The sequence below is a fragment of the Lentzea sp. NPDC051208 genome (genome assembly GCF_040682435.1).
GTDB lineage: Bacteria > Actinomycetota > Actinomycetes > Mycobacteriales > Pseudonocardiaceae > Lentzea > Lentzea kristufekii.
In genome coordinates, this window is sequence record NZ_JBFBAW010000006.1 from 1 (window position 1) to 220,677 (window position 220,677).

Consider the following 220,677-nt stretch of genomic DNA (forward strand, 5'->3'; position numbering starts at 1 on the left):
CCGCGCGATCGAGTTCAAGAAATTCTTGATCGCCATCGACAAGGAGGTGCCCGCGGATCTGGCGGTGCATCTGGTGATGGACAACGTCTCCACGCACAAGACCCCGGTGATCAAGCGCTGGCTGGCCGCCCACCCACGCTTCACCGTGCACTTCACACCGACCTCGAGTTCGTGGCTCAACCTCGTCGAACGCTGGTTCTCCGAACTGACGACCAAGAAACTCCAACGCTCGAGCCACACCAGCGTTCGCATGCTCAACCGAGACATCCGCGCCTGGATCGAGACCTGGAACGACGACCCACGGCCCTATGTCTGGACCAAGACCGCCGACCAGATCCTCGACTCCATCGCACGCTACTGCACACGAATTAACAACTCAGGACACTAGCAGGGCTTCCCGGTTCGGGAAGTGGCGGTAGAGCGTGCCCGGACCGACGCCGGCCTGTTTGGCGATGGCGTCCAGGGAGCCGGTGATGCCCCGCTCGCTGAAGAACTGCTCCGCGACTTCGAGGATGTGCGCGCGGTTTCGCTGCTTGTCCGTCCGCGGCCTGCGCGCGCCGGCGCCTGCTGCACCCATGCCTGAAACCCCTCGCTGGCGAAACGGAGAGCCTCTCCGTATAGTCGTCGACGTAAAACGGAGACTGCCTCCTCATTGTTGCAGGAGGAAGTGATTGGTGCTGGCACCCTGCGGTCCATCAACCCGGAATCAGGAGCAGACATGCCCACCCTTGGGATCATCGGAAGCGGAAACATCGGCGCGGCTGTCGCGCGCCTGGCGGTAGCGGCCGGTGTTCCTGTCGTGGTGTCGAACTCCCGTGGCCCGGAGAGCCTCGCCGGGCTCGTCGCCGAGCTGGGCTCGCTGGCCACGGCGGGCACCGTCGGGCAGGCGGCCGAGGCCGGTGACCTCGTCGTGCTGTCCGTACCGCTCACCGCGCACACCGCCGTCCCGGCAGCGCCCCTCGCGGGCAAGACCGTGCTGGACACCAGCAACTACTACCCGTTCCGCGACGGCCGGATCGCCGAGCTGGACGAGGGCGAGCTCACCACCAGCGAGTTCGTTCATCGGCACTTCGGCACGGCGCGGCTGGTCAAGGCGTTCAACAACATCCTGGCCCACCACATCCCCCAGTTGGCGCGCCCCTCCGGCGCGGCCGACCGCACCGCGCTGCCGGTCGCCGGTGACCATGCTGAGGCGAACGCCGCCGCGGCGACGCTGATCGACCGGCTCGGCTTCGACACCGTCGACGCCGGTCCGCTGGCGCAGGGCTGGCGCTTCGAACCTGAAGCAGCGGCGTACACCCGCCTCTACCTCGCCGACCCGTCCACGCCCGATGAGCTGATGCTCCAAGCGCCTGGCCGGCCCGTGCCCGCCGCCGAACTGCGACTTGCCCTCCAGTCGGCCCGGCGGGTGTCGGTGGTCGACCGCGTCTTCTGACAGACAGCACGACGGCAGCCCTCGCCGAAGCCGGTCACCTCACGTGCCGATCGGCACCCCTGGCGGCGTGACCTGTGGCGTCCGATGTGGCCGGTTGGGACTTCGGGGCACGGTGGTGTTGTTCCTAGCGTCGGGGGCGTGGCTGACAACGAGGTTTTCTTGCCGAGGTTCGGTGCCGTGTGCGGGGTTGTCCTCGCCCTGTCGATCGGCGTACCGGGGGCCGTGGAGGCCTTCACCGGGGAGACGGCGTTCACCAGTGCGGTGATCGGGCTGGGAACGGCGTTCGGGGCGCCCGCGGTGCTGGCGTTGCACGGGCATCAGGCGCGTGCGTCGGGGAGGTTCGGGGCGTTCGCGTTCGCCGCGAACTGCGGATGCCGGTGCTCGACGGGGTCGAGGCGGTGGCGTTGCTGCGCAGGCGCGCGCCCGGCTGCAAGGTCGTCATGCTGACCACGTTCGACGACGAGGACTACGTGGTGCGCTCGTTGCGTGCGGGCGCGACCGGGTACCTGCTCAAGGACCTGCCGTCGCAGGAGCTGGCGGCGGCGGTCAAGCTGGCCGCGGCGGGCGTGGCCCAGTTCGACCCGGCCGCGGCGGCCCGGCTGGCGGCGGTGCTGGACCGGTCGGACAGCCGGCGCGAACCGCTCACCGTGCGGGAGGTCGAGGTGCTGCGGCTGGTCGCGGCCGGGGCCACGAACAAGGAGATCGCCGAGCGTCTGCACCTGTCGGAGGGCACGGTGAAGAACCACATCTCGCGCATTCTCGGGCGGCTCGGATTGCGCGGCCGCACGCAGGCCGCGCTTTATGCGCAGTCGAATGGACTTGTGTAACGAGGTGTGGCAATGGTCGCGATGTGGCGGCCATGACCGTTTCCCAGCAGCTGACGAAGGAAACCGCGATCGCTGCCGGTTTCCTGCTGGTCCTTGCCGCGTGCGGCACGCAGGCGCCGACCAAGCTCGCGGCCGGCTCTTCCGCGACGACCACCACTACGTCCACCACGACGACGACCACACCTCCACCGGTGACCGTGGAGTCCATCGTGGACGGTCGCACGGTGGTGTTGTCCAACGGCGCCAAGCTCGTGGTGTCCGGACTCGCCCAGCCCGGTGAGTGCTGGGCCGCGTCGGCGGTCGAGTTCGCGACGAAGACCCTGGTGGGCAAGCCCGTCCAGGCCGTCGCGTCGCAGCTGCTGCTGGCCGACGGCAAGGACTACGCGGTGCTCGCGGCCGGTCAGGGCGTCGCTCGCTCGATCGCCGGGGCGGACGCGGCGGTCCAGGTCGCGGAGACGGCCGCCAAGCAGGCGTCGCTGGGGTTCTGGGGTCCGTCGTGCGGCGGGCTCGACGTGAAGCCCGTGCCCGTCGCGCCGGAAACCGTTGCGCCGCAACCTGTCGTGCCGCAGCCGGTCGTGCCGCAGCCGGCCCCCGAGCCGCCCGCCGCGTACTACGCCAACTGCTCGGCCGCGAAAGCCGCCGGTGCGGCACCGCTCTACCGCGGTCAGCCCGGCTACCGCGCGCCTCTCGACCGGGACAACGACGGGGTGGCCTGCGAGTAGCTCCGGTGTGCCCTGACAGATCGGTGGCTGCGGGTGTCAGCGGAATGTCAGCGCCGCCCGGAAATCTCTGACCCGTCGAAGCTTCCCCTGCACAGGCCGGGGAGCCTGTGGAGCGAAGAGGGTCAAAAGTGCTGAAGAAATTCACTTTCGTGGCATTGATGGGTGCGCTCGTCAGCGCGTCCTTCGGCGCCGGTGTCGCCAACGCGGCGACCGACCGCAACGGCTCCTGCGAGTCGGGCGAGTTCTGCCTGTACTACAACAGCGACAACGAGGGCTCGGTGTCCGACTTCGCGGGCTCGATCGCCGACTACGGTGACTCGCAGCCCGGCTGCTACGAGTTCAAGAGCGCGGGCAACGGCCAGGGCGTGTGCGTCAAGAACAACGCCGCGTCGGTCTGGAACAAGACCAGCAAGGCCGTCACCGTGTTCTACAACAGCAACTACGGTGGCGCGAAGCAGACGTTCGCGGCCGGCGCCAAGGGCAACCTGAAGACCGAGCTCAAGAACGAGAACGCCTCGCACCGCATCGGTGACGCCGGTGGCGACCCGGACCCGTCGCCGGGCGTCTACCCCGCGCCGGAGACCAACCCGCACCCGGCCGCCACGGCGCGTGCGCCCCAGGCCACCAAGCGCACGCAGTTCATCGACGACCAGATCGCCTCGAAGACCGGCGAGAAGCAGTGCTGGGTGGGCGACTACCGCAGCTACGAGTCGTCGACGAGCAACCACAACACCGGCAACGCGCTCGACTGCACCATCTCGAACGCGATCGGCACCTACCCGACCGAGGCGCAGAAGGCCCAGGGCTGGAAGCTGGCCTACTGGCTGCAGAAGCACGCGTCCAAGCTGGACGTCCGCTACGTGATCTGGCAGGGCAAGATCTGGAGCGTCGCCCGTGCGTCCGAGGGCTGGCGCAACTACACCGCCGGTGGCGGTGTGACGGGTGGTCACTACGACCACGTCCACGTCTCGGTCCAGAACCCGCACGGCGACTGATCTGAGTCGTTGACGAAGGCGAGCGCACACCCGTGCGCTCGCCTTCTCGGCGTTTCAGGACCTCAGGTCGTGGACGATCAACGACGCCGAGAGCAGCCGGATGTCGGTGGGGTCGGCCGGGTTGTAGCCGGTGAGCTCGGCGACGCGGCGCAGGCGGTAGTTGAGCGTGTTGCGGTGCAGGTGCAGTTCGTCGGCCGTGCGGTGGCGGTTGTGGTCGCTGTTGATGAACGTCCGCAGCGTGTGCAGCAGGTCGGGGTGCTCGGAGAGCCGGTCCATCACGCGTGCCAAGCGCTTGCGGCCGGGGCCGGGGCGGCAGAGCTGGTACTCGAGCAGCACGTCGTCGAGGACGTACGCGCCGGGCGGCCGGCCGAGGCGCTGGGCGAGTTCGGCGATGTCGGCGGCCTGCCGGGCCGCCGCGGGGATGTCCTCCCGGCTCTCCGCCGCCGCGATTCCGCCGATGAGGCCGGTGCCGGCGGCGGTGAGCAGGGTGCGGACCAGCTCGGCGGCGTCCTCCAGTTCCTGGTCGAGGCCCTCCTCCGTTGTCGGCAGGAGCACTGTGCCGCCGTCGTGGTCCAACGCGGAGAGGGCGTGCTTGGGCAGTTCGGCCCGTAGCCGTCGCACGAGCCCATGAACAGCGAGCCGAGCGTCGGCGCCATCAGCCACCGACGGTGCCTCGACGCGTACGGCGACAACGACGTGATGGCTGGACAGCTCCAGTCCGATCCGTTCGGCGAGCGGCTCGGCCTCCCGGCCGGTCAGCAGGGCCGCGACCAGGGCGCGACCGGCTTCACGGCGTTCGGCGTGCAGGGCCTGCTGCTCGGCCAGGTACGACCCGGCCACGGCCGGCACCGCGACGCTCAGGTACCGCAGCAGCGCCGGCACCGTCGCCAGCAGGTCCGGTATCTCGTCCGGCTCGGCGACGGCGGCCATCGCCTCCCAGCCCACGGTCGCCGCGACGTGGTAGGTGCTGAGCACGATGTCGAGCGGAACGCCCTGCTGGGCGCGCCGCACCGCCGTGGCGATCTGCATGTCCAGCTCCTCGGGCGCGGGCGGGCGTTGTTCCCGCAGCGCGCGCAGGAAGACCTGCAGGTGACGGGTCACCGCCTCGGTGATCTCGCGGTCGACCAGTTGGTGCGGCAGCTGCCGGTAGGTCGCGGATCTGGCGAAGAACGCCTCCAGCACTTTCTCGGCGATGTGCGGGATCTGGGTCGCGGCACGGTCGTAGAGCGGCGAGGCGGGATCAGGGGCGGGGATGTCGACCACCGCCAGAGGCTTGCGCATCAGCCGGTGAGAGGCGATAGCCCGATCGAGTCCTTCTCGGCTGGTTGCCTGCACCAAAGAGGGACCCTCGCGTTGTGCACGTGCCTCAAAGATTTGACCCTATCGAGTGATGGACGATGAGAACCGCCACTGTTCACAGCCACAATCGGGCGTTGTGAGCAGCGTCGAAGAATGTATGAAGTTGTTGCTGCGCAGCGGGTTCAGGCGGACGGTCGTGCGTGATCACTTCACGTGCGTCAATGCTGTGATGTTCAGGCGTGTGTGGCGTGGCATCAACGAGACGGTGCTGGCGTACTCGGAGTCGGAGGCCCTGGCCTATCGCGTGGCGGAGGCTGACGCGGATCCCTCGGACCCGTTCGTCGTCGACCCCGACCTGACGGAGTGGCAGTGCGGGGGTGAGTTCCTGGACGTCGCGGGCCAGTTGCTGGAGTTACCGGCCGCGCCGGGGCACTCCGCGTTCCACCGGAATTCCGGTGGGTGACCTGCCGCCGTCACCTTTCTGATGGTGGCCGGCCTGCAGCCCGTGGCCCACGCCGGACCGGTGGGCAGCGGCTGGACCGAGCACAGTCCCGCGTGGAACCTGAGGCGCGGATCCAGGACGACTACCGGACCGGCCGGCGGCAGTTCGAGGGCGAGCTCGAGGTCACCGCGGGCACGGACGACGAGAGCGCCATGCAGATCTTCGGCAACGACGGCGACGGCGCCACCACGCTGAAGTACGGCGTCTACGGCACGTTGAAGACGGCGAGCGCCGAGCACCAGTGGCGCAACGTGCACTTCCACCGGAAGTAGTAATCTTCTCGTGTGGGTGAGACCGTCCGGATCGGAGTGTTCTACGACGGCACGTGGTTCGCCTACCTGAGCGACTTCTACGCGACCGCGCACCCCAGGGGAGCGCGCGTCTCTCTCGACGGCCTGCACGACGCGTTGCGCTGGTACGTCCACAACGAGACGGGTCGTCCGCTGGACGAGTGCGTGGTCGCGGAGGCGCATTACGTGCGCGGTCGCATCGACACCCCTGCCGAGTCCTTCGACCGGGTGCTGGCCTCCGCCGGCATCACGCGGCACGACCTGCCGCTGCACAACGGCAAGGAGAAGGGTGTCGACGTCCTGCTCGCGCTGGAGGCGTGGGACCGGGCGACGACGGTGCCGTTGCAGTGGGTCGTGCTGCTGACCGGCGACTCGGACTTCACCCCTCTCGCGGAGCGGCTGACGGCGCGGGGCGTGCACGTGATCGTGCCGGTGGTGGACATCATGACGGTCAACGCGCCACCTGCCTGGACTCCGCGCACGGCCGCGCCGCTGCGGGCCGCGACGCCGTTCACCCCCGGTTTCGACCAGCTGTTCGCGCCGGGTGACCAGGCCGACTACCCGCTGCGGCGTGCCTTCGTGCGGTCGTCGCAGGTGGTGGCGTCACCGGTCGGGGCACCGCGCGGACGCAGGCGGGGCACCGTGGCGACCTGGAAGACCGGGCAGGCGCACGGGTTCATCACCGACACCCGCGGCGGGTCGTGGTTCGTCTCGCGCGACGAACTGCCGAACGGACTGACGCTGCTGCTGGCGGGCACGCCGGTGTCGTTCACCGGCTCGCCTGCGCCGATGCCCGGCCGCAAGTACCCGAGGGCGCAGGCCGTGCGGCCCGAATGACTTTTGTCATCCCGAGGTCGTGACGCTGCCTCACTACTGATGAGAGCCGGTTCTGAGCAGGCTCGACGCCATGGAAACGGTGCTCGGAGTACGAGGGGCGCGGCACCACTACGGTGCCGTGCAGGCGCTGGACGGCGTTGATCTCGACGTCGGCGCGGGGCAGTGCGTGGCGCTGCTCGGGCCGAACGGCGCGGGCAAGACGACGCTGGTGAACCAGGTGATCGGGCTGTTGCCCGCCCAAGCTGGTTCGGTGCGCGTGTGCGGTGGCGACCCCCGCGTCGCGTCGACCCGCCGGCAGCTCGGGGTGGTGCACCAGTCGCTCGGGTTCCCGACCACGCTGAAGGTGTCCGAGCTGGTGGTCGGGGCCGCGGTGCGCGCGGGCAAGCCCCGTGCGGCGGCCGGGCCGGTGATGGCCGAGCTCGACCTGACCGAGCTGGCCGGGCGGCGCGCGGCGAAGCTCTCCGGCGGCCAGAAGCAACGGCTGCAGCTCGCCATGGCCCTGGTGGCAGATCCGGCACTCCTGGTGCTGGACGAACCGACCGCCGGCCTGGACGTGCCCGCCCGCAGGCGGTTCTGGCAGATCCTCGCCGAACGGCGTGAGCGCGGGACCGGCGTCCTGCTCACCACGCACCTCATCGAGGAGTCCTCGGCCGTCGCCGACCGCGTCGTCGTGCTCGACCGGGGCCGGGTGCTCGCCGAGGGCACGCCGGACGAGCTGGTCGCGCGGCTGCCCGACCGCACGGTGATCGCCCGGACGGCCCTCGGCTTGGAGCGCCTCCAAGCACTGCCGGGCGTCGTGTCGCTGCGCAACGACGGCGAGCACGTCCGTCTCGGCACGCGGGCGCCGGAGGCGTTGTTGCGGGTGCTGCTCGCGCAGGACCCCGGCCTGACCGACCTGCGGGTCGAGGGTGCCGGGCTGGAAGAGGCAGTGGCCGGTCTGATCGAGAGGGGTGCGGTGTGAACACAAGGGTCTTCGGCGTGGAGCTCGCGGACGAGCTGAGGGGTGTCGTCCGCGAACCGGCCGCCCTGTTCTTCTCGATCATCATGCCGGTGGGGTTCTTCGCGCTCTTCGTGTCGCTGTTCGGGAAGTTCAGCGCCGGCGGGGTGTCCGCGGGGACCACGATGATTGCCACGTTCGGCGCGTTCGGCGTGATCTCGGTCGTGCTGATGAACCCCGGCATCGGCGTCGCGTCCGACCGGGAACGCGGCTGGCTGCGGGCGAAGCAGGTGTCGGCGGTGCCGATCGGCGTGACGCTCGCGGCGAAGGTGGTGGCGGCACTGCCCTACGCGGCCGGGGTGCTGGTCGCGATGACGGCGACCGCGGCCGTCACCGGTTCCCTGACGGCGCCGTTGCCCGCGCTGCTGCGGCTTCTCGCCGTGCTGGTGCTCGGCGCGCTGCCGTTCGCGTTGCTGAGCCTCGCGATCGGCTTCCAGGTCGGCGCGGGCGCCGCGGCCGCCGTGCTCAACGCGATCCTCATCCCGGCGTCCGTCCTTTCCGGACTGTGGATGCCGCTGGAGATCATGCCCGCGTTCTTCGGTGACGTCGCGCGGTTCCTGCCGACCTACCACCTGTCGGAGCTCGCCCGCGCACAGCTGACCGGTGGGCCCGTGGTCGCGCACGTGCTCGTGCTGCTGGGTTTCGCGCTGGTGGCCGCGGTGCTGGCGGCCGTGTCGTATCGTCATGCGCGGTCATGAAAAAAGTCGCTGGGATCTCCCGCTGGTTGCACCTGATCTACCTCGGGAACCTGCTGTGGGCACCGATCTTCGACCCCGCCGCGGGCTGGGTGGACTGGGCGCTCGTGGCCGTCGTCGCCGTGGCCTTCGTCCCGATGTACGTGCTGGCCTGGCACCGGCCGGACCGCGTCCGCTGGTGGTGCCTCGTGCCGACGGTGGTGCTCGGCTCCCTGACGACGCCCTTCAACACCGGCGCCGCCGTGCTGTTCGTCTACGCGGCGGCGTTCGCGGGCCTCGCGGAGTCGCGGCGGGTCGCGATGCGGTGGTTCGTCGCGCTGACCGCGTTGATCTGCCTGTCCGGCGTGGTGTCGGTGGTCGAGATGCCGTACCGGCTGTGGGGGCTGCTGCCGTCGCTGATCTTCCTGTGGCTGATCGGCATCCTCCAGGTCGAGTGGTCCGAACGGGACCGCGAGGGCGCTGAGCTGCGCATCCGCACCGCCCGGATCGAGCACCTCGCCACCCTCGCCGAACGCGAGCGCATCGCCCGCGACCTGCACGACCTGCTCGGCCACACGCTGACCGCGATCATCCTGCGCGCCCAGCTCGTCGCCGCGGATCCCGCACGGGCGCGGGAAGAGGCGGCGGAGATCGAGCAGACGGCCCGCGCGGCGCTGGGCGAGATCCGCGACGCCGTCACCGGGTGGCGCAGCGCGTCACTGGAGACCGAACTGGAGGCGGCGCGTGCCGCGTTGTCGAGCCTCGGCGTCGAGGTGACCGTGCGCAGGGATCCGGGACTGGCGATCGTCGGCTCGACCGAGCACGAACTGGCGCTCGCGTTGCGGGAGGCCGTCACCAACGTGGCCCGGCACGCTCGCGCCACGACGTGCCACATCGGCGTCGAGTCCCGCGACGGTGAGCTGCGGCTGGTGATCGCGGACGACGGCGTCGGCGGGCACGCGCCGGAGGGCAACGGGCTGACGGGCATGCGCGAGCGGATCGCCGCGCTGGGCGGCCTGGTCGCGCGGACGGTCTCGGCCGGCACCACCGTCACGATCGCCGTCCCGCTGAAGGTGGCCACGTGATCAGGGTCGTGCTGGCGGAGGACCAGGCGATGGTGCGCGGCGCGTTCGCCCAGCTGCTCGACCTGCAGCCCGACGTCACGGTCGTCGCGACCGCGGGGGACGGCGACGAAGCCCTCGCGGCCGTCGCGGAACACCGGCCCGACGTGCTGCTGACCGACATCGAGATGCCCGGCCGGACGGGACTGGACGTCGCCCAGGCGCTGAGCGAACGCGGAGATCCCACCCGCGTCCTGATCGTCACGACCTTCGCCCGCAGCGGGTACCTGAGGCGCGCGATGGACGCCGGGGTCGCCGGATACGTGCTGAAGGACGCGCCGATCGCGGACCTCGTCTCGGCACTGCGCCGCGTGCACGCCGGCGAACGCGTCGTCGCCGCCGAGCTCGCGATGGCCGCGTGGGACAGCGCCGATCCCCTGACGCCGCGCGAACGCGAGCTGTTGCGGGAGGTCATGACGGGCGCGAGCAACGCCGACATCGCGGCCAGGCTCAACCTGGCCGAGGGGACGGTCCGCAACTACCTGTCGACGGCGATGGCGAAACTGGGCGCGCGCAACCGTTCCGAGGCGGCCACCACCGCGCGCGAACGCGGCTGGCTCTAACCCTTGCGCCGCACCATCTCGCCGATCCAGACCGGTGCGAACGGCGACGTGCAGCCCGGCGGCGTCGGGTAGTCCTTGAGGACCTCCAGGCGTTCGCCGATCTCGATCGCACGGGCGCGCAGTGCGGGGTGCTCGATCCCGATCTGCGCCAGGCAGTGGTTCATCGCCCACTGCAGACGCTCCGGAGCGTCCTTCATGTCCTTCTCGACGATGCCGAGCAGACCGTCGAGGTCCAGGCCCTCCGGCTTCTTCGCCACCCGGTCGGCGGTGAGCGCCCAGCCCGCGCTCGCGACCACCGGATCCGGGTCGGAGAACCACAGCACGCGCAGTTCCTCGGTGTGCGGGCTCTTCTTCACCACGTAGCTCACGAGCCAGTCGTGCACCTTGGGACGCCGTGCCTCGCGCAGCATGGTGTCGAGCTCGTCACGGCTGAACGCCTTGGGCCGGCAGATCAGCAACGCCAGCAGCCGGGCCGCGGTGTCGCCCGTCGCCCACAGTGCGAGCGAGAGGTCCTGCTGGGTCTTGAGGCGCTTCGCGATCGCGCGCAGCTTGCCGAGGTTCACGCCGTGGTCGTCGCCGTGCTTCTCGTTCACCGCGCGCGCCTTCGGGTCGTCGAGCGCGGCCAGTTCGGCCATCAGCCCGGCCACCGTGTCGTCTGCCACCGCTCGACCTCCCGTTCGCCACCGACAGCTTACGAGCCGGAACGCGTCAGTCGCTCAGCGCCGCGACCACCGGGCACTGGTCCCGGACGCCGTTCTCGGCGACGTCGAGCAACGCGAGCCGCACCCGGTCCAGGTCGTGCATCCGCTGCTCGATCTCGGCGACCTTGCCGGTGACCACGTCACCCACGTCGGGCGTGGTGGAGGCGGAGAGGAGCTGCTCGACCTCGGTGAGCGTGAAGCCGAGCCGGGCCGCGCGGCGGATGAACCTCAACCGCTTCAGCGCTTCCTGGTCGTAGTGGCGGTAGCCGCCGTGGGACCGGGCGGTGGGGACGACGAGCCCGCGGCGCTCGTAGAACCGCACGGTGCTGATGCCCACCCCGGCGGCGCGGGCCAGTTCGGATATGCGCACCACCGGAAACTACCTCCGCAGCAGCGCGCGGAGCTGGGCCGCGCCCCAGAACAGCTCCAGCGCCAGGAACCCCGCCAGCGCCGGCGTGAGTCCCTGCCACAAGGCCCAGGCGAACCAGACGCTGAACAGGGCGCGCCCGGCGGTGTCGGCGGCGATCAGCAGCCGTTCCGGTCGCAGCCACCGGACGATCGACCACATCACCACGACCGTGCCGAACAGCGTGGAGAACAGGAGCGTCTGCTTGCTGTGAGTCGTGCCGAGCAGGTCCAGCACCAGTGCGCCGGTCCAGGGCGTGACGAACGCGATGCTCGCCACGAGGTCGTACAACGCACCGGCTTTGCCCCAGCGGGCCACGTGATCTCGGGTCATGCCGATCACGATGGACTCTGCACCGTGGTGCAGAGTCAAGCCCGCTGATCACGCCGCGGTGTGAATCGTCCACTTCTCACCCCTCGTCACCACTAACGTTGACAGGCAGGTGTTCGTTGAGCCGAGGGAGGCCAGTGACCGGCCAGATCGTCCGTCACGCCGGCCGGATCGAGGCCGTGCGGGTGCGGTTCGCGGCCGTGCACAAGGCCAGCGCGGTCGTCGTCGGGGACGAGACCGTGTACGGGCGGCTGTGCCGGTGGATCATCCACGCCGTGCTGGAGAAGCACGCCCGGCAGGACGAGCTGGTCTCCTACGTCGAGGAGAACCTGCGCCTGATCGTGGCCGGGCTGTACGACCTCTACGGCGTGCGGGCACCTGATCCCGACCTCGTGCGCGAGGCCGCCGTGCCGTCACTGGTCGAGCCGGTCGAGGACTCGGCGCGGGCGGCGATGGAGCAGATCATGCCGCTGCGGGACGTGCTGGACGACCTCACCGGGCTGCCCGACGTCATCGCCGCGCACGCGATGACCTGGTACAACATCGCGGCCGAGCAGCAGGACATGGCCGCCGAGCTCGAAGACCTCCTGGAGCAGGACGCCCCGCGGTGGACCGGCGCCGAGGAGCACGTGCGGCTGATGGGCCACAACATCGACGCCATCCGGGGGCTGAGCTCGGTGTCGGCGGCGTTCGGGGAGATCACCGAGAGCGTCGGGGTGCTGGTCGCGCAGACCCGGCGGCTCGTGCGGGAGCTGGTGATCAGCCTGGCCGTGGCGCCGACGGACGCGACGCTGTGGCGGCTGGCCTGCCGGATCGCGGTGTACGGGGTGGCGCTGGAGGCCACCCTCACCCACCTGGAGGACCGGCTCAGCGGTTAGGCCCGGCGGGCGCGGCGGCGGGCGAGCTGCGGCAGGAACCACATGTAGATGCCCGTTCCCATCAGGACGAACAGCGGCAGCAGCGGCACGTACGACACCCACACCACCGAGCTGTCGACGGTCAGGGCGACCGCCGTGAACACGACGGTGGCCATGAAGACCATGCTCACCACGCGGTGGAACTGACGGATTCCCCTGCTGCCGGCCATTTACTCGGTCCTCCCGGTCGTTGGTGAGCTCAACGGTAGGAGCGGCGGGCCGGCCGTGCTTCTCGATTCCTGACCAGCTGAACCGCCCTCGGGCGCCGGACCCGGAGGGGTGTTCAGCGCCGCCGTGGGGCGTGGCGCAAAATCTCCTGGCGCGAGATGTCGATCCCGGCGTCTCCCGTTCGACGCACTGATGACAGCAAGCGCGAACACCGAGGAGAACCAGATGCGCACCCTGATCGCCACCGCTTTCGTCTCCCTCGACGGCGTCGTCGAGGCACCCGGCGGCGAGCCCGGTCACCGCAGCGCCGGATGGACCTTCCAGGACATCGAGTTCGACGAGGCCGCCTACGAGATCAAGGGCCGCGAGCAGGAAGAAGCCGCGGCGATGATGATGGGCCGGGTCAGCTACGAGGCGTTCGCCCCGGTGTGGCCGACGCTCGACTACTTCCCGCAGTACAACGTGATGCCGAAGTACGTCGTGTCCAGCACGCTGAAGGAAGACCAGCTGGTCGACAACTGGGGCGACATCACGATCCTGCGCTCGCTGGACGACGTGGCCGCGCTGAAGGAGACCGAGGGCGGGCCGATCTCCATCCACGGCAGCGCGACGCTCAACCGCAACCTCTCCGACGCGGGCCTGATCGACCGCTACCACCTGCTGGTGTTCCCGGTGCTGCTCGGCGCGGGCAAGCGGCTGTTCAGCGAGACCGACAAGGCCAAGCAGATGCTGAAGGTCGTGGAGAGCGAGTCGTACTCGAACGGCATCCAGAAGCTGGTCTACGACGTCGTGCGCTGACCTCAGGCGCACTCGCGCACGGCGGCCACGACCCCGGCGAACGAGTCGACCAGCCAGGTCGGGTTCGCGCTGAGCAGCTGGTCGACGCCGTGCACGCCGTAGGTCACGGCGATGGACGCCATGCCGGCTCCGTGCGCCATGTTGATGTCGTGAGTGGTGTCCCCGACCATGACCGCGTTGCGCGGGGACACCCCGAGCCTGCGCAGCACGAGGAGACCGGACTCCGGATCGGGCTTGGGTTTCGAGACCTGGTCCGCGCCGACGACGACGGAGAACTCCTCGCGCAGACCGGCCGCGGTGAGCAGCGCCTCGGCGTTCCCGATGTACTTGCTCGTGGCGACCGCGAGCCGGAAACCGTCGTCCCGCAACGACTGCAGCCCGTCGTACACGCCCGGGAACACCAGTTGCGTCGCCATCGGCAGCACGATCTTGCGGAACGTGGCCTGGTAGAGCTCGACGCAGGCGGTGACGACCGGCTCGTCCTCGGACGTCCCGAGCACCTTCGCGAACGCGGCGGGCAGCGGGAGCCCGATGGTGGCGCGGATGGTCGCGGAGTCCGCTGTGCGCAGATCGAGCTGGGCGAACACCGCGGCGAACGTCGTGACGATGCCGCGCGGGGAGTCGACGAGCGTGCCGTCGAGGTCGAAGATCGCGCACCGGTTCATGATGCGAACTCCTTCGCGTGGGCGGCGGCGAGTTCACCCGCGACTTCGGCGGTGCTGACCATCACCGCCGTGGTCGCCTTCACGGTCTCGATCTCGTCGTCGATCGCGTCCGCGGGCTTCGTCGGCGTGGTCACGAGGAACGAACCGGGGTTGCCGAGTGCCCAGTGGCTCTCGATCGCGCGGGCCATCACCCGCGGATCGTCGACGCGGTGCGGACTGGGCAGACCGGAGGACTCGAAGTAGAACGCGGGGAAGTCGTCCGACCGGTAGGCGACGACCGGAACGCAGTGCGTTTCCAGGAACTCCAGCGTGAGCCCGAGGTCGAGGGTGTGCCGGGCCCCCGCGCAGACCACCGCGACCTGGGAACGGGTGAGTTGCACGAGGTCGGGGGACAGGCGCCGGGCACCTCGGTGCACGCCGCCGATCTCCGCGCTGGACAGGAACTTCAGCCCCGCGAGCCCGGCCGCGACCATCGCCGCCGAGACCGTCGTCGCCCCGGCCGTCCCGCGGGCCAGGACGACCGGCAGGTCTCGGCTGTCCACAACGGACACTCCTGGTGTGGCGGCGAATCTCTCGATGTCGGTCTCGGAGAGGCCGACGAGGATCCGGCCCTTGTCGACGCCGATCGTGGCGGGGACCGACCCGCTCGCGCGCACCGCGTCCTCGATCCGGCGCGCGGTCTCGGCGTTGTCCGGGCCGGACCTGAGCACGCCCGACGCCAGCGCCACGACGGGCTGGCCCGCCGTGATCGCCTCGGCCACTTCCTCGCTGTACACCAGGGGAATGCGCATCGGCACCTCAGTAGCTCGGGGTCTTGCGCAGGAGGTGGTTCCGTTCCACGATCTCCGGCGCGTAGACCTGGTCCTGCCACGCCTGCTGCTCGACCGGTTCCAGGGCGATCGACACGACGCCCTCGGCACAGCCGAAGGCCCGGGTCACCGCCTCGGTGATGGCCGAGACCAGCTCGGACGCCTGCTCGTCGTTGAGCGGTGCAGGAAAGTGCTTGATGTTCACGTGCGGCACGCGAGCCTCCTCACGACCGGCCTCCCGCGATGGCGAGGGTGACGGCCTTGGTGACGGCCGCGATCAGTTCGGCCATCTGCTCGTCGGACAGCAGCACCGGTACCCGCGCGACCTCGTCCTGCACGGTCGTGGTCTGCCGCATCGACGCCAGCAGCTCGTCGATGTCGGGCTCGCGCAGCAGGCTGTAGTGGTCGGCCTTCAGCTCGACGACCACCGGGTCGGTGACCGAGAAGCCCTCGCTGCCCTCGATGAACGAGTAGTCGTCGCCCTGCGCCTTGAAGATGGTGAGGGGCGCGGTGATCGTGCGCTCGGCCAGTTCGCCGAAGGTGTACTTGAAGGAGAACGTCTCGGTGACGATCTTGATGATCCGCCGCACGAGCTCGCTGTCGAGGTCGCGGAACTCGCCGCTGACGAACGCCGCGAAGCTGTCCTCGTCCCGCGCGACCTCCAGGCACCGGGCGAGGCGGGCGTCGGTGATGCTGCCCGCGAACACCGAGAAGAGGATCGTCACGAACGCGCTGTTGTCGTAGGAGGCCTCGTCGCTGTCCCGTTCCGAGCGCACCTTCGGCGAGCCTGGTGCGATCAGGAACAGGTTCTCGACCTCGTCGCCCGCTTGTTCGAGCTGGTAGGCCGTCTCGAACGCGACCCGCGCCCCGAAGGAGTAGCCCCACAACGTGTACGGGCCCTCCGGCTGGACCTTCTTGATCGCCTCGATGTCGGCGGCGGCCATCTCGCGGATCGTGCCGTACGGCGTCTCGCCCTCGTTGATGCCGTGCGCCTGCACGCCGTAGAACGGGCGCTCCGAACGACTTGCGAGCGTGCGCAGGTTCATCGGGTAGCCGCCGAGCCCCGGCCAGCAGAAGACAGGAGCGCCGTCACCGTTGGGCTGCAACGGAACCAGGCGCGAGATCGGGCCCTCGTGCAAGCCGTCGACGCGCCGGGAGAGCTGCTCGATGGTCGGCGACTCGAAGAGCACCTGCAGCGGCAGGCTGGTGCCGAAGTCCTTGTTGATGCGGTTGACCAGGCCGACCGCGATCAGCGAGTTGCCGCCGGTCTCGAAGAAGTCGTCGTGCGTCGAGACCGTCTCGCGCTTCATCAGCTTCTTCCACATCTCGCTGATGCGGCGCTCGGTGATGGTGCGCGGCGCGACGAACGGCCGGTCCTGGTCGTCGACGTTGGTCTTGTCCGACTTCTCCAGGGCCTTGACGTCGATCTTGCCGTTCGCGGTGACCGGCAACGCGTCGAGCACCACGACCTTGTTCGGGATCATGTAGTCCGGCAGGAAGTTGACCAGGTCGTCGCGGATGAGCTCGGCCGGGCCCTTCATGTGGACGACGTCCTCCTTCATGCCGGGGCTGCGGCGCTGGTCGTAGGACACCTTGCCGCCCAGGAAGAAGTACGACGGGCCGTCCTGCTCGCCGGCGGCCTTCAGGATGTCGCAGATGCGCTTGGCCGACGGGAGGTCGTTGTTCGACTTCGAGCTGTAGCCCGAGGACATGAAGCCGAGGTCGACGTCGTTGGCGGACAACCGGTGCATGGTCCGGCCGAGGTCGATGTAGCGCCGCCACAGCTCCGTGGACCGGCCGATGGCGCTGACGCCGAAGCTCGCGCGCTCGTAGACCGCCTGGTTGATCGCGATGACGTGCTTGCGCAGCACCAGTTCGTCGGACACCCGCTCGAACTCGCCGCCGGCGTAGCGGTACTGGCCGCCGGGCAGGTTCGCGACGCGGCCGGGGTGCGTCTGGACGTAGATGTCGACCTCGTCCTCGCGGACGCCGGTGTAGGCGCACAGCTCGAAGGTGCCGAGGTAGTAGTCCTCGTCGGCGACGTCGAGCAGGCCCTTGGTCTCCGGCGCGTACCCGGAGGCCTTGATGTCGAGGCCGTAGCCGGGAAGGACCTCCTCGAAGAGCCCGACCATGTGGCCGGTCTCGATCTCCAGGACCTCCTGGATGTTGTTGAGGTACACCGCCTCGATCGCGGCCTTGTGCCCGATGAAGTGCAGCTTCGCCTGCACCTCGAAGCTCTCCTCGAGCGGCCTGATCAGCACGAGCTGGTGGCGCAGCGGGTGGTAGTAGTACAACCCGGCCGGCAGCCCCGCGATGTGGTGCAGTTCCAGGTGGAGCTGGGTCGCGTAGAGCGAACCCGGTGACGCGTAGCCGTACTTCGGCAGCAGCCGCTGGTCGCTGAAGTGCGCGCCGAAGTAGCGCAGGATCTCGCCCAGTTCGGAGACGTGGACGGACTTCGGGTCCTTGGAGCCGGCGCCGATCGGCTTGCGCTCCAGCAACCGCGCCAGGTCGGCGTCGGTGACCTGGCCGCCCTCGTAGAAGCGGTAGGACTTGCGCGAGAAGACGACCTTGCGCTGCAGGCACGAGGCTTCCTCGCCGGGCAGTTCGAAGCTCTGCCGGCCGGAGAGGTCGTCGCGCACGCCGGGGTTCGACAGCTGCGCGCGCACCTGCAGGCGGCTGGACTTCGACTGGTGGTGCGAACCCGCGTTGCCCTGGTCCATCAGGGCGGCTTCCTTGGGGTTCAGCTCGACGCACGCGATCAGGTTCTGGAACCCGGTGCGTTCGTCCTCCTTGACGATCACGGCCGCGTTGCGCACCCAGTCGTGCGTCTCGATCGCGAGCCGGATCTCGTCCAGCTCGACCCGGTAGCCGCGCAGCTTGACCTGGCTGTCCGCGCGGCCGGCGAACTGCACCGTGCCGTCGAGGTTCTGCGTCACGAGGTCGCCGGTGCGGAACATGCCGTCCACGAACCGTTCCTCGGTCAGCTCCGGCTGGTGCAGGTAGCCGCGGGCGACCTGGACGCCGCCGATGTAGAGCTCGCCGATCTCGCCGGGCGTGACCATGTCGCGGTTCTCGTCGAGCACCAGGTACGTCGTGTTCGCGACGGGCAAGCCGATCGAGATCGACTTCGGGGCCTCGGCGAGCCCGGCGGGGTCGACCACGAACGACGACGAGTTGATCGTCGTCTCCGTCGGCCCGTAGAGGTTGATGAGAGCCACGTTCGGCATGTCCGCGAAGAACGCCTGGGCCAGCGTGCGGGACAGCGCCTCGCCGCCGCTGAAGACCTGCTTCAACGAGGTGACGGTGTGGAACTCCTCGGTGTCGATCAACGCCTGGAGCAGCGTCGGCACGCACTGCAGCGTGGTGACGCCCTGCTCGCGCATGGTCTCGATCAGCATCTCGGGATCGCGGTAGATGCCGGGCCGGCCCATCACCACGGTGCTGCCGACCGCGGGAGCGAGGATCTCCCACTGCGCGGCGTCGAAGCTCATCGGCGTCTTCTGCACCACGCGCTTCGTGCCGTCGATGGCGTGCACGTCGTGCAACCACAGCATCTGGTTGACGATGCTGCGGTGCTCGATCATCACGCCCTTGGGCCGGCCGGTGCTGCCGGAGGTGTAGATGATGTACGCGAGGCTGTTGTGGGCGGGGGAGAAGCCGTCGTCGAACGCCTCGTCGCAGTCGTCGAGCGTGACGATCCTCGTGGTGGCGGGCGCCAGTTCGGCCAGCCGCTGCTTCAGGGCCGGCTGCGTCACGACGACCTTCGTGCGCGAGTCCTCGATCATGTACCGGAGCCGCTCCTCGGGATACTCCGGGCTCAGTGGCAGATAGGCGCCACCGGCGCAGAGGATTCCCCACGCTCCGACCACGAGGTCCAGTGAGGGCTCGACGAACATGCCGACGCAGTCGTCCTCGCTGATGCCGAGCCGCCGCAGGTGCGTGGCCAGCGCGGAACTCTGCTCGAAGAGTTCGCCGTAGGTGATGCTCTGTTCACCGAAGACGACGGCCGTGCGATCAGGGTGTTCCTCGACCTGCTTGCGCAGCAGGTCGGGAAGGCAGCCGCCGTCCACTTCAGCTTCGTGCGACATCTCAGAAATCCCCCAAGCGGTCAGCAGGCGTGAGTCGGTGCGAGCACGTTCTTGGTTAGTTGAGAAACGTATGAGTGACGGCTCGAAACCCGCTGGAGCGATCCGCCCCGTGACCAGCCGCAGAGGTCTACCGGAACCGCCTCGAAGCAGGCCGGAACCTCGGTTGGTTCGGTGGCGAATGGTTGCCGCACTGTCCACAATGGTGTTGGGTTGACGCCGACTTCGAGGGCGGGGCCACGAGGATGAATGTGCTCGAGTACGTAGCCGATCGCTGGGATCGGCTGTCTTTGCAAGCGTTTCTGCACGTCAGTGCCGTTGTGCAGTGCACGGTTCTGGCGGCGCTGCTCGGAGTGCTGATCGGGGTCGCGGTCTACCGCAGTCCGGCCGGATCCGCGCTGGCCACGGCCTTGGCGAGCACGATCCTCACCATTCCGTCGTTCGCCCTGCTGGCGTTGCTGATTCCGGTGTTCGGCCTGGGCGCGGACACGACGGTGGTCGCTCTGGTGCTTTACGCGTTGCTCCCGATCGTGCGCAACACCATCGTCGGACTGGCCGGTGTCGACCCGGCTGTGAGCGATGCCGCGAGAGGGATCGGGATGAGCAGATTCGGGGTGCTCACCCGCGTCGAGCTGCGGTTGGCGTGGCCCGCGATTCTGGCCGGAATGCGGGTCGCCACGCAGATGCTGATGGGCATCGCGGTCATCGCGGCCTATGCGAAGGGGCCGGGACTGGGATCAGAGGTGTTCTCGGGGCTCGCGAACGCGGGCAGCGCGAACTCGATGAACCAGGCCCTCACCGGAACGATCGGCGTGGTGGTCCTCGCCCTGCTGCTCGACGGGATTTACGTGCTGGTCCACCGTTTCACCGTGTCGAGGGGCGTTCGTGGCTGAAAAAGGCATCCAGATCAGGCTCGACCACGTGACGAAGCGGTACGCGGGGCAGAGGACGGCGGCGGTCGACGACTTCTCGATGGTCGTGCCGGCCGGGCAGATCGTGGTGTTCGTCGGGCCGTCCGGCTGTGGCAAGACCACGACCATGCGGATGATCAACCGGTTGATCGAGCCGACGTCCGGCACGATCACGATCGGCGGCGAGGACGCGCTGAAGATCGACCCGGACGACCTGCGGCGGCGCGTCGGGTACGCGATCCAGCAGGCCGGGCTGTTCCCGCACTTCACCGTGGCGCAGAACATCGCGGTCGTGCCGGGCTTGCTGGGCTGGAACAAGAAGAAGATCGCGGACCGTGTCGACGAGATGATGGACCTCGTCGGGCTCGACCCCGGCGAGTTCGCCGATCGCTTCCCGCGTCAGCTCTCCGGTGGCCAGCAGCAACGGGTCGGCGTCGCGCGGGCGCTGGCCGCCGACCCGCCGGTGCTGCTGATGGACGAACCGTTCGGCGCGGTCGACCCGATCACGCGCGGGCACCTGCAGGACGAGTTGTTGCGGCTGCAGGAGGAACTGCGCAAGACGATCGTGTTCGTCACGCACGACTTCGACGAGGCCGTGAAGCTCGGTGACCGGATCGCGGTGCTCGGTGACCGGTCCACGATCCTGCAGTACGACACCCCCGACGCCATCCTGGCCAATCCCGCGGACGACACGGTGGCCGGGTTCGTGGGCGCCGGCGCGTCGCTGAAGTCGTTGACCCTCATGAGGGTGCGCGATGTCGAACTGGGTCAGGCCGTCACCGCTCGCTCCGGCACCGATCCGTCCACTGTGGATCTGGGTGACGAGAAGTGGTTGCTGGTGCTGGACCAGCGCGACCGCCCGTCGCGCTGGGTGTCGCTGGCCGAGCTGAGACGCCTGACCTCGCTGGCCGGAGCCGGACGTCCGGTGCGGGACTCCGTGACGCTGCAGTCGACGTTGCGGGACGCCCTCGAGGCGATGGTGAACGAGGGCGGCCGGGCGGTCGTCACGGGCGGACGCGGCGAGTACGTCGGCACGGTCGACCTCACGACCGTGACCGACGTCGTGCAGCAGCGGCGGGCGAACTCGTGACGGCCGGGCGCATCCGGTTCTGGGCGCAGCCGGTCGCGGTGCTGCTGATCGTCGGCGGCGTGCTGGCGTGGGTGTTCGGCGGTGAGCTGACGGCGACCGAGAAGAGCACGCTGAACGCCACGTCGTTGCTGACCGCGCTGCGCGACCACCTGGCGATGACGGTCGTCGTGACCGCGATCGTCGTGGTGGTGGCGGTGCCGGCGGGCATCGTCGCGACCAGGCCGTGGGCCCGCTTCCTCGCCCCGGTGTTCCTGGCGGTCGCGAACGTCGGCCAGGCCGCGCCCGCGCTGGGGGTCCTGGTGCTGTGGTTCCTGATCACGGGTGCTTCAGGTGGACTGTGGGTGGCCGCGCTTCCGTTGGCGTTCTACTCGTTGCTTCCGGTGCTGCGCAACACGATCGTCGGCATCTAGCAGGTCGATCCGTCCCTTGTGGACGCCGGGCGCGGCATCGGCATGTCGGCGTCGGGCGTGCTGTGGCGCGTCGAGTTCCCCTTGGCGACACCGCTGATCCTGGCAGGCCTGCGCACCTCGCTGGTGCTCGCGGTCGGCACGGCGACGTTCGGCCTGTTCGTCAACGCGGGCGGGTTCGGGTTGCTGATCGACACCGGCTACAAGCTGAACCTGACGAAGGTCCTGGTGACCGGTTCGGTGCTGGCGGCGGGGCTCGCGCTGCTGGTCGACTGGGCCGGCGCGGTGATCGAGCAGTGGTTCGGCCCCAAGGGGGTCCGATGAAAAGGGTGTTGCTGGCAGCCCTGCTGTTGCTGTCCGGCTGCGGCCTGGACGTCAACACCGCGCTGCCTACAAGGTTCTGCCGGGCTCCATCCAGCCCGAACGGTCGCTGCAGGGCGTCGAGATCACCGTGGGGTCCAAGGACTTCACGGAGAACATCCTGCTGGGCTACCTGGCCGAGATGGCGTTGTCCGCGGCCGGCGCGGACGTGATCGACCTGACCGACCTCAAGGGCTCGCAGACCGCGCGCCAGGCCCTGCTCACCGGCGAGGTCGACGTCACCTGGGAGTACACCGGCACGGGCTGGATCAACTACCAGGGAAACGTTCTCCCCGTGCCCGGCGGTGAACAGGCGCAGTACGACGCGACGAAGAAGGCCGACTTGGAGAGGTTCGGCGTCGAGTGGCTCGCCTACTCGCCGCTCAACGACCAGTACGCGTTCGCCGTCACCGAGGCCTACGGCGAGCAGCACGGCCTCAGGACCACGTCCGACCTGGCGGCGTTCCTCGTCCAGAACCCGGACCAGGCCGTGTTCTGCCTGGAGACCGAGTTCACCAGCCGCCAGGACGGCTTCCCCGCGGCACAACGGACCTACGGCTTCCCGGCCACCGAGGTGAAGAACTTCGGCATCGGCACCATCTACTCGGCCGTGGCGGGCGGCACGTGCCCGGTCGGCGAGGTGTTCACGACCGACGGCCGGATCGCCGCGCAGAAGCTCCGCGTGCTGGAGGACGACAAGAAGGCCTTCCCGCAGTACAACGTGGCGCCGACCGTGCGCGCCGAGTTCCTCGCCCGGTACCCGCAGGTGCGCGGTCCGCTGGAGGCGGTGAGCGCCGCGCTGACCAACGACCAGATGATCGAGCTGTGCCGTCAGGTCGACGTGGAGGGCAAGGACGCGGGAGAGGTGGCGCGCGACTGGATGGTGTCGAAGGGGTTCATCCGGACGGACTGATCTTGCGATCGGTGTGGCCGAGGGAACGCTCCGGCGCCACCCGGTCGCGCACGAGCTGCTTGAGCACGGCGAGGTCCGGGAAACCCTCCTGCTCCTTGCGCGACCACAGGGTCTCGCCGTCGAGCCGCACGTCGAACACGCCGCCGGTACCGGGATCAGCGCGACCTCACCCAGTTCCGCGGTGAACGTCGTCAGCAGTTCCTGCGCGGTCCAGCCCGCACGCAGCAGCCAGCGGCACTGAGTGCAGTACTCGATCTCCAGACGCGGTGTTCTCATGTCCGGTTCTTAACAGACTCTCCGGAGCGGGTCGCGTCCTTGCCCCAGCTGGCCAGCAGCTGCAGCGCCTCGGCGGACGGCGTGCCGGGTTCCGCGTGGTAGGTGGTGAAGAACAGATCCGGCTCGCTCGGCATCCGCAGCGTTTCGTACGACAGCGTCATCTCGCCCACCAGCGGGTGGCGGAGCACCTTCGTGCCGAAGGACTTCTCCTTCACGTCGTGCTTGGCCCAGAGCTGCCGGAACAGCTCGCTCTTCACCGACAGCTCGCCGATCAGGGCGGTGAGCTCGGGGTCGTTCGGGTAGCACCCCGCGTCCATCCGCAGGAATCCGACGACGTCGGCGGCCTTGCTCTCCCAGTTGACGAAGAGCTCCTGGTAGGAGGGCTGCAGGAAGATGAAGCGCGCCCAGTTCCGCTCGCGCGGCTCCAGCTCGGCCCAGTCACCGAACAGCGCCGCGGCCATCGGGTTCCACGCGAGGACGTCCGAGCGGCGCCCGCCGATGTAGGCGGGCACGCCGACGTTGTCGAGCAGGTGCTTCAAGGCCGGACGGACGCCGCGTGAGGTCTTTTTCTTCTTCTTGTTGTCGTACCGGCAGGCCGTCAGGTTGCGCAGGTGCGTCTGCTCGGCCTCGTTGAGCTGCAACGCCCGTGCGATCGAGTCCAGCACCTCGTCCGAGACGTTGCGGCCGTTGCCCTGCTCAAGACGCGTGTAGTACGCCACTGAGACGCCTGCGAGCTGCGCCAGCTCCTCGCGGCGCAGGCCCGGTACGCGGCGGGTGCGGCCGTAGCGAGGAAGCCCGACGTCGTCGGGGGACAGCCGCGCCCGGCGGCTGCGCAGGAACTCGCTCAGCTCGGTGCGCGGGTCGACGTCCATGCCCCCGAGTATCCCCGGCCTGGGCGAACCGTGCCTGCTACTGCTGGTGGTAGGCACGCCAGTCGTACGAAGAACAGGTGTCTGGGTAGCGACCCCGAAGCGGAGCAGTGTCTTCAAGGGACACGACAACGAGGAGATACCTGATGAGCACCGTCGCTGCCTACGCCGCTCCCGCACCCAAGGCACCGCTGGAGCGCACCACCATCGAACGTCGCGCGGTCGGCGCGCACGACGTCCTGATCGACATCAAGTTCGCGGGCATCTGCCACTCGGACATCCACCAGGTCAACGAGGGCTGGGGCCAGGGCATCTTCCCGATGGTCCCGGGCCACGAGATCGCCGGCGTGGTCGTCGAGGTCGGCTCCGAGGTGACCCGCCACGCCGTCGGTGACCGCGTCGGCGTCGGCTGCATGGTCGACTCGTGCCGCGAGTGCGAGAACTGCCTGCGCGGCTTCGAGCAGTACTGCACGGGCGGCAACACCATGACCTACAACGGTGTCGACCGCCACGGCGACGTCACCTACGGCGGCTACTCGAAGCAGATCGTCGTCGACGAGAACTTCGTGGTGCGGATCCCCGAAGGGCTCCCGCTGGACGTGGCCGCGCCGCTGCTGTGCGCGGGCATCACCGTCTACTCGCCGCTCAGGCACTGGGGTGTCGCGCCCGGCAAGAAGGTCGCCGTCGTCGGCCTGGGCGGGCTCGGCCACATGGGCGTCAAGATCGCCGCCGCGCTCGGCGCCGAGGTCACCGTGCTGTCGCAGTCGCTGCGCAAGAAGGACGACGGGCTCAAGCTCGGCGCCCAGGACTACCGCGCCACCAGCGACCCGGCGACGTTCACCGAGCTCGCGGGCACGTTCGACGTGATCCTGTCCACGGTGTCCGCGCCGCTCGACTTCGGTGCCTACCTCGGGCTGCTCAAGACCGACGGCGCGATCGTGAACGTCGGCGCGCCGGAGGAGCCGATCTCGCTGAACCTGTTCGGGCTGCTCGGCGGACGCAAGACGCTCGCCGGCTCGATGATCGGCGGCATCGCGGAGACCCAGGAGATGCTGGACTTCTGCGCCGAGCACGGCCTCGGCTCGGAGATCGAGCTGATCGGTGCCGACGAGATCAACACCGCCTACGAGCGGGTGCAGGCGAGCGACGTGCGGTACCGGTTCGTGATCGACACCGCCACGATCTGACGTCCGTGCCGTGCCCGCTCAGCCGGGCGGGCACGGCACCCCCGTCGCGTAGGCCTTGGTGGCGCCCGCGATCACCGTGTCGAGCTGCAGGAGGGTGTCCTGCAGCTCCTCGATCTGCTTCACCACCGACGACCGGTGCCCGTGCAACTTGGCCAGGACCTCCGGCGCCGCCACCCCCGTCACCACGCACGGCAGCATCTCCAGGATCGACGCGCTGGAGATCCCGGCGGCGTAGAGCTGCTGGATCAGCCGCACGCGGCCGACGGCGTTCTCGGCATAACGCCGTTGGCCGCTCCCGCTGCGTTCGGACGCGAGAAGGCCCTGTTCCTCGTAGTAGCGCAACGCGCGCACGCTCACGCCCGTGCGTTCCGCCAGCTCACCGATGCGCATGAGACCTCCGCCACAAAAGCTACCTCTGACGTCAACGTCAGGTTTCTAGCCTAGCTCTCATGCTCCTCACCAGCTACCGACTCGGAAACCTGACCCTGCCGAACCGCCTCGTGATGGCGCCGATGACCCGTGCACGGGCCGTTGACGGCAAACCGACCGAGGCCACGGCCACCTACTACGCCCAGCGCGCCACCGCCGGACTCATCGTCACCGAAGGCGTGCACCCGAACGCGGTCGGCCAGGCCGGTCCGTTCATGCCCGGCATCCACACCGACGAGCAGGTCGAGGCCTGGCGGGTCGTCACGGACGCGGTGCACGCGAACGGCGGGCGGATCTTCGCCCAGCTCATGCACGGCGGCCGCATCGGCCACGCCGAGGTCGCCGGGCACCACCCCGTCGGTCCGTCGGCGATCGCGGCCGGTACCGACGTGTTCACCCCGGCCGGGATGAAGCCGGCGCCGGTGCCGCGCGCGTTGCCGACGGCGGAGGTCGCCGATCACGTCCGGGCGTTCGGTGACGCGGCCCGCAGGGCGGTCGACGCGGGGTTCGACGGGGTCGAGCTGCACGGCGCGAACGGTTACCTCATCCAGCAGTTCCTGTCGTCCAGCGCGAACGAGCGCACCGACGGCTACGGCGGCTCGATCACCGGTCGCATCCGGTTCGCCGTCGAGGCGGCCCAAGCGGCCGTGGACGCCATCGGGCCGGACCGCGTCGGCATCCGGCTCTCACCCGGTGGCGAGATCCAGGGCATCGTCGAGGAGAACGTGCCCGTGCTCTACGGCGAGCTGCTGAAAGCGTTGCCGGACATGGCTTACGTCCACCTGCTGGCCACTTCGGACGACGAGGTGCTGATGGGGCTGCGCAAGGCGTGGCCGAGCGCGTTCATCCTCAACCCCGGCGGCCAGATCGGCCCGGAGCAGAGCACGCGCGAGCAGGGGGAGCGCTGGCTCGCCAACGGCGCCGACCTGATCAGCTACGGCCGTGCCTACATCGGCAACCCCGACCTGGTCGAACGGTTCCGCCTGGGCCTGCCGCTCGCCGGTGCCGACAAGGAAACCTGGTTCCAGACTCACGCGGGATACGTCGACTACCCCAGCTATCAGCACTGAAGCGCGCGCATCAGGTGGTCGACGAGCCGTTCGAGGTAGTCGGGCTCGACTTCGGCGCGCCGCACGGACAGCCGCCAGTAGACCGGTGCCGCGACCAGGTCCAGCGCGATCTCGAAGTCGAGATCAGCCGGTAGTTCGCCCCGGTCGATCGCCCGCCGCAGCGTCACCGCTCCGAGCGCACGGCGGGGTTCGCCGATCGTCGCCGCGATCGCCTCGGACAACGCCGGAGTGCGGACGGCCTCGGCGGTGAGGTCGGGCAGGATCGTCGCGAACCTCGGGTGCGTCAGCCAGTCGTGCACCGCCGTGACCGTGGCCAGCAGGTCGCCGCGCAACGAGCCGGTGTCCGGAACCTCGGCCAGTGGCACGGAGAACTCCGACAGCGCCGCGACCACCATGTCCTGTTTGGACGGCCAGCGCCGGTACAGCGCGCTCTTGCCGACCTCCGCGCGCTTGGCCACCGCCTCCATCGACAGCCGGCCGTAACCGTGCAGGGCCAGCTCGTCGAACACGGCGTCGGTGATCGCCTGCGTCACGTGGGGCTGCAGCACGGCGGCGCCGGTCGGGGTGCGCTTGGTCATGGCGCACATCATAGGACTGGACGAGACGGTCCCGTCCCGTCTACTGTTGTGAACGGGACGGTACCGTCCCGTCCATTTCTTTCGGAGGAGCTTCCGTGGACCTCATCCCGAGGGCACTGCAACTGCTGCTGGACAAGGACATGATCGGCTTCGCGGGCCTGTGGGCCGAGGACGGCGTGGCGGAGTTCCCGTTTGCCCCGCCCGGCTGGCCGACCAGGCTGGAGGGCCGCGCGGCGGTCGAGGACTACGTGCGCGACTACCCGAAGATGCTCGACATCCGGAGCTTTCCGAGGCAGGTCGTGCACCAGAGCACCGACCCGGACGTCGTCATCGCCGAGTTCGAGGCCGAGGGCGTGGTGGTCGCGACCGGCAAGCCGTACCGGGCCTCGTACATCGTGGTCGTGACGACCCGCGACGGCGAGATCGTGAGCTACCGCGACTACTGGAACCCGCTTCTCGCACAGGAGCTGTCAGCATGAACACGCTGGTCATCGGAGGCACCGGCACGACCGGCAGCCGCCTTGCCTCGTTGCTGCCCGATGCCCGCATCGGCACCAGGAAACCGGTGCTCCCGGACCACGTCCGATTCGACTGGGACGTGCCGGCGACGTTTGACGCCGCCCTGGACGGGATAGATCGTCTTTACCTGATCCCCCCGATCGGAGTCGTCGATCCCGTTCCGGTGGTCGAGTCGCTGCTCGCTCGAGCGCGGCTCGTGCGGCGAGTGGTACTGCTGAGCTCGTCCGCGGTGCCGGAGAGCGCCACGGGGATGGGCGCTCTCCCAGCACTCGTGCGCACCCTGCCGGAATGGGCGGTGCTGCGGCCGTCCTGGTTCATGCAGAACTTCACCGGCGACCACCCGCTCGCGGCCGGTGTCCGGGCGGGCGAGATCGTCACGGCCACCGGTGCCGGCCGGGTCGGGTTCGTCGACGCCGGCGACATCGCCGCGGTGGCCGCGCGCGCGTTGACGGACCCGGTGCCGCACAACACCGATCACGTCATCACCGGCCCGGAGGCGCTGAGCTACGCCGATGCCGCCGCGATCATCACCGAGGTCACCGGGAAGCCCGTGCGGCACCGGTCGATCAGCACCGCCGAGATGACCGAACGGATCGCCGAAGGGCTGCCCCGTGACTTCGCCGCCCTCCTCGCCGGGCTCGACGAGGACATCCGCGGGGGAGCGGAGGACCGGGTCACCACGACCGTCCAGGACGTGACGGGCAGGCCGGCGGTGTCGTTCCGGGACTTCGTCAGGCGAACTTTCACCGCGTAGCGGATTCGTCAGCGCACCGATTCGCACGGGACGACGAAGAACCAGTCCTGGGGTTCGTGCTCCAGCCGGGCTTCCGTCGCCCCCGCGGCGCATTCGGCACGTGCGCGCGCCAGGCTCTCGTCCCACGGAATGCCCGTCAGCACGGTCTTCGGTTCCCGGAACTGGGTGATGATGCTGACCACCACGAGGATGCCGATCAGGTAGCGGCTGCCGCCCACCACCAGGCGCTGCCACGTCTTCGCCGGCGTCGCGTCGAGGCCCACGAAGATCGCGGTGAACAGGAACAGGCACGGCGCGATGCTGTAGCGCTGGCTGGTCATCACGACCTCCGGCGCCTGCACCTGCAGGACCTGCGTCCAGTTCAGCACCAGGCAGGCGACGATGACGATCACGCTGCAGGCGCCGGCGGCCAGCGCGAGCGCCCGTGCGGCCCGGTTGCCGAACCACAGGCCCGCGGCGATCGGCACGGCGGCGACCAGCAGCGCGCCGAGGATCAGCAGGTTGCCGTGCGACGGGTAGAACTGGCTGACCCGCTCCGACCCGGTGAACGCGACCACGGGCACTCGCAGCAGGCTCGCCAGCAGCACCTGCACCGGATCGACCTCGTCGTGCGAGTACGGCGTCCGTGAGGCGAACAGCATCGTCAGGCCCTGCACCACCAGAGCGGCGAGGAACGCGATCGGCACCTCCTTGCGCGGCTGGAGGAGCCGTAGGAGCGCGATCGGGGCCAGGACGAACACCAGCGGGCTGGAGAGGGCGGCGAGGGCCACGAACAAGGCGACCGGCACCCGCGGGGCGTTGCGCCACAACAACGCCCAGAAGGCGCCGTAGAGCAGGAACCAGTGCAGGTTCGCCATGTTGTTCAAGGTCTCGGAGTTGCCCGCGGGCAGCACGATGACCAGGGCCGACAGGGCGAACCGCATCGGCGTCGACCTCAGGTACGCCTCGGAGGCCGAGAACGTGATCAACGCGACCAGCGCCCGCAGCACCGCGGCGCTGACCGCGAACCCCGCGGCCGTCCACTCGAGGGGCAGCACCGCGACCAGCTGGGCGACCAGGCGGGGCAGCGCGTGCAGGTAGCCGCCGTAGGGGTCAACCAGGTTCTCCAGCGCCGGTGAGCGCACCGCGTCGACCATGAACCGGGCGCCGTCCTCGGCCCACAGGTGGTCGAGCCGGGACCAGCCCGCCGGGATGACCAGCAGGAACACCACCGAGGCGACGAACGCCGACAGCAGGCCCAGCCACGCCAGTTCGTGCCGCGGTTCGTCCGGCAGCGGCACCAGGCTGTCCGCCAGCTCACCGGGCCGTTGCGTCGTGACTGCCATCAGTCGGCCCCCCATGTCCGCTGCCAACCCCGGGGAGAACGTATCCGGTCAGCGCCGGACGAGATCCGGCAGGCGCTCGTACCGGGCCCATTGATCAGCGGACACCGGGGTGATCGTGGACGAGTTCAGCGTCGCGATCTCGGGGGATCCGACGACCCACAGCTTGCCGTCGAGCAGCAGCCCGACCTGGCCCGCCGGGTTGGTCACCGCGGGCGCGCCGGCCGGGACGGTGAACGCGAGCTTCAGCGCGTCGACGCCCTGCGGCCGGGTGCCGAGCACACCGCGCGCGAACTTCTCCGCCACCGAACGGCGCTCGAAGCGCATCACGTTGCCGCCCACGACGACGTCGAGCGTGCGTTCCGGCGAAGGCACCGCGAAACCGTTGAGCGCCTTCACCTCGGTCGCGGTGACGCAGCCCTTGATCCCGACCGCGTCGAGGCCGAAGTGGGAGATGTTCGTCGGTCCCGCCGGACCCTCGACGGTGCCGCGCAGCACGTCCAGCCCCACCCGTCCGCACGGGTCCCTGCCGTCGGCCGGCGCGTGGCCCTCCGGCGTGCGCAGCAGGCCGGGACCTTCCTCCCAGGCGCCGGGGATCACCACGGCCTCGAACGGGTGGCGGGTGAAGTCCCTGTTCCAGAACGTGATGGTGGTGCCGTCGTCGGTCTCGTGGGCGATGGCGAACGACGACGCCGCCTCGATCCACATCCAGTCCGCGCTGAAGGCCTCGACCACCGACCGCGTGCGCGGGCCGTTGTTCGACGTCACCGCCTTGAAGCCCTGCTTGCCCAGTGCCTCGACGCCCTTGGTGAACGTCGGGTCCTTCGAGCGCAGCACGTACTGGCCGGCGCCGTTCTGGTGCGAGGCGAGGCCGGTGGTGTCGGTGAACATCAGGTACACCCAGCCGTCGAGGTAGATCGCCGACTGCTGGCCCGCGCCGTAGGTGTTCTCGCGGATGTTGTCCCCGGCGGGGGCGACGATCGACTGACCGCCCGCCTCGCGCGTCCAGGTGATGCCGTCCTTGCTGGACGCGACGCCGACCGAGCTGCCGTTCGCGTGGTTGTCCCGCGCGGCGCCCGTGTAATACATGTAGTAGACGTTGCCGATCTTGATCAGCGACGGGTCGCACGTGTGCATCGCGTCGAAGCTGCCGCCGCTGCCCGAGAACACCGGGACCGCCGTCGAGAACGGGCCGCCCACGGCCGGGCCCTCGCTGTAGAGGATGTCGTCGCCGCCGGGCGGTGCCGCGCTCAGCTGGCTGCACCACCACGCGCGCACCTTGCCGTTGTCGACCATCACGGCGGGCGCGTAGTTGTACGGCGCGTCCCCGGCCCCGGCGATCACGGTGCCGCCGCTCTGGCGGCCGTTCTCGACGCTGAGCCTGATCCTGTCCCTGGGGGGCACCGGCGCCGGTGCCTTCTTCGTCGACGTGGGCTTCTGCTGCTCGACCGGTGCTCCGACCGGGTCGCCGACCGCTGCGTTGGTGCATGCCGTGACCGCACTGACCAGCGCGAGCGCAGCGAGTGACGCGAGAGGTCGACGACTCAGGGGCACTCACCCATCATAGTGATCAAGTCCTCCGTCCGGGTGAAGTGCGCCGCCAGGCCGCTCTCAGCAGCGCGATTCCGCTGTCCAGGAGCACGAACACCGCGATCGGAGGCGTCTGTGATGGTGGGCACACCCGCTTCCTCCAGTCGGCCCGTGGGGGCTCGCGGACCGCGCAGCGGCGGCGGAACCAGGCGAGGAACCTCGCCGGGTCGCTGTGCTGCAGGATCGCGAACACCGCGCCGGTCAGCGGGAACATCGCGGCGTGCGTGCGGGCCCGTTCGTCGGCGTCGAGCAGCGGGAACACCAGTTCCGTGATCGTCTCCGCCGCGTGCCGGCCACCGTCGTGGTGCAGCGGTTCGTCGAGCAGGGCACGGAGTTCTTCGTCCGGCTCAATTTGCCGGGCAGGGGTACTGGGCGGGGGACCGCGCCACCCACTTCCCCTTCACCACAACGCCATCGTTGAACTTGCCGCGTTCCAGTCCCGCGCCCGGCGTGCTGAGCAGTTGCTCGATGCTCATCAGCTGCCCAGGTAGTGGACGACGGCCATCACCCGGCGGCTCAGGCCGGACGAGCCGGAGAGGCCGAGCTTGTCGAAGATCGCGTTGATGTGCTTCTCCGCGGCGCTCTGCGAGATGTGCAACTGTGCGGAGATGCGGGCGTTGGTGAGGCCCTGGGCCATCAGTTCGAGGACCTCCTTCTCCCGCGCGGTCAGCGTTTCGATCGGGTCGACGTGCGTCGTTCTCGTCAGCAGCCTGCGCACGACCTCCGGGTCGAACGCCGCGCCGCCCGCCGCCACCCTGTCCAGGGCCTCCAGGAACTCGTCCACCTGCGCCACCCGGTCCTTGAGCAGGTAGCCGACCTTGCCGCCGGTGCTGGTGATGAGCTCCGTGGCGTAGCGGTTCTCCACGTACTGCGAGAGCACGAGCACGCCGACCTCCGGCCAGCGTTCCCGGATCTCCAGTGCGGCGCGCATGCCGTCGTCCTTGTGGTCCGGTGGCATCCGGACGTCCGTCACCACGATGTCCGGCCGGTGTTCCTCGGTGGCCTTCAGCAGCTCCGGCGCGGTGCCGACGGCGGCCACGACGTCGTGCCCCTCCTCGGCGAGCAGCCGGATCAGGCCCTCGCGAAGCAGCGTCGAGTCCTCGGCCAGGATCACTCGCACGGCACCCTCGCGTAGATCGTGGTGGGACCGCCGGGCGGACTGGTCACCTCGAACTCCCCGTCCACCGCCTTGACCCTCCTCGCCAGACCGGACAGCCCGGTGCCGGCGGGGTCGGCGCCGCCGACGCCGTCGTCCCGCACCACGATCGCGATGCCGCCCCTGCCGTCCGGGCGCACGTGGACCTCGACCACCGACGGGTCCGCGTGCTTGGCCGCGTTGGTGACGGCCTCGGACGTCACGAAGTAGATCACCGCCTCCAGTGCGGTTCCGGGTGACGACGCGAGCCGGTTGTTGATCTCGACGCGCACGCTCGACCGCTCCGCCAGCACCTCGAGCGCCGCGTCCAGCCCCGAGTCGTCCAGCACGGCCGGGTAGACCCGCGTCGCGACCTCGCGCAACTCGTCGATGGCCTCGCCCGCCGTGTCGTGCGCCTGCCGCAGCAACTCCTGCAACTGCTCCTCACCCCTGGCCCGCTTCGCCCGGCCGATCAGCATGCCGAGCGCCACGAGCCGCTGCTGGACGCCGTCGTGCAGGTCGCGCTCGATGCGCCGCCGTTCGTCGTCGATCGCCTCGATCACCTCGGCCCGCGTGCTGGTCAGCTCCGCGACCCGTTCGCGCAGCAGCGTCTGCTGGCTGGTCCCGAGCATCGTGGTGGCGAGCCACCGGTCCAGCACCGCGACGCCGACCACACCGGCCGTCGTCACGAAGATGACCACCGCACCGGGGATCGCCAGCACCGCGATCAGCCCGAGGCTCACCTGGTCGGAGTCCTCGATGAGCGCCCAGTCGCCGTCGAACAGCCACGCCGTCACCATCGAGATCCCGACGACGTACCAGGACGCCAGCAACCAGATCACGCAGGCGCCGAGCGCGCCGACCAGCCACCGCACCGCGAGATAACGACGGCACCCCTGACGTGTCAGCGGATTCGTGTGCACGGCCCGGTCGAACCGCGTGATCCTGCCGAGTTCGTACTCGGTCAGCCGGACCACGCCCACGCCGGTGGCCGCGGCGGCGAGACCGGCCACTCCGGTGACCGACCCGATCGTGAGACCCACGAGCATCCGGAACCAGCTGAGCACCAACGAACCCGCGCCGAGCCGCTCCCCCTGATGCACGTTCGCCACCGTACCGACGCCCCCGCCCCCCGGCATTGTGGTTTACCACAGTATCGCCCTGCGGTTTCCCCCACGATTCCCGACGGACAACCTCATGGTCCCGCCCGTTCCCCATTCCTAACGTTGACCCCGACCGATTTCATCGTCGCCTGAGGGGAAACCAATGCTGGCTGAATGGGCCGTCTCGTTGATGGAGTCTTTGGGAGGGGTGGGCGCGGCCGTGGTCGTGGGCCTCGACAACCTGTTCCCGCCGATCCCGAGCGAGCTGGTGCTGCCCCTGGCCGGCTTCTCCGCGAGCAAAGGCGTGTTCAGCCTGGCCGCGGCGCTGTTCTGGACCACCGTGGGCTCGGTGGCGGGAGCCGTCATCGTCTACTTCGCGGGAATGCTCCTGGGCCGCACCAGAACCCGCAATCTGGTGGCCCGAATCCCGTTGGTCCGCGTGACCGACTTCGACAGGACCGAAGCCTGGTTCACCCGGCACGGCACCAAAGCCGTCTTCTTCGGCCGAATGGTGCCGCTGTTCCGCAGTTTCATCTCCCTGCCCGCGGGAGTCGAACGCATGAACTTCCCGAAATTCCTCGTGCTCACCACAGCGGGCAGCCTGATCTGGAACACCATCTTCGTGGGCGCGGGCTACCTGCTGGGCGAGAACTGGCACCGGGTCGAGTCCTACGCCGGTGTCTTCCAGAAGCTGGTGATCGCCGCCGTGGCCGCGGCCGTCGTCCTCTTCGTCGTCACCCGCCTGCGCCAGCGCTCGAAGGGCGACCCGGAGGCGACGCAGGTCTTACCGCGCGTCAAGCGGTGACGTTGCCGCACAACACGATGCGGCCGGGCCGCTCATCGTCGTAGTCGACGATGTCGTCGAACGACGCCGGGGACCACAGCCGAACATTCCGGCATCAGCGGCCATCACGGACTTCCGGGTGAAAGGCGCCGCACACGAAGGTGCCCCAGGCCGGGAGAGTTGGCCTGGGGCACCTGGGTGGGGCTGGATCAGACGTCGTAGCGGTCCGCGTTCATGATCTTGTTCCACGCGATGACGAAGTCCTGCACGAACTTCGTGCCGGCGTCGTCACTCGCGTAGACCTCGGCGACGGCGCGCAGCTCGGAGTTCGAGCCGAACACCAGGTCGTTGCGGGTGGCGGTCCAGCGGACGGCACCGGTGGCGCGGTCGCGGCCCTCGAAGTTCTCCTCGTCCTCGGTGACCGACTTCCACTCCGTCTCCATGTCGAGGAGGTTGACGAAGAAGTCGTTGGTCAGCGTCTCCGGCTTGGCCGTGAGCACGCCCGCCTGCGAACCGCCGTGGTTGGCACCCAGCACGCGCAGGCCGCCGATCAGCACGGTCATCTCCGGCGCCGAGACGCCGAGCAGGTTCGCCCTGTCGATCAGCAGGTACTCCGACGGCAGCGGGGTGGCCTTGCCGCCGTAGTTGCGGAAGCCGTCGACCTTCGGCTCCAGGACGGCGAACGACTCGGCGTCGGTCTGCTCCTGGGACGCGTCCACGCGGCCCGCGAGGAACGGCACCTCGATGTCGTGGCCTGCGGCCTTGGCGGCCTGCTCGATCGCCGCGGCACCGCCGAGGACGATCAGGTCGGCCAGCGAGACCTTCTTGCCGCCGGTCTGGGCGGCGTTGAACGCCTCCTGCACGCCTTCCAGCGTGCGCAGCACCTGGGCGAGCTGGTCGGGCTCGTTGACCTCCCAGCCGCGCTGCGGCTCGAGGCGGATGCGGGCACCGTTGGCGCCGCCGCGCTTGTCGCTCTGGCGGAACGACGAGGCCGAGGCCCACGCGGTCTTGACCAGCTGCGAGATCGAGAGGCCGGTCTCCAGGATCTTCGCCTTCAGCGACGCGACGTCATCGGCGGAGATCAGCTCGTAGTCGCGCACGGGCAGGCGGTCCTGCCAGATGAGCTCCTCCTGCGGCACCAGCGGGCCGAGGTAGCGCTGGATCGGGCCCATGTCGCGGTGGGTCAGCTTGAACCACGCCCGGGAGAAGGCCTCCGCGAACGCCTCGTGGTCCTCAGCGAACTTGCGCGAGATCGGCTCGTAGATCGGGTCGAAGCGCAGCGCGAGGTCCGTGGTCAGCATCATCGGCGTGCGGTTGAGCGTGCCGTCCTCGGGGTCCGGCACGGTGTTGGCGCCCGCGCCGTCCTTCGGCTTCCACTGGTGCGCGCCGGCGGGCGACTTGGTGAGCTCCCACTCGAACTGGAAGAGGTTCTTGAAGAACAGGTTCGTCCACTGGGTGGGCTTCTGCGTCCAGGTCACCTCCAGGCCGGAGGTGATGGCGTCGCGGCCCTTGCCGGTGCCGTGGGTGCTGATCCAGCCGAAGCCCTGCGCGTCCATCACGGAGCCTTCGGGCTCGGCACCGACCAGCGACGGGTCGCCGGCGCCGTGCGCCTTGCCGAAGGTGTGGCCGCCGGCGATGAGCGCGACGGTCTCCTCGTCGTTCATGCCCATGCGGCCGAACGTCTCGCGGATGTCGCGGGCGGAGGCCAGCGGGTCCGGGTTGCCGTTGGGGCCCTCGGGGTTGACGTAGATCAGACCCATCTGGACGGCCGCGAGCGGGGACTCGAGGTCGCGCTCACCGCTGTAGCGGGAGTCGCCGCCGAGCCACTCGGTCTCCGGGCCCCAGTAGACGTCCTCGTCCGGCTCCCACACGTCGTTGCGGCCACCGGCGAAGCCGAAGGTCTTGAGGCCCATGGTCTCCAGCGCGCGGTTGCCGGTGAAGATCATGAGGTCGGCCCAGGAGACCTTGCGGCCCCACTTCTTCTTGACCGGCCACAGCAGACGGCGGGCCTTGTCCAGGTTGCCGTTGTCCGGCCAGCTGTTGAGCGGAGCGAAGCGCTGCATGCCCGCGCCGGCCCCACCGCGGCCGTCGTGGGTGCGGTAGGTGCCCGCGCTGTGCCATGCCATGCGGATCATGAACGGGCCGTAGTGCCCGAAGTCCGCGGGCCACCAGTCCTTCGACTCGGTCAGCACGGCGTCGACGTCGCGCGCCAGCTCGTCGAGGTCGACGGTCAGGAACTCCTGGCCGTAGTCGAGCTCACCACGGAACGGGTCCGCCTGGACGGGGTGCTTGCGGAGGATCCGGAGGTTGAGCTGCTTGGGCCACCAGTCTCGGTTGCCGCCGCCCTCGCTGGGGTGGCTGCGCCGGCCGTGGGCGACCGGGCATCCGCCGGCCTCCTCCACGTTCAGCTCGCTCAGCTTGGCGTCAGTGCTGTCGGACACGGGAATCCTTCCGGGTGTTCAAGAACTTTTCGCGGCGGTCGTGCACTCGGGGCAGGAGCCCCAGTAGATGACCTCGGCCTCGTCGATGACGAAGCCGTGGTCGTCGGATGCGTCCAGGCAGGGCGCGTGGCCGACTGCGCAGTCGACGTCGGCGATGGCGCCGCAGGATCTGCAGACGACGTGGTGGTGGTTGTCCCCGACGCGCGCCTCGTACCGGGCGACCGAGCCCTGGGGCTCGATCTTGCGCAGCAGGCCGGCTCCGGTCAGCGCTCGGAGCACGTCGTACACGGCCTGATGGGAGACCGCGCCGAGGTTCTGACGCACGACGCCGATGATCGAGTCCGTGTCGGCGTGCGGGTGGGAGTGCACTGCGGACAGCACTGCTATCCGCGGGGCCGTCACCCGAAGCGACGCTCCACGCAGCAGGCGCTCGAAATCGGAAGCCGTGGGCACAGCCCCACCCTGCCGCCTTTTCTGGAATGAGTCAAGTTAACGAACGATGCAGTTCACCCGGAGCGGTCACCGCCGCACGGCGACCATGGCGTCGGCCAGCCGCCGGACGCCTTCGGCGAGCACGTGCTCGGGTGCGCCTCCGTAGGTCAAACGGAGAAAACTGCCCGGCGGTTCAGCGGCGAACCACGGCCGGCCCGGGAACACCACGACGTCCCGTGCGGCGGCGGCCGTTGTGAGCTCCAGGTCGTCGACGTCGTGGGGGAGTTGTGCCCACAGGTGCAGTCCGCCGGGGGACCTCGCGATCTCGAGCTCGGGCAGGTGCTCGCCGAGCGCGCGCCTCAGAGCGTCACGCCTGGACCTCAAGGACTGCTGGAGCGTGCGCAGGTGCCGGCGCCAGACGGGGGACGTCACGAAGTCGATCGCCGCCTCCTGCAACGGCCCCGCGACGTACAGGTCCTGCCGGGAACGGGTGTTCTTCAGCCGGATGCCCGCCGGGCCGCGGGCTCCGATCGCGGCGACGCGCAGGCCCGGCGCGGCGACCTTGGTGAGTGAGCGGACGTAGACGACGTGCCCGTCGGTGTCCTGCGAGGCCAGCGTCGGCGGCGCGGTGCCGTCGATGGTGAAGCCGCGCGCCCAGTCGTCCTCGACCAGGAACGCGCCCACACCGCGGACGATCCGCATGACCTCGGCGCGCCGCTCGTCGGACAGCACCGCGCCGTGCGGGTTCGCGTGCAGCGGCTGGCAGTAGAAGACCTTCGCGCCGGTGCGTTCGAAGGCGGCCTGGAGCAGGTCCGGCCGCACGCCGTCCTGGTCCGCCGGCACCGGGACGACCTTGAGCCCGGCGTCGCGTGCAGCGGCGATCGCGCCGAGGTAGGTGGGCGACTCGACCAGCACGGCGTCACCGCGCTCGCCGAGCCCGCGGAACACCGTCGCGAGTGCCTCCTGGGCGCCCGCGCACACCGTGATGTCGCCGGTCCTGAGCTCACCGCCGGCCTCCTTCGCGAACCACGCCCGAAGCTCCTCCTTGCCCTCGACCGGGACACGTCCCCACGAGGAGGGGCGGCGTGCGGCGCGGCTGAGCGCGGCACCGAGCGCGTCGGTCGGCTGCAGATCGGGGTCGAGGTAGCCGCTGGTCAACGGGATCGCCTCGGGTTTCGGCACCGCGACGAGGTTCGCCACCAGGTCCTCGCCGGGCCGGCCCTCGCCGAGCGCGACGGCCTGCCACGACAGGTCGTGGCTCGCCGCCGCCGTCCGCGGGGCGACGTAGCTGCCGCGGCCGGGGCGGACCTCGACCAGTCCTTCGGCGGCCACGCGCTGGATCGCCTGCTGGACCGTCGCGGGCGACGCCCGGTGCCGCGCCATCAGCTCGCGCACCGAGGGCATGCGTTCGCCGGCATGACCGGACCGTGCCGCTGCTCTCAGGTGCTCGATAACGCGGGCGGCTGCGTTATCCTCATCCATGAGAGCCAAGAGTAACGTTATCGTGCCAGCGGGGGTAACACTCGGCGCGCTCGGTGTCCTGGGTTTCAGCTTCTCCCTGCCCGCGACCCGCCTGGCAGTGGCCGGACTGGACCCGTGGTTCGTCGCGTTCGGCCGTGCCTTCGTCGCCGGACTCCTGGCGATCGCCTACCTCGCGTTATCGCGAGCGCCCCTCCCGTCGGTGACGCAGGTCCGCCGCCTGCTCATCGTCGCCCTCGGCATCGTGGTCGGCTTCCCGCTGCTCACGTCCCTGGCCCTCACCACGCAGACCTCGGCCCACGGCGCCGTCGTGATCGCCGTGCTGCCCATGTCCACGGCGATCTGGGCGGTCCTGCGCGCCTCCGAACGCCCGCCCCTCAAGTTCTGGCTCGCCAGCGGCGCCGGACTGCTCGCGGTGCTGGCGTTCGTGGCCACCGGCGGCGGCTTCTCCGGCTCGCTGAGCCTGGCCGACGGCTACCTGCTGGTCGCCGTGGTGCTGTGCGGCCTGGGCTACGCCGAGGGAGGCGCGCTCTCCCGCGAGCTGGGCGGCGCCAGGACCGTCTGCTGGGCGCTGGTCGTCTCGCTGCCGGTGACGATCCCGATCTCCTTGTACACAGCCGACTTCTCGGGCGCCGGCACCGTCGTGTGGCTCAGTTTCGCTTACGTGTCCGTCATTTCGATGTTCCTGGGCTTCTTCGCCTGGTACGCGGGCCTGGCCGCGGGCGGCGTGGCCAAGATCGGCCAGATCCAGCTGGCCCAGCCGGTGCTGACGCTCCTGTGGTCGGCGCTCGTCCTGGGGGAGTCGGTCGGCTGGCCGGCCCTCGCCACCGCGGCCGTCGTGCTCGTCTGCGTCGTGCTGACCCAACGCAGCCGCGTGCCCGGCAGCGGTACCCCGCTAGCCGCGCCCGAGTTCGCGCGCGGCTAGCGGCGGGGCAGCTTCTCGAGCTTCATGTTCGGCGCCTGTCCGCACGTGTACTGGCCGTTCTGCAGGATGAACGGGTCGCCGGCCCCCTTCGCGTCACCGGCGTCGAGGTAGACGCGTTTCAGCGTGGCGAGCTGGGTGGCCTGGTCGGCGGCGAGGAAGTCCCGGCAGGTGTGGGAGCCGGTGAGAGATGGCTGGCTCCCGTCACCGGGGACACCCGGATCGCCCGTGGTCAGGTTGTTGATCACCGTGCGTCCGGCCAGGAGCAGCCCCGCGACCGCCACCACGGTCACGAGGATGCCGCCGAAGCTGGTCTTCTTCCTGCTGTTGTCGGTGTTGTTGCTGCCGCTGACGTCGCCGCCGGCGATGACACCTCCGGTCGCGGTGATCGAGCCGCCGGCGGAGATCGTGTTGCCCTGGAACGCCGGCAGTTGCGCGGTGACGGACCGGCGGAAGGCCTGGTCGTCCTCCAGCAGCCGGGTGACCTCGCTGACCAGTGCCGGCGGGTCCGGGTCGCCGAGGTCGTACCTCGCGAAGAGGGCCTGCAGGGACTGCGCGCGGTGCACCTCGTCCCGCTGGTGCAGCTGCCCGAGTTCCAGGCGCTGCACCAGGTCGACGGCCGTCGTGGCGATCTTCCTCACAGGCCCGCCGCCAGGGCGAGGCAGTAGACGGCGTCGTCGGGCTCGTGCTTGAGCTCGATGCCGCCGAACTTGTTGTCGTTCGGGCAGGACTTCCCGTACTCGAGCACGGCCGTGATCTTGTACACCGGGTCCGTGACGGACTTCGCGTCGAAGCCCTTCGTGGTGGGGCAGTCGGCGGCGGTGATGTCGGTGCCGCCCAGCGACGCCCTGGTGCGCACGCATTCGCCGACCTTGTGCTTGCTGTCCAGCAGGCTGCAGCCGGACGCGGTCAGGGCGATGACGAAACCCAGCGCCAGCAGTCTTCTCATCGGTTGTCCTTCCTTCGGCGCCACCACGGGCCGTGGTGGTGCTCTGTCGTGGTCACGTCGCGCCCGGCGAGGACGCCGTTCTCGACCCGGATGTCGCCGCCCGCGCTGATGCGGGTGCCGATGTGGTGCGGTGCGGGTGATTCCGGTTCAGTTGATTCCTGCGCGGGTGAGGGGACGGCGCCTCCCGGCACGTGCAGCCAGGCGCGCACGCTCGTCTCCTTCACCCGCACCTCGACGGGGTGGAACACGCGGCCGGCCATTCCGGGGTAGTCGTGCCGCACGGTGCTCTCGTACAGCGAGTCCGACACCATCACGACGCAGCGCGCGGCCGACCCGGCCAGGGCCTCGCGCAGCACCCGCGAGTCGAGCAGCCGGAACGGCAGGATCACGTCCGAGCCGGCGAATCCCTTGACGTCCCGGTGGATCTCGCCACCGTGGGCGGCGATGCGCACCTGCATCCCGGTGCCGTCGGAGTTGGCCGGTGCGTCGGCGATGCGCCGCATGAGTTCGGTGAGGACGGGTCCCAGCACCGCGGTCTTCGGCACCGTCGCCGGTACGACGACGAGGATTCCGTCACCGCGGTCCTCGTGCACGCAGTCGTCCCAGCACACGCCGGCCGCGCCGAACGAGTCGATCACGAGCCGGTACAGCAACTCCCGCGTCGACAGCATGTCCGGGTTGCTCAGGCCGCTGAAGGACCGGACGTCGACCACGAGTACCAAGCCGGGCAAGGGATCCATGCCGGTCAGTGCAGCACCGCGCCCGGCGCGTTTCGCGCCTGCTGCGTCACGTGCGGCACAGCTGCCACGAACCGTTATGTCGCACGGAGAGCCGCCAGGTCGTGCACCACGACGACGCCGCGGCGATCGGTCGAGATGAGACGTTGTGCGCGCAGCGTGCGCAACGCCCGCACGACCGACTCCCTGGAGAGCCTCAGCTGTTCGGCGAGCGCCGACTGCGAACCGATCGGGATCCGCAGCCGTCCGTGCTCGTCGCCGCGGAACTCCTCCGCCAGCCGCACCAGCGAGTCGACGACGCGGGTGAACGCGTCGTTCGCCTGGCTGTCGAGCAGGTGGTCGGCCTCCCGCAGCCGCTCGGACACCACCGCGCACAACGTCAGCACCACGTGCGGGAACTTCGCGAAGAGGCCGTCCAGGTCCTGCTTGCTGAGCAGGATGGCCTTGACCTTCGTGTCCGCCACCACGGCGCCGGGCCGTGCTCCCGCGTCGATCACCGCCTGCTCACCGACGATGTCGCCGGCCCACCGCGTCGCGACGACCTTCCGCCCCTCACCGATGATTCTGACCCGCCCGCTGTAGACGATGGCGGCCCAGCGGTTCCGGTCGTCGGCGGAGATCAGCTCAGACCCCTTGGCGAAGCAGCGGATCTGCGCGTTCGCCGCGATCGCCGTTCTTTCGATCTCGGTGAGACGGCGCCAGAAACTGCCCCTGCGGTGTTCCTGGGTCACCGAGGCGACGACTTGGGTGTTTGTCATGTTCCGGTCCTGACCTTCCGGGGATGCGGCAACCCCGGTCATCGCTCGGATCATGCGAGATGTGACCGCATTGCTCCTGACGTATGAATGCGCGCGGATTTTCGTTGCGTTCCTGTTCCCCGGAGCGATGTGAATGCGGTTTTGCGCGCCGATGAAAAAGTGGACATGCGCGATCCCGCAGTGGACGTGGTCATAACGAAACGCGTTGTCGGTGCCGCACGTGACGCACAACGGCCGCCGGGTCCCCTTCTCCGGTGGTGGAGTGCGGGGACTGACCAGCGAAGGAGACGGACGTGCAGCCACAGTCCGGAATGCCGCCGCGCGACGAGCAGAACCGCTCGACGATCTCGGCGGGCGGTTCCATCAGCGCGAGCGACAACGGCATCATCGCGGGCCGCGACGTCACCGACAGCAGCAACACCGTCCACAACCGCAACAAGAAGTTCCACTTCGGCGGGATCCTGGTCGCCGCGGTCGCGATCGCCGCGCTGTTCCTCGTGGGACGGGCCGTGGTGGTCAACCTGACCGGCGCCGACGAACCCGCGGCCGGCGCCGACGTGTCGCAGACCGCGGTCGGCACCTGGACCGCCTCGGACGGCACCGGCACGAAGACGTTCGGCGGCAACGGCGCGCAGTGCGAGGGTTTCTACTACCACCAGGGCAAACCGCTCGACATCGGTGGCCCGATGAGCTGCTCGCTGTCCTCCGCACCGGACAGCGAGAACCGCTACTCGCTGATCGTGAAGCAGGGATCCAACCAGGCCACCTTCAAGATCTCCTTCGACAAGGCGGACCACGCGGTCGTCTACGGCTCTAACGGCGCGAAGCTCTACGAGCTGAACAGGTTCTGACGCCGGCGGTGCGCGCTCGCCTGGAATTGTCAGACCCTCCTGCCATGCTCGGACCATGCCGATCGAAGTCGCGAGCAAGCGTCGCAAGGTGAAGCGCCCGGACGCGGTGGTCATCGACGTGACCTCGCGCGGCCCCGAGCCGTGGGTGCGCTTCAGCCCGTTCTTCCCGCACGGCCAGATCCCGGTGCCGTTGTCGCCCGGCGTGACGAGTGAGTCCGTCGAGGGGCTCTGGCAGGCGCTGAAGGTGTTCGAGGGGGCCGACGTCGACCCGTCGAAGCTCGCGGTGACGTCGATGAAGGGCCTGAAGCGCACGGTCCGGCGCTTCGGCCCGGTCCGCGGGCACCGCGCGGGCCTCACGGGCGAGAGGTTGCTCGACTACCGCACGGCCCGGCAGGAGATCTACTTACCGGCCTACCGCTGGGTCCTGGAACACCGCCTGCGGGCCGAGGTCGAGCGCCTGCGCGAGTTGGCCGAGTCCGCCGACGTCGTGCTGCTCGACTACACGACCAACGGCGACGTCGAGGACCTGAGCACCCCGCTGTCCCACGCCGCACTGGTCGTCGACCACCTGGGGAGGCTCACCGCGCCCGCGTCCTGAAAGCCGGATTTATACTTTCCGCCTTCGGCTTTGGGGGTCGGCAGTGGCGACATCGAACAAGCAGCTCTTCAAGATCGTGGACGGGCTCGCCGAGGCGCGTCGGTCGTCCGGTCAGCAGTACGACACGTTCCGCGTGCGCGGCAAGGTGTTCGGCTACTACTGGCCGCGCACGCAGACGGTCGGGCTGAAGCAGACGCTGTCCGAGCAGCGGGCTCTCGTGGCCGAACGGCCCGAGGTGTTCGAGGAGCAGTTCACGTCCGGCGGTTTCGGCTGGGTCGTGGTGCACCTCGAAGGCGTCGAGGCCGACGAGATGCGGGAGCTGGTGTTCGAGGCCTGGCGGTTGTCCGCACCGGAGGAACTCATCGCCCAGGTGCCGGACCTCGCGCGATGAGCCGGGTCAAGTTCGAGCTGCCCGCGGACGACCTCGGCCGTGCGACGGCGTTCTACCGCGACGTCTTCGGGTGGTCGGCGCAGCGGCTGCCGTTCGACTACGTGCTCGTCGACACGGACGGGGAGCCGGTCGACGTGGCCGACGCGGACGGCGGGATCTCGCCCCGGACCGAGTTCGTGCAGGGGCCTGTGCTGATCATCGAGGTCCCGGCGATCGACATCGTGGCGCGCAAGGTCGTGGAGGCGGGCGGCACGGTGCTCAACGCCAAGGAACGCGTGGCCGACCACGGGTTCTCGCAGTACGTCAAGGACAGCGAGGGCACCGTGCTCTGCCTGTGGGAGTCGATCCAGGGCTGACGGTCGCTTGACCTCCACCGGGATCGAGGGTGCAGCATCTCGGCCATGAACGTGGTGGTCACAGGTGGCGGCAGGGGTTTCGGGCGCACGATCGCGCGGCGGTTCGCCGAGCAGGGCGCGACGCGCTGCGGTGCGATCTCACGGACCCGGTGTCGGTCCGGGAGTGCGCCGAGCGGACCGGCGAGCTGCTCGGCCACGTCGACGTGCTGGTCAACAACGCCGCGGGGTTCCTGGCGGAGTCCCAGGTGGACGACGCCGCGATCGTGCGCACGATCTTGTCCGGTACGGCCGGAACGGTGCTGATGACCGAGAGCTTCCTGCCCCTGCTGCGGCGTTCCGAACGTCCGGACGTCGTCACGCTCGTGTCGCTGGAAGCCGAGTCACGCAGCGATCCCGCGCACATCGCGCACGCCGCGTTCCACGCCGCCAAGGCCGGTCAGGGGCGGTACGCGGAGATCATGTCGCAACGACTGCGGCCCGAAGGCATTCGCATGATCGCGTTGTACCCGCCGGACTTCGACAACAGCGACGACGCGGCGCGCGACGGCGTGCTCACCGCGCGGTCCGTGGCCGATTGCGTGCTGTTCGCGGTGAATCAGCCACGCGACTGCTTCATCCGCTCGTTCCACTTCGAACCGATGCCGCGCTAGCGGAACAGGATGCGCGTGATCTCGGTATCGGTTGCGCGGCCCTCGTCGTAGGCGCCCTCGCCCTTGAGGTTGTTCATGATCGCGAGCGTGTACCGCTCGTCCTCGCCGACGAACCCGACCGAGTTCATCACCCAGCCGCCCTCCTCCTCCGACCAGCCGTTCTTGACGCCGGAGTCCGGGCCCCAGACGCCCCACTGCTGCACGGGCGCGACCTCACGCATCTGCCCGAGGATGTACGCGCGGTCCTCCGCCGGCACGGAGTCGAGGACGTAGTTCATCAGGCGGTCGAGGTCGTTGGCCGTGCACTTCTCGAAGCCCCAGTAGGGGAACGCGGTCGAATAACCCCTTTGTGGCGCCAAATCGGTCATTCCGTACTTGCCGAACGCCGCGTTGAACGTCGCGCCGCTGTAGCGCTTCCACAGCGTGTCGGCGGCGTCGTCGTCAGACGTGTGCAGCATCGCGCTCATCAGCCGGCGGTCCTCGGTGCTGAGCCTGATCTTGCCGGCGCGGTGGCGTTCCAGGAGGTTCACGACCATCGCGAGCTTGATCGTCGACGCGGTCCACGTCATGTCGCCGGAGTGGTCGTTGCGCCAGATCGCGCCGGACTCGCGGTCGCGCAGCACGAAGCCCGTGGTTCCCGGCCTGGTCTCGGCGTAGTCCTGCGCCGCCTTGATCCGCTTCTGGAAGTCGCACTCGAACCCGCTGTCGGGCAGCGGGCAGACCCCGGGCGTCGCGACGAGAGGTGCTGCCGCGGGGGTGTGCGACTGGAGCTGCGTGCGCGCGGCGGCGGGAGGTTCCGCCGTCACTGCGTGGCCGCACGCCGTGAGGGCGAGCGCGCACGCAACAAGGATCGGACGGAGCATGCGCCGCACGCTAACGGGTCCGGTAAGACGTGGTCGACCGCCATACGGCCGCGTTGATCACGAAAAGGTTAAGTCAAAGATGTTTGACACGGTGTCCAGTTCGCTTTACCTTGGTGATGTCAGGTTTCTTTGACATCAGGAGCGGGACCATGGCGTTCGAGGAGAAGCGGGCGTGGGCCATGGCGGTCATCGCCTTGGCCGGGTACGCCGTCTACGTCGTGCTCGTCCTGAACGGGGCGGCGGGCCGTCCGCTGGTCGAGGCGCCGTACGTGGGCGCGCTGGTGTGGACGATCGCGTTCGGGATCGTCGCCGGCATCGCGTCCGGGATCTGGTTCGGCATCGCCGCCCGCAACGACGGGCTGCAGGCCGACGAGCGGGACCGGGAGATCGGCCGGATCGGTGACCACATCGGCCAGTCGTTCGTCGTCATCGGTGGCATGTCCGCGATGGCGCTGGCGATCGTCGAGGCACCGTACTTCTGGATCGCCAACGTGCTCTACCTGTGCTTCGTGCTGTCCGCGGTGCTCGGGTCCGCGGCGAAGATCGCGCTCTACCGGCGGGGAATGCTGTGAAGCCGACCAAAGTCACGAACTCCATCCGTGCGTTGCGGTTCGCGCACGGCGAGATGAAGCAGGCCGACCTCGCCGCGGCCATCGGCGTGACGCGGCAGACGTTGATCGCCATCGAGCAGGGCAAGTACTCGCCCTCGCTGGAGGTGGCGTTCAAGATCGCGCGCGTGTTCGGGGTGTCGCTCGAAGAGGTGTTCCAGTACCCGGAGGAGGAAGAGCTGTGAAGGCTGTCGTACAACGAAGATACGGATCGGCGGTGTTCGGTGACCTCGATGTGCCTGTGCCTGTGCCTGGGCAGGGCGAGGTTCTGCTGGAGGTGCGGGCGGCGGGCGTCGACATGGGCGTCTGGCACCTGCTCACCGGCAAGCCGTACCTGCTGCGGATCCTCGGGTTCGGGTTCCGCGGGCCGAAGTCGCCCGTGCCCGGACGGGACGTCGCCGGTGTCGTGAGGGAGATCGGGCCCGGCGTGACCGGGTTCGAGGTCGGCGACGAGGTGTTCGGCACGTGCGAGGGGTCGTTCGCCGAGTACGCCGTCGCGCCGGTCTCACAGCTGGCGCGCAAGCCGGAGGGGATCTCGTTCACGGAGGCGGCCGCGATGCCGATCTCGGGCGGGACGGCGCTGCAGGGATTGCGCGGAGTCCAGCCGGGGCAACGGGTCCTGGTGCTCGGCGCGGGCGGTGGCGTCGGGTCGTACGGGGTCCAGATCGCGAAAGCCCTTGGCGCACACGTGACCGGTGTGTGCAGCACGAGCAAGGTCGAGTTGGTGCGGTCACTGGGCGCCGACGAGGTCTTCGACTACACCGTCGCGGACTTCACCGGCACGTACGACCTGATCCTGGACTGCGGCGGCGCCAGGCCGTTGTCCAGGTTGCGCAAGGCCACCAACGAGCGCGGCAGAATCGTCCTGGTCGGCGCGGAGACCGGCGGATCGATCACAGGCGGTTTCCAGAAGTCGCTGGGCTCTGTCCTGCTGAACCCGTTCTCGTCCAGGAAGTTCGTGCCGCTGATGTCCACCGAACGCGCTGACGTCTTCGACGAGCTGCGCGTGCTCGTCGAGGCGGGCTCGCTGAAGGCCGCCGTGGGCAAGGTGTTCCCGCTGTCCGAAGCGCTCGGCGCGGTGGACCACGTCTACTCGCGGCGGTCCGTCGGCAAGACGGTCGTCACGATCTGACCTCCGATCACCACGGTCGTCACGTGGTGCAACGCCGTGATGTCCCGCACGGGATCTCCTCGCACGGCGATGACGTCCGCATCCCAGCCGGGTTTCAGCACGCCCTTGCTCACGCCGCACGCCCTGGCGGCCTGGCTGGTCGCGCTGGCCAGCACGGCGATGTTCGGGATGCCCGCCGAGATCAGGTCCCGCAGGGCGTGGGCGATGATCCCGTGTGGTTTGCCCGCACCGATTCCGCCGTCCGTGCCGGACACCGTGCGCACGCCGTGATCGAACATCCGCCCGGCCGCGTCGATCTTGGCGGCCATGGTCATCCCCATGCGGTCGAACGCCTCCTTGATGTGGGGAGGCGGGTCCATCGTGACGCCGAAGGTGTGGCAGACGGCGACGTCGGCCTCCGCCAGCGCGTCCATCAGCTCGACGGGGACGACCATGGCCCCGCCGGACAGGCACGTGCAGTGCTCGATGCCGTCCACGCCGGCGGCCACGGCGTGCTGGACGGCCCTGAGGCTGTGGGCGTGCGCTGTGATCGGGAGGGCCAGCGAATGAGCCTCCTCGACCACCACGCGCAGTTCGTGCTCGGTGAACTGGCAGTCGTCGACGATCGTGCCGGGGGTGGCGAACCCGCCGCTGGCCATGATCTTGACGACGTCGACGTTGCGTTCGGCTCTGGCGCGCACGGCCTGGCGGAGCGCGTCCTCACCGGACGCTTCGCCGCCCATCGACCAGCAGTGGCCACGCGGGCTGGTGATGGGCGGTCCGGAGGCGAGGACGCGCTGCCGGTGCTTCGAGCGCTGCTCCACCACGGACCACTCGCGGTCACCCAGATCGCGGACGGTGGTCACACCTGCCCTGAGGTGGCGGTCGAGGCCATCCCTGATCACCTCGTCGAGGTGCTCGGTGGTGAAGTCGGGCAGGCGGTCCAGCGCGCCGTTCTCGCTGTCCGCGCACAGGTGGACGTGGGTGTCGATCAGTCCGGGCAGGACGGTGGCGGTGCCGAGGTCGACGACCTCGGCACCGGCGACGTCGGGATGCCCCTGCTCGACGGCCTTGATCTTCCCGTCCTCGACGAGGACCGTGACGGGGCCCGGAACCGACCGCTCACCGTCGAACGCACGCCCTGCCCGCAGCGCCAGCATCGGCCCAGTCTGAGCGCCACCTGGTGGGAAAGCAATGGTCAGCGGGCATGTGGCAACGTCGTGAACTCCTCGACCTGAGGCAGGTCGTGACCGAGCCGGTCCCGCTTCGCCGTCAGGTACGCGATGTTGTGCGCGTTGGGCGTCATGAGCGACGGCACGCGTGCGGTCACCGAAATTCCGCAGGACTCCAGCGCCGCGATCTTGTCCGGGTTGTTGGACATCAGCCGCACGGACTGCACGCGCAGGTGCTTGAGCACGCGAGCCGCGGGGGAGTAGTCGCGGACGTCGACGGGCAGGCCGAGCGACGTGGCCGAGTCCAACGTGTCCAGTCCCTCGTCCTGCAGCACGTGGGTGCGGATCTTCGACACCAAGCCGATTCCGCGTCCTTCGTGCCCGCGCAGGTAGACCAGGATGCCGCTGCCTTCGCGCACGATCGTGTTCAGCGCGGCGTCGAGCTGTTCGCCGCACTCGCAGCGCATCGCGGCGAAGATGTCGCCGGTCATGCACTCGGAGTGGATGCGCACGAGGACGTTCTCGCGCAGCTTCGTCTTGCCGTACACCAGGGCCATGTGCTCGTGGCCGTCCGCGCGGAACGCGACTGCGCGGAAGGTGCCACGGCGGGTCACCAGATCGGACTCCGCGACGTCTTCCTCGTTGAAGGCCTCTTCGAACATCTCCGGTCCCCTTGTCACCAGGCGCCTTCCGAACGTGCAGCTACGCTCGGATGGAGTCGCACCGTAACCCGACCGCACAGCGGAGGTCACCCTGTTCAGCATCACCGTCCGCGATCACGTGATGATCGCCCACAGTTTCCGCGGCGAGGTCTTCGGTCCGGCACAACGTCTCCATGGAGCAACGTTCGTGGTGGACGCAACGTTCAAACGGACTGAGCTCGATTCGGACAACATCGTCGTCGACATCGGACTCGCCACCCAGGAGCTGAACAAGGTCCTGGCCGCCTTCAACTACCGCAACCTGGACGAAGAACCCCAGTTCGCAGGCATCAACACGTCCACGGAGTGGCTCGCGAAACACATCGCGGACCAGCTCGCGGACAAGATCTCCGAGGGTGCGCTGGGTGAGGGCGCTCACGGGATCGATGCGATCGCCGTCACACTCCACGAGTCGCATGTGGCGTGGGCGGGCTACGAACGTGCACTTCGTCCTTCCGGCTGACGTCGGAGATCCGGGCAGTCCCAGCGGCGGCAACGTCTACGACCTGCGTGTGAGCGCGGGCCTGAACCGTCTGCTCGTCGCTGGTGACTGGCCGAGTCCGAGCGACGCCACCGCGTTGGAGCAAACGCTTGCGGCGATCCCGCAAGGAGACGTCGTGCTCCTCGACGGCCTCGTGAGCTGCGGACTGCCCGAAGTCGTCGTTCCTCACACGCGAAGATTGAACATCGCCGTGCTGGTGCATCTGCCGCTCGCCGACGAGACCGGCCTTGATCCCGGTACCGCACGCGACCTCGACGCCCGCGAAGGGCGGGTCCTGAGGGCTGCGAGGGCGGTCATCGCGACGAGTCCGACGGCCGCGCGCGACATCGAGCGCAGGCACGGGCTCGACCACGTCCACGTCGTCGCCCCCGGCACCGATCCGGCGCCCTTGGCACACGGCACGGACGGCGTTCACCACCTGCTCTGCGTCGCGTCCATCACACCTCGCAAAGGCCACGACCTGCTGGTCAGGGCGTTGCGGAGGATCGAACGCGACTGGCGGCTGACGTGCGTGGGCCCGCACCGGCCGTTCCTGCGCGAGCTTCCGCGAGACGACCGCGTCAGTTTCCCCGGGCCACTCGCCGGCGAGGCGCTGACCAGCGCGTATGCCAGCGCCGACCTCTTCGTGCTGGCCTCCCGCGCCGAGACCTACGGCATGGTCGTCACCGAGGCGCTCGCCCGCGGCCTGCCGGTCATCGCGAGCGCGGTCCCGGACGCCCTCGGCGACGGCGGTCTGCTCATTCCCGCCGGGGACGAAAACGCATTGGAAGCTGCACTGACGCGGTGGTTCGAAGATCAAGATTTCCGGGCCGGACTGCGTGCGAAGGCGCTCGTCCGGCGGGCCGTTCTGTCCACTTGGGACGAATCCACAGAGGACCTGCGGAGGGTGCTGGCTACGCTCCGGCCATGACCTTCGCCCCGGAATGGCTGGCACTGCGTGAGAACGCCGACGCGACCGCACGCTCGACCGAGTTCGTGGACGCCCTCCGCGAAACTCTGGTGAACCGAAACCCCCTGACGATCCGTGACCTGGGTTGTGGAACGGGATCGATGGGACGATGGCTCGCCGGGAGGCTCGGCGGCGTGCAGCACTGGGTGCTGCACGACCGCGACCCCCGGCTGCTCGGGCTGGCGGAGGCCAGCGTGAGCGCACTGGAGGACGTCACCGCCGAGACGCGTGAGGGCGACCTCACGTCCCTGAAAGCCGCCGACATCGCAGGCGCCGACCTCGTCACGTGCTCCGCCCTGCTCGACCTGCTCACCGCCGAAGAGATGAACGCTCTGGCGCTGGCCTGCGTAGAAGCTCATGTGCCCGCACTGTTCACGCTCTCGGTGGCCGGCCGGATCGACATCGATCCGGCCGAGCCGCTCGACGCCGCCTTCCAGGACGCGTTCAACGCTCACCAGCGTCGCGTCGTGGACGGGCGCCGTCTGCTCGGACCTGACGCACCGGCTGCCGCCGAAGAGGCGTTCGTGGCGGCCGGCGCCGCGGTCCGAACGGCTCAAAGCCCCTGGCGCATGAATGGCGACGCCCTGCAGCGGGAATGGCTGAAGGGCTGGGTCGACGCCGCGGTGGAGCAGGAACCCGCACTCGCCTCCGAGGCTTCCGACTACCTGCGTCGCAGGTCAACGGCCTCTGTGGTGGTCCACCACGTCGATTTGCTGGCGCTACCGGGAGCTGTGTGATGAATTACCTGAAAATCAAGACACTATGGCCATGGCTCCGTTTGGTTTTGGCGTTGGGCATCCTGGTGGCTCTGGGCGTGCGCCTGGGCACCGGGGCGTTCGTCGACGGACTGCGCGCGATCGACGCGTTCTCCGTGGCCGCCGCACTGGCGATCGGGCTCGTGACGACGGTGCTCAGCGCGGGTCGCTGGGTCCTCGTCGCGCGCCGCCTCGGCCTGCCGCTGACCCTGCGCACCGCGGTCAGCGACTACTACCGCGCCCAGCTCGTCAACGCCGTGCTGCCCGCGGGCGTGCTCGGTGACGTGCACCGCGCGGTCAACCACGGCCGTGAGTCGGGCGACGTCGGACGCGGCGTGCGCGCCGTGTTCTTCGAGCGCTTCGCCGGCCAGATCGTGCTCATCGGGATCGGGCTCGCGGTGCTGCTCACGCACCCCGCGCCCGGCCTCGACCTGGCGCCGGACGGCACCACCGCGGCGCTGATCCTCGCCGGTCTGGCCGTCCTGACCGCCGTCGGCTGGAACAGCCGGCCGGTGCGCAAGGCACTGGTCAACACCCTCGCGGACGGCATCAGGCTGCTGTCGTTGCGCACCTGGCCCGCCGTGATCGGGCTGTCGGCCGCCACGGTCGCGGGCTACGTCGCGATGTTCCTGGTGGCCGCCCGCGCCGCCGGGTCGGACGCGACGGTCACCCAGCTCGCGCCGGTCGTCGTGCTGGCGCTGCTGATCATGGCGATCCCGGTCAACATCGGCGGGTTCGGCCCGCGCGAGGCGTTCCTCGCGGTGGCGTTCGGCGCCGCCGGTCTGGGCGCCGCGCAGGGCTTCACCACGGGCATCGTCTACGGCGTGCTGGCGCTCATCGCCGCTCTGCCCGGCGCGGTCGTGCTGTTCCTGTCACGCCGTGCCAAGACCGAACAGGTCGAGGTAGTGGCGGAAGGACTCGGCCAGCCCCGCGAGCAGGAGCTCGCCCTTGCGCGCTGACGCGAGTGACGGACGCCCGATGACGCCGGAGGACGTGTACGGCGTCAGACCCAGGGTGAGCATGTGCCGCCGGTCCTCCGCCAGGTGGTCAGAGGTTTCGTAGCCGGGACGGATCAGATCGGGGTGCGCGTGCAGCAGGATCGAGGTCTCCAGCTCGCCCGCGTGCATGTCGCTGTACGCCGAGGTCTCGATGCCGGCCTTCTCCCGCGCGAACGCCCAGTCGTCCCGGCCGGGAAACAGTGCCAGGCCCTCGCCCTCCTGCACGATGTTGGACAGCACGTAGTTGCCGCCGTGGCCGTTGACCAGCACCAGGTTCGTGACACCGTTGCGCCGCAGGGACTCCGCGATGTCCGTGACCACTGAGATCAGCGTGCGCGCGGAGATGCTGACGGTTCCCGGCCAGTCGGCGTGCTCCTGCGAGCACGAGAACTGGATCGGCGGCAGCAGCCGGACCGGGTACCGCGCGGCGATCTCCGACGCGATCGTCCACGCGATCACCGAGTCCGTGGCCAGCGGCAGGTGCGGACCGTGCTGCTCGGTGCTGCCGACCGGGAGCACGGCCACGCGCTTGTCGCGGACGTCGACCGTGGTGTCACTCGGAAACATGAGCCTGACCGTAGTCAATCCGGTGGCACAGCGCCGGAATCTCGCCGTCGGCCAGCTTGGGCATCACAGCGGGCAGTTCCTCGAACGCGCTGTGTCCCGTGATCAGCGCGTCGAACCTGTCGTCGGACAGCAGGTCGAGCGCGACCGCCATGCGTTCGGCGTAGGTGCGGTCCGGGCGGCCGACCGTGCCGACCTGGCTGCTGCGGATCGTCAGCCTGCGCGAGTGGAAGAACTCGCCCAGCGGCACGGAGATCTTCCGGTCGCCGTACCAGCTCAGCTCGATCACGCGGCCTTCCGGCGCGAGCAGGTCGAGAGCCGTGGTGAGGCCCGGTTCGGTCGCACTGGCGTGGAAGACGAGATCGCAGCCGTCAAGGGCGTTGCCCGGCAGGGCGAAGCCGACACCAAGCTTCCGCGCGACCTCCTCCCGAGCGGGATCGGCGTCCACGAGCTCGACGCGGGCGCCGGGGAACGTGGCGAGCACCGCGGCGATGCTCGACCCGACCATGCCACCACCGACCACCGCGATCCGGTCGCCGATCAGCGGACGCGCGTCCCACACGGCGTTGACCGCGGTCTCGACGGTGCCCGCCAGCACCGCCCTCGAGGCCGGCACCGAGTCGGGCACGGGCGTGACCGAGGTTTCCGGCACCACGTAACGAGTCTGATGTGGATAGAGACAGAACACCGTGCGCCCGCGCAGGTGCCCGTGTTCGACGACGCCCACGTTGAGGTATCCGTACTTCACCGGCCACGGGAAGTCGCCCTCCTGGAAGGGAGCCCTCATCACCGCGTACTGGTTCTCCGGCACACCACCGCGGAACACGAGGGTCTCCGTGCCGCGGCTGACGCCCGAGAACAGCGTGCGCACCTCGACCTCACCCGGACCGGGTTCGGGCAGTGCGACCTGCCGAACCTCCCCGTTTCCGGATTCATTGAGCCAAAAGGCACTCGCCGTACGTGTCACTCACAACACCTCCGCCGCACGAAGTTCGTTAGGGGCACCTGATGATCACACTTCAGCACACCAGGACACCCGTCGTCGTACGGGAGCCTGCCGCCTGGGCCGCCGCCCAGGTACTCCTGCTGGCTGTGGTGGGTGCCACTACCGGCCTCGGACTGCTCGGCTGGTCCGCCGGTCTCGCCTACGGGTTCGCCACGTGGGCGTTCCTCGGCTACGGCATGCAGCGTCATCGCACCAGCTCCTTAGGTCCCGCCGACCGCGTCACGCTCGCTCGCGGCCTGATGGTCGGCGCGGTGACCGCCCTGGTCGCGGACCGTGCCGGGCAGGACGTCCCGGTCGCGCTGGTCGTGACGCTGGCGGCCGTCGCGCTGTCACTCGACTGGGTGGACGGTCAGGTCGCTCGCCGCACGGGCACCTCGACCGCGCTGGGCGCCCGGTTCGACATGGAGGTCGACGCCTTCCTCATCCTGGTGCTGAGCGCGTACGTGGCCGTGCACATGGGTCCGTGGGTGCTCGCGATCGGGCTCATGCGGTACGCGTTCGTCGCCGCTTCCTGGCGTCTGCGCTGGATGAACGCGCCGCTGCCCGCCAGCTACGCCCGCAAGGTCGTGGCCGCGGTCCAAGGGATCTTCCTCGTCGTGGCGGCATCCGGCCTGCTGCCGTTCGCGGGCGTCCTCGTTGGTCTCGCGCTGGCATCGCTCGTGTGGTCGTTCGGTCGCGATGTGCTCTGGCTGTGGAACAACGCGGCCGTTTCGGTGGGAGAATCCCGCCATGCCTGAGCAGACCTCAACAGCGGCGAAGATCGGCAACATCGTCGTCTGGATCCTGCAGATCGTGCTCGCCGTGCAGTTCGTGATGAACGGCTACGCGCTGTTCACCGACTCGTTCGTCGCCAAGTTCGACGACATCGGCTTCGGTCAGTGGTTCCGCTACTTCACCGGTGTGCTGGAGATCGGCACCGCGATCGGCCTGCTCATCCCGCCCATCTGCGGCCTCGCGGCGCTGGGCCTCGCGGGCATCATGGCCGGCGCGGCGCTGACCGAACTGCTCCTGGTCACCAACGGCGGCTTCGACGACGCGATGATGCCGCTGATCTTCATGGTGTGGGCGCTGGTGATCGCGGTCTACCGCCGCGAACAGATCTTCGGTGCGCTCAAGCTCGTTCGGAAGTGACTTTCGGGAAGTAGCGGAGCACCGCGACGTCCCCGACTTTCGTGACGTCCTCCAGGTGGAATCGGCGTGCCGGTCCACCGGGGAATTCGGCGGGATTCACGAAACGCGGGGCCGTCGCCTGTCCGATCAGCATCGGTGCCACCGCCACCCTGATCTCGTCGGCCAGTCCGGCTTCGAGGAACGCCGTGTGAATGCTCGTGCCGCCTTCGACCATGAGCTTTCTCACGCCGCGCGCGCCCAGATCGTCCAGAATCTCCGAGAATTCGCTGAAGGTCTTCGTCTCGGTGAGGTGGCCGACCGTGGTCTCCGGGGTGCGCGAGTACACCAGGCTGGCGCCGCCGCAGTGCCAGAACCGCAGCTCAGGGTCCAGATCGCCACTTCTCGTGACGGTGACGCGCAACGGGTACTCCGGTTTGCCGTCGGCTATTCTCCGCGCGCGCCGTTCTTCGCTGTAGACCAGCAGCCGCGCGTTGTCACGGCGCAGTGTCTCGGCCCCCGCCAGAATCGCGTCCGACTCCGCGCGCATCCGGTCGACGTGGTCGAAGTCCTCGGCGTTGGAAAGAGGAAACCTCTCGGTGCCGCGATCGTCGATGTGGCCGTCGAGGCTGACGGCGACGCTGAGCAGAACGTGCGGGCGGGTCACGGACCAGATGGTAGAGCAGTTGAACCGGTGGTGTGCCGCGCCGCGTTTACCTCATAGAGTCTGGAAAGGGGATTCTCGGTGAGGATGTTGCCGCGGCGGACGGTCACGGTCCTGGCGGGACTGTTCGTGTTGTTCGTGCTCATCGCACCGAGCGACCTGGAGAAGTTCTCGTTCGAGGCGTTCCTGCGGGTGCCGCTCGAAGGCCTCGTCGGCGTGCTGGTCCTGATGCTGCTGCCCGACCGGATCCGCAGGCCCGCGGCCATCGCCGGCGGCGTCGCGCTGGGCCTGTTCGCGGTCGTCAAGATCATGGACATCGGCTTCGACATGGTGCTGTACCGGCCGTTCGACCTCGTGCTGGACTGGCCGTTGCTCGTGCCCGCCATCGACTTCGTGGACGTGACGTTCGGCCGCTTCGCCTCGGTTCTCGCCGTGGGTCTCGCGTTCGCGCTGGTCGCCGGGATCGTGCTCGTCGCGGCGATCTCCGTGCAGCGCCTCGGGTCTGTCGCCGCCGGACGGCGTCCCGTCGCGATCCGGGCCGTGGCCGCGGCGGTCGTGGTGTGCGTTTCCCTTGCCGTGCCAGGGGTTCCGGTCTACTCCGACGCCGCGGCGACGTCGCTGGTCGACCACGCGCGACGCGTCCAGGCCGGTCTGAACGACCGGGAGGTGTTCGCGGCGGAGGCCTCCGTCGACGCGTTCCGCGATCACCCCGGGCTGCTGTCCTCGTTGCAGGGCAAGGACGTCGTCTTCACGTTCGTGGAGAGCTACGGCAAGTCGGCGCTGGACATGCCGGACGTCGCCGCGAAGCTGGCGCAGGGCAACGATCGGCTCGAGGCCGCCGGGTACTCGGCCCGCTCGGCGTACCTGACCTCGCCGACCGCCGGCGGTGGCAGCTGGATGGCGCAGGCGACGCTGCTGTCCGGGCTGTGGATCGACAACCAGCAGCGGTACCGCAACCTCGTGGCCTCCGACCGGCTGACGCTGCCGCGCGCGTTCCGCGAGTCGTCGTGGCGTTCGGTCGGTGTCGTCCCCGGCATCACGCAGGCGTGGCCGGAAGGCGACTTCTTCCACTACGACAAGATCTACGCCGCCCAGGACCTCGGCTACCAGGGACCGCGCTTCGGTTACGCGACGACGCCCGACCAGTTCACCTTGGAGTCGTTCCAACGCAACGAGCGCTCGAAGGCCCACGGCCCGGTGATGGCGGCGATCCCGATGGTGTCCTCGCACGCGCCGTGGTCACCGACCCCGGACTTCGTGGACTGGGACGACCTCGGCGACGGCTCGATCTACTCGACGATGCCCGCGTCGAACGACCCGCCGGAGTCGATCTTCGGCCGCGACCCGGCGGCCGTGCGCGCCGACTACGCGCACTCCATCTCGTACTCGCTGGAGTCCGTGCTCTCGTACCTCGAGAAGTACGGCGACGAGAACCTGGTGATGGTGTTCCTCGGCGACCACCAGCCGGCGCAGATGGTGACCGGAGAAGGCGCGTCGCGGGACGTGCCGATCACCGTCGTCGCCAAGGACCCGGCCGTGATGGCCGAGGTCGGGGCCTGGAAGTGGGACGACGGGATCAAGCCGGGAGGGTCGGCCCCGGTGTCGCGGATGAGCGACTTCCGGGACCAGTTCCTCTCGACCTTCTCGCCGCCGAACGCCTAGCGCGGTGATCAGCCCATCGTCTTCTGGCCGTCGATCGTCTCGCGGATGATGTCCGCGTGGCCCGCGTGCTGCGAGGTCTCCGCGACGATGTGCACGAACACCCGCCGGGCCGACCACGTCTTGCCCTCGGGGAACCACGGCGCGGCGGGCAACGGGTGCGAGAGGTCCATGTCGACCGTCTCGACCAGCTTGTCGGTGTAGGCCGCGACCTCGTTGTAGCGGGCGATGATGCTCTCCAGCGTCTCGCCCGGCTCCATCCGGAAGTTCGCCGCGTGGTTCTCGTAGTCCGTCGACTCGGGGTCGGTCTCCATCGCCGAGGTGCCGTGCTCGATGAACTTGACCCAGCTCTCCTCGACCGACGCGACGTGCTTGATCAGACCGCCGATGCTCAGCGCGCTCGCGGTCGGGCTCGACGCCGCCTGCTCGTCGCTCAGGCCCTGCGCGGTGAACGTCAGGAACCAGCGGTGCTGCCGCAGGGTCTCGAGGAGGTCCGCGCGCTCGCCGGTGAGGATCTCGGTGGTGGTCATCGCTTCTGTCCTTCGCTCGTTTGTCCCGACATGAAGGACTCTAGGACCACTTGAGGTCAGCTTGTGTCCTAGACGAACGGCCGCTCAAGCGAAACTCGAGCGCCGTTCGAGCGATCCGGCGTTGACCTGGCGTCACCCTCCGTGAGTCAGCCGACCGTGCCTACTCGTCCAGGTAACCGTCACCCGGACGGTCGACCCGGCCGCCGCCTTCCTCGGTCTCCTCGATGTGCATGGCGGTCTCCTCGGGCGAGGTGACGAACTCGCCGCCGCCCGCCTCGGTCGCGACCGCGTCCGGTTCCTCGTCGACGGGCTCGCCGCCGCCCTCGGGCGTGGTGAACTGCTGGTGTTCGGTCATGCACTCGTGGTTTCCGGCGAACAGGACGTGCAAACGTCAGCAGCGCGGAAGACTCATGGCATGCGCCTGGCCCTGTCCCTGCTCCTGGTGCTGACCGCCTGTTCGGTGACGCCCGCCGATCCGGTGGCGCTGCTCGACGGCTGGCGGGAGGTGATGCGGCAGCAGAAGTCGGTGCGGCTCGACGTCAAGATCGAGGTCGGCGGCAAGCACCCGCACGAACAGGCCTACGCCGGTGTGCTGCACTTCAGCGGGATGGGCGGCACGCCGCAGCACGACGTGACCGCGCACAGGGAGAGCAGGTACGGCACCATCGACTACCGCTCGGTGAGAGTGCAGGACGACGACTACCTCAGCCACAGCGATCTCACCCTGCCGCCCGGCAAGGAGTTCTCCGGCATGGGGCTCGACGACGCGTTGTGGGTGGGCGCGCTGTCGGTGGAGTTGTCGCTGGCCCAGCAGGCATACGCACCGAGCGGCGCGTTCAGCGGGATCGACCGCAAGACCCTCCGGCTCACCGAGCACGACGGCGACCGGTACGTGTTCGCCGCGGGTGGGGTGCCGCACTCGGGCGGTTACACGAACGGTGACGTGCGGCTCGTCGTCGAGGTGGACGACGAGAACAGGCCGGTGCGGGTCGAGCGCAGCGCGCCGACCGTCGACGAGCAGACCGAGCGGCTCACCGCCGTGTACAGCCAGTGGAGCACCGCACCGGACGTGCTGCGGCCGCCGCAGGAGGTCGTGGCGAAACCGAAGGACGTTGTCGTCCAACGGCGTTAGGGTCGGCGGCATGATCGCTCACGACCTCCAGCGCTACCTCCAGAACTCGCGAGACTCGGTGCTGTCCTCTTTGGACGGACTGAGCGAGTACGACGCCCGGCGCCCGCTCGTGCCCAGCGGCACCAACCTGCTCGGCCTGGTGAAGCACCTGGTCGGCATCGAGTTCGGCTACCTCGGCGACAGCGTCGGCCGTCCGGCGCCGGTGACGCTGCCGTGGAACGAGGACGGGTCGGTCTGGGAGAACGGCGACATGTGGGCCAAGCCGTCCGAGTCCCGCGAGTACCTCGTCGACCTGTACCGCCAGGCCTGGAAGCACACCGACGAGTCGATCGCGGACCTGCCGCTGGACGCGCCGGGCTCGGTGGCGTGGTGGCCGGAGCACAAGCGGCAGACCACGTTCGGGCACCTGCTCGTCCGCGTCACGGCGGAGACCGCGCAGCACGCCGGGCACTGAGACGTCGTGCGCGAACTGATCGACGGCCGGTCCGGCGCGGACAACCCCGACGGCTACTACGACCTGGTCCTGAGCATGGCGAGCGCACCGATCACCGGACCGGGCACGAGCAGCAGGAACGCGTAACGCCAGGTCACGACGTCGGCGAGCAGCGGGACGAGCTGGATGCTGACCACCGTCAGCCCGAACCCGACAGCGGTCAGCGCGGTGAGCGCCGTCCCGACGTAGCGCGGGTCGGCGACCTCGCTCAACGACGCCGAGAACACCCCGGAGTCCGCGATCACCGAGGCGCCCCACACCGCGCAGAACGCGATCAGCAGCGACGTTCCCCACGCGAGCGGCGAGAGCAGGCAGCAGAGCCCGCTCACCGTCAGCGCTCCCACGGCGGCGGGCGCGCGCCCGAACCTGTCCGCCGCCCAGCCGCCCGCGAGACAGCCGGCAAACCCGGCCACACCCATGGTCAGGAACACCGTGACACCAACGGGTTCGCCCGAACTCAGCAGAAACGCCGGCAGCCACGTCCACAGCGCGTACAGCTCCCACATGTGCCCGAAGTAGCCGAGGTTCACCAGCCTCGGCTTGCGCTCCCGGAACATCTGCACGGCATAACGCGGGTTGAGCTGCGCGGTCGTGGCGGTCAGGAACGGCCCCGGCCGCACGACCAGCAGCGCCACCACGGCACCCAGCAGTGCGATGGCCGCGGCGGCGAAGAGCACCTCGCGCCACGGCAGCCGCCCGAACACGTGGGGGAGCGCCGAGCCCAGCGTCAGCGCCCCGATCAGCACGCCCAGCGCCCGTCCGCGGTTGCGCGGCTCCGACCAGGACGCCATCAGCTTCATGCCCACCGGGTAGACGCCGGCGAGCGCCACCCCGGTCAGGAACCGCAACGGGATCGCGGCGCCCAGCCCGTCCACGACCAGCCCGAGCACCAGCGTGAACACCGCGCCCAGAGCCGCGGAGCAGGCGAGCAGCAGGTGCGGGCGGACGCGGTCGGCGAGGTTCAGCACCGTGGCCCCGACGGCGCCCGTCACGAAGCCGAGCTGCACGGACGCGGTCAGCCACACCGCCGCGCCCGCGCTGATGCCCCACTCGGCCTGGAGGGAGGGAACGACGGCGGACATCGAGAACCACACGGCCAGGCCGAGGACCTGGACGAGTGCGATGGCGGCTCGCTGGATCAGCACCTCGTGCATTCTCCACGCTCTGGTCGTCGCCGCAGGACGGCCCGGCCTTGTCGAAAGTAAGGGGCGTTCGGTGCCGAAGGTCAGGGGCGCCGGTGCCGGCACCTTCGTAGGTTCGGCTGGGTGACTTGGCTGACTGTGGGCACCGACGCGGTGCTCGGTGTGTTCGCGTTGATGTTCTTGTTGTTGTGGTTCCAGCACCGGCTGCGGGCGTTCCTCGCGGGTGCCGGTGTGGTGGTGGCGTACGCGATCAGCGAGGTCGTCAAGCTGGTCGTGCGGGAGGAACGGCCCTGCCGCACGGCGCCGTCGATCGCGGAGTGCCCGGAGCCGGGCGACTGGTCGTTCCCCAGCAACCACTCGGTGATCGCCGGTGCGTCCGCGATGGCGATCTGGGCGTTGCACCGGACCTACGGCTGGGTGGCTGCCGTGTGCGCGATCGCGGCGGCGTCGTCGCGGGTGATCGTGGGTGTCCACTATGTACACGACGTCATGGCCGGGCTGGCGCTCGGAGCGTTGGTGTCGTGGGGGATCGCGGTGCTGCTGGACAGGAAGCGGCAGCGGCGCCAGGTGGCCGACGCGCCGACCGTGGTGATGCAGCGACTGCGATGATGGTCGCCGTGTGGGAGGTTCTGCTCTACCTGGTCCTGTTCGGCGCGGCTTTCACCGTGGTGCGCGACCGGCCCGCGGTCGCACTGGGAACCGCGCTGGGGACCTGGCTCGTCTGCTACCTCGTCACCGTCGACTTCGACGTCAGGGTGGTGGCGCTCGCTCCCGCACTGGCACTGATCAGCTTCCTCGCCGGACGCAACGCCGAGGACCCGAGGCCCACGGCGATCGCACTGACGATCGCCGAGATCGCCGGTGTCGTCGTGGCTCTCACCGAGCGCGGTGGTTCCGACACCGCGCTCGCCGTCACCTCCGGCATCGGCGTGCTCGGTGTCGTGCCCTGGGCCTTCGGCCGGTTCCGGCGCCGGTACGCGGAGCTGCGCGAGGTCGGCTGGGAGCACGCCTCGTTGCTGGAGCGCAGCGTCGAGAACGCCCGCAACGCCGAGCGCGCCCGGCTCGCGGGCGAGATGCACGACCTCGTCGGTCACGAGCTGGCACGGGCCGCGTTGCTGACCGGTGCGCTGGAACTGGAGCCGACGCTCACCGCACAACAGCGCGAGGCAGCCGGAACCGCCCGCGCCAGCGTCACGGCCGCGGCGGAACGGCTGGCCGACGTCATGCAGGTGCTGCGCGCAGACGAGGACGAACCCGTCGCGACGATCGAGGAGGTCGTTGCCAGGAGCGGACTCGACGTCGAACTCGTCAACGGCCGCAGGACCGCGATCGACGGCATCATCGCGCGGACCGTCCACCGGGTGACGGCCGAGGCGCTGACGAACGTGATCAAGCACGCGCCCGGCGCGAAGGTCACCGTGAGCCTGTCCGCGAACCTGGAGCTGCGCATCACCAACGGCCCGGCGCCGAGGACCCAGGCGGTCGGCAGCGGCAAGGGACTGGTGGGCCTCGCCGAACGCGTCGCGCTCGTCGGCGGCTGGTTCGAGGCCGCGCCGTCCGACGACGGCGGGTTCGAGGTCAGGGCGAAGCTCCCGGAACGCCCACGCGCCAGGACGACGCCAACGCACGTACGCCGCGAACGCACCGAGAAGGAGCTTCGCAAGAGCGCCAAACGCACGGTCCTGATCACCACGGTCGTGTGCGCGGGAATCGCGATCGGCGTGCCCGGCTACATGGTGTTCGACGCCGTGACGTCCGTTCTCACGCCGCAGCAGTTCGAACGGGCAGAACTCGGGCAACACGAGGACACCCTCGACCTGCCGCTGCGCACCCGCGTCGACAACCCGCTCGGCGTCACCGCCCCGCCGGGCACCGAGTGCCGCTACTACAGCACGCACCCCAACCCGTTCGACGGCGACCGCCACGACCTGCACCAGCTGTGCTTCCGGGATGATCGGCTCGTGTCCAAGCAGTGGCTCGCCAGGAGGAGCGGTTGATCAGGGTCGTGCTCGCGGACGACGAACCGGTGGTCAGGTTCGGCGTGAAGGCCGTCCTCGGCACCGCCGGGGACATCGAGGTGGTCGCCGAGGCGGAGAACGGCAGCGTGGCGATCGACCTCGTGGCCCGGCACAGGCCCGACGTGGCCGTGCTCGACATCCGCATGCCCGTGTTCGACGGTCTCGACGCGGCCAAGGTGATCCGCGAGTGCCATCCCGGCACGAAGACGCTGGTGCTGACCACGTTCGCCGACGACGCGTACATCAGCCGGGCGCTGGGGGAGGGCGCGGCCGGGTTCGTGCTGAAGACCGGCGACCCGCAGGAGATCATCTCCGGGGTCCGCGCCGTCGCGAACGGCGGCGCGTTCCTGTCCCCGATGGTGGCGAAGCGAGTCGTGGACCAGCTCTCCCGCGCGCACCCGCGACCCCTTGCGACGCAACGGATCGAGGTCCTGACCGCGCGGGAACGCGAGGTGCTCGGCCTGGTCGGCGCCGGTCTGTCCAACGCCGAGATCGCCGCCCGCATCCACGTCGTCGAGGGCACTGTGAAGGTCTACGTCAGCACGATCTTCCGGCAGCTCGGGGTCCGCAACCGGGTGCAGGCCGCGATCATCGCCCACGAGTCGGGGATCATTCCCGGCTAGTGGCGTGGCTCAGCGTGGCTGTTGGTGGGACCTGGTGGTGTGTTGCACCTGCCGTAGCGGCATGTGCTGTTCTTGGAGCCAGGACAGCACGAAAGGCTCCGCTTGCGATGCACCTCTCCTTCACGCCTCCCCGCCAAGTCAAGATCGGTGATGCCGCCGCCTTCGCCGGAACAACCCCACGCGCCATCCGCCATTACCACCAGATCGGTCTGCTTCGTGAGCCCGAGCGCGGAGGGGACGGCCGCCGCCGCTACGGCTACGACGACATGATCCGCCTGCTGTGGATCCGCAAGATGGCGGAGGCCGGCATCAGGCTCGACGACATGCGGGCGGCGTTCGACGAAACCCGGGACATCGAGGAGACCCTGGGCGGACTGGAGAAGACCCTGGCCGCTCAGGAGGCCGAGATCAGACGTCAACGCGTGGCCGTTCAGCGCCTGCGGGCCGTGGGCAGTCCACTGGGGCTGCTTTCGGATCTGGTGACGGACCGGCTCAGCCACCTGCCTCCTGGCGCGCTGCGACCCTCCGATGTGGACGCCCTGCTGGTCACGGAACGGATCTTCGGCCCGCTGGGCGCCGCCGTCCAGGCCAGCTCGTTCATCGTGCTGGCCACCCACCCCGACCTGCGGGCTGAGGAAGACCGTCTCGACGCGGCCGAGGCCGCCCTCGACGAGGGCGTCGAGCCCGATGACCCGCGTGTCGAAGAACTTGCCACACAGCGATACGCCCACCTCAAGGCCATGGAACAGGCCGCCGAGGCTGCCGGGCTGGACAGGGCCGAGGAGAAGCTCTTCGAGATCTACGGCGACCAGGACGAGGAGCACGAAACACGGATGAGCGCCTTCGAAGCGTTCACCAAGATGCCGTATGACTTCTCTCCCGCCCGGATGCGTTGCGTCGAGCGCGCGGGACAACTCCTGGGTCAGGACCTCGCGGACAGCTGACGCGGGACCGCTCGGCCTTGGCCGGACATCAGCACCACTGGCTAGGTGCGGGCACCGATGCCCGAGATCGCCCGGACTTCCATCTCCGCCGCCTTGGCCGCCATCTCCGGCTCCCGCTTGGAGAAGATCGTGGCGAGGAACCCGCACAGGAACGAGAACGGGATCGACACCAGGCCGGGGTTGCCGAGCGGGAACCACGCGAAGTCCAGGTCCGGGAAGATCGACGTCTTCGCGCCGGACATCACCGGCGAGAACAGGATCAGCACCAGGCACGAGCCCAGGCCGCCGTAGATGCTCCACAGCGTGCCGGTGGTGTTGAAGCGGCGCCAGAAGATCGTGTAGAGGATCGTCGACAGGTTCGCCGAGGCGGCCAGGGCCAGCGCGAGCGACACGAGGAACGCGACGTTCTGCCCGTTCGCCGCGATGCCGCCGATGATCGACAGGATGCCGACGACCACGGCCGTCAGCCGCGCGACCCGGATCTCCCTGCGGGGTTCGGCGTTGCCGCGCTTGATCACGTTCGCGTAGACGTCGTGCGCGAACGAGGCGGAGGCCGCCAGCGTCAGGCCGGCGACGACCGCGAGGATCGTGGCGAACGCGACGGCGGACACGACGCCGAGCAGCACGGCCCCACCGATTTCGAACGCGAGCAGCGGCGCTGCGGAGTTCTCGCCACCCGGTGCCGCGGCGATCTTCTCGGTGCCGACCAGGGCCATCGCGCCGAAGCCGATCACCAGCGTGCACAGGTAGAAGATGACCATCGTCCAGGTCGCCCACACGACCGAGCGACGCGCCTCGGAGGCGTTCGGCACGGTGTAGAAGCGCATCAGCACGTGCGGCAGTGACGCGATGCCCAGCACCAGCGACAGAGCCAGGGAGACGAAGTCCAGTTTGGACATCGCGCTGAAGCCGTACTTCGCGCCCGGATCCAGCACCGCCTCGCCGAGCGCGTTGTTCTCGGTGGCCTGCTGCATGATCGCCGACAGGCTGAACCCGAACTTGCCCAGCAGGAAGACGCTCATCAGCGTCACGCAGAGCAGCAGCAGGACGGCCTTGATGATCTGCACCCAGGTCGTGCCCTTCATGCCGCCGACCAGCACGTAGAGCACCATGACCATGCCGACCAGCGCGATCAGGATCGCCTGGCCCCACTTCGAGGTCACGTTGAGCAGCAACGCGATCAGGCCGCCGGCGCCCGCCATCTGCGCGATCATGTAGAAGAACGAGATCACCAGCGTCGCGTTCGCCGCGGCCGCGCGGACCGGGCGCTGCTTCATCCGGAACGCCAGCACGTCGCCGACGGTGAAGCGGCCGGTGTTGCGCAGGCCCTCCGCGATCAGCAGCAGGCCGACCAGCCACGCCACGACCCAGCCGACGGAGTAGAGGAACCCGTCGTAGCCGTGCGCCGCGATGCCGCCGGAGATGCCGAGGAACGACGCGGCGGACAGGAAGTCGCCGGACAGCGCCACGCCGTTCTGCGCGCCGGTGAACGAGCTGCCGGCCGCGTAGTAGTCCGACGCCGTCACGTTCCGGCTCGAAACGCGGTAGACGATGTAGAGGGTGATCAGGACGAACACCGCGAAGACGCTGAGGTTCAGCACCGGGTTGCCGGTGGTGGGCATGACTTACTCCTCGACGCCCGTCTTCTCGGCGAGCAATTTCCGCTGCGGGTCCAGCCGTCGCTTTGCGTAGCGGGCATAACCGAGCGTGATGATGATCGAAGTCACAAACTGTCCGAGGCCCAGCAGGATCCCGAGGTTGATCACGCCGATCACCTTGGTGCTGACGAAGTCTTTCGCGTACGCGGACAGCAGTACGAAGGTCAGGTAGGACGCGAGGAAAAGCGCGGTCATCGGGAAGATGAACGTCGTGAGCCGGCGACGGAGAGTGCGGAATTCTTCGGTCTGCCGAATGAGCTCGAACTTCGGGGTGCCGTCGGAATCGACGTACGACAAAGTATCCGGGTCGTCGAACGACGCGAAACCCCGGATTTCCCCGTACTCGTGCTGCGCTTCGCCAGGCGACCGCATCGCCTTGGTCATGTACCCCTGCCCCTCGTGTGCGGCGCCCACTGTAGCGCTCTCACGTGTGCAGTCAACGTGACGGACACCCCCCGGAAACGGGCGAAACCGGACCAATGCCGAACACCGGCCGGACCGAAACCGGACTGAAAGCCGGACTCCCATTCGTCTCAAATGGTTCGCACCGACGTCTGTATCACGTGGACGGTCCGGAGTTGCAACAGGTGCAACACCTGAAGCCTTGGTCAAGCCCGTTGTCGCACGTGTGCACCTGGCCTAGGATCGGCCGGTCCGCGTTATTGGTGACGGTTGGGGATAAAGTGGGGTTCTTAGCGCGCGAACGCCAAGTCGCGCCTCCCGGATGGAACCGCTGGCTCGTTCCGCCCGCAGCTCTGGCGATTCATCTCTCCATTGGCCAGGCCTACGCCTGGAGCGTCTTCAAGACGCCGCTGGAGAAATCTCTCGGCATCACCGGAACGCAGTCCGCACTGCCGTTCCAGCTCGGCATCGTGATGCTCGGGCTCTCCGCCGCCGTGCTCGGCACGACGGTGGAGCGCAGGGGCCCGCGCTGGGCCATGCTGATGTCCCTGATCGCCTTCTGCTCCGGCCTGCTGATCTCGGCGGTCGGCGTGTGGGCCGGTCAGTACTGGGTCGTCGTCCTCGGCTACGGCCTCGTCGGCGGCATCGGTCTCGGCATCGGCTACATCTCGCCGGTCTCGACGCTGATCAAGTGGTTCCCCGACCGGCCGGGCATGGCGACCGGCATCGCGATCATGGGCTTCGGCGGCGGCGCGCTGATCGCGTCACCGTGGTCGACCTCGATGCTGACGGCGTTCGGCGCCACCACGTCGGGCATCGGCAAGGCCTTCCTCGTGCACGGCATCGCCTACGCGGTCTTCATGAGCGTCGGCGTGCTGCTGATCCGCCTGCCCTCCCCGGAGTTCACGGCGGAGAAGGTGGCGCTGCTCAAGGACAAGCCGAAGGCCAACGTCGGCTTCAACGTCTCCGCGAACAACGCGATCAAGACGCCGCAGTTCTGGCTGCTGTGGGTCGTGCTGTGCTTCAACGTCACCGCGGGCATCGGCATCCTGGAGAAGGCCGCGCCGATGCTGGTCGACTTCTTCAAGGAGTCCTCGACGCCCGTCGCCGCCACCGCGGCCACCGGTTTCGTGGCACTGCTGTCCGCCGCGAACATGGCCGGCCGGTTCGTCTGGTCGTCCACTTCGGACATCGTGGGCCGCAAGAACATCTACCGCCTCTACCTCGGTGTCGGCGCGCTGCTCTACCTGGTGCTGCTGACGGCCGGCTCGACCAGCACCCCGCTGTTCGTGATCGCGGCGATGGTGATCCTGTCGTTCTACGGCGCGGGCTTCGCGACCGTCCCGGCGTACCTGCGCGACCTGTTCGGCACCTTCCAGGTCGGCGCGATCCACGGTCGCCTGCTCACCGCGTGGTCGGTGGCCGGCGTGCTCGGGCCGTTGATCGTCAACGCCATCGCGGACGCGGGCAAGAAGGCAGGCCACGTCGGTCCTGACTTGTACGCGACGTCGTTCTACATCATGATCTCGCTGCTGGTCGTCGGTTTCGTCGCGAACGAGTTGATCCGCCCGGTCAACCCGAAGTTTCACGAGCCCGCGGCCGCTGGGGAGACCGGCAAGCCCTCGCCCCAGGGCGACGACGAGGCCACGGTCGCCAAGTGGAACGAGGCCGAGGCCGCCGAGTCGGCTGATGTGGAAGAAGCGGAAGGCGTGGTGAAGAAGTGAGCTCACCCCAAGAGAGCCGGTCAAGCACGTTGCTGCTGGTCGGTGCGTGGTTGTGGGTGGGCCTGCCGCTCGCCTACGGCCTGTACCGGCTCTTCCTGAACGCGGCCAAGCTCTTCGTCTGATGTTCAACGCGCTCGTCAACTGGCGCAACTGGCGCCTGCCGGTGAAGCTCGCCGCGGTGTTGATCGTTCCGGTCACCATCGCGGTGGGCTCCGGCGTGCTGCAGATCAACTCCCAGATCGACCGCGCCGAGACCTACGCGGCGCTCCAGCGACTGGTGAAGGTCCGTGCCGCCCTGATCCCCGTGATCGAGGGCGTGCAGATGGAACGGCGGATCGTCGCCGAGGGCGTCGGCCCGCAGCTCCTGGCCGAGCAGGTCCAGCGCACCGACGACGCCCGCGCGGCACTGCGCGCCCAGATCGCGAAGACCTCGCTCGGCGAGGTCGTGACCGCCCGCATGAACGACGTGCAGGGCCGCATCGGCGACCTGCCCGCGTTGCGCGAGCGGGCGGGCGGCGACGTGCCGGCCGTGATCAAGACCTACAGCGAGCTCACCGACTCGTTGCTCGACGTGGACGAGGTCATCGCGAGCGAGTTCGGCGACGCCGCGCTGCTGCGCACGGCCATGGGCCTGCACCACGTGGTGCACGTGCGCGACCAGGTCCTGTACCAGCAGGCGGTCGTGCTGTCCGGGCTCACCCGCGGCCAGCTGACCAACGCCGAGGTGCGGTCGCTGGTCGAGTCGAACGTCAAGCTCGGCTACATCGCGGGCGAGTTCGCCGCGCTCGCGACCCCGGACCAGATGAAGACCTACGGCAAGAACTTCAACGGCCCGGACATCGAGGCCCAGCGCACGATGCTGGCCGCCGCGGTGCTGCACCCCACCTCCGACGCGCCGAACACGGGCAACGGCACCAACGCCGCCCGGCCCAAGCCGCTGCCGATCGCGGCCGCGGACTGGAGCAGGGCGACGGGCGCCGTGGTGGCGTCGATGGGCAGCGTGGTCACGGGGTTGCAGGACGACCTGCGCGCCACCGCCGACCGCCTGCGCGACGAGTCCAGCGACGCCGCCGGCACGGCGTCCGCGGTCCTGTTCGCCAGCCTGATCCTGGCCGCCACCATCGGGTTCGTCGTCGGCCGCTACCTGCTGCGCTCGCTCAACGCGCTGCGCCGCTCCGCACTCGACGTGGCCTGGGACAAGTTGCCCGAGATGGTCGCGACCGGACGCGGCAGCACCGAGATCGAGCCCGTGCCGGTGCACACGACCGAGGAGTTCGGCCAGGTGGCGCGCGCGTTCGACGCGGTGCACCAGCAGGCCGTGAAGTCGGTCATCGAGCAGGCGAGCATGCGCGCGAACATGCGCAACATCTTCGTGAACCTCTCGCGGCGCAGCCAGAGCCTCGTCGAACGCCAGCTCAAGCTGATGGAGGAGCTGGAGAAGTACGAGGAGGACCCGGACCAGCTCGCGAACCTCTTCAAGCTCGACCACCTCGCCACCCGCATGCGCCGCAACAACGAGAACCTGATGGTGCTCTCCGGCGGCGACGTGGCGCGGCGGTTCCACAAGCCGATCCCGCTCACCGACGTGCTGCGCGCGGCGGCCGCGGAGATCGAGCAGTACCAGCGGGTGATGGTGCACACGGCACCCAACGCCGAGGTCGTCGGTTACGTGGCGAGCGACCTGGTCCGCCTGCTCGCCGAACTCCTCGACAACGCCACGGCGTTCTCGCCGCCGCACACCCAGGTCTCGATCAGCGCGTCGATCGAGCCGGGCGACATCGTGCAGATCGACGTGGTCGACCAGGGCATCGGCCTCGACCCCGAGGCGCTCGAGGGCGTCAACCAGCGGCTCGAGGCCGCGGGGGAGGGCATGGACGTCCAGGTCTTCCGCGAAATGGGACTTTTCGTCGTCGGAAGGCTCGCCGCGCGCCACCAGATCGTGGTACGCCTGGATGCGAAGCAAGGTGCCGGGACTCGCGCGATCGTGTTGGTTCCGGCCGAACTGGCACCACGACGGCAAGAGTCCTGGGAGTCTTTCCGAGGGGAGACGATCGAACGGCAGCGAGCATCGTGGTTCCAGCAGACGACGCAGGCCGCCGCACCACCGCCTCCCCCCGCACCCGCACGCCAGACGCCGGAATCGGCCCGGGGCTTCCTCGACGCCTTCCAGCGGGGTGTGCAACGCGGCCTTCCCGAAAACCAGGAGAGTCGATGAGCACGCAGGTGGACCAGTTCGGCTGGCTGGTCACCAACTTCGCCGAACGCACCCCCGGCATCGAGCACGCCGTGGTGATCTCCGCGGACGGCCTGGTGTTGATCTCGTCCTCGAAGCTGCCGGAGCACGTCGCACCGCAGTTCGCGGCGATCGTGGCCGGCGTGGTCTCCCTCGCCGAGTCCGCGTCGAAGTGCTTCGCCGGCGAGGCGGTCGTCCGCACGGTCGTGCAGATGGACAGAGGCGTGATGCTGCTGTCCTCGATCAGCGACGGCTCCGTCCTCGCGGTGCTGGCGACGTCCTCGGCCGACGTCGCGCAGATCGCCTACGAGATGACCGTCGTCGTGCGGCAGGTGGGCCAGCTGCTCACGCCCGAGCTGCGGGCCGAGCTCGCATGAGAGAGCCCGACGAACAGGTCAACTTCGGCGATCTGATCAGCGGTTTCAGCTTCGACAGCGAGCGGATCCGCAAGCGGAACAAGAAGAAGCCCGAGCGTTCCGCGGAACCCGTCCAGAAGCCGGACCCGTACGCGACGCTGGCGTTCGAGCCGGTCCCGCCGCTGCCGTCGGTCGAGACGGGCATCGACTCGTCGTCGTCGATCGTGCGCGCCTACGCGTGGACCGGCGGCCGCACCACGTCCGACGTGCACCTGGAGATCGAGACGCTGGTCTCGGTCAACGAGTTCTCGTCCACCGCCGTGCGCCCGGAACACCAGGACGTGCTGGCCCTGTGCATGCAGCCCCGTTCGGTGGCGGAGATCGCCTCCCTGCGCGGGCTGCCGCTGGGCGTCACGAAGGTGCTGCTCGGCGACATGGCCGGGCACGGGCTGATCGACGTGCACCGCACGGCGTCGTCGTACGGCGGCGACAGGCCGGACGGGATGCTCCTGGAACGGGTGCTGGCGGGGCTCCGCCGGCTCTGAGTGGATCTCCCCGGACGCTGCTACGGTCGGAAGACCTATCTGGGGAGGTACGGGTGGAGTTCCAGGACGTGGTCCGCCGCCGGCGCATGGTGCGCAAGTTCACCGATGAGCCGGTCAGCGACGAGAGCATTCAGCGGATCATGCGCAACGCCGTGCGCGGTCCGTCGGCGGGGTTCTCGCAGGGCCAGGGTTTTCTCGTGCTGCGGGGCGAGCCGTTGAAGCGGCTCACCGAGATGTTCGAGTGGTGGGGCGGGGAAGAGGCGAAGACGGCGCCGGTCGTCGTCATCCCGTTCTCGGCCAAGTCCGTCTACCTCGAGCGCTACTCCCAGTCGGACAAGGCCTGGACCTCGCTCGGCGAGGAGGACCGCTGGCCCGTGCCGTACTGGGACATCGACACCGGCATGGCCTCGTTGCTGATCCTGCAAACGGCCGTGGACGAGGGCTTGGGCGCCGTGTTCTTCGGTACGGACAAGGAGACGTGGCCGCAGCTGCGCGCGGCGTTCGGGGTGCCGGACGCCTACACGCCGATCGGGATGATCGCGATCGGGCACCCCGCCGAGGAGGAGATCTCCGAGGGCGCTTCGCCGCGCACGCGCGGGCGCCGGCCGTTCGACGAGGTCGTGCACTGGGGTCAGTGGCAGTGAGGTCGTTCGGCCTGCTCGGGCCGCTGGACGTGGTGCTCGACGGGCGCCACGTCCACATCCCGCCGGGCAAGCGGCGCGTGGTGCTCGCCGCCCTGCTGCTGCGTCCGGGACAGGTGGTCGGTGCCGACGAACTCGTCGAGCTCGCCGGCGGCTCGCGCAACGCCCTGCAGACCGCGGTCGGCCGCCTCCGCGAGGCACTGCCCGGCATCGTGCTGACCAGGCCGGGCGGGTACCTGCTGGACGTGCGGCCCGACGAGGTCGACGTCCACCGGTTCGAACGGCTGGAGCCGGCGGAGGCGCTGGCGCTCTGGCGCGGCCGCCCGTTCGCGGACATCGGCAGCGACGCGCTCGAACGCGACCACGTGCCCGCGCTGACCGAGAAGTACCTGGCGACGCTGGAAGCCCGGATCGAGGCCGACCTGCGCGCGGGCCGGCACGAGCGCCTGGTGCCCGAACTGCGGTCGCTCACCCGTCAGCACCCGACCAGGGAACGGATGTGGGCGCAGCTGATCGTGGCGCTGCACCGCTGCGACCGGCAGACCGAGGCGCTCCAGGCCTACGACGACATCCGCGGCAGACTGGCGGAGGAGCTCGGCCTCGACCCCGGCAAGGACCTGCAGAAGGCGCACCAGCAGGTGCTCACGGCCGACAACCGGCCGCGCGTGCGCAACGACCTGCCCGGCGACATCGCCGACTTCGCGGGCCGCGCCTCCGACCTGGACGAGATCCTCGCCGCCGTGCCGTCCGGATGCGTCGCGATCACCGCCATCGACGGCATGGCGGGCATCGGCAAGACCACGATCGCGGTCCGCGCCGCCCACCGGCTGGCCGCCCGCTTCCCGGACGCGCAACTGTTCGTGGACCTGCACTCCCACACCGCGGGCGTCGCACCGCGCACGCCGTCGGACGCGCTGCTGGAGCTGCTGACGGCGCTCGGCGTGCCCGCGCAGGACATCCCGGACGGCCTGGACGCCCGCGCCGCCCGGTGGCGCGCGGAAATGGCGCACCGCAAGGCACTCGTGGTGCTCGACAACGCGGGCAGCACCGCCCAGGTCCGCCCGCTGCTGCCCGGCACGGGCCTGGTGCTGGTCACCAGCAGGCGCCGCCTCGTCGACCTGGACGCCGCCCACACGATCTCGCTGGACGTGCTGTCCGAAGAGGACTCGCTGAACCTGCTGGCGAGCATCGCCGGCCGGAAGGACGAGGACTGCCGGGAGGTGGTGCGGCTCTGCGGGTACCTCCCGCTGGCCGTGCGGATCGTCGGTGCCCGCTGGCGCACCCGCCCGGTGTGGTCTGCGCAGGACCTCGTCCGCCGCCTCACCGAGCAGCGGCTGACGGAGCTGGCCGCGGGCGACCGCAGCGTCGCCGGCGCGTTCGCGTTGTCCTATCAGCAACTCACGCCCGAGCAGCAACGCCTGTTCCGGCGGCTGGGGCTGCACACCGGTGAGGACTGGGACGCCTACCTGGCCGCGGCGGTGATCGGCACCACCCGTGCCGAGGCCGAACGGCTGCTCGACGAACTCCTGGACGCGCACCTGGTGCAGCAGAAGGAGAACGGCCGCTACCGCTTCCACGACCTCCTGGCGGACCACGCCAAGGCGTCGGTCGAGCCGGAGGAGAGGAACGAGGCGATCGCGCGGATCCTCGACCACTACCTGCGCGGCGCGGAGGACTCCGCGCGGAGGATCGCCCCCGGCCGCCCGGAGCTCGACTCCGCAGTGATCCACGAGCTGGTCGATCCGCCGCGGTTCCGCACCCCGTTCGAAGCACTGGCGTGGCAGGAGGCGGAGCGGCTGAACCTCAGGGCCGCTGTCTACCTGGCGGCGTACGAGGGGTTCTACCACCACGCGTGGCAGCTGCCGCACCAGTTCGCCCACTTCCTGCTGTTGCGCGGCTCCGGCAGGGAGCGCGTCGAGGTGCTGAACGTCGCCCTCGGCGCCGCACGCCACCTCGGTGACCTGAAGGCACGCGCGGAAGCGTTGCGGGGCTTGGGTTCGGCGTACATGGAGGACGGTGACCCGAAGGCGGAGAAGGACCTGCGCGAGGCGCTCGACCTCATGCGGCAGATCGGTGACCTGCGCGGTGAGGCGTCCGTGATGGGACTGCTCGGCATGATCGCGCGCGAACGGCACGAGTACGACAGGTCGCTGGACCACTTCGAACGCGGTGTCGTGCTGATGCGGCAGGCGGGCGCGCCGACCGGGGAGGCGGCCGCGCTGCACAACATCGGCATCAACCACGCCCAGCTCGGCCGGACCGAGGAAGCCCTGGCGTACATGGGCGAGGCTGTCGCGTTGATGGAAGAACACGGTGATGTCCGGGCCGCGGCCATGACGCTGCACAACATCGCTCATGTGCACTTCGACGCGTTCGCCGACGAGGAGTGCCTGGCCCACGCGGACCGGTCGCTGGTCGCCTACCGCGAGTCGGCCGACCGGCGCGGTGAAGCGCTCGCGCTGGCCGACTACGCCTACTGGCGTTACGAGATGGGCCACCACGCCGTCGCACGTGAGCTGGCGCGTGAGGCGGTACGACTGTGCCGGACGTACACGAACCTCCCCGACGACCACGCGGTGCTGGCGTCCATGGAGGACGTGCGTGACCACATCGGACAGGCCGCGCTGCTCGTGGCCCTGTCGCTCGACGCCCAACTGGGAGGACGGCCGGCCGAGGCGCTCGGCCACCTGCACCGGTGCCTGGTGATCGTGCGGGAACGCAGCTGGTGGAGCGTGGACCGCGTGCTCGGGCAGCTCTCCGCCGTGCACCTGGCGCTGGGCGACCGGGACACCGCCGTCCGGTACGCGCAGGAGGCGGTGGCCGCGGCCGGGAACACGCCCCAGCCGCGGGCCGTCGCGTTCGCGGAACAGACCCTCGCTAGAGCGAAAGCCCCAGCGCCACCAGCGTGATCACGGCCGCCGCCAGCACGGCGAAGGCCACCCACTGCGCGATCCTGTCCGACGTCCTGCGCATGCCCTGCTCCCCTCGGTGGTGATGCCACCGAGGGTGGTGAAGGCCGTCCCCACGTCGTCCCCACCGCGATCACACCGATTCTCGGGAATGCGAACGGCGTGTTTTGATCATCGGAGTGTGAGGTACTCGTGAGGTATTGCTCCAACGGAGTGCTTGGCTCGCCCGTAAGATTCCGTTAGGGTCGCATTCGCGGGCAATTGGCAGGGCGGCGTGCGTTATCAAAAATCGCCCGAAAATTGATCAGAAATTAGCCACTTGTTCGATTGAAACCATCACGCTGCTCCGTCCGGGTGGTGCCTTCCACGGCAGGACCAACCGCCGCTCACCCTGCGGGACGGTGGTGACGAGGGCGTGTGCGTGCAGTGGTGCGGGGTCGGCCAAAAGGGGCTTGCGAGTCGTGAGAAACGGACCAGTCTTGTCTAATGGCATCGCCGGGATCCGTCCGGCGGGCAGTGGCCACGACACGGGGGTGGAACGCACCATGGGTGGTGTCCCTACGTTTCCCCACGGCAGACCACTGACGTGGGCGGACCTGGAGGCGATGCCTGATGACGGGCACCGTTTCGAACTCGTCGACGGGGTGCTCGTCATGAGCCCCTCGCCCCGCCCCGTGCACCAGCGGGTGGTCGCCCGGCTGCTGGTGGCGCTGACCGCTGTCTGCCCACCGGAGCTCGAGGTCCTTCCCGCTCCGGTCGACGTCGTGCTCGCCGACGACACGGTCTTCATCCCCGACCTGGTGGTGGGCCGGCGCGAGCAGTTCTCGAAACAGGCGCTCATCGGGCCGCCGGTGCTGGCGGTCGAGGTCCTGTCGCCCCGCACGCGGCACGTGGACCTCGAACTCAAGCGGGCGAAGTTCCAGGAAGTCGGCTGCGAGAACTACTGGATGATCGACTACGACAGTCCGTGGCTGCGGTGCCTGCACCTCGAAAACGGCGTCTACGTCGAGCAGGCCCGTTCCGAAGGTGAAGAAATCATCGAGTTGCAATTCCCGTTCGCGGTGAAGCTCAGTGCCCAGTCGCTCGTGCGCTGAGTGTGCGCGGGGTGAACCGGGTTGAGCTGAACGGGCGACAGTGATCCACGCACGTGTGGATCACGGTTTCACCATCTGGCGTCCCCGTGCGTCGGGCTGGTTGCGTGCAGTGCGTCAGCCCAACGCGCGGAGGTCCAACGCACATGCAGCCGTTCCAGCTGCCGGAGTTCTACACGCCCCACCCGGCCAGGCTGAACCCGAACCTCGAGCGCGCCCGCGTCCACACGCGCGCCTGGGCACGCGAGATGGACATGATCGACGTGCCGCAGCACGGCACCGTCATCTGGACGGAAGAGGACCTGGAGTCGCACGACTACGCGTTGCTCTGCGCGTACACCCACCCCGACTGCGACGGTGAGGCGCTCGACCTCATCACCGACTGGTACGTGTGGGTCTTCTACTTCGACGACCACTTCGTCGAGCTCTACAAGCGGAACCCGGACATCCAGGGCGCGCAGGCCTACCTCGACCGGCTGCCGCTGTTCATGCCGGTCAACGGTGCCATCACGGCCACACCGGAGAACCCGGTGGAGAAGGGCCTCGCCGACCTCTGGCGCCGCACGGTGCCCACCCACTCGCTCGACTGGCGCGAACGGTTCGCCGCGAACACCAAGCACCTTCTAGACGAGTCGATGTGGGAGCTGCACAACATCAGCGCCCACAGGCTGTCCAACCCCATCGAGTACATCGAGATGCGCCGCAAGGTCGGTGGGGCGCCGTGGTCCGCGAACCTCGTCGAGCACGCCGTCGGCCTCGAAGTGCCCGCACGCATCGCCCTGTCGCGGCCCATCGGGGTCCTCCGGGACACGTTCAGCGACGCCGTGCACCTGCGCAACGACCTGTTCTCCTACGAACGCGAGGTGCTCGACGAGGGCGAGCTCTCCAACGGCGTGCTGGTGTTCGAGAAGTTCCTCGACCTGCCCACGCAGCAGGCCGCCGAGGCCGTCAACGACCTGCTGACCTCGCGGCTGCACCAGTTCGAGCACACGGCGCTCACCGAGGTGCCGATCCTGCTGGACGAGCACGCCATCGACCCCATCGGGCGCGCGGCCGTCCTGGGCTACGTGAAGGGCCTGCAGGACTGGCAGGCGGGCGGCCACGAGTGGCACCTGCGGTCGTCGCGGTACATGAACAAGGCCCCGAAGCCCCAGCTGGGCATCCTCGGCTCGTACGTCAAGACCATGCCGCAGCGGCTGCGGCAGTTCTCCAGCACGCCGAAGACCGTCGAGCCGTACACGCTGCCGTCCTTCGACGTCCCGTTCACGCTGACCCTGTCGCCGCACCTCGACCAGGTGCGCGAGGAGATCATCGGGTGGGGCCGGGAGATGGGTATCCACAGCGAGGGCATCTGGGACGAGGCCAAGCACCGCGGGTTCGACCTCGCGCTGTGCTCGGCCGGGCTGGATCCGGACGCGACCCCGGCCGAGCTGTTCCTGTCAGCGTGCTGGCTGACCTGGGGCACCTATGCCGACGACGTCTACCCGTGGGTGTTCGGCCGCCTGCGCGACCTGGCGGGCCTGAAGCTCCAGACCGCACGGCTCAAGCAGTGCATGCCGCTGGACATGGTGCCGACCCTGGTGCCGGCAAACGCGATGGAACGCAGTCTGGCCGACCTGTGGCAGAAGACCGCGGGCCCCATGTCCGCCGAGTTCCGCGCGACTTTCCGGCAGACCGTGGACGACATGGTCGACGCGTGGGTGTGGGAAGTCGTCAACATTCAGCAGAACCGCACTCCGGACCCGATCGACTACCTGGAGATGCGGCGGTCGACGTTCGGTTCCGAACTGACGACCTCCCTGTCGCGCTTTTCGCATTCGACGACGGTGCCGCCGGAGATCTGGGGAACCCGGGTCATCCAGACCATGGAGCGGTCGGCCATGGATTACGCCTGTCTGGTCAACGACGTGTTCTCGTACCTGAAGGAGATCCAGTACGAGGGCGAAGTGCACAACATGGTGCGGGTGATCGAGAACTTCCTCGGTGTTTCGCAGTTCCGCGCGTTCGAAGTGACCTTTTCGTTGATGGACGCCCGCCTGGGGCAGTTCATCTCCTCGGTCGAGACGCACCTGCCGCAGATGTTCGAGGACTTCTCGCTGGACGCGGCCACGCGGGCGTCGCTGACCCGCTACGCCGACGAGTTGAAGGACTGGATCGTCGCGATCGTCAACTGGCACGAGGAGACCAGCCGTTACGGCGAGGACGAGATCCGGACCCCGGTGAAGGTGGGAGCGTTCAGCCAGGGCCCGTCGGGCATCGGCACGTCGGCCGCGAAGCTCTTCTCCCGGTAGTGGCGGTCAGGCGCTGACCGCCGACGGTCAGTGGACGGTCAGCGCCTGCCTGCACCTTGTGAGCAACACCGAACTCACAGGGGGCAACACCGTGAAGAACGTCCTGATCTCAGGTGCCGGCATCGCCGGACCCGCACTCGCGTACTGGTTGCGGCGCAACGGTTTCAGCGTCACCGTGGTGGAGCGGGCGCGGGGCCTGCGGCCCGGCGGCCAGGCCATCGACGTGCGCGGCCCGGCGCTGGAGGTCGTCGAGCGCATGGGTCTCGGCGACCGGCTGCGGTCGTTCAGCACCGGCATGCGCGGCATGAACGTGGTCGACGCCGAGGGCAACGAGCTGTTCCGCTCCACCACGCACACCCTCAGCGGCGGCGACCTGTCGAGCCCCGACGTCGAACTCCTGCGCGACGACCTCGCCCGGATGCTGTTCGACGCGGCGGACGGCGTCGAGTACCTCTTCGACGACACCATCACCTCGATCGACGGCACCCGCGTCACGTTCGAGAAGGCACCACCGCGCGACTTCGACGTCATCGTGGGCGCGGACGGCCTGCACTCCAACGTCCGCCGGCTCGTGTTCGGCCCCGAGCCGGAGTTCATCAGCCACCTCGGCATGAACCTCGCCGTCTTCACCGCGCCGAACTTCCTCGGCCTCGACCACTGGCAGACGTTCCAGCAGGGCGGGGCGGTGGGCGGCGGCATCATGAGCGCCCGCTCGAACGCGGAATGCCGTGTCTACATGGGTTTCCACGGTGCGGCCGACTTCGACCACCGCGACGTCGACGCCCAGCGCGGCCTGATCGCCGAGAAGTTCGCCGACGCCGGCTGGGCCTGGCCGGCCGCGCTCAAGCACATGTGGGAGGCGCCGGACTTCCACTTCGACTCGATGAGCCAGATCAGGATGGACTCGTGGTCGCGCGGCAACGTCGTGCTGCTCGGCGACGCCGGCTACTGCGGTTCGCCGATGTCCGGGCAGGGCACCAGCCTCGCCCTGGTCGGCGCGTACGTGCTGGCCGGTGAGCTCGCCGAGGACCCGTCGGGCGCCTTCGGCCGTTACGAGGAGGTCCTGCGGTCGTACGTGGTCGCCAACCAGGACATGGCGCTGCGGAACATGGAGACGGGCGGGGCGCCCGGCGACGACTTCGCCGAGATCGTCGACAGCCTCACCCTGCCCGTCCACTGAACATCTCTGACAGAGAATTGGCCCAGACCATTGACGGCGAAGAGATGTCTGCGCACGCTGAGGGCAGGGTCGCCGCCCCCCGACTCGTGAGGAGGAGTCGTGAGAACTCGCGTTCTCGCCGCGGTCGTCGCTGTCACCGCAGCGCTGTCCGTGAGCGCGCAGTCGCAAGCCGCGGAACCACTGCAGAGCCTCGTGCCGGTCCCTGTCTCGGTGCAGGCCAGAAGTGGTGTCACGCACACGCTGACGGCAGCCACGAAGATCTACACCGCCCCTGCCGCGCGTGACGTCGGCGACTTCCTCGCCGGGGTCCTGCGGCCCTCGACCGGCTACGCGTTCCCGGTGTCCGACACGACCACGACCCCGTCCGACGGCATCTCGTTGCTGCTCACGGGCGCACCGGGCACGGTCGGCCAGCAGGGCTACCAGCTCGACGTCGCGGCCGGCTCCATCGTCCTGCGCGCCGCCACGTCCGAAGGCCTGTTCGCCGGTGTGCAGACGCTGCGGCAGCTGTTGCCGGCCAAGGTCGAGAGCACGACCGCGCAGGCCGGTCCGTGGACCGTGCCGGGCGCGCTGATCGTCGACCACCCGCGCTTCTCCTACCGCGGCGCGATGCTCGACGTGGCCCGCCACTTCCACCCGGTGTCCACGGTCAAGCGCTACATCGACCAGCTGGCGCTCCACAAGATCAACTACTTCCACCTGCATCTGAGCGACGACCAGGGCTGGCGGATCGTCATCGACAGCTGGCCGCGCCTGGCCACGTACGGCGGCAGCACGCAGGTCGGCGGCGGTCCCGGCGGTTACTACACCAAGGCGCAGTACAGCGAGATCGTGCAGTACGCGGCGTCGCGCAAGATCACGGTGATCCCGGAGATCGACATGCCGGGCCACACCAACGCCGCGCAGGCCTCGTACGCGGAGCTCAACTGCAACGGCCAGGCTCCGCCGCTGCGCACGGACATCGAGGTCGGCTACTCCTCGCTGTGCGTGAACAAGGAGATCACCTACCAGTTCGTCGACGACGTGGTGCGCGAGATCGCGGCGCTCACGCCCGGCCCGTACTTCCACATCGGCGGCGACGAGGCGCACGCGACCTCCGACGCCGACTACCAGGCGTTCATGGACCGGGCGCTGCCGATCGTGAAGAAGTACGGCAAGACCGTGCTGGGCTGGCACGAGTTCGTGAAGACCACGACCGACACCACGGCCATGCCGCAGTACTGGGGCACCACGACGTCCAACGCCACGGTGCAGGCAGCGGCGGCACGCGGCCAGAAGGTCATCATGTCGCCCGCGAACAAGGCGTACCTGGACATGAAGTACAACTCCAGCGCGCCCCTGGGTCTGTCGTGGGCCGGTCTGATCGAGGTCCAGACCGCCTACGACTGGAACCCCGGCACGCACCTGAGCGGTGTCCCGGAGTCCGCGGTCCGCGGTGTCGAGGCTCCACTGTGGAGCGAGACGATCGTGACCGGCCGCGACATCGAGTTCATGGCGTTCCCGAGGCTCGCCGCGATCGCCGAACTGGCGTGGTCGCCGTGGTCCACGCACAACTGGGACCAGTTCAAGGTGCGCCTGGGCAACCAGGGCCCGCGCTGGACGACCATGGGCATCAACTTCTACCAGTCCACCCAGGTGCCGTGGGACACCGGCGGCCCCGGACCCGGCCCGTGCACGCAGCCGGCGTGGGGGCGCGACACGGTCTACACCGGCGGCAACGTGGTCTCGCACAACGGCCACAAGTGGACCGCGCAGTGGTGGACGCGGGGTGAGGAGCCCGGCACCACCGGTCAGTGGGGTGTCTGGCGCGACGGAGGCGTTTGCTGACTCTTCCTGGGTACTCGTCGGCCATGACAGATCCGGAAGTTGCCGAAGAGTTCGCCGAAGAGGCCGGTGTCGACCCGACACCGCAGGAGGTCGACCAGTACCGCGACATGACGCAGCCGGGCCAGTGGCGCGCCGACGAGAAGATGGGACCGGACGGCGCGCCCGCACCGCAGGACGGGGAGGACCCGACCGGCGGTTCCGGCGCCTGATGTCTGTTTCATCCGGTGCGGGCGCTTATCGAGCGCTCGCACCGGGTAACAGAGCGTCGTGGATGCCCGAGTTGCCGTATTTGCCCCGTCCCCTCAACTGACCATCACCGTCGAGGACCTCGATGGTGAGCCGGACGTGCACCTGCACGCCGGCGGCCAGGGTTTCTGGCAGTCCAGGATGATCGCCGCTTTAGGCGTCGAAGCCGTCGTGTGCGCGACCTTCGGCGGTGAGACCGGCCGTGTGCTGCGAACTTTGCTGGAAGGCGAGCACGTCGACCTGAAGGCGCGCGAGGTCGCCGCCCGCAACGGCGCCTACGTGCACGACCGCCGTGACGGCAGCCGGGACGAGATGGTCGAGATGATCCCCGACGCGTTGTCCCGCCACGAACTCGACGACGTCTACGAGTCGGCGCTGGTGGAGGGCATCCGCGCGGGCACGGCCGTGCTGAGCGGGCCGTCCGACGACCGGGTGCTGCCCCACGACACGTACTTCCGCCTCACCTCGGACCTGACCGGCAACGGCTGCCGCGTGATCGTCGACCTCGCGGGCGAACGGCTCGCCGAGGCCGTGCGGGGCGGCCCGGACGTCGTCAAGGTGTCGCACGAGGAGCTGGGCGAGGAAGAGCTGCCCAAACTCATCCAGAAGGCCCGGGAGATCGCTTCTGCCGGCGTGCACGCCGTCGTGGTGTCCCGCGCCGACGAGCCGGCGTTGGCGCTGCTGGAAGACCAGCTCTACCTCGTGCGGATGCCTCAGCTGGAGCCCGTCGACACGCGTGGCGCCGGCGACTCCATGACAGCGGGGATTTCGGCGGGCCTCGCACTGGGTATGTCGTTGACGGACGCGGTGAAGCTCGGCGCGGCCGCGGGAGCGGTCAACGTGACACGGCACGGCCTCGGCAGTGGCGGGGGAGAAGCCGTGCGCGAGCTGAGCAAACGCGTGGAACTGGAGCCGATCGAGGAATGAGCGGATGCGCGCGCTGATCACGAACGACGACGGAATCGACTCTCCCGGCCTGTGGACCCTGGCGTCCGCCGCTGCCGAGTGCGGCCTCGAAGTGGTGGTGGCGGCGCCGGCGACCCAGGCCAGCGGCACCAGCGCCTCGGTCGCGGCGGTGGGCGGGAACGGCCGGGTGGCGAGCGAGCGCCGCACCCTGCCCGGCCTCGACGTCGAGGCCTACGCCGTCGCGGCGCATCCGGGCCTGATCTCGCTGATCGCGTGCAGGGGCGGCTTCGGCGGCAAGCCCGACGTGGTCCTGTCGGGCGTGAACCTGGGTGCGAACGTGGGCCGCGCGATCCTGCACTCCGGCACCGTCGGCGCGGCCCTGACCGCGCACCTGAACGACGTCACGGCGATGGCGGTGTCGCTCGACGTGGGCTTGGACGAACCAGAACCCTTGTGGGACAAGGCAGGCGAGGTCGTGCGCGCCGTGCTGCCGGTGCTGCTGGAGATGCCCGCGGCCACGGTGCTGTCGGTGAACGTGCCGAACGTCGTTGACGTGCAAGGACTTCGCTGGGCGGAGCTGGCGCGGTTCGGCACCGTGCAGAGCCGGGTGGACGACGTGGGCGACAACGAGGTCGAGCTCGTGCACGTCTACGCCGAGGAGTCGCTCGTGCCAGGCACGGACACGGCGTTGCTGGCGGACGGTTTCGCGACCGTGACGGCGCTGCGCTCGGTCGGCCGCGACGTCAGCTCGGAGCCCGCTTTGCCGGCCTGGCCAGCGTGATCACGAGGCCGAGCAGCGCTGTCCGCACCCCGAGGAAGCCCTCGGCCGTGACGTCGTCGAGCGAGAACGCCAGCATCCCGAACCCCAGCAACAGGATGAGTCCGTACATCCGGGCGAGGCCGAGCCGCCACGCCATCACGATGCCCATCACCCCGACGCCGAGCTGAACGACGCGGTAGTTGGGATCCAGGCCGAACAGGTCCAGCCATCCGAAGGCGAGCTGCAACACGCCCGCCGTGAGTGTGAGCGCCTGCGGCCTCGTGAACTGGAACTGATCGCTCGACAAGGCCATAGGTGTTCACCCCTCGGATCGCCGCCAGACCGCGTCGTACTTGGCCTGCCGTTCACGGTCCTTCGCAGCGTTTCGATCCCTGCGACCCTGCGTCGCAGTTCCTCTTGGATACCCGTATTTCGTCAGGCGATAATCCACACTTTCAGGGGCGTAGGACAGCGCGAAGTACAGGCCTACAACGAAACCGAGCCCACCGCACGCGATCGCCAGCGGCCACGGTGAACCGAGCCCGAAGACCAGCGCGAGGGTGATGGCCGTGGTCAGGGGTGTGACCTGTACGAGACTGCGCACCGTGAAGCGCAGCAACCACTTCGGACCGGTCACGTCGTCGTGGACGAACTCGCGGTACTTCTGCGGCACCCGTCCGCCCGCGTAGTACCAGGCCTTCAGCGCGGGGTTCATCGGGTCGCCTTGGCGATCACCTTGTGCAGCACCTGGTTCAGCTGTGCGAGCTCTTCGAACGTCATGTCGAGCTGCTCCACGACCTTGAAGGGAATCTTGAGCGCTTCCTCGCGCAGCTCGGTGCCCTTCTCGGTGAGGGTCAGCGCGAGCGCGCGTTCGTCGGCCTTGTCCCGCTGGCGCTCGACGTACCCGATCGCCTCCAGCCGCTTGAGCAGCGGGCTGAGCGTGCCGGGGTCGAGCTGCAGGACGTTGCTCAGGTCCTTGACGGTGCGCGGCGACCGCTCCCAGAGCGCCAGCATCACCAGGTACTGGGGATGCGTGAGGTTCAGCGGCTCCAGGATCGGGCGGTAGACCGCGATCACCGTCCGGCTGGCCACGGCCAGCGCGAAGCAGACCTGCCGCTCCAGTTCGAGCGGGTTCTCCGGGATGCTTGGTGTACTAATCATTGGTGTACACACTAACTCGCCGGCGTGCCCGGATCCAAGAGGTGTGGCGCAGTGCTCAGACGTGTCGACGGCGGACGAGGGGGTAGTCGACAGGCATGCCCCGGACCACCGTCGTCATCGCCTCGCGGAACCGCGCGGACAGCCTGCTGCGCACGCTGTCACGCCTCAGCGAACTCGCGGTACCGGTGATCCTGGTCGACAACGCGTCCTCGGACGACACGGTTTCCCGTGTGCGCAACGAATTCCCGAACGTCCTCCTGCTGGAGTCGGCGGTGAACCGCGGCGCGGTGGCGCGCAATCTGGGTGTGCAGGCGGCACGGACACCGTTCGTCGCCTTCGCCGACGACGACTCGTGGTGGGCTCCCGATGCGATCGAACGAGCCGAGCCGATCTTCGACGAGCACCCGGACCTGGCGGTGATCGTCGCGCGCACGCTGGTGGGGCCGGAGGAGAAGCTCGACCCGATCACGCCGCTGCTGCGCGACAGCCCGCTGGGCGAGGGTGTCGCGGGGCCCGCGGTGCTCGGGTTCCTGGCCTGCTCGGCGATCGTGCGGCGGCAGGCGTTCCTGGACGCGGGCGGCTTCAGCCCGGTGCTGTTCTTCCGCGGCGAGGAGACGTTGCTGTCGTGGGACCTCGCGGCGGCGGGGTGGGCGCTCTGCTACGTCGACGACGTGGTGGCGCACCACCACCCGGCGGCGGGCCGGGCACCGGGCGAGGACGTCGTCGAGCGGCGCAACGCACTGCTGGCGGCGTGGATGCGACGGCCGCTGAGCCGTGCCCTGGCGGCGTCGCTGAAGGACCCGAAGGCGTTCCGGGCGGCCTTACCCCGGCTGCGTCAGGCGCTCCGGCAGCGGCGTGAGCTGCCGGAACACCTGGAAGCGCAGATCAGAGCGATCGCACGGCAGCCGCGAGACGCGTGATGCCCTCGTCGATCTGCTCCGGCGTGACGCCCGAGAACGCGAGCCGGATGGCGTTGTCGCCGCCCTCCAGCAGGAAGTCGGAGCCCTTCACGAACTCGACGCCGTGCTCCTTCGCGACCGGCACCAGCTTGTCGATCGACACGCCCGGCAGCTCGACCCACATGAAGTAGCCGCCCTGCGGCGCGGTGAAGACCGCCTCCGGCAGCTCCCGCTGGAGCGCGGCGACCAGGGCGTCCTTGCGGGCGCGCAGCGCGGTGCGGACGTTCGCGACCGACTCCTCGAGACGGCCGGAGCGGCAGTACGAGTTCACGATCGACTGCGCCACCATGTTCGGCGAGATGTACGTGGTGGTGGCGATGTCCTGGATGGACTTGATGACGGCCTTCGGGCCCACCAGGTAACCGCAGCGGATGCCGGGCGCCATGGTCTTCGAGAACGACGACGCGTAGACGACCTTCTCGTTCTTGTCCTGCGACAGCATCGTCGGCAGCGTCTCGCCCTCGAACCGCACCTTGACGTACGGGTCGTCCTCGAACAGCACGAAGTCGTACTTGGCCGCGAGGTCGAGCAGACGCGCGCGCTTCGCCTCGGACAGCGTGTAGCCGGCCGGGTTGTGGAAGTTCGGGATGATGTGCGCGAGCTTCGGGCGCACCCCGCTCTCCAGCAGCTCCTCGAGCGCGTCGACGTTGATGCCGTCGGTCTCCAGCTCGATCGCGTGGATCTTGGCGCCGCGCTGGCGCAGGTTCAGCAGCGTGCGGTCGTAGGTCGGCGCCTCGACCACCACGTCGTCGCCTTGCCCGACGAGCAGCTCGAACAGGAACGCGTCGGCCTGCATCGAGCCGTTGGTGACGAGCACCTGCTCAGGCGCGACGCCGTGCTGCTCCGCGAGCCAGGTGCGCAGCGGGACGTAGCCGACGCTCGTGCCGTACGCGAAGGTGCCGCCGGGGTCGTCCGTGAAGGCTTTCTGCGCTGCTTCGCGCAGGCCTTCCTGGTCGATGATGTCGAGAGAGGGCGCTCCGCGCGTGAACAGGATCGAGGCCATGCGCGGAGCGTACAACTCCCACGATTTGGGCTACGGCCTATATACGTATGAGCTCAGCCGGCTGACCGCTGCCTGCGCGTTCCCGAGGTGGTAGAGATCGACCGCCAGGAAGTTCGGCTTCTTCCTGGCCGCGGGCTGGCAGAACTGCTGAGCCCGGTTCGCGAGCTTGCCGTTGTCCGTCGTCGCGGTGCTCGTGAACGGAACGTCGCGGAAGTGGTTCATGACGAACAAGGGCTGGAAGGCGCCGGTCGCGGTGAGTGGTTTTTCATCCCATCGGCTGTAACAGGACCAGTCGGAACTGCCGAGACCCGAACCCATCGACCAGTAGTTCTCGACGGTCCACTCCTTCTGGTACAGCACACCGGAGTCCTCGCGCCCGTCCTTGCCGTGGTCGGTGAAGATGAGCAGGCGCTTGCCGCTGCTCTGCATCTGGCTGCGCGTGGGCCAGCCGTTCTGCTGCACGCCTTCTGCCCGGTACAGGACGTCGTTCAGCCCCTGCACCTTGCGGAGTTCGGAGCGCAGCGTGTTCGCGTCGACGTAGTCCTCCAGGAAGACCGTGACGATCTCGCTGCGATTGGCGCGCAGGAAGTCCACGATCCGCTGGACGTCGACGTTGAGCGCCACCGGCTTGCTGACGAGAGTGCAGCTGTTGTGGCACAGGATCGCGCCGTCGGGCGTCTGGTGGATGTCCAGCATGAACCCGCGGACGCCGTCGCTCAGCTGCTGCACGATGCCGCGCGTCTGGTTCTTGGCGAGGTTGACGAACGGCGGCGCGAACCCGCCGTCCACCCCGTTCGCATAGGCGTTGTGGGCGGTCAGGAACGTCATCTGGTCGAGCCGCGGATCCGCCGGCATCGGGCTGGTCTGGGCGGCGACCGGCGTCAGGTACCAGCGCGACTCACCGCCGAGGCTGAAGAACTCCCACTGATCACCGAACTGACGGGCCTCGTGAACCGTATCCCCTTGTGAGCACGAACCCATGGTGAGCTGGCGGGTGATGCACTGGCCCGGCGAGTCGGTGTTCTCGAACCTCCCGTCGCTCAGCCGCCACTGCTGGTGGTCCTCGTTGCCCTTCGGGCGGTGCAGTGCCAGTCCACTGCCGCTCTGGGCGACGTTGAGGCCGGTCCGGACACCGGTGACGTAGAACGTGCCCGCGGGAGCCGCTTCGGCGGTGGCGGGTACCAGAGGAAGTAGAAACAGGGCCGCGATGGCAGGGAGGTATCGCACGGTGACCAGAGTCACGTACCTGCATGAAACATGAAACGTCTTCAGGCGTTTGGACGTTTAACACTGTGGGTATTTCACGTGCCGTAGAGCCCTCTTAGCGGCCAGTACAACTCCAAGGCAGCCGTCGCCCAACCGAAGGGTTAGGGCCGGTATCCGGGCGCCGCCTTCACAAGCCGCGCAGGGTTCGACTTCCTCGGTTGCCACCACCTCCGCCCTGGAACAGCACAAAGCCCGCCCGGCGCACGGCCGAGCGGGCTTCAAGAGCTCAATCAGATGGCGCGGACGTCCTGCGCCTGCGGCCCCTTCTGACCCTGGCCGATCTCGAACTCCACGCGCTGCTGCTCTTCAAGCGACTTGAAGCCCGAACCGGAAATCTGCGAGTAGTGCACGAACACGTCCGGACCGCCGCCGTCCTGCGCGATGAATCCGAAGCCCTTCTCGCCGTTGAACCACTTCACGGTGCCCTGCGCCATACCGATTGCTCCCTAGATGTTGGACCCCCGCCAGAGCGAGGTTCGCGGGGCAGTCTGCCAGGCCACGGTCTCTCTCACATCGTGGTTAGCCCGGTGGTGTGACGAAGTAAGTTGAACCGGGTACCACCGAGAGGAGCAGGGATGTCGAACTGGCTGGACGTCGCGCACGAGGTTGCGGCGACGCTCAGGTCCGACGCGGCGGACAGGGACCGGGCCAACCAGCCGCCCGCCAAAGAGGTGGAACTGCTCCGGCAGAGCGGTCTGCTCAACGTCCGGGACTGGACGCAGCAGCAGCGGATCGGCCGGATCATCGGCGCCGCCGACGCCAACGTCGGACACCTCCTCGGGTACCACTACCTGCAGATCTGGCGCAGCGGGCTGTTCGACACCCAGTTCAGCGTCCAGCCCGACCAGTTCTGGGCCGGCGTCAGCAACCCGCTCGACGCGGCGCTCGAACTGACGCCCGCCGAGAACGGTTTCGTCCTGAACGGTCGCAAGACCTTCGCCACCGGAGCCGCCGTCGCCGACCGCCTCGTGGTCAGCGCGACCCGCACGGACAACGGCGAGAAGCTCACGTTCCTGCTCGACGGCAAAGCGGCCGGAATCACCTACTTGGACGATTGGGACAACATCGGTCAGCGCCTCACGGCGTCCGGCGGGGTGAACTTCGAGAACGTCCGGGTGACGGAGGTGCTCGGCGTCCAGCCGGCCACCGAGGACCCGCGCGTCAGCCTCGCCGCGCTCGGCTTCCAGCTCGTGCTCGCGCAGCTCTACGTGGCCATCGCGGAAGGCGCGCTCGCGGAGGCCGCCGACTACACCCGCACCAAGACCCGCCCGTGGTTCGTCAGCGGCGTCGAGTCCGCCACCGAGGACCCGTACATCGTCGCGGCCTACGGCGAGATGGTGTCCCAGACCAGGGCCGCCGGGCTGCTCGCGGACGAGGCCGCCCGGCAGCTCTGGGAGGCTTCCGAATTCGGCCGCAACCTCACGCCCGCCAAGCGCGGCGAGGTCGCGGTGACGATCTCCGAGGCGAAGGTCGTCAGCACCAAGCTCGTCAACGAGGTCACCAGCCGCATCTTCGAGCAGGTCGGCGCGCGCGGCACCGCGGCCAAGTACGGCGTGGACCGCTTCTGGCGCAACGCCCGCACGCTCACGCTGCACGACCCGGTCGTCTACAAGGCCCGCGAGGTCGGCGAGCACTTCCTGACCGGCGCGCGCCCCGCCCACACCGGGTACAGCTGATGCAGCCGGTCCTCGCCGACTCGGTGCGGCTCACCGAGGACGGCGTGCTGATCCTCGACCGCCGGCAGTTCCCGTTCGAACGGAACTGGGTGCTGTGCCGCACAGCCGAAGACGTCGGGCGGGCCATCGAGGACATGGTCACCCAGTCCTCCGGCCCGTACTTCGCGGTGCTGTTCGCCATGGTGCTGAAGGCACGCACCCTCGAAGCACTGCCGTTCGAACAGGCCCGCGCACAGCTGGCGGAGACCGCGCGGATGCTCGAGAACACCAGGCGCACCAACAACGCCCTGCGCAAGGCCACCAAGATCGTCCTCGACCACGTGGACGCCGCGCGGGACGTCACGCACGCGCTCGCGGGCGCCGAGGAAGGCGACCGCAGGTACCGGGCCAAGAGCCAGGCGCTGGGCGAGCACACGGCGAACCTGTTGCCCGACAACGCCACCGTCATGACGCACTGCTGGGCCGACCTGTACCTGACGGAGACGGTCCGGGCCGCCCAGCACCAGCAGAAGACGCTGCGCTTCTTCTGCACCGAGACCAGGCCCTACCTGCAGGGAGCCAGGCTCACCGCGGAGACGTTGATCGAGATGGGCGTCGACACCACGCTCATCACGGACGGCATGGGCGCCGCGGTGCTGCAAAGCGGCGAGGTCGACGCGTTGGTGACGGCGGCCGACCGGGTCACCATGGACGGGCACGTCGTGAACAAGGTCGGCACACTGGGTCTGGCCGTGGCCGCGCACGCGTTCGGAGTACCGTTCCACGCCCAAGTGCAGGCACCCGACCTGCTGGCGCCCACGACGGACCACGTGGAGATCGAGTACCGCGACGGTGCCGAAGTGCTGCAGGTGCTGGGCAGGCCGAGTGCCACGCCGAGGGTGAAGGGCCATTACCCGGCGTTCGACGTGACGCCGCCGCGCTTCGTCACGACGGTGGTGACCGACCGGGGCGTCTACCCGGCCGGCGAGCTCGACAAGTACTACGAGGGAGAACAGCGGTGAGCAAGTGGGTCGTGCTCGACATCGAGGGCACGCTGAGCGCGACGGACCAGGTGCTGGTCGTCCTCTACGACTACGCCCGTCCGAGGCTCGGTCCGTGGATCGAGCAGCACGGTGACGACCCGGTGGTCGCCGATGCCGTGCGGCAGATCAAGGAGCTCAGCGGCCACGACGACGTTGTCAAAGCGCTGCACGACTGGATGGACGCCGACCAGAAGGTCACGCCCCTCAAGACGTTGCAGGGCCTCATCTGGCAGCAGGGTTACGCGCAGGGCGACCTGGTGGCGGAGTTCTTCCCGGACGTCGTCCCCGCGATCCGCAAGTGGCACGGCGACGGCGTGAAGCTCGCGATCTTCAGCTCCGGCTCGGTCGCGGGCCAGGTCGCGTTCTTCAAGCACACCACCGACGGCGACCTGACCCCGTTGCTGGAGCACCACTTCGACACGGTCAACGCCGGTCCGAAGCGCGAGGCCGAGTCGTACCGCAAGATCGCCTCGGTGCTGCAGAGCGACGACATCACCTTCTACAGCGACGTTCCGGCCGAGCTGCACGCCGCGCAGGAGGCGGGCTGGAAGACGGTCGGCGTCGCGCGCGCCGGTGAGCCGTACGGCAACGCCGACTTCTCGCCCCACCCGACGGTCTGGGAGCTCTCGTGACCGCCGAGCTCGCCCGCGAGTGCGTCCGGTTCGCGCAGATGGGCTGGATGCGCGGCACGAGCGGCAACCTCTCCGTTGTCCTGCAACGTGATCCGCTCCGGCTCGCGGTCACGGTCAGCGGCGTGGACAAGGGCGAGATCACCGCGGAGGACAGCGTCGTCATCGACGCCGACGGCAACGCGGTCGACTCGCCGAAGATCCCGTCCGCCGAAGCGGGCCTGCACGCCAGGATCGCCCGGGTCGCCGGAGCTGGCGCCGTCGTGCACGTCCACGCGCTCGCCACCGTCGTCGCGGCGGAGCACTGGCCCGGTGGCGTGGTGCTGAAGGACCTGGAGATGCTCAAGGGCTTCGGCCGGTACGACCACGAGGAGGTCGTGATCCCGGTCGTCCGCAACTCACAGGACATGCTCGAACTGGGCGACGCCTTCGAGAAGGGCTTCGACCCGAAGGTGCCGGCGCTGCTCGTCGCACGGCACGGCGTGTACGTGTGGGGCGACGACCTCGTGCAGGCACGGCACCGCCTGGAATGCCTGGAGTGGCTGCTGCGCTTCAAGGTGGAGACGCGAGACATCTTTACGGGGAGGCACTCATGACGCTGCTGACGGTGTGGCCGGAAACCGGCCCCGAGGAGACCGTCCTGCGCACCACCGACGCCGAGGAGATCACCACCGCGCTCAAGGAGCACGGAGTGCGCTTCAGCCGTTGGTCCGTTGTGGACGGTGTGACCGCCGAGAACGCCCTGGAGATCTACAAGGACGAGGTCGCCCGCGTCAGCGAGACGGAGAGGTACGGCTACGTCGACGCGATGGAGATGACCCCGGCCGACACGGACGAGTACCGCGCGAAGGCCGTCGAGTTCCGCGACAAGTTCCTCGCCGAGCACACCCACGACGACGACGAGGACCGCTACTTCGCCCGTGGCGCAGGGGTTTTCTACCTGCACATCGGTGACAAGGTGTACGCGGTGTTCTGCGAGGCGGGCGACCTGCTGAGCGTTCCGGCGAACACGACGCACTGGTTCGACATGGGCACGACGCCCGACTACGTGTCGATCCGGTTCTTCCACGACGACGACGGCTGGATCGGCAACTTCACCGGCAGCGACATCGCGACGAAGTTCCCGACCTTCGACGAGCTGCGTTCAGGAATGTGAAAAGTTCGCCTACCTGAACATTGTTCCGGAATTCGAACGAAGTGTTGATTCCCTCCGCCCACTGACCTCACAGTGGTACAGACCACTTATCAAGGTCGGAGGGATTCACCGTGGAAACCCCTGCACTCCACACGCGACGTTCCGTGCTCGCCCTCGCGTTGACCGCACCCCTGCTCGTGGCCCCGGCGGCTCAGGCCCTCGCTCAGCCGCCGTCCGCGCAGTGGGCGTCAGCTCCGTACACCTACACCGTCCAGAAGCCGTACAACCTCGCGCTGAGCAGCCGTTACAAGTTCGAGGGCGGCGTCCACACGATGTGGGTGTACGACTACGACCAGCCGCACACCCAGGGCAGCCCAACCGATCCGCGCACCGAGATGCGCTTCAACCAGGAGTACTCCAGCGGCTCCCGCGCCTGGGAAGGCGAGATCTACATCCCGGCCGGCGTCAGCGGCCCGACCGTCGTGCAGATCCTGCGCGGCAGCCGCCCCGACGGCACCCGCGCCACCGACGTGATGCTCAACGTCGCGAACATCAACGGCGGCACCCTGCGCAAGGACAGCAACCAGGTCGTCGCCACCGGCATTTACAACAAATGGTTCAAGATCCGCGTCGAACACACCGCGGTGTCGGGCGGCCGCGGCACCGTGAGGATCTATTACAACGGCGCCCTCAAACTCACCCACCAGGACGAGGGCCCGGCGACGCGCTATTTCAAGAACGGCGTCTACCACCACGGCAGCGGCCGCGCGGAGGCCCGTTTCCGCAACATCACCTACTGGCGCCAGTGACACCCTGATCTGGCTGGGGAGACCACACGCCTGACCACTGCTCGGCACCCCAGCCCTCGAAACGCTCCACCTCGGTGAACCCCAGCTTCGCCGCGAGACGCATCGAGGCCAGGTTGGCCGTCTGGGTGGTGGTCACCACCTGACGGCCGGGATGCGTGGCGGCGAACCAGTCGAGCGCCGCCACGCACGCCTCGTAGGCGTAGCCCTGCCCCCAGAACTCCGGCAGGAACTGGTACCCCAGCTGGGCTTCACCGGCCTCGGGGTGCGGGTCGAAACTGACCATGCCGATCATCCCGCCGCCGAGAGCGACGACGAAGAAGCCCGTGCGCCGCCCCGGCACCGCGGGCGCCGTGCGTTCGACCTCGTCCCGCGGCTGGGCACCACCGACGTAGGTGCCCACCTCCGGCGACGAGAACAGCTCGACGAACGCCGCGCGGTCGCCCGCCTCGGACGCACGCAGCACGAGCCGGTCGGTCCTGATCGGGGTGGGTGGCCAGTCGACTGATCCGAGTCCGGTCATGCGATCGACCCTAGAGTGAAGCCATGGACTCACGGGTGGCGGTGGCATCGCTCGGCGGCACGATCACGATGACGGGCTCCGGCGCGGTGTCACCGACACTCGGCGCGCAGGACCTCGTCGGAGGCCTGGAGGTCGGCGAGATCGCCACCCTGGCGACGATCCCCGGTGCATCGCTCACCTTCGCGACGCTGCTGGAGACCTTCGACTGGGCCCACGAGCAGGTCTCGCGGGGCGCCGCCGGGGTGGTGATCATCCAGGGCACCGACACGCTGGAGGAGACCGCGTACTTCTTCGACTGCCTGTGGGCGCACGAAGAACCGCTCGTCGTCACCGGCGCCATGCGCCACCCGGGCCTACCCGGCGCGGACGGCCCGGCCAACCTGGCCGCCGCCGTGTCCGTCGCTGCGGCCGCGAACTCACGGGGCCGCGGAGCGTTGCTCGTCCTCAACGACGAGATCCACGCCGCCCGCTGGGTCCGCAAGTCCCACAGCAGCCTCATGAACGCCTTCACCTCGTTCCCCGGCCCACTCGGACTCCAGGTCGAGGGCGCCCCGCAGTACTTCCACCCGGCGCACCGGCTGCCCGCACTGCCGAGGCCTCTCGGCCCGCCGGCGGTTCCGCTCGTCGAGGCCACAGTGGACGATGACGGCGCGATCCTCGACTGGCTCGACGTCCAGGGCGTCGTCGTCGCGGCCACCGGTGCCGGGCACGTGTCGCAGGGGATGGCCGAGGCGATCTCCCGCGCCCGCTTCCCGGTGGTGGTGGCGTCGCGGACCGGCGCGGGCACGACGTTCCGCAACACCTACGGCTTCACCGGCTCCGAGGCGGACCTGATCGGGCGCGGCGCGGTCATGGCGGGCTGGCTGTGCCCGCGCAAGGCCCGCGTGCTGCTGCGGCTCGCCTTGGGCTCGGAGAGCTCGGTCGAGGACGTGTTCGCGGCCCGCGGGGGAGTCTTCTGAGTGCTGTTCCGCGCCTTGGTGGGTGCGGCGGCATCTGGGCTGCCCGAGAGTGCGTGGTGGACAGGGCGGCGGCATTGTCCGGGGTGTTCGGCGGATGGGGCGTCAAGGCTGCTCCTGGGTGCTTGGTGGCTTGAAGCATTGCGTCGTGGTGTCGAAGGGCTGCGGAGTGCGGTTGCCGCAGCGGCGGCGGTGAGTGGCGGTGGTGCGCCGCGCCCTTGTGGCCGCCCGCCTGTCGGTGGGTGGGGGTGGCTGGTGGGCGCGGCGCGTCAGGCGGTGTGGATCGGGTTGGTCCTTGGCCTTCGGTGTGGGTCGATGAACGCCGGTGGGCGGAACGTCGGGAGGCCTTCGGTCATCTCGATCTGCCATTCCGAGTGGTGGACGAGGTCGTGGTGGCGGCGGCAGAGCAGGACCAGGTTGTCGGCGTTGGTCTTGCCGCCCTCCGACCAGAACCTGACGTGGTGGGCTTCGCAGTGCTTCGGCGGGCGGGTGCAGCCAGGAAAGGCGCAGCCCTTGTCACGGGCCACCAGGACTCGGCGCAGGCCCGCGTTGATCGCCCTGGTCTTGCGGCCCACGTCGTGAACCTGGGAGCGGCTGCCCATCAGGGTGGGGATGATGCCCGCGTCGCAGGCCATCTTGCGGACCTGGCTCATCGGCAGGTGCTCGCCGTTGTCGAGCAGGGCGCTGCCGATGCCCTCGCGGAGCTTGTCGTAGTCGACCGTGACCGTCAGCTGGACGCGCTCGCCGCTGTGGATCCTGCTGCTGTCGGCGCGTAGAGCCAGGTCGATGACCTCGCACAGCGCGTCGCCCTCTCGTTCCGGCGCGCACCGCTGGTCGTGGGGCTCCGGCTTGGCCAGCGGGTCGATCAGCGCGTCGAGCTTCGCGCCGGTCTCGGCGTCGAGGTCGGCGGACAGCAGGTACCGGCCGCCCCTCCACTGGCGCCGCAGGACGTTCTTCCGCGCCACCGGGTCTGAGTCCTTGGGCTCTGGGCCGTCCTGGTCCAGGCGGTAGGCCAGCTCCTTGCAGAACGCCTTGGCGGAGCGGGGTTCGTGCTGCCGCGAGTACTCGACCACGTGCTCCTCCGCCACGGAGGGCAGCGCGGCCATCGCCTCGGCCAGCACCTCCACGTGGTCTTCGGACAGCTCTCCCTCGGCCATCGCGGCCGCGACACCGGGCAGCACCGGCGCGATCAGCGAGCCGGTCGGCGTCATCGTGGGGCACAACGCCTGCGCCTGCTTGATCCTGCGGCGTGACACCTTGGGATCCCAGCGCAGCGTGTGCTTGAAGACCTCGACGAGATCCTTGTAACCCAGCGTTTCCGCCGCACCCTGCTGGTCGAGCGAACCGATGATCTCCAGCACCTGGAACTGAAGCCTCTGCAGCGCGCGCACCTTCCGCTTGAGCTCGTCGAGGAGCTCAAGCGGGGAGGAGAGCGCGAGTGCCTGCATGCGTTCATCGTGGCATGAACAGGTGTTCGAATTCCATTCCACGATGGGGTGAAAGGGCAGGTCAGGCCCTATGGCGCCGTGTGCGACGCACGACGCCATAGGGCCTGCCGTTTTCACCCGAACGAGCCCGTGGCATGGATCGAACCCAAGCCATACCGTCGTTGGGCATGACCGCGATCATTTCCACCCCGTGCAGTCGGGAACTCGGCGACGAGTTGCGCCGTCTTCGGGAGACGTGCACCCAGTTCCACGGCCGTGCGATGGCCATTCAGCTGGGCTGGGACCCGAGTAAGGTGTCCGACATCGAACTCGGCAAGGTGCGCGCGAGTGACGTCGACATCGTGCAGTACCTCGCGACGTGCGGTAAGAACATCGACTTCATCGACGCGTTCCGCGGTCGCTACTACAACGCCTTCGATCTGTACTTCGCTCAGATGTCGGACAACGTGGGCACACTCGCGATGGCAGAGGCGATGGCCACGAAGATCTTCTCCTACGACGTGCTGATCATCCACGGCCTGATGCAAACGGAGGACTACGCGTTCCAGCTCTTCGTCGACTCCCACATCGAAGCACCTGAGGACATCGCAAGGCTCGTCCAGGCACGCATGGACCGGCAAGCGATCATGAGGCGGCCGAACCGGCCGGAGTGCGTGTTCTTCGTGCATGAGCTGGCCTTGCGGATGCAGCTGGGTGATGCACGCATCCGCGAAGATCAGTACCTGCGTCTCCTCTTCAACACCCACATTCTCAGGGTCGTGCCCGCGGGCATCTGCTCTTTCCGTTCTCCGGTAACGCTGTACGAGTTCGGCAAGGCGGCCCCGGTCGTGTACAGCGAGTCCGAGACGGCTCAGGTGTGGGCGCAGGACGGCGTTGCCGTCGCGCGAGCCAGGAGGCTCTTTCAGCGGCTGGATGCCGTCGCTCTGGATGCGGAACAATCGAAGCGCAAGCTGGCGGAGTACGTCAGCGGACTTCGAGAGGATCCTCATGTCGGCGGAACGGATCTGGCGTAAGAGCAGTTACAGCAACGGCGGTACCGCGCAAAGCTGCGTGGAGGTGTCGCTGGCCCAGGACGCGCTCGTGCGGGACACGAAGAACGCGAGCGGTCCGGTACTCGCGTTCTCCACCACTGCCTGGCGCGCCCTGATCAACTCGCTCTGACCACCGACGTGTTCGCGGTCTCGACCGTCACCCGCACGGTCTGAGGGGCGAGCGACTGCAGGTACTGCGCGTGGTCCGAGCCGAGCGTGTCGCTGAACGCGATGAACCCCAGCCGGGGCAGTTCGAACGCGGTGGTGGCGCAGAAGTCCTCCAGGCGGTCGAAGCCGCGGCGGATCCCGGTGGCGTCGAGGCCGAACGCGGCGTGCCGGTCGAGCTTGGCGGCGCCGATGTCGAGCAGGTGCAACGCGTGCATGGCGTGCGTGAACGCCATCGCGCACACCTCGATGCGTGAGCACGACAGCAGCAGCGTCCGCACCATCGACGGGTGCAGCGACTTGCCGGACGTGCGCAGGACGACGTCGATGCCGGCGTCGCGGAACAGTTCGACGATCTCGAACAGGCCGGGCACTCCCAACGGCTCGCCGCCGCCCAGCGTGACGGTCTCGGGGCGCATCGAGATGAGCGCCTGTGCGATGTGCAGCATTCGGTCGTGGCTGAGCCGCGCGTGTGCGACGTCCCAGGTGATGTCCATGCGAATCGGGCCCCCTTCGGCGGATACGCCGATCCAAACCAGGGACCTGTCCCGCCGTCAGGTGACCTGTGTCCCGATCTGGGAGGGACTTCCCAGCCCGGCCTCGCGGGCGCGCACGATGGCCTGCGCGCGGTCGGCGACCTGCAGCTTGGTGAAGATCGCGGAGACCCGGTTGCGGACGGTCTTGCCCGACAGCGTCAGCCGGTGCGCGATCGACGGGTTGTCCAGGCCCGACGCCATCAGCTCCAGCACGTCTCGCTCCCGATCCGTGAGCTGCGGGAACAGCACCGCCTTGGACGACGAGATGGCGGTGAAGTAGCCCATCATGCGCTGGGCGATGGTGGCGCTGAAGATCGCCTCGCCGGCTCCTATCGCCTGCACCGCGCGCACGATCTCGTCGTCGTCCGTCGTCTTGACGAGGTAACCGCGCGCGCCCGCCTTCATCGCCGCGAACACCAGCTCGTCGTCCTCGTGCATCGTCAGTACGAGGACACCGACGTGCGGCAGTGCCTCCTGGATCTGCTTCGCGGCCTCGACACCGCCCAGGACGGGCATGTGCAGGTCCATCACGACGACGTCCGGCGCGAGGTCCAGGACGACCTGCACGGCCTCCTGCCCGTCGGCGGCGTCACCGACGACCTCGAGACCGTCCTCGCCGTCCAGCAACGCCTTCAAGCCGCGCCGGAACACCGGGTGGTCGTCTGCGATCACAACCCGCGTCACTGGGCCTCCAACGGGATCCGCGCCACCACCCGAGTCCCGTGTGGTTCCGCGGGTCCCACTGTGCACGATCCACCCAGCTCCGCGCAGCGTTCCCGCATCGAATCGAGCCCCACTCCCGGCTTCGCGTCGGCCGCGACCCCGCGTCCGTCGTCCACGATCTCCACGACCAGGTCGCGGTCGGCCCGCACGGTGATCACGCAGGTCGACGCTCCGGAGTGGCGCGCGGTGTTGGTCAACGCCTCCGCGACGATCCGGTAGGCCGCGACCTCGACCGCGGCGGACAGCCCGTCGATCTGCTCGGCGTGCACCTCGACGCGCAGGTCACCGCCGAAGCGGGCGGCCTCGTCGCGCACGGCCAAGGCCAGGCCCTGGTCGAGGATCGGCGGCCGCAGCCCGTCCACGAGGCTGCGCACCTCGACGGCGGTCGTGTCGACGTCGGCCAGCACCGGGTCCAGCACCTCGCCCAGCGAGCGGCGCAACGCCTTGAGCTGCAACCGGATCCCGACCAGCGCCGGCCCCACGCCGTCGTGCAGGTCGCGCCGCAGCCGCAGCCGTTCCTCCTCGCGGGCACGCACCAACCGTTCGCGGGCGAGTTGCAGATCGGCGGTCAGTTTGATCGACTGCGCGGCCGGAGCCGTGGACCGGGCGAGGTCGACGAGCAGGCTCAGTTCGCGATCGCTCAACCGCTCGTCGGGCGCACGCGGCTCGACCACGAGATCACCGACCGAGGAACCCCGGTACGTCATGGGGAAGCGCAGCTGCGGCCAGCCGCGGCTGCGGCCGTGCTCGGCCAGCACCGACCCGCCGCGGATCGCCACGTACGGCAGCTTCAACGACTCGGCGACCGTCTGCGCCACGGTCGCAAGCACGTCCTGCGACTGTTCGAGCTTCTCGCTCAACGTGGACAACGTCGCGTAAGGATCGGAGCGCTCGCCGTACAGCCAGCGGTCGAGTTTGCGCTGCACCCAGCTGCGGATCGGCGCGAACACCAGTCCCGCGGCCACGACCCCGATCACCTCGGCGTCCTGCGCGAACAGCTGGCCGGCCCCGACCATCACACCGAGGTAGACCAGCAGCAGCACCACGGTCAGCGAGCCGTAGAGCAACGACCGGTGGATCAGCAGGCTGATGTCGTACAGGCCGTACCGCAGGATCGCGATGACCGCGGCGGCCGGGAACGCCAGCACACCGACGATCCACGCGATGTGCCCGTCCGTCGTCTCCACCGCGGTCGCCACGCCGGCCAGCGTCAGCAGCGCGAACGCCCACACGAGCAACCGGCGTTCGTCCCCTTCCGCCCTCCGCCACCGCAGAGCCAGGGACACCACGGCCGCGAGCACGGAGACCCCGGCCGCGAGAACGGCGATCAGCGTGATCGTCTTCGCGAGCCCGTCACCGCTGCTCTGCCAGTACGAGGCGGGATCGCCCCACGAGGCCCAGGCGATCCCGATGGTGCCCACGACAGCACTGAACAGCGACGCGCCGATGGCGATCCACCAGCGGTTGCTCAGCGGCTTGCCGTTGGGGAAGACCAGTGCCACAGCGGGCAGCAGCGCGTACGTGGGCCACCAGACCCACGCCTCGACCCATCGGGCGGGGTGGTCGGCGGGCTGACCCGCGACCGCGACGGCGACGGCGCCGAACACGCCCATCGCCAGCAGCAACCACCCGACGGACGACCTGCGGACGTGGCCGATCACGCGCACCCCGAGAAGGGTGCAGGCGAACGCGACGAGCCAGTTCCGCGGATGTGAGACGGCGCCGGTGACCGCTGTGTGCACGACGGCGAAGAGCACACAGGCGGCCACCACCGCGCCGACGACTCGGGCGAGGGTGACCTCGCGCCGAGTCAGTCGCTGAGCCAGTGCCACAGGTTGTGGAACGGAGAACCGGAGTCCAGCGTGGACAGACCGCCCGGCCAGCCCTGGAAGGTCATGATCCGGCGGCGCAGCTCTTCCACGGTCCGCGGCTGGGCGGGCTTGTGGGTGTGATCGAAATCGACGTCCCCAGGTGGCGCGTTCATGGCGCGCACCTGAAGCTCCGCGTACCAGGCGAGGAGCTCTTCGTCGGACATGTGCGAAAAGTACGGCGGGGTTACTTTCTGCCCGGACTTCGACATGCCTGGAAGGAGTCGTGGGCACTCGTCTGGATACACGAGTGCCCACGAACTTCTGAGAACTTTCTCGGATCAGCTCACGGCAGGACCTGGATCTTGCGGCCGACACCGGCCTTGAACTGGTCCAACGCCTTGGCGTAGTCGTCCAGCGGCACCCTGTCACTGATGAAGATCTCGGGATCCAGCACTCCGGTCGCGAACAGGTCCGCCGCCCGTTCGAACGAGTGCAGCACCGCCATCGAGCCGGTGATGGTGATCTCCTGGTTGTAGATCCGGTACGGCTCGATGGTCACGCGGGCCGAGTAGTCCGAGACGCCGAACTGGAGGAACGTGCCTCCCTTCGCGACCCGGCCGAGACCGTCCTGGATGGCCTTCTCGTTGCCGGTGGCGTCGATGACGACGTCCCAGCCCTGCGGCCGGTCCAGTTCGTCCGCGGAGGACGCCACGCCCGTGACGCCGAGCTGGACGGCGGTCTTCAGGCGCTCCTCGTTGAGGTCCACGACCTCGATCGACGACGCGCCGGTCAGCTTGCCGAGCTGCAGCATCATCAGGCCCATCGTGCCCGAGCCGTAGATCAGCACCCGGGACGCCATCTGCGACCGCAGCACGTCGTAGCCGCGCACCGCGCACGACAGCGGCTCGATCAGCGCCGCGTCCTCGGTCCGCACGTGGTCCGGCAGCTTCACACAGTTCGCCACGGGCGCCACCGCGAACTCCGCCGCGCCACCGGCCGTGGTGACGCCGATGGCCGCCCAGCGCTCGCAGAGGTTGTTCTTGCCCGAGCGGCACATGCGGCACTCGTGGCAGTAGAGCGACGGGTCGACGGCCACGCGGTCGCCGACCTTCAGCTCGTTCACCTGGGAACCGATCTCGACGATCGTGCCGGCGAACTCGTGGCCCGGCACGACCGGCAGGGTGGGAGCGAACTCGCCCTGCAGGATGTGCAGGTCCGTGCCGCACAGCCCGCAGGCCGCCACGTCGACGACCACGTCGCGGGGACCGCACCTGGGATCGTCCACAGTGGTCACTTCGACGGACCCGACGCCGGTGATCACTGCTGCTTTCACTTGACCGCTCCCAACGAAAGGCCCTGGACGAGCTTGTCCTGGGCGGCGAACCCGGCGATGAGCACCGGCAGAGACACCACGACCGCGGCCGCGCACACCTTGGCCAGGAACAGGCCCTGGGAGGTGACGAACCCGGTGAGGTACACGGGCGCGGTACCGGCGACGACACCGGTCAGCACCCGTGCGAAGAGCAGCTCGTTCCAGCTGAAGATGAAGCAGATCAACGCCGTCGCCGCGATGCCGGGCATCGCGATGGGCGCCACCACCCGGCGCAGCGTCGTGACCAGGCCGGCGCCGTCGATAGAGGCGGCCTCCAGGATCTCCTTCGGCACCTCGGACAGGAACGAGCGCATGAGCCACACCGCGATCGGCAGGTTCATCGAGCAGTACAGCAGCGTGAGGAACGAGATGTTGTCGAGCATCCCGGAGAACTGCGCGATCAGGTAGATCGGCAGCAGCGCCGCGACGACCGGCATCATCTTGGTGGACAGGAAGAAGAACAGGACGTCCGTCCACTTCTCCACCGGCTTGATCGACAACGCGTACGCGGCCGGGATCGCCAGCAGCAGCACGATGATCGTCGATCCGATCGAGGCGCTGAACGAGTTGATCAGCGGCGGCCACGCGCCGGAGTCGAAGAACTCCGCGTAACCGTCCAGCGTCAGCGGCGCCGCGAGGGACGGCGGGTTCGTCGCCGCGTCCGACTCGCTGTGCAGCGAGGTCAGGAACATCCAGGCCACCGGTGCGAAGAAGACGATGCCGGCGAACCAGGCGAGCACACCCCAACCGTGTTTGATCCATTGGGGATTCATCGCTTCTCCTCCTTGAACAGCGAGGACACCGTGCGCAGCGCGAACGTCGCGATGAGGATCGACCCCGCCACCACGATCACGCCGGCCGCGGAGGCCTCGCCGTACTCGTGGGCCTGGTAGAAGGTCTGGTAGATCATGTACGGCAGGTTCGCCGTGCCCAGACCGCCGGACGTGATCGTGAAGACCGCGTCGAAGTTCTGCACGATGTAGATCGACCCGAGCAGCCCGCCGAGCTCCAGGTACTGGCGCAGGTGCGGGAACGTCAGGTAGCGGAAGATCTGGAACGACGACGCGCCGTCGATCGTGGCGGCCTCGACGGGTTCGACGGGCTTCGACTGCAGGCCCGCCAGCAGGATCAGCATCATGAACGGCGTCCACTGCCACACCAGCGACAGCACGACGGCGCTCATCGGCATGGTGGAGATCCAGTCCGGCTGGGCGTCGAAGCCCAGCCAGTTCAGGATTCCGTTGAACAGGCCGTACTCCGGGTTGTAGAGCACGTGCTTCCAGATCAGCGCCGCCGCCACCGGGACCACGAGGAACGGCGCGATCAGCATGGTGCGCACGAACCCGCGGCCGCGGAACTTCTTGTCCAGCAACAACGCGAGGCCCAGTCCGAGGATCAGGCTGATCAGCACCACCGACGCGGTCAGCACGATCGTGTTGACGACCGACGAGCGCAGATCGGGGTCGGTGAAGACGTTGACGTAGTTGTCGAACCCGGCGAACCCGCGGTTGGTGGGATCGAGCGAGTTCCACCTCATGAACGAGATCACCAGCGTTGCCAGGAACGGCAGCTGCGTCACGATGATCAGGAAGATGAGCGCGGGCAGCAGGGGTGCCCGCCGCGCCCACTTCGAGTAGCCCTTGCGGGGGACGGGAGGCGGCCGGTCCACGACCGGCCGCTCCCTCGTCATGACAGCCATGTCACTGTCCCTTGTACTTCGCGGCGACCTTCTCGGCGAGTCCCTGACCGTTGTTCAGCGCGTCGTCCACCGTCACCGCACCCGCGATCGCGGAGCTGATCTGCTGCGACACCTGCGTGCCGAGGTCGGTGAACTCGGGGATGCCGACGAACTGGATGCCGGGCGCCGGGCGTTCCTGCACACCTGGGTTGAGCGGCTTCGCGCCCTTGATCGCGGCCTCGGCCATCGCGGAGAAGCTGCCGGAGGACTGCTTGTACTCGGGACGCTGGTAGGTCGACGAGCGCTTGCCGTCGGGGAGCTTCGACCAGCCGAGGTTCTTGCCGACGAGCTCCTCGTAGCCCTTGCCGGACGCCCACGAGATGAACTTCCAGGCCGCGTCCTGCTTCTTCGAGGCCTTCTGGATGCCGAACGCCCACGTGTAGAGCCAGCCGGAGCTGTCGGTCTTCACGACCGGCGCCTGGGTGAAGCCGAGCTTGCCCTTGATGGGGGAGTCGGCGGCTTCGAGCAGGCCGGCGGCGACCGTGGCGTCGTACCACATCGCGACCTTGCCCTGCGTCATGTTGTTGAGGCACTCGGCGAACCCGGCCTGCGGAGCACCGGCTTCACCGTAGTTGCGCACCAGGTCCACGTAGAACTTGGTGGCCGCCTTGAACTCGGGCGCGTTGACCTGCGCCTGCCAGTCCTTGGTGAACCACGTGCCGCCGAAGGTGTTCACGACCGTCGTGAGCGGTGCCATGACCTGGCCCCAGCCCGGCTGGCCGCGCAGGCAGATGCCGCGCACCTCGGGCGTGGCGACCTTCTGCGCCGCTTCCGCGACCTGCTGCCAGGTCGGCTTCTCGGGCAGCGTGACGCCCTTGGCCTCGAAGATGTCCTTGCGGTACATGAGGAACGACGACTCGCCGTAGAACGGCTGCGCGTATACCTTGCCGTCCGCCGCGGTCAGCGACTGCCTGATCGGCTCCAGGATGTCGGCCTGGTCGAACGCGCTGTCCTTGGACACGAAGTCGTCCATCGGCGCGAGCCAGCCGTTCTTGGCGTACATCGGCGTCTCGTAGTTGGAGATCGTCGCGACGTCGTACTGCCCGGCCTGGCTGGAGAAGTCCTGGCTGATCTTGTCGCGGACGTCGTTCTCGGGCAGCACGGTGAAGTTCACCTTGATGCCCGTGTCCTTCGTGAAGTTGTCCGCGGTGAGCTTCTGCAGGTCCTGCATCTGCGGGTTGTTCACCATCAGGACGTTCACCGAGTTCTCACCACCACCCCCGCCACCGGCACCCGAACAGGCGGACGCGAGCAGCAACACGGCGGTGGCGGCCCCGAATGTGCGAAGTGGTGTGCGAATCGACGGCATCGTCGGTTCCTTTCCAGGGTTTTTGGGCGCGTCGAAGAAGGGGGATGCACCCAAAGGCGAGGGTCGTTCAGGCTCTGATGACTTTGGGGCCGAGCAGCGTGTAGCGGTGGGCCTCGTGGGCGGAGAGGCCGCTGTCGGTGACGACCGCCTCCAGATCGGAGACCTCGGCGAACCGGTGGAAGCTGGAGACGCCGAACTTCGTGTGCGTCCCGACGAAGATCTTCCGCCGGGAAACGCCGAGCGCCTTGGCCTTCACCGCGCCGACCGCCGGGTCGGGCGTGGTCAGGCCGTGCTCGCGGGAGATGCCGTTCGCGCCGATGTAGGCGAGGTCGATGACCATCTCGCCGAGCATTCTGGTCGTCCAGTGGTCCACAGTGGCCAGTGTGTGGCCCCTGACGCGGCCGCCCAGCAGCAGGACGGTGCACGACGGGTGCTCGGACATCGCCGCCGCGGTCGGCAGCGACGCGGTGATGATCGTGAGCGGGTTGGTCGTGGGCAACGCCTCCGCGACGAGCTGCGGTGTGTAGCCCTCGTCGATGAACACGGTCTCGGCGTCGTCGAGGCGCTCGGCGGCCGCCTTCGCGATGCGCCGCTTCTCCGGGACGTGCGACCCGGCGCGGAACCGGAGCCCCGTCTCGAAGCCGGCGCTCTCGACCGGCACACCGCCACCGTGCGTCCGCCGCACCAGGCCGTGCTCGTCGAGCACGCGCAGGTCGCGCCTGACCGTTTCGGGCGCCACGCGCAGTTCCTGCGCCATCTCCACCACGTCGACGCGGCCGTCGGCGCGGGCCCTGGCCAGGATGCGCCGCTTGCGTTCCTCGGCTCGCATGTCACCTGCCCATTCGGCTCATGAGTTGCCCGTTCGGGCCGTGCATAGATGAAACACCCTCGAAACATTGTGTTGGGTGCCACAGCTGGGTGAGATCCTGCCCGATTTCTGCCCGGTTCGCCGTGTGTGACGGCGCGTTCACGCAGGTCGACCAGAATGGGCACGCCCGAACTGCCGTCACCGCGTGCCCGGATGGCCTCCAGGTCGTTGGTGAATTCGGTGGAACCGGGTAAGGCAGGCTCGCGTCGGACCGGGCAGCGAAGGGGAGGAATGGTGCGAAAGATCGCGCGGCTGGTCGCGGGCCTCGTGGGGCTCGCGCTCTGGGCGGTTGTCGCCATCGCTGGTCTGACGGGCTTCACGTACTTCAAGCCGGCGGCCGCGACGACGAGCGTTTCGGACCGGGGTGTCGCACGGGTGGCCGACTGCCGGCGAGAAGGACCGGTGTCCGTCAGCGGCTTCGGCTACTGGTGGTTGTGCGAGGCCGACGTCGTGTGGGACAGCGGTGACACGGGGCGGGTGACCGTCCAGATCGGTCAGCTCCGTCCGGACGACGCCGGAAAGGACGTGCCTGTCGTTCAACGGCTGGTGGCCGACAAGGCGTCTCGCGTCACGGCCGTGTACCGGGCCGACTTCGAACCGAGCGTGGTGCTGGGGCTCGGGTCGGTGCTCGGCGGTCTCGGCTTCGGCTTCCTGCTGTTCGTGATCGTCTTCGGCGGCACCTTGTCCGCCACGGAACGAAAGCCCGACATGAGGGGTACTACGTGAATCCGACCATGGGTGATCCCGACGCGTTGATGCGCAAGTGGGACGAGGAGATCCAGGCCAAGCTGAAGCAGGCCGACCAGATCTCGCAGGCCGCGCGCGAGGTCCGGGTGACCCAGCGGTCGAACGACGGCTCGGTCTCGGTCACGGTCGACAGCGGCGGCAACGTGATGGCGCTCGACCTCACCGACGCGGCGCTGCGCAAGCAGCCGGCACAGCTGTCGGCGGAGATCCTGGGCATCATGCGGTCGGCGCAGGCGCAGATCGCGACGCGGATGCAGGAGGCGATGGCGCCGGTCCTCGGTGACGACTCCGCCACCATGAACGCGATCATGGGCGGCTTCCAGGAGAAGTTCCCGCAGCCGCCGCAGGAGACCGAGCAGCCGCGCAGGGCTCCGCAGCCGCCGGACGACGACGACTTCCAGGGCCACAACTGGGCCCGCGACAAGAAGGAGTGGTGACCGCATGACCGCGGGAGGCTTCAACGTCCACACCGTCGCCATGCGTGACCACGCGCGCAGGCTGGACGGTGTGGTCGAGCAGATCGGCGTGGCACAGCAGGCCGCCACGCAGGCGACCATCAGCGGGACCACCGCCTACGGCATCCTCTGCAGCCCGATCCTGCTGCCGCTGATGGGCTCGATCGAGCTCACGGGACACGCGGCCATCGCGACCGCGAACACCGTCGTCGCCGCGACGTCGGCGAGTGTCAGCGCGATGGCTGAAACCTACGACAACGTGGACGCGGCGGTCGGCGGCACCCTGCACAAGCTCATCGACAAGCTGGGAGGCGGGAAATGAGCAATCCGTTGATCGCGAGGCCGGCGGCGAGCGACGGTCTCGACGGCCTGACCGGTATCGGCGTTGTCGAGGTCTCGGCCGACGCGGTCGCCGCCGTTCAGCGCGGCGACTGGCTGGAGGCCGGTGTCAACGCCGGAGCGGCCGGTCTCGACGCGCTCGGTTTCATCGCCGACCCGTTCGGCAGCCTGCTCAGCTCGGCGTTCGCCTGGTTCATCGAGCACGTCGAGCCGTTGACGTCGATGCTCAACTCGCTCGCGGGCGACCCCGGCACGATCAACCTGAACGCCGCCACCTGGGGCAACGTCTCCGACCACCTCGCCAAGGCCTCCGAGTACATGAAGCAGGTCGTGGAGTCGGACACCTCCGCCTGGCAGGGGGCCGCGATCGCCGCGTACAAGCCGGTCGCACTGCTCGAGGCGGAAGCGATCAAAGGCGCGTCGATCGCCGCGAGCGGTGTGGGAGCCGCGCTGACCGGTGCCGCCGCGGCCGTCGCAGTGGTCCGCACGACCGTGCGCGACCTGATCGCGATGGGGATGAGCGAGTTGGTGCAGTTCCTGATCAGGGCCGCCGCTGCTGCCGTGATCACCGTCGGCCTGGCCACCCCCGCGATCGTGGCCGACGGCATCCGCGTCGTCGTGAAGTGGGTCAACAAGGTCCGCGAGTGGATCGACAAGATCGTCACCACGATCCGGAGCCTCTCCAAGCTGGTCTCCAAGCTCCTCGACGTGCTCGAGAAGGTCAAGGACGTGATGAAGAACATGACGCCGAAGGCCGCGGTCACCGCGCAGGTCGTGAAGAACACGGGCGTCTACAGCACCAACATGGACGACCAGTCGTACGCCACGAGGTGATGTGGACGAGGGAGCCTTGCCGAGTGCGGAAAGGCTCCCTCGTCGCGTGATCAGGAGATCCAGGCCGCGGCGTCGGACGGCAGCCGTCCGTCCGCCAACGGGATGCTTGACAACGTTGGCACGCCCGGCAGATCGATGGCCCGGTCCGACAGGTTGACGACGCAGGTGTGGTCGCCGCGCTTGAACGCCAGCACGTCCTCGCCCAGGTCGAGCCACTCCAGGTCGCCGTTGATGCCGCGGCGTTGCGCGAACACCTCGCGGTACAGGGCGAGCATCGACTCGGGGTCCTCCGACTGGACCGCGACCGAGAAGTCCTGCCAGTTCTCGGGTTGCGGCAACCAGCTCGGGCCGTCCTCCGCGGACCAGGGGAGTGGCACGCGGCAGCCGTCGCGGCCCCGGTCGGTGAAGCCGGAGCGGTGCCACACCGGGTCCTCGCGCAGCTCGTCCGGCAGGTCCTCGACCTCCCAGAGGCCCAGCTCCTCGCCCTGGTAGACGTAGACGCCGCCGGGCAGCGCCGCGGTGAGCATGATCGCCGCACGGGCCCGGCGGGTGCCCAGTTCGAAGTCGGTCGGGGCGCCGTGCTGCCTGTCCGCGAAGGAGAACCCCGTCTTCTCGCGGCCGTAGCGGGTCACGTGCCTGGTGACGTCGTGGTTGGAGAGCACCCAGGTCGGCGGTGCGCCGACGGGTTCGTGCGCGGCGAGCGTGCTGTCGACGACCTTGCGCAGTTCGTCGGCGTTCCACGGGCAGCAGAGGAAGTCGAAGTTGAACGCGCTGTGCATCTCGTCCTGGCGGAGGTACCGGGCGAACCTGACCGGGTCGGGCAGCCACATCTCGCCGACGAGGATGCGGTCGCCGTCGTAGGAGTCCACGATCTGCCGCCACCTGCGGTAGATCTCGTGCACGCCGTCCTGGTCGGAGTAGGGCAGGTCGGCGTCGGGCTTGCTGAAGTCCTTGACCAGGCCGTCGGCCACGTCGATGCGGAAGCCGTCGACGCCGCGGTCGAGCCAAAACCGCAGGATGTCCTCGAACTCGTCGTGGACGACCTGGTTCTCCCAGTTGAAGTCCGGCTGTTCGGCGGCGTAGAGGTGCAGGTACCAGCGGCCGTCCGGGAGCCTGCTCCACGCCGGGCCGCCGAAGCGCGACTGCCAGTCGTTCGGGATCTCCTCGGTGTCGCGGATGTGGAAGCGGTCCCACAGCCCGTCCTTGAACCACGGGTGCTGGTCGCTGCAGTGGTTCGGGACGAGGTCGATGATGATCCGGATGCCCAGGCCGTGCGCGTCCGCGATGAGCTTCTCGGCGTCGGCGAGCGACCCGAAGACCGGCTCGATGTCGCGGTAGTCCGCCACGTCGTAGCCGCCGTCCGCGAGCGGGCTCGGGTACCACGGGTTGAGCCAGATCGCGTCGAAGCCGAGGTTCGCGATGTGCTGGAGCTTGGCGCGGAGGCCGGCCAGGTCGCCGATGCCGTCACCGTTGCCGTCCGCGAAGCTGCGCAGGTAGACCTGGTAGATGGATGCGTTGCGCCACCAACTCATCTGGTGTCCTTTCAGCCTTTTACGCCGCCCGCGGTGAGCCCCGCGAGGATGTGCCGCTGGAACGCCAGGAAGAGCGCCACCATCGGCAGGCTCGCCAGCACGAGGCCCGCGAGCAGGAGGTTGATCGGGGTGTCCGGAGCGAAGCGCTGAAGCGCGACGCTGAGCGTCTGCTTCGCCGGATCGGGGAACACGAGCAGCGGCCAGATGAAGTCCTTCCACGCCGCCACGACCGCGAAGATCGAGACGACGGCGAGGATGGGGCGTGAGATCGGCAGCACGATGCGGACGAGGGTCGTCCACGTGTTCGCGCCGTCGATCCTGGCCGCTTCGAGGAGCTCTTCCGGGATCTGGTCGAAGAAGCGCTTGAGCAGGTACACGTTCAGCGCGTTCGCCGCGGCCGGCAACCAGATGCCCGCAGGGTTGTTGAGCAGCCCGAGGTCGGTGAGCGTGAGGTAGACCGGGACCAGCACGGCGGTCGAGGGCAACATCAGCGTCGCCAGCATCAGGCCCATGACCGCGTTGCCGAAGAGCGGCCGGAGCTTGGACAGCGCGTAGGCCGCGGGGACGATCACGGCCATCTGCACCGCCCACGCGCCGATCGCGACGACGAACGTGTTGAGGAAGAACCGCCCCAGGTCCATGTAGTTCCAGGCGTCGACGTACGCGCCCGGTTCCCACGTCTGAGGCAGCAGCGTCGGCGGTTGCTGTGCCAGTTCCGCCGGCGGTTTGAACGCGCCGAGCAGCACCCAGACCAGCGGGAGCAGGAACGCCGCCGTGAACAGGACCAGCGTGCCGGCCAGGACGATCCAGTACACCGGGCCCGTTCCCCTGGTGAGAGTCCTCATGCGTCGGCCTTCTTCGTGATCTTGAGGTAGAGGAAGGAGAAGACGCCCAGCACCGCGAAGAGGATCAGGCTCAGCGCGCTCGCGGTGCCGAAGTCGTTGTAGTAGAAGGCGTAGCGGTACAGCAGGAGCAGCACGGTGACCGTGGACTCCTCCGGGCCGCCGCCGGTCATGATGAACGGCTCGGTGAAGACCTGCATGGTCGCGACGACCTGGAGCAGCAAGAGCATCAGGATCACGAACTTGGTCTGCGGGATCGTGACGTGCCAGACCTTCCTGACGATCCCGGCGCCGTCCAGGTCGGCGGCCTCGTACAGCTCACCGGGGATGGTCTGCAGCGCGGCCAGGTAGACCAGCGTCGCTGAGCCCATGTTCGCCCACGTGATCACCAGGACGAGGCTGATCATGCTGGTGTCCGCGGAGTCGAGCCACTGCGACGTCGGCAGGCCCAGTCCTCTGAGGACGGAGTTGAAGAGACCGGGACCCGGGTCGTAGAACCACTTCCACAGCAGGGCCGTCACGACCGGCGGCAACATCACCGGCAGGTAGACCAGCAGGCGGAAGTAGCCCTTGGCGTGCCGCAGTTCGTTGAGCACCACGGCGGTCAGGAACGGGACGCCGAAACCGAGCAGCAGTGCCAGGAGCGTGAAGTAAAAGGTGTTGCGCCACGCCACCCCGAACAGCGGGTCCGCGAAGAGCCGCTCGAAGTTCTCCCAGCCCCTCCAGTCGGGACTCGTGACGAAGTTGACCTGCTGGAAACTCAGGACCACCCCGCGCACGATCGGGTACCAGGAGAACACCGCGAAGACGACCAGCGCGGCACTCAGGAAGCCGTACGCGGTGACGTGGCGCCGCACCTACTTCACCTGCGCCAGGACGGCGTTGACCTTGGTCTCCGCATCCTTCAGCAGTGCCGAGTGGTCGGCGTCGGAGTTCGTCAGAGTCGCCTGCACCACGCTGTCGAGGATCGCGTAGACCTGCTGCGCCTGCGGCGGTTCGAGCGAGCCCTTGGTCTTCTCCGAACCGTCCACGTAGGCCTGGAAGTTCTTCACCGGCATGGTGGCGTACTTGGCCTTCAGGTCTTCCTGCTTCTTGCGCGGCTCACCGGTCCAGATGTCGGCGATCGGCGGGATCGGCAGGCCGACGGGCTGGCCGCGGTCCTTGTACTTCCGCAGGTTGCCCTCGAGCCGGTCCGGGTTCAGGTACTTCCACTGGATCCACTTCAGGCCGGCCTTGATCTTCTCCGGCGTGGCCTTCGGGTTGACCATGTAGCCCTCGCCGCCGAGCAGGGTGCCCTTCTGCTCCGGGATCGCGGCCAGGCCGTAGTCGTCGTACTTGCCCTTGAACTGGTTGACGATCGCGGCGACGTTGTCCGGTGCGGCCAGGTACATGCCGAGCTGCCCGGCGCCCATCATGTTCTGCACGTCACCGATCTCCAGGAGCTGCTTGTCGCCCATGGAGTTGTCGTCCCAGCGCATCTCCTTGAGCCTGCGCAGGACTTCCTTGCCCTTGTCGTTGTTGAAGTCGGCCTTGTAGGTGTCGCCGTCCTTGCGGGCGACGTCACCGCCGACGGACTTCATCCACGTGGTGAAGTGCCAGCCGCCCTGGTTGCTCTTGCTGTACTCGGCGAACCCGGTGACGCCGGCGTCCTTGAGCTTCTTGGCCGCGGCGCGGACCTCGTCCCACGTCTTCGGCGGCGAGTCGGGGTCCAGGCCCGCCTTGGTGAAGTTGGTGCGGCTGTAGAGCAGGCCCATCGTGTAGTTGGCGGTGGGCAGGCCGTAGACCTTGCCGTCGACCGTGAAGACGTCCTTGAGCTCCTGCTTCAGGTCGCCGTAGTGCGGGACGTCCTTGACGTAGTCCGTCAGGTCGGCGGCCTGCCTGCGGGCGATGAGCGCCGCGGGATCGGTGAAGTAGACGTAGAAGACGTCCTCCAGCTGGCCACCGGCGAGCTTGGCGCTGAACGTCTTCGGGTCCATGAACCCCTCGTGCGGCACGAGGTCGATGTCGGGGTTCGCTGTCTCGAACTCCGCGACGTCCTCGTCGAAGACCTTGCGGTCGAACGCCTGGGTCTGCGGCGGCTGACCGTTGATGTTGATCTGGACCTTGCCGCCGGGCTCAGTCGTGGAACCGCTCCCACAGCCGACGGAGCTTAGGGCCAGGACACCGCCAATCAGCACGGCAGCGGACTTCTTCATGGTGGGGCCGCCCTTCTCGCGAGCGCGTCGATGTGACGGCGACCATAAGGCGCCGTTACATCTGAACGCAATATCCAGACGAAAACTCGCAAGAAGACGACTGTGCTCGTTACCTCACCGGCGCACTGGACGCCCGCACCACCAACTCCGGCTCGAAGAGCAACTCGTCCGGCGCCACGGCGTTGCCGGAGATCTGGTTGGCCAGCAGCTCGACGGCCGCCCGCCCCATCGCCTCGATCGGCTGCCGAACCGTCGTCAGCGGCGGATCAGTGCAGGTCATGAACGCGGAATCGTCGTACCCGATGATCGACACGTCCTTGGGCACGTCCAGCCCGGCCCGGCGCACGGCCCTGATCGCACCAAGCGCCAGGGGGTCGCTGGCGCAGATGATCGCCGTGACCCGGCGCTGCACGAGCTTGGTGGCCGCCGCCTGCCCGCCTTCGAGACTGAACATCGCGTGCTCGACATCGGCCCCGCCGCACTTGTCGATCGCCTGCAGCTTGCGCTGACTGGGCACGTGGTCCGGCGGCCCGAGCACGGCCCCGATCCGCTTGTGCCCGAGCGACGTCAGATGCCCGTACGCCTGCTCGACCGCCACCGCGTCATCACACGACACCCGCGGGAACGCCAGATCGTCTATAGCGGCGTTGACCAGCACCGTTGGCAGTTTGCGGGACATCATCTGCTGGTAGTGGCCGTGACTCGCGTCCTTCTGCGCGTACAGCCCGCCGGCGAACACGATCCCGCTGACGTGCTGCTCCAGCAGGAGCTCCAAGTACTCCGCCTCGGTCACCCCGCCGGCCGTCCGCGTGCACAGAACAGGCGTGAACCCCCGTTGCGCGAGCGCGTTGCCGACCACGTCCGCGAACGCGGGGAAGATCGGGTTCTGCAACTCGGGCAGCACCAGCCCGACCAGCCGCGCGCGTTCACCCCTGAGCTGCGTCGGCCTCTCGTAACCCAGCACGTCAAGCGCGGTGAGGACGGCACTGCGCGTGGCGTCGGAGACACCCGGCTTGCCGTTCAGCACCCGGCTGACGGTGGCCTCGCTGACCCCGACCTTGGCCGCGACTTCGGCCAGCCTCCGTTGCGTCATGTCGCAAGTGTACGCAATTTCTTGCGCTCACTTGCAGTGCCATGCTCACCCTCTCGGCGGGCGAGGCAGACCGCGATGGACGCCGACCCGGTTCAGCCCCTCGCCTCTCGCCACAGCAAAGCCACCCCGTGCCCCGGCAGAAGCCACGACCGCACGTCCAGGTCCTCCAGCTCACCGGCCTCCAGCCAGCGCGCGGCCGCCGTCGCCGACCGGAAGGTGAAGGGCATGACCCGGAACTCGTGCCTGGGCGACTGCTCGACGGCCAGCCCGGTCGCGTCGAAGCTGATCGTGTCCACAAAGGACGGATAAGGCGACTGCCAGTAGCAGAAGCCGTCGTTGGTGCGCTGCAACGTGCGCGACCAGACGGTGAGCTCGCGGATCGCGCGCACCACGTGGTCGTCCGCGATGCGGCTGAGGTCGCACTCGAGGATCCGCAGGTCACTCATGTGGTCGACCGGGCTGAGCTTGCCCAGGGGACCTGTGGACTCGCGGAAGAACGTCAGGTAGTTGGCCCACTGGTCGAACCTGACCTCGACCGGAGGGATCTGACTGGGTTCGGCCGAGCGGCGCAGTCCTTCGTGGTCGAGGTAGTCGATGGCGATCTGGGTGGAGTGGCGCAGGTCGTCGACCGAGTCGAGGAACAGCGACGGGTCCGGGATGAAGTACAGCTCGAACAACGGGTGGCGACAGGCGGCGCTGATGCTGTCCCGCAGCGTCGCGTTCGAGGTGGCGAAGATGACGAAGCGTTCGGTGGGGACGTGGTTGCGGAACTGGTACCGCTGCGTCGTCATCAGGTGGTACGTCTTGGTGTCGATGCCCTGCAGTTCCAGCTTCACGGTGGTGCTGGTGCTGATCGTCAGGTCGTCGCCGCGCGGGCGCATGCCTTCACCGCCGAGCACACCCGCCACCACGTCGTCGTTCGCGTCGTTCGGGCCGTACACGGACGAGAGGAACGTGCGCAGCACCTCGGAAGGAAGCAGGTGTTCGACGATGCCGGGCCCGGAGATCCGGCCGAACTCCGCGACGAGGCGCTTGTGCAGGAACAGCTCGTAGGAGCCGATCAGGAAGCCGGCGAGCGCCGGCAACGGCCAGAACACGACCAACGCGTCGTGCAGCAGGCTTCGCGAAGTGGGTTGCCACAGCAGCACTGCCGCCAGGTCCGCGGCCGCGACGGCGATCAGCAGGATCGCGACGGCCAGCACTTGTTCGTGCTTGCGCGCCGTCGCCACCTGGTCGCCGCCCCCTCACTCCACCGGCCGTCCATACATGGTGGGAGTGAGGAGGGGTCAGCGCCAGCCCCTTTCGGTCACTGCCGTATCAGCGCGACTTGCCCCAGATCGGGTTGTCCGACACCCCGACGTACGTGCTGAGAGTCGCTTTGGGCTGCATGTCGTCCGTGGCCACGTCGTTGTACAGCCCGAGCAGATGGGTGGTCATCGCGCTCTTCGCGCCCACCTCGTCGTGACGGCGGAGGAACCAGATCACCTGCTCGTGCTCGTTCGCGGAACGGTTGTGCACCTCCCGCGACGGGTGCGCGTGGCGCTTGCAGTCCTGCAGGCCCGGCACGAGGACCTGGTACATCTGCTCCAGCAGTTCGTTGTGCGACGCGCGGATCAGCGCCGAGTGGAACTCCTCGTCCGACTCGATCACCTCCTGCGCGTCCTCGACCTGCGCTCGCTGGTAGCGGTGGTTCAGCTTGGCCAGCTCGTCCAGTTCGCCGTCGCCCGCGCGCACCGCGGCCAGCGACGCGGCGGTGGTCTCCAGCGCGATCCGGACTTCCAGCAGGTCGGTCTGGGAGAACTGCCTCGCGGCGAGTCTTCCCTCGATGTGCTCCTCGACGGCGGCGAGGTCCGTGCGGCGGACGTACCAGCCCAGCCCGCGGCGGACCTCGACGATGCCCTGGAGCTGCAGCCGTTGCAGTGCGGTGCGCAGCGAGGACCTCGCGACATCCAGTTTGCGTGCGAGTTCCGGCTCCGTGGGGAGGCGGTCGCCGGCTTTGAGGGTGCCGCCGATGATCTGCTCGCGGAGCTTTTGCTCGATGAGCTCCGGGAGGGGCCGTCGCGAATCGGGCGAGAGCGACCAGCTCTCGCCGAGATGAACGTCGTCGGCGGGCATTGGTCCAGCTTAGGCGTGTTGCCTCCCGGTTGCAACTTGTCTGGCAACCTGGCGACCGTTGACAGACAACCTACAACGCGAGACCCTTTTGTCAGGCGAGGCGCCCGGGACCGCCCACACCTGGGAGCACGTACTCGCCCAGTCGGGAGGGAACGAGATGTCCGCAGGGAGTGCACTCGGAATCGCCGCCGCCGTCGCAGTCGCCGTCACCGCGATCGGCTGGCGCACCGTGATCACGATGATCGCCGTCTCGGTCATCGCACTGGCCGTCGTCGGCTTCGTGAACGTCACCAGCATCATGTTCGGCTGATGAACAGAACCAGCCGGTGCCCGGTCAGCGTCCCCAGGCGCAGGCCGGGCACCGGTCGTTCGGGGGGATCCCGGTTTCGCGTGGGTGACGCAGGTCGCTATCTTCCCGCGACAGGGAGTCTCCGGTGGTCACGCGCCGGCTCCGCGCCGCCGGGTACGTGAACACGGGGTCTTCGATGTTGGGTTCTCCATCAGCACCTGCACTGCACGCGCGGCTCGCGCCCGCGGACGTGCTGGTCGACGAGCGACGTGCGCTCTACCGCCTCGCCGTCGCACTGTTCGCGCCCGGAACGGAGATGTCGGACAACCTCCTCGACCACCCGATCGTGCGCTACGAGCTCGGTCGTGCCCTGGCGGGGCATGGCGGCGTGGACCCGGACGCGCTGCGTGAGGTCGCCGCGATGGGCGTGCGGGACGCCGGCATCGCGGTGGCGTCCGATCCGGCGGCAGCGGAGCGGCTCGAAGCGCCGTTGCGCATCATCGCCCCGCCCGGTCAGGCGCCGCGACCGCTGACCGAGGCGGACGGGGAGAGGTTCGAGACGGCGATCAAGATCGTCGCCGAAGGTGTCGAGCTGTTCCGGCGACTCGCCCCCGCGATGGCCGCCGACCTGCTGGCCCACGTGTCGATGCTCGCGGTGCTCAAGGCGGAGACGTCGGGGGGAGTGGTCTCCGCTTCGTCGCGGTACGTGCCCGGAATCGTGCTGATCGACGAGCCGGCGGGCCCGATGGAGGTGGCTGAGGCGCTCGTGCACGAGGGCGCGCACGAGAAGTTCTTCGACTTCGCCATCACGCGGGAGTTCCTCGACGCGCACGCCGAAGACGCGGAGTACTTCGAGAACTCCTGGTCTCACGCCCGATGGCCTCTGGAGCAGACCTTCGCGGCGTGGCACGCCTACACCTGTCTGAGCCAGTTCTTCCTGTCGTCCGAATCGGAACAACTCGGCCCGCACTCCTTGCTGCCCAAGGCGCGGGAGCGGGCCGACGAGATCGGTGACTGGTTGCTGGCGCACGAGCACGACCTGCTGCCGGACGCGCGATGGTTGCTGCACGCCCTCGCGGGTCGAGTGGCCGGTGCGGCCGAAGGGGTGTCCACTGCGGACACGTCCCTGCTGGCCACCGGCATCAGCGAGGACGGGAACTTCCGAGTGCTGCCGGACGTGGCCTACCGGCTCGCGAAGAGCGGTCGCGCCGTGGTGGGTCGCGTGGGGGAACGGCCGGAGATCTTCTGGCTCGACCCCGACGCCGGCTGGGTGCTGAACGAGTGCCGCCGGGCGCCGGCACCGTTCGGGACGTTGCTCGGGAACGCCGCCGGACGCTGGCGGACCGGCGTGCCCGAGGCGCGGCGGCGCCTGGCGGCCGCTCTGGGGTCGTTGCACGTGTTCTCGATCATCGAAGCGAGTGAGTGACTCAGATCGTCCGAGAAGGAACCATGACCACCTCGAACCGGGTTGTCCGTCAGCAGCAGTCCCCTCCGGCCGGGGGAGTGCGGCTGCCTCCTGGCGCGGGCGTGCCGGAGAGGCGGTCCGTGGTGCCGATCGAGTGGTTCCGGCGCATGCCGAACGGCGGCACGGTCCACCTCCGCCCGCCCCGATGATCTTGTTGGTGGCGTCGGCAACGGCCGCAGGTATTTCCGCGTCGAATGAGGAATGTGTTCATTTCTTCTATTTCTGACCGAGCGGGTCGCGCCTGGGATGGCCGCCGGGAGCAGTTGTTCCGCCGCACGGCCCATCGTGGTGCTGCCCGTTGTGCTGCGCGCACGGGCTGAACGGCAGCACTCACACTTTCGTGTCCTAAGCGGCGAATGTGCAGGTGAGGCCCCTTGCGGGGCGTTGTAGACTTCCGCATCCGGTCCACCCGGTGTGCCACAAACCCCTACGTGTTCGACGCCGTCACCAGTCGTTTTCCGGCGTGCGCCGTCACGATAGGCGATGAATACCGTGCGAGGTCACACTCAGGCGAACCGGGTATCACAAGCTCGACATCGTGTCGTAACGAGTCGTGGTTGAGGGCATCCCGGGTATCCGGAGTTCTCGCGCGCAGGCCCCGACCCCATTCGTCGAGAAGGAACCATGACCACCCCGAACCAGCCTCTCGGTCGGCCCCAGATCCCCCTTGGTGCCGGCGTTCCCGTTCCCCACCTCCCCACTGGTGCGGGTCCGGTGCTCGGCCAGCCCGTCACTCCCGTTGACTGGTTCCGGCGCATGCCGAACGGTGGCACGGTGTTCCTCAAGCCCGCCGAGGTGGCGCAGAACGACTGAGAGTCGTCCCGCGCCTGTGTGCTTCCAAGGGGGTCTGCCGCAGGGCAGGCCCCTTTGGCGTTCGGTCGTTTGGGATGCGACCTCACGGACGTGTAACAACTCGGCCACAAGGGTGCAGTTGATCGTCATCTAGGCCGTTCGGAGGACGTCGATCGTCTTAGATCGCCGAATCCACCAACCTCCACGGAGTAACCCGATGCGCCTGCCCCTGAGAAGATCCGGCCTGCTCGGCGCCACCGCCGTGGCCGCCGTGGCCACGCTCGCCCTGGTGACCACCGCGTTCGCGCAGCCCGACAAGCCGGCTCCAGTGTCTGGTGACGATCGCGCGGTCGCGTACGAGGACAACGTCGACATCGAGCACAGGGACGCCTGCACCGTCGGTGGGCTGACCGGCACCCCGATCGCGCCCGGCGAGTTCACCTTCACCGGCGGTGTCGGCAAGCAGGACCTGGACATCACCGCCGGCCCCGCGGGCGTGACGGTCACCGGTGTCGTGGTGAAGGGCGCGGAGGCGTACAACGTCTACCTCGCCGCCAAGCTCGGTGCGCTGCCGTGGAACGACCTGCGGTCGCCGGACAAGAACGGCAAGGCCCCGGACATCAGCCACTGGTACGCCTGTGGCATCAAGGACACGACCACGACGACGATCTCGACCACGGCCACGACGACTTCCACGTCGACGGTCACGCAGTCGTCGTCCCCGAGCTCGACCACGAGCGCCACGACGACGACCACCACCTCCGGTGAGGTCGCGCCGACCACGACCACGACGGTCGCGCCCGTGCCCGTCGCCGACGAGGACGACCTGGCGTCGACCGGATTCGGGTCCGCCTGGCTGCTCGGCCTCGGTGCCGCGCTCGTCGCCGGCGGTGCCGCTGTGCTGCTCGTGATGCGCAGGCGTCGCGCCTAAGACCACTTCGTGAGGAAGCCGCCCCGCGCCCGTAGATCACTACGGCGCCTGGGGCGGCTTTTTCGTTTGGGGTTGCACCTCACGGAGCAATAACAACTCGGCCACAGGGTGCACTGTTGATCGTCACCTAACCCGTTCGGGGGACGTCGATCGTCTTAGATCGCGGCATCCGCCGACCCCACGGAGTGACCCGATGCGTTTGACGCCCCTGAGACGTTCCGGCCTGCTCGCCTCGGCCGCTCTGGCCGCTGCGGCCTCGCTCGTGCTGGCGACCAGTGCGTTCGCCGACGAGGTGACCACGGACGACCCGCGCGCGCAGCCGTTCTCCCGGTTCATCGACGTCAACCACCCTGAGGCCTGCACCGTGGGCGGGCTCAGCGGGAACGTGGTCCTGCCCGGGAAGTTCGTCTACACCGGCGGCGACAACCAGCAGCACCTGAACATCACCGGGTTGCCCGAGGACGTGGAGGTCACGGGCATGCTTGTGAAGGCCGGGGACGTCTTCAACGTCTACCTGGCCGACAAGCTCGACGCGCTGCCGTGGAACGAACTGCGCGCTCCGGTCGTCGACGGCGGAAACCTTCCGGAGATCGGTCAGTGGTTCGGATGCGGTGTCGCTGTCGAACAGTCGCCCACCAGCACCACGACCACCACGACCGCGACGACCACCACGTCCGAGTCGACCGTGACTCACTCCTCGACGCCGACCTCCGCTTCGAGCTCCGAGCCGGCCACGTCGTCTTCCTCCGCCGAGGTCGCGCCCACGACGACGACGACCACCGTCGCACCTGTACCGGTCGCCGAGGTGAACGACCTCGCCGCCACCGGGTTCGGGTCCGCGTGGATGCTCGGCCTCGGTGCCGCGCTCGTGGCCGCTGGTGCCGCGATGGTGCTCGTGATGCGCAGGCGTCGCGTCTAAGACCACTGCATGAGCACGCTCCAGAGCGTGCCGAACATGCGTCGTGTCTCCGCGTGGAACTCCACGTCTGAAGGAGCCGCCCCGCCGCCGTAGATCTCCACGGTGCGTTGGGCGGCTTCCTCTTTGTCTGCGGAACACGCCAAGTCCCAGGCGAGCGGGCCGTGCCAGGTGTCCTCGAAGTCGTTCCAGACCGGACCTGACGGCGTCATCAGCAGGTTGCCGGGGTGCGAGTCGCCGTGCAGCGGCTGGACGTCGTTGTGGTGCGCGGGCCAGGCGGCGAGCAGGTCGTCGCGCCACTCCCGGAACCTGGCCAGGTCCGGTACGCCCAGGCCGTCCAGGTAGGTCAGGACGTTGTCCACGTCGTCCAGCGGGCCGCGCGTGGGCAGTGCGCCCTCGTAGAGCCTCAGTTCGGCGTGCAGGTCCGGCAGGAGCTTGAGGACGTCCTGCCTGGGCAGCCTCGCCGCGGGGTCGTGCGGGACGTACGTGCTGAACGAGAGCACGAAGCCATCGGACACGTGAGGCCCGGCGGGAAGCTCCGCAGAGGGCGTCACGACCGGCACGCCGCGTGAGGCCAGGAAGGCCGACACCGCCAGGTCGCGGGCGAAGTGGTCCGAGACCGAAGGCCGCACCAGGGCCGTGCGCGCGGCGATCCGGGCCACGACCGGGGCCGGGCGCAGGTGCACGAGGACGTTGCTGCCCTGCTTGAGCACGACGGGGTCGGAACAGACCACGCCGTGCGAAGCCGCGAGAGACACGGCGGCTGTTAGAGCGCTCACGGCCAGAAGGCTGGCATCAGCCCTGGGGGAGGAGCGACTCCATTTCCGCGATCTCCTTCTGCTGGTGGCTCACGACCTCCTGGGCGAGCTTGCGCGTCTCCGGGTCGGTGCCGGCCCCCAGGTGCTTCTGCGCCATCTCCACGGCGCCCCTGTGGTGCTGGATCATCAGCGACAGCCACTGGCGGTCGAACTCGGTGCCGTCCAGGTCCGCGAGGTTGCCCAGCTCGACCATGCCGTGGTTCTCCGCGTCGCCGTGCGAGGTGTGCGACGACGCCTGCACCGGCGCGTTCCACGCGCGAAGCCAGCCGTTCATGCGGTCGATCTCGGGCTTCTGGGCGTCCGCGATGCGCTTGGCCAGGTCGATCAGCCGGGGGTTCTCCGTGCGGGACGCGACGAGCCCGGACATCTCCAGCGCCTGCTCGTGGTGCGGCACCATTCCCTGGGCGAACGAGACGTCCGCGGAGTTGTGCGTGGCCGGAGAGCCACAGGCGGCCAGCAACAGGACAGAAGCGACAGCGAGCAATCGGAGCACGGCGGCAGGATACGTGTGACGTGCGCTACGCCGCTGGCCACCGGCCATGGCCCACCCGAATGGAGCTGATCGGCTCCGTCTAATATCCGGGGAGTTTCCCGAACTACTGGTCCCACCAAGGCCTGGAGGTACCGTGACGGCCGTAGCCCCGCAGCCGATCGCAACGCGTCCTTACCCGACGCGCACTGCGGTCAAGGGGTCCTTCCTGCTGCGGATGTTCCGCACCACGGACCACAAGCAAATCGGCATCATGTACCTGGTCACCTCGTTCGCCTTCTTCATGGTCGGCGGCGCGATGGCCATGCTGATGCGGACCGAGCTGGCCCGTCCGGGCATGCAGTTCCTGAGCCAGGAGCAGTTCAACCAGCTCTTCACGATGCACGGCACCGTGATGCTGCTGCTCTACGCGACGCCGATCGTCTTCGGCTTCGCGAACTTCGTGCTCCCGCTGCAGATCGGCTCGCCCGACGTGGCGTTCCCGCGGCTCAACGCCTTCTCGTACTGGCTGTACCTCTTCGGTGGCCTGATCGTGATGGCGGGCTTCGTCACCCCCGGTGGCGCGGCTGACTTCGGCTGGTTCGCGTACACGCCGCTGTCGAGCGCCATCCACTCGCCCGGTGCGGGTGCCGACCTCTGGATCTCCGGCCTGGTGGTCGGTGGTCTCGGCACCATCCTCGGCGCGGTGAACATGATCACCACCGTGGTCTGCCTGCGCGCGCCCGGCATGACGATGTTCCGGATGCCGATCTTCACCTGGAACATCCTGGTGACGTCGGTGCTGGTGCTGCTCGCGTTCCCGATCCTCACCGCCGCGCTGCTCGGCCTGCTGGCCGACCGCCACCTCGGTGCCCACGTGTTCGACCCCGCCAACGGCGGCGTGATCCTGTGGCAGCACCTCTTCTGGTTCTTCGGGCACCCGGAGGTCTACATCGTCGCCTTGCCGTTCTTCGGCATCGTGTCGGAGATCTTCCCGGTGTTCAGCCGCAAGCCGATCTTCGGTTACAACGGCCTGGTCTACGCGACGCTCGGCATCGCGGCCCTGTCCGTCGCCGTGTGGGCGCACCACATGTACGCGACCGGCGCCGTGCTGCTGCCGTTCTTCGCCTTCATGACGTTCCTCATCGCGGTCCCGACCGGTGTGAAGTTCTTCAACTGGATCGGCACGATGTGGAAGGGGCAGCTGACGTTCGAGACGCCCATGCTGTTCAGCATCGGCTTCATCGTCACGTTCCTCTTCGGTGGTCTGTCCGGCATCCTGCTGGCCGCGCCCGCGATCGACTTCCACGTGTCCGACACGTACTTCGTCGTCGCGCACTTCCACTACGTGCTCTACGGCACGATCGTGTTCGCGACCTTCGCGGGTATCTACTTCTGGTTCCCGAAGATCACCGGCCGCTTCATGGACGAGCCGCTCGGCAAGCTGCACTTCTGGACGACGTTCCTCGGCTTCCACGCGACGTTCCTCGTCCAGCACTGGCTGGGCAACGAGGGCATGCCGCGCCGGTACGCCGACTACCTCGCGTCCGACGGCTTCACGACGCTGAACATGATCTCGACGATCGGCGCCTACATCCTGGGCGCGTCGACGCTGCCGTTCATCTGGAACGTCTTCCGGAGCTACCGCTTCGGTGAGGTCGTCACGGCGGACGACCCGTGGGGCTACGGCAACTCGCTCGAGTGGGCCACCTCGTCCCCGCCGCCGCGGCACAACTTCACCGAGCTGCCCCGGATCCGTTCGGAGCGCCCGGCGTTCGAGCTGCACTACCCGCACATGATCGAGCGGATCCGGAACGAGGGTCACGTGACCTTCACCGGCAAGACGATCCAGCACAAGGACGCGCCGCCCGCGCTGTCCGAGATGGCGGCGTCCGCGATGAAGTCGGGTACGGCCTCCGAGAAGGACGACGACGACCACAAGTAACTCCAAGTCTTTCGTCCGGCCACCCGCGAAGCGAGTCGGCCGGACGAAAGACTTGGACCGGTCTTGTTGTTGAAAACAGTAGGCTCGGTAACAGGTTCAACGACGAGCCCCGGCTGCTTCCACGCGGTCGGGGCTCTTCGCGTCTACGAGGAGACGACGACGTGAAAACGCCCGTGCTCATCACCGTGACCGGACCCGACAAGCCTGGCGTCTCCTCGGTGCTCTTCGCCGTGCTGACCAGGCACGGCGTCGAGGTGCTCGACGTGGAACAGGTCGTGATCAGGGGCCGGCTGGTGCTCGGCGCGCTGGTCTCGACCGACCACGACCCCGAGGGCCTGCAGGAGTCGGTCGAGCAGGCCATGGCCACCGTCTCCATGCACGTGGAGATCGAGATCGGCGCGGACTCGAAGCGCACCGCCCGCCTGGAGTCCTCGCACGTGCTGATCGTGCTGGGCCGCCCGGTCACCGCGAAGGCGTTCACCGAGGTCGCGCGCCGGCTGGCGTCGCTCGGCGTGAACATCGACGCGATCCGCGGTGTCGCCGACTACCCCGTTACGGGTCTTGAGCTGCGCGTTTCGGTCGCGGATGACACGATGGAGAACGACGCGGCGCTGCGCTCGGCACTCGCCGACGTGTCGGTCCGGGTGGGCCTCGACGTCGCGGTCGAACGCGCCGGGCTGACCCGCAGGGCCAAGCGCCTGGTGGTGTTCGACGTCGACTCCACGCTCATCCAGGGCGAGGTGATCGAGATGCTGGCCGCGCACGTCGGGTGCGAGGAGCAGGTGCGCGAGATCACCGAGGCCGCGATGCGCGGCGAGCTCGACTTCGCGGAGTCGCTGCGCCGCCGGGTGGCGTTGCTGGAGGGCCTCGACGAGAAGGTGCTGGCGGAGGTCGGGTCCTCGTTGGAGCTCACGGCCGGCGCGCGCACGACGATCCGGACGCTGAAGCGCCTCGGCTTCTACTGCGGCGTGGTGTCCGGCGGGTTCACGTCGGTGATCACGGGTCTCGCGGACGAGCTGCAGCTGGACTTCTGCGCGGCGAACACGCTGGAGGTCGTGGACGGCAAGCTGACCGGGCAGGTCGTCGGGGAGATCGTCGACCGGCCGGGCAAGGCCGTGGCGCTGCGCCGGTTCGCCGAGGAGGTCGGTGTGTCGCTGGCGCAGTGCGTGGCGGTCGGTGACGGCGCGAACGACATCGACATGCTGAACGCGGCGGGCCTCGGCATCGCCTTCAACGCCAAGCCCGCGCTGCGCGAGGTGGCCGACACGGCGCTGTCGCACCCGTTCCTGGACGCGGTGCTGTTCATCCTCGGCGTGACGCGGGCCGAGGTGGAAGCAGCGGACGCCGCGGACGGCCTGGAGCTGACCCGGCTGTGATGATCCTCGACCTCATCGCCTCCCGGAACTACGCCGAGGAGTCGGAAGTCCGCGCGATGCCGATGGTGTTGCGCATCGAACGCGTCGACCCGCCGTCCCGGACGGCGCTGCTGGAGGCCGCGGCCGCTTCGGCGGTCGCGGTGTGCCTCGACCCGCGTGCCGACGTCGACGGCGAGTGGCACGAGGCGGTGCGGGCGTGGGTGGCCGGCCGGATCCGCAAGGTGTCGCGGCGAGCCCGTGGCGTGCAGTGGGAGGCCGTGCAGGAGCTGCCGGGGGTGACCGTGACGGTCGACGGCGCGTCAGTCCGTTCGCTGCTGCCCGTGCTGGTGTCCGAGACGCCGCGGGAGGTCGCCAAGCTGCAGATCTCCGGCTCCGACCTGCCCGTCGACGAGCCCGGACCCGTGCCCGAGGGTGCGCGGCTGCTGTACGTGAACCCGCGCGTCGAGATGTCCGCAGGCAAGCTCGCGGCCCAGGTCGGCCACGCGTCGATGCTGCTGGCGCCGCACCTCTCGGCGGTCGAGCTGAAGGCGTGGGCGGACCTGGACTACCGGTGTGCCGTGCGGACGCCGTCCGTGGCGGAGTGGGACTCGCTGATCCACCGCGGCGACGTCGTGGCGGTGCGGGACGCGGGTTTCACGGAGGTCGAGCCGGGCACCACGACGGTGCTCGCCGTTTAGAAGCGCGCGAAACGGGTAAATCCGCCTCTCGTGGGCTTCCTCGACGTTCTTGACGCCCGGCTCGGAGACGGGCTGGAGAACTTGCTGTGCTCCCATCACACGCGAAGACTGCGGAGACTGGGATGGGGCGATGTGCTCGAAGGCGACGGCGCGGGATGGTTCACCCCGCGCCGTCCTGTGCAGCGCGGCAACAACATCGAGGTCCTGGTCGACGGGGCCAACGCGTTCCCGGTCATCGCGAAGGCGATCGAGGGTGCGCAGAAGTACATCCACATCGCGAACTGGCACGCGTCACCCGACTTCCAGCTGACCCGGGAACCGGGTGCGCCGCAGTTGCGCGAACTGCTGTCGGCGGCAGCGGAACGGGTGCCGGTGCGCGTCCTGCTGTGGGCGGGCCCGCCCGTGCCGTTCTTCGAACCGACGCGGAAGCGGGCCGCCGCGGCGCAGAAGGCCTTCCTGGAATGCGGGGCCATCCGCTGCGAGCTCGACGCGCGCGAACGCACCCTGCACTGCCACCACGAGAAAATCGTGATCGTCGACGACGTGGCGTTCGTCGGCGGCCTCGACATGACGGCGGTGGAGGGCGACCGCCACGACTCGCCGGACCACCCGCCGCGCGACCTTGGCTGGCACGACCACATCGCGAAGCTGGAGGGCCCGGTCGTCGCGGAGGTGGCCGCGCACTTCGCCGCGCGCTGGCTGGAGATCGCGGGGGAGACCCTGCCCTCTCCGGAGGTGCCGCCGGAGGCCGGGTCGTCGTCGGTGCAGCTCGTCCGCACGATTCCGGAGAAGACCTACGACTTCTCGCCGCACGGCGACTTCAGCCTGCTCGACTCGTACCTGCGGGCGCTGCGGGCGGCGGAGTCGTTCGTGTACGTGGAGAACCAGTTCCTGTGGTCGCCGGAGATCACCGAGGTGCTGCTGGAGAAGCTGAAGAACCCGCCGTCACCGGACTTCCGGCTGGTGCTGTTGTTGCCGCAGAAGCCGAGCAACGGCGCCGACACCACCCGTGGCCAGCTCGGCCGGATGCTCGACGCCGACACCGGCAACCAGGTTCTCGCCGCAACCCTTGTCTCGCACGGGGATGCGCCGGTCTACGTGCACGCCAAGCTGTGCATTGTGGACGACAAGTGGATGTCCGTCGGCTCGGCGAACCTGAACGAGCACTCGTTGTTCAACGACACCGAGGTCAACGTGGTGACCGACGACGCCGCGGTCGTGCGGGCGACTCGGCTGAAGCTGTGGGCGGAGCACCTGGACGGCCTGGAGGGTGACGTGTCCGGTCCTGTGCACCAGGTGGTGGACACGATGTGGCGCCCGGGCCTGGAACGTCCGGCGCGGGTGACGTCGCTGCCCGGTGTGTCCCGCCGTGCCGGAAGATTGCAAGGACCGTTACGCGGATTGCTGGTCGACGGCTGATCTCCGGGTCTAGTTTGGCGACGTGGCCAACGAGGTGACGATCCCGCTGCTCCCGTGCGCCTCCATCGACGAGGTGGCCGAGTTCTACGTGATGCTCGGGTTCACGGTCACGTACCGGCAGCGCCGTCCGAACGCGTACCTGTCGGTGCGGCGGGACGAGATCAACCTCCACTTCTTCGGCATCCCCGGCTACCAGGCCGAGCAGTCGTACAGCTCGTGCCTGATCCAGGTCGAGGACCCGCGTGAGCTGCACGACGCGTTCGCGGCCGGGATGCGCGCCGTGTACGGGCAGGTGTTGATCACGGGCATTCCGCGGATGACGCGGCCCCGGCGGGACGGGTTCCTGTTCGTCGACCCCGGCGGCAACTGGATCCGGGTCGTGCCCGCGGTGCGCGAGCGGGAGAACGGGCGGAACGGGCTGTCGCGGGCGTTGAACAGCGCGGTGACGCTGGCCGGGTCGCACGCGGCGGAGCGGCGGGCGTTGAAGATCATCGAAGACGCGCTGGCGCGGGAGGTGCACGCTTCGGAGGAGGAGCGGGCCTCCGCGCTGGAGTTCCGCGAAGAGCTGCTCGAACGGCTTGATCTGCGCAGGTAGTGGAATTTCGTTCGCTTGAGCAAATAGCTCCGTGTCGTTTCGGCGCGGCCGGGCTTAGCTTCGGGCGGTGGCAAACGAACTGACGATTCCGCTCCTGCCCTGTGTCGACATCGACGAGATGTCGGCTTTCTACGAGATGCTCGGCTTCTCCATCACCTACCGGCAGACGCGCCCGAACCCGTACGTCTGCATGCGGCTTGAAGACATCAACCTGCACTTCTACGGGTTGGACGGGCACGTTCCGGAGCAGTCGCACAGCACGTGCGCGGTCATCGTCGAGGACACCGGGCCGTTGTACGAGGCGTTCGCGGCGGGAATGCGCGCTGTGCACGGGAAGGTGCTCATCTCCGGCATTCCGCGGATGACCCGGCCGCGGCTGCGCAACGACCGCTACACCGGGTTCGCCGTCGTCGATCCGGGGGGCAACTGGATCCGGATCAGCAAGGCCGTGCAGGAACCGGAGGCGAGCACCAAGCTCGCGAAAGCCATGGAGAACGCGGCACGGTTGGCGGACGCGAAGGGGGACGAGCGGCAGGGGTTGAAGATCCTCGAAGGCGCGCTCGCCCGGACCGACGGTTCCGAACCGGAACTGGCGGAGGCCCAGGCCTACCGCGACGAGCTCGTCGAGCGGATCAACGGGTCTGAGCCTCGTCCAGGCGCTTGAGGGCGCCGCGCACCACTTCCGGGTCGTAGGTCGTCCAGAACGGGGGGAGTGAGGCCCTGATGAAGCCGCCGTAGCGAGCGGTCGCGATGCGCGGATCGAGGACGGCCACCACGCCCTTGTCCGACATCGAGCGCAGCAACCTGCCGGCGCCCTGGGCCATCAGCAGGGCGGCGTGCGTGGCGGCGACGGTCAGGAAGCCGTTGCCGCCGCGTGAGCTCACCGCCTTCTGGCGGGCGGAGGCCAGCGGGTCGTCCGGGCGCGGGAACGGGATGCGGTCCATGATCACGAGCTGGAGGCTGGGCCCCGGCACGTCGACGCCCTGCCACAACGACAAGGTGCCGAACAGGCACGTGCGCTCGTCCTCGGAAAACTTCTTGACCAGCAGGCCCGTCGCGTCGTCGCCCTGGCACAGGATGGGGTACTCGATCTTGTCCCGCAGTGCCTCGGTGGCGGCCTTGGCCGCCCGCATCGAGGAGAACAGGCCGAGCGCGCGGCCACCCGCCGCGTTCACCAGGCCCTCGATCTCGTCGAGGTACTCCGGCGGCAGACCGTCACGGCCCGGCACCGGCAGATGCCTTGCCACGTAGAGGATTCCGCTGGTGCCGTGCTGGAACGGCGAGCCCACGTCGAGGCCGCTCCACTTGGGACCGTCAATGTCCTTCTCGGTCGCCGCGCCCTCGATCTTGCGGACCTTCTCCGACGGCGGCAGGCCCCACTGGCGCGCCATCGTGTCGAAGGCGCCGCCCAAAGTCAGCGTCGCGGACGTCAGAACGGTGGTGCGCTTGGCGAACAACCGCTCCCGCAGCAACCCGCCGACCCCGAGCGGTGCCACCCGCAGCGAGGGCGCCTTCTGGTTGAAGTCCCCCGAGACCCACACGACGTCGCGTTCCTCGTCGAACGCCTCCAGCACCCGCACCGCGCAGTCGTGGACCTCTTCCAGCAACGCCAGCGCGAGCTTGCGCGCCGTCGCCCCGTCCGGGTCCTCCTTGCGCTCCGACCCCATGGCCGACATGCAGTTGTGCGCCGCGTCGCGCGTCGCCGCCAGCGCACCCGCGAGAGCCCTCGGCAGCGCGTCCAGCCGCCCCGGCGGCATGTCCTCGAGGATCATCGCGAGCCCGTCGCTAGCCTCGGCCAGCCGGTCCGCGATGTCCTGGTCGATGAGCCGCCCGCACCGCCGCGCGGCCATGCCCACGGACGCCCCGCTGAGCTCCTCCGTGGCCACCGACGTGATGCGGTCGACCAGGTCGTGCGCCTCGTCGATCACCACCACGTCGTGGTCGGGCAGGACCTGGTAGCCCTCCAGCGCGTCGATGGCGAGCATCGCGTGGTTCGTGACCACCACGTCCGCCTTGCCCGCCTCGGCCCGCGCCCGCTCCGCGAAGCAGTCGGACCCGATCGGGCACTTCGACACCCCGAGGCACTCCCGGGCCGTGACGCTGACCTGCCGCCACGCCTGCTCGCTGACACCGGGCACGAGCTCGTCGCGATCCCCGGTCTCGGTGTCCGACGACCACTCGTGCAGCCGCTTCACCTCGCGCCCGAGCTTCGACACCGCGAACGGGTCGAACAGCGCGTCCTCCTCCGGCTCGTCCGGCGCACCGTTGTGCACGCGGTGCATGCACAGGTAGTTCCTGCGGCCCTTGAGGATCGCGAACGTGGGCTCACGCCCCAGGTCCTTCTTGAGCGCCTTGGAGAGCCGCGGCAGATCCCGGTCCACCAGCTGCCGCTGCAACGCGATCGTGGCCGTCGAGACCACCACCGTCTCGTCCTCGGCCACCGCGTGCCGGATCGCCGGCACCAGGTACGCCAGCGACTTGCCGGTACCCGTGCCCGCCTGCACCGCGAGGTGCTCGCCCGTGCGGATCGAGTGGTCGACGGCCTCGGCCATCTCCACCTGACCAGGACGCTCCGCGCCACCCACGGCGTGGACGGCGGTTTCGAGCAGGCTCAGGGTGGGGGGAACTTCAGGCACGGGACAGACCGTACCCGGAGGGTCCGACAGTCCCGCTCAGGAGTTGCTGACCGGTCCACGCCACCGGAAGAGGGAGAGGTGGTAGCCGCTGCCGGTCAGGCTGCTGACCAAGTCGGTCCCGCCCGGGCCGGCGAAGCGGACCTCACGCACGTCCTCACTGGAGAGGTGCGCGCGCTCGACGGGAAAGGCCGCCCCCTCCCGATCGATGCGGCCGACCAGCTGGCCGGCCAGGTACTCGGTCAGGCTGTTGTGCACTCCGACGCCTGCGCCGCCGAGCGGCTTGCCGAGCCGCTCCGCGAGACCGGGGTGTGCGCGTTCCAGCTTGATCGCGAGCTGGTATGCGCTCAGGTAGAGCGGGCTGGCCTGCCGCAGTGCGTCGCTCACCTTGTCGAGAAGACCGTGCTCGTCCCACTTGGTCATGCCGGGCCTGTCGGCCGCGAAGTCCGCCCCGTTACCCGCTCAGTCGCCGCCACCGCCGCCGCACCCACCACCGCAGCTGCTGCCGCCGTCACCACCGCCGCTGCTGCACGAACTCGACGAACACCCACCGCCGCAGCTGCTGCTGCCCGTCGAGTCCCGTCCGGGCAGCGTCCCGACCACGAGCGCGCTGAGCCCGAACATGCCGGCGATCGCGAGCCCGCCGATCCGCCCGCGCAGCCCGTGCACGGCGACCGCGCCGACCGGGTCGTGCGCGTTCACCCGGCGCTGCGCCCGTTTCATCAGGACGTAGCCGGCCCTGGTGCGCAGCCGGCCCGGGTCGCGCACGGCCAGCACCGAACCGAGGACGAACACCGCTGCCGCGGCCGCGAAGAAGTACCAGAACGGGAACTCCGGCAGCTGCGGCACGAACTCGCGCTGGAGTTCCGGAGCCACGGCGTTGAGCACCCCGGCGACCATGAGCAGAGGTGCCAGCATGAACAGCCACGGGTAGAGGCGGGGGCGCAGGGAGCGGCGGCGGCGCAGGAGCCTGCGGTTGATCAGGTGGGCGCGCAGGCCTGCCGCCTCGGCCGAGCTGAACGCGCCGTGGATGACGTCGTTCAGGTGGCGGCCGTGGCGCAGGCTGCTCAGGATCTGCGCTTCCAGCGTGGTGGCCGGGCCTGTGCCGGGCACGTGGACGGCGCTCAGCACGCCCTCGCGCGAGACCCTGACCAGGCCGGCCTGGATCAGCCGGGCCAGAGCCACCTCGGCCGCGCGGGCCGGGCCGCCGGCCAGGCAGCCCAGCTCTTCGGGGGTATGCGTGGTCACGCGGATTTCTCGGCCGCGGACCTCACGTCGTTACGTCGGCCATGATCCGGTCGAACAGTTCGAGGGAGGCCGCGGCGTGCGCGACCGTCAGCGGCACGTCCGCGCCCCGCCGGGACGCCACGAGGTCCAGGATCGGCAGGTCCGGCCAGCGGGCGGCGGCCAGTTCGCCGGCGCGCGACTTGCTGACGATCTCACCGGTCCGGATCGTGTGCCACAGCCGGGCCGGGCCGAGGCCCACCCACAGCAGCGAGTCGCGCGGAATCGCCGCTCCGGGGTCCAAGGACGGCAGCACCTCGCGGAGGCGGTCGAAGTCCAGCTTCCAGTAGCTGACGAGGTTGTCGCGGCAGTAGGCCTCGACGTCTGCGGCAGTGCCCGGACAGGTGGGTCGTGTGCCGCGCACGGTCTGTCCGACGGTCCGCAGTTGTTGCCACAGCACGGGAGTGATCTCACCGGCCAGCGGCGTCACGTCGAACACCGGCTTCTCCAGCGCACCGGCCGGCACGACCGCGACGTCGGCTCCCTCGAAGGCGGGCACGTCAGCGGGCGCCGAAAGCTCGATCACGATGTCCAGGTCGGAGTCGTGCACGACGTCGCCGAGCACACGTGACCCGTAAACATGCGCGCCTGCCACGAGACCGGGCAGGCGCGCATCCAAGAACGTGAGGTACTCCCCAGGTGTCACCACCCGGTCCAAGCTACCGGCGGCGGACGAGTGCCCAGGCTCCCGGCAGCACGCCGGCGGCGAGCGCGATCTTCAGCGCGTCACCGATCAGGAACGGCAGCACGCCCACGGCCAGGGCCTTGCCGAACGACATCCCGGTCATCGCCATCAGCCACGGGACGCCGATCGAGTAGATCGCCAGGTTGCCCAGCGCCATCGTCCCCAGCGTCCGCAACGGCGTGCGGTCGCCACCGCGGCCGGCCAGGTAGCCCACGAGGGCACCGGCGAACACGAAGCCGACGACGTAGCCGAGCGAGACCGGCACACCGGACGAACCGCCCTGGAACCACGGCACGCCCGCGACTCCGGCGATCAGGTACAGCAGCATCGAGGTCGCTCCGCGCTGCCAGCCGAGCGAGGCGCCGACGAGCAGGGCGGCGAACGTCTGGCCCGTCAGCGGAACCGGGCTGCCGGGAATCGGCAGCGCCACCTGAGCGGCCAGGCCGGTGAACGCGGCACCGGCGACGACGAGCGCGAGGTCACGGGCCACGGCGCCCGGCACGAAGTCGGCGAGCACGGTGCGACGAGGCGCGAGTGCGAGAGTCACGGTTCCCTCCCAGGCGGAATCGAGTGAACCGAGGTTAACCACGCAGGCTCGAGAACGTCTTTGTTCGATCTCCACAAAGTGACCGGTCACACACGTGGATCAGACGTCCAGGGCGACCTTGCCCGCCACCCGCTCCTCGTTGCGCCGCGTTTTGGTCCAACCGTTGTTGCCGCGCACCAAACGGATCAACGCGCGCCACGACGTGATGTAGAAGGTGTAGATGTACAGCGCGTAGCCGAACCCGTACGCAACGGACTTCCAGAACCCGACGGGTTCACAGCGTGCGCGGTACACCGGTCCCCACAGGACGAACGGCAGCAGCCCGAACGCGCCGTACACGGTGAACAAGATCCAGGCGCCGTCGAGGAACCACGTCACGACTTCGGCAGGCGACACCGCGAACCGGTACGCCATCATCGCCACCGGAATCGGGTAGATCAGCGTGCCCAGCAACTGCATCCACGGTTGCGCGAGGTAGTACATCATCTCCGCCGCGCCCAGCGTGGTCAGGTGCTCGGAGTCCCAGATGCGCCGCAGATAGCGCATGCACTGCATGGTGCCCTGGCCCCACCGCGTGCGTTGCGCCAGGAACCGCCGCAACGAGTACAGCGCCTCCTGGTTCACGTGCGTGTCCAACGAGAAACCCGTGTGCCAGCCCGCCGTCAGCAGGTGCACGCCGAGCTCGAAGTCCTCCAGCAACGACCCGCGCCACGGGCTTCCGGCCGGCCCGGCGATGGAGTCCAAAGCGGACAGACGGGTGAACTGCCCGTTGCCGCCCATGGAGATGGTGCCGGTGGCACCGCGGGACATCTGGATCGCCGCGATGGCCGTGCGGAACTCGAGGTCCTGCATCCGCACGAGCCCGGCACCGAACGCGCGGCGCCACCGCGACACCCCCGGCTGCCGCTGCCCCGCGTTGATCATCCGCACGTCCACCTGCACGGCGCCGATCCGCGGGTTGCCGAAGAGGTGTTGCGCCGCACAGACTTCGAGGCAGTTCGGCGCGGGCCGTCCGTCCGCGTCGACCACCACGACGACCGCGCGGTCGGCGTCCGCGCGACGTCCCATCCACATCTTCAACGTGCGGTAGGCGTCGTTCAGCGCGTTGCCCTTGCCGGTGCGGGCGTACGGGCGCTGGCGTTGCACGAGGTGGATCTGCGGGTCCCGCACACCACCGTTGCGCTTCAGCATCCGCACGACTCCGGCGGTGCGGTCGTCCGAGTCGTCGTCGATGACCCACACGTGCGCGATGGGGAAAGTCCCGCGCAGGTACCGGATCGTGTCGCCGATGACGGCCTCTTCGTCGCGGCACGGCACGAAGAAGTGCCATTCCAGCGAACCCGGCTCACCGACGGGCGCGGGTTTGCGCCGCAGGTACGGGACCACGATCACGAACACGTACGTCACGAAGGCGACGCTCATCGTCAGGGCGAGCGCCTGCGTGAACCCGAGGACGAGGTCGAGGCTCACTTCCGCGTGGCCAGCCAGACGAACGCGACCAACGCCGCCGCGCCACCGAACACGCTCACCATCGACCCGAGCAGCGTGTGACCCCAGTAGTACCCGGTGTCGACGCCCAGCCAGTCCACGAGGCCCACCAGCGTCAGCACGCGGAACTGGTTCACGACGACGACCGCGAGCGCGGCGACCCCCAGCGCGAACAGCACGCGGCTCTGGATGCGCGGGCGCAGCGCGATCATCACGGCGCCGACGACGATCAGCGGCAGCACCAGGAACGCGGACGTGCACTCCGGCGTCATCCGCAGGCCCAGCGGGGTGTCCGAGCCCAGTCCGAAGTAGACGGTCTGGCGTTCCGGGACCACGTCCACGCCGTAGGAGCTGATGGCGCTCAGCACCGCGCCGGACAGCGAGATCTCCGCCGTGCGGTACAGGCGATGTGCGAACACGAGTCCCGCCGCTGCGGCGAGCAGGACGACCACCGTCACCCGGCTCGGGAATGCGGTGCGGCGCACGGCAAGCGTCACCCGAAGATCCTTTCAACCGATGAGGGAGCGCCCAGACGGGCTACTTGACGTTCCATCGGTAGACGCAACGTCAGCCCTCACCCCCGGATCGGGTGACGCCGTAACCGGAAATTGATCAAAAAAGCCACGATCAGTGGCGCCGATTGGGCGAGTCGAGTGGTCCCGTCGCCCGATACGGGGAGTAACCCTCAGTTCCCCCGAAAGAAAGCCGATGCCGGTAATTGCCCCCGGAAAGCGTGAAACCAGATCGGTATCAACGCGCCCTGGGGCCGGAGGAATCAAGGGAAGGAGTTTCATGCGTGTCCGAATGACGGGACTGGCTGGAGTCATCGCGATTGCCGCACTCCTGGTCGGTGCCGCACCCGCTTCCGCCGCTCCGGGGGACGCCTCGGCCTATGGTGCGAAGCTCGACGTGACGCTGCTCGGCAACCCCGCGGTCCACGCGGAGCCGTTCGCCGCAGCCGATGCGAACGGTCCGGCCCAGAACACGTTCGCGGGCGTCGACCTCACCGGGATTCTGAAGACCGGTGTCATCAACGCTTCCGCGTCGCGGGACGAGAACTCCGGCGGCGTGTACTCGCGGGCGAGCACCGCGGACGTCCGGGTCGACCTGCTCTCCAAGGTCACCGGCAAGATCTCCGCCGAGCTGGTGGAGGCGGAGTGCACGGCGACCCAGAAGGGGCTCGCCGGCAAGGCCAAGCTCGCGGGCGTGAACCTCGGCAAGCTCGGCCAGGTCAACACCGACCCCGCCGTCAACACCAAGCTCGACGTGCAGCTCGCGGGTATCAAGATCGCGGAAGTGATCTTCAACGAGCAGGTCAAGAACAACGACGGCAGCCTCACCGTGAACGCGATCCACATCAAGCTGCTGCAGGGCGTGCTCGGCTCCATCGGCACCGGCGACGTGATCATCTCGTCCGCCACGTGCGGCCCCGCCGGCCTGCCCATCCCGATGGCGTCGGGGGCGGGGCTGTGGATCGGCCTCGGCCTGCTCGGTGTCGTCTCCGCTCCGGTCGCTTTCGTGGCGCTGCGCCGTCGCGCGTCGCTCAACCCGGCCTGATCGAGGAGCGGCAGATGTACAAGGTCCCCGGTACCGGCATAGGCGTCGGCACGGGCGTGGGTGCCCTCGCGGTCACCGGCGCGGACGTGACGTGGTGGATCGCCGCGGGAATCGTCCTCCTCGTCGCGGGTGCGTTCCTCGCGCACTCGGCGCGGAGGAGGCGGCGCGCGGTCCCCGTCCAGACCAGACCGAATCGAGCCGGCTGACGTGGCCCGTCCGGGGTCGCCCCCGCCCCCGGACGGGCCTCCCGCCCTCCCCCCGAGAAGAGGACAACGGTGAGCAAAGAGGTTTTGCTGGTGGCCGGCACGCGGCCGGAAGCCCTGAAGATCGCCCCGGTCGCCATCGCCCTGAAGGGGCACCCCGGCCTGCGCCCCACGATCGTCCACAGCGGACAGCACGCCGGCCTGGTCGAGCAGGCGCTCGCGGCGTTCGACCTGGTGCCGGACCTGATGCTGGACGTCCCCCGCGACACCGGGACGCAGGCCGAGCTGGTCTCCCGGTTGTTGCCCGAGTTCGACGCCGTGCTGGAGGAGCGCGACCCGGCGGTCACCCTCGTGCAGGGCGACACCACCACGACCCTGGCCGCGGCGCTGGCCTCGTTCTGGCGCGGCATCCCCGTGGCGCACCTCGAAGCCGGTCTGCGGACCGGTGACCTGTACGGCCCGTTCCCCGAGGAGGGGAACCGGCAGATGATCTCCCGCATCACCTCGCTGCACCTCGCGCCGACCGACGACGCCGCGAACGCGCTGAACTCCGAGTCGTTGCCGGACAGCCACATCGTCGTCACCGGCAACACCGTCGTGGACGCCGTGCAGCGCGTCGCGTCCGCGAACCTGCCCGCGTCCAGCCCGGACCTCGTCGCCCTGGAACGCACGCTGGACGCCACCGGTGGCCGGCTCATGCTCGTCACCGTGCACCGCCGCGAGTCGTGGGGCCGCCCGCTCATGCGCGTGCTCAACGCCGTGCGCGCCATCGCCGACCGGCACCCCGACCTGCACGTGCTGGTCCCCGCGCACCCGAACCCCGGTGTGCGCGAGCAGGTCGTGTCGCTGCTGGGCGGCCACGAGCGCGTCGTCATCACCGACCCGCTGGGCTACCCGGACATGGTGCGCGTGCTGAAGCGCGCGGCCCTCGTGCTGACCGACTCCGGTGGCATCCAGGAGGAGGCGCCCACGTTCGGCGTGCCCGTCCTGGTGCTGCGCGAGACCACCGAACGCATGCTCGCCGTCGACGCCGGGTGCGCCTGGCTCGTCGGCACCGACACCACCCGCATCCTCGCCGAGGCGGGCTGGGTGCTCGGCTCCCGGCTGCGGCTTCCCCTGGGGCGCAACCCGTTCGGAGACGGGCGTGCCGCCGTGCGCGTGTGTACCGCGCTGGAGAGGCTGGCAGGCCTGCCGACCGCACTGCCGCGCCGCGAGCCGTTCGCCACGCTCGTCGGAGTCCGCTGACGAACGAAGACGCCTGTCCCTCAACCAGGTAATTGCCTACACGAATGGGTGATATGAAGGGCTGGGCATTCGTCAGCGCCGCCCATCACAACCATTATCGGGCGGTGGGAACAAAGGCAATGCGAAAAATGCGCAAGAGTTCGATCGCCGGCGCTGTGGTCGCGTTGACGTTCGCGACCGCGGGCACCGCGCTCGCGGCCAACCCGCCCGGCACCGCGTCGGCGGGATCCGCGGACTTCGCGAAGGGGAGCCAGACGTTCACGGTGGCGCCGCTCGCGGTGTGCGACGTGAACCCGGACGTGGCGGGCACCGTCACCGGCTCCAGCCCGGCGGTGAGCCGGACCGGGCTCAAGATCGGTGAGACCAGGTCCACCTGCACGACCGAGGTGGTGAACCCGGACGAGTTCCTGACCAGGACCAAGTCCGTGGCGACGGGCGTCGACTTCGACCTGTCCGTCCTCGCCGGGCTGTCCGGCGGGAACAGGGGACCGCGGCTCAAGATCGCCGAGTGGTCGGTCAGCTGCGACGCCACCGAGACGGGCACGTCGGCGGGCTGGCAGCTCAAGGGCACGTCCGGCTGGACCGGGCTGCCGCCGCAGATCCCGCCCGGCTACGTGCACGACGTCAAGGCGAGCAACGGCACCGTGCTCGCCAAGGCCAAGTTCACCGACACCGCGTTCCCGGTGCCGAACGACGGCAGCCTCAGCATGACCCTGCTGAAGCTCACCTTCGAACCGTCGTCCGGCTACACGGGAAGCATCACCCTCGGCACGGTGGCCTGCTCGCCGACTCCCTAGCGGTGCGACTCGGAAGCTTGGCGAGGTAATCCGCGCTCAGCAGGGCGCCTCGCGGCACCGCCCCCACGCCCCCATACGTCCAGTATGAGGACGTGGGGGCGGCACCACGATGCACCCGTCTGACCGCGAATTCCCCGGCAAGCTTCCGAGCCACACCACTAGGAGACAGCGACACCCGCGGCGAGCAGCTCCTCAACGGCGGCGTCGCGGGTCGTCGCGGCCACGGCCGCCGTCAGGTCGACGAGCACCGTCGTGCGGAAGCCGTTGCGGTGGGCGTCGAGGGCGGTGGCGCGGACGCAGTGGTCGGTCGCGATGCCCACGACGTCCACCTCGGTCACGCCCCTCTCCGTCAGCCAGCCCGCGAGGTCGTTCTCCGCCTCGAAGCCCGAGTAGGCGGCGGCGAAACGGCCCTTCGAGAAGACCTGCTCGATCCCCGACACGTCGAGTTCCGGGTGGAACGACGCTCCGGGCGACCCGGCCACGCAGTGCACCGGCCACGAGTCGATGAAGTCCGGCGTGAGGGAGAAGTGGGCGCCGGGGTCGACGTGGTAGTCCCGCGTCGCCACGACGTGGTCGTACGACGAGGTCGCGATGTGCTGCGAGATGGCCGCGGCCACCGCCGCACCACCGGCGACGGCCAGCGAGCCGCCCTCGCAGAAGTCGTTCTGCACGTCGACGACGATCAGTGCCTTGGTCATGTCAGTTCTCCACGTAGATCGTCGGGATCGCGGGCTCGCCGCGCGAGAGCTTGAGGCCCTCCCACGGCACGCTCACCAGAGCCGCGCGCAGGCGTTCGCGGCTCTGCTCCAGTGTGGGCACCTCGTCGGTGACCTGGCCGGCCCGCATCAGCGGGATCTGCACGAGCCGGTCGTGCGGGCCGAGTTCGGGTTCGGAGGACGCCTGGAACACGACCTCCTCCAGCGCGGTGCCCGTGTCCTTGTGGCGCCGCAACGCCTTCTTCCAGCCGCCGCGCGACGTCTTGGACGTGCTGCGCTTCTCGACGTGCCTGCCGTCGACCTCGACCAGCTTGTAGACCATGCCCGCGGTCGGCGCGCCGGATCCGACCACGACCGACGTGCCGACGCCGTACGCGTCCACGGGCTCGGCGCGCAGGGCGGCGATCGAGTACTCGTCGAGGTCACCGGACACGACGATGCGGGTGTTGCGGGCGCCCAGCGAGTCGAGCTGGTCGCGGGCCTGGCGGGCCAGCACGCCCAGGTCGCCCGAGTCGATCCGGATCGCGCCGAGATCGGGCCCGGCGACGGCGACCGCGGTCTTGATGCCCTCGGTGATGTCGTAGGTGTCGACCAGCAACGTCGTCCCCGCACCCAGCGCCTCGACCTGGCTGCGGAACGCCTCCTCCTCGGAGTCGTGCAGCAACGTGAACGCGTGCGCGCACGTGCCGGCCGTCGGGATGCCGTGCCGGCGCCCGGCCTCCAGGTTGGACGTCGCGGTGAAGCCCGCCAGGTACGCCGCGCGGGCGGACGCCACGGCGGCCTCCTCATGCGTGCGGCGCGAGCCCATCTCGATCATCCTGCGGCCGTTCGCGGCGGTCACCATGCGGGCGGCGGCGGACGCGATGGCGCTGTCGTGGTTGAGGATCGAGAGCGCGAGCGTCTCCAGCACGACGCCCTCGGCGAACGACGCGCGCACCGTCAGCACCGGCGAACCGGGGAAGTACAGCTCGCCCTCGGGGTAGCCGTCGACCTCGCCGGTGAACCGGTAGTCCGCGAGCCATTCCAAGGTGGAATCGTCGACCACGGCGTTGCGGCGCAGCTGCTCGATCTCCTCCTCGCCGAAGCGGAAGTCCGCGATCGCGTCGAGGAGCCTGTTCGTGCCGGCGACCACGCCGTAGCGCCGTTCGTTCGGCAGCCTCCGCGCGAACAGCTCGAACACGCACGGACGGTCACCAGTGCCGTCACGCAGCGCGGCCGCGAGCATCGTGAGCTCGTAGTGGTCGGTGAGCAACGCCGTCGAGTTCATGGTCACCAACCCTAAGGTCGCATCCGGTTTACCCGCACGCGGTCTCCGTCACTGCGGCGAACATGACACCATTGGCGGTATGACCACGCCCGTCGAACAGGAACGGACGCAGCCGGAGGCCGTCGGTGAGGAAGTCGCCGCCGAGGACCGACCCTGGCAGACCGTGGTCTGGAACGACCCGGTAAACCTCATGTCCTACGTGACGTACGTGTTCCAGAAGCTGTTCGGGTTCAGCAGGGACCATGCAACCAAGCTGATGCTCGACGTGCACCACAAGGGCAAGGCGATCGTGACATCGGGGACCAAGGACAAGGTGGAGGCCGACGTGGCGAAACTCCACGCGGCAGGGCTCTGGGCGACCATGCAGCGGGCCTCGTGAAGAGGTGGATCCGCGACGGCGACGTCGTCGTCGGCAGGCTGGATCGGCAGGAGGCCGCGGTCGTGCGCGGTCTGGTCAGCCAGATCCAGGACATGCTGCTGGCCCGCGCCGAGGAGGCGCCCCAGGACGAGCTCGCGGAGCTGACCGGCATCAGGACGGGTTCGTCGGAGGCTCCCGACGATCCCATCCTGGGCAGGCTGCTGCCCGACTTCCACCGCCTCGACGACGACGCGCCCGACCCGGACGAGGTCAACTCGGCGGCGGCGCTGCGCTCGTTGCACGAACCGGAGCTTCTGGACCACAAGACGGGTGCGGCGGAGACCGTGCTGCGCACCTGCTCGCCCGACGGCGGTGAGATCCGGCTGACCATCGCGGAAGCCGAGGCCTGGATGGCGTCGCTCAACGACGTGCGTCTGGCCCTGGGGACGGCGCTGGACGTCACCGAGGACATGCCGGAGGAACTGCCGCCGGAGGACCCGAGGTCGCCGCACCTCGGCGTCTACCACTGGCTCACCTGGGTGCAGGACACGCTCGTCGAAGCGATGATGCCGTGATTCCCGGCGTCCTCGTCGGCCACCACCACCGCCTCGAACCCGGCTGGGCGACCGGCACGACCGTCGTGCTGGTGCCGGCCGGAGCGGTCGGGGCCGTCGACGGACGCGGTGGCGCGCCCGGCACCCGCGAGACCGACCTGCTGGACCCGGCGAACCTCGTCCAGCAGGTGCACGCGATCTGCCTTTCCGGTGGCTCGGCCTACGGGCTCGCGGCCGCGGACGGCGTCATGCGCTGGCTCTCCGAACGGTCGATCGGCTTCCAGGTGGGCGCCCAGCCGCACCACGTCGTGCCGATCGTGCCCGGCGCGGTGATCTTCGACCTGCCGATGTCGGAGTGGGGCAACCGGCCGGACGCCTCGTTCGGCTACGCGGCCTGCGAGGCGGCTGCCGGTGAGTTCGAACTGGGCTGCGTCGGCGCGGGTGCCGGTGCACGGGTCGGCGCGCTCAAGGGTGGTGTCGGCGTCGCCTCGGCGACGGTCGGCGCGCACCGGATCGGCGCCTTGGCCGTGGTGAACGCGTCCGGTGAGGTCGTCGACCGCGCGTCCGGCCTGCCGTGGCTGCCCTCGCTCGGGACGGCGGCGGTGCAGCTGCCCGAACGCAAGCCCGAAGGCCTCAACACGACGATCGGCGTGGTCGCGGTGGACGCCGAGCTGTCCAAGGCGGAGTGCCAGCGGCTCGCGATGGCCGCGCAGGACGGCCTGGCCCGCGCCGTGCGGCCCGCGCACTCGATGTTCGACGGCGACACGGTGTTCGCGCTGGCCACAGGCGCCGTGCCGCTCGCGGAGCCGCGCGCGTTCGCCCTGGACGCGTTGTGCACGGCGGCGGCCGAGATGTTCGCGGAGGCCGTGGTGTCCGGTGTGCGCGAGGCGACTTCGGTGAACGGCGTGACGGCGTTCCGCGACCTCTGAGTTGGGTAACCCCCCGTCATGGCCGATGTCATCGATCAGGCAGCAGGTGTCGTGTCCGAGCTCGCCCCGCCCGGTGCGGCGCGTGAGATCCCCGGCAGGGAACTGGCGGTGGTCGCGCCCGCGGGGCTGTTCGCCGCGGCGTTCCTCGTGCCACCGGGGCTGGGAAAAGTGCTGATGAAGCTGGGTGTCGCGGTCACGCCGCTCGCCGCCTGGGCGGAGCTGGCCGCGTGGCGCGGGCTCGACCAGGGGCAACGGCGCCGCGGGGTGGCGTTGCTGGCCCTCTACCTCGTGGTGGTGCTCAGCCGGCGTCGATGAACGCCTTGAAGTTCTCGACGTTGCGTTCGACCTGCTCGCGCAGCGACTTCTCGAGCATCCTGCGGCCGAGCTTCAGCAGCCCGGACAGCTCGAACTCGTTGTCGCACACGAGCAGCGTGTGCTGGTCGTCGATCGCCGAGTACCGGTTGGTGATCGTGTGCACCATCCCGGTCGTCTCGTAGCGGGAGATCCGCTCGTCGGCGGTCGCGGACAGCACCGTCTCCTGCAGCGTGAACTTGCGGTACTTCAGCGTGGCCGTGGAGCCGGCCGCGCCCGGCGTCTCGCTGTGCTGGGTGATGCTGACCAGGTCCGGCTGCCACTCGTGCAGGTGGGCCGGGTCGGAGGTGATCACCCGCACCGTCTCGATCGGCCTGTTGAGCACGATCTCCTTGGTGAACCTCATCCGAGCACCTCCGTCCACGCGTCGCTGATCTGCTGCGCCCGCACTCCCGCGGCCATCAGGTCCTCCGGCGACGCGGTCGCGATCCAGTCCTTCGCGGCGCCTTCCGGCAGGTTCCCCGCGAGGTGGTCCTCCAGCGCGTGCAGGCCCATCTCCCAGCCCGCGCCGAGCCCCCACATCGTCGGTGACGCGTTCGGGATGAGTTCACCGGGCACGGGGGAGTGCGACAGCGTGAGCACCGTCGAGTCACCGTTCGGTTCGAGCCGCACGACGACCTCGGTCACGCCGCCGCCCATCTCCCAGGTCAGGCCGATCTCGCTGGGCCTCTCGCAGCGGACGACCTCGCCGCCCGCGTTGCCCTCCAGCTGGTAGCGGCCGCCCGGGCGGAGGTCGCCGCTGATCGGCAGGAACCACCTGACCAGGCGTTCCGGCGAGGTGATGGCGTCCCAGACGTCCTCGCGCTCTGACTTGTAGTGCCGCCGGATGACGAGCTTGCCGTCCTCGTAGGCGCGATCAGTCATCTTCTGCCTCCAGCCTGCGCTCACGCTTGCCGCGTGCCAGTTCGGTCGCCAGCGCGTCGAGATGCGGTTCCCAGAACCGCCGGAAGTGGTCCAGCCACGCGTCGACCTCCCGCAACGGGTCGGGCGCCACGGCGTAGAGCCGCCGCGTGCCCTCGGGTCTGACCTCGACGAACCCGGACGAGCGCAACACCTTCAGGTGCTGCGACACCGCGGACTGGGTGATCGAGAACTCGGCCTGGACCACCTCGCCGACGTCTCCCGCCGCCCGCTCGCCACTGGCGAGCAGTTCCAGGATCCGCCGGCGCACCGGGTCTGCGAGTACGTCGAACGCGTGCACGGCGGTCACTGTAGTAGCTGCGGCTAATATAAGCCAGTGCTAAATCAAGCAGCGGAGCGCGGGTATCTCGCATACCGAGACAACTCTCGCCGGCCCGTAGGATTGAACGCGTGCTGGTGATTCGCCGTGACCTGGTGGACGCGATGGTGGCCCACGCGCGCCGCGACCATCCCGACGAGGCGTGCGGGGTGATCGCCGGGCCGTACGGGTCCGACAGCCCTGAGCGCTTCATCGAGATGGAGAACGCGGAGCGGTCGCCCACGTTCTACCGGTTCGACGCGGCCGAGCAGCTCAAGGTGTGGCGCGAGATGGACGCGAACGACGAGGTGCCGGTGGTCATCTACCACTCGCACACCGCGACGGAGGCGTACCCGTCCCGCACCGACATCTCGTTCGCGGGCGAGCCGGAGGCCCACTACGTGCTGGTCTCCACGCGTGACCCGATCGAGCACGAGCTGCGGTCGTACCGCATCGTCGACGGTGTCGTGACCGAGGAACCGGTCAAGATCGTCGAATCCTGAGTTGCACCCGTTTCCCGGAGGTAGAACCACCATGGCAGTCACCGTGTCGATCCCGACCATCCTGCGCACCCACACCGGGGGCGAGAAGTCGGTGTCCGCTGCCGGTACGACGCTCGCCGAGGTCATCGACGACCTGGAGAACAACCACGGCGGCCTCAAGGCCCGCCTGGTCAAGGAGGGCACGCTGCACCGGTTCGTCAACGTCTACGTCAACGACGAGGACGTGCGCTTCTCCGGCGGCCTCGCGGCCGAGGTGAAGGACGGCGACAACGTCACCATCCTCCCGGCCGTCGCGGGCGGCTGATCTTTCCCATGGCCCGTTACGACTCGCTCCTGGACGCGCTCGGCGGGACGCCGCTGGTGGGCCTGCCGCGCCTGTCGCCGTCCGAGGACGTGCGCATCTGGGCGAAGCTCGAGGACCGCAACCCGACCGGCTCGATCAAGGACCGGCCCGCGCTGGCCATGATCGAGGCGGCGGAGCGGGACGGCGTGCTGCGTCCCGGCGCGACGATCCTGGAGCCGACGTCCGGCAACACCGGCATCTCGCTCGCCATGGCCGCGAAGCTCAAGGGCTACGGCCTGGTCTGCGTGATGCCCGAGAACACCTCGACCGAGCGCAAGCAGCTGCTGCAGGCGTACGGCGCGCGCATCGTGTTCTCGCCTGCCGCCGGCGGGTCGAACCAGGCCGTCGCCACGGCGAAGGAGATCGCCAAGCAGAACCCGGACTGGGTCATGCTCTACCAGTACGGGAACCCGGCGAACGCGGAGGCGCACTTCCGCGGCACGGGACCGGAGATCCTCAAGGACCTCCCGGAGATCACGCACTTCGTCGCCGGTCTCGGCACGACGGGCACGCTCGTCGGCGTCGGGCGCTACCTGCGCGAGGCCAAGCCGGACGTGCAGATCATCGCCGCCGAGCCCCGCTACGGCGAGCTGGTCTACGGCCTGCGCAACCTCGACGAGGGCTTCGTGCCGGAGCTGTACGACGAGTCGGTGCTGACCGGCCGGTACTCGGTCGGGTCCTACGACGCGTTGCGCCGCACCCGGCAGCTGCTGGAGACCGAGGGCATCTTCGCCGGCATCTCGACGGGGGCGATCCTGCACGCCGCGCTGGCCGTGGCGCAGAAGGCCCAGGTCGCGGGGAAGTCCGCGGACATCGTGTTCATCGTCGCGGACGCGGGCTGGAAGTACCTGTCCACCGGCGCCTACGCCGGAACCCTGGACGAGGCGGCCGCCAAGCTCGACGGCCACCTCTGGGCGTGAGCTCTGCCGATCTTGTCGGTGGTGCCGAGTAGGTTGTGACGCAGGGGTTCCCAGCTCGGGGGGACCCCTGCGGCAGCGCGCCTCAGCCGTTGAACGCGACGCTCGGCACGCCCTGGCCGACGCCGGGCAGCACGAGCACGGAACCGTTGAGCTGCCGCTCCACCAGCGCCTCGTCGGACAGCCCCACGCGGGCGGACGTCACGTAGAGGTCGGTGAAGTCGGCACCGCCGAAGCAGCACGCGGTCGGGTTGTCGACCGGCACCTCGATCTCGCGGTCGAGCTCACCGGCAGGCGTGTAGCGGCGCACGGCGTGCCCACCCCACAGCGCGACCCACACGCACCCGTCGGCGTCGACGGTGAGCCCGTCCGGCCAGCCTTCGGTGTTGCCCACGTGGGTGAGCGGGCGGCGGTTCGCGACGGTGCCGGTGGCGTTGTCGAAGTCGAGGACGTCGATGCGGCGGGTCGGCGTGTCGATGAAGTACATGAGCGTGCCGTCCGGGCTCCAGCCGACGCCGTTGCTGGTGTTCACCTCGTCCACCATGACCTTCGCGGAACCGTCGCCGGTGATCCTGGCGAGCCAGCCCTCGTCGGCGGCCTGGTCGTAGCGCATCGTGCCGGCCCACAGGCGGCCCGACGGGTCGATGCCCGCGTCGTTGCCGCGCACACCTTCGCGGGCCCAGTAGACGAGCCAGCTCTTGGAGCCGTCGCGGTCGACCAGCGCGATGCCGTCGCGCAGGTTGCAGACGATGCCGCCCTGCGCGCGGGGCTTGGCGGCGCCCACGTGCTGGGGCACCACGAGCACCGCGTCGTCGTCCCGCGCGGGTGCGTACCGGTGCACCTCGGAGGCGAGGATGTCCACCCACAGCAACGTGGAGCTGCTGTGGTCCCACGTCGGCCCCTCGCCGAGCTGGGCGGATGCGCGTACCGCTACTTCGATCGACACCCGACCACCCTAGTTGCCACGTACCCTGGACACGTGGACCGCACCGCGCTCGCGAAACGGGTAATACCGCCGCATCCAGTGCTGTCGTTGCTCGTCGTGGCGGGGTTCGTCGGCTTCCTCTACGTCGTCGAGGCCTTCGACGTGGCGACCGGCGGCTCGCTGGAGGACGACGGCGTGCGGCCGCGTGATTTCAGCCAGTGGGACAACCTGCTGTGGATGCCGATGATCCACGGCGACTGGAGCCACCTCACCGGCAACGCGGTTCCGTTGCTGCTGCTGGGGTTCCTCGCGAACTCGGGAGGGCTCAAGCAGTTCTTCCAGGTCACCGCCGTCATCTGGTTGTCGTCCGCGCTGGGCGTGTGGGTGCTGGGCAGTACCGGCAGCCACATCGGCGCGTCCGGGCTGGTGTTCGGCTTCCTGGCGTTCCTGCTGGTGCGCGGGATCTTCGCGCGCTCGTGGCTGCAGCTGGTGATCGCCGTCGGTGTGTTCATGCTGTACGGCGCCGCGCTGTGGGGCGTGCTGCCCGGCCAGCCCGGCGTGTCGTGGGAAGGCCACCTGTTCGGCGCAATCGGCGGCGTTCTGGCCGCGTGGGGTGTCTCTCGCGACAACCGGCGCAGTACAACACCGGCTACATTCACGGCGTGACGATCGGGATCATGGACTCGGGCGTCGGCGGCCTCACGGTCGCCCGCGCGATCATGGACCAGTTGCCGGGCGAGTCGATCCACTACATCGGCGACACGGCTCACGGTCCCTACGGGCCGCTACCGATCGCGCAGGCGCGCAAGCACGCCCTGGAGATCTGCGACCGGCTCGTGGACGAGGGCGCGAAGATGCTGGTGATCGCGTGCAACACCGCGTCCGCCGCCTGCTTCCGCGACGCCCGTGAACGCTACGACGTGCCGGTGGTCGAGGTGATCCTCCCGGCGGTGCGGCGCGCGGTGACGACGACCCGCAGCGGCCGCGTCGGCGTGATCGCGACGGTCGGCACGATCAACTCGCACGCCTACCAGGACTCGTTCCAGGCCGCGCGCGACGTGACGGTGACGGCGGCGGCGTGCCCGCGGTTCGTCGACTTCGTGGAGCGCGGCATCACCTCCGGCCGGCAGGTGCTCGGGCTGGCGCAGGCCTACCTGGAACCGTTGCAGCGCGCCGAGGTCGACACGGTCGTGCTGGGCTGCACGCACTACCCGTTGCTGACGGGCGTGATCCAGATCGTCATGGGCCAGCACGTGACGCTGGTGTCGAGCGCCGAGGAGACGGTGAAGGACGTCGTGCGGCTGCTGACCGAGCGCGACGAGTTCGCCACCTCCGGGCCGGCCCTGCACCGGGTGACGTGCACCGGCCCGCCCGAGCGGTTCGCGAAGCTCGCGGCCCGCTTCCTGCCGACCTTCGAACAGTGGGGCTGATGTGCTGCTGACCGTCCTCGGCTGCTCCGGCAGCATTCCCGGGCCAGGCGCGGCGGCGTCGGGGTATCTGCTGGAGGCCGACGGGTTCACGCTGGCGCTGGAGTTCGGCAACGGGGTGCTGTCGCGGTTCCAGGAGGAGCGGCCGCTGTTCTCGATGGACGCGCTGGTGCTCTCGCACCTGCACCCGGACCACTGCATCGACGTGTCTTCCCTGTACGTGGCAAGGAAGTACCACCCTGTTCCGCCCTCGGGGACGTTGCCCGTCCACGCGCCCGCCGACGCGCACTCGCGGTTCGCCGCCGCCTACGCGCCGAACGAGGCCGAGCGGTCGTCGCTGGACATGAGCGACGTCTTCTCCTTCCACGGCCTGGGTTCGCGGGTGGAGATCGGACCGTTCACCGTGGACTCCGCCGTGGTCGCACATCCTTGCGAGGCCTACGGGTTCCGGATCTCGTGCGGCGGGGTGACGCTGGCGTACACCGGGGACAGCGGGCCCTGCGCCGCGCTGGACTCCCTGGCGTCCGGCGTCGACGTGCTGCTGAGCGAGGCGAGCTGGACGCACGCCCCCGACCGGCAGCCGGATCTGCACCTGTCCGGGCGCGAGGCGGGGGAACTGGCCGCGCGAGCGGGGGCCGGGCGGCTGCTGGTCACGCACGTGCCGCCGTGGACGTCGCGCGAGGACGTGCTGGAGGAGGCCCGGTCGGCGTTCGGCGGGCCCAGTGAGCTGGTCGTGCAGGGCGGCCGGTACGAGGTGGGGGAGCGGACATGATCAACCTGGAGCGCGTCGGCGAGCACGAGTTCGTCGCTTCCAACGGGCGCGGTGCGTCGGTGCGGATCGGCCGCAAGGACCAGGAGGGCTCGTTCAGCCCGGTCGAACTGCTGGTCGCGGCCGCCGCCGGGTGCGCCGTGGTGACGTCGGAGACGTTGATCCTGCGCAGAACCGGCGGCGATCAGCTGACAGCGGAGGCGGACGCCGTCCAGTCGGAGAGCGGCAACGAGGTGATCTCCATCCCGGTGACGCTCTCGTACGACCTGTCCGCAGTGGACGACCCGGAGGCGCTGGAAACCGTCGTCCGGCGCGCCGTGGAGCAGTTCTGCACGGTCACGCGGACGTTGAAGCAGTCGGCGACGTCGCCGCTTCAGCTCCCGACGCCGCTCCAGACGGCTTCCGAACCGCTGTGACCGGCGCGCACGGTCTGCACCGTCGTCCCGATCGCGAGCAGCACGACCAGCACGGACACCACGACTGAGAGCACCCGCCACGTCTTCGTGGTGGGTGCCTCCGCCTGGCGTTCGCGGTCCGCGAGCCGGCCCGCGACCAGCAGCGCGATCACCGCGACGCCGAACCCGAGCGCGATCGGCAGCAGCGTGGTGCCGAGGTCGGCGTGCGTCTGGATGGCGGGGTTCTGCACGCCGTTGTCCTGCAGCGCCGCCTGCAGGTCCTCGCCGGCCTGCTTGGCCATCGGGACCGCCGCGACGCCTGCCAGCGTGACCCCCAGAACGGGCCACGCGTACCGGCGCCGCCAGGCCGGGACCAGCGCGATCGCGACCGAACTGAGCGCCGCGAGAGGCAACAGCACGACCACCGCGTGCACCGTCAAGGGGTGAAGCGGAATACCGTCGATCGTCAGCATGTCTCTCCCTACGCCATGGCACTCCGCAGGGTTCATTAGGGTAAGCGCCGTGGTGCGAAGCGATGGCCGAAACGACGACGTGTTGCGTGACATCCGGATCACGCGTGGATATCAGACCTGGCCCGCGGGCTCGGTCCTGATCGAGTTCGGGAACACCCGCGTGCTGTGCGCCGCGAGTGTCACCGAAGGTGTCCCCCGGTGGCGCCAGGGCTCGGGCCTCGGCTGGGTGACCGCCGAGTACGCGATGCTCCCGTCGGCCACGCACAGCCGCAGCGACCGCGAGTCCGTGAAGGGCCGCATCGGCGGCCGCACGCACGAGATCTCGCGCCTCATCGGCCGTTCCCTGCGTGCCTGCATCGACCTGGCGGCGCTGGGTGAGAACACCATCGTCATCGACTGCGACGTCATCCAGGCCGACGGCGGCACCCGCACGGCCGCGATCACCGGCGCGTACGTCGCGCTGGCCGACGCGGTGACGTACCTGGGCGCGGCAGGCCGCCTGGCCGACCCGTCGCCGCTGTCGTGCGCGGTGTCCGCGGTGTCGGTCGGCGTGGTCGACGGCCGCGTGCGTCTCGACCTGCCGTACGAGGAGGACTCGCGCGCGGAGGTCGACATGAACGTCGTCGCCACCGACGCGGGCACGCTGATCGAGGTCCAGGGCACCGGCGAGGGCGCGACGTTCGCCCGGTCCACTTTGGACCGCATGCTCGACATCGCCCTGCAGGGCTGCGCCGAACTGAACCGCCTCCAGGCCGCCGCCCTCGCCCAGCCGTACCCCGGCATCCTGCCGGAGCCCAAGGCGGGCAAGCGATGAAGCTGCTTCTGGCCTCCCGCAACGCGAAGAAGCTCCGCGAACTCCAGCGCATCGTCGTCGCCGAGGACCTGTCCGGCATCGAGGTGCTGTCCCTGTCGGACGTGCCGGAGTTCCCGGAGGCCCCCGAGACCGCACCCGACTTCGAGGGCAACGCCGTGGCCAAGGCCCGCGACGCCGCCCTGGCCACCGGCCTGGTCTCCATCGCGGACGACTCCGGCCTCGCCGTCGACGAGCTCAACGGCATGCCCGGCGTCCTGTCCGCCCGCTGGTCGGGCCGCCACGGCGACGACGACGCCAACCTCGACCTGCTGCTGGCCCAGCTCGGCGACGTGCCGGACGAGCGCCGCGGCGCCGCCTTCGTCTCGGTGGTCGCCCTCGTGGTGCCCGGCGGCGAAGAGGTCGTCGTGCGCGGCGAGTGGCGCGGCACGTTGCTGCGGGCCCGTCGTGGCACCAACGGCTTCGGCTACGACCCGATCTTCGTGCCCGAGGGGTACGAGATCACCTCAGCCGAGATGACGGCGGAGCAGAAGGACGCGGAGTCCCACCGGGGGCGCGCCCTGAAGCTCCTCGTCCCGTACCTGCGCAAGCTGGCCTAAGCCGGCGCCGCCACGGTCACACCGTGGCGGCCTGCGCGTGGGACGCGACGGACACGACGCAGACGCCCGCGGCGATCAGCGCCATGCCGGCGAGCATGGCGAGGTTCAGCGGGTCGGCGAACAGGACCCGGCTCGTGATCGCCACCAGGGCGATGCCGGCGCCTGCCCAGATCGCGTACGTGATGGCCACTGGCACGCCCATTCTGATCACGAGCGATTCGAGGTAGAGGGCGGTCAGGAAGCCGGCGCCGAGGCCTGCAGTGGGCCACGGTTTGGTGAAGCCGTCCGAGTATTTGAGGCACAGGGTCGCGAAAACCTCCGCGCCGACGGCGAGGGCGAGCAACATCCACTTGAGCATTGAATTTTCCCAGCACGAAATGCACGCAGCGCTAAGCGTGCGTGTTGAAGAGAACGGTTGACTGTGGGCGAAAAGCCCTGGTCAGCCGCCGCGCGTGGGGAAGTGGACTCGCAAGATGAAATCAGACGGGATGTCGGGGCCGTTAGGTGCCGTCAAACGACACACGGTGTATCACCCTCACCGGAACAGGGGCGGCTTTGTTGCACGCCCTCAGATCCAACATACCTGAAAAAGGGGCCGCCGTCGCAGTGGAAGCGACGACGGCCTCAGTTCGGAGTGGGAGATCAGGCGGGGAGTTCGCGCAGGAGCTTGGCCACGTGGCCGGTGGCGCGGACGTTGTACATGGCCTTGACGATCTTGCCATCCGGGCCGACGAGGAACGTCGAGCGGATGACGCCCTGGACGGTGCGGCCGTAGTTCTGCTTTTCGCCGAAGGCGCCCCACTCGGTCAGGACCTTCTTGTCCGGGTCGCCGAGGAGCGGGAAGGTCAGGCCTTCGGCGTCGCGGAACTTCGCGAGCTTCTCCTGCTTGTCGGGCGAGATGCCGACGACCTCGTAGCCGGAGTCGGCGAGGGCGCCGAGGTTGTCGCGGAAGTCGCAGGCCTGCTTGGTGCAACCCGGGGTGCTCGCGGCCGGGTAGAAGTACACGACCACGGACTTGCCGAGGTAGTCGGACAGGGACACCGGCTTGCCCTCGCTGTCGGGCAGCGTGAACGCGGGCGCGGTGTCACCAGGTTCGAGACGACTGGTCATGCCCCGAAGACTAGGCCTGGCCCTCGAAGACGGTGGGCGCGTCCTGGCCCTGCCCGCCCGGCTGGATGGTCAGCTGCATGCGCACCGGCGACTCGGGCACCGCGAACGCCAGCTGGAGCTGGGTGTCGCGGCCCGGCGGGAGTTCGGCGACGGCGGCGGCGAGGCCGTTGAGGCCCTGCACGGAGTCGACGAGCTCTGCGGCGGGTTCTCCGTCCGCCGTTGCGCGCACGGAGAGCTGAGAGGGCAGGTAGGGGGCCTTGGAGCCGTTGTAGACGGTGATCGTGAAGACGGCGGTGCGCCTGGCCTTCGGGATCGCCGTCTCGGACGGTGCGAGGGAGCGGGGGGCGGAGACCACGACGGACAGGCCCGAGGCCCACACGCGCTGCGTGCCGTAGCCGGCGGCACCGGACGCGCTCGGCGTCTCGGCTCGCTGCTCGACCGTCAGGTTCTCGTCGGGGGTGACGGCGACACTGGGGCCCGCACATCCCGCCACGGCCAGCATCAGGCACAGGCCCGCGGCCGATTTGGCGAACTTCACGAACTCCCCTTTCCCACCCCGGCGGTGGGTGTGAACGACTCACGTCAACTGTGACGGTGCCGAAGAGGGAAGTGCGAACGAAAGAGGCCTCTGAAGCGGACCTGGTGCCGGGACGTGGCCGACTCGTGATGGGCGGCGTGGGCGGCGCCACAGAGTGCGCCGGCCCCACGCCGTCCGTGCGGCCGAGGCCGCGGGTCACGCTAGGGAGCGCGTCGGGGGGCGTGCGCGCTCACACCGATCATCGCCGACTGTGTGCCACGCGCTACAAGCGGAGCCGTTTATCACCCGTTCAGACCAGTGTCAGTCGTACAAAACGTGAAGGTCACGCCTGGGCGACTCACGTATGTGCGGCTGAACGGCCCAGCGACGGCGTCCGTTCGGCCACCTCGCTGAGGAGTTCGAACGAACGCAGACGGTCATCGTGCCCGTGCACGATCGTCGTCACCATGAGCTCGTCGGCCGCCGTCGACTCCATCAACTCGTCCAGGCCGGAGCGGACCGTTGAGGGGGACCCGATGATCTGGCTGGACATGCGGTCCTCGATCACCAGCTCGTCGATCTCGGTGTACGGGTAGTCCGCGGCCTCCTGCGGCGTGGCCAGCGGAGCCGGGCGGCCCTGCCGCAACCGCACGAAGGAGAGCGCTCCCGGACCCGCGATGTAGCGGGCGTGCTCGTCGGTGTCGGCGACGACGACCGAGGCGCACACCATCGCGTACGGCTCGTCGAGCACCTCGGACGGCCGGAAGTGCCGCCGGTACAGGTCGAGCGCGGGCAGCGTGTTCTGCGCGCTGAAGTGGTGGGCGAACGCGAACGGCAGGCCCAGCATGCCCGCCGCCTGCGCGCTGTAGCCGGACGAGCCGAGCAGCCAGATCGGCGGCTTGTTGCCGGCGGCGGGCACGGCGTTGAGCTCGGCGGTGCCCTCGAAGTACTTGATCAGCTCGGTCAGCTCCTGCGGGAAGTTCTCCGCGGACAGACCTGCCTCGGTGCGGCGCAACGCCCGCGCCGTCTTCTGGTCGGTGCCGGGCGCGCGGCCGATGCCGAGGTCGATGCGGCCGGGGTGCAGCGCCTCGAGCATGCCGAACTGCTCGGCCACCACCAGCGGCGCGTGGTTGGGCAGCATGACGCCGCCCGAACCGACGCGGATCGTCTCGGTGGCGTCCGCGATGTGCCCGATCAGCACGGCGGGCGCCGACGAGGCGATGCCCGGCATGTTGTGGTGCTCGGCGAACCAGTAACGGTGGTAGCCGAGGCGTTCTGCCTGCTGAGCGAGCTCCCGCGAGTTCCGCAGCGCGGTCGTCGCGTCCGACCCCGACGTGATGGGGGCGAGGTCTAGAACGGACAGCGGGATCTCAGTGAGACGGCTCATGCATCGATCAACACCGATACTTCGTGACTTCTTCCGTGAGCCTCGTAACTCGTTTCGCGGCCTTCTCGTACGTGGTGCCCTCCGGATGCAGCGTCAGCACCGCGACGATGCTGAACCAGCACGTCCCGGACGTGTGCAGGGCCGGTGACTTGGTGTCGAGGTCCCACTGCACGCGCGGGCGCGGCCTGTCGACGCACGGCTTCGTCGGGTCGCCGAACCCCGACCAGCCCTGCTTGAACGCGGGCTTCCACGTGGCGGACGGCAGCCCGAACGACTGGTCGAACCCGTCCGACGCGCACTTCTCGGCCCGCTGCAGGTGCCCCATGATCGTGTGTCGGACCTTCGGCGACGCTTCCTCCAGCACGTACCGATAGATCTTCACGACGTCCGAGGCGCTCACGGCCGTGTAACCCCACATGCCGCGCTTCTCCGGCGGCCGCGTGTCGTCGAGCTTCAACCGCTCGGCCGTGCGCACGACGAGCTGCTCCCACCCGTTCTCCACCCACAGCTCGCTCGCCGCGTTGTCGTCGCTGACCCGCAGCATGGGTTCGATGCGCGGGTCGTCGCCCCGCGTCTCCAGCTGTTCGATCGCGATCAGGATCTTCACCAGCGAGGCGGATCGGATCGGTTTGTGCACGTCCCGGCCGGTCACCTGGTGCGTGATCCGGTCGTAGACCGCGTAGGAGGCCGTCGGCGCGGGAACGGGCGCCGCAGGGGACATGGGAGCCGCGAGCAACGCCATCGTCAGAGTCAGGTGCACGCTCCCGGAAGCTAGCGGTCACCCGGACCTTTTGCCCGATGTTTCGTGGATCACAGGGTGAGAAGAACCGGCTGCCTCCTTCCGTTGACCGAGATGTGACGGATGTGGTGGTGATCGGCGCGGGACAGGCAGGCCTGTCCGCCTCGTACTTCCTGCAGCGCCGCGGAGTCGGCCACGTGGTGCTGGACGCGAACGACGCTCCCGGAGGCGCCTGGCTGCACCGCTGGCCGAGCCTGCGCATGCGCACCGTGCACGGCATCCACGAGCTGCCCGGCATGCCGTTCGAGCAGCCCTCGCCCGACGAGGCCGCCAACGAGGCCATCCCGTCGTACTTCGCCCGCTACGAACAGCTCTTCGACCTGCCCGTCGTGCGCCCGGTGAACGTCACCCAGGTGGTGAACGACGGCTCGCTGCTCCGGGTCGAGACCACCGGCGGCGTCTGGACCACCCGCGGCCTGATCAACGCGACCGGCACGTGGCGCCGCCCGTTCTGGCCGTACTACCCGGGCCAGGAGACGTTCCAGGGCCGCCAGCTGCACACCGCCGACTACCAGGGGCCCGCCGACTTCGCAGGCAAGCGCGTCGTGGTCGTGGGCGGCGGCGCGTCGGCCACGCAGCTGCTGATGGAACTCGCTCCCTTCGCCGCGGAGACCCGCTGGGTCACGCGGCACGAACCGGTGTGGCGGGAGGGCCCGTTCACCGAGGACTACGGCCGCTGGGTGGTCGGCATGGTCGAGGAACGCGTCCGGGCCGGCCTGATCCCGCGCAGCGTCGTCAGCGTCACCGGCCTGGCGCTGACCGACCAGACGCGCGCCGCCATCGCCTCCGGCGTGCTGGACCGCAGGCCGATGTTCGAGCGGGTCACGCCCACCGGCGTCGAGTGGGCGTCCGGGGAACGCTTCGACGCCGACGTCATCCTGTGGGCCACCGGCTTCCGGCACGACCTGGACCACCTGGCGCCGCTGCACCTGCGTGCCTCCGGCGGAGGGATCCAGGTGGACGGGACCCGTGTGGTGGCCGACCCGCGCGTTCACCTCGTGGGCTACGGGCCCTCGGCCAGCACGATCGGGGCGAACCGGGCCGGGCGCAGTGCCGTCCGCGAGCTGATGGGCTACCTGGAGGGCCTCAAGGTCGCGAGCTGACGCGGCTCTTCGAGAGACGGGTCACCACGAAGATCAGCACAGCCACCACCGCGAGGCCCAGGACCACCTTGGAGCCGATGCCCACGTACTGCTCGACGAGGTGCCAGTTGTCGCCCAGCAGGTAGCCCGCCAGGATCAGGGCCGTGTTCCACAGCAGGCTGCCTGCGGCGGTGTAGGCGAGGAACGGTGCTAATCGCATGCGTTCGACGCCGGCCGGGATCGAGATCAGGCTGCGGAAGACCGGGATCATCCGGCCGAAGAAGACCGCTCGGTAGCCGTTGCGCAGGAACCAGGCCTCTGTCCTGTCCACATCGGACACCCGGACCAGCGGCATGCGGGAGGCGATGCGGCGGACCCGGTCACGCCCCAGCGAGGCGCCGACCCAGTACAGCAGCAGCGCGCCGACGACCGAGCCGAGCGTGGTCCAGAGGATGGCGTCGAGCAGCGACATCTTGCCCTGGGCCGCGGTGAAGCCGGCCAGGGGCAGGAAGACCTCGCTCGGCAGCGGCGGGAACAGGTTCTCCAGCGCGATCGCCAAAGCCGCTCCGGGTGCGCCGGCCGTGTGCATCAGGTCGGTGACCCAGTCGACCAAGTTCATGTCATCCAAGCTACGGACGGCGTGGCGCGGGGACATTGGGGTGAACCGCAAGATTGGGGTGGGGAAAACCCCACCTCTGATGTGGGGGATTCCCACTAGGGGCACCGAATCCCTGTGCTTGTACGGGAAGCGTGGCCGCTCTGCGTGTCATCGCCACCGTACGGAACGCACGGGGTGAGAGTCCTCACGCCGAGCACTGATCATGTCAGGCCATCCACAGAGGATCCGGCGGGCGGCAAAGCGGAACGCCGGCGTCTCGCGCGGCGTGCCATTGGTCCACATCGCGCCGGAAAGGCCTTTCCGGCATTTGGTCGTTTGACTACGATCGGGTTCGATGGCTGACCAGGTGGGGACCTGTGCGTTCTGCGGCACCTCGACCGCCACTTCCCGGCGCAGACACGCCCGGTACTGCTCGAACGCGTGCCGACAGCGGGCGTACCGGCAGCGCGTGCACGAACCCGTTACGGCACTCGACAGTTTCGTCGGCCGCGACGCCGAACTGGCCCGGCTCGGCGGGATCGCCGCGACGCGCGTGCTCACGCTCGTCGGACCGGCGGGCGTCGGGAAGAGCAGGCTGGTCAAGGAGTTCGCCGGAAGCCGGGCGACGTGGGTCGAGCTCGCCCCGGCGCACGACGTTGCGCGCGCCTGTGCGGTGGCGCTCGGTGAGCCGGTCGGCGAGCCCGTGTTGAGCACACTGGTGCACGCGCTGGCGGGCCGCGAGACGCTGCTGGTGCTGGACAACTGCGAACGCGTCGCGGCGGAGTGCGCCGCGCTGCTGGAGCCGTTGCTGCTCGGCTGTCCCGGCCTCACGGTCATCGCGACCAGCCGCGAACCGCTGCGGGTGCCGGGGGAGGTGCTCTTCGCGGTGCAGCCGTTGTCGATCACGGACGCGGTGGAGCTGTTCGCCGACCGCGCCCGCGCGAACCAGGTGGGCCTGCGGCTCGGCGACAGGGACGCACTGGCCGCTCTGTGCGCGCGCCTGGACCGCCTCCCGCTGGCGATCGAGCTCGCGGCCAGGCTGGTGACCCTGTTGCCCGTCAGGGAGGTCCTGGCGCGGCTCGACGACCGGCTGGAGCTGCTCAACCGGGGCAACCGCACCGCCGCAGAACGCCACCGGAGCCTGCGCGCCGCGATCGGGTGGAGCTACGACCGCCTGAGCGCCGACGAGCAGCACGTGTTCCGGTGCATCTCGCAGCGGCCGGGCGGCTTCGGGCTCGACGTCGCGGTCCAGGCCTGCGACCTGCCGTCGGACCGGGTGCTGGTGCTGCTGTCCGCGCTCGTGGCCAAGTCGTTGCTCACGTTCAGCGGGGCCGGCCGGTTCGAGCAGTTCGAGTCGGTCCGGCTCTTCGGCAGGGAACGGCTCGCGGAGCAGTTCGCCGGGGAGGCACCGGGAGCTGATTCGAAGGTGGTCCGCCGCGGGTCAGCCCCTGCGGCGAACCACTGAAAAGTGCTGACCCGGGGTGCGGGGTGTCCCCGTGTCACACCAGCTCTGACGTGGGCGAACGTGCTCCGTGAGCACACTTCGCCCAGGAAGATGGTGAGGTCGGGGGGACTCGAACCCCCACTGGCTGGGACCTAAACCCAGTGCCTCTGCCAATTGGGCTACGACCCCTCGAGTGGAAGCCTATAGGCCCCTCATGTACACGCTCTCCCGGGTCGCGCGAAGCCGCACTCCCGGCCGTCCACTACGGTTGCGGGCAGAACCGCTGCTAGGAGGACATGTGGCTCGCGATCCCGACACCATCCAGCGCGAGATCGAGCAGGCTCGCACCGCGCTGGCCGCCACCCTGGACGAGCTCAGCGAGCGGGCCAGCCCGCAGAAGCTCGTCGAGCAGGGCAAGTCGTCCGTGCTCGACGTGCTGAGCCAGCCCAAGGTCAAGTACACCCTGATCGCGGTCGGCGCCGTGGTCGGCTTCGCGCTGGTGCGCAAGCTCTTCCGCTAGGAAACCCGCACCAACGGCAGGAGCACCTGCTCGACGACCTTCTCCACGAACGGCTCGTCGAGCGGGTCCCCGGTCAGCATCAGCCGGTAGATCAGGGCGGCGCCCGCGATCTCGACCGCCATGCCGCGCGGTGCGTCGGTCCTGAGCTCGCCCCGTTCGGCGGCCCGGTCCAGGATGCCGCGCAGCACGTCGCGCTGCGAGATCAGGAACGTCTCCCGGAACGCCGCCGCCAGTTCGGGCTCGTGCGGCAGTTCGCCGACGAGTGCCTGAGCGGCCTTGCCGATCGGTCCGGAGAGGAACGCGGCGAACGACGAGAGGAACTCGCGCAGGTCTCCGGCCAGCGAGCCGGTGTCCGGTGCCGCGAGGTTCTGCGTGGCGAGCTGGGTGCACGTGTCGATCACGAGATCGAGCTTCGACTCCCACCGCCGGTAGATCGTCGCCTTGCCCGCTCGCGCGCGGGCCGCCACCGCGTCCATCGTGAGGGCCCGGTACCCGACCTCGGCCATCACCTCGAGCGCCGCCTGACGTAAAGCGTCGTCCCTGCTGGCGTCGCGAGGACGGCCTCGCTGGGGAACCCTGCCCTCGTTGAACGCCGCTGTCGACACAGCCATGCCACCTCCTCGTACAAGGCCACGGCTGATGCGTGTCCTCCCCGCCCCTTTGGCGGCACATCCTAGGCGTCCCGCCCCGCTCGCAGGGCGAGCAGCACCCGGTTGTTGCATCGTGTTGAGGTTGGTCGGTCCTGCGCGATGTGGCCCAGAACTCCTACCTTCCGAAGGTCTGGACCAGGCTACCTCGCCGCGCGGCTGACCTTGAGCAGTCGGCATGCGCGTGGGAGGAGCTGGTAGTGTTCTTCGGCAAAACACGTCTTCTCGGGAAGTTCACGGCTGCGGGTCGGCCAAGAGCAGCGGTCAGCGAAGAGCCCAGGACATCGGATGTCTTGGCCTGTGACGGCGCCTCGGAACGCGTCCGGGAGGAGTTCCCGGCCCGAGATCCGCGGATTTCCTGTCGGAAACCTGAAGATCGCGACCGGTTCGGACGAACCCGGGGAGGTCTCAATCGGGTGGTCTTGCTGGCCGTCCTGTCCACAGTGGCCGGTGCGGTCCTGGTCGCCCCCGCCGCCAGGGCGCTGCCGGACGGCCTCGCCCTGACCCCGCCGATGGGCTTCAACAACTGGAACACCACCGCCTGCGGCGCCGAGTTCACCGAGGCCATGGTCAAGGGCATCGCCGACATCTTCGTGTCGAAGGGCCTGAAGGACGCGGGCTACGAGTACGTCAACATCGACGACTGCTGGGCCGAGAAGACCCGTGACGCCGCCGGCAAGCTCGTCCCGAACCGCACCCGGTTCCCCAACGGCATCAAGGCCGTCGCGGACTACGTGCACTCCAAGGGCCTCAAGTTCGGCATCTACACCTCGGCCGGGACCGCGACCTGCGAGAAGGACAACGGCTTCCCCGGCGGCCTCGGGCACGAGGAGTCCGACGCGGAGCAGTTCGCGTCCTGGGGTGTCGACTACCTGAAATACGACAACTGCAACAACCAGGGCGTCGACGCGAAGCAGCGTTACCGCACGATGCGCGACGCCCTGAAGAAGACCGGCCGTCCGATCGTGTTCTCGTTGTGCGAGTGGGGCCAGAACAAGCCGTGGGAGTGGGCCTCCGACACCGGGCACCTCTGGCGCACCACCGGCGACATCGTGGACACCTGGCAGCGCACGATGGAGATCTACGAGGAGAACGTGGTGCTGGACTCCTACGCGGGGCCCGGCCACTGGAACGACCCGGACATGCTCGAAGTCGGCAACGGCCAGATGAGCGCCGTGCAGTACCGCAGCCACTTCTCGCTGTGGGCGATCATGGCCGCGCCGCTGCTGATCGGCTCGGACCTGCGCAAGGCCTCCGCCGACACGTTCGCGATCCTGGAGAACAGGGACGTCATCGCGGTCGACCAGGACCGGCTGGGCGCGCAGGGCAAGCGGATCCGCACCACCGGCAAGGCCGGCGTCGACGTGATCGTGAAGCCGCTGGCGAACGGCGACAAGGCCGTGGCGCTGTTCAACAAGTCCGCGTCCACGCAGACCATCTCGACCTCGCTGGCCGAGATCGGCGTGTCCGGTCCGGCGGTGCTGAAGGACCTCTGGACGAAGTCGTCGCTCACCACGTCCGATGCGATCTCGGCCTCGGTCCCGTCGCACGCCACGGTGATCTACCGCGTCTCGAAGGACGGCCCGGCCACGCCCGGCGGCACCACCGGGTGACGCCTCGCGTCACCTGTGCGTAGTCCCATGAGAACGGCCTGTGACCTGGTGTAACGCCGGTCACAGGCCGTCTGATATCCCGTGCATGAAGGCAACGCGTCTACTCCCTGCCCTCGCGGCGGCCGCCGCGCTGGCGCTCGCGCCGGGTCTGGCGCTCGCCGACCCCGGCAACGGCAAGGGCAACGGGATCACCCACAACCCGAACGTCCCGCCCGGACAGTCCGCGCAGGACACCTCCGTGCCGCAACCGCCGTCGAACGCGGACTTCAGCGGCAACGGCGCGAACGTGTCCGGTCCGTACGACTCGACCCGTGACGGCTCGCCGTCGCAGAACGGGAACGGCACGGGCGAGGCGAACGGCAAGCCGTGCGCCGGCTGCGTCGGCAAGGCCGACAACAAGAACCCCCGCGGCCAGCAGCCGGGTGGCTCGGACGCCAACTCCGGCTACGAGTGCGACTCGAACCACGGCGTGGGCCGCGGCAACCCGGCCCACACGGGCTGCACACCTGCGGAAACGCCTCCGGTGACCACCACCCCGGTGACCACCCCGCCTACCACCACCGCGGTCCCACCGGCGGTCCAGCAGGGCGGAGCCCCACCGGCACCTCAGGCGGCTCCGGCTCCCGAGGCCGCGGAGGACCTGGCGTCCACCGGCTTCGACCTGCTGCCGCTGGGCCTGGCCGGGCTCGTGCTCGTGGGTGGCGGTGGCGCGGCGGTGGTCATGGCCGGCCGGGCCCGGAAACCCTGACCGCGAGGGCGAGCTGGGTCAGGTACCGCTTCACGATCCGGCCGTCGTAGCGCGTGTCGATCAGCCGCCGGACGTCCGCGAGCAACGGGCCGCGGCGCGGCAGCACGATGTGGTTCGAGTACGTGAGAAGCAGGTCCGCGTACTCCTCGGTGCTGTACGCCTGCTCCCACTCGTAGCGGTGGAACTCGGGCTCGCCGAAGAACGGGCTTTCGTCGAACTCGCAGGGGATCGCCGACGCGGGAGATTGCCGCAGGTTCGGTGGCGTGGTGGGATCCCATCGCTCGTAGCACTCCTGCACGTCCACGAAGAACTGCTCGGTGCCGCCCGCGACGTGGTGCGTCGAGATCACGGCCAGCGAGCCGCCCGGACGCAGAGCCGCGGCACAGCGGGCCATCCGGGTGGCGGGGTCGAGCCAGTGGAACGCCGTCGCCGCCACCACCAGGTCGAACGGCTCCGGCAGTCGCCAGACGTCGAAGTCCGCCACGACCACCCGAGCGGCGGGAGCGTGGGAACGGGCGACGGCCGCCAGGCCGGGACTCAGCTCGACCGCCGTCACCTCGCCCAGCGCCGTCAGCGACAGCGTCGCCTGGCCGGTTCCGGGGCCGATCTCCAGGATGCGCGGGCCGGACAGGCGTTCGAACAGCTGCGGCGGATAGGTGGGACGTGCCCGGTGGTACCGGGCCGCGTCCTCGCCGAAGGTGGTGCGCAAACGCTCGCGGTCGGTCACCCGCCGAGTTCAAGCGACCGGGACGGCAGCGCGTCCAGGCCGTTTCGCGCGAACGTCGTCCAGACGCCCCGCAGCGTCTTGGCCAGCACGGGATCCGGTTCCTGACCGGCGAGCATGCCCGCCCCGAGCCAGCCCTCCGGGTCGAACAGGAACGGCAGCTCCATGCAGTGGCACGAGCCCAGCGGGGCATCGGACGGTGCCCCGCTGAACAGGTAGGTGGCGACCCGGCCGCCCGCCGCCGTCCAGTCCTGCGCCAGCTGACGCGCCCCGCCGGCGAAGATCAGCTCGGTCACGGTCTCCCAGTGCGCCGGATCCGGCACGTACGGGCTGCCGTCGTCGGCCGTGTGCCCGACGAGCAGTTCGACGCGTGACGCGGCCGCCGTGAGATCGGCGTCGACCTCCGGCGCGAACGGCATGCTGCCCGACGGAAAGAACTGGGAACCGACGGCAGCGACGGCCGCGACTTGGGCTGCCAGCAGGTCTTCCACGGAGGTGGAGGCGTCGACGGAGATCGCCGCGCGCAAGGCCTCCGTCATCTCCGCGCGTTCGGGGCTGCGGGTGCCCATCGGCGCGCTCTGCATGATCGCGCGGTGGAACAGGCCCTCCGTGTCGGTGAGCATCAGCGCGTACACCGAGTCGCCGCCCGCGGACTGCCCGAAGACCGTCACGTTCGCGGGATCACCGCCGAACGCGGCGACGTTGTCCCGCACCCACCGCAGCGCCACGAACTGGTCGAGCAGGCCGAGGTTGTCGCGCAGGTACCCGAAGACGCCGAGGCGGTAGCTGACGCTGACGACCACGACGCCTTCCGAGGCCAGCAGCCCGGCCTCGTACTTCGTGGACTCGCCACTGCCGGTCACGTACGCGCCGCCGTGGAACCAGACCATCACCGGCAGGCCGGACGCGCCGGCCGGAGCGGTCACCGAGAGCACCTGGCAGTGCTCGTCGAACGAGAGGCCCTCGACCGAGTTGCCGACCACCGGCGCCAGCGCCGACGGAGGCTGCGGGCAGGCGGGGCCGCGCCGCGAGTCGTCGATCACCCCGTCCCAGGCGACGGGGGACGGCGCGATGAAGCGGTCGGCTGTCGCGTAACGGATTCCGCGCGCCCGTACGAGGCCTTCGGCAGTGATCACCCCGCCGATACTAAGCACGAGTAAGCAATTCCACAGCGTCTCGATTCGGCGGGAACGCGGGGACAGGAGCACGATGTAACGGTTGGGCAACGAGGCAGAGGAGGCGCCCGGTGCGGGCTACGACGATCTACGGCACCCGAGACATCCGAGTCGAGGAGGTGCCGGACGCGGCCGTCCAGGAGGCTACCGACGTCGTCGTCCGGGTCGAGCTCGCGTGCATCTGCGGCAGCGACCTGTGGGCCTACCGAGGCGTGGCCAAGCGCGCGGACGGGCAGCGGATCGGGCACGAGTTCCTCGGCATCGTCGAGGAGGTCGGCAGCGAGGTCCGCAGCGTCCAGGTCGGCGACCGGGTCATCGCGCCGTTCGTGTGGAGCGACGGCACGTGCGCGTACTGCCAGGCCGGACTGCAGACGTCCTGCCTCAACGGCGGTTTCTGGGGCGGCAAGGGCAGCGACGGCGGTCAGGGCGAGGCCGTGCGCGTGCCGCAGGCCGACGGCACGCTGGTCCGGGTTCCCGCGGACGCGCCGGCGGCGTTGCTGCCCGCGTTCCTGAGCCTGAGCGACGTCATGGGCACCGGTCACCACGCCGCCATCGGCGCGGGCGTCGGTCCCGGCAGCACGGTCGCGGTCGTCGGTGACGGCGCGGTCGGCCTGTGCGGTGTGCTCGCGGCCAAGCGGCTCGGCGCCGAGCGGATCATCGCGATGGGCCGCCACGAGGACCGGGCCAAGATCGCGAGGCTCTTCGGTGCCACGGACCAGGTCGCCGAACGCGGTGAGGCCGCGGTCGAGCGGATCAAGGAGATGACCGGCGGCCTCGGCGCGGCCGCGGTGCTGGAGTGCGTCGGCACCGAGCAGTCGTGGGAGACCGCGATGGGCATCGTGCGCGACGGCGGCCGGATCGGCTACGTCGGTGTGCCGCACGAGATGCCGGGGCTGCCGCTGGGCAAGCTGTTCGGCCGCAACATCGCCATCGGCGGCGGTATCGCGCCCGTGCGGGCGTACCTGCCGGAACTGCTGGCCGACGTGCTCGCCGGGCGGATCGACCCCGGTCCCGTCTTCGACCGGACGGTCTCGCTCGACGACGTCGCGCTGGGCTACCAGGCGATGGACGAGCGGACCGCCCTCAAGGTCATCGTGCAGCCGTCGTGAGCACGTAGTCCTCGGCGCGCACGCGCTTGGTCCGCATCCAGTACCGCCAGGTGAAACCCGGCCACACGGTGCGGTTCACGCCCTGCGCGTCGAGGTACCAGCTCTTGCAGCCACCCTGGGTCCACACGCCCTTGGTGAGCTTCCGCTGGAGCTCCTCGTTGAACTCCTGCTGGGCCTCCACCCGCACGTCCAGCTCCTCCGCGCGGTGTTTTTCGAGGAGCTGGAGGCACTGCGAGATGTACCGGATCTGCGACTCGATCATGAACACGACCGAGTTGTGCCCGAGTCCGGTGTTGGGGCCCAGCAGGAAGAACAGGTTGGGAAAGCCCGAGACCGTGATGCCGTAGTAGGTCTCGATGCCCTCCTGGCGCCACTGCTTCGCGAGGTCGACGCCGCCCTTGCCCTGGATGTCCAGGTAGTCGAACGAGTCGACGACGTGGAACCCGGTGCCGTAGATGATGACGTCGACCTCGTGCTCGACGCCCGCACTGTCCACAATGGACTTCTCGCGCACCTCGGAGACCTTGTCCGTCACCAGGTCGACGTTCGGGTTGCCCAGCGCGGGGTAGAAGTCGTTGGAGATCAGCACGCGCTTGCAGCCCATGGTGTAGTCGGGCTTCAGCTTCTTGCGCAACGCCGGGTCCGGCACCTGCTTCTTCATGTGCCGCAACGCGATGCCCTGCGCGAACTGCATGATCTTCGGGTTGACCGCGAAGCCCAGCGCCGACGACTCGCGCGTCCAGTACACGAAGTTGCGGTAGGCCCGTTGCGTGAAGGGCAAGGCGCGGAACAGCTTCTGCTCCCAGCCGTTGATCTCGCGGTCGGCCTTCGGCATGATCCACGGCGGCGTGCGCTGGAAGATCTTCATCGACGCGACCTGGCCGGCGATCTTCGGCACGAACTGGATCGCGGACGCGCCCGTGCCGATGACGGCGACGCGCTTGCCCGTCAGGTCGTAGTCGTGGTCCCACTGCGCTGAGTGGAACGCCTTGCCGCTGAAGTTCTCGATGCCCGGCAGCTCCGGGACGTTCGGGATGTGCAACGCGCCGACGCCCGCGACCAGGGCCTGCGCCGTGTAGGTGTCGCCCTGCTCGGTCGTGACGTTCCAGCGCTTGGCCTCGTCGTCCCACTGCGCGCCGGAGACCTTGGTGTTGAAGCGGATGTGCGGCCGCAGCCGGTACTTCTCGGCGACGCGCTGCAGGTAGTCGAAGATCTCGCCCTGGCGCGCGAACATCCGCGACCACCTGGGGTTCATCTCGAACGAGAACGAGTACATGTGCGACGGCACGTCACACGCGCAGCCCGGGTAGGAGTTGTCCCGCCAGGTGCCGCCGAGGTCGTCCGCCTTCTCCAGCACCACGAAGTCGTGCTCACCACGGCGCTTCAGCTCGATGGCCATGCCGAGGCCGGAGAAGCCGGTGCCGATGACGAGCACTTTCGTCTCTCGGTGCATGGGGAAGTCCCTCCGCTCGCGGTAGCTACTTCGCAGTAGGTTACCCCGAGTAAGTTACGAGCGGTAGACTCCATTTGTGACAGCTCCACGGCGCCGCATGCCCAAGGCCCAGCGCATGGCCCAGATGCTCGCCGTCGCTGAGGAGATCTTCGCCGAGCAGGGCTATCTCGCCACCTCGATGGACGAGATCGCCGAACGCGTGGGCGTCTCGAAGCCGATGCTCTACGAGTACTTCGGCTCGAAGGAAGGCCTGCTCATCGGTTGCATCCACCGTGCGCGCACAGAGCTGCGGGAGAAGACGGCGGCGGCGATCGCGGGTGCCGCGAGCCCGGAGGAGTTCCTGCGGCTAGGTCTGCTCGCGTTCTTCGAGTTCATCGACGAGCACCGCAGGTCGTGGGCGTTGCTGCGGCAGGAGGCGGCCGTGGCCGTGCCGTCGGCGCAGGAAGAGGTGGAAGGCATCCGTCAGCAGCAGACGGACATGATCGGGGCCGTGCTGGCGTCGTTCACGCCGGAGATCGACCCGCTGGAGGCGGAGGCGTTCGCCGAGATCGTCGTCGGCGCGACGGAACGGCTCGCGGTGTGGATGGAGCGCAGGCCCTCGGTGGGGCCCGCGCTCGCAACCGACTACGTGATGGCCGTGATCTGGCCGGGTGTCGCGGACCGGCTGGTGCCGGTCAGCTCGCTGCCTTCACCCGCTCAGCCCGCATAGCGCTGACCGAGGGCAGGTCCAGCGGCGCGGGCTTCACACCCGTCGCCCACTCGATCAGCAGGTCCGCGATCTGCGGGTTGCGCGGCAGCACCGGGCCGTGCAGGTAGGTGCACAGGATCCGGCCCTGGACGGCGCCCTCGACGCTGCCGTCGTTGCCGGTGCCGACCTTGACGTGCGCGAGCGGCCGGGCGGCCGGGCCGAGGACGGTGCGGCCCTGGTGGTTCTCGAACCCGGTCAGCACGCCCTCGAAGAGGCCGCCGGCGGGCTCGGCGATGACCTCGCCGATCGCGCGGCTGCCGCCGGCGTGCGAGGTCGAGTCGATCAGGCCCATGCCGGGGTGCGTGATGTTGTCGGCACGGGTGAAGCTCTCACCGAAGATCTGGATGCCGGCGCACACGCCCAGCACCACGGCGTTCTTCGTGACGGCGCGCTGCAGGCCGGGGTGCTCGCGCAGGTGCTTGACCGCCAGCGTCTGCGCGGTGTCCTCACCTCCGCCGACGACGTAGATGTCGCACGAGTCCGGCACCGGCTGGCCGTAGTTGATCGGCACGATCTCGGCTTTGATGCCGCGCCACGTCATGCGCTTTTCGAGGACCACGGCGTTGCCGAAGTCGCCGTACGTGCCGAGGAGATCCGGCAGCACGAGCGCGATCTGGATTGTCGACTCACTCATCAGCGGCAGCCCTGGCATTCAAGTCGCGGAACGCGGTGTAGTTGGCGATGACCTCGACCGCCCCCTGCGGCATCTGGTCGATGGCCTTCAGCGGGTCGGGCACGATCGTGTGCTGGACCTCGGCGTAGGTCAGGCGGACGGCGAGATCGGTCGCCCGTTCGCCTGACGCGATGACCGTGCGGCCCTGGAGGCGCTCGAACGGGACGTCCCACAGCCAGCTCAGGTCGCGGCCGTCGGCCTCCTGGGCGTTGATCACCAGGACGGCCGGGTGGTTGGCCTCCTTGACGACCGTGAGGGTCTCGCTCCAGCCCGCCGGGTTCTTGCTGAGCAACAGGCGCGCGCTGCGGCCGCCCCGCTGGATCGTGCGGTAGCGGCCGCTCACGTTGGAGACGCCGCGCAGACGACGCACCGCCTCCTCGGCGGTGACGCCCATCGCGTGGGCGGCGGCGGACGCCATGACGGCGTTGGCCTGGTTGAACTTGCCCGGCAGCGTGAGGCGCAGCTCGAGCTTCTGGTGCTCCGGCGTGATCATCGCTTCGTCGGCGGTGATCCAGTTCGGGTGCGGGCGCGCGAGGTCGCAGCCCGTGCAGTGCCAGTGCTCGCCCTGCCAGCGGATCGGGTTGCCGCAGCGCGGGCAGCTCGCCGAGTCGTGGTGCCAGCCGGTGCCGGTGGCGACCCAGACGACCTTCGGCGCGTTCCAGGCCGCGCTCGTCACCATCACGTCGTCGCAGTTCGCGATGATCGTGCAGTTCTGCAGCTTGTTGACGGCGTCGCGCAGCGACCGCTCGATGGTGCGGACCTCGCCGACCCGGTCGAGCTGGTCACGCGAGAGGTTCAGGATCACCGCGACGGACGGGTTGCTGGCGCCCGCGACGGCCGGGAAGTAGGCCTCGTCGCACTCCAGCACGGCGTACGGCGCGTCCGGCTGCTTCGAGAGCGCCGTGACGTGGCCGTCGGGCATGTTGGCGCCGCTGTGGTTCGTGGCGACCTCGCCGAGCGCGCCCACGGCTCGCGCCAGCATCATCGTGCTGGTGGTCTTGCCGTTGGTGCCCGTCACGACGGCGACCCTGCGGCCCTGGGTGAGGCGGTTGAGCGCCTGCGGGTCGAGCTTCAGCGCAACCCGGCCGCCGATCATGCCGCCGGCGCCGAGACCCATCTTCTGGGACAGCGTGGAGCTCAGGTTGCCCAGCTTCACGGCGGCTGCGGTGCGCAGGGGGAGGCGGGCGGGGGAATCGTTCACCCCGGCGATGCTACCGGCGAAGCTGTTCGGCCCTTTCGGACGGCCGCCAGCGTTGGTGTGAACGGGGTTCGGTACGACTAGCGGCTCAGTGTCCGCAGGATGCGGATGAGTTCCACCGTCGGAAGCTGGCACAGCTGCGCCATGTTCTCCAGGGCGGGCAGGTCCAGGTGCACGTCGGGTGAGGCACCTGGCGGCAGCGCGTGCAGCCGTCCGGCCGCCCACCGTTTGAGTGGCAGGACGCGGGGGTTGTCGGTCGCGGCGATCGAGGTGAGGTTCAGCGTCAGATGTCCGGCGGGGGTGTCGCCGAAGAAGCGTTCGTGCACGCGGGCGAGGACTTCGTGCGCCGGGACGTCGAGCGCGTGACAAATCTCCACGAGACGCACGACGGAGCACTGCCGGGTGCCGAGCTCGTAGGTCGCCAGAGTCTGCAGCGAGATCTCGGTCTGCAGCCGCTTGTTGAGCTCCTTGCGGGTCCATCCGCGCTGCTTGCGAAGGCTGCGGATCTCATCACCGAGCACGCGCTGGTACGCCACTGTGTCGATTTGGCCGTTCGCAGTTTGCACCCTGGTCCTCCACCCCGTGAGCGGGTCTCACGGTGATGGAAGGCCCCAGTGCTTCGCCGCTTACGCAACTTGCTAGGAGAACCCCCGAATGGGGGATACATCTCTACTCTGAGTATCAGTTCACGCAGCGCACGCCGTCCGCGGAGATGGGCGCAGGGGCCGACGGGTCAGCCGGTTGCTGACGCGCACCGTCCAGGGCGAGTACTCCGGAACCGGCGAAACCCTGCGCGCCCGGACCCGCGTAGTCCGATCCGAGGAAGACCCGGACGGCGCCGGCCGGCACGTTCACGTCCTGTTCGACCTTCAGCCCGCCGAGAGCCTCCTGGACCGCGTCCGCGCCCGTCTCGCCACCCTTGCCGTAGCGGACGACCGACTTCGCCATGGCCTCGGCGTTGCCCGTCTGGCCGCCCGTGAAGCCCTTCGCGACGAGCGACTGGAGCACCGTGCCCGCGAGGCCGGGCTGACCGGAGGCGTTGCGGACGTCGACGGTCACCGAGGCCTTGTCGAACTTCGGGTCGGCCGGGCTCGACGACGCCGGTGCCTTGCCGAGGTTCTTGACGAACGCCCGCACCTCGGACTCGATCACCTCGACCGCCGAGCCGTCCTCCGGCGTCTGCAGGTCGGGGTTGCCGGTGGGGATCGTCTGGAACGTCATGTTGCCGCCCGTCATGTCCTTCATCTGCAGGGCGAACTTGGTGATGTCCCAGCCTTCGTCGAGCACGATCGCGCCGCTGACGGCCTTGATCATGTCGTTGCGCTTGGAGCTGTCGGTGAGCACGCCCGCGGACAGCATCTTCTTGGCGAGGCCCGCCATGAAGACCTGCTGGCGCACGACGCGGTCGAGGTCGCCCAGCGGCAGGCCGTGGCGCTGGCGGACGAACGCGAGCGCGTTCTTGCCCTCGATGGTCTGCGGGCCCGCGGGGAAGTTCGCGCCGGAGAAGCTGTCGCGCACCTTGTTGTTGAGGCAGACGTCGATGCCGCCGATGGCCTTGGTGATGTCGTAGAAGCCGACCAGGTTGACCTCGGCGTAGTGGTCGATCGTCGTGCCGGTCAGGGTCTGGATGGTCTCGATGAGGTTCTTCGCGCCCGCCTTGCGCGACTCCATCTCGACCTCGGGCTCGGGCTTGCCGCTGCCCTTCAGCTTCTCGGCGGCCTGGTTCTTGGCGAAGCCGTAGGCGGAGTTGATCTTGTGTCGCCCGAACCCGCCCGCGATCTTCACGTAGGAGTCGCGCGGGAACGACACGGCGTAGGCCTTGCCGCTGTCGTTCGGGATGTGCAGCAGGATCAGCGTGTCGGTGTTGAAGCCGCCGTCGTCGGTGCCGCCCGCCTGCAGTTCGTTGAGGATGTTCTGCGGCAGCGGGTTGCCCTTGGAGTCGGTGCGGCTGTCCATGCCGACCAGCAGGATGTCGATCGCCCCGTCGGCGGGCTTCTCGCCCGCGTCGGCCAGGTTCAGGTCCTGCTTGGTCAGGCCGTCCGTCAGCGACGTCAGGTTCTGCCACGCGATGCCGGTGACCAGCAGGATCGTCGCGGACACCATGCTGATGAAGATCTTGGCGCCGGTGGACGCGCCGCGCTCGGCCTTGCTCGGCCGGCGGGCCGGTGCGGGCTTCGGCCTCGGCCGGGGCGCGGGTGCGGCGGCCTCCGCCTTCGCGGGCGTGGTGCGGACCGTGGGGCGGTCGGCGATCGGGCGCGGCGCGGACGACGACGCGCGGTCCGGTTCGCGGCCGCGCGCGGGCACCCGGCGCGGGGGTTCGCGGCGGGGCGGTTCACTTCGGCCGGCCGGCTCACGACGGGGCGGCTCGGCGCGGCTCGGTGGCTCGCGACGAGGCGGCTCGACACGCTTCGGAGGCTCCCGACGTGGGGGTTCGGCTCCTCCGGGTTGCCTGCGCGGCGGCTCGGCGGCGCGTGGCGGCACCTGCGGGCGGTGGGGTTGGCCCGTCTGGGGACGCGGGGTGGCGGAAGGTCGCCTGGGATTCCCGTTGGGGTCTCCCAGCCGCGGCGGCCGGTTGTCCACACCCACTCCTCTCAGCACATTCGGGTACACCAAGTAGACGTGCGGGGCCGCCACTCGGTTGTGCACAGCGTGGCACAGTGGCGGAGACCACCCGATCAAGGCCCCTTGACCAGGGGTTTTATCGGTTTCGTAGACTCGTCGCCGTGTTGACGATGCAGGACGCGCTGCTCGCGCTGACCAAGTACTGGACCGACCGAGGCTGCATCGTGGTGCAGCCGTTCAACACCGAGGTCGGGGCGGGAACGCTGAACCCGGCCACCGTGCTGCGGGTGCTGGGTCCCGAGCCGTGGCGCGTCGCCTACGTGGAGCCGTCCGTGCGGCCCGACGACGCCCGTTACGGCGAGAACCCGAACCGGCTGCAGACGCACACCCAGTTCCAGGTGATCCTCAAGCCCGATCCGGGCGACCCCCAGGAGCTCTACCTCGGTTCGCTGGAGGCGCTGGGCATCGACGTGCGCGGGCACGACGTCCGGTTCGTCGAGGACAACTGGGCCTCGCCCGCCCTGGGCGCCTGGGGCCTCGGCTGGGAGGTCTGGCTCGACGGCCTGGAGATCACCCAGTTCACGTACTTCCAGCAGGCCGGCGGCATGACGCTGGACCCGGTGTCGGTGGAGATCACCTACGGCATCGAGCGGATCATGATGGCGCTGCAGGGCGTCGACCACTTCAAGAAGATCGCCTACGCGCCCGGCATCTCCTACGGCGAGGCGTTCGGCCAGGCCGAGTACGAGATGTCGCGGTACTACCTCGACGACGCGGACGTGGAGGCGAACAAGCGCCTCTTCGAGGAGTTCGCGGCCGAGGCCCGGCGCATGCTCGACGCCCGCCTGCCCGTTCCGGCGCACAGCTTCGTGCTGAAGTGCTCGCACATCTTCAACGTGCTGGACGCGCGGGGCTCGATCTCCACGACCGAGCGCGCCCGTGCGTTCGGCCGGATGCGCGGACTGGCGCGCGAGGTCGCCGCTCTGTGGGCCGAGCGCCGGTCCGAGCTCGGGCACCCGCTCGGTGTGGCCGAGCTCCCCGCCGCCGCCGAGAAGCCGTCGTCCTTCGCGGACGTCGTCGCGCCGGCCACGCTGCTGTTCGAGATCGGCACCGAGGAACTGCCGCCGCACGAGGTGACCCGGACCGTCGACGCGGTGCGCGCCGCGGTGACCACGAAGCTGGCAGCGACCCGGTTGTCCTGCGGCGAGGTGACCGTGCACGGCACGCCGCGCCGGATCGTCGTGCTGGTGCCCGCGGTGTCGCCGCGCGAGCCGGACGCGGAACGCACCGTGCGCGGTCCTCGCGTCTCCGCCGCCTTCGACGGCGAGGGCAACCCGACGAAGGCCGTGCAGGGCTTCGCGCGTGGCCAGGGCGTCGAGGTGTCGGCGCTGGGGCGCGTGGTCGAGAACGGCGTGGAGTTCGTGGCGCTGACCAAGTCCGATGCCGGCCGCGGCGCCGTCGAGGTGCTGAGCGGGCTGCTGGCCGAGGTCGTCTCGGACCTGCGTGCCGAGAAGAACATGAAGTGGAACGACCCGAAGCTGTCGTTCACCAGGCCGATCCGCTGGCTGCTCGCGCTGCTGGGCCAGACCCCGGTGCCGGTCGCGGTGTCGTCGCTCGCCTCGGGTACCTCGACGCGCGTGCACCGCACGGCCGACACCCCGGTCGTCGAGGTGTCCACAGCGGACGGTTACCTGGAGTTCCTGGAGTCGCACGGCATCCAGGCCGACTCGTCGGCGCGCTCCGCCTCGATCGTCGCCGCGGCGCAGGAGCTGGCGGCCTCGGTCGGCGGTGTCGTCGAGGTCGACGGCCTGCTGGACGAGGTGACGAACCTCGTCGAGTGGCCGACGCCGATCCTCGGCTCGTTCGAGGAGCGGTACCTGGAGCTGCCCGGGCAGATCCTCACCACCGTGATGCGCAAGCACCAGCGCTACCTGCCGGTGCGGTCGGCCGACGGCACGCTGCTGCCGCACTTCGTGGCCGTGGCGAACGGTGCCGTGGACGCGGACCTGGTGCGGGCGGGCAACGAGGCCGTGCTGCGCGCGCGGTACGAGGACGCGGCGTTCTTCTGGCGTGCGGACCTCAAGACGCCGCTGGACGAGATGAAGTCCGGCCTCGCGAAGCTGACGTTCGCGGACAAGCTCGGCTCGATGGCCGACCGCGCGGCGCGGATCGCCGCGCTGGCCGGCCGGTTCGCTTCGGTGGTCGACGTCGACCGCGAGACGCTGGACCGCGCGGGCGCGTTGGCCAAGTTCGACCTCGGCTCGCAGATGGTGATCGAGCTGTCGTCGCTGGCCGGCGTGATGGCGCGGGAGTACGCGGCACGCGCGGGGGAGACGCCCGAGGTCGCCCTGGCGCTGTGGGAGATGGAACTCCCGCGCTCGGCCGGCGACGCGCTGCCGTCGTCGGTGCCGGGTGCGCTGCTGTCGCTGGCGGACCGCTTCGACCTGCTGGCGGGCCTGTTCGGCATCGGCGCGCAGCCGACCGGTTCGTCCGACCCGTTCGGCCTGCGCCGCGCGGCTCTCGGCGCGGTGACCGTGCTGCGGGCGTTCCCGGACCTGCGGGAGATCACGCTGCCGGTGGCGCTTTCCCTTGCCGCTGAAGGACTCGACGTTTCCGCGGAGGCGTTGGAGACCGCACGGGAGTTCGCGGTGCGCCGGTACGAGCAGGCGCTGCTCGACGCCGGGCACGAGCACCGTTTCGTGCAGGCGGTGCTGCCTTTGGCCGACTCGCCGGTGCTGGCCGACGAGACGTTGACCGAGCTGGAGTCGTTGGCGGGCAACGAGTCGTTCGACGCGTTGGCTGCGGCTCTGCAGCGGGTGCGGCGGATCGTGCCCGCCGCCGTCGAGGGCTCTTACGACGCTTCGGTGTTGTCGGAGCCCGCCGAGGTGGCTCTGCACAAGGCGTTCGACGGGGTGCCGCGGGACGTCGTCGGGCTGGCGGCGTTCTTCGCTGCCGCCGAGGAGCTGACCGGGCCGATCAACACGTTCTTCGACGAGGTGCTCGTGATGGCCGAGGACGAGAAGGTGAAGGCCGCGCGGCTCGGGCTGCTGGCTTCGATCCGGGACTTCGCGGCGCCGGTGCTGGACTGGACCCAGCTGTAGGACGACGAGGAGGAAGGGGCGTCCCGCGTTGCGTGGACGCCCCGTTCTTCGTCCGAGTGGCTACTTGATCTCGAAGCTCTGGCCGTAGACCTTCCACTTCAGCGGTGTGTTCAGGTCGAAGTTGCCGGCCTTGAGCCACACGCGCTGTGCGGTGTCGACGCGGGTGGTGTCCTCGTGCGCGGGCTCCTGCTTCATGGTCCACACGCGGGCGTCCATGAAGGCGTTGAGCCACGTGGTCTCGTTGCCGCCCTGCGACGGGGGCTTCGCCTTGGCCAGCGCGCGTTTGCGGATGCCGGAGAAGTCCAGGCTGCCCCAGCCGTCGCCGTGCATGACGATCGCGTCGTAGTAGGCGAACTGGCCCAGTGCGCGCACGCCGTCGGCCTTGGCCTGGCGCACGGCCGGGTTGAAGTACACGCGGTCGCGTTCGGACTCCTGCGCCGCCTTGAAGACGGAGTCTTTGGCCGCTGTCTTCCAGTCCCTGGTGTAGTCGGGATCCAGGCCGGCGTGCGAGTCGGTGCCGTTCACCCTGCGCAGTGCGGGAAGGTACTTCTCCAGCACGTTGCCGGGTTTGCGCTGCTTGTACAGCTCGACGAGGTCGAGCATGTCTCCCGTGCCGCTGCAGAAGCCGATGATGCCGGCGGTGTAGCCGCGGCCGTCGTCGATGTCCTCGATGTAGCCGAACTGGGCGCGCCAGTTCGTGGACGAGTTCTCCGCGCTGGACACGATCTGCATCGCGATGTCCTTCATGCGCGGGTCGTTCAGGTCAGCGGCCTGAGCGGTGCCCGTCGTCGCGGTGGCGAGCGCGACGCAGGTCAGAACTGCGGCCGCGATGCGGCTTGAGATCTTCACGCGTTCCTCCCGGGGTGTCCCGGGCGGCGGTGCGGCAACGGTAAGGGGTCCGGACCTTCTTCGGCAAGAGTGTTTACGAATTTGCGAAGGCGGAGGACATGGCGAGGGCCCGGCTCACGAGCCGGGCCCCACCTGTCATCAGCCGTTCTCGGCGGCGCACCTCTGGTCGTTCGGACGCTGTCCGCCGAGCAGGTACTCGGTGACCTCGTCGTTGGCGCACTTGTTCTTGCCGAAGACGTAGGCGCCGTGCCCGCTCTGGTCGATCGTGATCATCGCCGCCCTGTTGCCGAACGCGCGGCGCGTCGTCCGGGCGCCGGCCAGCGGCGTCGCGGGGTCGCGCTCGTTCTGCACCAGCAGCACGTTGCGCGGGCCCCGGTCGGACGGCAGAACCTGCTTCTCCACCGGCTTCGGGAAGAAGGCGCACGGCTGGATGTTCGCCGCGGCCGCGCCGAACATCGGGTTGCGGACGCGGTCGATCGCCACGTTGCGCTCGTACGTGCCGACCGACGACGGCCAGGCGGAGTCACCGCAGATCACGTTCAGGCGACCTGCCAGCAGGGCCTGGACGCGCGGGACCTCCGGGAACTCCTGCGGCGGCTGCGGCTGGCCGGTGTCGAAGGCCTTCCAGGAGGCGGCGAGCTTCGAGAAGGCCCTGTCACCGGTGTCGTAGAGGGCCGTGAAGGTGATGAAGCGGAACAGCCTGCCGTCGTAGCCCTCCACCGAGGGCGTCTTGTCGAGCCTCGCGGCCAGCTCGAAGAACTTGGCGCGCACCTGCTGCGGCGTCGTGCCCAGGTCGTGCTCGGGGTGCGCCGCCGCCCACTTCGCGAAGTCCGGGAACGTGTCCTCGACGCCGCGGCCCATCAGCCGGCCGCCCTCGACGTCCCAGCCGCCCTTCGGCAGGTTGCTGTCGATCACGACGCGCTCGGCGGTCTTCGGGAACAGCGTGGCGTACACCGAACCCAGGTACGAGCCGTAGGAGTACCCGAGGAACGAGGCCTTCTTCTCGCCCAGCGCCGCGCGGACCGAGTCCAGGTCACGCGCGATGTTCGCGGTCGTGTTGTACGGCAGTTCGCCGGCCGAGGACGACTTGAGGCACTGCTCGGCGATCTTCTTGACCTCCTCGGCGCGCTGGCGCACCTCGGCGGAGTTGTTGGCGTACGGAGGCACGCTGCCGTCAGCCATCTGCTCCTCGGTGAGGTCGCATGTGGACGGTGAGCTGTAGCCGATGCCACGCGGGTCCATGCCGATGATGTCGTACGCGTCCTGCACGTCCTGGGGCAGTCCGACCGCCTTCAGCACGGCCGGGAACGTCAGGCCCTCGCTCGGCCCGCCGGGATTGGTCAGCAGGATCCCCTTGCGCTTCGCGGGGTTCTTGCTGGCCAGCCGGGTGATCATCACCTCGGTCCTGCGGCCTTCCGGCTTGCGGTAGTCGAGCGGCAGCCGGAGCTTTCCGCACTCCAGACCGGGCAGCGCCACGTCGGCGGGACAGGCGACCCACTGCACCTCGGGCTTCGGCGTGGCGGCGGTCGACACCCCCGGCATCGCCACCAGCCCTGCGGCGGCGGTCACGACCGCGGCCAGCGACAACGTTTTTCGCATTAGCAAATCCTCCCCGACGACGTGCCCCCTCGGGCGCGCCAGAACCAATGGAATGTCAGCCGCCCATGCGGACGAGCACGTCCAGCTGGGCCTTGTTGTAGAGCTCGACCAAGACCTTCACGACCGTCCGCCGCGCGTGCTCCGCACCTCGCGGGGCGTCGCTCCACAGACCGGCCGGATCCGGGAACACGGCGCGGATCTGAGCCATGTACGGCATCTCGCGCATGGCGTCCGCCACCCGCTGCCGGGTCTCCTCGTCCGCGTCCTCCGGCAGGTTGTCGAACGCCACCACCGCCGGATCCCGCGAGTAGCCCTTCAGCGTCTCGGCGTACCTGGCCAGCGTCTCCGGCGAGAGCAGCTGGGCCAGCACGACGGTGAACGATCGGTCCTGCGGAGACAGGTTCGCGTTCTCGATCATCACCGCGACGTCGGGCGGCAGGTCGGTCGGCACCTCCTGGCGCCGGACCAGTGCCAGCTCGGCCCTGATCCGTTGCAGGCGTTCGATCTGCGCGGCCAGTTCGGTGTCGAGCTCCCGCAACGCCTCGCGCGGATGCTCGTCCCCGTCACCCAGTTCCGCGATCTGCGTGAGCGACAACCCGAGATCGGTGAGGCGCTTGATCCTCAGCACCCGCACGAGATGGGGCACGCCGTAGCTCTTGTAGCCGTTGGCGCGGCGTTCCGGCTCGGCGAGCAGGCCCACGTCGTGGTAGTGCCGGATCGTGCGCAACGTCGTGCCGGCGAGATCGGCCAGTTGACTGGTGCTCCACGCCACGACGTGCTCCTCTCCGGTTGCTGACGGGCCCCAGTTGAAACCATGCCGCTACGGCACGGTCAAGGCAGACCGGAACGTTCAGACGAAGGTTGGGGAGGGAGTCCACTTTCGTCGCACGCAAAAGGCCCCCGGCAAGACACCGGGGGCCTTTTGTTGCGTTACAAGGACTTACAGGAACTGACCACCACGGGTGACAGCGCCGTAGGCGTCCACGATGCCGTGACCGTAGAAGCCGTTGAACTTCGCGTCACCCTCGCAGGTGGCGTCGAACTCGGGCGAGCGCCCCACGTTGACGTACGACACGGTGCGCGGGTTCGGGCAGGCGCGCTGCGTCGCGGTCTTCAGCAGGACCTTCTCGACCTTGTCGGGGTCGAGGGTCAGGCCCGGGTTCTTCTTGTCCTTCTTGCCGTACTGGCTGACGATCAGCGCGGCGACACCAGCGGCGTGCGGGGCGGCCATCGAGGTGCCCTGCAGGTACTGGTAGTAGCCGACCTTGTCGCCCTGCACGGCCTTCTTCACGCCGAGGTTCACGCCATCGGGAGTGACGTTGCCGGCCTCGTCGATGTTGCCCTCGGCGACACCGACGTTGCGCGGGTAGGTCGACAGGATCATGTTCTCGTTGGTGCGGAACCACGGCGTGCCGAAGAAGTCGCGGAAGTAGCCACCGGGAGCCGAGACCGAGGTCTGCTCGAGACCGTAGTTCGAGTAGTCGGCCTTGTTCGTCGACGGGCCGAGCGACGACACCGAGATGACGTGGTTGCCCTCAGTCGGGAGGTTGAGGCACGTCGCGTTGTCGACCGGACGCGTGCGGTTGTGGCCCGGCGGATAGTTCGGGCTCACGATGTCCTGGCGCGGCTTGCCCAGGTCCTCGTGGTTGTTGCCACCGGCACCGATCAGCGTGACGCCCTTGCGGTGCGCGTAGTTCAGCGCGCGCTGCACGGTCGCGATGATCGTGCGCTGCTCCAGCTGCTCCTCGGCGGAGGCCGTGGGGTCGTTGAGGCAGTTCATGTACCACGGGTCGACGTAGAACGACATGTTGATGACGTCCAGGCCGATGTCGGCGCCGTAGGTGATGGCGTCGACGACGGGCTGCAGGAAGAACGAGCCCGCGTCCTGGCCGCCGCGGATGTTGACGAGCGACACGCCCGGTGCGACACCGGAGATGCCGAAACCGTTGGCAGCGGCGCCGATGGTGCCGGCGACGTGCGTGCCGTGGCCGCCGTCGTCCCAGTTCGCCGGGTCGACACAACCGCGGAACTCACACGGGCCGTCGAAGACGCCACCGTCGGAGTCGTTGGGGATGTCGATCGTGAAGTTGCGCGAGAGCTCGTTGTTGAAGTTCGGCGCGATGTCCGGGTGGGAACCGTCCACACCGGTGTCGAGAACACCGACGTACACGCGCTTGTCGCCGGCCTGCTTGGCCCGCGCGATGTTGGAGCGAACGAGGTTCAGGCCCCACAGGTCCCCGTCGAGCGGGTCCATGCCGGCCGTCGAGCCCGACTGCGCGGGCGCCTTGTTCGGCTTCTCGGTCTTGTTCTCCTTCTCGACGTTGTCCCGCTTGGCCTTCTCGGCCTTCGCCGCGGGCGCGTGCCCGATCGGCTTGGTCCGAGCGGCACCGACGATCGCGCTCGAAGCGGAAACCTTCTCCGCGAAGCCGTTCGCGGGCGCCTTGACCGTCAGCAGGCCGACGGCGTCATTGCTCCGCACGACCTCGCCGCCCGCCGCTTCCACGGCGTCGATCGCGAAGTCGCGGTTTCCGGGTTCTTCCAGAAGGACGGTGTACTCCGTGGTCGGCCCTGTGGTGGCCGGAGCGGCCCCCGCCGCCGAAGTGCCCGCGGCGATCAGCGACACCGTTGCCGCCACCGCCATCACGGTTCTGCGCGTTCTCACCTAGCTGTCTCCTCACACCCGGTCAGGGCTGGATCCAACAACATGGTGCGGCCCCCGATTGCCGCCCAAGTTGGACACACTGACACGAAAATGCGCTGCGCATCAGCGCCTTTCGTACGGAATCGAACTGTAGCCGACCGGAAGCGGAGCGTGATGTTATGAGAAGAAATCTTGACTTAACAAGATTCAAGGGATGAACTTCGCGATTATGCGAAGACGGGTAATGGCATCGTCGGCGTGCCTGCTCTTTCTCCTCTCAGCCTGTGGTGACGCAGGTCAGGGGTCTCCGACGCTGCCTACGCGTGGTCCCAAACCAATCGTCGGGGTAATCCTTCCCGACCGAACGACATCCACGCGTTGGGAAGAGCAGGATCGCCCCCTGCTCACACAGGCGTTCAACTATGCGGACATCGAGCCGTTCATGGAGAACGCCGAGGGTGACGAGGCGAAGTTCGCGCAGATCGCCGACGAGATGATCCGCCGCAAGGTGAAGGTCATGATGATCACCCCGTTGTCGGCGGCGGGCGGTCTCGCGGTGCAGAAGAAGGCGAAAGCGGCGGGCATCCCGGTCATCGACTACGACCGCGTGACGCTCGGCGGCCAGGCGGAGTACCACGTCGGTTTCGACAGCGTGAACGTCGGCCAGCTGCAGGGCGACGGCCTGCTGGGCTGCCTCGGCGACAAGCCGGGTGCCCAGATCATCGAGATCCAGGGTGCTCCGACCGACCACAACGCGACGCTCTTCGCCCAGGGCCAGAAGTCGCGGCTGTCCTCGAAGTACGACAGCGGCGCGCTCAAGCTCGTGAAGTCGCAACCGGTCGCAGACTGGAACAACGACCTCGGCGGGCAGCTGTTCGAGCAGATCCTGAACGAGAACGGCGGCAAGGTCGACGGCGTGGTCGCGGCCAACGACGGCCTGGCCGGCGCGGTCATCGCCGTGCTCAAGAAGAAGAACCTCAGGGTCCCGGTCACCGGCCAGGACGCCACTGTGGACGGTCTGCGGGCCGTGCTCGGGGGCGACCAGTGCGTCACCGTCTACAAGCCGGTGCGCGACGAGGCCGAGGCCGCCGCCAGGCTGGCGATCGCGATCGCCCGCGGCGACCTGGAGGGTGCCGACGACCTCGCCACCGGCAACCTGCGGGATCCCGTCGCGCGGCGCGACGTCAAGTCGGTGCTGCTCGGTGCGACGCTGATCAAGAAGGACAACGTGCGGACGCTGGTCACGGAGGGCATCGTCAAGCCGGCGGAGTTGTGCGCCGGTGCGCTCGCCCAGGTCTGCGCCCAGCAGGACATCCTCGGAGGCTAGAGACCCGTCACGGCCTGTCTTGATCAGGCAGGTCGTGACGCCCCGAGATGAACTCCTGCACGGCGATCTTCGCCTTGATGATCGGCTGCCGGATCCTGGCCTCCCGGCGGTACGCGCGGCTCAGCTTGCGCGAGCCCTCCAGGTAGCGCCAGCGTGCCCACGGTGAGCCGGGCCGTGCCAGCCGCACGGCGCCCACTGCGGGCACCACCGGCACGAGCAGGCCGAGCAGGCCGGTCCAGATCTTGCCCTTGAGCAGCGCCACGATCGCGAAGCACAGGTTCACGGAGATGATGATCAGCCGGAGCGTGAACGTGGACGCGGGCGTCGTCTCCGGGTTGAGCTGCAGCACCTCGTCGTAGCCGAACGGTCGTGCGCCGAGCAGGAACGTCCCGGTGAGACCGACGGCGAGGAACACCGCGTCCACGGACAGCCGGCCCGCCTTCGTCCAGTACACGTCCCGCAGGTGCAGGATCAGCGCGAACTCGTCCAGCACCAGCGCCGCGCCCACCCCGAGGCCGGCCGCCGCGGCCAGTCTGGCGCCGTGCAGGTCGTCGGGGATGACGAGGCCCGTGACGCTGGACAGGAGCAGCAGCACGGTGCCGAACACGACGTGATGCACGTGCGTGTCGCCGTGCACGATGTTTCCCGGCCACCAGCGGACCTTTGCCCTGATCATGCGCACGCTGATGCGGATGAACACGAAAGTGGTCACCAAACCGATGAAGAAGAAGAGCAGTCGTTCACTGCCGGTCAAGCCACGGCCCCCTGGGTCAAGGACCCTCCAGGTTACCGGCCTTCAGGCATGTTCATGTTCTTCACGGTGCCGATCTGGAACACAGTGCCGTGGACGTCTCCGACCAGCTTGTTGGAGATCTTCGTGTGGCCCTTGCCACGGTCCTTCCTGGCAGCCTCGGCGGGGGCGCGGCCGAGGTGCTTTCCGGCCAGCGCAGCGAGTCCGGCGGAGATCCGGGGTGCGACGGTGACCTTGATCGACATCGCCGTCAGCTCCGACACGAGCACCTCCGCGAACTCATTTGGCCTCTCACGGTAGCAGCGAAATCGATGTCTCGACTGAGGGCGGGGAGCCGTGGTTGACTGTCTGCGGTCGTACGTTTCGTGTTCGTGGATCGCCCCGCTCGCGGAACGAGGTTGCGAGCGAGCGGGTTCTCCAGGTTCCGGAGAAGACGCCGCCGTGACTTGACCCGGTGGTCGCGAGCGCGATCCGGCACCTGTTAGAGGAGAAGTAGCAAGATGGCAGTACAGGGCACCGTCAAGTGGTTCAACGCGGAGAAGGGCTTCGGCTTCATCTCCCCTGACAACGGTGGCGCCGACGTGTTCGTCCACTACTCCGAGATCCAGATGAACGGCTACAAGGCTCTCGAGGAGAACCAGCGGGTCGAGTTCGAGATCGGTCAGGGCCAGAAGGGCCCGCAGGCCCAGGGCGTTCGCGCCGTCTGAGTCTGACTGGTCAGCACATCTGATCTAGACAAGCCGCCTGTCCACTATTGGACAAGCGGCTTTGTCGTATCTTGTGCCCGATTCATCGCGCTCAGTAGTTTCGCGGCATGGGGAGACAGTTCGTAGCCGCTCTGTTGCTCTTCGTGGCCGGGTGCTCCGGCGGCTCGGAGGCGGTGCCCGGCGGTGGCAAGATCGACGCCCTGCTCGCCAAGGCGCCCGTTCACACAGGTCAGGTGACACCCGGCTCGGCCGTGGACCGCATCAGGAAGCGCGGGAAGCTGCTGATCGGCGGCTCCCAGGACGCCCCGCTGCTGTCCCAGCTCGACCCGATCAGCGGCGAGCTCACGGGCTTCGACGCCTACCTGGGCAAGCTGCTCGCCCACTACATCGTCGGCAAGCCCTCGGCGGAGCTGCTCTCCGCGACGTCGGAGACGCGCGAACCGTTGCTGGCCAACGGCACCGTCGACGTGATCATCCAGACCTACACGATCACGCCCGCGCGCCAGGAGCGCGTGTCGTTCGCCGGGCCGTACTACCAGTCGGGGCAGTCGATCGCGGTGCGCAAGGGCACGACCGGCATCTCCGCACCCGCTGACCTGGCGGGCAGGACCGTCATCGTCGGCGCGAACACACCCGGCGTGAAGGCCGTCCAGGACGCGGCGCCCACCGCGAAGATCGTCGAGTTCGGCTCCGATCCCGAGTGCCTGACGGCGCTGAAGCAGGGCCGTGGCGAGGCCTACGTGCAGGACCAGGCGATTCTGGTCGCCGACGCGTCCAAGGACAGCGAGCTGCAGCTCGTCGGCGAGCCGTTCACCGAGGACCCGTACGGCATCGGCATCAAGCACGGGGACGCCGAGTTCACGGCGTTCGTGAACGACTGGCTGCGCGAGCTCGGCAAGTCGGGGCTGTGGCAGGAGGTCTGGAAGCAGACGATCGGCACCGTGGTCACCGGCGAAGCGCCGGCGCCACCCGCGATCGCCTCATGAGCCTGGTCCTCGAAGGCTTTCTGAACACCGTCGCCCTGACCCTGCTGTCGTTCGCCGGCGCGCTGCTCGCCGGGGTGCTGGTGGCCATCATGAGGATCGTGCCGGTACCGCTGTTGCGCGCGGCCGGCGCGGTCTACGTGGAGGTGTGGCGGAACGTCCCGCTGCTCGCCTGGCTGGTGCTGTTCGTGTTCGGCCTGCCGGAGGTGGGCGTGAAGATGCCGTTGTTCTGGACGGCTTTCACGGCGATCGCGCTCTACGAGGCGGCCTTCGTGGCGGAGGCGCTGCGGTCGGGCGTGAACTCGGTGGCGTCCGGGCAGGGGGAGGCCGCGCGGGCGCTGGGGCTGTCGTTCCGGCAGTCGTTGCGGCACGTGATCCTGCCGCAGGCCTTGAAGAACGTCGTGCAGCCGTTGGCGAACATCGCGATCGCGTTGACGATGGCGACAGCGCTCGCTGGTGTGGTCGGAGTAGTGGACATGACCCGTGCGGCGCAACGGATCAACCTGGAGCTCGCGCAGCCGTTGCTGGTGTTCACCGGCGTCGGGCTCTGTTATCTGGTGATGGCCGCCGGGATCGGGTTCGGTGCGCGCGTGCTGGAACGGCGGCTGGCCTGATGTTCGACGCTCCCGGTCCCCGGTTCCGCCGCCGGGTCTTCTGGATTTCCGTGGCGTCCGGGCTGGTGCTCCTCGGGCTCGTCGCGCTGGGGTTGCGGCAGTTCGCGGCCGGTGGGCAGCTGGAGCCGGTTCGGTGGAGGCCGTACCTGACCTGGCCCGTGTGGCGTTATCTGCTCGGGGGCCTGTGGTCGACGGTGGTGGCGGCGTGCGCGACGGGGGTGCTGGCGATGGCGGGTGGGTTGCTGCTCGCGTTGCGGCCCAACCGGTTCACTCGCGGCTACGCCGAGGTCATGCGCACGGTTCCGGTGCTGCTGCTCGTGTACGTGATGCTGTTCGTGCTGCCGTCGTTCGGGGTGAACCTGCCGCTGTTCTGGAAGCTCGTGGTGCCGCTCGCGTTGTCGCACGCGGCGTCCTACGCGGTGATCTTCCGGGCGGGCGTCTCGGCGGTCGACCCCGGCCAGCGCGAGGCGGGGCTGTCGCTGGGCATGCCGGACGGTGTGGTGACGCGGTTCGTGGTGCTGCCACAGGCCGTGCGGCACATGATGCCGTTGCTCGTGACCCAGGCCGTCAGCCTTTTGAAGGACACCTCGCTGGGCTATGTCGTGTCCTACACGGAGTTGTTGTTCAACGGGCGGGTGCTCGCGAACTACAACGGCCTGCTGATCCAGACCTTCATCGTCGTCGCGTTCGTCTACCTCGTGGTCAACCTGGCGCTGTCCAGGCTGGCCCACCGGCTGGAGGCCGCTCGTGCCCGCACTGCTCGCTGAGGTGACCCGGTCGGGGTTCGTGGAGAGCCTGCACCACGGCAGCGTCGTCGGCCTGCTGCCGTCCGGAGCCGTGGGCGTTTCCGTTGGCCCGGTGGAGGACCCGGTGCTGCCGCGGTCGTGCATGAAGCCGTTCCAGGCGCTGGCGTGCCTGTCCGCCGGAGCGCCGCTGGCCGGGCCCGCGCTGGCGATCGCGGCAGGGTCGCACACGGGGGAGAACCGGCACGTCGGGCTGGTGATGCAGCTGCTCGGCGGGTTACCGGTCGGGTTGCTGCGCTGCCCGCCGTCCTGGCCGGAGGACGAGGAGACGCGCCAACGGCTGACGGAACCGTCCCGGGTGCGGATGAACTGTTCCGGCAAGCACGCGGCGATGCTCGCGGCGTGCGTGGCGGCGCGGTGGCCGACGCAGACCTACCTGGAGCCTTCGCATCCGTTGCAGCGGCTGGTGATGCGGACCGTGGAGGAGTTGTCCGAAGAGTCCGTTGTGCACACGGCGATCGATGGCTGTGGCGCGCCCGTGTACGCGTTGTCGTTGCACGGCTTGGCGCGTGCGATGCAGGGGCTCGTGCGCACACCCGTCGCCGATGCCATGCGCGGGTTTCCCGAGTACGTCGGCGGGACCGGGCACGTGAACACCGTGGTCATGCAGCAGTTGCCGGGCGTGGTGGCCAAGGGCGGAGCGGAGGGTGTGCTGGTGCTGGCGACCGCCGCCGGGCACGCGGTCGCGGTGAAGGTGCTCGACGGCAATCCCCGTGCCACGACGGCGATCGGGCTCACCGCGCTGGCGTCCATGGGGTTCGACGTGTCGCCCGCGAAGGAGTTTCTGTCCGTGCCGGTGCTCGGTGGCGGGCAGGTCGTCGGGGAGGTTCGCGTCGTGTTCTAGAACTCCTCGGGGACGTCGAGCATGCCGAGCTGGGCCATGACGGTCGCCGTGTCGCCGTAGATCCGCTCGCAGACGAGGACGTCCTTGTCGAACAGGAAGAAACCGGCCATCCTGACCTTGAACGACCGTCCGGTAACTTCTTCGCCGATGAGGCTGCCCAGGTGCGTGCCCTGCAGTTCGAACTCCACGATCACGGCGTCGTCGGCGTGGTGGACGTCGATGATCTTGTTTCGCTGGTCGGGGAACGCCGCGCGGGTGCGTTGCCAGTAGCCGCGAACCGCGTCCACGCCTTCGAAGACCTGGCCGGACGCCATGATCTCGTACCGGGGGTGCGGAAACGTGTTCAGAGAGGTGTCGAAGTCGTGGTCGTTCTGCGACTCCATGTGCTCCAAGACGATCGCTTCACGCAGCGCTCTGAGCGCCTTGGACTCGGTCATACCGGCCGACCCTCCTACGTACGCCGTACGTCGCAGGGAAGCTACTCCACGTCGTGCGGTCTCCGCCAGTGTCGTCGTCACGTGAGCCGCTGACCCGCGACCGCATCGTGGATGCGGCCGTGCGGTTGATCGAACATGAGGGCGTCGAGGCCGTCTCGATGCGGCGGCTGGCCGCCGAGCTGGGCGCGGGCACGATGTCGCTGTACAACCACGTGCCGAACAAGGCCGTGCTGGTGGACCTGGCCGCTGAGCGGATCATGGCGGACGCGCGGCCGTACCAGGTCGACAGCGACGACTGGCGTGATCACATCCGCGCCCACGCCCGTGCCGTGCGGGAGCTGGCGCGGCGGCACCCCCGCGCGTTCGTGATGCTGGCGACGCGCCGGCTGAGCAGCGAGGCGGGGTTCCGGACGATCGAGGCGGCGCTGATGAACTTCGACCGCGCGGGGTTCCGGGGCAAGATCGCCGTCGGGATGATGCGGGCGATGGTGTCGTACCTGCTGGGCACCCTGATGAGGGAGGTCGCGACCTCGCCGGAGCTCGGCGGGATCGCGTTGTCGCCCTACGTGGACGTCGACGTGTCGGCGTTCCCGTTGTCCGCTGAGGTGATCGGCGAGCTGGGGACCTACGACCACGATCACGAGTTCGAGTTCGGTCTCGAACTCATGATCGCGGCGTTGGAGCGCTACCAGGCCTAGGGGCGCATCTCGTAGCGGCCGGAGAGCGCTTCCACCTGCTGCCAGACGGCGTCGAAACGGGCCTGGTCGACGTGCGGCTTGCGGACCTGCCGCACGGCCCACTGCTGCTGGGCCTCTGTGCTGCTGGCCTTGCCGTGCAGGGCGGTCGCGTAGCCGGCGAAGTCGCGGACCAGGACGTCGAAGATCTGGTCGAGCACGTGCTGGTCGGTGCCCGTGATCTTCGCCTGCTCCAGAACCAGCTGGCCGTAGACGACCAGGGTGAAGAGGTGGCCGAGGTTGAGCAGGAAGTCGAGGTCCTTCTGCTGGGCCTCGTCCGGCGCCGCCGTGGTCAGCAGCGTCTTGATGGCCCTGGCCTGCTCGTGGAACAGCGCCACGTTGGGCAGGTGGGCGTGCTCGGTGTAGATCGGCTCCCAGTCGTGGAACTGGATCTTGCCGAGACCGCGTGCGGGACCCTGGTGCCAGAAGAAGTCGTCGTCCGTGGCGTCGTGGCGCGTCGGGACCTCGTCGTAGGCCTTGGGGTTGAAGAGGTAGTTCGGCATGAACTTGAGCACCAGAGCCAGGTTCACGTGAACGGTGCCTTCGAGCTTGGGGAGCGCGCGGATGTCGGCCGTGGCGCGGGTGAAGTAGGTGTCCTTCTCGAAACCCTTGGCGGCGATGACGTCCCAGAGCAGGTCGATGACGTTCTCGCCCTCGCTCGTGACCTTCATCTTGGTGATGGGGTTGAAGAGGAGGTAGCGGCGGTCGTTCTCGCCGGCGCTGCGGAAGTAGTCGACGCTGCGGTCCGCGAAGAGCTTCATGGCGGTGAGGCGCGCGTAGGCGTCGACGAAGTTCTGGCGCACGTGCGGGAAGTTCGTGACCGGGTTGCCGTAGAGGATCCGGTTGTGGGCGTGGGTGATCGCCTCGTAGAACGAGTGCTCGCAGATGCCGATGCTGGCCGTGCAGAGGTTGAACTTGCCGACGTTGACGGTGTTGAGCGCGGCGGAGAAGGCGTCGGGGCCGCGGTGCAGGACGTCGGCGTCGGTGAGGGGGTAGGCGTTGAGGCGGAACTCGCTCACGAACATCTGGCTGTCGACGACGTTCTTGACGAGCTCGAAGTTCTCGTGCTGGCTGTCGACGGCGAAGAAGACGTACTCGTCGGAGTCCGCGAGCTTGCCGAAGACGCTGACCATGCCGGCGACGTTGCCGTTGCCGATGTAGTACTTGCCGCCGGTGGCCGTGTAGCCGGTCTCCGTCTTCGTGACGATCATGTCGGTGCTGTAGACGTCGGCGCCGTGCTCCTTCTCGGAGAGACCGAACGCGAAGACCGCGCCGCTGTCGAGGAGGGCCGCCGCCTTCTGCTTGGCCTCGGAGTTGCCGCTCATCCAGATCGGGCCGAGGCCGAGGACCGTGACCTGCCAGGCGTACCAGTACTGCAAACCGTAGAAGCCGAGCACCTCGCTGAACGCGGCGTTGCGGGCGGCGTCCCAGCGCTTGGTGCCGTCGACGCTCGCGGGCGTGCAGAAGGTGGCGAAGAGCTTCTCGCGCTTCACGAAGTCGAGGAACTCGGTGTACCAGACCTTGTCCTGCGCGTCCGCGATGAGCTGCCGCTTGCCGCGGGCCTCGAACCAGTCGACGGTCGCCCTGAGCAGGCGCCGCGTCTCGTCGTCGAGGTGGGCGGGGTCGTAGTGGTTCGGGTCGAGCAGCACTGGCGCCTCCTTGCGTCTCTTCTTTCGGACGCTACCAGTGAGTAACTTGTGGGTCTACGTGGGGTTTCCCTCTCCCTCGGAAATTGTCAGACCCCCGGCGTAACGTGCTCCGCATCACATCTTCAGGCTGGAGGCTGCGTTGCGATGACGGTGGTTGTGGCGATCGGTACGCGCAAGGGGCTGTGGCTCGCCCGCAGTGAGGATCGGGTCTCGTGGCAGGTCGACGGGCCGCACCACGCGATGCAGGAGGTGTACGCGGTCGCGTTCGACTCGCGTTCGGGCCTCCGTCTGATGGCGGGTGTGTCCTCACCGCACTTCGGCCCGGGAGTGTCCATCTCGGACGACCTGGGTGCCACCTGGGAGGAGTCGTCCACGCCGCCGATCGCGTTCCCGGTCGACGACGCGGCGCTCGAACGCGTCTGGCAGCTCCAGCCCGCACCGGCCTCGCAGCCGGGCGTGGTCTGGGCGGGCACCCAGCCGTCGGCTCTGTTCAAGTCCTCCGACGGCGGCCGCTCGTTCGAGTTCGTCGAGGGCCTCTGGAACCACCCGCACCGCCCGGAGTGGGAGGCGGGCTTCGGCGGCCAGGCCGTCCACACGATCGTGCCCGACCCGGTGGACCCGGACCGGCTGCTGGTGGCGATGTCGACCGGCGGCGTCTACCGCACCGCCGACGGCGGCAAGTCCTGGGAGGCCCGCAACAAGGGCATCAAGGCGTACTTCTTCCCGGACCCGTGGCCGGAGTTCGGCCAGTGCGTCCACAAGGTCGCGCAACATCCTGCTTTGTCATCACGCTTCTACGCCCAGAACCACCACGGCGTCTACCGCAGCGACGACGGAGGCGACACCTGGCAGTCGATCGCCGACGGCCTGCCCACCGACTTCGGCTTCGCCATGGTCGTCCACCCCCACGACCCGGACACGATCTTCACGTTCCCGATCGAGGCGGACGGCCGCCGCTTCCCACCGGAAGGCAAGTGCCGCGTCTACCGCTCCCAGGACGCCGGCGCCACCTGGCAGGCCCTGGGCGAAGGACTGCCCGACGACTTCTGGACAGCGGTGATGCGCGACGCCATGTGCACCGACGACGCCGAAGTCCCCGGCGTCTACTTCGGCTCCCGCTCGGGCGAGGTCTACGCGAGCCCCGACGAGGGCGAGACCTGGCACCGAGTGGCAGCCCACCTCCCGGACGTGATGTCGGTCCGAGCAGCGGTGGTCCCGACGTGAAGGTGAAGGTCCTGATCCCAGGCGTCCTCCGCACCGCCACCGACGGCGCCGCCCACCTGGACGTGGAAGTCCCGGACCCAGCCACCCTGGGCGCAGCCCTCGACGTCCTGGCGGACACCTACCCACAACTGGACCGCCGCCTGCGCGACGAACGAGCCGCCCTGCGCCGCTACGTGAACTTCTACGTCAACGGCGAGGAGTGCCGCCGCCTGGCAGGCCCGGCCACCCCACTCCCGTCAGGCGCCGAAATCCAAATCCTGCCGTCCGTGGCAGGAGGCTGACGCCCCGCGCCCGCCGGGTAGCGCCGCCCTAGGGAGGGCGGCGCCACCCGGCACCGGCGACTGCCGGGTGGCGGGCCACTCGGCTGCCAACGCCACACGCCTGCCCGCCACCATCACCCGACTACCACTGCCGCACACTCGCTGGCCGTCATCACCGGCGACCGCTGCCCGTTCCAACTCGCCGCCTATACCGGCCTACCGCAGCCACCCGGCTGTTGCCACCAATCGTCACCACATAGGACCTGCGCCTACCGAAACCGCCTGCTACTTACCGCTGCCGCTCACCGCCCGCTCCCACTCCGGGTTAGCGCGCCACCCCCTGCTTACTTGCCGCCGCCACCCCGCCACTTCGGCTGCCTGCACCTCCGCTCCGGCCGGCCCGCGCCACTCACCACCGCCACCCCGCAACTGCGGCTGCCGCCACCCCGCCGCCCCACCGGGCTGCCGTCACCTCGCCACCGGCTTGCCAGCCGTTGCAGTTGCCGCGGGCCTACCGCTTCGGCTGTCGCCACCAACCCGCCGCCGGTCCCCACCAATCCGCCGCCGGTCTCCCGCCGTCCCGCATCCCGCCGCCGGTTACCTCGCCACTGCTGGTGTCGCCATCGCACTACCGGCTGCCCGTGCCATTCCGGCTGCGGCCGCACCACCACCTCGGCTGCAGCCGCCACCCCGCTCTCGGCGATCACCAACCCGCCCGGCCGTCGCCAGGCATCCCCCTGCCCCGGACCAGCCCCCACGACCAAGCCCCACCCCGGCCGCGCGAGCGGTCAGACCAACAGCAGTGACTTGCCGAGGGTGGTGCGTTCCTCGAGCGAGCGGTGAGCCTTCTCGGCCTCCGCCAACGGGTAGGTCGCGCCGATCACCGGCCGGAGCCGGCCCTGCGCGGTGAGGGTGAGCGCATTCGTGAGGAGTTCGCGCACGGTCGCCGGGTCGGGCGGCCCAGCCGCCAGCACGTTGTCCACGTGCACCTGCCGGCGGGCCGCCAGGTCCGGATCGATGTCGGCGAACCCCTCCGCGGTGCCGTAGGTGACGAAGTGGCCGCCGGCGGCCACCGTCTCGAACACGGCCCTGCCGAGTGGTCCTCCCGCGCCGTCGAAGGCCAGGGCCACGCCGTCCGTCGCCTCGCGGACCTGGTCCTGCCAGCCGTCCAGCGAGTAGTCGACGGCCAGGTCCGCGCCCAGTTCGCGGCTCAGCGCGAGCTTGCGTTCACCGCGGGCCGCGGCGACGACTCGTGCGCCTGCGTCGTGCAGAATTTGTACTAGCAGCGAGCCGGCGCCGCCCGTCGCGGCCGCCACCAGGACCCACTCGTCCTTCTTGATCTCCACGCGGCGGGCCAGCATGAGCGCGGTGACGCCGTCGTGCGCCAGGGCCGCCGCCTCGGCCGAGGTCAGGCCGTCGGGCACGGCGACGATCTCCTCGGCGGGGAAGACCATCTGCTCCGCGTACCCGCCCGATCCGCGGCTGATGACGTGCCGGCCCAGCCACGCCGGGTCCACGCCTTCACCTACCGAGAGCACGTGGCCCGCGCCGCCTCCGCCCGGCACGTAGGGAAGGGTCAGCGGGAAGAACTCGCCGCCCCAGCCCTTGCGCAGCAGCGTGTCGAGGAAGATCACGTCGGCGACCTCCACGCCCACCACCACCTGCCCCGGACCTGCCACCGGCGCGGGAACCTCCTCCACGCGGAGCACCTCGGGACCACCGAACTCGTGCACACGGACAGCACGCACCGCCACCACATCCCCCACCTGGATCAACTGGTCGCGTCCCACCGTAAAAGCTCCAGGTTGGTGGAGATCAAGCCCGGATCTCAGCAGGAGGCGAAGTCGTCCAGCAGTGCCGAGGCGACCTCGACGTCCGGGCTGAGCTGGCGGTCGGACATGTCCGGGTTGAGCTTCGACTCGGCGACCTCGAAGGCGGCCCGCAGCGACGCGGTCTGCGGCGTGATGCCGCGTAGCCGGAGGGCGCGGACGGCGGCGACGACCTCGCACGCGAGGACCAGGCGGAACGCGCTCAGCGAGCGCAGGGCCTGGGAGGCGGACTGGAAGGCGAAGCTCGAGTTCTCCTCCTGGCCGCGCGACACGACGGCGTTGCCGATGCTCGCGGGTTCGGCGAGGGTGCGGACCTCGGCCAGCGCGGAGTTGGCGCTGTACTCGAGGATCATCACGCCCGAACTGCCGGGCACGCCCTCGGCGAGGAACGGGCGCAGGCCGGTGAAGTTCGGCTCGACGAGCGTGGCGAGGCGGGCGGTCGAGATGTGGCCGGTGTGCAGCATCGCGAGCCGGAGCCGGTCGAGTGCCTGGCCCAGGTACGCGCTGTGGAACGCGCCGTGGTGGTAGGCGGCGTCGTCCTCCGGTCCGAAGTGGTCGGAGACGATCAGCGGGTTCTCGGCGGCGGCGTTGAACTCGACGTCCAGGACGCGGGCCAGGTCGGTGGCGGCGTCGACGGCCGGGCCGTGGATCTGCGGGAAGCAGCGGTAGCCGAACGGGTCCTGGATGCGTGCCGGAGGGCGTGGTGGTTCGCCGATCAGGCGGCGCATCTCGGCGGCCACCGCCACCTGGCCTGGATGCGGGCGGCCTAGGTGGACGCGTTCGTCGTAGGCCTCGACGGCTCCGTCCACGGCGAGGAACGACAGCGCGGCGACGACGTGCGTGGCCTTGAGGAGCTGGTGCGCGTCCTGCCAGGCCAGGCCCGCCATGCCGATGGTGAGGGCGTTGCTGCTGATCAACGCCAGCGCGTCACCCGAGTCGAGTTCGATCGGGTCGGGGGTCTGCGTGGAGCCGAGCCAGTAGCGCTCGCCGAGCAGGGTCAGGCCGGTTTCGGCGAGGGCGGTGAGGTCGCCCGTGCCGATGGCGCCGTACTCGTGGACGCCGGGGTAGCAGCTGCTGTTCAGCGCGGCGAGCAGTGCGTCGGCCACGGCTCTGCGCACGCCGGCACCGCCCGCGAGGAGCTGGTTGAGACGCACGACCATCATGGCGCGCACCTGCTCCTCGGGGAGCATGCCGCCGAGCCCGCCCGCGTGGCTGCGCAGCAGGCGCAGGCCGTGCTCGGCCCAGCCCTCCGTGCTGATGATCTGGTCGCGGTTCGCGCCGACGCCCGTCGTGCGGCCGTACACCTGTCGCCGCACCACAAGGCGCTGGCTGGCACCCCACGACGCTTCGAGGCGTGCGAGGCCATCAGCGTGCAGCGCCACCGGCGAGTGGTACCGCGCGACGCGCACCACCTCGTCGGCGCTGAGGGACTGGCCGTCCAGCACGACAGGGGAGTCTTCGACCATGGCGCCAATGTGAGCACATAGGGTTCAGAGGTGCTCGTACTGCATGGCCTGTGCACGACCGACGGTGTTCTCGCACTGTGGGCCGAAGACTCCGGGCTGCCCGCACGCAGTGAGAGCACGCGTCGCGACGCGCCGCATCCGTTCGCGGCATCGGCCGAATCGCTGGCCGCCGCGCTCGGGCAGGAACCACACAAAACGACCACACGGGCGTTGCTGCTGCCATCGTTCTCGTCGGGGCCGATGGCGTCTCCCGAACTGGTGCGCGACCCGCTGGCGGTGGGACGAGCGCAGCGCGGCAAGGTGCAGCTGCGGCAGTGGGGCGTGCCCACGATCCGTCTCGACGGCGCCCCGGAACGCGGCGCCGAGGTGCGGCTGAGCGACTCCGCGCGGTTCGTGTTCGACGTGGCCGGGTTCGCCACCGACCTGGTCGACCGCGGTCGCGTGCTGCCGTCGGTCGCGCCCGATCGAGCCGTCGCGCAGTGGGTGCCGGTGCTCTCGGGAACGGATTCGGCGCGGTTCGCGGCGTTGCAGGCCGCGATGCCGCCCGCCTGCCGGTGCGAGCAGATCGCCGGCGACCCGGCGGAACTCGTGCGCGCGGCACTGACGACCGCGGTCGACGAGCAGGTGCGGAGCCGGTTGAGCGGCACGGCTCTCGCCCCGGCACGGCGTGGCCGCGCGACGACGGCGGAGTCCTGGCTCGACGCGCTCACCGGCGAGCCCGCCTTCGACGCGGACCCCGTCGAGCTCTACGAACTGCGCGAGCAACTGGACCGCTGGCGCGACAGCGCGGGCAACGAGAGCCCCGTGCGCACCTGCTTCCGGCTGCGCTCGCCAGAGCAGCGCGACGACGAGGAGTGGGCCGTCGAGTTCCTGCTGCAGGCCGTCGACGAGCCGAGCGTCCTCGTGCCCGCGCAGCAGGTCTGGTTCGCGGACGACAGCGTCCTGCGGCGCTGGATCCCGGCGCCGCAGGAGCACCTGCTGGCCGATCTCGGCCGCGCGAGCAAGCTGCACCCCGACCTGGACGAGGCGTTGCGCGGCTCTCACCCGGCCGAGATGGAGGTGAGCGCGGAGGGCGCGTACCGGTTCCTGACCGCCGCACCGGTGCTGGCGCAGGCCGGATTCGGCGTGCTGCTGCCGTCGTGGTGGCAGCAGACGACGAAGCTGGGCCTGAAGCTCACCACGAAGAGCCGCGGCACCGCCGGCACCGTCGCCAAGGAGAGCGAGATCGGCTTGAAGTCGATCGTGGACTACAAGTGGGAGCTCGCCCTCGGCGAGGACACGCTGACCGACGCCGAGCTCGCCGAACTGGCCAGGGCGAAGGTGCCGCTGGTCAAGGTGCGCGGCCAGTGGGTGCAGGTCGACCAGAAGCGGCTCGCCGCCGGACTCGCGTTCCTCAAGCGCGGAGGTGGGCAGATGACCGCCGCCGAGGTAATGCTCCACAGTGGACTTACGGAGGAGGACGAGAGCCTGCCGCTCCCGCTGATGTCCGTCGAGGCGGACGGCTGGCTCGGCGACCTGTTGTCCGGCAAGGCCGAGGAGCAGCTCGAACCCGTCGAGCCACCGGAGAGCTTCCTCGCCCGGCTGCGCCCGTACCAGCAGCGCGGCCTGGCGTGGCTCGCGTTCCTCGACAAGATCGGCCTGGGTGCGTGCCTGGCCGACGACATGGGCCTCGGCAAGACCGTTCAGCTGCTGGCGCTGGAGGCGTTGAACCGCGCCGGCGGCAAGAGGCCGCCGACGTTGCTGATCTGCCCGATGTCGGTCGTCGGCAACTGGCAACGCGAGGCAGCGCGGTTCACCCCGGAACTCTCGGTGCACGTGCACCACGGCGCGGACCGCCTGGACGGCGACGCGCTGCGCGAAGCCGTGGAGAGCCACGACCTCATCCTCACCACCTACGCGCTGGCCGCGCGCGACGCCGACGCGCTGAGCGAGCTCACCTTCGATCGCGTGGTGCTCGACGAGGCGCAGAACATCAAGAACAGCGCGACCCGTCAGTCCCAGGCGGTGCGCCAGCTCAAGGCACGTCACCGCGTCGCGCTCACCGGCACGCCCGTCGAGAACCGCCTGGCCGAGCTCTGGTCGATCATGGACTTCGCCAACCCCGGTGTGCTCGGCACGGTCAACACGTTCCGCGCCCGCTACGCCGTCCCGGTGGAACGCCACAACGACCAGGACGCCGCCGCCCGCCTGCGCAAGATCACGAATCCGTTCGTGCTGCGCCGGGTGAAGACCGACCCGCGCATCATCAGCGACCTGCCGGACAAGGTCGAGATGCGCCAGCTCTGCAACCTCACCACCGAGCAGGCCTCGCTCTACCAGGCCGTCGTCGACGACATGCTGGAGAAGATAGAGGAAGCGGAGGGCATCGGCCGCAAAGGACTGGTGCTCGCGACCATGTCGAAGCTCAAGCAGGTCTGCAACCACCCCGCCCACTTCCTCGGCGACGGCTCCCGCGTCGCCGGCCGCTCCGGCAAGCTCGCGCGGCTGGAGGAAGTACTCGAAGAAGTGCTCGCCGAGGGCGACAAAGCGTTGTGCTTCACGCAGTTCACCGAGTTCGGCAGCATGCTCGTGCCGTACCTGGCCGCGCGCTTCGACACCGAGGTGCTGTTCCTGCACGGCGGCACGAACAAGGCGGCCCGCGACCGCATGGTCGAGCGCTTCCAGGCCAGCAAGGGCCCGTCGCTGTTCCTGCTGTCGCTCAAGGCGGGCGGCACCGGCCTCAACCTCACCGCCGCGAACCACGTGATCCACCTGGACCGCTGGTGGAACCCGGCGGTCGAGGACCAGGCGACCGACCGCGCGTTCCGGATCGGCCAGCGCCGCAACGTGCAGGTGCGCAAGTTCGTGTGCATCGGCACGCTGGAGGAACGCATCGACGCCATGATCGAGGAGAAGCGCGCGCTGGCCCAGCTGGTGGTCGGCGCCGGCGAGAACTGGCTCACCGACCTGTCCACCTCGCAGTTGCGCGACCTGCTGAGGTTGTCCGGGGAGGCCATCGGTGAGTGAGCACTGGTCCGGCGAACGGCCCCGGTACGGCAAGACCATCAAGGTGGACAACGGTCTCAAGGCCAAGAGCAAGCGCGGCGACATCGGGGCGACCTGGTGGTCGCGCCGGTTCATCGAGGTGCTGGAGTCGTTCGGCATGGGTGGCCGGCTGACCCGCGGCCGCACCTACGCGCGGCAGGGCCAGGTGCTGTCGTTGTCGCTGTCCACGAGCATGGTCATCGCCCTGGTGCAGGGCTCGCGCCCCACGCCGTACAAGACGCGGATCGCGATCAAGTCGTTCACGGGCCAGGAATGGCAGCGCATCGAGCACGCGCTGGCGGGCAAGGCCCTGTACGCGGCGAAACTGCTGGCCGGTGAGATGCCTCCGGACATCGAGACGCTGTTCGCCTCGCTGGGACTGCGGCTCTTCCCCGCGACGCAGCGCGAGATGACGATGGACTGCAGCTGCCCGGACTGGGAGGTGCCGTGCAAGCACCTCGCCGCCACCTGTTACCTGCTCGCGGAGTCGTTCGACAACGACCCGTTCGAGATCCTCGCCTGGCGCGGCCGCAGCCGCGAGGACCTGCTCGACCGCCTGCGTGCGTTGCGCGGCACGGTGCGTTCCGCGGTGACCCGTGAGGAGGCGCCGCCGCTGACGAGGTGCCTGGACACGTTCTGGCAGCGCCAGACCACGTCGAACCTCCACTTCGGCGACCCCACGGCGGTGGTGCGCACGGACGCGGTGCTCGATCAGCTCGACGGAGTGCCGATCACCGTGGGCCGGTCGTCGCTGGCCGACCTGTTGCGCCCGGCCTACCTGTCGCTGAAGCCCGAGGAGTAGGCAGCCGCGCTGACCGGCTTCCGGAAAAACCGGCCAGCGCCGCCGAATCGTCCTCCCGCGTCAGCGGATCCAGCCGAGGCGCAGGAACACCGACTCGCCCGGGGCGTCGTCCAGCCCGTCGTTGTCGACCACGCCGACGAGCCGCTGGAGCGGCCAGCGGCCGACTACGGCGAGGCCTTCCGGCTTGTCGTGAGCGATCCCGGTCAGCTCGACCTTGCGCAGCTGCCACGAAGCAGGCCCGCTCCCGACCAGGTCGGCGATGGTCAGGTACCCGGCCGGCGCCCAGGGGATGGCGCCACCGTTGACGTCCTCGTCGCCTGCGCCTCACGCCCCGCACTGCGCCGCGCCCGGCCTGCGCCTCGCGCCGCGCATCCGCGCCCTGCGCCGCGCGTCTCACGCTTCGCCCGCGTCTCACGCGCCGCGGTCCACCGGTGGGCGGACGGCCACTCGGCGGCAGCGGTCGGCCGCGTACCGAGCTGCGGACCCGTCGGAAGCACTGGGATCCAGCGCGTTCAGGCGCGGGATGGCAGTGCGGCGCGGGTTGAGGGCAGCCTGGAGTGATGGGGGCGGCGACCCGTTGGGCGCTGTGCGGTCCGGGCGCGGTGGCTTGTGGGCGCGCGGAGGGCGAGCGGCTCGGGTCCGGCGGAGGGGTCAGTGGGCGGCTGGGCCGCCCCTGCTCTGGGGTCAGCGGGGGAGTTTCTGCCTGGAGCGGTTGGCCCACAGGGTCACGCCGGCGCCGGCGAGGCCTACCTGGAGAGCCAGTTCGATCCAGTCGATTCCCGGCGTGTCGGCCACGCCCAGGACCGTGGCGGCGGCGGTGCCCAGCAGGGCGGCGACGATGCCTACGAGGATGGTCGCGAGCAGCGACACGTGTTGCCTGCCCGGAACCACCAGACGGCCGAGGCCGCCGATGACGGCTCCGAAGAGCAGTGCGGTGAACAAGCCGCCGATCTCCACTGTGTACCCCCTGGGACTCTGATGCCTGTCGTTCCAGGGTCCACCGGGCACAGGGCCCCGCGGATCAGGTCTTTCCCTGACTGCTCCCTGAGTTCGCCCCTAGGAGCACCGCGGCTGTGGCGGACAGTTCGCGGCCCGGCACGTCCGGGTCGCAGCCCACCCTGGCGAGGCGGGCCCGGATGGCCGTGGGGGAGCGCTCCATGGCGTCGGCCAGGGACCTGATCAGTTTCGGGGAGTCGGTCTCGGACGGGGTGAGCCAGGCGGCGCGCAGGTCGGTGTCGAGGGCTTCGGTCCAGGGCTGGTTGGCGTTCGCGTGGCGGGACGGGCGGCTGCGCAGGCGCGTGTGGGCGCTCAGCACCCGCGCGAGGAGCTTGCCGACCGTGACGCCGCCCTCTACCGGCAGGCGCAGGCGGCCGTCGGCGATCACCTCGCCCGAGTCGAGTGAGCCGAGCAGGTCGAGGACCATCGAATCGTCGGAGTCGGTCGTCGCGCTCAGCCGGTAGTGGACCTCGCCGAGCTTGATCTCGTTGTGGAAGGTGGATGTCATGGGGTCGACGTTAGGGAGGGGGTCTGACGGTTTTTCCGGGGTGGAGCCCTGGAGGCCGTTGTGATGCGGGGAGTTCACTCGAAGGGGTGGAGGGCTACCCGGAGGTGACGGCGTTCCGGCCGGTCCCGATGTCGGCGCGGTCCGCGGCGGCACGCCCCGCGCCCCACCCGGCGGCCGACCGCACCGTCACGCGCGAGGTGCGCGTCCGCGTGAACATCTGCTCGTACAGCGTGTCCACGGCCTGCTTGCGGTCCGCGAGCACCGGCAGCAACCGCTCGTCCGAGGCGATCGGGTCGTCCGGAGCGGCGGGCGCGGCCGCCATCGCCTCCAGCCGCTCCCCGATCCGCGACGCGTACGCCACCAGGAACGACTTCCGGAACGGCCGCGAGCGCGCCTCACTGCCCTTGCCGGCGCGTCCGCCGACGGCGACCATCGCCCGCGTTGCCTGCACGAGCAGAGACGTCGACAGCAGCTCCACGCTCTCCAGGTCGACCTCGTCACCGACGAGAGCAATGAACCCGAACCCGTCGTAGGCCACCGCACGCGAGCGGAAGGCCTCCGACACCACGTGCACGAGCTGTGCCTTCTCCTTGAAGTAGCTCTTGTCCAGCCACATCCGCCGCGACGTCGCCTCCGCAGGCAGGTCCGCGTCGAGCATCGCCCGCTCCAGCGCGTGCCGGTTCATCAGCTCCTGCGCCTTGGCCGACAGCGCCTCCGCCTCCTCGGGGAACGCCGTCGACTCGGCCTTCGCCAGCAGTCCGCGGACCCGGTTGAGCACCTTCGGGTCCAGCCCCGCGCGCACGGCCGACATCAGCACGTCGCCCGGCAACGGCAGGATCTGCGGCAACGAGGGCAGCCGCCCGAGGAACTTCAGCAGCTCCGCGGCCGTGCGGTTCGCGTACGACAGCGTCTCGATGTGACGCGTCGCCCACGCCTCCAGCAGCGGCCCCTCCCACCACACCGAGGCGCCGATCTCGTCCAGCTGACGTTGCCACCGCGGATGCACCGTCGCCGGAGGATGCGGCGAACAGGACAAAGCGATCACGTCCACCACGAGAGAGGTGGCCGACTCATCGAGTGAACGCGACACCATCTCGCGCACGTCGTACGGCAGCCAGCCGCGCTGCCAGAGCGCATCGACCGCTTTCACCAGTTCCACGCCACGCAGTATGAGACGTCCGCCATGTGCACAGGTCGGGGACCACCTGGTAGACACGGGATGTGATCGAGCTCCAGTTCCGCGGCCGGACCGTCGTCCGCGACCACGCGCTGGTGATGGCGATCATCAACCGCACTCCGGACTCGTTCTACGACAAGGGCGCCACCTACGCCGAGGACGTGGCCATGGAGGCCGTGCACCGCGTCGTGGACGAGGGCGCGGACATCGTGGACATCGGCGGCGTGAAGGCCGGTCCCGGCGATCTGGTCGACTCCGGCGAGGAAGTGCGCCGCGTCGTGCCGTTCATCGCCCGCGTGCGTGCCGCCTACCCGGATCTGATCATCAGCAGCGACACCTGGCGCGCGGACGTCGGCCGGCTCGTCTGCGAGGCCGGAGCCGACCTGCTCAACGACACGTGGGCGGGCGCGGACCCGCAGCTGGCCGAGGTCGCCGCGGAGTACGGCGCCGGCTACGTCTGCTCGCACACGGGCGGTGCGGTGCCCCGCACGCGTCCGCATAGGGTGAGTTACCCGAACCTCGTCGCGGACGTCATCGCGGAGACGACGGCGCGTGCGGAGAGGGTGGTCGCACTCGGTGTGCCTCGCAAGAGCGTGCTGATCGACCCCACACACGACTTCGGCAAGAACACATGGCACAGCCTCGCGCTGGTGCGGCACACGGACGAGCTGGTGGCGACCGGGTGGCCGGTGCTGATGGCTCTGTCCAACAAGGACTTCGTCGGGGAGACCCTCGGCGTGGAACTGCACGAGCGCGTCGAGGGCACCCTCGTCGCGACCGTGATCGCGGCGTTGGCGGGCGCCGCGGTCTTTCGCGCGCACGAAGTGGCGCGCACCAGACGAGTACTCGAGTCCGTCGCTCGACTCTGAGCTGGAGGTATCAGGTGGACGACGTCTTCGCCCGGTTTTCGGATGACCGGTGGGACGACTTCCTCGACGAACTCGACAAGATCCGCGTGAGCGTGGTGGATCCCGCGGAACGACAGCAGATGAAGGTCACCGCACGCCGCGACGCACGAGAAGCGGGCACTCAGCCGTTGCTCGTGCGGATGGCCCTCGCGGACCACTACTTGAACCTGCTCGCCATCGGCGTGTGGGCGGGCGACGAGAGCTGGCGTGCCGATCTGCGCGACCTGGTCGTCTCTCTCGTGCCCGCGGAGGACGAGTCACGTGACGACGCACTGCTGAGCTCTGTCATCGCCGTTGTGCTCGCACAGCTGCTGCAGGACGCACGCCTGCGTGGCGGCTCCGAGGCCGACGTCATCGCACGGTCGGCGTGGGACAAGGCCCAGGAGTGGGCCGCCTACGCGGAGGACCGTCACGTGGAAAGGCTCCTGTACGCCTCCACAGAGGCCGGTGCACGCGTGGTGACGGCGTCGGAGGTGCAGGAGGTCATCGAGCTCGCCACGGCCGCGGCGGACGACCAGCACGCCGAAACGATCGCCGCGCTGGAGACCGAAGGCTTCACCGCGGAGTTCATGAACGGCGTGTGGGTGGTGGAGGGCGAGTTCCGCAACGCGGTGCGGGCCGCTGCGCGCGCGATCACGCTCACGGGCCACGGCTGCGTCCTCGCGCGCAACATCCGGTCATCGGCCGTGATGCTGTGGCACGAGAACACGCTCGCCATGGCGGACTCGAAGGTGCCGCGCTGGCGCGTCTACCCGATGCTCGCGCCCGTTACGCCGCAATCGAAGTTTTCAGGCGGTGAAGGTCTGCCGTTCACCCGCGAGACACACCCGTTGGCACCCGCTCCAGAAGTCGTGCGCCGGTTGGCGGACGCCGTTGGTGTCAACCTGTCCCATCTGCTGGCTGCATTGCGGTGAAAGGGTGATCTTTGACTTTCCGCAACCTCGACTCGTTATCTTGGTGTCATGCCCAGATTTGCCGAGTTCGATGTGGAAGGCCTGCGGAAATCCAGCGCCGTAGCGGACTTTCCCTGGTCAGAGACGTGGGTCACGTTGATCCGCGTCGATGCCAAGGGAGTTGTCCGGCAAGCCAAGTCGTTGACGGAGAAAGTTTCTTTGCTGACCGTCGCGTCGGACAAGGACCTCGTCATCGCGTCCTGTCCCGAGATTTACGCGGTCGACGACCTGTCGGCCGCCCGTGCGGCCGTCAAGGCTTCGGTCGCACGCGAAATGATCCCAAGCCTCGGATGAATGACTCCCTCCACTCGGGCTCAGCGGCGAGCGCGAGTTCAGGGAAACGCCGAAGGAGCGTTCCGAACGCGATCTCACCCTCGATACGAGCCAGGCGCGCCCCCACGCAGTAGTGGATCCCGTGACCGAACGCGACGTGTGGGTCTCGGCCCAGCTGCAGCACGTCCGGGTCGGAATACCGGGACGGATCCCGGTTCGCCGCCCCTAGTGAGACGGTGACCTGCGAAGATCTCGGAATCGTGACCCCTCCGATCACCACGTCGGAAGTGGCGACGCGACTCACCCCCAACGCGAACGGACCGTCGTGGCGCAGGAGCTCCTCGACGGCCTCCGGAATCAGGATCGGACTGTCGGCCAGCGACCGCATCAGGCCGGGATCGCGCAGCAGGGCGAGCAGACCGCTGCCGATGAGCTGCACGGTCGTCTCGTGGCCTGCTGTGATGAGCAGCACAAGGGTGCTCACGAGGTTCGGCTCGTCGCGGAGCTCGGTTATGACGTCGTCACCGGGCTCCTTGGTGGCCGCCAGACGTTCGGCGTACGCGGTGAACCTGCCGTACGCCTCGGCCATGGTCGCCGGTGCGAGCAGCTCCGCGGTGAGCTTCCGGACCTCGTCTCTGTCCTCTTCGGGCACACCTAGGAGTTCACAGATGACGGTGATCGGCAGGGGATGGGCGAACGTCTCGATGACGTCCACCTCCTCCGCGCCCTGCCACGCGTCGAGCAGCTCGTTGGCGATCTCCTCGATGCGCGGCCGGAGGGCCTCCATCCGTCGTGTGGAGAACGCACGTGCGATGGGCTTGCGCAACCGCGTGTGCTCCGGCGGGTCCGTGTGGTTCAGCATGCCGCCGGGGATGACGGCACTGCTGAGGCCGGGATGGCTGAGTGCCTGCACGACGTCTTCGTAGCGGCTGACCATCCACGACCTCTGGCCGTCCGGGGTCTCGATCAGCGCGGGGCCCCGCTCGCGCCACTCGTCGAAGTACGGGGTCGGATCGGTGAAGAAGCTCATGCCGTTCATCGTGGTGTTCGCGCTGGTCAAGAGCATGAGTAGGCGATCGCCCATCTTGTCGGTGGGGATCACCTAGCCTGACGGCATGGGGTGGCCGTTCGTGGGGAGGGACGCCGAACTCATCGCGGTCCGGCGTGCGGTGCGAGATGCGGGGCTGATCGTGGCTGGTCCCGCCGGCGTGGGCAAGACACGGCTGTTGGACGAAGTCGAGTGCGACGTCCGGCTGCGTGCCACGGCGGCGATGTCGGAGATTCCCCTCGGCGTGATGGCGCCCTTCTTGCCGTCGGTGGACCCCTCGCCGTTGGCCATGCTGACCGCCGCACGGACGGCGTTGCGCGGTCGCGTCGTGGTGGTCGATGACGTGCACCTGCTCGACGACGCGTCGGCAGGCCTGCTGCACCAGCTCGTACAACACAGGGAAGCCGTCGTGGTGGCGACGCTGCGTTCGGGCGAACGCGCGCCGGAACCCGTGGTGGCGCTCTGGAAGGACGAGCTGCTGCCGCGCATCGAGCTCGAGCCGCTCGGACGTGCAGCGGTGGTCGAGGTGCTGGAGACCGTGCTCGGCGGCGTGCTGGACAGCGTGACGGCCGATCGGCTGTGGACGGCGTCCGCCGGAAACATGTTGCTGCTGCGGGAGATGCACTTCGCCGCGCAGTGGGTGTCGCACGGCGGTGTGTGGTCGTTGGACGGACCGCTGCCGTTGTCACCACGGCTGGTGGAGCTGATCGAGGCCCACCTCGCCGCCGTGCCTGCCGAGGAACGCCGGGTGCTGGAACTGCTCGCGTTCGGCGAGCCGCTGGACCTGGCCGTATCGGAGGCGTTGGACGGGCTCGTCACCGTGACCGATGACGGGCTGAGGCTCGCGCATCCGTTGTATGGCGAAGTCTTGCGCGCGCAGTGCCCTCCCCTGCGCAAGCGGAACCATCAGCGGTATCTGGCTTCGGTACTCGACGATCCGCTGCGAGTAGCGGTGTTGCGTCTGGACAGCGGTACGGCGGACGATCCCGAATTGCTGCTGCGGGCCGCGAAGCTCGCCAGTGCGACAGGTGGCGTTGTTCTGGCAGAACGGCTCGCACGGGCCGCATGGTCCGTCGGTGGTGGTGTCGAAGCCGCACGGCAGTTGGCCTTCATCCTGGTGTTCACGGATCGTGCGGAGGAAGCCGAGGAGGTCTTCGCGTCGGTTGCGACCGACGACGACCCGATCGAGGTCCGCACCATGCGCGCCATGAATCTCGGATGGGCTCTCGGGCGCTCCGAGGAAGCCGCAGAGATGATCATGCTGCCGGTCGGACGTGCCGTGTTCCTGTACTTCGACGGCAAGTACGGCGAGGCTCGTGCGCTGCTCTCGCCCTCGGACCCTGGTGAGGCGGCGATCCTCGCGATGATCGATGTGGTGCAGGGCAGGTACACGGGCCCGTTCCCGATCATCCCGCCCAACCCCGAGGTGGGGCTGGGCGCTGAGATGAACGCGTTCTCCGAGGTGTTCGTGTACTCCCTGCACGGTGAACTGGCCCGTGCGGAGCGTCTTGCCGTGCAAGCGCATCGGGAGAAGGCCGAGTGGGACTCCATGCGGTCGAGTTGGGCCGTGTCGTGCGCCGGCTTGGCACGGGCCGGTGGCCGGCTGCTCGAAGCACGACGCTTGCTGCGAGAGGCACGGCCCACGCAGCCGTTCGTGCGGCTCTGCGAACTCGCCCACGTGGAGGCGTTGCTGGGCAACGACGCGCGTGCGGCTCGCCGAGGCGGAAGCGTTGGCGCCGCCGGGAATGCGTCCGTACGGCATCGGGCTGTGGGAGGCGCGGATCTGGGCGGGCGGGACGTCGCCGTTCGAGGCGGCCGAGGACGCCAGGACGCACACCGAGTTCGCCGCCGAGGCGGTGTTCCTGCACGACGCGGTGAGGCTCGGACACGCCTCCGATGCCCTGGACCGGCTGCGGGAGCTCGCCGCCACGACGACGGGGCTGCTGGTGCCGGTGTACGCCGCACATGCGGAGGCGTTGGTGCGCAACGACTCCGCAGCGTTGGAAGAGGTGGCCGCGCGGTTCGAGGAGGCCGGATACCTGCTGTTCGCGGCGGAAGCCGCAGCCGCGTCGGGCAACCGTGCGCTGGCCGGGCGGTTGATCGGCCTGTGCGAGGGCGCACGAACGCCCGCGCTGGCACGGGTGGCGTTGGTGCCGCTCACCAAGCGGGAGCGCGAGGTCGCCGTGCTGGCCGCACGGGGACTCACGAACAAGGAGATCGCCGAGTCGTTGGTGATCTCCGTGCGGACCGTCGACAACCACCTGTCCAACACGTACGCGAAGCTCGGGATCGCGACCCGCGGCGAACTCGCCCTGGTCCTTGCGGATGATCTCGGCGGGAGGGGTTGACGCTCGGGTGGGAGCTCTGGGACGCCGCGGAGATCTATCCGCGGCGCAACCCGTCGTTGCCCCTCATCGCCAGGCAGCGCGAACTGCTGGCGTTGTTCGGGAGTTAGTCGTCGGCCGTGAGGCTGTGTCCGTCCCACGTGAAGCGCACGGTCGTCACGGCGTCGTCCCCGTCGGTGCCGGTCGTGAGCTGGTGGATGGCGATGCCGGTCAGCTCCCGGTAGTCGCACCACTCGTGGTCCGACGTGAGCACCAGGTCGAGGTCGAAGTTGACCAGCAGTTCCAGCAGCTGGCCGCGGTTGGTGGCGTCGACGCCGACGAAGACCTCGTCCAGCAGGATCAGGCGTGGTGCGGTCGGGGTGGCGTGGTAGTGCGCGGCCGCCGCGGCGAACAGCGGGAGGTGCAGGACGATGGCCTTCTCGCCGCCGGACAACGCGCCGTGCACGCGTTTGGTCACCGGGACCCAGCCTTCGCCACGATCCACCTTCACGACGAATTGGTGCCACGTCGTGTAGTCGAGCACCTGGGCGAGTTGTTGTTCCCAGCCCGTGGCGGAGTCGTGCGCGCGTGCTTCATCCACGCGCTCGCGGAAGAACTGGTGCAGCAACGCGCGTTCGTCGTCGTTCAGGTCTGAACGCAGCAGGAGGTCGCGGGCCTCTCGGGTGCCGGGCGGCAGCTGGGGGTCGACCTGCCAGTCGAGTTGCACGCGGATGCCGGACGCGGTTTGGACGCGCTCCAAGTGCTGGTTCATGGTGACGACGAGCTCGGACGCGCCCTGGATGCGCTGGGCGATGTGCCTTCGGGTGTCGCCGGTGAGGGTCTGGTCGAAGAGGTCGCGTTCGCCGTCCGTGATGTGGGTGCGCACGCGGTCGCGTTCGGCTTGCAGCGCTTGAAGCAGGGCGTGCGCGCCCATGCGCGCGCCGTCCAGCGTCGCGGTGAGCACGGTGACGTCGTCGTCGGGGTCGAGCGACAGGTCGATGCGGCCGGCCAGCTGGTGCTGTGCCTGGTGAACGGCGGCGCCGAGACGGGACTCGGAGTCGCGGATCAGGCGCGGGTCCACCGGTTCGTCGGGCACCTCACCGGCGTCGGCGGGCAGGTGGCCGCTGGTCAGGTGGCGATAGCGCGCTTCGGCCGCCTCGTGCACGACTGCTGCTTCCGCGGCGCGTGCGGTGTCGACCTTGCGCTTCTCCTCCAACGTACCGAGTGTGCGCGCCAGGCCCGTCTGCTTGTCCTGCAGCAGTTCGCGTTCCTCGGCGAGCGCGAGAGCCTTGGCACGCAACGAGATGAGCTGCTGGTCCAGAGCCTGGAACTCGGAGCCCGCGGCACGTTCCACGGTCTCCAGCGTGATGGTGAGGTCGGCGGCCTCCTGCTGCCGGGCGGCCGTCGTCTCCTCGGCCTCGTCGGCCAGCGCGCTGCTCGTCGAGGCGCGGTTGCCGGCCTCGACCGACAGCGCCTCGGTGGTGAACGCGTCGTGGCGGTCGTCCAGCCAGCGGTGGGCCGCGGTGGCGAACGCCGCCAGCGCGTCCGCGTCCGGGATGTCGGTGGTCGTGGCGTGCTGGGCGACGACGGCCTCGGCCTCGGCCACCCGCTGAGCTGCGGCCGCGACGGCGTCTTTCCGCGCCGCACAACGCAACTGCGCCTTCGTCCGCTGCTCTTCGGCGATCTCGATCGGGTCGGTCGAGGGCTGCCTGGCCAGTTCGCCGGCCAGCGTGGCGCGGCGCACGGCGATCTGGTTCAGCGCGGCGTCCACACCGGACAGATCGGTGGCGAGCTGCTCGATCAGTCCGGTCAGTTCGGCGATCCGGCCCGCGCGGGCCCGTTTGCGGGCGTCCGCGCCGATGTAGGTGGGGAAGTCCTTGGTCCAGCGGCCGTGCGCGTTGGCCAGGCGCCACGTCCCGTCCGCGCCGATCGCGACGGCGTGACCGGTGGCCGTGTCGCCGAACGCGACGCTTTCCAGGAACCGGCGGCAGCGCTCGTCCTCGGTGACGAGCACCTCCAGCAGCGTGTAGCCCGGAGCGGGAGGTGCCAAGGACGGTTCCGCGAAACGGTCCTGGTGGAGCAGGCCGAACGAGTTGTCCGGCGTGAGCCACGCGTCGAGCAGGCCGGACGCCTCCAGCGCCGCCTCGACCGCGCCACGCACGGGCAGTGGCGTGCCGGGGCGGAAGTCGACCAGACGCCACAGAGGGGCACCCACGGCGTGATGGCGGTAGTCGTCGCCACGCGTGTACGGCGCAGGTGGTGGTACATCGACCTGATTGGCGAGCTTCTCGCGGATGGCGTTGTACTGCGAGAGCTGGCCGTTCAACGCCGTGCGCGTCTCCTCCAGACGCGCTTCGATGCGGCTGAACTCCTCGCGAGCGCGTGCGGCAGCCTCGACGACCTCGCCGTGCTCGGACACGTTCAGCTCAGCACACCCGTGCGCCCACGTGTCGAAGTCCGCACGGAACTTCGCAAACGCTTGCTCGAACGTCCGCTGCGCCGCGGCTTCCGCTTCCGTGGCGAGGTCGAGCTCGTCACGCGTCTCCTCAAGCCGTTGGCGTGCGGCATTCCGTGCGTCGACGGCTCTCTCGTGCGCGGCGACGGCACGAGAGATCGCGTTGATCTCGGTGGACCGGGACTCGATGGCGGCGGTGAGCAGCTGACGGCCCGACCGCGCGTCGGCGTGCGACTCGATCTCCTCGAACACCGACGGCATACCCGCCTGCTCGGCGGCTTCCCGTGCGATCACAGCGGACCGTCGCAGCTCATCGGCGCGTGCGGCCGCATCGGACTTGGCCTGCTCCGCCCGTTCCTCGTCGGCAACGGCCCGCGCGCGGAGTTTCACCGCGTGCGCGGCGGCCTCCGAAGCGCGCAGGCTCGCGGCGGAAAGCTGCTGCCGCAACAGGTCGAGCTGCTTGCCCTCCTGGTACGCGGGCAGGTCGGAGATGCCGGAGATCTCCGCGCCGACCGCGCTCGCCTCGCGTCCCAGCGCCGCGAGCTGGTCGAACGCCTCGTCGGTCAGCGTGATCTGCCGCTGGTAGCGGCGTTCGCTCATCCGCGCGGCCCGCGTCAGGTCCTCGAGCTGCTCGGTCGACGACTCCAGCGCCCGTGCGGCCGCTCCGAGAACGCGCTGGGCGTAGACGCGCTGCACGTCCGCGAGCCGTTCGGCGGTGAAGATCTCCTCGTCGAGCCGCCGCAGTTCCTCGCGCTGGCGGTCGAGCCGTTCGAACCCCTCGGCGATCTCGGTCAGATCGGACTGGTCCAGCGGCGGAAGCGCCTTGGACAGCAACAAGGACAGCACGCTCGGGTCGAGCCGCTCGGACAGCTTCGGCGTGCGCAGCTGCAACAACGCGGTGATCAGCGAGTCGTACCGTTGCTCGCTCACGCCGGGGAACAACGTCGTCCGCACCGTGTGGCGGTAATCGGCCGGTGAGGCGTGCACGACGCCGTGCTCACCGATCGCGGCGATGAGATCGGTCTTGGTCAACGGGCGCCCGGCCTCGTTCACCAGCGCCAGATCGCCGATCCTGAGCGACGTGGTGAAGTACGTGGCGATGACGTTCGTCGTGTTCGTCGTGGCCTGGAGCCGCGCACCGCACGTGAACCACTGCTCGCCGAGTTGGAACTCCAGCCACACGTACCCGACGCGCGTGCTGCCCTGGTTGCCCTCGCCCATGAGGTTCCAGTGCATCGTGCGGTCCGCACTGCCGAACGTCGACAGCCGGTGCGGACGCAGGTTCGCGTCGAACAGGTACGGCAGCAGCAGCTCGAGCGCCTTCGACTTGCCCGTGCCGTTGGGACCCCTGAGCAGCAGTCTGCCCTGGTAGAACGAGAAGATCTCGTCGTAGTAGCGCCAGACGTTGATGATGCCGGCGCGGCTCGGTTGCCACCGGTCAGTCATTGAGCTCCTCGACCGCGTACCTGGCTGCGGCGGGCAGCCTGTGAACGGTGCCGTTCTCCGTGCGTGCGAGCCCGAACGCCTCCAGCAGTTCGAGCGCGTCCGCCGCGAGCCTGCCCGCGCCACCGTCCGACTGGTAGGCCTTCGCCCAGGTGCGGAACTTCCTGAGCAGCTCGCGTACTTCTTCGACCAGGTCCTCCGTGGTGGCCGGACCCTCTGCCAACCGGTCGAGCAACAACAACGCGGCGACCTTCGCGTGGTTGTCGTCGTCCGGGAACCTCGTGTCCGTGGCGATCGCGTCGGCGTCGACCACGAGATAGCCCTCGGCGCGTTCCTCCAGCGTGCAGCCGGCGAGCCGGACGCCCGTCTGGACGACCTTGCGCCCGGCAGGGGATGTCAGGAACGCGAGCTGATTCGCGGTGAGATCTTCCCTGTACAGCACCGGATCATCGATGAGCCTGCGCATCACGGAGTGGCGTTGCCACAGGCTGCGGTGAGCGGTGTCGTAGCGGGTCTCGCGGGTCAGCCCCGCGATCGTGTCCACTGTGGAGGGCGGCACCGGTGCGGCCAGCAGGCGGGTGATGAGCGTCGGGTCCGCGCGGACGTGCTCACCGGTCTCGACACCGCCCTGCTCCTCGAGGAACGTCAGGACGTCGTTGAACGCGTTGCGGTCGCTGCGCCTGCCCGGGTCGAACTGGATGCCGTCTTCGGCAGCGGCCTGTTTCGTGCGGGTCGTCAGCTCGTCGAGCGTGCTCACCGGCGCCGCCAGCAGTTCCGCGCACACGAGGCACAGCAGCGTGTAGCGCCGCCGGTCGAACGCCGGACGCGTGCGGTCGGGCCGTTGCGTCACCTTGAAGAGGCGCGCGTAGCCGGCACGCGGCTCGACGATCACACGCCAGCCGCAGTAATAGTCGAACCACTTCGTGATCGGTTCGCGGCGCCGCCTGATGAGGTCGAAACCGTCGTGGTCCTGCGTCGCGGTCAGCAACGGACGCGCGAGCAGCAGACGAACGCCACGCGCCACCTCTTCGCTCTCCAGCCGTGCGAGCTGGTTCCCCGTGCGGCTCATCGGCTCTGCACGTCGATCACGTAGTCGGGCCCGCTCAGCGTGCCCTTCTGGGTGGTCATGGTCGCCCAGCCGCGCGCGTTGCGCAGGTTGATCTGCATCCGCCCGTCACTGGTACCGGCCGTGCGCGTGCCGGTGCTGTCCGGGTCGCTGCCCAGCGCCCTGCCGACCAGGTCGATCAGCCGGTGGAACGTGTCGTGGTCGAGGTTCGTGAGCGTGGAGATCCGGATCGCGCCGTCGGTCTGGATCTGCGACCACGCGTACTCGAGCTCGGCACGTTCCCTCTCCGCCTGCTCGCGGCGGTTGCGGCGCACCTCGTCGACGTTGCGGACCTTGCCGGTGGCACCGATGTGCTCCTGCTTCCCGGTCGCGCGCAGCTGCGGCGACACGGGCACCGGCGGCGTGTTGTGCCACGCCTCGCCGCTCGGCAGCAGCTCACCGTCGGCGTGCGCGAGGTGCGCGTGCCTGGCCGGCCACAACCCGAACGCGGCGTTGAACAGCTCGTGCGCCTCGTCCTCGGTCTCGGTCCGCGCGAACCACCGGGCGAGCGCCCTGAAGTCGGCCGCGGTGTTCGTGGGCTTCTTGCGCTGCTCGCTGATCCGGTCGAGCACCCGCAGCAACTGCACGATCGCCTTGCGCGACACGTCCTGCAGCTCCTCGACGCGCGGCGGGTTGTCGCAGAACCACGCTTTCAGTTCGTTCCAGTGCTCTTTGCGCTGCTGCAGCCAGTGATCGGGGACGAGCCCGGCCCCGTTGCGGGCGCGTTCGAGCAGCTCGGTGGAGTCGATGGCTTGGACGGCCTCTCGGATCTTCAGCTTGCGCGCGTCCAGCTCCGCGATGAAGTCGCGCAGGTAGGTGACCGTCGTGCGCTTGACGTCCTGGAACGTGGCCAGGTCGGCCTGGTCGTCCCGCAGCAGCCTCTGCAGGTCCGCGTTGAACCGCGTCGTGCCGGTCTTGAACGCTTCCAGGTGGCCTTCGAGCTGGGTGAGCGTGGTGAACGCTTGGCGATCTTCCAGCGGCTTCTGGAGTTCGTCGAGGTGGGCCGCGATGGCGTCGAGCACGGCGGTCTGCAGCGCGCCCTCGGTCGTGAGGGTGTGGACGGCCTGCCGGATGCCGGCGTACGCGGCCTCGCCGAACCGGGTGAGGCCGTACCGGTGCTGCGACGCGTCGAGCAGGCCCCACTGACGGAGAGCAGTGAGGGACGCGGTGAGCTCGTCGTCCGTCACCTGCTCGGACCAGCCGACGCTTCTCAGCCGTTGCTGCACGTCATCGGCGGTGAGGACGGTCTGCAGGCACTCGTTCGCCACCCCGAACACGCGCATCACTGCAGTGTGCAGCTCCGCCTGGTCGGTCGTGGTGAAGCGGAACAGGTCCGCGGGCACCGGTGGAAACGTCGTCACCTGTGCCACCGTAGCTTGTCGCAGTAGGGCTTTCGGGTGACAGGGCGCACGGCTGAGCCCTACGTCGTCATCGACCGCAGGTGGTCCTGAGTCTCGTGGTCCTCGGAATAGACGCAGACACCGCGCATGCCCCTGGTGAGCAGCACCTTGTAGGTGTTGCGGATCAGCCTGGCGAAGTGGAGTTCGCCGGCCTTCTTCACCGCGGGGTCGTACGAGTGCTCGCGCCGCGCCTCCCAGTGGTCGTCACGCCAGACGAAGTCGTTCCCGAAGATCACGCCGGCCCAGTCGTACTCGAAGCCCTGCGCGGTGTAGATGCAGCCGACCTGGCCGAACCCGCGCTCGTCGCTGGCCCAGAAGTGCGACGCCGGTGCGTCGGGGACCCGCTGTTCGGGCTTGGCGTTCCACGGCCGGTGCCAGTCGCCGATCCTCACGTCCGGCACCAGCACCTTCGTTCCGCCCTCGGTGACGGGATCGCTCCACTTCCAGCAGTAGCCGGCCGCGATGCGCGCGGTGCCACCCTCCTTGTCCTGCCTGTCGAGCAGCCACGACTCCATCTCACGTGGCGACTCCGCGCTGCGCACCACGAACTCGTCGTCGGTGCGGGTGACCAAAGTGGACCACGGCGTCGGCGTGCCCTTGATCCCCAGCAGCTTGGCGACCCACGCGTCGAAGAACTCGGATCCGCCGCAGCGGAACTGGCCACCCAGCTCCACCACCTGCACGTCGCAGCCTGCGGCCTCGGCCGCGGCCTCGATCTCCACCCGCGAGCCCATCTCGCCGGGCCGCACCGTCTGGTTCTCGTCGAGCAGGAACACCGGCACCTTGGCCGCGTCGATCAGCTCCTCGATCTGCCTGCGTGCCTTCTCCCTGACCTCCCGCTTCGTGTAGCGGTTGAGGCTGGTCTCGCGAATGCGGTGCGCCTCGTCGCAGATCAGCACGTCCAGACCGAGCGGATCCGCGGCGATGAAGTCGTTGAAGTACTTGAACATCGTCTGGACCCGCTTGTTGCGGCTGCCCGCGTGCTTGCGCATCGTGCTCGTGAACGACGAAGAACCCGTGGCGTGGAAGGCCGTCCTGCCCTGCCGGGCCAACTCGCCGAGCAGGCTCAGCGCGATGACGCTCTTCCCGGAGCCGGGGCCGCCCAGCACGATCACCACTGTCTGCTTGCGCGACGCCCTTGCCTTCTCCACCGCTCTGCGGACCAGGGTGTACGCGACCTGCTGTTCGTCCAGCAGGACGAACTGTTCGCGTTCCTGTATCTCCTTGGCCGCCAGGGTGAGCAGCGGCTTGGACGGTGCGTGCCGCATGCCGAGGAACTCGTCGGCGGCGTCACGGGCACCGTCGCGCGTCGCGGTGTCGGTGTCGAGCAACGCGCGGAGCCGGTTGATCAGCTCGCCCTTGTTGTCGAGCGTGTAGAGCTCACCGAACTCGTCGACGCCATAGCGCGTGATGTTCCAGACGCCGGCCTTGCGGGCGTTGTGCAGGTAAGCCACCCCGTGCACGGAATCCGGCTGCGCGGCGAGGGCGGGCGTCGAGTCCACGAGGTACTCGCGGTACCGCCGGACCTGTTCGAGCGGATGCAGGACGGGCTGCGGGTAGAACTCGACCTTGACCAGGTCGTCGCCGTACGGCTCGGCCTTCGACCACTGCTTGAGCTCGACGATCACGTACGAGGGCCTGCCGTGCCGGGGGTTCTGACCGCACAGCACCACGTCCACGCGCTTCGGGCTGTGCGGAAGCTTGTGTTCCAGCAGCACCTCGACGTGGCCGAGACCGGCGTCGACGAGATCACCGAGGAACGTCGGCAGACTGTTCTGCCAGGACCGCACCTCGCCGCGGCTCACGCCTGACTCGAACTGGATGCGCGCCTGATCCTCCAGCAGCTTGTGCAGCCGATCTGCCAGCGCGTCTTCGAGCAGCGACTGGGCACTCTTGCGGACGAGAGCCACTCTTGTTCCCCCACCTGGGCACGCGGAATACACGTGCGGGTGGGGGCAACGACGAGGTGCCTTGGTCAGGTCACGCTCGGTGCCCGTCGGGCCGCAGAGGAGAGATTACCTTCGAATCGATCATTCAGGCGGCAGGCCAGCCGCTGCCGACTTAGCAACGCGAACTCGCCGTCCAGCCCGTCACGTATCGCCACTGATCTGGGCGACAGATGGAGTGCGATGTCGTCTCGCTTGCTCGATACGAGCAGGTGCCGCAACTGGCCGCGCATCACTTCCGGGCCGCCCACCATGCGATCGAGCGCGGATTCCTCGATCACAGCGACAAAACGCAGCGGGCTGGTCTCGTCTGTCAGGCGTGCCTGCCGCTCCTCGCGGAGCTTGACGATGCGTTCGATGCGGACGCGATCAGCGCTGACTGTCGAGGGGAACGGGATGGCGAGGCACTCCTGCGACGACACAAGCGCGTCCACTTCGACCGGCCCACCTACCCGAGCATCACGCCCACGAGCGAACAGCTGGTTGCACGTGACCGATCTGGGCCACGAGGGCGCCTCCACCGAGGCGGTGATCGGGCGCTACCTCGTGGACGCACGCGGAGAGATCACCGATCAATACGTGCCCAATCCCCGATATCAGGCGCGTGAAATCACCTTCGATAGCGACCTCGAGTCGTTGATGTACCTCGTGCACCGCGGATACGCGGACAAGCGGAACTGGTCGACGCGGTGCTGGCCGCCGAACTCGTGCTGCCCGCTGATCCCGCTCGCGAACCGAGAAAGCATCTCGTCCTGCGCAAGGACGTCGTGGACGTCTTCGCCTCTGAACGGGCGCGGCCGCGTGACTGGCCGCCGCACTGGCACCGTTTCAGCGGAGTCGAGCTGGCAGTGGTGGTGGACGCGCTGGAGCAGCCGGTCACGGTGCTGGTGACCGCGCAGGGCGGGGTTCAGTTCGAGATACCGGGCGATGTGCTCGTGGACGGGCTGCGTTCGGTGATCACGATGGGGTGATCCGCGTGGTGGCGTTGAGCCACGAACGGGATGCGTTGGGCCGATCGGCCTAATCTCCCGCCATGCGGACGAGGCTGACCCCCATGCAGCAGGCGGTGGTGGATGCCGGGCGGCCGTTGCCGCAGCTCACCGATCCGCTGGAGGTCGAGCTCCAGGTCAGTTCCTTCGTAGGGCCGTTCGCGGACAACGAGGAGTTGTGGGAGGTCGTCGTCCGGCACCTGGGGGAGGTGCCGAGCCGGCGCAGTGCGGCGTTGCTGACGGCGCTGGCGCATCTGCTGCCCGGGCGGCCCGGGGTGTGGGCTCAGGAGGCCGCGCGGCGTCAAGCCGAACCGAAGTGGGATCTGGGAACGCTTTCATTCGGGGAGTGCTGGATCGGTGACCGATCGATCGACGCCGGATATCTGGCACTGTTGTGCAGCTATTCGTACGGCGATGCGCCTCACGCGATGGTTTTCATGATCGATGAAATCAGTGGCAGCCTCACGCGGCACGCGTTTCTGACGCGGCAGGTGGAGGAGGCGCTGGCGCACCTCAGAGGTGAGATGCGGCTCGAGCTGATCACTCCCGTTGCGGCTCACTGGCTGCTCAGCCGCAGCTACGACCGGTTCGAGCGGCGGCCTTGGCTCGGGATGAGCACGGACGTGCACCAGACCCGGTTGGTCGCGCGAAGGCGAATCGCTCTCGCGATGAATTAGGTGCCTGTGCGAATCGCAACGTGGTGATTCATCCGACTGTGCACATTGTCTGTAGCTCGATCGTGGGAGGGCTATTACTGTCCGGGTTGTCGATCACAGGGGAGGGATCATCGTGGCCGTTCTTCTCGGGCGTGATGATCAGGCCCTCAGCCGTGTCCCTGACCAGGCGCGGCACCCGTGGTTGTCAGTCGCGACCCAGCGCTTCGGGCAGACGACCGCGCTGAGCCAGTTGCTGCTGGGCGCGACGCTCGGCTTCGGCATGACGTTCTGGGACGCGTTCCTCGCGCTCACGATCGGGGCCGTGCTGCTCAACGCCGTGGCGATCACGGTCGGGGTGATCGGGCAGCGGGAGGGGCTCTCGACGGCGATCCTGAGCCGGTGGACCGGGTTCGGGCACGCCGGGTCGGCGGTGCTCGGGCTGGTCATCGCCCTGTCGTGCACCGGGTGGTTCGGAGTGCAGACCGGGCTGGCTGGAGCGACGCTGGCCAACGTCGCGGGGGTGTTGCCGGCGCCGGTGTGGTCGTTGCTCTTCGGGATCGTCGTCACGGTCATCGCCGCCTATGGCGTGCGGTGGATGGCGTGGACGGCTTACGTGGCGGTGCCCGCTTTCCTGTTGTTGCTCGGCTGGCTCGTGCTGACCCACGTCGACGACGTCGGCGCCGCGCTCAGCGGTCCGGCACCGGGGCCCTCGATCGGGATGCTGACGGCGATCACGCTGGTCACCGGCAGTTTCATCGTCGGGGCGGCGATCGCGCCGGACATGACGCGCTTCAACCGCAACGAGTGGGACGTCGCCAAGCAGACGGTTCTGGGGATCACGCTCGGCGAGTGGGTCATCAGCCTGGCCGGGGTGCTCCTCGCGCACGGGCTCGGCACGACGGACGTCATGGGCGTCATCAGTGCGTCCGGCGGCTGGATCGGCGCGCTGATCGTCGTCACGGCGGTGCTGAAGATCAACGACTGGAACCTCTACTCGGCCTCGCTGGGGCTCGTGAACTTCTTCGACGCCGTGTTCGCGCTCCGGATCAGCCGGGCGCAGGTGACCGTCATCGTCGGGTGCGCGGGCAGCGTTCTCGCGGCGGCGGGCATCGTGCACCAGTTCAGCCACTTCCTGGTGCTGCTGGGCGTGGTGTTCCCGCCCGTCGCCGGGATCATGATCGCCGAGTACTTCGTCGTGCGGCGGTGGCGCAACGAGATCATCTCCACGCGGCCGTACGTGCCGCGGTCGGCGCCGTCCTGGGTGCCCGCCACGGTGGTCATCTGGCCGGTCTCGGCCCTCGCCGGCGAGCTGGTGGCGTTCGGACAGGCCAGTGTGAACGCGCTCGTGTTCGCGTTCGCGCTGTACGTCTGCGCCGGGCGGCTGGACCTGCTGCGCATGAGGACGCGCCGGGCCACCAACCGTAAGGTGGTCGAGGAAGCGTCGGCCGCCTGAGGGGTGGACATGCACATCGGTATCGACGTCGGCGGCACGAACACCGATGCCGTTCTCGTCGAGGGCCGCAGGGTCCTGGCCGTGTGCAAGGCGACGACGACGGCCGACGTGACGACCGGGATCATCGAGGCGGTCGGCGGGTTGCGGCACGCGTTCGAACCGGCGGCGATCACCGCGGTCATGATCGGCACGACGCACTTCGTCAACGCCGTCGTGGAAGGCCGGGGGCTGGCGCGGACGGCGGCCGTCCGGCTCGGACTTCCCGCCACCACGGCACTTCCGCCGTTCGTGGACTGGCCGGAGCAGCTGCGCAAGGCGATCGGCGGGCACGCGTACCTCTGCCACGGCGGCCATGAGTACGACGGCCGGGTCATCTCGCCGCTCAAAGAGGACGAACTGCGCGCCGTCGCCGCCGACATCGCGGACAAGGGCGTGCGGTCGGTCGCGATCACCTCGGTGTTCTCGTTGGTCAGCAGCGAGTTCGAACGCCGGGCCGCGGAGATCCTCACGGCCGAGGTGCCGGGGCTGCTGGTGAGCTTCTCGCACGAGATCGGGCGGCTCGGCCTGCTGGAGCGGGAGAACGCGACGATCATCAATGCCGCACTGCGCGTGCTCGCCGAGCAGATCGCCGACGGCCTCGTGGAATCCCTGACGGCACAGGGCATCGACGCCCCGCTCTACCTCAGCCAGAACGACGGCACGCTGATGGACCTGGAGTACGCGCGCTGCTACCCGGTCGCCACGTTCTCCTCGGGGCCGACGAACTCCATGCGCGGCGGCGCCTTCCTGTCCGGGACGGACGACTGCGCGGTGATCGACGTCGGCGGCACGACGACCGACATCGGCATGCTGCACAACGGTTTCCCGCGCGAGGCCTCGTCCGAGGTGGTCATCAGCGGTGTGCGCACGAACTTCCGGATGCCCGACGTCCGCTCGGTCGGCCTCGGGGGTGGCAGCGTCGTGCGGCAGCGGCCGGAGGTCGTGGTGGGCCCGGACAGCGTCGGGTTCCGGTTGTCCCGGCAGGCCCTGGTGTTCGGCGGTGACACGCTGACGGCGACGGACGTCGCGGTCGCGGCGGGCCTCGCCGACATCGGTGACGCGAGCCTGGTGCGGCACCTCGACCGCACGCTCGTGCTGTCGGTGCTCGACCACGTCGGCGACCGGATCGCCGCGCAGGTCGACCGCATGCGCACGAGCCCGGCGCCGTTGCCCGTCGTGCTGGTCGGCGGTGGCAGCGTGCTCGTGCGGGACGGGATCGAGGGCGTCAGCAGCATCGTCAGGCCGGAGCACCACGCGTTCGCCAACGCCATCGGCGCCGCGATCGCGCAGGTCGGCGGCGAGGTCGACCGGGTGTTCACGATGGAGCCGGCACGGCGTGACGAGGTGCTCGACGGCGCCCGTCAGGAGGCCGTGGACAGGGCGGTGGCGGCGGGAGCGGACGCCGGCACCGTGCGGATCGTCGAGATCGAGGAGATCCCGCTCGCGTACCTGCCGGGAAACGCGAGCCGCGTGCGCGCGCGTGCGGTGGGTGATCTGCTGCTCGGCCACTAAAGTCCCGCCCATGCACCTGCTGCAGCCCGACGAGGTGGACCGGCTCGCGCTGGGTGTGGTCATGCTCGGCAGCGGTGGCGGGGGCGGCGAGCAGGAGACCCACGCGTTCGCCGCGATGCTGCGGCACGAGATGCGGCAGAGCGGACCGGTCACGGTCCTCGAGCCGGGGGAGGCCGACCCCGACGGCTACGGCGTGCGGGTGGGGCTGCTCGGCGCACCGACCGTGATGATCGAGAAGCTGCCCTCCGGCCTGGAGGCCGAGGAGGCGCTGAAGGCGTTGCAGGCGCACGACTCCACGGTCGCGACGGCCGTCATCGGATGGGAGATCGGCGGGTGCAACGGCCTGTTGCCGCTGCTCCTGGCCGCACGGCTGGGCCTGCCGTACGTCGACGTCGACGGGATGGGCCGAGCGTTCCCGCGGATCGACCAGACGACCTACGACGCGGCCGGGCTGCCCACGACCCCGCTGGCCATCACCGAACCCAGCGGCAACCGGGCGGTGCTCGACTCGACCGGCATCGAGAAGCTCGCCCGCACGGTGATGGTCGACTTCGGCGGCTGGGCGATGATGGTCGCGAAGCCGTTGAAGCTTTCGGATGCGATCGCGGCGGGCATAACGGGCTCGCTCGCCCGTGCCCTGGAACTGGGCGAGATCTGGTCGCGGCACTCGGACTCCGTGGCAGAACGGGCCAAGGCCTCCGGCGGTTTCCTCGTCACACGGGGAAAAGTCGTCGAGGTGTGGCGCGAGTCGGTCGGCGACTTTCCGCGCGGAACGGTGGCGCTGCGGCGGCTGGACGCCGACGATGCGTACGTGCGCCTGGAGATGCAAGGGGAGTACCTGGTCGCGCTCGCGGACGGCGAGGCGCTCGTGACGACGCCTGACCTGCTGTGCTGCCTCGACGCCGAGACCGGCCACCCGCTGTCGGCCGAACGGCTCGGATTCGGTGCGGTCGTGGACGTGGTAGCGCTCCCATCACCGGCCCAGTGGCTGCCCGCGGAGATGCTCGGCAGGGTCGACCCGCGGGCGTTCGGCTACGACCTCGACCACGTGCCGTTCCGGGACGCCGAGTGATCGACGACGCCGGCTCCCTGACCGTGCGCGATCTGCTGGAGATCGGCGTCTTCGGCGACGCGACCCTGCTGGCGGGGGAACGCGGTGTCGGCACCGAGGTCGCGGACGTGCGGCTGGCGGCGGACATGACGGCCGTCGAGGCCTGCTCGGCCGGAGATCTCGTGATCCTGACCGGGCACCAGCCGTACCTCGTCGAGGTGGCGCTGCGCCGGGCGTACAGCGCGGACGTGCGGGCCGTCGTGCTGGTGCGGCCGTCGACCGGCGCGTACCAGGCTCCCTCCGCCGCGACGATCTCGTTCGCGAACCGGCTCGGCGTGCCCCTGCTGCAGGCCGGCGCGGACGACCCGCTGCTGGTCGCGGACGCGTTGCGCACGGCCGTGCGGCGTCCCGAGGTCGCGGCGGCGAGGCTGCTCAACGCCGTCACCGCGCGGCTGGGGCGCAGCAGGCCCGATCCGCGTTCGGTGATCACGATCCTGTCCGGCGAGCTGCACGTGACGTGCGCCGTGATCAGCGCGGACGGCACCGCGATCGAAGGGGTGTCGCCGCCCGGCCTGCCGCCGGAGCTGCTGGCCGGTTCCGTCGCCGCCACCGCCGAGATGCCCGAGGGCTTCGCCGTGGCCGTGCCGGTGGAGACCGACCGGACCGGGCACGTGCACCTGTGGCTCGTCTCGCACGCCCGCGGCCGCAACAAGCGCTGGGCCGAGACGGTCCTGCAGATCAGCCAGGTCGCGTCGTGGGCACTGGGCAGCTGGGTCGCCGCCGAACGGCTCGAAGCCGAGCGCCAGGCCCGTTCCCGCGGCTCACTGCTGTCCGAACTGCTCGCCTCCGGCGACGACGTGCCGCCACAGCTGGTGCAGCAGGCCGTGCTGGCCGGGTGGCGCCTCGACGGCTGGCACACGGGCGTCTACGTCATGCCTGCCGCACCGGGCGTGCTCGACAGCGCGGGCACCGAACGGCTGCGCGTCGAGCTGTCCCGGCGGGGCCTGCACGGCCAGCTGGTCGAGGGTGCGGAGGGCTGGTCGTTCTGGCTCACCAACGACTCCGAGCCGCCGCAGTCGCGGGAGCTGACCGCGAAGATCGCCCAGGTGCTCGGCGGCTGCACGCTCGTCGCCGGCATCGGACGGCCGCACCCCGGCGTCACCGGCGTGGGCAGGACGCTGGCCGAGGCGCGCGAGGCCGCCGCGATGACCGGAGCGGCGAAGGTCGTGCACGTCGACGAACTGGGCGTGCGGCGCCTGCTGTCGATGGCGGCCGAGACCCCGGCGCTGGTCGACCAGGCCGCGCGCCTGCTGGCGCCGCTGGCGGGCGTGGAGGACGGGCAACTGCTGCGCACCCTCGCCGTCTACCTGGACGAGGAGTCGGTGACCTCGTCCGCGGCCGTGCGGCTGAAGGTGCACCGGAACACGGTGTCGCAGCGGATCAACCGGGTCGAGCAGCTGCTCGGGGTCAGCCTGCTGAACCCGGACGAGCGGCTCGCGGTGCACCTGGCCTGCCGGGCGGTCCGCGCCTCCGACGAGTGAGCGTCAGGTCGGCACGAACGCGGGCAGCACGGCGTCCACCTCGAACCCGCCGTCGTCCGTAGGGCCTGCCGTGAGGGTGCCGCCGACCATCTCGACGCGGCCGCGCAGGCCCAGCAGGCCGCTGCCGGAACCGGCCAGCACGAGAGCCGGTGCGGCCGGCGGCCTGGTGTTGCGGATGACCGCGCGGACACTGCTCGGTCCACAGTGGATGGTGATCTCGGTGAGGGCGCCCGGCGCGTGCTTGTGCACGTTCGTCAGCGACTCCTGGACCACCCGGTACATCGTGCGGCGCACGGCGGGGGAGATGGTGTCCGCGTCGCCGTGCTCGGTCAGGGTGATCTCCAGGCCGGAGGCGGCGGAGTCGGCGACGAGCCGGGAGAGCCGGTCCGGCAGCACGTCCGGGATGAGGGCGGCGCGGCCGGAGCGCAGGACGCCGACGAGATCGCGCAGTTCGACGAGCGACTCGCAGCCCGCGGTGCGCAGTTCCTCGGCCGCCTGGCGCACGCCGTCGTCCCTCGCGGCCATCCGCAACGCGCCGGCGTGCAGCACCATCAGGTTCAGCCGGTGCGTCACGACGTCGCGCATCTCGGCGGCGAGCCTGATGCGTTCGTCGGCGCGGGCCTGCTCGGCCAGCAGCTCGCGTTCCCGCTCGGCGAGTTCGGCCGATGCCCGCGCGAGCCTGCGCCGCGTGCCGACGTACAGGCGCGCGAGCACGGCGATCACGATCACGCTGGGACCGATGACGCCGACGGACGCCATCGACGCGTAGGCCGGCGTCACGGGAGTGACGATACTGCCGGTTTTGTGCCTTGGATCACCTACTGGAGCAGGGGGTTGTCC

The 220,677-nt window shown here is 69.2% G+C and carries 242 protein-coding genes, 1 tRNA gene and 3 pseudogenes; 131 read left to right on the plus strand and 115 right to left on the minus strand.

The window, feature by feature from the left end; translation table 11 throughout:
- Positions 1–388, plus strand: a 388-nt coding sequence (locus AB0M48_RS15320) for a transposase (RefSeq protein WP_363841365.1), incomplete at its 5' end; no start/stop codon positions are given.
- Here AB0M48_RS15320 and AB0M48_RS15325 read toward each other — a convergent pair.
- Positions 377–577, minus strand: a complete 201-nt coding sequence (locus AB0M48_RS15325) for a helix-turn-helix domain-containing protein (protein ID WP_363841368.1) — start codon at positions 575–577, stop codon at positions 377–379. The genes AB0M48_RS15320 and AB0M48_RS15325 overlap by 12 nt on opposite strands.
- A 141-nt stretch (positions 578–718) precedes the next feature.
- Between AB0M48_RS15325 and AB0M48_RS15330 the strand changes: the two genes are divergently transcribed.
- The 4 genes from AB0M48_RS15330 (at position 719) to AB0M48_RS15345 (ending at position 3,979) form a co-directional block, all read left to right on the plus strand.
- The gene (locus AB0M48_RS15330) at positions 719–1,435 is read left to right on the plus strand and encodes an NAD(P)-binding domain-containing protein (RefSeq protein WP_363841371.1); all 717 of its coding nucleotides are present in this window, start codon (positions 719–721) and stop codon (positions 1,433–1,435) included.
- A gap of 371 nt (positions 1,436–1,806) precedes the next feature.
- A complete protein-coding gene (locus AB0M48_RS15335; protein WP_363841374.1) occupies positions 1,807–2,262 on the plus strand; it encodes a response regulator transcription factor in 456 nt (151 codons plus the stop codon).
- Between the two features lie 32 nt (positions 2,263–2,294).
- Entirely contained in the window at positions 2,295–2,984 is a 690-nt protein-coding gene (locus AB0M48_RS15340; RefSeq protein WP_363841377.1) for an excalibur calcium-binding domain-containing protein, read from the plus strand.
- Between the two features lie 158 nt (positions 2,985–3,142).
- Positions 3,143–3,979 (plus strand): peptidase inhibitor family I36 protein, encoded by an 837-nt coding sequence (locus AB0M48_RS15345; protein WP_363841380.1) that lies wholly within the window; start codon positions 3,143–3,145, stop codon positions 3,977–3,979.
- A gap of 54 nt (positions 3,980–4,033) precedes the next feature.
- Here the strand turns inward: AB0M48_RS15345 and AB0M48_RS15350 are convergent, their stop codons facing one another.
- The gene (locus AB0M48_RS15350; RefSeq protein ID WP_363841383.1) at positions 4,034–5,260 is read right to left on the minus strand and encodes a helix-turn-helix domain-containing protein; all 1,227 of its coding nucleotides are present in this window, start codon (positions 5,258–5,260) and stop codon (positions 4,034–4,036) included.
- A gap of 247 nt (positions 5,261–5,507) precedes the next feature.
- Between AB0M48_RS15350 and AB0M48_RS15355 the strand changes: the two genes are divergently transcribed.
- The 7 genes from AB0M48_RS15355 (at position 5,508) to AB0M48_RS15385 (ending at position 10,262) form a co-directional block, all read left to right on the plus strand.
- Complete coding sequence (locus AB0M48_RS15355) at positions 5,508–5,741, plus strand: hypothetical protein (RefSeq protein WP_363841386.1); 234 nt, start codon at positions 5,508–5,510, stop codon at positions 5,739–5,741.
- Positions 5,742–5,833: 92 nt separating this feature from the next.
- Complete coding sequence (locus tag AB0M48_RS15360) at positions 5,834–6,052, plus strand: hypothetical protein (RefSeq protein WP_363841389.1); 219 nt, start codon at positions 5,834–5,836, stop codon at positions 6,050–6,052.
- A 12-nt stretch (positions 6,053–6,064) separates the two neighbouring features.
- The gene (locus AB0M48_RS15365; RefSeq protein WP_363841392.1) at positions 6,065–6,907 is read left to right on the plus strand and encodes an NYN domain-containing protein; all 843 of its coding nucleotides are present in this window, start codon (positions 6,065–6,067) and stop codon (positions 6,905–6,907) included.
- 70 nt (positions 6,908–6,977) lie between these two features.
- On the plus strand, positions 6,978–7,868 hold the full coding sequence (locus tag AB0M48_RS15370) for an ABC transporter ATP-binding protein (protein WP_363841395.1): 891 nt from the start codon (positions 6,978–6,980) through the stop codon (positions 7,866–7,868).
- Positions 7,865–8,602 carry an ABC transporter permease gene (locus AB0M48_RS15375; RefSeq protein WP_363841398.1) on the plus strand — a complete coding sequence of 246 codons (738 nt, stop codon included), beginning with the start codon at positions 7,865–7,867 and terminating at the stop codon, positions 8,600–8,602. Before AB0M48_RS15370 ends, AB0M48_RS15375 begins: the two co-directional genes overlap by 4 nt.
- Positions 8,599–9,663: a sensor histidine kinase gene (locus AB0M48_RS15380; protein WP_363841401.1), complete on the plus strand. Its 1,065-nt coding sequence runs from the start codon at positions 8,599–8,601 to the stop codon at positions 9,661–9,663. Before AB0M48_RS15375 ends, AB0M48_RS15380 begins: the two co-directional genes overlap by 4 nt.
- Positions 9,660–10,262, plus strand: a complete 603-nt coding sequence (locus AB0M48_RS15385; protein WP_363841404.1) for a response regulator transcription factor — start codon at positions 9,660–9,662, stop codon at positions 10,260–10,262. Before AB0M48_RS15380 ends, AB0M48_RS15385 begins: the two co-directional genes overlap by 4 nt.
- Here the strand turns inward: AB0M48_RS15385 and AB0M48_RS15390 are convergent.
- The 3 genes from AB0M48_RS15390 to AB0M48_RS15400 form a co-directional block, all read right to left on the minus strand.
- Positions 10,259–10,897: a DNA alkylation repair protein gene (locus AB0M48_RS15390; RefSeq protein ID WP_363842682.1), complete on the minus strand. Its 639-nt coding sequence runs from the start codon at positions 10,895–10,897 to the stop codon at positions 10,259–10,261. The genes AB0M48_RS15385 and AB0M48_RS15390 overlap by 4 nt on opposite strands.
- A 73-nt stretch (positions 10,898–10,970) precedes the next feature.
- The gene (locus AB0M48_RS15395) at positions 10,971–11,333 is read right to left on the minus strand and encodes a MerR family transcriptional regulator (RefSeq protein WP_363841407.1); all 363 of its coding nucleotides are present in this window, start codon (positions 11,331–11,333) and stop codon (positions 10,971–10,973) included.
- 9 nt (positions 11,334–11,342) lie between these two features.
- On the minus strand, positions 11,343–11,702 hold the full coding sequence (locus AB0M48_RS15400) for a hypothetical protein (protein WP_363841410.1): 360 nt from the start codon (positions 11,700–11,702) through the stop codon (positions 11,343–11,345).
- 134 nt (positions 11,703–11,836) lie between these two features.
- Between AB0M48_RS15400 and AB0M48_RS15405 the strand changes: the two genes are divergently transcribed.
- Positions 11,837–12,577, plus strand: a complete 741-nt coding sequence (locus AB0M48_RS15405; RefSeq protein ID WP_363841413.1) for a hypothetical protein — start codon at positions 11,837–11,839, stop codon at positions 12,575–12,577.
- Here AB0M48_RS15405 and AB0M48_RS15410 read toward each other — a convergent pair.
- Complete coding sequence (locus AB0M48_RS15410; protein ID WP_363841416.1) at positions 12,574–12,786, minus strand: hypothetical protein; 213 nt, start codon at positions 12,784–12,786, stop codon at positions 12,574–12,576. The two genes, AB0M48_RS15405 and AB0M48_RS15410, sit on opposite strands and share 4 nt — an antisense overlap.
- 223 nt (positions 12,787–13,009) lie before the next feature.
- Between AB0M48_RS15410 and AB0M48_RS15415 the strand changes: the two genes are divergently transcribed.
- Complete coding sequence (locus tag AB0M48_RS15415; protein WP_319986548.1) at positions 13,010–13,582, plus strand: dihydrofolate reductase family protein; 573 nt, start codon at positions 13,010–13,012, stop codon at positions 13,580–13,582.
- Positions 13,583–13,584: 2 nt separating this feature from the next.
- Here AB0M48_RS15415 and AB0M48_RS15420 read toward each other — a convergent pair whose 3' ends face one another.
- From AB0M48_RS15420 to AB0M48_RS15435, 4 genes are read right to left on the minus strand one after another with little or no spacing between them, the layout of a single operon-like run.
- The gene (locus AB0M48_RS15420) at positions 13,585–14,247 is read right to left on the minus strand and encodes an HAD family hydrolase (protein ID WP_363841419.1); all 663 of its coding nucleotides are present in this window, start codon (positions 14,245–14,247) and stop codon (positions 13,585–13,587) included.
- On the minus strand, positions 14,244–15,038 hold the full coding sequence (locus tag AB0M48_RS15425; RefSeq protein WP_363841422.1) for a pseudouridine-5'-phosphate glycosidase: 795 nt from the start codon (positions 15,036–15,038) through the stop codon (positions 14,244–14,246). Before AB0M48_RS15425 ends, AB0M48_RS15420 begins: the two co-directional genes overlap by 4 nt.
- Positions 15,039–15,045: 7 nt before the next feature.
- Positions 15,046–15,270 (minus strand): tautomerase family protein, encoded by a 225-nt coding sequence (locus tag AB0M48_RS15430; protein WP_363841425.1) that lies wholly within the window; start codon positions 15,268–15,270, stop codon positions 15,046–15,048.
- 10 nt (positions 15,271–15,280) lie between these two features.
- Positions 15,281–19,144, minus strand: coding sequence for an amino acid adenylation domain-containing protein (locus AB0M48_RS15435; protein WP_363841428.1), 3,864 nt, complete (start codon positions 19,142–19,144; stop codon positions 15,281–15,283).
- A 242-nt stretch (positions 19,145–19,386) separates the two neighbouring features.
- Between AB0M48_RS15435 and AB0M48_RS15440 the strand changes: the two genes are divergently transcribed.
- From AB0M48_RS15440 to AB0M48_RS15455, 4 genes and pseudogenes are all read left to right on the plus strand, one after another.
- Positions 19,387–20,034, plus strand: coding sequence for an ABC transporter permease (locus AB0M48_RS15440; protein WP_363841431.1), 648 nt, complete (start codon positions 19,387–19,389; stop codon positions 20,032–20,034).
- Positions 20,027–21,142, plus strand: a complete 1,116-nt coding sequence (locus AB0M48_RS15445; protein WP_363841435.1) for an ATP-binding cassette domain-containing protein — start codon at positions 20,027–20,029, stop codon at positions 21,140–21,142. Before AB0M48_RS15440 ends, AB0M48_RS15445 begins: the two co-directional genes overlap by 8 nt.
- Positions 21,139–21,873, plus strand: a pseudogene (locus AB0M48_RS15450) (ABC transporter permease). The gene AB0M48_RS15445 and the pseudogene AB0M48_RS15450 overlap by 4 nt, the downstream one beginning before the upstream one ends.
- A pseudogene (locus tag AB0M48_RS15455) lies at positions 21,870–22,822 on the plus strand (glycine betaine ABC transporter substrate-binding protein). The pseudogenes AB0M48_RS15450 and AB0M48_RS15455 overlap by 4 nt, the downstream one beginning before the upstream one ends.
- Here AB0M48_RS15455 and AB0M48_RS15460 read toward each other — a convergent pair.
- Together AB0M48_RS15460 and AB0M48_RS15465 are read right to left on the minus strand one after the other, a co-directional pair.
- Positions 22,806–23,098, minus strand: a pseudogene (locus AB0M48_RS15460) (SelT/SelW/SelH family protein). The pseudogenes AB0M48_RS15455 and AB0M48_RS15460 overlap by 17 nt on opposite strands.
- Positions 23,095–23,970: a helix-turn-helix transcriptional regulator gene (locus tag AB0M48_RS15465; RefSeq protein WP_363841438.1), complete on the minus strand. Its 876-nt coding sequence runs from the start codon at positions 23,968–23,970 to the stop codon at positions 23,095–23,097. The pseudogene AB0M48_RS15460 and the gene AB0M48_RS15465 overlap by 4 nt, the downstream one beginning before the upstream one ends.
- Before the next feature lie 140 nt (positions 23,971–24,110).
- On the opposite strand from AB0M48_RS15465, the gene AB0M48_RS15470 reads away from it, so the two are divergent.
- Complete coding sequence (locus tag AB0M48_RS15470) at positions 24,111–25,154, plus strand: NAD(P)-dependent alcohol dehydrogenase (RefSeq protein WP_363842686.1); 1,044 nt, start codon at positions 24,111–24,113, stop codon at positions 25,152–25,154.
- 18 nt (positions 25,155–25,172) lie between these two features.
- Here the strand turns inward: AB0M48_RS15470 and AB0M48_RS15475 are convergent, their stop codons facing one another.
- Positions 25,173–25,544, minus strand: a complete 372-nt coding sequence (locus AB0M48_RS15475) for a MerR family transcriptional regulator (RefSeq protein WP_363841441.1) — start codon at positions 25,542–25,544, stop codon at positions 25,173–25,175.
- A 59-nt stretch (positions 25,545–25,603) separates the two neighbouring features.
- Between AB0M48_RS15475 and AB0M48_RS15480 the strand changes: the two genes are divergently transcribed.
- Positions 25,604–26,653 (plus strand): alkene reductase, encoded by a 1,050-nt coding sequence (locus tag AB0M48_RS15480; RefSeq protein ID WP_363841444.1) that lies wholly within the window; start codon positions 25,604–25,606, stop codon positions 26,651–26,653.
- Here the strand turns inward: AB0M48_RS15480 and AB0M48_RS15485 are convergent.
- A complete protein-coding gene (locus AB0M48_RS15485; protein WP_363841447.1) occupies positions 26,644–27,231 on the minus strand; it encodes a TetR/AcrR family transcriptional regulator in 588 nt (195 codons plus the stop codon). The two genes, AB0M48_RS15480 and AB0M48_RS15485, sit on opposite strands and share 10 nt — an antisense overlap.
- Positions 27,232–27,326: 95 nt before the next feature.
- Here AB0M48_RS15485 and AB0M48_RS15490 point away from each other — a divergent pair, with 95 nt between their 5' ends.
- Positions 27,327–27,710, plus strand: a complete 384-nt coding sequence (locus tag AB0M48_RS15490) for a nuclear transport factor 2 family protein (RefSeq protein WP_363841450.1) — start codon at positions 27,327–27,329, stop codon at positions 27,708–27,710.
- Positions 27,707–28,504, plus strand: coding sequence for an ergot alkaloid biosynthesis protein (locus tag AB0M48_RS15495; protein ID WP_363841453.1), 798 nt, complete (start codon positions 27,707–27,709; stop codon positions 28,502–28,504). Before AB0M48_RS15490 ends, AB0M48_RS15495 begins: the two co-directional genes overlap by 4 nt.
- Before the next feature lie 8 nt (positions 28,505–28,512).
- Here the strand turns inward: AB0M48_RS15495 and AB0M48_RS15500 are convergent, their stop codons facing one another.
- The 6 genes from AB0M48_RS15500 to AB0M48_RS15525 all read right to left on the minus strand — a co-directional run bounded on the left by AB0M48_RS15500 (position 28,513) and on the right by AB0M48_RS15525 (position 33,654).
- The gene (locus AB0M48_RS15500) at positions 28,513–29,829 is read right to left on the minus strand and encodes a hypothetical protein (RefSeq protein WP_363841455.1); all 1,317 of its coding nucleotides are present in this window, start codon (positions 29,827–29,829) and stop codon (positions 28,513–28,515) included.
- A 48-nt stretch (positions 29,830–29,877) separates the two neighbouring features.
- Positions 29,878–31,380 carry a beta-xylosidase gene (locus AB0M48_RS15505; protein WP_363841459.1) on the minus strand — a complete coding sequence of 501 codons (1,503 nt, stop codon included), beginning with the start codon at positions 31,378–31,380 and terminating at the stop codon, positions 29,878–29,880.
- Between the two features lie 16 nt (positions 31,381–31,396).
- Positions 31,397–31,678, minus strand: coding sequence for a hypothetical protein (locus AB0M48_RS15510; RefSeq protein WP_363841462.1), 282 nt, complete (start codon positions 31,676–31,678; stop codon positions 31,397–31,399).
- An 85-nt stretch (positions 31,679–31,763) separates the two neighbouring features.
- Positions 31,764–31,892, minus strand: coding sequence for a hypothetical protein (locus AB0M48_RS15515; protein ID WP_363841465.1), 129 nt, complete (start codon positions 31,890–31,892; stop codon positions 31,764–31,766).
- Positions 31,892–32,536, minus strand: coding sequence for a response regulator transcription factor (locus AB0M48_RS15520; protein ID WP_319986528.1), 645 nt, complete (start codon positions 32,534–32,536; stop codon positions 31,892–31,894). The genes AB0M48_RS15515 and AB0M48_RS15520 overlap by 1 nt, the downstream gene beginning before the upstream one ends.
- On the minus strand, positions 32,527–33,654 hold the full coding sequence (locus AB0M48_RS15525; protein WP_363841469.1) for a histidine kinase: 1,128 nt from the start codon (positions 33,652–33,654) through the stop codon (positions 32,527–32,529). The genes AB0M48_RS15520 and AB0M48_RS15525 overlap by 10 nt, the downstream gene beginning before the upstream one ends.
- A 163-nt stretch (positions 33,655–33,817) precedes the next feature.
- Here AB0M48_RS15525 and AB0M48_RS15530 point away from each other — a divergent pair, with 163 nt between their 5' ends.
- Entirely contained in the window at positions 33,818–34,459 is a 642-nt protein-coding gene (locus AB0M48_RS15530; RefSeq protein ID WP_363841473.1) for a DedA family protein, read from the plus strand.
- Positions 34,460–34,647: 188 nt separating this feature from the next.
- Here AB0M48_RS15530 and katG read toward each other — a convergent pair whose 3' ends face one another.
- From katG to AB0M48_RS15545, 3 genes are all read right to left on the minus strand, one after another.
- The gene (gene katG / locus AB0M48_RS15535; protein ID WP_363841476.1) at positions 34,648–36,879 is read right to left on the minus strand and encodes a catalase/peroxidase HPI; all 2,232 of its coding nucleotides are present in this window, start codon (positions 36,877–36,879) and stop codon (positions 34,648–34,650) included.
- Positions 36,880–36,897: 18 nt separating this feature from the next.
- A complete protein-coding gene (locus AB0M48_RS15540; RefSeq protein WP_090068208.1) occupies positions 36,898–37,332 on the minus strand; it encodes a Fur family transcriptional regulator in 435 nt (144 codons plus the stop codon).
- 66 nt (positions 37,333–37,398) lie between these two features.
- Positions 37,399–38,793, minus strand: a complete 1,395-nt coding sequence (locus tag AB0M48_RS15545) for a PLP-dependent aminotransferase family protein (protein ID WP_363841480.1) — start codon at positions 38,791–38,793, stop codon at positions 37,399–37,401.
- A gap of 22 nt (positions 38,794–38,815) precedes the next feature.
- Here AB0M48_RS15545 and AB0M48_RS15550 point away from each other — a divergent pair, with 22 nt between their 5' ends.
- Positions 38,816–39,715, plus strand: a complete 900-nt coding sequence (locus AB0M48_RS15550) for a DMT family transporter (RefSeq protein ID WP_363841483.1) — start codon at positions 38,816–38,818, stop codon at positions 39,713–39,715.
- Here AB0M48_RS15550 and AB0M48_RS15555 read toward each other — a convergent pair.
- From AB0M48_RS15555 to AB0M48_RS15570, 4 genes are all read right to left on the minus strand, one after another.
- The gene (locus tag AB0M48_RS15555) at positions 39,712–40,353 is read right to left on the minus strand and encodes a hypothetical protein (protein WP_363841486.1); all 642 of its coding nucleotides are present in this window, start codon (positions 40,351–40,353) and stop codon (positions 39,712–39,714) included. The two genes, AB0M48_RS15550 and AB0M48_RS15555, sit on opposite strands and share 4 nt — an antisense overlap.
- Positions 40,350–40,661, minus strand: coding sequence for a hypothetical protein (locus AB0M48_RS15560; protein WP_363841489.1), 312 nt, complete (start codon positions 40,659–40,661; stop codon positions 40,350–40,352). Before AB0M48_RS15560 ends, AB0M48_RS15555 begins: the two co-directional genes overlap by 4 nt.
- Positions 40,658–41,401, minus strand: a complete 744-nt coding sequence (locus AB0M48_RS15565) for a hypothetical protein (protein ID WP_363841492.1) — start codon at positions 41,399–41,401, stop codon at positions 40,658–40,660. The genes AB0M48_RS15560 and AB0M48_RS15565 overlap by 4 nt, the downstream gene beginning before the upstream one ends.
- A gap of 74 nt (positions 41,402–41,475) precedes the next feature.
- Positions 41,476–42,156 carry a Crp/Fnr family transcriptional regulator gene (locus AB0M48_RS15570; RefSeq protein WP_363841495.1) on the minus strand — a complete coding sequence of 227 codons (681 nt, stop codon included), beginning with the start codon at positions 42,154–42,156 and terminating at the stop codon, positions 41,476–41,478.
- A 293-nt stretch (positions 42,157–42,449) separates the two neighbouring features.
- On the opposite strand from AB0M48_RS15570, the gene AB0M48_RS15575 reads away from it, so the two are divergent.
- From AB0M48_RS15575 to AB0M48_RS15595, 5 genes are read left to right on the plus strand one after another with little or no spacing between them, the layout of a single operon-like run.
- Positions 42,450–43,007, plus strand: coding sequence for a hypothetical protein (locus AB0M48_RS15575; protein WP_363841498.1), 558 nt, complete (start codon positions 42,450–42,452; stop codon positions 43,005–43,007).
- A gap of 55 nt (positions 43,008–43,062) precedes the next feature.
- Complete coding sequence (locus AB0M48_RS15580; RefSeq protein WP_363841501.1) at positions 43,063–43,605, plus strand: hypothetical protein; 543 nt, start codon at positions 43,063–43,065, stop codon at positions 43,603–43,605.
- Between the two features lie 43 nt (positions 43,606–43,648).
- Positions 43,649–43,996 carry an MmcQ/YjbR family DNA-binding protein gene (locus tag AB0M48_RS15585; RefSeq protein WP_363841504.1) on the plus strand — a complete coding sequence of 116 codons (348 nt, stop codon included), beginning with the start codon at positions 43,649–43,651 and terminating at the stop codon, positions 43,994–43,996.
- Positions 43,993–44,352, plus strand: a complete 360-nt coding sequence (locus tag AB0M48_RS15590; protein WP_363841507.1) for a VOC family protein — start codon at positions 43,993–43,995, stop codon at positions 44,350–44,352. The genes AB0M48_RS15585 and AB0M48_RS15590 overlap by 4 nt, the downstream gene beginning before the upstream one ends.
- A 29-nt stretch (positions 44,353–44,381) precedes the next feature.
- Positions 44,382–45,002, plus strand: a complete 621-nt coding sequence (locus tag AB0M48_RS15595) for an SDR family oxidoreductase (protein WP_363841510.1) — start codon at positions 44,382–44,384, stop codon at positions 45,000–45,002.
- Here AB0M48_RS15595 and AB0M48_RS15600 read toward each other — a convergent pair.
- Positions 44,999–45,865, minus strand: a complete 867-nt coding sequence (locus AB0M48_RS15600; RefSeq protein ID WP_363841513.1) for a tat pathway signal sequence — start codon at positions 45,863–45,865, stop codon at positions 44,999–45,001. The genes AB0M48_RS15595 and AB0M48_RS15600 overlap by 4 nt on opposite strands.
- A gap of 149 nt (positions 45,866–46,014) precedes the next feature.
- On the opposite strand from AB0M48_RS15600, the gene AB0M48_RS15605 reads away from it, so the two are divergent.
- The 3 genes from AB0M48_RS15605 to AB0M48_RS15615 are packed head-to-tail and all read left to right on the plus strand — an operon-like array spanning position 46,015 to position 47,605.
- On the plus strand, positions 46,015–46,437 hold the full coding sequence (locus AB0M48_RS15605) for a hypothetical protein (RefSeq protein ID WP_363841516.1): 423 nt from the start codon (positions 46,015–46,017) through the stop codon (positions 46,435–46,437).
- The gene (locus AB0M48_RS15610; protein WP_363841518.1) at positions 46,434–46,658 is read left to right on the plus strand and encodes a helix-turn-helix transcriptional regulator; all 225 of its coding nucleotides are present in this window, start codon (positions 46,434–46,436) and stop codon (positions 46,656–46,658) included. Before AB0M48_RS15605 ends, AB0M48_RS15610 begins: the two co-directional genes overlap by 4 nt.
- A gap of 56 nt (positions 46,659–46,714) precedes the next feature.
- Positions 46,715–47,605, plus strand: coding sequence for an NAD(P)-dependent alcohol dehydrogenase (locus AB0M48_RS15615; RefSeq protein ID WP_363841521.1), 891 nt, complete (start codon positions 46,715–46,717; stop codon positions 47,603–47,605).
- Here AB0M48_RS15615 and AB0M48_RS15620 read toward each other — a convergent pair.
- Both AB0M48_RS15620 and ribA read right to left on the minus strand, forming a co-directional pair.
- The gene (locus tag AB0M48_RS15620; protein ID WP_363841524.1) at positions 47,563–48,744 is read right to left on the minus strand and encodes an amidohydrolase family protein; all 1,182 of its coding nucleotides are present in this window, start codon (positions 48,742–48,744) and stop codon (positions 47,563–47,565) included. The two genes, AB0M48_RS15615 and AB0M48_RS15620, sit on opposite strands and share 43 nt — an antisense overlap.
- A gap of 38 nt (positions 48,745–48,782) precedes the next feature.
- On the minus strand, positions 48,783–49,418 hold the full coding sequence (gene ribA / locus AB0M48_RS15625; RefSeq protein WP_363841527.1) for a GTP cyclohydrolase II: 636 nt from the start codon (positions 49,416–49,418) through the stop codon (positions 48,783–48,785).
- Between the two features lie 91 nt (positions 49,419–49,509).
- Between ribA and AB0M48_RS15630 the strand changes: the two genes are divergently transcribed.
- The 4 genes from AB0M48_RS15630 to AB0M48_RS15645 are packed head-to-tail and all read left to right on the plus strand — an operon-like array spanning position 49,510 to position 52,622.
- Positions 49,510–49,920 (plus strand): 6-carboxytetrahydropterin synthase, encoded by a 411-nt coding sequence (locus tag AB0M48_RS15630; RefSeq protein WP_319986618.1) that lies wholly within the window; start codon positions 49,510–49,512, stop codon positions 49,918–49,920.
- Complete coding sequence (locus AB0M48_RS15635) at positions 49,898–50,869, plus strand: glycosyltransferase family 4 protein (RefSeq protein ID WP_363841530.1); 972 nt, start codon at positions 49,898–49,900, stop codon at positions 50,867–50,869. Before AB0M48_RS15630 ends, AB0M48_RS15635 begins: the two co-directional genes overlap by 23 nt.
- Positions 50,866–51,645 carry a class I SAM-dependent methyltransferase gene (locus AB0M48_RS15640; protein WP_363841533.1) on the plus strand — a complete coding sequence of 260 codons (780 nt, stop codon included), beginning with the start codon at positions 50,866–50,868 and terminating at the stop codon, positions 51,643–51,645. The genes AB0M48_RS15635 and AB0M48_RS15640 overlap by 4 nt, the downstream gene beginning before the upstream one ends.
- Positions 51,646–51,698: 53 nt before the next feature.
- Positions 51,699–52,622 (plus strand): lysylphosphatidylglycerol synthase transmembrane domain-containing protein, encoded by a 924-nt coding sequence (locus AB0M48_RS15645; protein ID WP_363841536.1) that lies wholly within the window; start codon positions 51,699–51,701, stop codon positions 52,620–52,622.
- Here the strand turns inward: AB0M48_RS15645 and AB0M48_RS15650 are convergent.
- Together AB0M48_RS15650 and AB0M48_RS15655 are read right to left on the minus strand one after the other, a co-directional pair.
- Positions 52,536–53,228 (minus strand): creatininase family protein, encoded by a 693-nt coding sequence (locus AB0M48_RS15650; protein WP_363841539.1) that lies wholly within the window; start codon positions 53,226–53,228, stop codon positions 52,536–52,538. The two genes, AB0M48_RS15645 and AB0M48_RS15650, sit on opposite strands and share 87 nt — an antisense overlap.
- On the minus strand, positions 53,215–54,192 hold the full coding sequence (locus AB0M48_RS15655; RefSeq protein ID WP_363841542.1) for a zinc-binding alcohol dehydrogenase: 978 nt from the start codon (positions 54,190–54,192) through the stop codon (positions 53,215–53,217). The genes AB0M48_RS15650 and AB0M48_RS15655 overlap by 14 nt, the downstream gene beginning before the upstream one ends.
- A gap of 41 nt (positions 54,193–54,233) precedes the next feature.
- Here AB0M48_RS15655 and AB0M48_RS15660 point away from each other — a divergent pair, with 41 nt between their 5' ends.
- Entirely contained in the window at positions 54,234–54,968 is a 735-nt protein-coding gene (locus AB0M48_RS15660; RefSeq protein WP_363841545.1) for a CDP-alcohol phosphatidyltransferase family protein, read from the plus strand.
- Entirely contained in the window at positions 54,961–55,362 is a 402-nt protein-coding gene (locus AB0M48_RS15665) for a DoxX family protein (protein ID WP_363841548.1), read from the plus strand. The genes AB0M48_RS15660 and AB0M48_RS15665 overlap by 8 nt, the downstream gene beginning before the upstream one ends.
- Here AB0M48_RS15665 and AB0M48_RS15670 read toward each other — a convergent pair.
- Positions 55,343–56,005, minus strand: coding sequence for a dihydrofolate reductase family protein (locus tag AB0M48_RS15670; protein ID WP_319986504.1), 663 nt, complete (start codon positions 56,003–56,005; stop codon positions 55,343–55,345). The two genes, AB0M48_RS15665 and AB0M48_RS15670, sit on opposite strands and share 20 nt — an antisense overlap.
- An 84-nt stretch (positions 56,006–56,089) precedes the next feature.
- On the opposite strand from AB0M48_RS15670, the gene AB0M48_RS15675 reads away from it, so the two are divergent.
- Positions 56,090–57,664 (plus strand): sulfatase-like hydrolase/transferase, encoded by a 1,575-nt coding sequence (locus AB0M48_RS15675; RefSeq protein WP_363842691.1) that lies wholly within the window; start codon positions 56,090–56,092, stop codon positions 57,662–57,664.
- Positions 57,665–57,672: 8 nt separating this feature from the next.
- Here the strand turns inward: AB0M48_RS15675 and AB0M48_RS15680 are convergent, their stop codons facing one another.
- On the minus strand, positions 57,673–58,191 hold the full coding sequence (locus tag AB0M48_RS15680; RefSeq protein WP_363841552.1) for a DinB family protein: 519 nt from the start codon (positions 58,189–58,191) through the stop codon (positions 57,673–57,675).
- Between the two features lie 160 nt (positions 58,192–58,351).
- Positions 58,352–58,546, minus strand: a complete 195-nt coding sequence (locus AB0M48_RS15685) for a hypothetical protein (RefSeq protein WP_266039604.1) — start codon at positions 58,544–58,546, stop codon at positions 58,352–58,354.
- A 60-nt stretch (positions 58,547–58,606) separates the two neighbouring features.
- Between AB0M48_RS15685 and AB0M48_RS15690 the strand changes: the two genes are divergently transcribed.
- Both AB0M48_RS15690 and AB0M48_RS15695 read left to right on the plus strand, forming a co-directional pair.
- On the plus strand, positions 58,607–59,323 hold the full coding sequence (locus AB0M48_RS15690) for a hypothetical protein (protein ID WP_363841556.1): 717 nt from the start codon (positions 58,607–58,609) through the stop codon (positions 59,321–59,323).
- Positions 59,324–59,333: 10 nt separating this feature from the next.
- The gene (locus AB0M48_RS15695; RefSeq protein ID WP_363841559.1) at positions 59,334–59,777 is read left to right on the plus strand and encodes a DinB family protein; all 444 of its coding nucleotides are present in this window, start codon (positions 59,334–59,336) and stop codon (positions 59,775–59,777) included.
- A 56-nt stretch (positions 59,778–59,833) separates the two neighbouring features.
- On the opposite strand, the gene AB0M48_RS15700 is transcribed toward AB0M48_RS15695, so the two are convergent.
- Complete coding sequence (locus AB0M48_RS15700) at positions 59,834–60,970, minus strand: MFS transporter (protein WP_363841562.1); 1,137 nt, start codon at positions 60,968–60,970, stop codon at positions 59,834–59,836.
- Between the two features lie 111 nt (positions 60,971–61,081).
- On the opposite strand from AB0M48_RS15700, the gene AB0M48_RS15705 reads away from it, so the two are divergent.
- The 4 genes from AB0M48_RS15705 (at position 61,082) to AB0M48_RS15720 (ending at position 64,543) form a co-directional block, all read left to right on the plus strand.
- Positions 61,082–61,567: a phosphatase PAP2 family protein gene (locus AB0M48_RS15705; protein WP_363841565.1), complete on the plus strand. Its 486-nt coding sequence runs from the start codon at positions 61,082–61,084 to the stop codon at positions 61,565–61,567.
- A gap of 8 nt (positions 61,568–61,575) precedes the next feature.
- Complete coding sequence (locus AB0M48_RS15710; protein WP_363841568.1) at positions 61,576–62,955, plus strand: histidine kinase; 1,380 nt, start codon at positions 61,576–61,578, stop codon at positions 62,953–62,955.
- Complete coding sequence (locus tag AB0M48_RS15715) at positions 62,952–63,599, plus strand: response regulator transcription factor (protein WP_363841571.1); 648 nt, start codon at positions 62,952–62,954, stop codon at positions 63,597–63,599. Before AB0M48_RS15710 ends, AB0M48_RS15715 begins: the two co-directional genes overlap by 4 nt.
- Before the next feature lie 107 nt (positions 63,600–63,706).
- On the plus strand, positions 63,707–64,543 hold the full coding sequence (locus tag AB0M48_RS15720; protein ID WP_363841574.1) for a MerR family transcriptional regulator: 837 nt from the start codon (positions 63,707–63,709) through the stop codon (positions 64,541–64,543).
- A 41-nt stretch (positions 64,544–64,584) separates the two neighbouring features.
- Here the strand turns inward: AB0M48_RS15720 and AB0M48_RS15725 are convergent, their stop codons facing one another.
- Both AB0M48_RS15725 and AB0M48_RS15730 read right to left on the minus strand, forming a co-directional pair.
- Positions 64,585–66,165 carry a cation acetate symporter gene (locus tag AB0M48_RS15725; RefSeq protein WP_363841577.1) on the minus strand — a complete coding sequence of 527 codons (1,581 nt, stop codon included), beginning with the start codon at positions 66,163–66,165 and terminating at the stop codon, positions 64,585–64,587.
- A 3-nt stretch (positions 66,166–66,168) separates the two neighbouring features.
- The gene (locus tag AB0M48_RS15730; RefSeq protein ID WP_363841580.1) at positions 66,169–66,585 is read right to left on the minus strand and encodes a DUF485 domain-containing protein; all 417 of its coding nucleotides are present in this window, start codon (positions 66,583–66,585) and stop codon (positions 66,169–66,171) included.
- A 299-nt stretch (positions 66,586–66,884) separates the two neighbouring features.
- Between AB0M48_RS15730 and AB0M48_RS15735 the strand changes: the two genes are divergently transcribed.
- From AB0M48_RS15735 to AB0M48_RS15800, 14 genes are all read left to right on the plus strand, one after another.
- Positions 66,885–68,327, plus strand: a complete 1,443-nt coding sequence (locus AB0M48_RS15735) for an OFA family MFS transporter (protein WP_363841583.1) — start codon at positions 66,885–66,887, stop codon at positions 68,325–68,327.
- Positions 68,324–68,449, plus strand: coding sequence for a hypothetical protein (locus tag AB0M48_RS15740; protein WP_363841586.1), 126 nt, complete (start codon positions 68,324–68,326; stop codon positions 68,447–68,449). Before AB0M48_RS15735 ends, AB0M48_RS15740 begins: the two co-directional genes overlap by 4 nt.
- Positions 68,449–70,542, plus strand: a complete 2,094-nt coding sequence (locus AB0M48_RS15745) for a nitrate- and nitrite sensing domain-containing protein (protein ID WP_363841589.1) — start codon at positions 68,449–68,451, stop codon at positions 70,540–70,542. The genes AB0M48_RS15740 and AB0M48_RS15745 overlap by 1 nt, the downstream gene beginning before the upstream one ends.
- Positions 70,539–70,937: a roadblock/LC7 domain-containing protein gene (locus tag AB0M48_RS15750; RefSeq protein WP_363841592.1), complete on the plus strand. Its 399-nt coding sequence runs from the start codon at positions 70,539–70,541 to the stop codon at positions 70,935–70,937. The genes AB0M48_RS15745 and AB0M48_RS15750 overlap by 4 nt, the downstream gene beginning before the upstream one ends.
- Complete coding sequence (locus AB0M48_RS15755; protein WP_363841595.1) at positions 70,934–71,461, plus strand: DUF742 domain-containing protein; 528 nt, start codon at positions 70,934–70,936, stop codon at positions 71,459–71,461. Before AB0M48_RS15750 ends, AB0M48_RS15755 begins: the two co-directional genes overlap by 4 nt.
- A gap of 53 nt (positions 71,462–71,514) precedes the next feature.
- Positions 71,515–72,105, plus strand: coding sequence for a nitroreductase family protein (locus tag AB0M48_RS15760; RefSeq protein WP_363841598.1), 591 nt, complete (start codon positions 71,515–71,517; stop codon positions 72,103–72,105).
- Complete coding sequence (locus AB0M48_RS15765; protein ID WP_363841601.1) at positions 72,096–75,011, plus strand: BTAD domain-containing putative transcriptional regulator; 2,916 nt, start codon at positions 72,096–72,098, stop codon at positions 75,009–75,011. Before AB0M48_RS15760 ends, AB0M48_RS15765 begins: the two co-directional genes overlap by 10 nt.
- A gap of 545 nt (positions 75,012–75,556) precedes the next feature.
- The gene (locus AB0M48_RS15770) at positions 75,557–76,105 is read left to right on the plus strand and encodes a Uma2 family endonuclease (RefSeq protein ID WP_266039622.1); all 549 of its coding nucleotides are present in this window, start codon (positions 75,557–75,559) and stop codon (positions 76,103–76,105) included.
- Positions 76,106–76,248: 143 nt separating this feature from the next.
- On the plus strand, positions 76,249–78,393 hold the full coding sequence (locus AB0M48_RS15775; protein WP_363841605.1) for a germacradienol/geosmin synthase: 2,145 nt from the start codon (positions 76,249–76,251) through the stop codon (positions 78,391–78,393).
- A gap of 58 nt (positions 78,394–78,451) precedes the next feature.
- On the plus strand, positions 78,452–79,573 hold the full coding sequence (locus AB0M48_RS15780) for an FAD-dependent monooxygenase (RefSeq protein ID WP_363841608.1): 1,122 nt from the start codon (positions 78,452–78,454) through the stop codon (positions 79,571–79,573).
- Between the two features lie 150 nt (positions 79,574–79,723).
- Positions 79,724–81,400, plus strand: a complete 1,677-nt coding sequence (locus tag AB0M48_RS15785) for a family 20 glycosylhydrolase (protein ID WP_363842694.1) — start codon at positions 79,724–79,726, stop codon at positions 81,398–81,400.
- Between the two features lie 23 nt (positions 81,401–81,423).
- Positions 81,424–81,609 carry a hypothetical protein gene (locus AB0M48_RS15790; protein ID WP_363841611.1) on the plus strand — a complete coding sequence of 62 codons (186 nt, stop codon included), beginning with the start codon at positions 81,424–81,426 and terminating at the stop codon, positions 81,607–81,609.
- A gap of 58 nt (positions 81,610–81,667) precedes the next feature.
- Positions 81,668–82,573 (plus strand): PfkB family carbohydrate kinase, encoded by a 906-nt coding sequence (locus AB0M48_RS15795; RefSeq protein WP_363841614.1) that lies wholly within the window; start codon positions 81,668–81,670, stop codon positions 82,571–82,573.
- A 4-nt stretch (positions 82,574–82,577) separates the two neighbouring features.
- The gene (locus tag AB0M48_RS15800; RefSeq protein WP_363841617.1) at positions 82,578–83,333 is read left to right on the plus strand and encodes a 5'/3'-nucleotidase SurE; all 756 of its coding nucleotides are present in this window, start codon (positions 82,578–82,580) and stop codon (positions 83,331–83,333) included.
- On the opposite strand, the gene AB0M48_RS15805 is transcribed toward AB0M48_RS15800, so the two are convergent.
- The 3 genes from AB0M48_RS15805 to AB0M48_RS15815 are packed head-to-tail and all read right to left on the minus strand — an operon-like array spanning position 83,296 to position 84,473.
- Positions 83,296–83,625 (minus strand): hypothetical protein, encoded by a 330-nt coding sequence (locus tag AB0M48_RS15805; protein WP_363841620.1) that lies wholly within the window; start codon positions 83,623–83,625, stop codon positions 83,296–83,298. The genes AB0M48_RS15800 and AB0M48_RS15805 overlap by 38 nt on opposite strands.
- A gap of 6 nt (positions 83,626–83,631) precedes the next feature.
- Positions 83,632–84,027 carry a DUF5313 family protein gene (locus AB0M48_RS15810; protein ID WP_363841623.1) on the minus strand — a complete coding sequence of 132 codons (396 nt, stop codon included), beginning with the start codon at positions 84,025–84,027 and terminating at the stop codon, positions 83,632–83,634.
- The gene (locus AB0M48_RS15815; RefSeq protein WP_363841626.1) at positions 84,024–84,473 is read right to left on the minus strand and encodes a MarR family transcriptional regulator; all 450 of its coding nucleotides are present in this window, start codon (positions 84,471–84,473) and stop codon (positions 84,024–84,026) included. The genes AB0M48_RS15810 and AB0M48_RS15815 overlap by 4 nt, the downstream gene beginning before the upstream one ends.
- 95 nt (positions 84,474–84,568) lie before the next feature.
- Here AB0M48_RS15815 and AB0M48_RS15820 point away from each other — a divergent pair, with 95 nt between their 5' ends.
- A complete protein-coding gene (locus AB0M48_RS15820) occupies positions 84,569–85,393 on the plus strand; it encodes a glycosyltransferase (RefSeq protein ID WP_363841629.1) in 825 nt (274 codons plus the stop codon).
- Here the strand turns inward: AB0M48_RS15820 and AB0M48_RS15825 are convergent.
- The 3 genes from AB0M48_RS15825 to AB0M48_RS15835 all read right to left on the minus strand — a co-directional run bounded on the left by AB0M48_RS15825 (position 85,359) and on the right by AB0M48_RS15835 (position 88,135).
- A complete protein-coding gene (locus AB0M48_RS15825; protein ID WP_266039638.1) occupies positions 85,359–86,435 on the minus strand; it encodes a PLP-dependent aminotransferase family protein in 1,077 nt (358 codons plus the stop codon). The two genes, AB0M48_RS15820 and AB0M48_RS15825, sit on opposite strands and share 35 nt — an antisense overlap.
- 30 nt (positions 86,436–86,465) lie before the next feature.
- Positions 86,466–87,662 carry a PI-PLC domain-containing protein gene (locus tag AB0M48_RS15830; protein ID WP_363841633.1) on the minus strand — a complete coding sequence of 399 codons (1,197 nt, stop codon included), beginning with the start codon at positions 87,660–87,662 and terminating at the stop codon, positions 86,466–86,468.
- A 269-nt stretch (positions 87,663–87,931) separates the two neighbouring features.
- Positions 87,932–88,135, minus strand: coding sequence for a cold-shock protein (locus AB0M48_RS15835; RefSeq protein WP_030479286.1), 204 nt, complete (start codon positions 88,133–88,135; stop codon positions 87,932–87,934).
- A 141-nt stretch (positions 88,136–88,276) separates the two neighbouring features.
- On the opposite strand from AB0M48_RS15835, the gene AB0M48_RS15840 reads away from it, so the two are divergent.
- The 6 genes from AB0M48_RS15840 to AB0M48_RS15865 all read left to right on the plus strand — a co-directional run bounded on the left by AB0M48_RS15840 (position 88,277) and on the right by AB0M48_RS15865 (position 92,972).
- Entirely contained in the window at positions 88,277–89,377 is a 1,101-nt protein-coding gene (locus tag AB0M48_RS15840) for an acyl-CoA dehydrogenase family protein (protein WP_363841637.1), read from the plus strand.
- Entirely contained in the window at positions 89,377–90,378 is a 1,002-nt protein-coding gene (locus AB0M48_RS15845; RefSeq protein WP_363841640.1) for a s-methyl-5-thioribose-1-phosphate isomerase, read from the plus strand. The genes AB0M48_RS15840 and AB0M48_RS15845 overlap by 1 nt, the downstream gene beginning before the upstream one ends.
- The gene (mtnC, locus tag AB0M48_RS15850) at positions 90,375–91,031 is read left to right on the plus strand and encodes an acireductone synthase (protein ID WP_363841643.1); all 657 of its coding nucleotides are present in this window, start codon (positions 90,375–90,377) and stop codon (positions 91,029–91,031) included. The genes AB0M48_RS15845 and mtnC overlap by 4 nt, the downstream gene beginning before the upstream one ends.
- Complete coding sequence (gene mtnB, locus AB0M48_RS15855; RefSeq protein WP_363841646.1) at positions 91,028–91,624, plus strand: methylthioribulose 1-phosphate dehydratase; 597 nt, start codon at positions 91,028–91,030, stop codon at positions 91,622–91,624. Before mtnC ends, mtnB begins: the two co-directional genes overlap by 4 nt.
- Positions 91,621–92,184 (plus strand): cupin, encoded by a 564-nt coding sequence (locus AB0M48_RS15860; RefSeq protein WP_319986473.1) that lies wholly within the window; start codon positions 91,621–91,623, stop codon positions 92,182–92,184. Before mtnB ends, AB0M48_RS15860 begins: the two co-directional genes overlap by 4 nt.
- Before the next feature lie 110 nt (positions 92,185–92,294).
- The gene (locus tag AB0M48_RS15865) at positions 92,295–92,972 is read left to right on the plus strand and encodes a polysaccharide lyase family 7 protein (protein ID WP_363841649.1); all 678 of its coding nucleotides are present in this window, start codon (positions 92,295–92,297) and stop codon (positions 92,970–92,972) included.
- On the opposite strand, the gene AB0M48_RS15870 is transcribed toward AB0M48_RS15865, so the two are convergent.
- Entirely contained in the window at positions 92,953–93,492 is a 540-nt protein-coding gene (locus tag AB0M48_RS15870; protein ID WP_363841652.1) for a GNAT family N-acetyltransferase, read from the minus strand. The two genes, AB0M48_RS15865 and AB0M48_RS15870, sit on opposite strands and share 20 nt — an antisense overlap.
- A 23-nt stretch (positions 93,493–93,515) precedes the next feature.
- On the opposite strand from AB0M48_RS15870, the gene AB0M48_RS15875 reads away from it, so the two are divergent.
- Positions 93,516–94,451 (plus strand): asparaginase, encoded by a 936-nt coding sequence (locus AB0M48_RS15875; protein ID WP_363841655.1) that lies wholly within the window; start codon positions 93,516–93,518, stop codon positions 94,449–94,451.
- A gap of 266 nt (positions 94,452–94,717) precedes the next feature.
- Here AB0M48_RS15875 and AB0M48_RS15880 read toward each other — a convergent pair whose 3' ends face one another.
- On the minus strand, positions 94,718–95,896 hold the full coding sequence (locus tag AB0M48_RS15880) for a DUF222 domain-containing protein (RefSeq protein ID WP_363841658.1): 1,179 nt from the start codon (positions 95,894–95,896) through the stop codon (positions 94,718–94,720).
- Between the two features lie 167 nt (positions 95,897–96,063).
- Between AB0M48_RS15880 and AB0M48_RS15885 the strand changes: the two genes are divergently transcribed.
- Positions 96,064–96,909 carry a helix-turn-helix transcriptional regulator gene (locus AB0M48_RS15885; protein ID WP_363841661.1) on the plus strand — a complete coding sequence of 282 codons (846 nt, stop codon included), beginning with the start codon at positions 96,064–96,066 and terminating at the stop codon, positions 96,907–96,909.
- 43 nt (positions 96,910–96,952) lie between these two features.
- Positions 96,953–97,057 carry a DUF397 domain-containing protein gene (locus AB0M48_RS15890; protein ID WP_363841664.1) on the plus strand — a complete coding sequence of 35 codons (105 nt, stop codon included), beginning with the start codon at positions 96,953–96,955 and terminating at the stop codon, positions 97,055–97,057.
- On the opposite strand, the gene AB0M48_RS15895 is transcribed toward AB0M48_RS15890, so the two are convergent.
- The 9 genes from AB0M48_RS15895 to AB0M48_RS15935 form a co-directional block, all read right to left on the minus strand.
- Complete coding sequence (locus AB0M48_RS15895) at positions 97,044–97,589, minus strand: radical SAM protein (protein ID WP_363841667.1); 546 nt, start codon at positions 97,587–97,589, stop codon at positions 97,044–97,046. The two genes, AB0M48_RS15890 and AB0M48_RS15895, sit on opposite strands and share 14 nt — an antisense overlap.
- Positions 97,590–97,646: 57 nt before the next feature.
- The gene (locus AB0M48_RS15900; protein ID WP_363841670.1) at positions 97,647–98,312 is read right to left on the minus strand and encodes a response regulator transcription factor; all 666 of its coding nucleotides are present in this window, start codon (positions 98,310–98,312) and stop codon (positions 97,647–97,649) included.
- Complete coding sequence (locus tag AB0M48_RS15905; protein ID WP_363841673.1) at positions 98,309–100,183, minus strand: ATP-binding protein; 1,875 nt, start codon at positions 100,181–100,183, stop codon at positions 98,309–98,311. The genes AB0M48_RS15900 and AB0M48_RS15905 overlap by 4 nt, the downstream gene beginning before the upstream one ends.
- Positions 100,162–100,386, minus strand: coding sequence for a hypothetical protein (locus tag AB0M48_RS15910; protein ID WP_363841676.1), 225 nt, complete (start codon positions 100,384–100,386; stop codon positions 100,162–100,164). The genes AB0M48_RS15905 and AB0M48_RS15910 overlap by 22 nt, the downstream gene beginning before the upstream one ends.
- Before the next feature lie 119 nt (positions 100,387–100,505).
- Positions 100,506–101,495: a zinc-dependent alcohol dehydrogenase family protein gene (locus AB0M48_RS15915; protein WP_319986462.1), complete on the minus strand. Its 990-nt coding sequence runs from the start codon at positions 101,493–101,495 to the stop codon at positions 100,506–100,508.
- Complete coding sequence (locus AB0M48_RS15920; protein ID WP_363841680.1) at positions 101,492–102,307, minus strand: carbohydrate ABC transporter permease; 816 nt, start codon at positions 102,305–102,307, stop codon at positions 101,492–101,494. The genes AB0M48_RS15915 and AB0M48_RS15920 overlap by 4 nt, the downstream gene beginning before the upstream one ends.
- Positions 102,304–103,233: a sugar ABC transporter permease gene (locus AB0M48_RS15925; protein ID WP_363841683.1), complete on the minus strand. Its 930-nt coding sequence runs from the start codon at positions 103,231–103,233 to the stop codon at positions 102,304–102,306. Before AB0M48_RS15925 ends, AB0M48_RS15920 begins: the two co-directional genes overlap by 4 nt.
- 1 nt (position 103,234) lies before the next feature.
- Positions 103,235–104,581 (minus strand): sugar ABC transporter substrate-binding protein, encoded by a 1,347-nt coding sequence (locus AB0M48_RS15930; protein ID WP_363841686.1) that lies wholly within the window; start codon positions 104,579–104,581, stop codon positions 103,235–103,237.
- Positions 104,582–104,648: 67 nt separating this feature from the next.
- Positions 104,649–105,410 (minus strand): DeoR/GlpR family DNA-binding transcription regulator, encoded by a 762-nt coding sequence (locus tag AB0M48_RS15935; RefSeq protein ID WP_363841689.1) that lies wholly within the window; start codon positions 105,408–105,410, stop codon positions 104,649–104,651.
- A gap of 273 nt (positions 105,411–105,683) precedes the next feature.
- Here AB0M48_RS15935 and AB0M48_RS15940 point away from each other — a divergent pair, with 273 nt between their 5' ends.
- From AB0M48_RS15940 to AB0M48_RS15955, 4 genes are read left to right on the plus strand one after another with little or no spacing between them, the layout of a single operon-like run.
- Positions 105,684–106,175, plus strand: coding sequence for a DUF6346 domain-containing protein (locus AB0M48_RS15940; protein ID WP_363841693.1), 492 nt, complete (start codon positions 105,684–105,686; stop codon positions 106,173–106,175).
- Entirely contained in the window at positions 106,172–106,633 is a 462-nt protein-coding gene (locus AB0M48_RS15945; RefSeq protein WP_363841696.1) for a YbaB/EbfC family nucleoid-associated protein, read from the plus strand. The genes AB0M48_RS15940 and AB0M48_RS15945 overlap by 4 nt, the downstream gene beginning before the upstream one ends.
- Positions 106,634–106,637: 4 nt before the next feature.
- Positions 106,638–106,973, plus strand: a complete 336-nt coding sequence (locus AB0M48_RS15950; RefSeq protein WP_363841699.1) for a type VII secretion target — start codon at positions 106,638–106,640, stop codon at positions 106,971–106,973.
- Positions 106,970–107,824, plus strand: coding sequence for a hypothetical protein (locus AB0M48_RS15955; RefSeq protein ID WP_363841702.1), 855 nt, complete (start codon positions 106,970–106,972; stop codon positions 107,822–107,824). The genes AB0M48_RS15950 and AB0M48_RS15955 overlap by 4 nt, the downstream gene beginning before the upstream one ends.
- A 50-nt stretch (positions 107,825–107,874) precedes the next feature.
- Here the strand turns inward: AB0M48_RS15955 and AB0M48_RS15960 are convergent, their stop codons facing one another.
- From AB0M48_RS15960 to AB0M48_RS15990, 7 genes are all read right to left on the minus strand, one after another.
- On the minus strand, positions 107,875–109,356 hold the full coding sequence (locus AB0M48_RS15960) for a glycoside hydrolase family 13 protein (protein WP_363841705.1): 1,482 nt from the start codon (positions 109,354–109,356) through the stop codon (positions 107,875–107,877).
- An 11-nt stretch (positions 109,357–109,367) separates the two neighbouring features.
- Entirely contained in the window at positions 109,368–110,201 is an 834-nt protein-coding gene (locus AB0M48_RS15965; protein ID WP_363841708.1) for a carbohydrate ABC transporter permease, read from the minus strand.
- Positions 110,198–111,055 (minus strand): sugar ABC transporter permease, encoded by an 858-nt coding sequence (locus AB0M48_RS15970; protein WP_363841711.1) that lies wholly within the window; start codon positions 111,053–111,055, stop codon positions 110,198–110,200. Before AB0M48_RS15970 ends, AB0M48_RS15965 begins: the two co-directional genes overlap by 4 nt.
- Positions 111,056–112,393 (minus strand): extracellular solute-binding protein, encoded by a 1,338-nt coding sequence (locus AB0M48_RS15975; protein WP_363841714.1) that lies wholly within the window; start codon positions 112,391–112,393, stop codon positions 111,056–111,058.
- A gap of 109 nt (positions 112,394–112,502) precedes the next feature.
- Entirely contained in the window at positions 112,503–113,486 is a 984-nt protein-coding gene (locus AB0M48_RS15980; protein WP_363841717.1) for a substrate-binding domain-containing protein, read from the minus strand.
- A 92-nt stretch (positions 113,487–113,578) separates the two neighbouring features.
- A complete protein-coding gene (locus tag AB0M48_RS15985; protein ID WP_363841720.1) occupies positions 113,579–114,715 on the minus strand; it encodes a hypothetical protein in 1,137 nt (378 codons plus the stop codon).
- An 88-nt stretch (positions 114,716–114,803) separates the two neighbouring features.
- Complete coding sequence (locus AB0M48_RS15990) at positions 114,804–115,601, minus strand: FCD domain-containing protein (protein WP_363841723.1); 798 nt, start codon at positions 115,599–115,601, stop codon at positions 114,804–114,806.
- 157 nt (positions 115,602–115,758) lie between these two features.
- Between AB0M48_RS15990 and AB0M48_RS15995 the strand changes: the two genes are divergently transcribed.
- The 6 genes from AB0M48_RS15995 (at position 115,759) to AB0M48_RS16020 (ending at position 119,997) form a co-directional block, all read left to right on the plus strand.
- Positions 115,759–115,911 (plus strand): hypothetical protein, encoded by a 153-nt coding sequence (locus AB0M48_RS15995; RefSeq protein ID WP_169746011.1) that lies wholly within the window; start codon positions 115,759–115,761, stop codon positions 115,909–115,911.
- Between the two features lie 124 nt (positions 115,912–116,035).
- Complete coding sequence (locus tag AB0M48_RS16000; RefSeq protein WP_363841727.1) at positions 116,036–117,316, plus strand: HEXXH motif-containing putative peptide modification protein; 1,281 nt, start codon at positions 116,036–116,038, stop codon at positions 117,314–117,316.
- Positions 117,317–117,339: 23 nt separating this feature from the next.
- Positions 117,340–117,504 carry a hypothetical protein gene (locus tag AB0M48_RS16005; RefSeq protein WP_363841729.1) on the plus strand — a complete coding sequence of 55 codons (165 nt, stop codon included), beginning with the start codon at positions 117,340–117,342 and terminating at the stop codon, positions 117,502–117,504.
- A gap of 475 nt (positions 117,505–117,979) precedes the next feature.
- A complete protein-coding gene (locus AB0M48_RS16010) occupies positions 117,980–118,168 on the plus strand; it encodes a hypothetical protein (RefSeq protein WP_319986443.1) in 189 nt (62 codons plus the stop codon).
- 196 nt (positions 118,169–118,364) lie between these two features.
- Positions 118,365–119,078 (plus strand): LPXTG cell wall anchor domain-containing protein, encoded by a 714-nt coding sequence (locus tag AB0M48_RS16015; protein WP_363841732.1) that lies wholly within the window; start codon positions 118,365–118,367, stop codon positions 119,076–119,078.
- A gap of 193 nt (positions 119,079–119,271) precedes the next feature.
- Complete coding sequence (locus AB0M48_RS16020) at positions 119,272–119,997, plus strand: LPXTG cell wall anchor domain-containing protein (RefSeq protein ID WP_363841735.1); 726 nt, start codon at positions 119,272–119,274, stop codon at positions 119,995–119,997.
- On the opposite strand, the gene AB0M48_RS16025 is transcribed toward AB0M48_RS16020, so the two are convergent.
- Both AB0M48_RS16025 and AB0M48_RS16030 read right to left on the minus strand, forming a co-directional pair.
- On the minus strand, positions 119,994–120,773 hold the full coding sequence (locus AB0M48_RS16025) for an aminoglycoside phosphotransferase family protein (RefSeq protein WP_363841738.1): 780 nt from the start codon (positions 120,771–120,773) through the stop codon (positions 119,994–119,996). The genes AB0M48_RS16020 and AB0M48_RS16025 overlap by 4 nt on opposite strands.
- A 16-nt stretch (positions 120,774–120,789) precedes the next feature.
- Complete coding sequence (locus tag AB0M48_RS16030) at positions 120,790–121,305, minus strand: DUF305 domain-containing protein (RefSeq protein ID WP_363841741.1); 516 nt, start codon at positions 121,303–121,305, stop codon at positions 120,790–120,792.
- A gap of 133 nt (positions 121,306–121,438) precedes the next feature.
- Here AB0M48_RS16030 and ctaD point away from each other — a divergent pair, with 133 nt between their 5' ends.
- The 6 genes from ctaD to AB0M48_RS16060 all read left to right on the plus strand — a co-directional run bounded on the left by ctaD (position 121,439) and on the right by AB0M48_RS16060 (position 127,957).
- Positions 121,439–123,226, plus strand: a complete 1,788-nt coding sequence (gene ctaD, locus AB0M48_RS16035) for a cytochrome c oxidase subunit I (protein ID WP_363841744.1) — start codon at positions 121,439–121,441, stop codon at positions 123,224–123,226.
- A gap of 161 nt (positions 123,227–123,387) precedes the next feature.
- On the plus strand, positions 123,388–124,602 hold the full coding sequence (gene serB, locus AB0M48_RS16040) for a phosphoserine phosphatase SerB (protein ID WP_363841747.1): 1,215 nt from the start codon (positions 123,388–123,390) through the stop codon (positions 124,600–124,602).
- Complete coding sequence (locus AB0M48_RS16045; protein ID WP_363841750.1) at positions 124,602–125,279, plus strand: peptidyl-tRNA hydrolase; 678 nt, start codon at positions 124,602–124,604, stop codon at positions 125,277–125,279. The genes serB and AB0M48_RS16045 overlap by 1 nt, the downstream gene beginning before the upstream one ends.
- A gap of 132 nt (positions 125,280–125,411) precedes the next feature.
- Positions 125,412–126,698: a phospholipase D family protein gene (locus tag AB0M48_RS16050; RefSeq protein WP_363841753.1), complete on the plus strand. Its 1,287-nt coding sequence runs from the start codon at positions 125,412–125,414 to the stop codon at positions 126,696–126,698.
- A 22-nt stretch (positions 126,699–126,720) separates the two neighbouring features.
- Positions 126,721–127,293 carry a hypothetical protein gene (locus AB0M48_RS16055; RefSeq protein ID WP_363841756.1) on the plus strand — a complete coding sequence of 191 codons (573 nt, stop codon included), beginning with the start codon at positions 126,721–126,723 and terminating at the stop codon, positions 127,291–127,293.
- 67 nt (positions 127,294–127,360) lie between these two features.
- On the plus strand, positions 127,361–127,957 hold the full coding sequence (locus tag AB0M48_RS16060; RefSeq protein ID WP_363841759.1) for a hypothetical protein: 597 nt from the start codon (positions 127,361–127,363) through the stop codon (positions 127,955–127,957).
- Here AB0M48_RS16060 and AB0M48_RS16065 read toward each other — a convergent pair.
- The 7 genes from AB0M48_RS16065 to xrtP form a co-directional block, all read right to left on the minus strand.
- Positions 127,926–129,845 (minus strand): ATP-dependent DNA helicase, encoded by a 1,920-nt coding sequence (locus AB0M48_RS16065; RefSeq protein WP_363842697.1) that lies wholly within the window; start codon positions 129,843–129,845, stop codon positions 127,926–127,928. The two genes, AB0M48_RS16060 and AB0M48_RS16065, sit on opposite strands and share 32 nt — an antisense overlap.
- A gap of 120 nt (positions 129,846–129,965) precedes the next feature.
- Positions 129,966–130,349, minus strand: coding sequence for a hypothetical protein (locus tag AB0M48_RS16070; RefSeq protein WP_363841762.1), 384 nt, complete (start codon positions 130,347–130,349; stop codon positions 129,966–129,968).
- Between the two features lie 39 nt (positions 130,350–130,388).
- On the minus strand, positions 130,389–131,174 hold the full coding sequence (locus AB0M48_RS16075; protein ID WP_363841765.1) for a TIGR04222 domain-containing membrane protein: 786 nt from the start codon (positions 131,172–131,174) through the stop codon (positions 130,389–130,391).
- A 22-nt stretch (positions 131,175–131,196) separates the two neighbouring features.
- Positions 131,197–131,859, minus strand: a complete 663-nt coding sequence (locus AB0M48_RS16080; RefSeq protein WP_363841769.1) for a nucleotidyltransferase domain-containing protein — start codon at positions 131,857–131,859, stop codon at positions 131,197–131,199.
- 10 nt (positions 131,860–131,869) lie between these two features.
- A complete protein-coding gene (locus tag AB0M48_RS16085) occupies positions 131,870–132,442 on the minus strand; it encodes a biotin transporter BioY (protein ID WP_363841772.1) in 573 nt (190 codons plus the stop codon).
- Between the two features lie 99 nt (positions 132,443–132,541).
- On the minus strand, positions 132,542–133,864 hold the full coding sequence (locus tag AB0M48_RS16090; protein WP_363842700.1) for a glycosyltransferase: 1,323 nt from the start codon (positions 133,862–133,864) through the stop codon (positions 132,542–132,544).
- Between the two features lie 44 nt (positions 133,865–133,908).
- On the minus strand, positions 133,909–134,427 hold the full coding sequence (xrtP, locus tag AB0M48_RS16095; protein WP_363841775.1) for an exosortase P: 519 nt from the start codon (positions 134,425–134,427) through the stop codon (positions 133,909–133,911).
- 295 nt (positions 134,428–134,722) lie between these two features.
- Between xrtP and AB0M48_RS16100 the strand changes: the two genes are divergently transcribed.
- The 4 genes from AB0M48_RS16100 to AB0M48_RS16115 all read left to right on the plus strand — a co-directional run bounded on the left by AB0M48_RS16100 (position 134,723) and on the right by AB0M48_RS16115 (position 137,732).
- Positions 134,723–135,487, plus strand: coding sequence for a choice-of-anchor P family protein (locus tag AB0M48_RS16100; RefSeq protein WP_363841778.1), 765 nt, complete (start codon positions 134,723–134,725; stop codon positions 135,485–135,487).
- 14 nt (positions 135,488–135,501) lie between these two features.
- Complete coding sequence (locus AB0M48_RS16105) at positions 135,502–135,693, plus strand: LPXTG cell wall anchor domain-containing protein (RefSeq protein ID WP_363841781.1); 192 nt, start codon at positions 135,502–135,504, stop codon at positions 135,691–135,693.
- A gap of 69 nt (positions 135,694–135,762) precedes the next feature.
- Complete coding sequence (gene wecB / locus AB0M48_RS16110; RefSeq protein WP_363841783.1) at positions 135,763–136,935, plus strand: UDP-N-acetylglucosamine 2-epimerase (non-hydrolyzing); 1,173 nt, start codon at positions 135,763–135,765, stop codon at positions 136,933–136,935.
- Between the two features lie 128 nt (positions 136,936–137,063).
- Positions 137,064–137,732: a hypothetical protein gene (locus AB0M48_RS16115; RefSeq protein ID WP_363841786.1), complete on the plus strand. Its 669-nt coding sequence runs from the start codon at positions 137,064–137,066 to the stop codon at positions 137,730–137,732.
- A gap of 158 nt (positions 137,733–137,890) precedes the next feature.
- Here AB0M48_RS16115 and AB0M48_RS16120 read toward each other — a convergent pair whose 3' ends face one another.
- Both AB0M48_RS16120 and AB0M48_RS16125 read right to left on the minus strand, forming a co-directional pair.
- Positions 137,891–138,430 (minus strand): isochorismatase family protein, encoded by a 540-nt coding sequence (locus tag AB0M48_RS16120; protein ID WP_363841789.1) that lies wholly within the window; start codon positions 138,428–138,430, stop codon positions 137,891–137,893.
- A gap of 1 nt (position 138,431) precedes the next feature.
- Positions 138,432–139,715, minus strand: coding sequence for a nicotinate phosphoribosyltransferase (locus tag AB0M48_RS16125; RefSeq protein ID WP_363842704.1), 1,284 nt, complete (start codon positions 139,713–139,715; stop codon positions 138,432–138,434).
- 79 nt (positions 139,716–139,794) lie between these two features.
- Between AB0M48_RS16125 and clpS the strand changes: the two genes are divergently transcribed.
- From clpS to AB0M48_RS16145, 4 genes are read left to right on the plus strand one after another with little or no spacing between them, the layout of a single operon-like run.
- Complete coding sequence (clpS, locus tag AB0M48_RS16130; RefSeq protein WP_030479230.1) at positions 139,795–140,094, plus strand: ATP-dependent Clp protease adapter ClpS; 300 nt, start codon at positions 139,795–139,797, stop codon at positions 140,092–140,094.
- Complete coding sequence (locus AB0M48_RS16135) at positions 140,091–140,648, plus strand: DUF2017 domain-containing protein (protein WP_319986422.1); 558 nt, start codon at positions 140,091–140,093, stop codon at positions 140,646–140,648. Before clpS ends, AB0M48_RS16135 begins: the two co-directional genes overlap by 4 nt.
- Complete coding sequence (locus AB0M48_RS16140) at positions 140,645–141,556, plus strand: P1 family peptidase (RefSeq protein WP_363841794.1); 912 nt, start codon at positions 140,645–140,647, stop codon at positions 141,554–141,556. Before AB0M48_RS16135 ends, AB0M48_RS16140 begins: the two co-directional genes overlap by 4 nt.
- Positions 141,557–141,574: 18 nt before the next feature.
- Positions 141,575–141,871, plus strand: coding sequence for a hypothetical protein (locus AB0M48_RS16145; protein WP_319986420.1), 297 nt, complete (start codon positions 141,575–141,577; stop codon positions 141,869–141,871).
- Here the strand turns inward: AB0M48_RS16145 and AB0M48_RS16150 are convergent.
- Genes AB0M48_RS16150 through AB0M48_RS16160 form a run of 3 tightly spaced genes read right to left on the minus strand, consistent with a single transcriptional unit; the run spans position 141,855 to position 143,129 of the window.
- The gene (locus AB0M48_RS16150) at positions 141,855–142,274 is read right to left on the minus strand and encodes an SRPBCC family protein (RefSeq protein WP_363841798.1); all 420 of its coding nucleotides are present in this window, start codon (positions 142,272–142,274) and stop codon (positions 141,855–141,857) included. The two genes, AB0M48_RS16145 and AB0M48_RS16150, sit on opposite strands and share 17 nt — an antisense overlap.
- Complete coding sequence (locus AB0M48_RS16155) at positions 142,271–142,792, minus strand: SRPBCC family protein (RefSeq protein ID WP_363841800.1); 522 nt, start codon at positions 142,790–142,792, stop codon at positions 142,271–142,273. Before AB0M48_RS16155 ends, AB0M48_RS16150 begins: the two co-directional genes overlap by 4 nt.
- On the minus strand, positions 142,785–143,129 hold the full coding sequence (locus AB0M48_RS16160) for a metalloregulator ArsR/SmtB family transcription factor (RefSeq protein ID WP_363841803.1): 345 nt from the start codon (positions 143,127–143,129) through the stop codon (positions 142,785–142,787). The genes AB0M48_RS16155 and AB0M48_RS16160 overlap by 8 nt, the downstream gene beginning before the upstream one ends.
- A gap of 110 nt (positions 143,130–143,239) precedes the next feature.
- On the opposite strand from AB0M48_RS16160, the gene AB0M48_RS16165 reads away from it, so the two are divergent.
- Genes AB0M48_RS16165 through AB0M48_RS16175 form a run of 3 tightly spaced genes read left to right on the plus strand, consistent with a single transcriptional unit; the run spans position 143,240 to position 144,913 of the window.
- The gene (locus tag AB0M48_RS16165) at positions 143,240–143,650 is read left to right on the plus strand and encodes a M67 family metallopeptidase (RefSeq protein ID WP_323055929.1); all 411 of its coding nucleotides are present in this window, start codon (positions 143,240–143,242) and stop codon (positions 143,648–143,650) included.
- A 31-nt stretch (positions 143,651–143,681) separates the two neighbouring features.
- Positions 143,682–143,954 (plus strand): MoaD/ThiS family protein, encoded by a 273-nt coding sequence (locus AB0M48_RS16170; protein WP_030479225.1) that lies wholly within the window; start codon positions 143,682–143,684, stop codon positions 143,952–143,954.
- 8 nt (positions 143,955–143,962) lie between these two features.
- On the plus strand, positions 143,963–144,913 hold the full coding sequence (locus AB0M48_RS16175; RefSeq protein ID WP_363841807.1) for a cysteine synthase: 951 nt from the start codon (positions 143,963–143,965) through the stop codon (positions 144,911–144,913).
- 82 nt (positions 144,914–144,995) lie between these two features.
- Here AB0M48_RS16175 and AB0M48_RS16180 read toward each other — a convergent pair whose 3' ends face one another.
- Positions 144,996–145,856, minus strand: coding sequence for an SMP-30/gluconolactonase/LRE family protein (locus tag AB0M48_RS16180; RefSeq protein WP_363841810.1), 861 nt, complete (start codon positions 145,854–145,856; stop codon positions 144,996–144,998).
- A gap of 33 nt (positions 145,857–145,889) precedes the next feature.
- Between AB0M48_RS16180 and AB0M48_RS16185 the strand changes: the two genes are divergently transcribed.
- Genes AB0M48_RS16185 through AB0M48_RS16200 form a run of 4 tightly spaced genes read left to right on the plus strand, consistent with a single transcriptional unit; the run spans position 145,890 to position 148,447 of the window.
- A complete protein-coding gene (locus AB0M48_RS16185) occupies positions 145,890–146,501 on the plus strand; it encodes a rhomboid family intramembrane serine protease (protein WP_363841813.1) in 612 nt (203 codons plus the stop codon).
- Between the two features lie 11 nt (positions 146,502–146,512).
- Positions 146,513–147,265 carry a glutamate racemase gene (gene murI / locus AB0M48_RS16190; RefSeq protein ID WP_319986612.1) on the plus strand — a complete coding sequence of 251 codons (753 nt, stop codon included), beginning with the start codon at positions 146,513–146,515 and terminating at the stop codon, positions 147,263–147,265.
- Between the two features lies 1 nt (position 147,266).
- Positions 147,267–148,034 carry an MBL fold metallo-hydrolase gene (locus tag AB0M48_RS16195; RefSeq protein WP_363841816.1) on the plus strand — a complete coding sequence of 256 codons (768 nt, stop codon included), beginning with the start codon at positions 147,267–147,269 and terminating at the stop codon, positions 148,032–148,034.
- Positions 148,031–148,447, plus strand: a complete 417-nt coding sequence (locus AB0M48_RS16200) for an OsmC family protein (protein WP_363841819.1) — start codon at positions 148,031–148,033, stop codon at positions 148,445–148,447. Before AB0M48_RS16195 ends, AB0M48_RS16200 begins: the two co-directional genes overlap by 4 nt.
- Here the strand turns inward: AB0M48_RS16200 and AB0M48_RS16205 are convergent.
- Positions 148,405–148,899: a DUF2231 domain-containing protein gene (locus tag AB0M48_RS16205; protein ID WP_363841822.1), complete on the minus strand. Its 495-nt coding sequence runs from the start codon at positions 148,897–148,899 to the stop codon at positions 148,405–148,407. The genes AB0M48_RS16200 and AB0M48_RS16205 overlap by 43 nt on opposite strands.
- Positions 148,900–148,948: 49 nt before the next feature.
- Between AB0M48_RS16205 and rph the strand changes: the two genes are divergently transcribed.
- Together rph and rdgB are read left to right on the plus strand one after the other, a co-directional pair.
- A complete protein-coding gene (gene rph, locus AB0M48_RS16210) occupies positions 148,949–149,713 on the plus strand; it encodes a ribonuclease PH (RefSeq protein ID WP_363841825.1) in 765 nt (254 codons plus the stop codon).
- On the plus strand, positions 149,710–150,309 hold the full coding sequence (gene rdgB / locus AB0M48_RS16215) for an RdgB/HAM1 family non-canonical purine NTP pyrophosphatase (RefSeq protein WP_363841828.1): 600 nt from the start codon (positions 149,710–149,712) through the stop codon (positions 150,307–150,309). The genes rph and rdgB overlap by 4 nt, the downstream gene beginning before the upstream one ends.
- 16 nt (positions 150,310–150,325) lie before the next feature.
- Here rdgB and AB0M48_RS16220 read toward each other — a convergent pair whose 3' ends face one another.
- From AB0M48_RS16220 to AB0M48_RS16240, 5 genes are all read right to left on the minus strand, one after another.
- Positions 150,326–150,667, minus strand: a complete 342-nt coding sequence (locus tag AB0M48_RS16220) for a multidrug efflux SMR transporter (RefSeq protein WP_266039752.1) — start codon at positions 150,665–150,667, stop codon at positions 150,326–150,328.
- A gap of 284 nt (positions 150,668–150,951) precedes the next feature.
- The gene (bcp, locus tag AB0M48_RS16225; RefSeq protein WP_319986408.1) at positions 150,952–151,419 is read right to left on the minus strand and encodes a thioredoxin-dependent thiol peroxidase; all 468 of its coding nucleotides are present in this window, start codon (positions 151,417–151,419) and stop codon (positions 150,952–150,954) included.
- 10 nt (positions 151,420–151,429) lie between these two features.
- Positions 151,430–151,957 carry a hypothetical protein gene (locus AB0M48_RS16230; RefSeq protein WP_363841833.1) on the minus strand — a complete coding sequence of 176 codons (528 nt, stop codon included), beginning with the start codon at positions 151,955–151,957 and terminating at the stop codon, positions 151,430–151,432.
- Between the two features lie 337 nt (positions 151,958–152,294).
- On the minus strand, positions 152,295–153,323 hold the full coding sequence (locus tag AB0M48_RS16235; protein WP_319986406.1) for an LLM class flavin-dependent oxidoreductase: 1,029 nt from the start codon (positions 153,321–153,323) through the stop codon (positions 152,295–152,297).
- A gap of 7 nt (positions 153,324–153,330) precedes the next feature.
- Positions 153,331–154,083 carry a hypothetical protein gene (locus AB0M48_RS16240; protein ID WP_363841837.1) on the minus strand — a complete coding sequence of 251 codons (753 nt, stop codon included), beginning with the start codon at positions 154,081–154,083 and terminating at the stop codon, positions 153,331–153,333.
- Positions 154,084–154,121: 38 nt separating this feature from the next.
- Between AB0M48_RS16240 and AB0M48_RS16245 the strand changes: the two genes are divergently transcribed.
- Positions 154,122–155,225 carry an NAD(P)-binding domain-containing protein gene (locus tag AB0M48_RS16245; protein ID WP_363841840.1) on the plus strand — a complete coding sequence of 368 codons (1,104 nt, stop codon included), beginning with the start codon at positions 154,122–154,124 and terminating at the stop codon, positions 155,223–155,225.
- Here the strand turns inward: AB0M48_RS16245 and AB0M48_RS16250 are convergent.
- A complete protein-coding gene (locus AB0M48_RS16250) occupies positions 155,209–155,823 on the minus strand; it encodes a DedA family protein (RefSeq protein WP_363841843.1) in 615 nt (204 codons plus the stop codon). The two genes, AB0M48_RS16245 and AB0M48_RS16250, sit on opposite strands and share 17 nt — an antisense overlap.
- Before the next feature lie 334 nt (positions 155,824–156,157).
- Between AB0M48_RS16250 and AB0M48_RS16255 the strand changes: the two genes are divergently transcribed.
- The gene (locus AB0M48_RS16255; protein ID WP_363841846.1) at positions 156,158–157,267 is read left to right on the plus strand and encodes a hypothetical protein; all 1,110 of its coding nucleotides are present in this window, start codon (positions 156,158–156,160) and stop codon (positions 157,265–157,267) included.
- A 91-nt stretch (positions 157,268–157,358) separates the two neighbouring features.
- Here AB0M48_RS16255 and AB0M48_RS16260 read toward each other — a convergent pair.
- Positions 157,359–157,435, minus strand: a tRNA-Leu gene (locus AB0M48_RS16260).
- 109 nt (positions 157,436–157,544) lie between these two features.
- Between AB0M48_RS16260 and AB0M48_RS16265 the strand changes: the two genes are divergently transcribed.
- On the plus strand, positions 157,545–157,766 hold the full coding sequence (locus AB0M48_RS16265) for a DUF3618 domain-containing protein (protein WP_030479208.1): 222 nt from the start codon (positions 157,545–157,547) through the stop codon (positions 157,764–157,766).
- Here AB0M48_RS16265 and AB0M48_RS16270 read toward each other — a convergent pair.
- Entirely contained in the window at positions 157,763–158,377 is a 615-nt protein-coding gene (locus AB0M48_RS16270; RefSeq protein ID WP_363841849.1) for a TetR/AcrR family transcriptional regulator, read from the minus strand. The genes AB0M48_RS16265 and AB0M48_RS16270 overlap by 4 nt on opposite strands.
- Positions 158,378–158,829: 452 nt before the next feature.
- Here AB0M48_RS16270 and AB0M48_RS16275 point away from each other — a divergent pair, with 452 nt between their 5' ends.
- Entirely contained in the window at positions 158,830–160,026 is a 1,197-nt protein-coding gene (locus AB0M48_RS16275; protein WP_363841852.1) for a glycoside hydrolase family 27 protein, read from the plus strand.
- A gap of 85 nt (positions 160,027–160,111) precedes the next feature.
- Positions 160,112–160,774 (plus strand): hypothetical protein, encoded by a 663-nt coding sequence (locus tag AB0M48_RS16280; RefSeq protein WP_363841855.1) that lies wholly within the window; start codon positions 160,112–160,114, stop codon positions 160,772–160,774.
- Here AB0M48_RS16280 and AB0M48_RS16285 read toward each other — a convergent pair.
- Both AB0M48_RS16285 and AB0M48_RS16290 read right to left on the minus strand, forming a co-directional pair.
- The gene (locus tag AB0M48_RS16285; protein WP_363841858.1) at positions 160,746–161,501 is read right to left on the minus strand and encodes a class I SAM-dependent methyltransferase; all 756 of its coding nucleotides are present in this window, start codon (positions 161,499–161,501) and stop codon (positions 160,746–160,748) included. The genes AB0M48_RS16280 and AB0M48_RS16285 overlap by 29 nt on opposite strands.
- Positions 161,498–162,634: a carboxylesterase family protein gene (locus AB0M48_RS16290; protein ID WP_363841861.1), complete on the minus strand. Its 1,137-nt coding sequence runs from the start codon at positions 162,632–162,634 to the stop codon at positions 161,498–161,500. The genes AB0M48_RS16285 and AB0M48_RS16290 overlap by 4 nt, the downstream gene beginning before the upstream one ends.
- A gap of 110 nt (positions 162,635–162,744) precedes the next feature.
- Between AB0M48_RS16290 and AB0M48_RS16295 the strand changes: the two genes are divergently transcribed.
- A complete protein-coding gene (locus tag AB0M48_RS16295) occupies positions 162,745–163,782 on the plus strand; it encodes a zinc-dependent alcohol dehydrogenase family protein (protein WP_363841864.1) in 1,038 nt (345 codons plus the stop codon).
- Here AB0M48_RS16295 and AB0M48_RS16300 read toward each other — a convergent pair.
- On the minus strand, positions 163,763–165,235 hold the full coding sequence (locus AB0M48_RS16300; protein WP_363841867.1) for an NAD(P)/FAD-dependent oxidoreductase: 1,473 nt from the start codon (positions 165,233–165,235) through the stop codon (positions 163,763–163,765). The two genes, AB0M48_RS16295 and AB0M48_RS16300, sit on opposite strands and share 20 nt — an antisense overlap.
- Before the next feature lie 115 nt (positions 165,236–165,350).
- On the opposite strand from AB0M48_RS16300, the gene AB0M48_RS16305 reads away from it, so the two are divergent.
- Entirely contained in the window at positions 165,351–165,944 is a 594-nt protein-coding gene (locus AB0M48_RS16305; RefSeq protein ID WP_363842708.1) for a TetR/AcrR family transcriptional regulator, read from the plus strand.
- Here AB0M48_RS16305 and AB0M48_RS16310 read toward each other — a convergent pair.
- The 4 genes from AB0M48_RS16310 to AB0M48_RS16325 all read right to left on the minus strand — a co-directional run bounded on the left by AB0M48_RS16310 (position 165,910) and on the right by AB0M48_RS16325 (position 170,158).
- Positions 165,910–166,617: a glutamine amidotransferase gene (locus AB0M48_RS16310; protein ID WP_363841870.1), complete on the minus strand. Its 708-nt coding sequence runs from the start codon at positions 166,615–166,617 to the stop codon at positions 165,910–165,912. The two genes, AB0M48_RS16305 and AB0M48_RS16310, sit on opposite strands and share 35 nt — an antisense overlap.
- Positions 166,610–167,857, minus strand: coding sequence for a MurT ligase domain-containing protein (locus AB0M48_RS16315; protein WP_363841873.1), 1,248 nt, complete (start codon positions 167,855–167,857; stop codon positions 166,610–166,612). Before AB0M48_RS16315 ends, AB0M48_RS16310 begins: the two co-directional genes overlap by 8 nt.
- 77 nt (positions 167,858–167,934) lie before the next feature.
- Complete coding sequence (locus AB0M48_RS16320; RefSeq protein ID WP_363842711.1) at positions 167,935–168,399, minus strand: helix-turn-helix transcriptional regulator; 465 nt, start codon at positions 168,397–168,399, stop codon at positions 167,935–167,937.
- Positions 168,400–168,535: 136 nt separating this feature from the next.
- Positions 168,536–170,158: an LCP family protein gene (locus tag AB0M48_RS16325; protein ID WP_363841876.1), complete on the minus strand. Its 1,623-nt coding sequence runs from the start codon at positions 170,156–170,158 to the stop codon at positions 168,536–168,538.
- Positions 170,159–170,586: 428 nt separating this feature from the next.
- Between AB0M48_RS16325 and AB0M48_RS16330 the strand changes: the two genes are divergently transcribed.
- Positions 170,587–173,517, plus strand: coding sequence for a glycine--tRNA ligase (locus tag AB0M48_RS16330; RefSeq protein ID WP_363842714.1), 2,931 nt, complete (start codon positions 170,587–170,589; stop codon positions 173,515–173,517).
- Between the two features lie 60 nt (positions 173,518–173,577).
- On the opposite strand, the gene AB0M48_RS16335 is transcribed toward AB0M48_RS16330, so the two are convergent.
- From AB0M48_RS16335 to AB0M48_RS16350, 4 genes are all read right to left on the minus strand, one after another.
- Positions 173,578–174,366 (minus strand): chitosanase, encoded by a 789-nt coding sequence (locus AB0M48_RS16335; protein WP_363841879.1) that lies wholly within the window; start codon positions 174,364–174,366, stop codon positions 173,578–173,580.
- A gap of 138 nt (positions 174,367–174,504) precedes the next feature.
- Positions 174,505–175,965, minus strand: a complete 1,461-nt coding sequence (locus AB0M48_RS16340; protein WP_363841882.1) for an alpha/beta hydrolase — start codon at positions 175,963–175,965, stop codon at positions 174,505–174,507.
- 55 nt (positions 175,966–176,020) lie between these two features.
- On the minus strand, positions 176,021–176,737 hold the full coding sequence (locus tag AB0M48_RS16345) for a MerR family transcriptional regulator (RefSeq protein ID WP_363841885.1): 717 nt from the start codon (positions 176,735–176,737) through the stop codon (positions 176,021–176,023).
- Positions 176,738–176,905: 168 nt separating this feature from the next.
- Positions 176,906–178,606: a S8 family serine peptidase gene (locus AB0M48_RS16350; protein WP_363842716.1), complete on the minus strand. Its 1,701-nt coding sequence runs from the start codon at positions 178,604–178,606 to the stop codon at positions 176,906–176,908.
- Positions 178,607–178,850: 244 nt separating this feature from the next.
- Between AB0M48_RS16350 and AB0M48_RS16355 the strand changes: the two genes are divergently transcribed.
- Positions 178,851–179,933, plus strand: a complete 1,083-nt coding sequence (locus tag AB0M48_RS16355; protein ID WP_363841888.1) for a substrate-binding domain-containing protein — start codon at positions 178,851–178,853, stop codon at positions 179,931–179,933.
- Positions 179,934–179,940: 7 nt separating this feature from the next.
- On the opposite strand, the gene AB0M48_RS16360 is transcribed toward AB0M48_RS16355, so the two are convergent.
- Positions 179,941–180,645: a hypothetical protein gene (locus AB0M48_RS16360; RefSeq protein WP_363841891.1), complete on the minus strand. Its 705-nt coding sequence runs from the start codon at positions 180,643–180,645 to the stop codon at positions 179,941–179,943.
- Between the two features lie 74 nt (positions 180,646–180,719).
- Positions 180,720–180,947, minus strand: a complete 228-nt coding sequence (locus AB0M48_RS16365) for a hypothetical protein (protein WP_363841893.1) — start codon at positions 180,945–180,947, stop codon at positions 180,720–180,722.
- Between the two features lie 237 nt (positions 180,948–181,184).
- Between AB0M48_RS16365 and AB0M48_RS16370 the strand changes: the two genes are divergently transcribed.
- The 5 genes from AB0M48_RS16370 (at position 181,185) to AB0M48_RS16390 (ending at position 184,635) form a co-directional block, all read left to right on the plus strand.
- Positions 181,185–181,391: a cold-shock protein gene (locus AB0M48_RS16370; RefSeq protein ID WP_030468404.1), complete on the plus strand. Its 207-nt coding sequence runs from the start codon at positions 181,185–181,187 to the stop codon at positions 181,389–181,391.
- 107 nt (positions 181,392–181,498) lie between these two features.
- Positions 181,499–182,377, plus strand: coding sequence for a glutamate ABC transporter substrate-binding protein (locus tag AB0M48_RS16375; RefSeq protein ID WP_363841896.1), 879 nt, complete (start codon positions 181,499–181,501; stop codon positions 182,375–182,377).
- Entirely contained in the window at positions 182,374–182,988 is a 615-nt protein-coding gene (locus AB0M48_RS16380; RefSeq protein ID WP_363841899.1) for an amino acid ABC transporter permease, read from the plus strand. Before AB0M48_RS16375 ends, AB0M48_RS16380 begins: the two co-directional genes overlap by 4 nt.
- Positions 182,988–183,755: an amino acid ABC transporter permease gene (locus AB0M48_RS16385; RefSeq protein ID WP_363841902.1), complete on the plus strand. Its 768-nt coding sequence runs from the start codon at positions 182,988–182,990 to the stop codon at positions 183,753–183,755. Before AB0M48_RS16380 ends, AB0M48_RS16385 begins: the two co-directional genes overlap by 1 nt.
- Complete coding sequence (locus AB0M48_RS16390; RefSeq protein WP_363841905.1) at positions 183,736–184,635, plus strand: asparaginase; 900 nt, start codon at positions 183,736–183,738, stop codon at positions 184,633–184,635. The genes AB0M48_RS16385 and AB0M48_RS16390 overlap by 20 nt, the downstream gene beginning before the upstream one ends.
- Here the strand turns inward: AB0M48_RS16390 and AB0M48_RS16395 are convergent.
- Complete coding sequence (locus AB0M48_RS16395) at positions 184,632–185,072, minus strand: ester cyclase (RefSeq protein WP_363841908.1); 441 nt, start codon at positions 185,070–185,072, stop codon at positions 184,632–184,634. The genes AB0M48_RS16390 and AB0M48_RS16395 overlap by 4 nt on opposite strands.
- A gap of 53 nt (positions 185,073–185,125) precedes the next feature.
- Here AB0M48_RS16395 and AB0M48_RS16400 point away from each other — a divergent pair, with 53 nt between their 5' ends.
- Complete coding sequence (locus tag AB0M48_RS16400) at positions 185,126–185,770, plus strand: TetR/AcrR family transcriptional regulator C-terminal domain-containing protein (RefSeq protein WP_363841911.1); 645 nt, start codon at positions 185,126–185,128, stop codon at positions 185,768–185,770.
- Here AB0M48_RS16400 and AB0M48_RS16405 read toward each other — a convergent pair.
- Positions 185,767–187,455 (minus strand): acyl-CoA dehydrogenase family protein, encoded by a 1,689-nt coding sequence (locus tag AB0M48_RS16405; protein WP_363841914.1) that lies wholly within the window; start codon positions 187,453–187,455, stop codon positions 185,767–185,769. The two genes, AB0M48_RS16400 and AB0M48_RS16405, sit on opposite strands and share 4 nt — an antisense overlap.
- Positions 187,456–187,599: 144 nt before the next feature.
- On the opposite strand from AB0M48_RS16405, the gene AB0M48_RS16410 reads away from it, so the two are divergent.
- The gene (locus AB0M48_RS16410; protein ID WP_363841916.1) at positions 187,600–188,679 is read left to right on the plus strand and encodes an exo-alpha-sialidase; all 1,080 of its coding nucleotides are present in this window, start codon (positions 187,600–187,602) and stop codon (positions 188,677–188,679) included.
- Positions 188,676–188,960 (plus strand): MoaD/ThiS family protein, encoded by a 285-nt coding sequence (locus tag AB0M48_RS16415; RefSeq protein ID WP_363841918.1) that lies wholly within the window; start codon positions 188,676–188,678, stop codon positions 188,958–188,960. The genes AB0M48_RS16410 and AB0M48_RS16415 overlap by 4 nt, the downstream gene beginning before the upstream one ends.
- A 767-nt stretch (positions 188,961–189,727) precedes the next feature.
- Here the strand turns inward: AB0M48_RS16415 and AB0M48_RS16420 are convergent.
- Positions 189,728–190,687, minus strand: coding sequence for a zinc-binding dehydrogenase (locus tag AB0M48_RS16420; protein WP_363841921.1), 960 nt, complete (start codon positions 190,685–190,687; stop codon positions 189,728–189,730).
- An 80-nt stretch (positions 190,688–190,767) separates the two neighbouring features.
- A complete protein-coding gene (locus tag AB0M48_RS16425; protein ID WP_363841924.1) occupies positions 190,768–192,234 on the minus strand; it encodes an aromatic amino acid ammonia-lyase in 1,467 nt (488 codons plus the stop codon).
- A gap of 30 nt (positions 192,235–192,264) precedes the next feature.
- Between AB0M48_RS16425 and AB0M48_RS16430 the strand changes: the two genes are divergently transcribed.
- Positions 192,265–195,240, plus strand: a complete 2,976-nt coding sequence (locus AB0M48_RS16430) for a DEAD/DEAH box helicase (protein WP_363841926.1) — start codon at positions 192,265–192,267, stop codon at positions 195,238–195,240.
- A complete protein-coding gene (locus tag AB0M48_RS16435; protein ID WP_363841929.1) occupies positions 195,233–196,060 on the plus strand; it encodes an SWIM zinc finger family protein in 828 nt (275 codons plus the stop codon). The genes AB0M48_RS16430 and AB0M48_RS16435 overlap by 8 nt, the downstream gene beginning before the upstream one ends.
- Before the next feature lie 684 nt (positions 196,061–196,744).
- Here AB0M48_RS16435 and AB0M48_RS16440 read toward each other — a convergent pair.
- From AB0M48_RS16440 to AB0M48_RS16450, 3 genes are all read right to left on the minus strand, one after another.
- Positions 196,745–197,017, minus strand: a complete 273-nt coding sequence (locus AB0M48_RS16440) for a GlsB/YeaQ/YmgE family stress response membrane protein (RefSeq protein ID WP_363841932.1) — start codon at positions 197,015–197,017, stop codon at positions 196,745–196,747.
- Between the two features lie 64 nt (positions 197,018–197,081).
- The gene (locus AB0M48_RS16445) at positions 197,082–197,564 is read right to left on the minus strand and encodes a hypothetical protein (RefSeq protein ID WP_363841935.1); all 483 of its coding nucleotides are present in this window, start codon (positions 197,562–197,564) and stop codon (positions 197,082–197,084) included.
- Positions 197,565–197,658: 94 nt separating this feature from the next.
- The gene (locus AB0M48_RS16450; protein WP_363841938.1) at positions 197,659–198,723 is read right to left on the minus strand and encodes a DUF2786 domain-containing protein; all 1,065 of its coding nucleotides are present in this window, start codon (positions 198,721–198,723) and stop codon (positions 197,659–197,661) included.
- Between the two features lie 62 nt (positions 198,724–198,785).
- Here AB0M48_RS16450 and folP point away from each other — a divergent pair, with 62 nt between their 5' ends.
- The 3 genes from folP to AB0M48_RS16465 are packed head-to-tail and all read left to right on the plus strand — an operon-like array spanning position 198,786 to position 200,896.
- Entirely contained in the window at positions 198,786–199,610 is an 825-nt protein-coding gene (folP, locus tag AB0M48_RS16455) for a dihydropteroate synthase (protein WP_363841942.1), read from the plus strand.
- Positions 199,611–199,624: 14 nt separating this feature from the next.
- Complete coding sequence (locus AB0M48_RS16460; RefSeq protein ID WP_363841945.1) at positions 199,625–200,563, plus strand: hypothetical protein; 939 nt, start codon at positions 199,625–199,627, stop codon at positions 200,561–200,563.
- A 48-nt stretch (positions 200,564–200,611) separates the two neighbouring features.
- Positions 200,612–200,896: a hypothetical protein gene (locus tag AB0M48_RS16465; protein ID WP_266037982.1), complete on the plus strand. Its 285-nt coding sequence runs from the start codon at positions 200,612–200,614 to the stop codon at positions 200,894–200,896.
- Here AB0M48_RS16465 and AB0M48_RS16470 read toward each other — a convergent pair.
- From AB0M48_RS16470 to AB0M48_RS16480, 3 genes are all read right to left on the minus strand, one after another.
- Positions 200,853–201,941, minus strand: a complete 1,089-nt coding sequence (locus tag AB0M48_RS16470) for a cytochrome P450 (RefSeq protein WP_363841949.1) — start codon at positions 201,939–201,941, stop codon at positions 200,853–200,855. The genes AB0M48_RS16465 and AB0M48_RS16470 overlap by 44 nt on opposite strands.
- 36 nt (positions 201,942–201,977) lie before the next feature.
- Positions 201,978–202,526: a hypothetical protein gene (locus tag AB0M48_RS16475; protein ID WP_363841952.1), complete on the minus strand. Its 549-nt coding sequence runs from the start codon at positions 202,524–202,526 to the stop codon at positions 201,978–201,980.
- 82 nt (positions 202,527–202,608) lie between these two features.
- Positions 202,609–203,448, minus strand: a complete 840-nt coding sequence (locus AB0M48_RS16480; protein WP_363841955.1) for a hypothetical protein — start codon at positions 203,446–203,448, stop codon at positions 202,609–202,611.
- Positions 203,449–203,629: 181 nt separating this feature from the next.
- Here AB0M48_RS16480 and AB0M48_RS16485 point away from each other — a divergent pair, with 181 nt between their 5' ends.
- Positions 203,630–204,271 (plus strand): helix-turn-helix transcriptional regulator, encoded by a 642-nt coding sequence (locus AB0M48_RS16485; protein ID WP_363841958.1) that lies wholly within the window; start codon positions 203,630–203,632, stop codon positions 204,269–204,271.
- Positions 204,272–204,374: 103 nt separating this feature from the next.
- On the opposite strand, the gene AB0M48_RS16490 is transcribed toward AB0M48_RS16485, so the two are convergent.
- From AB0M48_RS16490 to AB0M48_RS16510, 5 genes are all read right to left on the minus strand, one after another.
- Positions 204,375–208,148, minus strand: coding sequence for a TIGR02680 family protein (locus tag AB0M48_RS16490; protein ID WP_363841961.1), 3,774 nt, complete (start codon positions 208,146–208,148; stop codon positions 204,375–204,377).
- Positions 208,141–209,214 (minus strand): TIGR02678 family protein, encoded by a 1,074-nt coding sequence (locus tag AB0M48_RS16495; RefSeq protein WP_363841964.1) that lies wholly within the window; start codon positions 209,212–209,214, stop codon positions 208,141–208,143. The genes AB0M48_RS16490 and AB0M48_RS16495 overlap by 8 nt, the downstream gene beginning before the upstream one ends.
- Positions 209,211–210,611 (minus strand): TIGR02677 family protein, encoded by a 1,401-nt coding sequence (locus AB0M48_RS16500; protein ID WP_363841967.1) that lies wholly within the window; start codon positions 210,609–210,611, stop codon positions 209,211–209,213. Before AB0M48_RS16500 ends, AB0M48_RS16495 begins: the two co-directional genes overlap by 4 nt.
- Before the next feature lie 59 nt (positions 210,612–210,670).
- Complete coding sequence (locus AB0M48_RS16505; protein WP_363841970.1) at positions 210,671–212,560, minus strand: DUF2075 domain-containing protein; 1,890 nt, start codon at positions 212,558–212,560, stop codon at positions 210,671–210,673.
- A 65-nt stretch (positions 212,561–212,625) separates the two neighbouring features.
- Positions 212,626–213,030 carry a Scr1 family TA system antitoxin-like transcriptional regulator gene (locus AB0M48_RS16510; protein ID WP_363841973.1) on the minus strand — a complete coding sequence of 135 codons (405 nt, stop codon included), beginning with the start codon at positions 213,028–213,030 and terminating at the stop codon, positions 212,626–212,628.
- A gap of 255 nt (positions 213,031–213,285) precedes the next feature.
- Here AB0M48_RS16510 and AB0M48_RS16515 point away from each other — a divergent pair, with 255 nt between their 5' ends.
- The 6 genes from AB0M48_RS16515 to AB0M48_RS16540 all read left to right on the plus strand — a co-directional run bounded on the left by AB0M48_RS16515 (position 213,286) and on the right by AB0M48_RS16540 (position 219,837).
- Positions 213,286–213,567: a hypothetical protein gene (locus tag AB0M48_RS16515; protein WP_363841976.1), complete on the plus strand. Its 282-nt coding sequence runs from the start codon at positions 213,286–213,288 to the stop codon at positions 213,565–213,567.
- Positions 213,568–213,650: 83 nt separating this feature from the next.
- Positions 213,651–214,262 (plus strand): hypothetical protein, encoded by a 612-nt coding sequence (locus tag AB0M48_RS16520; RefSeq protein ID WP_363841979.1) that lies wholly within the window; start codon positions 213,651–213,653, stop codon positions 214,260–214,262.
- A gap of 112 nt (positions 214,263–214,374) precedes the next feature.
- Entirely contained in the window at positions 214,375–215,694 is a 1,320-nt protein-coding gene (locus AB0M48_RS16525) for a cytosine permease (RefSeq protein ID WP_363841982.1), read from the plus strand.
- 9 nt (positions 215,695–215,703) lie between these two features.
- Entirely contained in the window at positions 215,704–217,245 is a 1,542-nt protein-coding gene (locus tag AB0M48_RS16530) for a hydantoinase/oxoprolinase family protein (RefSeq protein ID WP_363841985.1), read from the plus strand.
- Between the two features lie 10 nt (positions 217,246–217,255).
- Positions 217,256–218,317 (plus strand): DUF917 domain-containing protein, encoded by a 1,062-nt coding sequence (locus AB0M48_RS16535; RefSeq protein ID WP_363841988.1) that lies wholly within the window; start codon positions 217,256–217,258, stop codon positions 218,315–218,317.
- The gene (locus AB0M48_RS16540) at positions 218,314–219,837 is read left to right on the plus strand and encodes a helix-turn-helix domain-containing protein (RefSeq protein WP_363841990.1); all 1,524 of its coding nucleotides are present in this window, start codon (positions 218,314–218,316) and stop codon (positions 219,835–219,837) included. The genes AB0M48_RS16535 and AB0M48_RS16540 overlap by 4 nt, the downstream gene beginning before the upstream one ends.
- A 3-nt stretch (positions 219,838–219,840) precedes the next feature.
- Here AB0M48_RS16540 and AB0M48_RS16545 read toward each other — a convergent pair whose 3' ends face one another.
- A complete protein-coding gene (locus AB0M48_RS16545) occupies positions 219,841–220,617 on the minus strand; it encodes a histidine kinase (protein ID WP_363841993.1) in 777 nt (258 codons plus the stop codon).
- Positions 220,618–220,677: the final 60 nt, after the last annotated feature.

Excerpts from the sequence above, each read along its gene's own strand:
- AB0M48_RS15355 (WP_363841386.1), top strand. The coding sequence starts at position 5,508 with ATGTTCAGGCGTGTGTGGCGTGGCATCAACGAGACGGTGCTGGCGTAC.
- AB0M48_RS15500 (WP_363841455.1), bottom strand. The coding sequence starts at position 29,829 with ATGGCAGTCACGACGCAACGGCCCGGTGAGCTGGCGGACAGCCTGGTG.
- AB0M48_RS15565 (WP_363841492.1), bottom strand. The coding sequence starts at position 41,401 with ATGGATCCCTTGCCCGGCTTGGTACTCGTGGTCGACGTCCGGTCCTTC.
- AB0M48_RS16385 (WP_363841902.1), top strand. The coding sequence starts at position 182,988 with ATGTTCGACGCTCCCGGTCCCCGGTTCCGCCGCCGGGTCTTCTGGATT.
- AB0M48_RS16255 (WP_363841846.1), top strand. The coding sequence starts at position 156,158 with ATGGCTGACCAGGTGGGGACCTGTGCGTTCTGCGGCACCTCGACCGCC.
- AB0M48_RS16155 (WP_363841800.1), bottom strand. The coding sequence starts at position 142,792 with ATGACTGATCGCGCCTACGAGGACGGCAAGCTCGTCATCCGGCGGCAC.
- AB0M48_RS15515 (WP_363841465.1), bottom strand. The coding sequence starts at position 31,892 with ATGAGCATCGAGCAACTGCTCAGCACGCCGGGCGCGGGACTGGAACGC.
- AB0M48_RS15700 (WP_363841562.1), bottom strand. The coding sequence starts at position 60,970 with ATGCACGAGGTGCTGATCCAGCGAGCCGCCATCGCACTCGTCCAGGTC.
- AB0M48_RS15990 (WP_363841723.1), bottom strand. The coding sequence starts at position 115,601 with ATGCCCGCCGACGACGTTCATCTCGGCGAGAGCTGGTCGCTCTCGCCC.
- AB0M48_RS15790 (WP_363841611.1), top strand. The coding sequence starts at position 81,424 with ATGACAGATCCGGAAGTTGCCGAAGAGTTCGCCGAAGAGGCCGGTGTC.
- AB0M48_RS15580 (WP_363841501.1), top strand. The coding sequence starts at position 43,063 with ATGCCGATCGAAGTCGCGAGCAAGCGTCGCAAGGTGAAGCGCCCGGAC.
- AB0M48_RS15725 (WP_363841577.1), bottom strand. The coding sequence starts at position 66,165 with ATGCCCACCACCGGCAACCCGGTGCTGAACCTCAGCGTCTTCGCGGTG.
- AB0M48_RS16120 (WP_363841789.1), bottom strand. The coding sequence starts at position 138,430 with ATGACCAAGGCACTGATCGTCGTCGACGTGCAGAACGACTTCTGCGAG.
- AB0M48_RS16090 (WP_363842700.1), bottom strand. The coding sequence starts at position 133,864 with ATGAGCGTCGCCTTCGTGACGTACGTGTTCGTGATCGTGGTCCCGTAC.
- AB0M48_RS15845 (WP_363841640.1), top strand. The coding sequence starts at position 89,377 with ATGCAGCCGGTCCTCGCCGACTCGGTGCGGCTCACCGAGGACGGCGTG.
- AB0M48_RS15620 (WP_363841524.1), bottom strand. The coding sequence starts at position 48,744 with ATGCTGGCGCTGCGGGCAGGGCGTGCGTTCGACGGTGAGCGGTCGGTT.
- AB0M48_RS16480 (WP_363841955.1), bottom strand. The coding sequence starts at position 203,448 with ATGCGCTTGCACGGCAAGACGCTCCGCACGGGCCAGTTCACCGTGCAG.
- AB0M48_RS16235 (WP_319986406.1), bottom strand. The coding sequence starts at position 153,323 with ATGAGCCGTCTCACTGAGATCCCGCTGTCCGTTCTAGACCTCGCCCCC.
- bcp (WP_319986408.1), bottom strand. The coding sequence starts at position 151,419 with ATGACCAGTCGTCTCGAACCTGGTGACACCGCGCCCGCGTTCACGCTG.
- AB0M48_RS16375 (WP_363841896.1), top strand. The coding sequence starts at position 181,499 with ATGGGGAGACAGTTCGTAGCCGCTCTGTTGCTCTTCGTGGCCGGGTGC.
- AB0M48_RS16340 (WP_363841882.1), bottom strand. The coding sequence starts at position 175,965 with ATGCGAAAAACGTTGTCGCTGGCCGCGGTCGTGACCGCCGCCGCAGGG.
- AB0M48_RS15675 (WP_363842691.1), top strand. The coding sequence starts at position 56,090 with ATGTTGCCGCGGCGGACGGTCACGGTCCTGGCGGGACTGTTCGTGTTG.
- AB0M48_RS15860 (WP_319986473.1), top strand. The coding sequence starts at position 91,621 with ATGACGCTGCTGACGGTGTGGCCGGAAACCGGCCCCGAGGAGACCGTC.
- AB0M48_RS15440 (WP_363841431.1), top strand. The coding sequence starts at position 19,387 with ATGAATGTGCTCGAGTACGTAGCCGATCGCTGGGATCGGCTGTCTTTG.
- AB0M48_RS16520 (WP_363841979.1), top strand. The coding sequence starts at position 213,651 with ATGCAGCAGGCGGTGGTGGATGCCGGGCGGCCGTTGCCGCAGCTCACC.
- AB0M48_RS15335 (WP_363841374.1), top strand. The coding sequence starts at position 1,807 with ATGCCGGTGCTCGACGGGGTCGAGGCGGTGGCGTTGCTGCGCAGGCGC.
- AB0M48_RS16495 (WP_363841964.1), bottom strand. The coding sequence starts at position 209,214 with ATGAGCCGCACGGGGAACCAGCTCGCACGGCTGGAGAGCGAAGAGGTG.
- AB0M48_RS15370 (WP_363841395.1), top strand. The coding sequence starts at position 6,978 with ATGGAAACGGTGCTCGGAGTACGAGGGGCGCGGCACCACTACGGTGCC.
- AB0M48_RS16395 (WP_363841908.1), bottom strand. The coding sequence starts at position 185,072 with ATGACCGAGTCCAAGGCGCTCAGAGCGCTGCGTGAAGCGATCGTCTTG.
- AB0M48_RS15695 (WP_363841559.1), top strand. The coding sequence starts at position 59,334 with ATGATCGCTCACGACCTCCAGCGCTACCTCCAGAACTCGCGAGACTCG.
- AB0M48_RS16170 (WP_030479225.1), top strand. The coding sequence starts at position 143,682 with ATGGCAGTCACCGTGTCGATCCCGACCATCCTGCGCACCCACACCGGG.
- AB0M48_RS16530 (WP_363841985.1), top strand. The coding sequence starts at position 215,704 with ATGCACATCGGTATCGACGTCGGCGGCACGAACACCGATGCCGTTCTC.
- AB0M48_RS15745 (WP_363841589.1), top strand. The coding sequence starts at position 68,449 with ATGTTCAACGCGCTCGTCAACTGGCGCAACTGGCGCCTGCCGGTGAAG.
- AB0M48_RS16175 (WP_363841807.1), top strand. The coding sequence starts at position 143,963 with ATGGCCCGTTACGACTCGCTCCTGGACGCGCTCGGCGGGACGCCGCTG.
- AB0M48_RS15660 (WP_363841545.1), top strand. The coding sequence starts at position 54,234 with ATGATCACACTTCAGCACACCAGGACACCCGTCGTCGTACGGGAGCCT.
- AB0M48_RS15885 (WP_363841661.1), top strand. The coding sequence starts at position 96,064 with ATGACCGCGATCATTTCCACCCCGTGCAGTCGGGAACTCGGCGACGAG.
- AB0M48_RS15545 (WP_363841480.1), bottom strand. The coding sequence starts at position 38,793 with ATGGATGAGGATAACGCAGCCGCCCGCGTTATCGAGCACCTGAGAGCA.
- ribA (WP_363841527.1), bottom strand. The coding sequence starts at position 49,418 with ATGTTCGAAGAGGCCTTCAACGAGGAAGACGTCGCGGAGTCCGATCTG.
- AB0M48_RS16330 (WP_363842714.1), top strand. The coding sequence starts at position 170,587 with ATGCAGGACGCGCTGCTCGCGCTGACCAAGTACTGGACCGACCGAGGC.
- AB0M48_RS15330 (WP_363841371.1), top strand. The coding sequence starts at position 719 with ATGCCCACCCTTGGGATCATCGGAAGCGGAAACATCGGCGCGGCTGTC.
- AB0M48_RS16425 (WP_363841924.1), bottom strand. The coding sequence starts at position 192,234 with ATGGTCGAAGACTCCCCTGTCGTGCTGGACGGCCAGTCCCTCAGCGCC.
- AB0M48_RS15870 (WP_363841652.1), bottom strand. The coding sequence starts at position 93,492 with ATGACCGGACTCGGATCAGTCGACTGGCCACCCACCCCGATCAGGACC.
- AB0M48_RS16205 (WP_363841822.1), bottom strand. The coding sequence starts at position 148,899 with ATGCTGACGATCGACGGTATTCCGCTTCACCCCTTGACGGTGCACGCG.
- AB0M48_RS15835 (WP_030479286.1), bottom strand. The coding sequence starts at position 88,135 with ATGGCGCAGGGCACCGTGAAGTGGTTCAACGGCGAGAAGGGCTTCGGA.
- AB0M48_RS15600 (WP_363841513.1), bottom strand. The coding sequence starts at position 45,865 with ATGCTCCGTCCGATCCTTGTTGCGTGCGCGCTCGCCCTCACGGCGTGC.
- AB0M48_RS15570 (WP_363841495.1), bottom strand. The coding sequence starts at position 42,156 with ATGACAAACACCCAAGTCGTCGCCTCGGTGACCCAGGAACACCGCAGG.
- clpS (WP_030479230.1), top strand. The coding sequence starts at position 139,795 with ATGACCACGCCCGTCGAACAGGAACGGACGCAGCCGGAGGCCGTCGGT.
- AB0M48_RS15995 (WP_169746011.1), top strand. The coding sequence starts at position 115,759 with ATGTCCGCAGGGAGTGCACTCGGAATCGCCGCCGCCGTCGCAGTCGCC.
- AB0M48_RS15950 (WP_363841699.1), top strand. The coding sequence starts at position 106,638 with ATGACCGCGGGAGGCTTCAACGTCCACACCGTCGCCATGCGTGACCAC.
- AB0M48_RS15980 (WP_363841717.1), bottom strand. The coding sequence starts at position 113,486 with ATGACGCAACGGAGGCTGGCCGAAGTCGCGGCCAAGGTCGGGGTCAGC.
- AB0M48_RS16250 (WP_363841843.1), bottom strand. The coding sequence starts at position 155,823 with ATGAACTTGGTCGACTGGGTCACCGACCTGATGCACACGGCCGGCGCA.
- AB0M48_RS16300 (WP_363841867.1), bottom strand. The coding sequence starts at position 165,235 with ATGCACCGAGAGACGAAAGTGCTCGTCATCGGCACCGGCTTCTCCGGC.
- AB0M48_RS15920 (WP_363841680.1), bottom strand. The coding sequence starts at position 102,307 with ATGAATCCCCAATGGATCAAACACGGTTGGGGTGTGCTCGCCTGGTTC.
- AB0M48_RS16200 (WP_363841819.1), top strand. The coding sequence starts at position 148,031 with ATGATCAACCTGGAGCGCGTCGGCGAGCACGAGTTCGTCGCTTCCAAC.
- AB0M48_RS15485 (WP_363841447.1), bottom strand. The coding sequence starts at position 27,231 with ATGACCAAGCGCACCCCGACCGGCGCCGCCGTGCTGCAGCCCCACGTG.
- AB0M48_RS15350 (WP_363841383.1), bottom strand. The coding sequence starts at position 5,260 with ATGCGCAAGCCTCTGGCGGTGGTCGACATCCCCGCCCCTGATCCCGCC.
- AB0M48_RS15680 (WP_363841552.1), bottom strand. The coding sequence starts at position 58,191 with ATGACCACCACCGAGATCCTCACCGGCGAGCGCGCGGACCTCCTCGAG.
- AB0M48_RS16100 (WP_363841778.1), top strand. The coding sequence starts at position 134,723 with ATGCGTGTCCGAATGACGGGACTGGCTGGAGTCATCGCGATTGCCGCA.
- AB0M48_RS15960 (WP_363841705.1), bottom strand. The coding sequence starts at position 109,356 with ATGAGTTGGTGGCGCAACGCATCCATCTACCAGGTCTACCTGCGCAGC.
- AB0M48_RS15930 (WP_363841686.1), bottom strand. The coding sequence starts at position 104,581 with ATGCCGTCGATTCGCACACCACTTCGCACATTCGGGGCCGCCACCGCC.
- AB0M48_RS15690 (WP_363841556.1), top strand. The coding sequence starts at position 58,607 with ATGCGCCTGGCCCTGTCCCTGCTCCTGGTGCTGACCGCCTGTTCGGTG.
- murI (WP_319986612.1), top strand. The coding sequence starts at position 146,513 with ATGGACTCGGGCGTCGGCGGCCTCACGGTCGCCCGCGCGATCATGGAC.
- AB0M48_RS15530 (WP_363841473.1), top strand. The coding sequence starts at position 33,818 with ATGCTGGCTGAATGGGCCGTCTCGTTGATGGAGTCTTTGGGAGGGGTG.
- AB0M48_RS15770 (WP_266039622.1), top strand. The coding sequence starts at position 75,557 with ATGGGTGGTGTCCCTACGTTTCCCCACGGCAGACCACTGACGTGGGCG.
- AB0M48_RS15755 (WP_363841595.1), top strand. The coding sequence starts at position 70,934 with ATGAGAGAGCCCGACGAACAGGTCAACTTCGGCGATCTGATCAGCGGT.
- AB0M48_RS16370 (WP_030468404.1), top strand. The coding sequence starts at position 181,185 with ATGGCAGTACAGGGCACCGTCAAGTGGTTCAACGCGGAGAAGGGCTTC.
- AB0M48_RS15480 (WP_363841444.1), top strand. The coding sequence starts at position 25,604 with ATGCTCCTCACCAGCTACCGACTCGGAAACCTGACCCTGCCGAACCGC.
- AB0M48_RS15465 (WP_363841438.1), bottom strand. The coding sequence starts at position 23,970 with ATGGACGTCGACCCGCGCACCGAGCTGAGCGAGTTCCTGCGCAGCCGC.
- AB0M48_RS15665 (WP_363841548.1), top strand. The coding sequence starts at position 54,961 with ATGCCTGAGCAGACCTCAACAGCGGCGAAGATCGGCAACATCGTCGTC.
- AB0M48_RS15895 (WP_363841667.1), bottom strand. The coding sequence starts at position 97,589 with ATGGACATCACCTGGGACGTCGCACACGCGCGGCTCAGCCACGACCGA.
- AB0M48_RS16045 (WP_363841750.1), top strand. The coding sequence starts at position 124,602 with ATGATCCTCGACCTCATCGCCTCCCGGAACTACGCCGAGGAGTCGGAA.
- AB0M48_RS15805 (WP_363841620.1), bottom strand. The coding sequence starts at position 83,625 with ATGGCCTTGTCGAGCGATCAGTTCCAGTTCACGAGGCCGCAGGCGCTC.
- AB0M48_RS15420 (WP_363841419.1), bottom strand. The coding sequence starts at position 14,247 with ATGAACCGGTGCGCGATCTTCGACCTCGACGGCACGCTCGTCGACTCC.
- AB0M48_RS15730 (WP_363841580.1), bottom strand. The coding sequence starts at position 66,585 with ATGACCAAGGCGATGCGGTCGCCTGGCGAAGCGCAGCACGAGTACGGG.
- AB0M48_RS16465 (WP_266037982.1), top strand. The coding sequence starts at position 200,612 with ATGCCCAGATTTGCCGAGTTCGATGTGGAAGGCCTGCGGAAATCCAGC.
- AB0M48_RS16145 (WP_319986420.1), top strand. The coding sequence starts at position 141,575 with ATGGCCGATGTCATCGATCAGGCAGCAGGTGTCGTGTCCGAGCTCGCC.
- AB0M48_RS15560 (WP_363841489.1), bottom strand. The coding sequence starts at position 40,661 with ATGAGAAGACTGCTGGCGCTGGGTTTCGTCATCGCCCTGACCGCGTCC.
- AB0M48_RS16535 (WP_363841988.1), top strand. The coding sequence starts at position 217,256 with ATGCACCTGCTGCAGCCCGACGAGGTGGACCGGCTCGCGCTGGGTGTG.
- AB0M48_RS15965 (WP_363841708.1), bottom strand. The coding sequence starts at position 110,201 with ATGAGGACTCTCACCAGGGGAACGGGCCCGGTGTACTGGATCGTCCTG.
- AB0M48_RS15750 (WP_363841592.1), top strand. The coding sequence starts at position 70,539 with ATGAGCACGCAGGTGGACCAGTTCGGCTGGCTGGTCACCAACTTCGCC.
- AB0M48_RS15720 (WP_363841574.1), top strand. The coding sequence starts at position 63,707 with ATGCACCTCTCCTTCACGCCTCCCCGCCAAGTCAAGATCGGTGATGCC.
- AB0M48_RS15935 (WP_363841689.1), bottom strand. The coding sequence starts at position 105,410 with ATGCGAGCCGAGGAACGCAAGCGGCGCATCCTGGCCAGGGCCCGCGCC.
- AB0M48_RS16350 (WP_363842716.1), bottom strand. The coding sequence starts at position 178,606 with ATGGCGGTGGCGGCAACGGTGTCGCTGATCGCCGCGGGCACTTCGGCG.
- AB0M48_RS16280 (WP_363841855.1), top strand. The coding sequence starts at position 160,112 with ATGAAGGCAACGCGTCTACTCCCTGCCCTCGCGGCGGCCGCCGCGCTG.
- AB0M48_RS16490 (WP_363841961.1), bottom strand. The coding sequence starts at position 208,148 with ATGACTGACCGGTGGCAACCGAGCCGCGCCGGCATCATCAACGTCTGG.
- AB0M48_RS16245 (WP_363841840.1), top strand. The coding sequence starts at position 154,122 with ATGTTTCGTGGATCACAGGGTGAGAAGAACCGGCTGCCTCCTTCCGTT.
- AB0M48_RS16310 (WP_363841870.1), bottom strand. The coding sequence starts at position 166,617 with ATGAGTGAGTCGACAATCCAGATCGCGCTCGTGCTGCCGGATCTCCTC.
- AB0M48_RS16010 (WP_319986443.1), top strand. The coding sequence starts at position 117,980 with ATGACCACCCCGAACCAGCCTCTCGGTCGGCCCCAGATCCCCCTTGGT.
- AB0M48_RS16020 (WP_363841735.1), top strand. The coding sequence starts at position 119,272 with ATGCGTTTGACGCCCCTGAGACGTTCCGGCCTGCTCGCCTCGGCCGCT.
- AB0M48_RS16015 (WP_363841732.1), top strand. The coding sequence starts at position 118,365 with ATGCGCCTGCCCCTGAGAAGATCCGGCCTGCTCGGCGCCACCGCCGTG.
- AB0M48_RS16125 (WP_363842704.1), bottom strand. The coding sequence starts at position 139,715 with ATGAACTCGACGGCGTTGCTCACCGACCACTACGAGCTCACGATGCTC.
- AB0M48_RS16475 (WP_363841952.1), bottom strand. The coding sequence starts at position 202,526 with ATGTTTCCGGCGGACGCCGTCCACAGCCGATCGGCCGTCACGCTGTCC.
- AB0M48_RS15435 (WP_363841428.1), bottom strand. The coding sequence starts at position 19,144 with ATGTCGCACGAAGCTGAAGTGGACGGCGGCTGCCTTCCCGACCTGCTG.
- AB0M48_RS16005 (WP_363841729.1), top strand. The coding sequence starts at position 117,340 with ATGACCACCTCGAACCGGGTTGTCCGTCAGCAGCAGTCCCCTCCGGCC.
- AB0M48_RS15820 (WP_363841629.1), top strand. The coding sequence starts at position 84,569 with ATGCCCCGGACCACCGTCGTCATCGCCTCGCGGAACCGCGCGGACAGC.
- AB0M48_RS16270 (WP_363841849.1), bottom strand. The coding sequence starts at position 158,377 with ATGGCTGTGTCGACAGCGGCGTTCAACGAGGGCAGGGTTCCCCAGCGA.
- AB0M48_RS15590 (WP_363841507.1), top strand. The coding sequence starts at position 43,993 with ATGAGCCGGGTCAAGTTCGAGCTGCCCGCGGACGACCTCGGCCGTGCG.
- AB0M48_RS15495 (WP_363841453.1), top strand. The coding sequence starts at position 27,707 with ATGAACACGCTGGTCATCGGAGGCACCGGCACGACCGGCAGCCGCCTT.
- AB0M48_RS16150 (WP_363841798.1), bottom strand. The coding sequence starts at position 142,274 with ATGAGGTTCACCAAGGAGATCGTGCTCAACAGGCCGATCGAGACGGTG.
- AB0M48_RS16355 (WP_363841888.1), top strand. The coding sequence starts at position 178,851 with ATGGCATCGTCGGCGTGCCTGCTCTTTCTCCTCTCAGCCTGTGGTGAC.
- AB0M48_RS15815 (WP_363841626.1), bottom strand. The coding sequence starts at position 84,473 with ATGATTAGTACACCAAGCATCCCGGAGAACCCGCTCGAACTGGAGCGG.
- AB0M48_RS16445 (WP_363841935.1), bottom strand. The coding sequence starts at position 197,564 with ATGACATCCACCTTCCACAACGAGATCAAGCTCGGCGAGGTCCACTAC.
- AB0M48_RS15875 (WP_363841655.1), top strand. The coding sequence starts at position 93,516 with ATGGACTCACGGGTGGCGGTGGCATCGCTCGGCGGCACGATCACGATG.
- AB0M48_RS15640 (WP_363841533.1), top strand. The coding sequence starts at position 50,866 with ATGACCTTCGCCCCGGAATGGCTGGCACTGCGTGAGAACGCCGACGCG.
- AB0M48_RS16070 (WP_363841762.1), bottom strand. The coding sequence starts at position 130,349 with ATGACCAAGTGGGACGAGCACGGTCTTCTCGACAAGGTGAGCGACGCA.
- AB0M48_RS15345 (WP_363841380.1), top strand. The coding sequence starts at position 3,143 with ATGGGTGCGCTCGTCAGCGCGTCCTTCGGCGCCGGTGTCGCCAACGCG.
- AB0M48_RS15390 (WP_363842682.1), bottom strand. The coding sequence starts at position 10,897 with ATGGCCGAACTGGCCGCGCTCGACGACCCGAAGGCGCGCGCGGTGAAC.
- AB0M48_RS16305 (WP_363842708.1), top strand. The coding sequence starts at position 165,351 with ATGGCCCAGATGCTCGCCGTCGCTGAGGAGATCTTCGCCGAGCAGGGC.
- AB0M48_RS16470 (WP_363841949.1), bottom strand. The coding sequence starts at position 201,941 with ATGCTCTTGACCAGCGCGAACACCACGATGAACGGCATGAGCTTCTTC.
- AB0M48_RS15380 (WP_363841401.1), top strand. The coding sequence starts at position 8,599 with ATGAAAAAAGTCGCTGGGATCTCCCGCTGGTTGCACCTGATCTACCTC.
- AB0M48_RS15475 (WP_363841441.1), bottom strand. The coding sequence starts at position 25,544 with ATGCGCATCGGTGAGCTGGCGGAACGCACGGGCGTGAGCGTGCGCGCG.
- AB0M48_RS15880 (WP_363841658.1), bottom strand. The coding sequence starts at position 95,896 with ATGCAGGCACTCGCGCTCTCCTCCCCGCTTGAGCTCCTCGACGAGCTC.
- AB0M48_RS16410 (WP_363841916.1), top strand. The coding sequence starts at position 187,600 with ATGACGGTGGTTGTGGCGATCGGTACGCGCAAGGGGCTGTGGCTCGCC.
- AB0M48_RS15340 (WP_363841377.1), top strand. The coding sequence starts at position 2,295 with ATGACCGTTTCCCAGCAGCTGACGAAGGAAACCGCGATCGCTGCCGGT.
- AB0M48_RS16380 (WP_363841899.1), top strand. The coding sequence starts at position 182,374 with ATGAGCCTGGTCCTCGAAGGCTTTCTGAACACCGTCGCCCTGACCCTG.
- AB0M48_RS15410 (WP_363841416.1), bottom strand. The coding sequence starts at position 12,786 with ATGGCCGGCAGCAGGGGAATCCGTCAGTTCCACCGCGTGGTGAGCATG.
- AB0M48_RS16065 (WP_363842697.1), bottom strand. The coding sequence starts at position 129,845 with ATGGCCGAGGCCGTCGACCACTCGATCCGCACGGGCGAGCACCTCGCG.
- AB0M48_RS15955 (WP_363841702.1), top strand. The coding sequence starts at position 106,970 with ATGAGCAATCCGTTGATCGCGAGGCCGGCGGCGAGCGACGGTCTCGAC.
- AB0M48_RS16105 (WP_363841781.1), top strand. The coding sequence starts at position 135,502 with ATGTACAAGGTCCCCGGTACCGGCATAGGCGTCGGCACGGGCGTGGGT.
- AB0M48_RS15810 (WP_363841623.1), bottom strand. The coding sequence starts at position 84,027 with ATGAACCCCGCGCTGAAGGCCTGGTACTACGCGGGCGGACGGGTGCCG.
- AB0M48_RS15650 (WP_363841539.1), bottom strand. The coding sequence starts at position 53,228 with ATGTTTCCGAGTGACACCACGGTCGACGTCCGCGACAAGCGCGTGGCC.
- AB0M48_RS15605 (WP_363841516.1), top strand. The coding sequence starts at position 46,015 with ATGGCGTTCGAGGAGAAGCGGGCGTGGGCCATGGCGGTCATCGCCTTG.
- AB0M48_RS15775 (WP_363841605.1), top strand. The coding sequence starts at position 76,249 with ATGCAGCCGTTCCAGCTGCCGGAGTTCTACACGCCCCACCCGGCCAGG.
- AB0M48_RS15425 (WP_363841422.1), bottom strand. The coding sequence starts at position 15,038 with ATGCGCATTCCCCTGGTGTACAGCGAGGAAGTGGCCGAGGCGATCACG.
- AB0M48_RS16220 (WP_266039752.1), bottom strand. The coding sequence starts at position 150,667 with ATGCTCAAGTGGATGTTGCTCGCCCTCGCCGTCGGCGCGGAGGTTTTC.
- AB0M48_RS15800 (WP_363841617.1), top strand. The coding sequence starts at position 82,578 with ATGCGCGCGCTGATCACGAACGACGACGGAATCGACTCTCCCGGCCTG.
- AB0M48_RS15325 (WP_363841368.1), bottom strand. The coding sequence starts at position 577 with ATGGGTGCAGCAGGCGCCGGCGCGCGCAGGCCGCGGACGGACAAGCAG.
- AB0M48_RS15415 (WP_319986548.1), top strand. The coding sequence starts at position 13,010 with ATGCGCACCCTGATCGCCACCGCTTTCGTCTCCCTCGACGGCGTCGTC.
- AB0M48_RS15925 (WP_363841683.1), bottom strand. The coding sequence starts at position 103,233 with ATGGCTGTCATGACGAGGGAGCGGCCGGTCGTGGACCGGCCGCCTCCC.
- rdgB (WP_363841828.1), top strand. The coding sequence starts at position 149,710 with ATGAAGCTGCTTCTGGCCTCCCGCAACGCGAAGAAGCTCCGCGAACTC.
- AB0M48_RS15825 (WP_266039638.1), bottom strand. The coding sequence starts at position 86,435 with ATGGCCTCGATCCTGTTCACGCGCGGAGCGCCCTCTCTCGACATCATC.
- AB0M48_RS15840 (WP_363841637.1), top strand. The coding sequence starts at position 88,277 with ATGTCGAACTGGCTGGACGTCGCGCACGAGGTTGCGGCGACGCTCAGG.
- AB0M48_RS15910 (WP_363841676.1), bottom strand. The coding sequence starts at position 100,386 with ATGTCCGACGAAGAGCTCCTCGCCTGGTACGCGGAGCTTCAGGTGCGC.
- AB0M48_RS16115 (WP_363841786.1), top strand. The coding sequence starts at position 137,064 with ATGCGCAAGAGTTCGATCGCCGGCGCTGTGGTCGCGTTGACGTTCGCG.
- AB0M48_RS15400 (WP_363841410.1), bottom strand. The coding sequence starts at position 11,702 with ATGACCCGAGATCACGTGGCCCGCTGGGGCAAAGCCGGTGCGTTGTAC.
- AB0M48_RS15685 (WP_266039604.1), bottom strand. The coding sequence starts at position 58,546 with ATGACCGAACACCAGCAGTTCACCACGCCCGAGGGCGGCGGCGAGCCC.
- AB0M48_RS15975 (WP_363841714.1), bottom strand. The coding sequence starts at position 112,393 with ATGAAGAAGTCCGCTGCCGTGCTGATTGGCGGTGTCCTGGCCCTAAGC.